This is a genomic window from Alteromonas infernus (assembly GCF_902705815.1).
Genome location: NZ_CACSIG010000056.1, coordinates 1 through 189045, shown reverse-complemented (window position 1 = coordinate 189045; position 189045 = coordinate 1). Strand labels below are relative to the sequence as shown.

At 45.3% G+C, this 189045-nt stretch carries 176 protein-coding genes, 3 tRNA genes, 1 rRNA gene and 6 pseudogenes; 89 read left to right on the top strand and 97 right to left on the bottom strand.

Going from position 1 to position 189045, the window contains the following annotated elements; all coding sequences use genetic code 11:
- From ACX5J7_RS14825 to ACX5J7_RS14815, 3 genes are all read left to right on the top strand, one after another.
- Positions 1–288 (top strand): hypothetical protein (locus tag ACX5J7_RS14825; RefSeq protein ID WP_498707385.1); only part of this gene is annotated, 288 nt, incomplete at its 5' end.
- A 124-nt stretch (positions 289–412) separates the two neighbouring features.
- Positions 413–796 carry a hypothetical protein gene (locus tag ACX5J7_RS14820; protein ID WP_150140878.1) on the top strand — a complete coding sequence of 128 codons (384 nt, stop codon included), beginning with the start codon at positions 413–415 and terminating at the stop codon, positions 794–796.
- Positions 797–928: 132 nt separating this feature from the next.
- Complete coding sequence (locus ACX5J7_RS14815; protein WP_150140876.1) at positions 929–1297, top strand: hypothetical protein; 369 nt, start codon at positions 929–931, stop codon at positions 1295–1297.
- 103 nt (positions 1298–1400) lie between these two features.
- Here ACX5J7_RS14815 and ACX5J7_RS14810 read toward each other — a convergent pair whose 3' ends face one another.
- Together ACX5J7_RS14810 and ACX5J7_RS14805 are read right to left on the bottom strand one after the other, a co-directional pair.
- Complete coding sequence (locus ACX5J7_RS14810; protein ID WP_474115604.1) at positions 1401–1703, bottom strand: type II toxin-antitoxin system RelE/ParE family toxin; 303 nt, start codon at positions 1701–1703, stop codon at positions 1401–1403.
- Positions 1700–1942, bottom strand: coding sequence for a type II toxin-antitoxin system ParD family antitoxin (locus tag ACX5J7_RS14805; protein ID WP_012517127.1), 243 nt, complete (start codon positions 1940–1942; stop codon positions 1700–1702). The genes ACX5J7_RS14810 and ACX5J7_RS14805 overlap by 4 nt, the downstream gene beginning before the upstream one ends.
- Positions 1943–2138: 196 nt before the next feature.
- Here ACX5J7_RS14805 and ACX5J7_RS14800 point away from each other — a divergent pair, with 196 nt between their 5' ends.
- From ACX5J7_RS14800 to ACX5J7_RS14785, 4 genes are all read left to right on the top strand, one after another.
- Positions 2139–2390 carry a hypothetical protein gene (locus tag ACX5J7_RS14800; protein WP_012517126.1) on the top strand — a complete coding sequence of 84 codons (252 nt, stop codon included), beginning with the start codon at positions 2139–2141 and terminating at the stop codon, positions 2388–2390.
- 84 nt (positions 2391–2474) lie between these two features.
- The gene (locus ACX5J7_RS14795; RefSeq protein WP_474115605.1) at positions 2475–2933 is read left to right on the top strand and encodes a VOC family protein; all 459 of its coding nucleotides are present in this window, start codon (positions 2475–2477) and stop codon (positions 2931–2933) included.
- Between the two features lie 138 nt (positions 2934–3071).
- Positions 3072–3329: a DUF4160 domain-containing protein gene (locus tag ACX5J7_RS14790; protein ID WP_012517125.1), complete on the top strand. Its 258-nt coding sequence runs from the start codon at positions 3072–3074 to the stop codon at positions 3327–3329.
- A gap of 4 nt (positions 3330–3333) precedes the next feature.
- Positions 3334–3573 carry a DUF2442 domain-containing protein gene (locus ACX5J7_RS14785; protein WP_196897248.1) on the top strand — a complete coding sequence of 80 codons (240 nt, stop codon included), beginning with the start codon at positions 3334–3336 and terminating at the stop codon, positions 3571–3573.
- Between the two features lie 425 nt (positions 3574–3998).
- On the opposite strand, the gene ACX5J7_RS14780 is transcribed toward ACX5J7_RS14785, so the two are convergent.
- The gene (locus ACX5J7_RS14780; protein WP_498707383.1) at positions 3999–4988 is read right to left on the bottom strand and encodes an IS110 family RNA-guided transposase; all 990 of its coding nucleotides are present in this window, start codon (positions 4986–4988) and stop codon (positions 3999–4001) included.
- A 189-nt stretch (positions 4989–5177) separates the two neighbouring features.
- Between ACX5J7_RS14780 and ACX5J7_RS14775 the strand changes: the two genes are divergently transcribed.
- The 4 genes from ACX5J7_RS14775 to ACX5J7_RS14760 all read left to right on the top strand — a co-directional run bounded on the left by ACX5J7_RS14775 (position 5178) and on the right by ACX5J7_RS14760 (position 6355).
- Positions 5178–5411 carry an RH3 domain-containing protein gene (locus tag ACX5J7_RS14775; RefSeq protein ID WP_012517122.1) on the top strand — a complete coding sequence of 78 codons (234 nt, stop codon included), beginning with the start codon at positions 5178–5180 and terminating at the stop codon, positions 5409–5411.
- Positions 5398–5661, top strand: a complete 264-nt coding sequence (locus ACX5J7_RS14770; RefSeq protein ID WP_012517121.1) for a type II toxin-antitoxin system RelE family toxin — start codon at positions 5398–5400, stop codon at positions 5659–5661. Before ACX5J7_RS14775 ends, ACX5J7_RS14770 begins: the two co-directional genes overlap by 14 nt.
- Before the next feature lie 175 nt (positions 5662–5836).
- Complete coding sequence (locus tag ACX5J7_RS14765; protein ID WP_012517120.1) at positions 5837–6055, top strand: addiction module protein; 219 nt, start codon at positions 5837–5839, stop codon at positions 6053–6055.
- A 3-nt stretch (positions 6056–6058) separates the two neighbouring features.
- Positions 6059–6355: a type II toxin-antitoxin system RelE/ParE family toxin gene (locus ACX5J7_RS14760; protein ID WP_012517119.1), complete on the top strand. Its 297-nt coding sequence runs from the start codon at positions 6059–6061 to the stop codon at positions 6353–6355.
- Positions 6356–6466: 111 nt separating this feature from the next.
- Here the strand turns inward: ACX5J7_RS14760 and ACX5J7_RS14755 are convergent, their stop codons facing one another.
- Positions 6467–6760 (bottom strand): type II toxin-antitoxin system RelE family toxin, encoded by a 294-nt coding sequence (locus ACX5J7_RS14755; RefSeq protein WP_020742810.1) that lies wholly within the window; start codon positions 6758–6760, stop codon positions 6467–6469.
- The gene (locus ACX5J7_RS14750) at positions 6750–6998 is read right to left on the bottom strand and encodes a type II toxin-antitoxin system Phd/YefM family antitoxin (RefSeq protein ID WP_012517117.1); all 249 of its coding nucleotides are present in this window, start codon (positions 6996–6998) and stop codon (positions 6750–6752) included. The genes ACX5J7_RS14755 and ACX5J7_RS14750 overlap by 11 nt, the downstream gene beginning before the upstream one ends.
- Before the next feature lie 148 nt (positions 6999–7146).
- Here ACX5J7_RS14750 and ACX5J7_RS14745 point away from each other — a divergent pair, with 148 nt between their 5' ends.
- The 4 genes from ACX5J7_RS14745 (at position 7147) to brnA (ending at position 8378) form a co-directional block, all read left to right on the top strand.
- Entirely contained in the window at positions 7147–7425 is a 279-nt protein-coding gene (locus tag ACX5J7_RS14745; protein WP_012517116.1) for a type II toxin-antitoxin system RelE/ParE family toxin, read from the top strand.
- On the top strand, positions 7425–7718 hold the full coding sequence (locus ACX5J7_RS14740; RefSeq protein WP_012517115.1) for a HigA family addiction module antitoxin: 294 nt from the start codon (positions 7425–7427) through the stop codon (positions 7716–7718). The genes ACX5J7_RS14745 and ACX5J7_RS14740 overlap by 1 nt, the downstream gene beginning before the upstream one ends.
- A 161-nt stretch (positions 7719–7879) precedes the next feature.
- Positions 7880–8143 carry a BrnT family toxin gene (locus ACX5J7_RS14735; protein ID WP_012517114.1) on the top strand — a complete coding sequence of 88 codons (264 nt, stop codon included), beginning with the start codon at positions 7880–7882 and terminating at the stop codon, positions 8141–8143.
- Positions 8133–8378 (top strand): type II toxin-antitoxin system BrnA family antitoxin, encoded by a 246-nt coding sequence (gene brnA, locus ACX5J7_RS14730; RefSeq protein ID WP_012517113.1) that lies wholly within the window; start codon positions 8133–8135, stop codon positions 8376–8378. The genes ACX5J7_RS14735 and brnA overlap by 11 nt, the downstream gene beginning before the upstream one ends.
- A 93-nt stretch (positions 8379–8471) precedes the next feature.
- On the opposite strand, the gene ACX5J7_RS14725 is transcribed toward brnA, so the two are convergent.
- Positions 8472–8693, bottom strand: a complete 222-nt coding sequence (locus ACX5J7_RS14725; protein WP_012517112.1) for a toxin-antitoxin system HicB family antitoxin — start codon at positions 8691–8693, stop codon at positions 8472–8474.
- A gap of 1 nt (position 8694) precedes the next feature.
- Positions 8695–9117, bottom strand: coding sequence for a putative toxin-antitoxin system toxin component, PIN family (locus ACX5J7_RS14720; protein ID WP_012517111.1), 423 nt, complete (start codon positions 9115–9117; stop codon positions 8695–8697).
- Positions 9118–9380: 263 nt separating this feature from the next.
- Here ACX5J7_RS14720 and ACX5J7_RS14715 point away from each other — a divergent pair, with 263 nt between their 5' ends.
- From ACX5J7_RS14715 to ACX5J7_RS14705, 3 genes are read left to right on the top strand one after another with little or no spacing between them, the layout of a single operon-like run.
- Positions 9381–9803 carry a GNAT family N-acetyltransferase gene (locus ACX5J7_RS14715; RefSeq protein WP_278383843.1) on the top strand — a complete coding sequence of 141 codons (423 nt, stop codon included), beginning with the start codon at positions 9381–9383 and terminating at the stop codon, positions 9801–9803.
- Positions 9800–10255: a GNAT family N-acetyltransferase gene (locus ACX5J7_RS14710; RefSeq protein ID WP_012517109.1), complete on the top strand. Its 456-nt coding sequence runs from the start codon at positions 9800–9802 to the stop codon at positions 10253–10255. The genes ACX5J7_RS14715 and ACX5J7_RS14710 overlap by 4 nt, the downstream gene beginning before the upstream one ends.
- A gap of 24 nt (positions 10256–10279) precedes the next feature.
- Complete coding sequence (locus ACX5J7_RS14705) at positions 10280–10609, top strand: zinc ribbon domain-containing protein YjdM (protein WP_012517108.1); 330 nt, start codon at positions 10280–10282, stop codon at positions 10607–10609.
- An 80-nt stretch (positions 10610–10689) separates the two neighbouring features.
- Here ACX5J7_RS14705 and ACX5J7_RS14700 read toward each other — a convergent pair whose 3' ends face one another.
- From ACX5J7_RS14700 to ACX5J7_RS14685, 4 genes are all read right to left on the bottom strand, one after another.
- Positions 10690–11166 (bottom strand): hypothetical protein, encoded by a 477-nt coding sequence (locus tag ACX5J7_RS14700; RefSeq protein WP_012517107.1) that lies wholly within the window; start codon positions 11164–11166, stop codon positions 10690–10692.
- 115 nt (positions 11167–11281) lie between these two features.
- Positions 11282–12553, bottom strand: a complete 1272-nt coding sequence (locus ACX5J7_RS14695) for an NRAMP family divalent metal transporter (RefSeq protein WP_278383840.1) — start codon at positions 12551–12553, stop codon at positions 11282–11284.
- A 166-nt stretch (positions 12554–12719) separates the two neighbouring features.
- Positions 12720–13517 carry a substrate-binding periplasmic protein gene (locus tag ACX5J7_RS14690; protein WP_012517105.1) on the bottom strand — a complete coding sequence of 266 codons (798 nt, stop codon included), beginning with the start codon at positions 13515–13517 and terminating at the stop codon, positions 12720–12722.
- Between the two features lie 20 nt (positions 13518–13537).
- A complete protein-coding gene (locus tag ACX5J7_RS14685) occupies positions 13538–14656 on the bottom strand; it encodes a TonB-dependent receptor (protein ID WP_012517104.1) in 1119 nt (372 codons plus the stop codon).
- Between the two features lie 303 nt (positions 14657–14959).
- Here ACX5J7_RS14685 and ACX5J7_RS14680 point away from each other — a divergent pair, with 303 nt between their 5' ends.
- The 3 genes from ACX5J7_RS14680 (at position 14960) to ACX5J7_RS14670 (ending at position 16700) form a co-directional block, all read left to right on the top strand.
- Positions 14960–15346, top strand: a complete 387-nt coding sequence (locus tag ACX5J7_RS14680; RefSeq protein ID WP_071960335.1) for a VOC family protein — start codon at positions 14960–14962, stop codon at positions 15344–15346.
- Between the two features lie 115 nt (positions 15347–15461).
- On the top strand, positions 15462–15773 hold the full coding sequence (locus tag ACX5J7_RS14675) for a hypothetical protein (RefSeq protein WP_015066136.1): 312 nt from the start codon (positions 15462–15464) through the stop codon (positions 15771–15773).
- 222 nt (positions 15774–15995) lie between these two features.
- Entirely contained in the window at positions 15996–16700 is a 705-nt protein-coding gene (locus ACX5J7_RS14670; RefSeq protein ID WP_015066135.1) for a YitT family protein, read from the top strand.
- A gap of 397 nt (positions 16701–17097) precedes the next feature.
- Here the strand turns inward: ACX5J7_RS14670 and alr are convergent, their stop codons facing one another.
- The gene (gene alr / locus ACX5J7_RS14665; protein WP_498707380.1) at positions 17098–18174 is read right to left on the bottom strand and encodes an alanine racemase; all 1077 of its coding nucleotides are present in this window, start codon (positions 18172–18174) and stop codon (positions 17098–17100) included.
- Positions 18175–18364: 190 nt separating this feature from the next.
- Between alr and murQ the strand changes: the two genes are divergently transcribed.
- Both murQ and ACX5J7_RS14655 read left to right on the top strand, forming a co-directional pair.
- A complete protein-coding gene (gene murQ / locus ACX5J7_RS14660) occupies positions 18365–19360 on the top strand; it encodes an N-acetylmuramic acid 6-phosphate etherase (protein ID WP_278383834.1) in 996 nt (331 codons plus the stop codon).
- Between the two features lie 18 nt (positions 19361–19378).
- Positions 19379–20908 (top strand): exo-beta-N-acetylmuramidase NamZ family protein, encoded by a 1530-nt coding sequence (locus tag ACX5J7_RS14655; protein ID WP_498707379.1) that lies wholly within the window; start codon positions 19379–19381, stop codon positions 20906–20908.
- Positions 20909–21067: 159 nt separating this feature from the next.
- Here the strand turns inward: ACX5J7_RS14655 and ACX5J7_RS14650 are convergent, their stop codons facing one another.
- Both ACX5J7_RS14650 and ACX5J7_RS14645 read right to left on the bottom strand, forming a co-directional pair.
- Entirely contained in the window at positions 21068–22138 is a 1071-nt protein-coding gene (locus tag ACX5J7_RS14650; RefSeq protein WP_498707378.1) for a mechanosensitive ion channel family protein, read from the bottom strand.
- Positions 22139–22208: 70 nt separating this feature from the next.
- Positions 22209–24272, bottom strand: coding sequence for a glycoside hydrolase family 3 N-terminal domain-containing protein (locus tag ACX5J7_RS14645; RefSeq protein ID WP_498707377.1), 2064 nt, complete (start codon positions 24270–24272; stop codon positions 22209–22211).
- A gap of 157 nt (positions 24273–24429) precedes the next feature.
- On the opposite strand from ACX5J7_RS14645, the gene ACX5J7_RS14640 reads away from it, so the two are divergent.
- Positions 24430–25806, top strand: coding sequence for a Na+/H+ antiporter NhaC family protein (locus ACX5J7_RS14640; protein WP_012517095.1), 1377 nt, complete (start codon positions 24430–24432; stop codon positions 25804–25806).
- 51 nt (positions 25807–25857) lie between these two features.
- Positions 25858–27555: a gamma-glutamyltransferase gene (gene ggt, locus ACX5J7_RS14635; RefSeq protein ID WP_012517094.1), complete on the top strand. Its 1698-nt coding sequence runs from the start codon at positions 25858–25860 to the stop codon at positions 27553–27555.
- A 70-nt stretch (positions 27556–27625) separates the two neighbouring features.
- Here ggt (ACX5J7_RS14635) and ACX5J7_RS14630 read toward each other — a convergent pair whose 3' ends face one another.
- The 6 genes from ACX5J7_RS14630 to ACX5J7_RS14605 form a co-directional block, all read right to left on the bottom strand.
- Complete coding sequence (locus ACX5J7_RS14630) at positions 27626–28096, bottom strand: LabA-like NYN domain-containing protein (protein ID WP_012517093.1); 471 nt, start codon at positions 28094–28096, stop codon at positions 27626–27628.
- A 7-nt stretch (positions 28097–28103) separates the two neighbouring features.
- The gene (locus tag ACX5J7_RS14625) at positions 28104–28532 is read right to left on the bottom strand and encodes a VOC family protein (protein ID WP_012517092.1); all 429 of its coding nucleotides are present in this window, start codon (positions 28530–28532) and stop codon (positions 28104–28106) included.
- A gap of 11 nt (positions 28533–28543) precedes the next feature.
- The gene (locus ACX5J7_RS14620; protein WP_012517091.1) at positions 28544–29950 is read right to left on the bottom strand and encodes an aldehyde dehydrogenase family protein; all 1407 of its coding nucleotides are present in this window, start codon (positions 29948–29950) and stop codon (positions 28544–28546) included.
- A 330-nt stretch (positions 29951–30280) separates the two neighbouring features.
- Positions 30281–31579 (bottom strand): adenylosuccinate synthase, encoded by a 1299-nt coding sequence (locus ACX5J7_RS14615; protein ID WP_012517090.1) that lies wholly within the window; start codon positions 31577–31579, stop codon positions 30281–30283.
- Positions 31580–31885: 306 nt separating this feature from the next.
- Complete coding sequence (locus ACX5J7_RS14610) at positions 31886–32068, bottom strand: DUF2065 domain-containing protein (protein ID WP_012517089.1); 183 nt, start codon at positions 32066–32068, stop codon at positions 31886–31888.
- A gap of 33 nt (positions 32069–32101) precedes the next feature.
- Complete coding sequence (locus ACX5J7_RS14605) at positions 32102–33280, bottom strand: aminotransferase class V-fold PLP-dependent enzyme (protein WP_498707376.1); 1179 nt, start codon at positions 33278–33280, stop codon at positions 32102–32104.
- Positions 33281–33555: 275 nt separating this feature from the next.
- Here ACX5J7_RS14605 and ACX5J7_RS14600 point away from each other — a divergent pair, with 275 nt between their 5' ends.
- Positions 33556–33981, top strand: coding sequence for a hypothetical protein (locus ACX5J7_RS14600; protein WP_012517087.1), 426 nt, complete (start codon positions 33556–33558; stop codon positions 33979–33981).
- A 55-nt stretch (positions 33982–34036) separates the two neighbouring features.
- On the opposite strand, the gene trxA (ACX5J7_RS14595) is transcribed toward ACX5J7_RS14600, so the two are convergent.
- Positions 34037–34906 carry a thioredoxin gene (gene trxA, locus ACX5J7_RS14595; RefSeq protein WP_012517086.1) on the bottom strand — a complete coding sequence of 290 codons (870 nt, stop codon included), beginning with the start codon at positions 34904–34906 and terminating at the stop codon, positions 34037–34039.
- Positions 34907–35102: 196 nt separating this feature from the next.
- Here trxA (ACX5J7_RS14595) and ACX5J7_RS14590 point away from each other — a divergent pair, with 196 nt between their 5' ends.
- Positions 35103–35435, top strand: a complete 333-nt coding sequence (locus ACX5J7_RS14590) for an Mpo1-like protein (protein ID WP_012517085.1) — start codon at positions 35103–35105, stop codon at positions 35433–35435.
- Positions 35436–35625: 190 nt separating this feature from the next.
- Positions 35626–37740: a S9 family peptidase gene (locus tag ACX5J7_RS14585; protein ID WP_498707375.1), complete on the top strand. Its 2115-nt coding sequence runs from the start codon at positions 35626–35628 to the stop codon at positions 37738–37740.
- Between the two features lie 54 nt (positions 37741–37794).
- On the opposite strand, the gene ACX5J7_RS14580 is transcribed toward ACX5J7_RS14585, so the two are convergent.
- The 6 genes from ACX5J7_RS14580 to purE form a co-directional block, all read right to left on the bottom strand.
- Complete coding sequence (locus ACX5J7_RS14580) at positions 37795–38964, bottom strand: PQQ-dependent sugar dehydrogenase (protein WP_020742792.1); 1170 nt, start codon at positions 38962–38964, stop codon at positions 37795–37797.
- A 181-nt stretch (positions 38965–39145) separates the two neighbouring features.
- The gene (locus ACX5J7_RS14575) at positions 39146–39619 is read right to left on the bottom strand and encodes a Dps family protein (protein ID WP_020742791.1); all 474 of its coding nucleotides are present in this window, start codon (positions 39617–39619) and stop codon (positions 39146–39148) included.
- A 186-nt stretch (positions 39620–39805) separates the two neighbouring features.
- Positions 39806–40348, bottom strand: coding sequence for a copper chaperone PCu(A)C (locus ACX5J7_RS14570; protein WP_348681459.1), 543 nt, complete (start codon positions 40346–40348; stop codon positions 39806–39808).
- A 65-nt stretch (positions 40349–40413) separates the two neighbouring features.
- A tRNA-Thr gene (locus ACX5J7_RS14565) sits at positions 40414–40489 on the bottom strand.
- 60 nt (positions 40490–40549) lie between these two features.
- Positions 40550–41686, bottom strand: coding sequence for a 5-(carboxyamino)imidazole ribonucleotide synthase (locus ACX5J7_RS14560; protein ID WP_498707374.1), 1137 nt, complete (start codon positions 41684–41686; stop codon positions 40550–40552).
- A complete protein-coding gene (gene purE, locus ACX5J7_RS14555; RefSeq protein WP_012517079.1) occupies positions 41683–42177 on the bottom strand; it encodes a 5-(carboxyamino)imidazole ribonucleotide mutase in 495 nt (164 codons plus the stop codon). The genes ACX5J7_RS14560 and purE overlap by 4 nt, the downstream gene beginning before the upstream one ends.
- Positions 42178–42454: 277 nt before the next feature.
- Between purE and nhaA the strand changes: the two genes are divergently transcribed.
- Positions 42455–43729, top strand: coding sequence for a Na+/H+ antiporter NhaA (gene nhaA, locus ACX5J7_RS14550; RefSeq protein WP_498707373.1), 1275 nt, complete (start codon positions 42455–42457; stop codon positions 43727–43729).
- Here nhaA and ACX5J7_RS14545 read toward each other — a convergent pair.
- The 4 genes from ACX5J7_RS14545 to trxA (ACX5J7_RS14530) all read right to left on the bottom strand — a co-directional run bounded on the left by ACX5J7_RS14545 (position 43691) and on the right by trxA (ACX5J7_RS14530) (position 49927).
- Positions 43691–46516, bottom strand: coding sequence for an ATP-binding protein (locus tag ACX5J7_RS14545; protein ID WP_498707372.1), 2826 nt, complete (start codon positions 46514–46516; stop codon positions 43691–43693). The genes nhaA and ACX5J7_RS14545 overlap by 39 nt on opposite strands.
- A 22-nt stretch (positions 46517–46538) precedes the next feature.
- The gene (locus tag ACX5J7_RS14540; protein WP_498707371.1) at positions 46539–47837 is read right to left on the bottom strand and encodes an amidohydrolase; all 1299 of its coding nucleotides are present in this window, start codon (positions 47835–47837) and stop codon (positions 46539–46541) included.
- A 226-nt stretch (positions 47838–48063) separates the two neighbouring features.
- Entirely contained in the window at positions 48064–49329 is a 1266-nt protein-coding gene (gene rho / locus ACX5J7_RS14535; protein ID WP_012517075.1) for a transcription termination factor Rho, read from the bottom strand.
- Positions 49330–49600: 271 nt separating this feature from the next.
- A complete protein-coding gene (gene trxA, locus ACX5J7_RS14530; RefSeq protein ID WP_012517074.1) occupies positions 49601–49927 on the bottom strand; it encodes a thioredoxin TrxA in 327 nt (108 codons plus the stop codon).
- 100 nt (positions 49928–50027) lie between these two features.
- Between trxA (ACX5J7_RS14530) and rhlB the strand changes: the two genes are divergently transcribed.
- Together rhlB and ACX5J7_RS14520 are read left to right on the top strand one after the other, a co-directional pair.
- A complete protein-coding gene (gene rhlB / locus ACX5J7_RS14525) occupies positions 50028–51317 on the top strand; it encodes an ATP-dependent RNA helicase RhlB (protein WP_020745278.1) in 1290 nt (429 codons plus the stop codon).
- Between the two features lie 36 nt (positions 51318–51353).
- Positions 51354–52865 carry a Ppx/GppA phosphatase family protein gene (locus ACX5J7_RS14520; RefSeq protein WP_015066117.1) on the top strand — a complete coding sequence of 504 codons (1512 nt, stop codon included), beginning with the start codon at positions 51354–51356 and terminating at the stop codon, positions 52863–52865.
- 88 nt (positions 52866–52953) lie between these two features.
- Here the strand turns inward: ACX5J7_RS14520 and hemB are convergent, their stop codons facing one another.
- From hemB to tatA, 7 genes are read right to left on the bottom strand one after another with little or no spacing between them, the layout of a single operon-like run.
- Positions 52954–53964, bottom strand: coding sequence for a porphobilinogen synthase (hemB, locus tag ACX5J7_RS14515; RefSeq protein WP_071950673.1), 1011 nt, complete (start codon positions 53962–53964; stop codon positions 52954–52956).
- Positions 53961–55859, bottom strand: coding sequence for a sensor domain-containing diguanylate cyclase (locus ACX5J7_RS14510; protein ID WP_498707370.1), 1899 nt, complete (start codon positions 55857–55859; stop codon positions 53961–53963). The genes hemB and ACX5J7_RS14510 overlap by 4 nt, the downstream gene beginning before the upstream one ends.
- Positions 55860–55870: 11 nt before the next feature.
- On the bottom strand, positions 55871–56647 hold the full coding sequence (locus ACX5J7_RS14505) for a TatD family hydrolase (RefSeq protein ID WP_012517069.1): 777 nt from the start codon (positions 56645–56647) through the stop codon (positions 55871–55873).
- A complete protein-coding gene (locus ACX5J7_RS14500; RefSeq protein WP_462835948.1) occupies positions 56648–57184 on the bottom strand; it encodes a hypothetical protein in 537 nt (178 codons plus the stop codon). It abuts the gene before it with no gap.
- A 25-nt stretch (positions 57185–57209) separates the two neighbouring features.
- Positions 57210–57965: a twin-arginine translocase subunit TatC gene (gene tatC / locus ACX5J7_RS14495; RefSeq protein ID WP_012517067.1), complete on the bottom strand. Its 756-nt coding sequence runs from the start codon at positions 57963–57965 to the stop codon at positions 57210–57212.
- Positions 57966–58265, bottom strand: a complete 300-nt coding sequence (tatB, locus tag ACX5J7_RS14490) for a Sec-independent protein translocase protein TatB (RefSeq protein WP_012517066.1) — start codon at positions 58263–58265, stop codon at positions 57966–57968.
- The gene (tatA, locus tag ACX5J7_RS14485) at positions 58265–58504 is read right to left on the bottom strand and encodes a Sec-independent protein translocase subunit TatA (protein ID WP_012517065.1); all 240 of its coding nucleotides are present in this window, start codon (positions 58502–58504) and stop codon (positions 58265–58267) included. The genes tatB and tatA overlap by 1 nt, the downstream gene beginning before the upstream one ends.
- Positions 58505–58687: 183 nt before the next feature.
- Between tatA and ACX5J7_RS14480 the strand changes: the two genes are divergently transcribed.
- The gene (locus ACX5J7_RS14480) at positions 58688–59749 is read left to right on the top strand and encodes a hypothetical protein (protein ID WP_474116354.1); all 1062 of its coding nucleotides are present in this window, start codon (positions 58688–58690) and stop codon (positions 59747–59749) included.
- A 151-nt stretch (positions 59750–59900) separates the two neighbouring features.
- Here ACX5J7_RS14480 and ilvN read toward each other — a convergent pair whose 3' ends face one another.
- From ilvN to orn, 8 genes are all read right to left on the bottom strand, one after another.
- Positions 59901–60398 carry an acetolactate synthase small subunit gene (gene ilvN / locus ACX5J7_RS14475; RefSeq protein ID WP_012517062.1) on the bottom strand — a complete coding sequence of 166 codons (498 nt, stop codon included), beginning with the start codon at positions 60396–60398 and terminating at the stop codon, positions 59901–59903.
- The gene (locus ACX5J7_RS14470; protein WP_020742783.1) at positions 60398–62116 is read right to left on the bottom strand and encodes an acetolactate synthase 3 large subunit; all 1719 of its coding nucleotides are present in this window, start codon (positions 62114–62116) and stop codon (positions 60398–60400) included. Before ACX5J7_RS14470 ends, ilvN begins: the two co-directional genes overlap by 1 nt.
- A 273-nt stretch (positions 62117–62389) precedes the next feature.
- The gene (locus tag ACX5J7_RS14465; RefSeq protein WP_015066112.1) at positions 62390–62767 is read right to left on the bottom strand and encodes a MaoP family protein; all 378 of its coding nucleotides are present in this window, start codon (positions 62765–62767) and stop codon (positions 62390–62392) included.
- 231 nt (positions 62768–62998) lie between these two features.
- Positions 62999–63460: a hotdog fold domain-containing protein gene (locus ACX5J7_RS14460; RefSeq protein ID WP_012517059.1), complete on the bottom strand. Its 462-nt coding sequence runs from the start codon at positions 63458–63460 to the stop codon at positions 62999–63001.
- 183 nt (positions 63461–63643) lie between these two features.
- On the bottom strand, positions 63644–66730 hold the full coding sequence (locus ACX5J7_RS14455; protein ID WP_498707369.1) for a TonB-dependent receptor domain-containing protein: 3087 nt from the start codon (positions 66728–66730) through the stop codon (positions 63644–63646).
- 682 nt (positions 66731–67412) lie between these two features.
- Positions 67413–67488 (bottom strand) — tRNA-Gly (locus ACX5J7_RS14450).
- Between the two features lie 272 nt (positions 67489–67760).
- A tRNA-Gly gene (locus ACX5J7_RS14445) sits at positions 67761–67836 on the bottom strand.
- A gap of 101 nt (positions 67837–67937) precedes the next feature.
- Entirely contained in the window at positions 67938–68483 is a 546-nt protein-coding gene (gene orn, locus ACX5J7_RS14440) for an oligoribonuclease (protein ID WP_020742780.1), read from the bottom strand.
- Positions 68484–68569: 86 nt separating this feature from the next.
- Between orn and rsgA the strand changes: the two genes are divergently transcribed.
- The 4 genes from rsgA to ACX5J7_RS14420 all read left to right on the top strand — a co-directional run bounded on the left by rsgA (position 68570) and on the right by ACX5J7_RS14420 (position 72358).
- Positions 68570–69688 (top strand): small ribosomal subunit biogenesis GTPase RsgA, encoded by a 1119-nt coding sequence (rsgA, locus tag ACX5J7_RS14435; RefSeq protein ID WP_498707368.1) that lies wholly within the window; start codon positions 68570–68572, stop codon positions 69686–69688.
- A gap of 92 nt (positions 69689–69780) precedes the next feature.
- The gene (gene asd / locus ACX5J7_RS14430) at positions 69781–70758 is read left to right on the top strand and encodes an archaetidylserine decarboxylase (RefSeq protein WP_498707367.1); all 978 of its coding nucleotides are present in this window, start codon (positions 69781–69783) and stop codon (positions 70756–70758) included.
- Between the two features lie 3 nt (positions 70759–70761).
- Complete coding sequence (locus tag ACX5J7_RS14425) at positions 70762–71637, top strand: DMT family transporter (protein WP_012517053.1); 876 nt, start codon at positions 70762–70764, stop codon at positions 71635–71637.
- A 31-nt stretch (positions 71638–71668) separates the two neighbouring features.
- The gene (locus ACX5J7_RS14420) at positions 71669–72358 is read left to right on the top strand and encodes a glycerophosphodiester phosphodiesterase (protein WP_012517052.1); all 690 of its coding nucleotides are present in this window, start codon (positions 71669–71671) and stop codon (positions 72356–72358) included.
- A 39-nt stretch (positions 72359–72397) separates the two neighbouring features.
- On the opposite strand, the gene ACX5J7_RS14415 is transcribed toward ACX5J7_RS14420, so the two are convergent.
- From ACX5J7_RS14415 to ACX5J7_RS14405, 3 genes are all read right to left on the bottom strand, one after another.
- A complete protein-coding gene (locus ACX5J7_RS14415) occupies positions 72398–72826 on the bottom strand; it encodes a MerC domain-containing protein (RefSeq protein WP_071950660.1) in 429 nt (142 codons plus the stop codon).
- A 156-nt stretch (positions 72827–72982) separates the two neighbouring features.
- On the bottom strand, positions 72983–73924 hold the full coding sequence (locus ACX5J7_RS14410; RefSeq protein WP_012517050.1) for a divergent polysaccharide deacetylase family protein: 942 nt from the start codon (positions 73922–73924) through the stop codon (positions 72983–72985).
- 175 nt (positions 73925–74099) lie between these two features.
- A complete protein-coding gene (locus ACX5J7_RS14405) occupies positions 74100–75263 on the bottom strand; it encodes a murein hydrolase activator EnvC family protein (protein ID WP_012517049.1) in 1164 nt (387 codons plus the stop codon).
- A gap of 250 nt (positions 75264–75513) precedes the next feature.
- On the opposite strand from ACX5J7_RS14405, the gene ACX5J7_RS14400 reads away from it, so the two are divergent.
- From ACX5J7_RS14400 to gpsA, 4 genes are all read left to right on the top strand, one after another.
- Positions 75514–75939, top strand: coding sequence for a rhodanese-like domain-containing protein (locus ACX5J7_RS14400; protein ID WP_012517048.1), 426 nt, complete (start codon positions 75514–75516; stop codon positions 75937–75939).
- Between the two features lie 12 nt (positions 75940–75951).
- Positions 75952–76212 (top strand): glutaredoxin 3, encoded by a 261-nt coding sequence (gene grxC, locus ACX5J7_RS14395; protein ID WP_020745261.1) that lies wholly within the window; start codon positions 75952–75954, stop codon positions 76210–76212.
- A gap of 62 nt (positions 76213–76274) precedes the next feature.
- The gene (gene secB / locus ACX5J7_RS14390; RefSeq protein ID WP_012517046.1) at positions 76275–76784 is read left to right on the top strand and encodes a protein-export chaperone SecB; all 510 of its coding nucleotides are present in this window, start codon (positions 76275–76277) and stop codon (positions 76782–76784) included.
- A 10-nt stretch (positions 76785–76794) separates the two neighbouring features.
- Complete coding sequence (gpsA, locus tag ACX5J7_RS14385) at positions 76795–77826, top strand: NAD(P)H-dependent glycerol-3-phosphate dehydrogenase (protein WP_498707366.1); 1032 nt, start codon at positions 76795–76797, stop codon at positions 77824–77826.
- Positions 77827–77868: 42 nt separating this feature from the next.
- On the opposite strand, the gene ACX5J7_RS14380 is transcribed toward gpsA, so the two are convergent.
- The 5 genes from ACX5J7_RS14380 to ACX5J7_RS14360 all read right to left on the bottom strand — a co-directional run bounded on the left by ACX5J7_RS14380 (position 77869) and on the right by ACX5J7_RS14360 (position 82172).
- Positions 77869–78270, bottom strand: coding sequence for a hypothetical protein (locus ACX5J7_RS14380; RefSeq protein ID WP_020745259.1), 402 nt, complete (start codon positions 78268–78270; stop codon positions 77869–77871).
- Between the two features lie 171 nt (positions 78271–78441).
- The gene (gene trmL, locus ACX5J7_RS14375; protein ID WP_012517043.1) at positions 78442–78906 is read right to left on the bottom strand and encodes a tRNA (uridine(34)/cytosine(34)/5-carboxymethylaminomethyluridine(34)-2'-O)-methyltransferase TrmL; all 465 of its coding nucleotides are present in this window, start codon (positions 78904–78906) and stop codon (positions 78442–78444) included.
- Between the two features lie 130 nt (positions 78907–79036).
- Complete coding sequence (locus ACX5J7_RS14370) at positions 79037–80005, bottom strand: alpha/beta fold hydrolase (RefSeq protein WP_498707365.1); 969 nt, start codon at positions 80003–80005, stop codon at positions 79037–79039.
- A 62-nt stretch (positions 80006–80067) separates the two neighbouring features.
- Positions 80068–81429 carry an ATP-binding protein gene (locus tag ACX5J7_RS14365; RefSeq protein ID WP_012517041.1) on the bottom strand — a complete coding sequence of 454 codons (1362 nt, stop codon included), beginning with the start codon at positions 81427–81429 and terminating at the stop codon, positions 80068–80070.
- Positions 81429–82172 carry a response regulator gene (locus ACX5J7_RS14360; protein WP_498707364.1) on the bottom strand — a complete coding sequence of 248 codons (744 nt, stop codon included), beginning with the start codon at positions 82170–82172 and terminating at the stop codon, positions 81429–81431. Before ACX5J7_RS14360 ends, ACX5J7_RS14365 begins: the two co-directional genes overlap by 1 nt.
- A gap of 209 nt (positions 82173–82381) precedes the next feature.
- Here ACX5J7_RS14360 and ACX5J7_RS14355 point away from each other — a divergent pair, with 209 nt between their 5' ends.
- Positions 82382–83209 (top strand): Spy/CpxP family protein refolding chaperone, encoded by an 828-nt coding sequence (locus tag ACX5J7_RS14355; RefSeq protein WP_498707363.1) that lies wholly within the window; start codon positions 82382–82384, stop codon positions 83207–83209.
- Between the two features lie 117 nt (positions 83210–83326).
- On the opposite strand, the gene ACX5J7_RS14350 is transcribed toward ACX5J7_RS14355, so the two are convergent.
- Positions 83327–83722, bottom strand: a complete 396-nt coding sequence (locus ACX5J7_RS14350; RefSeq protein WP_498707362.1) for a methylglyoxal synthase — start codon at positions 83720–83722, stop codon at positions 83327–83329.
- A gap of 594 nt (positions 83723–84316) precedes the next feature.
- Between ACX5J7_RS14350 and argC the strand changes: the two genes are divergently transcribed.
- The 9 genes from argC to ACX5J7_RS14305 all read left to right on the top strand — a co-directional run bounded on the left by argC (position 84317) and on the right by ACX5J7_RS14305 (position 95373).
- Positions 84317–85330, top strand: a complete 1014-nt coding sequence (gene argC / locus ACX5J7_RS14345; protein ID WP_012517037.1) for an N-acetyl-gamma-glutamyl-phosphate reductase — start codon at positions 84317–84319, stop codon at positions 85328–85330.
- On the top strand, positions 85327–86130 hold the full coding sequence (gene argB / locus ACX5J7_RS14340) for an acetylglutamate kinase (protein WP_012517036.1): 804 nt from the start codon (positions 85327–85329) through the stop codon (positions 86128–86130). Before argC ends, argB begins: the two co-directional genes overlap by 4 nt.
- Positions 86130–87041: an ornithine carbamoyltransferase gene (locus ACX5J7_RS14335; protein WP_498707361.1), complete on the top strand. Its 912-nt coding sequence runs from the start codon at positions 86130–86132 to the stop codon at positions 87039–87041. The genes argB and ACX5J7_RS14335 overlap by 1 nt, the downstream gene beginning before the upstream one ends.
- A 37-nt stretch (positions 87042–87078) precedes the next feature.
- The gene (locus ACX5J7_RS14330; RefSeq protein WP_012517034.1) at positions 87079–88284 is read left to right on the top strand and encodes an argininosuccinate synthase; all 1206 of its coding nucleotides are present in this window, start codon (positions 87079–87081) and stop codon (positions 88282–88284) included.
- A gap of 64 nt (positions 88285–88348) precedes the next feature.
- Entirely contained in the window at positions 88349–89731 is a 1383-nt protein-coding gene (gene argH, locus ACX5J7_RS14325) for an argininosuccinate lyase (protein WP_012517033.1), read from the top strand.
- Between the two features lie 15 nt (positions 89732–89746).
- Positions 89747–91057 (top strand): amino-acid N-acetyltransferase, encoded by a 1311-nt coding sequence (gene argA, locus ACX5J7_RS14320; protein WP_012517032.1) that lies wholly within the window; start codon positions 89747–89749, stop codon positions 91055–91057.
- A 189-nt stretch (positions 91058–91246) separates the two neighbouring features.
- The gene (locus ACX5J7_RS14315) at positions 91247–93484 is read left to right on the top strand and encodes an EAL domain-containing protein (protein ID WP_474372767.1); all 2238 of its coding nucleotides are present in this window, start codon (positions 91247–91249) and stop codon (positions 93482–93484) included.
- A 133-nt stretch (positions 93485–93617) separates the two neighbouring features.
- Positions 93618–94484: an alpha/beta hydrolase family protein gene (locus ACX5J7_RS14310; RefSeq protein ID WP_474115858.1), complete on the top strand. Its 867-nt coding sequence runs from the start codon at positions 93618–93620 to the stop codon at positions 94482–94484.
- Between the two features lie 304 nt (positions 94485–94788).
- Complete coding sequence (locus tag ACX5J7_RS14305; RefSeq protein ID WP_498707388.1) at positions 94789–95373, top strand: TetR/AcrR family transcriptional regulator; 585 nt, start codon at positions 94789–94791, stop codon at positions 95371–95373.
- 52 nt (positions 95374–95425) lie between these two features.
- On the opposite strand, the gene ACX5J7_RS14300 is transcribed toward ACX5J7_RS14305, so the two are convergent.
- Positions 95426–96901, bottom strand: coding sequence for a catalase (locus tag ACX5J7_RS14300; protein ID WP_498707360.1), 1476 nt, complete (start codon positions 96899–96901; stop codon positions 95426–95428).
- A 411-nt stretch (positions 96902–97312) separates the two neighbouring features.
- Between ACX5J7_RS14300 and ACX5J7_RS14295 the strand changes: the two genes are divergently transcribed.
- On the top strand, positions 97313–97573 hold the full coding sequence (locus ACX5J7_RS14295; protein WP_498707359.1) for a hypothetical protein: 261 nt from the start codon (positions 97313–97315) through the stop codon (positions 97571–97573).
- A complete protein-coding gene (locus tag ACX5J7_RS14290; RefSeq protein WP_498707358.1) occupies positions 97542–97805 on the top strand; it encodes a hypothetical protein in 264 nt (87 codons plus the stop codon). Before ACX5J7_RS14295 ends, ACX5J7_RS14290 begins: the two co-directional genes overlap by 32 nt.
- A 48-nt stretch (positions 97806–97853) precedes the next feature.
- Here ACX5J7_RS14290 and yghU read toward each other — a convergent pair whose 3' ends face one another.
- The 4 genes from yghU to ACX5J7_RS14270 form a co-directional block, all read right to left on the bottom strand.
- Positions 97854–98711 carry a glutathione-dependent disulfide-bond oxidoreductase gene (yghU, locus tag ACX5J7_RS14285; protein WP_012517026.1) on the bottom strand — a complete coding sequence of 286 codons (858 nt, stop codon included), beginning with the start codon at positions 98709–98711 and terminating at the stop codon, positions 97854–97856.
- A gap of 212 nt (positions 98712–98923) precedes the next feature.
- Positions 98924–99910 carry a DUF4382 domain-containing protein gene (locus ACX5J7_RS14280; protein WP_474372275.1) on the bottom strand — a complete coding sequence of 329 codons (987 nt, stop codon included), beginning with the start codon at positions 99908–99910 and terminating at the stop codon, positions 98924–98926.
- A gap of 209 nt (positions 99911–100119) precedes the next feature.
- Positions 100120–101811 (bottom strand): NAD-dependent malic enzyme, encoded by a 1692-nt coding sequence (locus tag ACX5J7_RS14275; RefSeq protein WP_474372274.1) that lies wholly within the window; start codon positions 101809–101811, stop codon positions 100120–100122.
- 78 nt (positions 101812–101889) lie between these two features.
- Entirely contained in the window at positions 101890–104553 is a 2664-nt protein-coding gene (locus tag ACX5J7_RS14270) for a penicillin-binding protein 1A (RefSeq protein WP_474372273.1), read from the bottom strand.
- 136 nt (positions 104554–104689) lie between these two features.
- Between ACX5J7_RS14270 and pilM the strand changes: the two genes are divergently transcribed.
- The 9 genes from pilM (at position 104690) to ACX5J7_RS14225 (ending at position 113912) form a co-directional block, all read left to right on the top strand.
- Complete coding sequence (gene pilM, locus ACX5J7_RS14265; protein WP_012517022.1) at positions 104690–105757, top strand: type IV pilus assembly protein PilM; 1068 nt, start codon at positions 104690–104692, stop codon at positions 105755–105757.
- Positions 105745–106326 (top strand): PilN domain-containing protein, encoded by a 582-nt coding sequence (locus ACX5J7_RS14260; RefSeq protein ID WP_012517021.1) that lies wholly within the window; start codon positions 105745–105747, stop codon positions 106324–106326. The genes pilM and ACX5J7_RS14260 overlap by 13 nt, the downstream gene beginning before the upstream one ends.
- Positions 106326–106937 carry a type IV pilus inner membrane component PilO gene (locus ACX5J7_RS14255; RefSeq protein WP_071950638.1) on the top strand — a complete coding sequence of 204 codons (612 nt, stop codon included), beginning with the start codon at positions 106326–106328 and terminating at the stop codon, positions 106935–106937. Before ACX5J7_RS14260 ends, ACX5J7_RS14255 begins: the two co-directional genes overlap by 1 nt.
- On the top strand, positions 106934–107461 hold the full coding sequence (locus tag ACX5J7_RS14250) for a pilus assembly protein PilP (RefSeq protein WP_071950637.1): 528 nt from the start codon (positions 106934–106936) through the stop codon (positions 107459–107461). Before ACX5J7_RS14255 ends, ACX5J7_RS14250 begins: the two co-directional genes overlap by 4 nt.
- A 2-nt stretch (positions 107462–107463) precedes the next feature.
- Entirely contained in the window at positions 107464–109236 is a 1773-nt protein-coding gene (locus ACX5J7_RS14245; RefSeq protein WP_498707357.1) for a type IV pilus secretin PilQ, read from the top strand.
- Between the two features lie 270 nt (positions 109237–109506).
- Positions 109507–110022, top strand: coding sequence for a shikimate kinase AroK (aroK, locus tag ACX5J7_RS14240; protein ID WP_012517017.1), 516 nt, complete (start codon positions 109507–109509; stop codon positions 110020–110022).
- 31 nt (positions 110023–110053) lie between these two features.
- Entirely contained in the window at positions 110054–111121 is a 1068-nt protein-coding gene (aroB, locus tag ACX5J7_RS14235; protein WP_498707356.1) for a 3-dehydroquinate synthase, read from the top strand.
- Positions 111122–111291: 170 nt separating this feature from the next.
- A complete protein-coding gene (locus ACX5J7_RS14230; protein WP_498707355.1) occupies positions 111292–112803 on the top strand; it encodes an SPOR domain-containing protein in 1512 nt (503 codons plus the stop codon).
- 281 nt (positions 112804–113084) lie between these two features.
- Positions 113085–113912 carry a Dam family site-specific DNA-(adenine-N6)-methyltransferase gene (locus ACX5J7_RS14225; RefSeq protein WP_498707354.1) on the top strand — a complete coding sequence of 276 codons (828 nt, stop codon included), beginning with the start codon at positions 113085–113087 and terminating at the stop codon, positions 113910–113912.
- A 91-nt stretch (positions 113913–114003) separates the two neighbouring features.
- Here ACX5J7_RS14225 and ACX5J7_RS14220 read toward each other — a convergent pair whose 3' ends face one another.
- From ACX5J7_RS14220 to ACX5J7_RS14210, 3 genes are all read right to left on the bottom strand, one after another.
- Positions 114004–114204, bottom strand: a complete 201-nt coding sequence (locus ACX5J7_RS14220; protein WP_012517013.1) for a DUF2970 domain-containing protein — start codon at positions 114202–114204, stop codon at positions 114004–114006.
- Between the two features lie 8 nt (positions 114205–114212).
- Positions 114213–114521, bottom strand: coding sequence for a hypothetical protein (locus ACX5J7_RS14215; protein ID WP_012517012.1), 309 nt, complete (start codon positions 114519–114521; stop codon positions 114213–114215).
- 170 nt (positions 114522–114691) lie between these two features.
- A complete protein-coding gene (locus ACX5J7_RS14210; protein WP_012517011.1) occupies positions 114692–115513 on the bottom strand; it encodes a TorF family putative porin in 822 nt (273 codons plus the stop codon).
- 306 nt (positions 115514–115819) lie between these two features.
- Between ACX5J7_RS14210 and rpe the strand changes: the two genes are divergently transcribed.
- The 8 genes and pseudogenes from rpe to ACX5J7_RS14170 all read left to right on the top strand — a co-directional run bounded on the left by rpe (position 115820) and on the right by ACX5J7_RS14170 (position 124858).
- Positions 115820–116497, top strand: a complete 678-nt coding sequence (gene rpe / locus ACX5J7_RS14205; RefSeq protein WP_020745245.1) for a ribulose-phosphate 3-epimerase — start codon at positions 115820–115822, stop codon at positions 116495–116497.
- Positions 116498–116570: 73 nt separating this feature from the next.
- Positions 116571–117569, top strand: a pseudogene (gene trpS / locus ACX5J7_RS14200) (tryptophan--tRNA ligase); the annotation flags it as partial.
- A 99-nt stretch (positions 117570–117668) separates the two neighbouring features.
- Complete coding sequence (locus ACX5J7_RS14195) at positions 117669–118253, top strand: anthranilate synthase component II (RefSeq protein ID WP_278384073.1); 585 nt, start codon at positions 117669–117671, stop codon at positions 118251–118253.
- A gap of 294 nt (positions 118254–118547) precedes the next feature.
- Positions 118548–119714: an HDOD domain-containing protein gene (locus ACX5J7_RS14190; RefSeq protein WP_498707353.1), complete on the top strand. Its 1167-nt coding sequence runs from the start codon at positions 118548–118550 to the stop codon at positions 119712–119714.
- A gap of 467 nt (positions 119715–120181) precedes the next feature.
- Positions 120182–121389 (top strand): annotated as a pseudogene (locus tag ACX5J7_RS14185) (aspartate aminotransferase family protein).
- Between the two features lie 20 nt (positions 121390–121409).
- Positions 121410–122447, top strand: coding sequence for an arginine N-succinyltransferase (gene astA / locus ACX5J7_RS14180; RefSeq protein ID WP_012517005.1), 1038 nt, complete (start codon positions 121410–121412; stop codon positions 122445–122447).
- Between the two features lie 13 nt (positions 122448–122460).
- Entirely contained in the window at positions 122461–123930 is a 1470-nt protein-coding gene (gene astD, locus ACX5J7_RS14175) for a succinylglutamate-semialdehyde dehydrogenase (RefSeq protein WP_278384077.1), read from the top strand.
- 115 nt (positions 123931–124045) lie between these two features.
- Entirely contained in the window at positions 124046–124858 is an 813-nt protein-coding gene (locus tag ACX5J7_RS14170) for a DUF1338 domain-containing protein (RefSeq protein ID WP_498707352.1), read from the top strand.
- Positions 124859–124973: 115 nt separating this feature from the next.
- Here ACX5J7_RS14170 and ACX5J7_RS14165 read toward each other — a convergent pair whose 3' ends face one another.
- The 4 genes and pseudogenes from ACX5J7_RS14165 to parC all read right to left on the bottom strand — a co-directional run bounded on the left by ACX5J7_RS14165 (position 124974) and on the right by parC (position 130033).
- Complete coding sequence (locus ACX5J7_RS14165; RefSeq protein WP_498707387.1) at positions 124974–125309, bottom strand: EAL domain-containing protein; 336 nt, start codon at positions 125307–125309, stop codon at positions 124974–124976.
- Positions 125290–127134: a putative bifunctional diguanylate cyclase/phosphodiesterase gene (locus tag ACX5J7_RS14160; protein WP_498707351.1), complete on the bottom strand. Its 1845-nt coding sequence runs from the start codon at positions 127132–127134 to the stop codon at positions 125290–125292. Before ACX5J7_RS14160 ends, ACX5J7_RS14165 begins: the two co-directional genes overlap by 20 nt.
- 9 nt (positions 127135–127143) lie before the next feature.
- Positions 127144–127683, bottom strand: coding sequence for a heme NO-binding domain-containing protein (locus ACX5J7_RS14155; protein WP_474372268.1), 540 nt, complete (start codon positions 127681–127683; stop codon positions 127144–127146).
- A gap of 63 nt (positions 127684–127746) precedes the next feature.
- A pseudogene (parC, locus tag ACX5J7_RS14150) lies at positions 127747–130033 on the bottom strand (DNA topoisomerase IV subunit A).
- 317 nt (positions 130034–130350) lie between these two features.
- On the opposite strand from parC, the pseudogene ACX5J7_RS14145 reads away from it, so the two are divergent.
- Positions 130351–133480: pseudogene (locus ACX5J7_RS14145) on the top strand (hybrid sensor histidine kinase/response regulator).
- Here ACX5J7_RS14145 and ACX5J7_RS14140 read toward each other — a convergent pair.
- From ACX5J7_RS14140 to ACX5J7_RS14130, 3 genes and pseudogenes are all read right to left on the bottom strand, one after another.
- Positions 133477–134193, bottom strand: a complete 717-nt coding sequence (locus tag ACX5J7_RS14140; RefSeq protein WP_012516998.1) for a DUF2982 domain-containing protein — start codon at positions 134191–134193, stop codon at positions 133477–133479. The pseudogene ACX5J7_RS14145 and the gene ACX5J7_RS14140 sit on opposite strands and share 4 nt — an antisense overlap.
- Positions 134194–134357: 164 nt before the next feature.
- A pseudogene (locus ACX5J7_RS14135) lies at positions 134358–137505 on the bottom strand (efflux RND transporter permease subunit).
- On the bottom strand, positions 137505–138644 hold the full coding sequence (locus ACX5J7_RS14130; protein WP_278384092.1) for an efflux RND transporter periplasmic adaptor subunit: 1140 nt from the start codon (positions 138642–138644) through the stop codon (positions 137505–137507). Before ACX5J7_RS14130 ends, ACX5J7_RS14135 begins: the two are co-directional and overlap by 1 nt.
- Positions 138645–138823: 179 nt before the next feature.
- Here ACX5J7_RS14130 and ACX5J7_RS14125 point away from each other — a divergent pair, with 179 nt between their 5' ends.
- The 4 genes from ACX5J7_RS14125 to ACX5J7_RS14110 all read left to right on the top strand — a co-directional run bounded on the left by ACX5J7_RS14125 (position 138824) and on the right by ACX5J7_RS14110 (position 143117).
- The gene (locus ACX5J7_RS14125; protein ID WP_498707350.1) at positions 138824–139435 is read left to right on the top strand and encodes a TetR/AcrR family transcriptional regulator; all 612 of its coding nucleotides are present in this window, start codon (positions 138824–138826) and stop codon (positions 139433–139435) included.
- A 130-nt stretch (positions 139436–139565) separates the two neighbouring features.
- Positions 139566–140579 carry an aspartate carbamoyltransferase gene (locus ACX5J7_RS14120; RefSeq protein ID WP_012516994.1) on the top strand — a complete coding sequence of 338 codons (1014 nt, stop codon included), beginning with the start codon at positions 139566–139568 and terminating at the stop codon, positions 140577–140579.
- A gap of 4 nt (positions 140580–140583) precedes the next feature.
- Positions 140584–141864, top strand: coding sequence for a glutamate-1-semialdehyde 2,1-aminomutase (gene hemL, locus ACX5J7_RS14115; protein WP_071968108.1), 1281 nt, complete (start codon positions 140584–140586; stop codon positions 141862–141864).
- Positions 141865–142040: 176 nt separating this feature from the next.
- On the top strand, positions 142041–143117 hold the full coding sequence (locus tag ACX5J7_RS14110; protein ID WP_020745240.1) for an adenylate/guanylate cyclase domain-containing protein: 1077 nt from the start codon (positions 142041–142043) through the stop codon (positions 143115–143117).
- Between the two features lie 70 nt (positions 143118–143187).
- Here the strand turns inward: ACX5J7_RS14110 and ACX5J7_RS14105 are convergent, their stop codons facing one another.
- The 4 genes from ACX5J7_RS14105 to glnK all read right to left on the bottom strand — a co-directional run bounded on the left by ACX5J7_RS14105 (position 143188) and on the right by glnK (position 147819).
- Positions 143188–144114 (bottom strand): Dyp-type peroxidase, encoded by a 927-nt coding sequence (locus ACX5J7_RS14105; protein ID WP_278384096.1) that lies wholly within the window; start codon positions 144112–144114, stop codon positions 143188–143190.
- A 161-nt stretch (positions 144115–144275) separates the two neighbouring features.
- On the bottom strand, positions 144276–145967 hold the full coding sequence (gene ggt / locus ACX5J7_RS14100) for a gamma-glutamyltransferase (protein ID WP_498707349.1): 1692 nt from the start codon (positions 145965–145967) through the stop codon (positions 144276–144278).
- 233 nt (positions 145968–146200) lie between these two features.
- Positions 146201–147448 (bottom strand): ammonium transporter, encoded by a 1248-nt coding sequence (locus tag ACX5J7_RS14095; protein ID WP_015066082.1) that lies wholly within the window; start codon positions 147446–147448, stop codon positions 146201–146203.
- Between the two features lie 32 nt (positions 147449–147480).
- A complete protein-coding gene (glnK, locus tag ACX5J7_RS14090) occupies positions 147481–147819 on the bottom strand; it encodes a P-II family nitrogen regulator (RefSeq protein ID WP_012516988.1) in 339 nt (112 codons plus the stop codon).
- Between the two features lie 282 nt (positions 147820–148101).
- Between glnK and ACX5J7_RS14085 the strand changes: the two genes are divergently transcribed.
- Positions 148102–148917 carry a hypothetical protein gene (locus ACX5J7_RS14085; protein WP_020742746.1) on the top strand — a complete coding sequence of 272 codons (816 nt, stop codon included), beginning with the start codon at positions 148102–148104 and terminating at the stop codon, positions 148915–148917.
- Positions 148918–148965: 48 nt separating this feature from the next.
- Here the strand turns inward: ACX5J7_RS14085 and ACX5J7_RS14080 are convergent, their stop codons facing one another.
- Complete coding sequence (locus tag ACX5J7_RS14080) at positions 148966–149685, bottom strand: AraC family transcriptional regulator (protein ID WP_020742745.1); 720 nt, start codon at positions 149683–149685, stop codon at positions 148966–148968.
- A 374-nt stretch (positions 149686–150059) separates the two neighbouring features.
- On the opposite strand from ACX5J7_RS14080, the gene ACX5J7_RS14075 reads away from it, so the two are divergent.
- On the top strand, positions 150060–150989 hold the full coding sequence (locus ACX5J7_RS14075; protein WP_012516985.1) for a DUF808 domain-containing protein: 930 nt from the start codon (positions 150060–150062) through the stop codon (positions 150987–150989).
- Between the two features lie 424 nt (positions 150990–151413).
- Positions 151414–151698 carry a hypothetical protein gene (locus tag ACX5J7_RS14070; protein WP_020742744.1) on the top strand — a complete coding sequence of 95 codons (285 nt, stop codon included), beginning with the start codon at positions 151414–151416 and terminating at the stop codon, positions 151696–151698.
- Between the two features lie 266 nt (positions 151699–151964).
- On the opposite strand, the gene mrcB is transcribed toward ACX5J7_RS14070, so the two are convergent.
- The gene (gene mrcB / locus ACX5J7_RS14065) at positions 151965–154325 is read right to left on the bottom strand and encodes a penicillin-binding protein 1B (RefSeq protein WP_487529157.1); all 2361 of its coding nucleotides are present in this window, start codon (positions 154323–154325) and stop codon (positions 151965–151967) included.
- A gap of 266 nt (positions 154326–154591) precedes the next feature.
- Between mrcB and ACX5J7_RS14060 the strand changes: the two genes are divergently transcribed.
- On the top strand, positions 154592–155851 hold the full coding sequence (locus ACX5J7_RS14060; RefSeq protein ID WP_498707348.1) for a lytic murein transglycosylase: 1260 nt from the start codon (positions 154592–154594) through the stop codon (positions 155849–155851).
- Positions 155852–155939: 88 nt separating this feature from the next.
- Here ACX5J7_RS14060 and ACX5J7_RS14055 read toward each other — a convergent pair whose 3' ends face one another.
- Both ACX5J7_RS14055 and ACX5J7_RS14050 read right to left on the bottom strand, forming a co-directional pair.
- Positions 155940–156752: a DUF4198 domain-containing protein gene (locus tag ACX5J7_RS14055; protein ID WP_498707347.1), complete on the bottom strand. Its 813-nt coding sequence runs from the start codon at positions 156750–156752 to the stop codon at positions 155940–155942.
- 178 nt (positions 156753–156930) lie between these two features.
- Complete coding sequence (locus ACX5J7_RS14050) at positions 156931–159654, bottom strand: ATP-dependent RNA helicase (RefSeq protein ID WP_498707346.1); 2724 nt, start codon at positions 159652–159654, stop codon at positions 156931–156933.
- A 189-nt stretch (positions 159655–159843) separates the two neighbouring features.
- Between ACX5J7_RS14050 and thpR the strand changes: the two genes are divergently transcribed.
- A complete protein-coding gene (gene thpR / locus ACX5J7_RS14045) occupies positions 159844–160497 on the top strand; it encodes an RNA 2',3'-cyclic phosphodiesterase (protein WP_012516979.1) in 654 nt (217 codons plus the stop codon).
- A 222-nt stretch (positions 160498–160719) separates the two neighbouring features.
- Positions 160720–161574 carry a formyltetrahydrofolate deformylase gene (gene purU / locus ACX5J7_RS14040; RefSeq protein ID WP_012516978.1) on the top strand — a complete coding sequence of 285 codons (855 nt, stop codon included), beginning with the start codon at positions 160720–160722 and terminating at the stop codon, positions 161572–161574.
- A 109-nt stretch (positions 161575–161683) separates the two neighbouring features.
- Here purU and ACX5J7_RS14035 read toward each other — a convergent pair whose 3' ends face one another.
- Positions 161684–162202, bottom strand: a complete 519-nt coding sequence (locus tag ACX5J7_RS14035) for a YgjV family protein (RefSeq protein WP_498707345.1) — start codon at positions 162200–162202, stop codon at positions 161684–161686.
- Between the two features lie 255 nt (positions 162203–162457).
- Here ACX5J7_RS14035 and ACX5J7_RS14030 point away from each other — a divergent pair.
- Positions 162458–164648, top strand: a pseudogene (locus ACX5J7_RS14030) (M3 family metallopeptidase).
- Between the two features lie 302 nt (positions 164649–164950).
- Positions 164951–166861, top strand: coding sequence for a methyl-accepting chemotaxis protein (locus ACX5J7_RS14025; RefSeq protein ID WP_498707344.1), 1911 nt, complete (start codon positions 164951–164953; stop codon positions 166859–166861).
- A 98-nt stretch (positions 166862–166959) separates the two neighbouring features.
- Here ACX5J7_RS14025 and ACX5J7_RS14020 read toward each other — a convergent pair whose 3' ends face one another.
- The 3 genes from ACX5J7_RS14020 to ACX5J7_RS14010 form a co-directional block, all read right to left on the bottom strand.
- Positions 166960–167547: a hypothetical protein gene (locus ACX5J7_RS14020; protein ID WP_012516974.1), complete on the bottom strand. Its 588-nt coding sequence runs from the start codon at positions 167545–167547 to the stop codon at positions 166960–166962.
- A gap of 191 nt (positions 167548–167738) precedes the next feature.
- Complete coding sequence (locus ACX5J7_RS14015) at positions 167739–168305, bottom strand: hypothetical protein (RefSeq protein ID WP_498707343.1); 567 nt, start codon at positions 168303–168305, stop codon at positions 167739–167741.
- Entirely contained in the window at positions 168280–168486 is a 207-nt protein-coding gene (locus ACX5J7_RS14010) for a hypothetical protein (protein ID WP_498707342.1), read from the bottom strand. Before ACX5J7_RS14010 ends, ACX5J7_RS14015 begins: the two co-directional genes overlap by 26 nt.
- A gap of 397 nt (positions 168487–168883) precedes the next feature.
- Here ACX5J7_RS14010 and ACX5J7_RS14005 point away from each other — a divergent pair, with 397 nt between their 5' ends.
- Positions 168884–170698, top strand: coding sequence for a cation:proton antiporter (locus ACX5J7_RS14005; RefSeq protein WP_278385956.1), 1815 nt, complete (start codon positions 168884–168886; stop codon positions 170696–170698).
- A gap of 279 nt (positions 170699–170977) precedes the next feature.
- Here the strand turns inward: ACX5J7_RS14005 and ACX5J7_RS14000 are convergent, their stop codons facing one another.
- Positions 170978–172288, bottom strand: coding sequence for a 3-deoxy-D-manno-octulosonic acid transferase (locus ACX5J7_RS14000; protein WP_485165573.1), 1311 nt, complete (start codon positions 172286–172288; stop codon positions 170978–170980).
- 129 nt (positions 172289–172417) lie between these two features.
- Here ACX5J7_RS14000 and ACX5J7_RS13995 point away from each other — a divergent pair, with 129 nt between their 5' ends.
- Entirely contained in the window at positions 172418–173497 is a 1080-nt protein-coding gene (locus tag ACX5J7_RS13995; RefSeq protein WP_498707341.1) for a glycosyltransferase family 9 protein, read from the top strand.
- A gap of 16 nt (positions 173498–173513) precedes the next feature.
- Positions 173514–174617, top strand: a complete 1104-nt coding sequence (locus ACX5J7_RS13990) for a glycosyltransferase family 4 protein (protein WP_278385952.1) — start codon at positions 173514–173516, stop codon at positions 174615–174617.
- Positions 174618–174729: 112 nt separating this feature from the next.
- Here ACX5J7_RS13990 and rpsQ read toward each other — a convergent pair whose 3' ends face one another.
- From rpsQ to rpsJ, 11 genes are read right to left on the bottom strand one after another with little or no spacing between them, the layout of a single operon-like run.
- Positions 174730–174987: a 30S ribosomal protein S17 gene (rpsQ, locus tag ACX5J7_RS13985; RefSeq protein ID WP_012516966.1), complete on the bottom strand. Its 258-nt coding sequence runs from the start codon at positions 174985–174987 to the stop codon at positions 174730–174732.
- Complete coding sequence (rpmC, locus tag ACX5J7_RS13980; protein ID WP_014947980.1) at positions 174987–175178, bottom strand: 50S ribosomal protein L29; 192 nt, start codon at positions 175176–175178, stop codon at positions 174987–174989. Before rpmC ends, rpsQ begins: the two co-directional genes overlap by 1 nt.
- Positions 175178–175588 (bottom strand): 50S ribosomal protein L16, encoded by a 411-nt coding sequence (gene rplP / locus ACX5J7_RS13975; RefSeq protein ID WP_015066073.1) that lies wholly within the window; start codon positions 175586–175588, stop codon positions 175178–175180. Before rplP ends, rpmC begins: the two co-directional genes overlap by 1 nt.
- A 2-nt stretch (positions 175589–175590) precedes the next feature.
- Entirely contained in the window at positions 175591–176295 is a 705-nt protein-coding gene (gene rpsC / locus ACX5J7_RS13970) for a 30S ribosomal protein S3 (protein ID WP_014947978.1), read from the bottom strand.
- Between the two features lie 9 nt (positions 176296–176304).
- A complete protein-coding gene (gene rplV / locus ACX5J7_RS13965) occupies positions 176305–176637 on the bottom strand; it encodes a 50S ribosomal protein L22 (protein ID WP_020745230.1) in 333 nt (110 codons plus the stop codon).
- Positions 176638–176648: 11 nt separating this feature from the next.
- Positions 176649–176924 (bottom strand): 30S ribosomal protein S19, encoded by a 276-nt coding sequence (rpsS, locus tag ACX5J7_RS13960; RefSeq protein ID WP_012516961.1) that lies wholly within the window; start codon positions 176922–176924, stop codon positions 176649–176651.
- Positions 176925–176939: 15 nt separating this feature from the next.
- A complete protein-coding gene (gene rplB, locus ACX5J7_RS13955; RefSeq protein WP_044055727.1) occupies positions 176940–177764 on the bottom strand; it encodes a 50S ribosomal protein L2 in 825 nt (274 codons plus the stop codon).
- A gap of 14 nt (positions 177765–177778) precedes the next feature.
- Positions 177779–178078: a 50S ribosomal protein L23 gene (gene rplW / locus ACX5J7_RS13950; RefSeq protein WP_012516959.1), complete on the bottom strand. Its 300-nt coding sequence runs from the start codon at positions 178076–178078 to the stop codon at positions 177779–177781.
- Positions 178075–178680, bottom strand: a complete 606-nt coding sequence (rplD, locus tag ACX5J7_RS13945; RefSeq protein WP_012516958.1) for a 50S ribosomal protein L4 — start codon at positions 178678–178680, stop codon at positions 178075–178077. Before rplD ends, rplW begins: the two co-directional genes overlap by 4 nt.
- Before the next feature lie 18 nt (positions 178681–178698).
- Complete coding sequence (gene rplC, locus ACX5J7_RS13940) at positions 178699–179337, bottom strand: 50S ribosomal protein L3 (RefSeq protein ID WP_014947975.1); 639 nt, start codon at positions 179335–179337, stop codon at positions 178699–178701.
- A gap of 18 nt (positions 179338–179355) precedes the next feature.
- Complete coding sequence (gene rpsJ, locus ACX5J7_RS13935; RefSeq protein ID WP_010179497.1) at positions 179356–179667, bottom strand: 30S ribosomal protein S10; 312 nt, start codon at positions 179665–179667, stop codon at positions 179356–179358.
- A gap of 388 nt (positions 179668–180055) precedes the next feature.
- Here rpsJ and ACX5J7_RS13930 point away from each other — a divergent pair, with 388 nt between their 5' ends.
- The gene (locus ACX5J7_RS13930) at positions 180056–182314 is read left to right on the top strand and encodes a GspE/PulE family protein (protein ID WP_498707340.1); all 2259 of its coding nucleotides are present in this window, start codon (positions 180056–180058) and stop codon (positions 182312–182314) included.
- A 139-nt stretch (positions 182315–182453) separates the two neighbouring features.
- Positions 182454–182948, top strand: coding sequence for an SEL1-like repeat protein (locus ACX5J7_RS13925; RefSeq protein ID WP_015066070.1), 495 nt, complete (start codon positions 182454–182456; stop codon positions 182946–182948).
- Between the two features lie 64 nt (positions 182949–183012).
- Here the strand turns inward: ACX5J7_RS13925 and acnA are convergent, their stop codons facing one another.
- A complete protein-coding gene (gene acnA, locus ACX5J7_RS13920; RefSeq protein WP_278382925.1) occupies positions 183013–185730 on the bottom strand; it encodes an aconitate hydratase AcnA in 2718 nt (905 codons plus the stop codon).
- A 448-nt stretch (positions 185731–186178) separates the two neighbouring features.
- Between acnA and ACX5J7_RS13915 the strand changes: the two genes are divergently transcribed.
- Complete coding sequence (locus ACX5J7_RS13915) at positions 186179–186640, top strand: cupin domain-containing protein (protein WP_462835904.1); 462 nt, start codon at positions 186179–186181, stop codon at positions 186638–186640.
- Positions 186641–186817: 177 nt separating this feature from the next.
- Entirely contained in the window at positions 186818–187564 is a 747-nt protein-coding gene (gpmA, locus tag ACX5J7_RS13910; protein WP_071950599.1) for a 2,3-diphosphoglycerate-dependent phosphoglycerate mutase, read from the top strand.
- Between the two features lie 64 nt (positions 187565–187628).
- Here gpmA and ACX5J7_RS13905 read toward each other — a convergent pair whose 3' ends face one another.
- On the bottom strand, positions 187629–188630 hold the full coding sequence (locus ACX5J7_RS13905; RefSeq protein ID WP_278382921.1) for a branched-chain amino acid aminotransferase: 1002 nt from the start codon (positions 188628–188630) through the stop codon (positions 187629–187631).
- A gap of 189 nt (positions 188631–188819) precedes the next feature.
- Positions 188820–188935 (bottom strand): 5S ribosomal RNA (gene rrf, locus ACX5J7_RS13900).
- Between the last annotated feature and the right edge of the window lie 110 nt (positions 188936–189045).

Genomic DNA, 189045 nt, shown 5'->3' with positions numbered 1-189045 from the left:
CACATAAAAAATGCTGGATTTTTAAAAACTGAAATTCTTCCTGGCAAACGGTTTATCAGCCTACCTAAAGTTACAGAAAATGATTGGGCTAACGAAACTTCGGTCGAAATAGAAGTACAAACCGGACAGATTTATTTTTTGGAATGGACTCATGAGTTAGAAGACTTTTACGTAATCCCTGCTGGAGCTATGGTTATCACTGGTGGCGAAACCAAAGCTTCAATAATAAAACACAAAAAGGAGTCCGCTTTGCCAATCCTAAATCAACTACGTGATTCTGCGTCGTGATGGCTAACAAGGCGCTTAACTCGCTCCCTTCGGTCGCTGGGACACATACGCGGGGCCGCTTCCCGATTATAACCCCGCGTATGTGCCCCTTAGCTTAAAGTTATGTCTCAGAAGGAATTGATAAATGCGGTTAATTTTTTTATTACTTCTATTAGTCAATTTTGGCTGTCTTGCCTCATCCTGCATAGTAACCGATGAAATGCGCGCACAGTTCAATTCTAAACATGTCGAAGATGTTGCTATTGATACAGCCCTTAGAGATTCAAAATTCTCTGTAACTATTAAATTACCAGAGAGCATTGAAGGTCAAAGTTCTTATTCAGTACGGCTGGTATCAGACAGCCTTGAAGAACCAACATTCATCTTCCCTCTAGACTTGTATGAAGAAGATAACCAAACAAAGGCATGGTATGAAATAGATGCGGGGCTTGTGAGAAAGCACTTCGTAGTGGTCAGCTTAAAAGACTATTGTGCTCCGAGCATATTCAAGGAAGTTTTTTACCAATGAGACATAACAAAAAAATTAAGTTCGCCCGCTGCGCGGGCTGGGACGCAAACATGTGGGCTACTCACTTCGTTCGGATTTTAGCCCACATGCCTGCGCCCCTTATTTAAAAGTTAGGCGACAAAAGGAATTTTTATGCCTCAAGTACCATTTGACAATCTGTATAAGACTCTTTGTTTCATTGGTGTTTTCTTGCTCGTTGTTCCGACACTCTACCTTGAAAAAGAATCCTCCGAGTTAAAAGTTGCAATTGCTGTTCTACAAGCTGAAATAGATTACAAGCGAGCACAATCGGATTTCACGTTTTCTTTGGACACCACAAAAAAATTAGCTGAGATTAAGGTTAAGAATGACATCCTAAGTAAAAGAGTTTCATACATATATTTTTTCCTTATCGGCGGCGCTTGGTTCACACTTGCAGGGGGCATTCAGTGGTACTTAAAAGTGCAAAAGCATAAGGACTTCCTGCTAAGTAAGGAAGCAGAGTTGCAAAAAGTCGCCTAACAAAAAAATCAAGTTCGCCCGCTGCACGGGCTGGGACGCAAACATGTGGGCTGCTCACTTCGTTCGGATTTTAGCCCACATGCCTGCGCCCCTTATTTAAAAGTTATGCGCCAAAGCGTACAGGATTTACATCCATACTTTTATGAAGGATTCTTATGATCAGAATTTCCTGACTGCCCATTTGTTTGTAGAAAATCACATGGCTACCTTGAGGAAATTTTCTGTATCCATCTCTTATTTCGTCGCAGCTTTTACCAATATCAGGATTTTCAGACAACATCCAAAATGAATCGTCGAATTGTTTAAGATATATATTACGCTGTTCTCGGCCCCATTTCCGTTGCGTAAACAATGCGATATCTTTTAAATCTGATTTTGCTAGTACGGTTAATTTAAACGGTTTCAATCTTTTAATTCGCCGTCTAGTTCTGATATCAGATGCTCAAGGTCGTATTCAGTTTCACCGCTTTCTTCACCTGCTACAAGTAATTGACGCAGAGTGTTTAATTTAGTTTCCTGTGTTTCTAGCAAGCGAAGAGCTGAACGAATCACCTCACTTGCTGAACTATACCGACCAGTTTGAATTTGGCTAGCAATAAAGCCATCAAAATGGTCTCCAAGGGTAATGCTGGTGTTTTTAGCCATCTGATTTCTCCAAGTACCAATATATACCTAATTATGGTACTTGCGCGTTGTAAGTCAATAGCGCATAACAATCACATTAAGCCGCTCGCAGGCTCGCTGGGACAGTAACACATGGGCTCTGTCGCTTCGCTCGGATTTTAGCCATGTGTTACTGCCCCTTATGTGGGTGTTATACACTTTTCAGGAAAAGGATATTATGAAGATTAAATTAGTAGCGGCTCTACTGTTGTGTACCTTTTTAAATGGCTGTGCGTCAACTTCAGACAAAGCAGCAAAGGATTTTCTTGATGGCGCTAGCTCCAGCGCTGAATCGAGACGCATGGAAGAATTAAATAAAAAGTATCCCAACAAACCTGACCATAAAAACGACTTCATAGAAGACACAATGTCTGGTGCACTTACCGCACTTTTCCGAGGCATATTTAGCTCCGATGAAGATAACGAGTAAAGCAAGGCTTTCTCGTCACATGTATAACAAACAAATTAAGGCACTCGCTACCGCTCGTTGGAAGTTATGTGCCAAGGAAACTCTATGTATAAAGGTTTTAAAGGATTGGTGTTTACAACTGTTTTTTTTGCGGCACTCTTTTCTAATGCAGCTCAAAGTAAGGAATTAAAAATGTCAGGTCCTGCTCAGAATGGTGTGCTCATCTACTCAAGCAACTTGCCACACCTTGCAGCGTTTTATGAACAACTATTTGGTATGCGTGTTACAAGGGAAACCAAAGATTTTATCAGCTTAGATAAAGACGGCTTTAATCTCATCATCCATGTCCCACCGTTCGATATACCCAAAGGTTCTTTCAGCCCAATTAAACTATTCTTGTCAGTTCAAAATATGGAAGCAACAAGAGAAAAAGCAGTCACCTTAGGTGGCGAGGCATTCGATGGCGAATGGGCAAACCCAATATTCAAAGTGTCTAACATCGCAGACAGAGAAGGTAATCATATACAGATCAGGGAATTCAAAAATCCCGGCAAAGGCTTATAAGTAGTTTTGTGGGCAGGGCACATAACAATCGCATAAACTCGCTCGCGGGCTCGCTGGGCCGTTATGTGACTCACTTTTTCATTTCACGATAAACCGTATAGAATAGTACTTACGCCGTTTAAAGGAGCCTAACAAACGATGCCCGTAATTAGCCGGTTCTATGGGATTATAATCGCAATGTATTTTAACGACCATAATCCTCCCCATTTTCATGCTAAATATTCTGGTTACGAGGCACTCTTTGCCTTTGACGGTTCAATACTTGAAGGAGAGCTTCCTAACAGAGCCACGAAATTTGTTCAGGAATGGCTTTCAGAGCATCGAGCCGAACTAGAAGAGAATTGGCACAAGGCTCAAAATGGCGAACCGTTAAACTACATTGCACCATTGGAGTAAAACTATGCTTCACGTTAGAAACGCAAAATATCTCGACGGCTTTAAACTATGGGTAACATTTGACGATGGTACAGCTGGCGAAGTCAATTTAGAAAACAAACTATCTGGCAGTGTCTTTGAACCGCTAAAGGACTCTTCTTTTTTCTCTAAAGTTGCTGTTGACCCAGAATTAGAGACAGTGGTTTGGCCGAATGGTGCCGACCTGGCACCTGAGTTCTTGAAACGTCACATAACAAAGCGCTAAAGTTCACTCCCTCCGGTCGCTGGGACGCTAACATGTGGGCTGACTCACTTCGTTCGGATTTTAGCCCACATGCTAGCGCCCCTTAGCTTTAAGTTGGTATGACTCCCCTTGTCAATAAAAACCGAGTGTCTCCCTGACATTTTTTCGGTCCATAATTAGCTGTTTTCTTGCTCTAAATAAATGAGCTAACGCACCGGATGAGGCAGTAATGTCGTCGGTTGTTATGCTGGTATTCGTAGGTTACTCATTCGTTGAATGAGCAGTGCTGACCTTACATGTTCCGCCGTAGCCCGGTGACCGCTCAGCCTTTCTCATCAGTCTAGGCTCGTGGTTCAACAACCGTTAGGTTGTTGCCATCATAACGCCCTCGTAGGTTGTGCCACATCCCGCGGCCTGATCCGAATGCGTTAGCTCAAACTCGTTTATCATGCAGGTACTCGGCTTAGTCTCAGCTTGGGATTAACTGGTGTGAGAACCACTTCTTTTGCGATAGCCCAGATGTATGCAGCCATTTCTCGAGCAATCGCGGTAATGATCAAGTTGTAGTGTTTACCCTTTTTACTCATACGCTGATAGCGTTTGCAAAGACGCAGCTGTGCTTTCCAAGCGATATCGACGATGTCTTTAGGTAAGCCTTCCTGCCTCAACTGTAATTCAGTAGAGACATTAGCCGGATAACGATAGCTATGCGCCCCCTCAATTAGTAAACGCCTTGCTCGACCATTTCCCGCTTTAGTAATGGCTCCTAAGTGTCGCTTTCCACCTGATGATTGTTCACTCGGTACCAAGCCCAAATAAGCCATGAGTTTTCTGGGATGGTCGAAGCGGTTTAAATCGCCAAGCTCTGCTACCACGCCAACAGCAACGAGTAATCGAACGCCTCGCATCGCCTGAACGGCTTTCACTACCGGATAATAACGCCACTGGTGCACGTGGTGGGTTAACTCATTGTCGAGCCTTTCCAGTCGCCGGATGCGCTCTTCTATGGTTTGCAATTGTTCTTGTAAGACTATTTGCTGGGCCGAGTGAGGCAATATCAATTCCGTGAGCCAACGAAGGTGCTTCTTCGACCAGTTGGCAGTACCTTCATAGCGTATGTTGTTGCGCAAAAGTAAGGCTTTAAGCTGATACTTCGCTTCTTTTAAATCTTTCATGGCTGCTTCTCGAGCTCGGGATAAATCCCGCACAGCCTCATCTTCCGGCTCGGGCACATAGATGGGTGTAAGGTCTTCAGACTTTAGTGACCCTGGATATTTGGATTTGAACTGACGTAGCAGCTTTTTGACACTGACCTTGGACGAGGGAATACGTCCATAATGAACTGGTGTCGCTCCACGCTGCTCTTCACAATAGGCAACCTCGTGAAACTCCTTGTGCGTATCCAATCCGATAAAAATCATGCTATGTTTGTTCATGCTAGCCTCCAAATTGATTTAGTATTGAACAAACTAATTATGGCACTGGCTTTTTGAGCTAACCCACGAAAATGCGGAGGCTAGCATTTCTCAGGGAGTCATTGTGTCTAGGTACTCTTGAGTCAAAATTAGCCCAACTGACATTTTAACGCTATAATGTTTTAATGTTACATAAATGGAGGCTTATTCATGAGTACTTTATCAAAACGATCTACCGTCTACTTCGAACCAGCAATTCATAATGCTTTGAAACTGCGGGCGGCATCATCAGATACCTCAATATCAGAACTGATTGATGAAGCAGTAAGACTCCTTATGAAAGAAGATCAAGAAGATTTGGCTGCGGTAAGACAAAGGGCCAAAGAGCCCGAAATCTCCTATGAGGACTTGCTAAACACTTTGGAAGCTGATGGAAAAATATAGCGTCACTTTCAAGAAGTCAGTAGCAAAAGATTTTAGGGCAATTCCCAAGTCGGACGTTAAAAAGATCCTCGCCAAAATTGACTTATTAGCTGAAAACCCGCGAAGGGATGGAGCAATTAAACTTAGTGGACTCGACTTGTATCGTATCCGGCAAGGTCTTTATAGAATAATTTATGAAATCCGAGAAAACGAGCTTGTTGTACAGGTGATAAAAGTCGGGCATCGCTCCGATGTTTATAAACGTACCTAACAAACTCAATTAACTCACTCACTTCGTTCGCTGGGTCGCATACACGTGGGCTGCTTCGCATTATAGCCCACGCGCCTGCGCCCCTTATTTAAAAGTTAGCCGCTACTTGTAAATCCAGCCTTTCACTTCTCTTTTTTAGTGGTAATATCAAATCATACTCAATGGGAGTTATTTTATGTCTGATGCATTGAAAGTGATGCTTGCAAATATCGAGCAACTCAGTACTAAAGAGAAAGCACTCGCTGCCCACTGTCTTTTAACGGCTATGGATACCAAGATTGATAGCGATGTGGAATCCGAGTGGGTAAAACTTGCAGAATCTCGCAGCGCAGAGCTAGAGTCTGGTGCGGTAAAAAGCATTAGTTGGGAAGAGATAGAAAAGGATCTTAATTAAAAGATGCTGCCTGTTTCCTTTCACCCAGAGGTTAAAAGGGAAATAAAAGAGTCGTTTGATTGGTATCAAGAACAGTCATTGGGTTTGGGTCACGAATTTACTCAAGAACTCAAGGAAGCCATCGATTCAGTTAGCTCTTTGCCATCGGCATGGACAAAAATAGGGCAAACTCATCGACGCTTTGTCTTAAGCAGGTTCCCATACTCTATTATTTATAAAATTATCGAAAACAGGGAAATTAGTGTGGTAGCTATTATGCACAACCACCGAAAACCAGGGTATTGGCACGAACGCGGCTAGCAAGACGCTCAAGCCACTCCCTCCGGTCGCTGGGAAACTACCATGCGGGCTAACTCACTCCGTTCGGATTATAGCCCACACGCTGGCGCCCCTTATTTAAAAGTTAAACCCTTATTCAACATCAAGTCTCTTTAATGCTTTTTTGTAAGCCTCATTTCTCTCACGTTTTCCCACTGCAAGCACTGTAACTACAACTACGTCATCAAGTACCTGATACACCAACCTATATCCTGATTGACGTAATTTTATTTTATAAACATTATCGGCACCTAACACTCTATCTGGGGCTACGTGTGGTGTTTTTAATCTCTCTGCTAATTTCTTTTTCAGTTGCTGCTGCAAAGTACTACCTAGCTTATTCCATTCTTTTAGGGCGCTTCTCTTAAACTCTAATTTATAGGTCATCCAAATTCACCGAAACGCTTTCTTCACCTTGCCTTTCTTTAACAAGCTGCAGTAGTTCCAGATCCTCCAAACGATCCATCATTTTTTCGTAAATCTCAGCTGGGACACAATAGAATGCGGGTTCATTCCTATTCAATATAGCGACAGGGTCGCCATATGCACTGCTCGCAACTTTCATAGGGTTTGCTTTTAGTTCAGTAATACTTGCAGCCACGTCTGCCAAAATCCTCGTCGCCATATCGGTCTCCTAAAAGGTCTTTAATTAGGTCATTTTAGGCTATCATTGTCGGTTTAACAAGCGTATAAACTCGCTCACTACGTTCGCTGGGACAAAAACACGTAGGCGCCAAGTTGCACCGCGTTGCGCAACACGCTACACTCTTTTCATGATTAAGTCATTTAAACATAAGGGCCTGAAGCTGTTTTTCGAAAAAGGGAAAACTTCAGGCATACAGACTAAGCACGCGAAAAAACTTCGCATGCAGTTAGCTGCTATTCACACCGCGCAAGATATTGATGACATTAATTTGCCAGGCTTCTCTCTACATCAACTTAAAGGAGAAAGGTCAAACATTTGGTCGATATCTGTCAACGGTAACTGGAGAGTAACTTTCGAGTTCACGGATGGTAATGCTTACATCTTAAATTACGAGGATTATCACTAATGAATATGCATAACCCACCACACCCCGGTGAATTTATTGAGTCCATTTACATGGAGCCACACGGCATAAGTTGCAGGACACTTGCAACCCATCTTGGTGTAGCCGCTTCTACACTAAATCGTGTCGTTAAGGGAAAAAGTGCAGTAACGCCAGAAATGGCATTAAGGTTATCAAAGGTATTAGGGCGCAGCCCTGAGAGTTGGCTTAGTATGCAAGACAACTATGAACTTTGGCAGGCAAAGCAAAACATCAACTTGGATAACGTCCAGCCAATAGATCTGCATACCGCCTAACAATCAAATTAAACCGCTCGCAGGTGCGCTAGGACAATAACACGTGGGCTCTGTCGCTTCGCTCGGATTTTAGCCCACGTATTACTGCCCCTTATGTGGGTAGTTAGCTGCCCCTCAATTTCACCCTTGCAGAATGAGTTAAAAAGGTATAATTTTTACTCATGCAGAATTTCGAATTTGACCAGTCTAAAAGTGATTCTAATTTCACCAAACACGGAATCGACTTTGTTGAAGCCCAAAAGCTTTGGAATGACCCAATGCTTTTGGAGATCCCAGCAAAAACAGAGGATGAACCTAGATATATCATTATTGGTCTTATAGGTGGCAAACACTGGACAGCAGTGATTACTCATAGGAATAAAAACATTCGAATTATTTCTGTACGGCGCGCTAGAAAGTCAGAGGTGGCAATATATGAAAGCTAAAAATTTCGAGGAAAATTTTGAGAGTGGAGATGAAATCCTTCAGCACTTAGATTTATCCAAAGCAAAACGCCCAATGCAAAAACAAAAAAGGATTAACGTGGACATTCCGGAATGGATGGTCGATTCCTTGGATAGAGAAGCCGGTCGAGTTGGCGTTACTCGCCAATCTATAATTAAGGTTTGGTTGGCTGAGAGACTGGAGCAATCGCAGTCTTTAGAACGCACAAGCAGCTAACAAAGCGCTAAACACTTTCACTTCGTTCACTGGGACAGTAACGCAGCGGCGCTTCGCTATTATGCCGCTACGTCACTGCCCCAAAGCTTAGCGTTAGCTACCAAAATGTGAATCAAGCTTATCGAGAAGTTCTAAACCTTTCTTTTTGTCTCCAGTAGCAGCAATCGCCTTAAATCTTACCTCTGTATCAAATTCAGCTATCGCTTGTGTAGATAACTCTTCTATTAATTTGTTTAAGCTCAATTTTTTATGCGCAGCCAAAGCTTTCAATCGATTATGCTTATCGTCTGGTAAACGTACAGTTAGAGTAGACATATTAAACTCCTCTCAAATAATCTTCTGGCGCTAACACTTTCAAACCTTCAAATTGTAATTCCGCATTTCGCAGATCTTTTAGGTTATTCGTAATAATGCTCTCAGCATTTCCTGCTACTGCAAGTTCAATGAGAAAATTATCGCCTTCGTCTTTTAAATTTGGTCGCCACAAATAATGTATCTGCACCCATTCGCAAACACTAAAAAATGCTGCTAATAAATTGCTCACTTCGTCCTCGGTAAGCGGGCACAACTCTTTGATTTTGTCTCGCTTACTTACTGTTTCGTATTCCAAAAATAAGGTCGTGCTAATCAGCGGCTTTAACCTACCCAACAAGCATTGCCGTATCACTTCTCGAGCTGGCCCTGTTTTGCCAATCAGGGCGCTGATAAGTACACTGGTGTCAATAACTACTTTTTTCATAATTTATATGCTAGCGTATATGCTATCACTTTTCAATTTAACAATGGCAGCTAACAACCCAATAAATACACTCACTGCATTCGCTGAGGCGCATACACATGCGTTTGCTCACGTTGTGGCTTTCGTATCATTCATTACTATCGCTGCTAACTCTTCGGTAATAGGCATTGTGAAAAAGTGAGTCTTTAAGCACGAGAAAGTTTGACAATACAACGTAAGCTGAAGAATACTTTTCAACCACCCGCTACTTAACTAAAGCTAATATGGACGTTACCTTCATACCCACTACAAACCTGTCACATGCGGCAGCCATTACCTATGAAAACATGCGCATTTACTACGCTCAGTTCGCCCCTGATTGGACGGTAGATAAGGTACTAAGCGTTACTTCTGATTTGGAAAACTACGACATTTTACTCAATAAAGAGGTAGTAGGCGTTATGCGCCTTCATTTCAACTTGAGTACATGTGTGGTGCGCGACCTGCAGGTTATAGGTAGGGCACAAAATAAAGGAATAGGTATGGCTTCACTTCAAGAAGCGCAGAGGCTTGCTTTAAAAGCAAAGAAAAATACCCTATCTTTACGCGTTTTTAAAATCAGTCCAGCGGTTAACCTGTATTTAAGAAGTAACTTTGTGATTGAAAGCGAAGACGAGCGCTTTTTTAATATGGTGAAAAATGTATGAAGATTGTTATTGACGATCTTAGCGGGGGAGAAGTACTCGCCCTTTTAGAAGAGCATATATCGGATATGTACGCCACTTCTCCACCTGAAAGCGTACATGCCCTAGATGTGAACGCATTAAAAGCTTCAAATATTACGTTTTTTAGCGGTTGGAAGCAGCAGCAACTTGCAGGCTGTGTGGCAATTAAAACCCTTGATGCTAATTGCGCTGAGTTGAAATCTATGCGCACTGCCAAGCAGTTTCGGGGGACGGGTGTGGCTTCACAGTTATTACTTTTTGCCTTAGAACATGCGAAAATGAAGGGGTTCAGCTCGGTCAGTTTGGAAACGGGAACACAAGAATACTTTTTGGCAGCCAGAACCTTATATAAAAAGTTTGGTTTTGTGGACTGCGGCCCTTTTGCTAACTACGTTCTAGACCCTAACAGCCATTTCATGACCCGAGCATTTTAACTCAGTATTTTAAGAGAATTCACGATGTCGTTACCTCCTTGCCCCCACTGCCAATCAGAATATGTATACGAAGACCAGTCTCTACTCATTTGCCCCGAGTGTGGACACGAGTGGAACCCTAACGAAGTAGAAGAAGAGGTATCTGCAAAAGATTTTAACGGAACTCCTTTAGTGGCTGGCGATAAAATTACGCTAGCAAAAGATTTAAAAGTTAAAGGAAGCTCACTGGTACTAAAAATTGGTACTAAAGCCTTAATTCGCCACGTAAAAGATGCGAAAGACCACCAGCTAGATTGTAAGGTTGATGGCGCCGGTGAGATGATGCTTACAGCCCAATTCGTTAAAAAAGCATAAAGGGCGCCTGCAACAAATTTTGCGTACCACCACGCCCCTGTTTATATAGACTAACAGTTAGGCTTTGGCGTTTAACCGTATCACAGGGAGCGAACTCGCGCGTTGCAGGTGGCTAGCATTACGCGCCACACGAGTTTCGCTCGTTCATTAAATTGTACCAGCTCCACACCCCAAGACGCTTCCATGGCTTTTTGCCACACGTTACACGTTTCTATTTTATTGCTATGCAAAGGCGCAAGCGAGAGGCTTATTTGGAGCGATTCAAGCCAGTCGCGAAACACAGTATCTTGTGGCCCTGTCTCGCGCAATTGAGAAAGTTGTAGTGACGCTTGCTGTTTAATGCTTCGAAGCCGCTTATAAATTTTGCGTGGGTCTTCCTCTTGCCCAAGCAAGTGAAGCTCTCTTTCAATATCGTAGGCGTTATGCCACTTTACAGCGACCGAAGACGCTTCTGTGCACCCCCAGGTTACCGTGCATAGCAGGCACACGATGAGGCTAGATTTACATCGCTTAAAAATCGCTGAAAGAGAATAAGGTAATAATTTATCGCTGGGCACCGAATAACGCCCTCCTTTAATAGTGTCGAACAAAGTATAGAGGAGGATTTTTATTAAAGGTTGTCTAAGTACGCGTTATTAAACTAATTTACTAGGCGCGGCCGCGACTAGGCGCCTAACTGAACCATTTCCACCACACAAATACGATGAGAAAGCCAAACAGATAAGCTAGCCCAATATAGCTCAGCATTCTTACCACTACATTGGGCGACGCATCATGGTGTAATTGAGTGCTAGCTACTAACTTGTGGTTAAGCCAGGCAAACATGGGGGTGGTAACAAAGGCTAGTGTCATCGCAAAACCTAGCATTGCAAGTAAGGCAGACTTGAAGAAAAGAACAATAATAAAGCTGGCAACTGCCATGAACAATAGCACAGGTGTAACTAGCGTATTTCGCGCTGCTTTTTGTTTGTTAAAAAGTAAAGCTATAGCTTCAGCCACCACACGTGCATAGCCGTCGTACACGGTTAGCGCTGAGCCAAATATACATAAAAATGCCACCAGCGCGATAAGCCAATGGGCCCACTGCCCAATAGTTGATGAATACATACTGATAAGTTGGTGAGAAAAGCCAATGCCGCTTGTACTTAATTCCGTACCACTGCCATATAAAATAAGTGCCCCCAACCCCAGAAATAAGAGAGCAAGAAGCACAGTGACTGCATACCCCAAATTAAAGTCGAACAAGGCTATTTTAGGTGTTACAGCTTGGGTAGCACATTGACGCTTTAACCATAAAGAAGTGATAGACGATATTTCTATCGGCGCAGGCATCCAGCCCATGGTTACCACTAGAAAGCCTAAGGTAGCAAGAGTCCATGGCGAAGGCTGCTCTACCGGCGCCCCCATAGCTGGCGTGTAGTTGTTAAGTGCCACTATAAATACAGCCACTGTTGCCACAACCAATATGCCCATAATGCCTTTTGCGATATTGTCTAGCCCTTCAAAATGGCCTGCCAGTAATATGAGTAAGATGAGTGCAAGCACCACGCTTGCAGATAAGGTCACGGCTATATCAAAAGGAACAGAGTACGACAACAAACTTGCCGCAAACAGTAACAAGGCAGCGGCGTTCACTACCGATGCGATAATATTTAAGCATAGCGCAATGGCTAGGTAACGCTTACCCATGCCTAGATAGCCCTGCTGTAGGGTTTGTTTAGTGCTAATGGTATAGCTGACCCCCGCCCTAAAAAAGGGATATTTAAGTAGGTTAACTACTAAAATAAGTAGTGCCAATTGCCATCCAAACTTCGCGCCCGCTTGGGTAGATGCCACTAAATGGCTCCCTCCCACTGCTGCTGTCGCCATAAGTACGCCTGGGCCAAGAAGTTTTAATAGCGCAGTAAAGCGGGCAAATAATGACGTTTCAGCTGAATACAACAAGGCAACCTCTAGGTGGGCGTGACAAAATAGCCGTCAACCATATCAGGTAAATATAAATCAGGAAAGATAGTCTAGGGTAAGAAGCAAAGTTCGCGATACAGGCTGCAATTGCTTAAAGAACACAGCCTATATCACGCTTATTTGTTGAAGGTATAAGTGAGTGACACTAGCGTCTGTCGTAGTTCACTTTCTTTTGAGGGTGTTGATAGTAACCTTCTTTTAGCAATCGCTTAAAACGGGTAAGTTTGCCGTCTAGCGTTAACTCTTCTAGCCCTTTGTTGAATAAAGAGAGAATAAGCTGACTATCGCCTTCACCTTTAGGTACTAACAAATGGGTAGTCACCGTTGAAATAAAAGGTTTGATAGACATTACGTCGCGACGATCACCCGTATTGAAGTCTCGCTGCAACAAATACCAACCGGTTAACTCATCGATGGGAAACACGTCGATGCTGCCTTCTATCAACGCTTCTAAGTTGCTTTTATCGGTAGGCGCTTCAACAACGTTTTTATTGTCTTGGATATAAGCAGCCAGTTCATCATTGTAAAGGTAACCTTCTGTTACCCCCATTTTAAGGTCTTTTAAGTCACCTAACTCCGACCACGTCTCTGGGCCTTTTTCAGCATTCACATAAAACACCAAGCTTTCTGCGGTAATCGGGTTACTGTGGTAAAATTCAGCTTCCCTTGCGCGCACAAAGTTGCCGTAAGAAATGGCGTCGTACTCGCCGTTTAGCGTCGCTTCTAATGCCTCTTCCCACGGTAGAGATACAAATTCAACAACCACGCCGGTTTCCAAAAAAGCATCAGCAATGATGTGGTTAATATAACCATCGTGCTGCATATCGGTTGACGTGTAAGGCGCGTACTCTGTGGTCGCTATTCGCAGTTTCATCCACGCGTGGGCAAAACTTTGCATAGGTGTTAGCGCTAATATAAATGTCGCTATAAGTAATAATCGCATGTCAAAGTCCTGTTATTCGTTTAGAAGTAAATACCAAGGTTAATATTAAGACGGTGAGTCGTTTCCTGTCGACCGCCTAAATCTAGGCCGACGCCAGGGCCGCCCGAAAACCACATATTTTTACCTTGGATACTATCTACATATACAAACAATTTATCCCAACCAAAGCTACACCCGTTTATCCATTGAGACGAATTTTTACCTTCGCTACCTTGGCCTTTTGCCACACTATACTCTGAATAACAGGTGAGCGACTCGATGTGGGTAAATTTATACGGTACCGAGTAAACTAGGTTTGCCGAGTACGTTTTACCGTCAGCTGCCGCTAAGAATGGGAAAGTAAAAGACGACAATGCGATGCGATCATCTGCTTGCCCCTCTGGCGCAGCCAAATCGTACTCATAATCGATATACTGCAATTCCACTTTTACATCACCTTGCGTATGACGCATGTGAACGGCATAGGCGCTCATATCTCCATCATCCAAGGTATCTAAATTTAAAATGTTGCCATATTGATAAGACACGCCAATATCAGTGGTAGCACCACGGATAAAGTTCGCTGAGTAATTTGCACGTAAGTTATATTGGCCATCTTCTTTATTACGGTATTCGCCGTCGTCGGCCACGTCAAAGGAATAACGCCCAAACTCTGCCGCGTCGTTGTACTCATCATTCATGAAGTAGGCGGCTTGGAAATCCCAGTTCTCCCAATCGTGATTTATTTTAACCCCGGCATCATAGTCATCTTCGAAGCCAAGGTAGTAATTCACCGAGAACCAAAAGTTATTACTGCCGAAGGGCTGTAGACCAAACGGTGTTTGCGTAATTCCCGCGGTGATTTGTGTTTGCTCATCAAAGTGATAGGTAAGGTCGGCAAAACGAACGGTATCGAAATCGGTGTTTTCGTACCAGCGATACTCTGCTTTGTAGCTAAATTGGTCTGATTCGCCTGATACGCCAAGCTTGAACGACTCAAACTCGAACCCATCCCTAAACTCAGGTTGTTGCCAGTCTTGGTGACCGTAATTTACCCGAACGTGCCCACTCAAATTGAACGGCAGCTCGTCGGCTTTAGCGAGGCCTGCGGTGCATGTAGCCAATGAAACTAAAGAAAATGCGGATAGTAGCTTGTTCATTACTGTTCCTGTATTTAACTTTTGGCGGGAACCCTAAACGAAACCATGCCTCTAAGTAAATAGTGGGGCGTGAACGTTTAAAGCGGCTGTGCGCCAAAATAAATCCTTCAGTACTAACTATACTGTGCAAACCTTACAAAAAGATCATTTGCAGAAAATGTTCATAAATGGTCGCTCAATATATTGCGCTCACGGAAATCACCCAGCGTTATGCAATAACGGTTAATCTCCATTTCAGCTCGGCCACCTTTTAGGTAGTATTCACATTTAATTTATTCAAAATTGTGGGCTAACACCTATTTTATGACTCAACACCTTTCTGCTATTACCTTTTTCGTTGACGACTACGACAGCGCCATTGCGTATTTCACTTCGGTTCTAAATTTCACATTAACTGAAGATAAAGTTACCGGTGATGACGCGCGATTTGTGCTGGTAACGCCACCGAATAGCCCGGCTAGTTTGTTATTAACACAGGCGAAAAACCAGGTTGAAAGCGCGCTTATTGGCAATCAAGCGGCCGATAAAGTGTTTTTAATTCTAAATACAAACGATTTTTGGCGAGACTTTAACGACATGCGAAACAAAGGCGTGTTGTTTTTAGAGACCCCTCGCGAAGAAGTATATGGTACGGTCGCTATCTTTAAAGATAAGTTTGGCAATAAGTGGGACTTGATCCAAACAGCGTAACATCGCTTTATACAGGTTCGACCTTCAATTTATTTTCTGCCGCTATTGCCGCTTAGTGTCTTTCTGTCTATCAGAGCAGCGGTTGTAAACTTAACAAGTAAAGGAGATGCAATACGTGCAAACCATGAAACGTTCCATTATTGCTGATGTGGTGGCAATAGCGGCTATCGCATTGCTGATCACCATTACATTTTACTGGATTGAGGCGAGGCGGGAAGTCATTATTCTATGCGATAATTTCACGCCTGGGGTTTTGAAAAAGAGTGTAGAACGTCAGTTAGATACTGCTGAATTGCTGTTATGGGATACCACGTTTGTTGCAAATGGCAGCAAGATTGAGGCATATAGTCCACTCCACTTAGGCATAATGCAGTGCAATATTGAATTTAATAAACAAGATATTGTGGTCTTTTCTTATGTGGAGTAGTCGGTCTTCAGGCAGTTAGTGCACGTTTTTAACCATTTCTATGACCCAGTGTGGTGCAATGTTTACATCGGCGCAACACCCTATTCACTCCCACGTTAAGAGTCGTAAAGACAGACTTACCCCTAGTTGTTTATCGCACTGAGTTAACTTTTCATCTCGCTGTTACCTTTGAGGTTGTAAACGTATAATTACGCCGTGTCTTCTTAACGCAAGTTTCTTCTTATGCAAAAAACAAAACACAGTGTCATCGAGGATGTTTTCGCCCTGATAAGCGCCGGCTTGTTTGTTGCTTTTGGCGTATACCTATTCCAATCTCAAGATCTAATGGTAGGTGGCGCAGCAGGATTAGCCCTGTTAGGTACTTATGCCTTCGATATGGATTTTGGCTTGCTGTTCTTTCTTATCAACTTGCCGTTTTATACATTGGCATGGACGCAAATTAGCAAACGATTCACCATAAACACTTTTATTTCTGTCACCACGGTATCGGTGTTAACCGAACAAATACCCGCGTTTGTAGATATTAGTCACGTTAACCCCATATTCGCTGCGGTATTTGGCGGCATATTAATTGGTGTAGGTATGCTGATGATGTTCCGTCATAGCTCGAGTCTTGGCGGCGTTGGCATTATGGCGTTTTTCCTACAACAGCGATTCAATATTAGAGCGGGTACGTTCCAACTGGCGGTAGACAGCACCATATTGCTTTGTGCGCTTTTCTTTATCGCTTGGCATTTAGTCCTTATCTCTATCTTAGCCGCGTTTTGTCTTAATATGGTTATTTCTCTTAACCATAGACCAGAGCGTTATTTCCCAGTACAGGGAGAGAACAATACAAAAAAGGTGGAAGGTGAGCGCACCGAGCCTAAATTAGGAAGTGGGCTAGACAATAATTTAAACAGCGAGTTACGCGCGCAAAACGGGTAAGCGAAAGCCCGTTAGCCAACCCGCCGCAAGGTTGCGTTACTTAACGCTAAACTAACGCAAATAAAAAGCCCGGTGAGTGACACACCCACCGGGCTTTTTTGTATCTTTTATTTGTATTCCTATACGCCTACAGCAACCCTATTGCTTCTTTTGAACAGGTCTTGACGGTCGACTTACTACTCCACGATTCACTCTTGGACGAGAAAACGAAGTACGCATACAAACCTCACTTTTGAGTTGTTGCTTAGTACAGTTGGAAGTGAAGCATTCACTGCAATCCTGAATCTAAGCAGCGCTAGTATAGACTCAAGACAGGGGTAAAAGTCTCATTCTTTTAATGAATAGTGCTTAATTAAAACTTATATAGTTTAGAGGGAAAGTGGCACTACGTTGAAACTTATAGATATTTTACTATACGGGGAACGCGCTGCGACACCCGTGTCATTAACTCATAGTCGATGGTATCTGCACACGCAGCGACTTCCTGGATAGGCACGTTTTGCCCCCACAGCTCGACTTCATCACCCACACTCACATTATCGATGTGGGTAACATCAATGGTGATCATATCCATTGATACCCGGCCCGCCAGAAAAGCCCGTTTTCCACGCACCATCACTGGGGTTTTGTTTTTACAATGCCTTGGATAACCGTCTGCGTAGCCAATTCCCACAGTTGCAATTTTACTTGGTTTAGATGCCACCCACGTTTGACCGTAGCCAACCCCTTCGCCCGCAGCAATGGTACGCATCGCAAGTATACTGGAGCGAAGCGTCATAGCGGGGTAAATCTCAACACCAACATTGTTAGCTGTAGATACCGCACCGCCGTATACACCTACCCCTAACCGGTTCCACGCGTTGCGGCTTGTTGGCCAATTTACGGTAGCGGGGGAATTCGCAACGCTAGTAGGTAACCCAATAGCGTCGGCTACTCGTTTAAATGCTGATAATTGCGAGGCGGTAAAGCCGTTATCCACATCATCGGCACACGCGAAATGGGTGGCGATGACCGTTTGTTCGCTAAGGAGGTGACGATATTTTTTCGTCATATCTTCAATGTCGGAAATCGCAAAGCCTAAGCGGTGCATGCCACTATCCACTTTAAGCCAAATGTGAGGACGTTGGTTTTCTGGGCAGTTATTCAACCACTGAAGTTGTTCTTCGCAGTGCATCACCAAAATACAATTATGCTGAAACGCCATCTGACACTCTTTCGCCTGATGCGCCCCTTCTAATACGACCACGGGCGCACTTATACCTGCATCGCGAAGTGCTATTGCTTCTTCAATAATGGCTACAGCGAATTGCGACGATACATGCTGTAAAATACGCGCTACATTTACGGCTCCATGCCCGTAGGCATCAGCTTTCACTACCGCCATCGACTGGCTTGATGGCGCTATCGCGGCAAGCGCTTTAAAGTTGTGTAAAAGGGCGTCAGCGTGAATGATAGCTTGCGTTTGTCGGCTCACAGAAAAACACGTTCCTTAAATGTTTATTGTCATCGAAAGAGTAAACGCAAAGTGTACCATGAGAAACTTTAAAGGCGTGCTAGATTAATGCTGAAAAAGGCGCAATCTAACGTAAGGTTTCTTGTAAGGTAAAATACCGTTATGCTTTGGCTTCGCACAATTTTATTACTACGTTGCTTCAAGGTTTTTAATGTCTACCCACAAGCCATCTACGACTTCACCTTCTCTTTCAAACAGCACTTCAGAGCCTGCTGAGCATACTCATTCCACCGTTAATGAACTAGCGCAGTCTCTTAATAAGATTATCTCGGAAGGCAGGAATCCAGACTCGCTGAATATAGATACGCTGAGTACGGTGGGTATTTTACGCTGTATAAACAATGAAGACGCTAAAGTCGCGCAGGCGGTTGCGCAAGAAATTCCACACATCGCAAAAGCGGTAGATGCAGCCACAATGAGTATTAGAAGTGGTGGAAGGCTTATATATATAGGCGCAGGCACGAGCGGGCGGTTAGGCATATTAGATGCGGTAGAGTGTAGACCTACGTTCAGCGTCCCCGATAGTTTAGTCGTTGGCGTAATCGCAGGCGGTGAAAGCGCAATACAACACGCGGTTGAAGGCGCTGAAGATAACGTTGAAGCGGGAAAGACTGACCTACAAACGCTCGCGCTTAGTCAAAAAGATACCGTCATCGGCATTTCAGCCAGTGGACGTACTCCGTATGTAAGTGGTGCTTTAGAATATGCACGATCACTGGGCTGCTTTACCGGTGCCATTGCGTGTAGCCCCAATGCAGCCATCTTTGAAAATGCGGATACGTCAATATGCCCAATCGTTGGCCCAGAAGTATTAACCGGAAGCACCCGTATGAAGTCGGGAACCGCCCAAAAGCTTATTTTAAATATGATAAGTACGAGCACCATGATCAAACTTGGTAAGACCTATCAGAATTTAATGGTAGATGTAAATGCCACAAACGAAAAGCTTAAAGCACGTGCTCTACGAATTGTTATGCAGGCTACCGAGTGCAGTGAAGATGCCGCTTTGACAGCCCTTAGTGGGTGCGATAATAAAGCTAAAGTTGCCATTTTAATGGTATTAACGGGGCAAAATGCCGAGCAGGCCGCCGCGCAGCTAAACGCCAACGATGGCTATTTGCGTAACGCGGTAAATGAAAGCGAATAGTTAAAGTAGATTATTGCTATGAAAGTTTTCGGGTTAATCAATACGAGCATAAAGGTTAGACGTTACACGATAAGCGCATTTGTTATTGCGCTGTCCCTGCTGACCACTTTCGCTTTCCTTACCGGATGCGCGCCAGAAAACTTATCTACACATGTATATACAAGCAATAATAACAGTAGAGACGTCAAGCAAGAAGGGTTGCCTAATGAATATTTAAACGCCGACCAACTTGCAGTAGGGGCTGAACGCTACTCAAAGTACCTACCTTTGTTAGTTGGTAAGCGGGTTAGCTTGGTAGTGAATCAAAGTGCCTTGGTTAAGGAACATAGTTATCTACCACCCTCGCCCACGTATTCTTCCGCAAGCGAATTTGAAAATGGTGAAGCAAATAACAGCTCAACTGCGCATTCAAATTCGATTAATGCAAACCATCACTACCAGCATTTACTGGACGCCTTATTACGCCGCAGTATTAACGTGGTAAGCATTATGTCACCCGAGCACGGGTTTAGAGGAATTAAAGGCGCAGGTGAAAAGGTACATAGCGATATTGATGCTAAAACGGGTTTACCTATTCACTCTCTTTACGGCAAAACCAAAAAGCCAACGCCTGCTATGCTGGAAAATATCGATGTCATTGTCTTCGATATTCAGGATGTAGGCGTACGCTTCTATACGTATTTAAGTACTTTGCACTACGTAATGGAAGCCGCCTTCGCGCGCAATATCGACGTTATCGTGCTAGATAGACCAAACCCCAACGGTCGCTATGTCGACGGCCCGGTGTTGACGTCAGAATATTCTTCTTTCATTGGTATGCACCCTATTCCCGTTCTTCACGGCATGACTTTGGGTGAACTTGCGCAAATGATTGTGGGGGAACGTTGGTTGGGTATTGATGCGAGCAGCTACAACAATGCAAAACTTACCGTTGTACCGATGGAAGACTATAAACGCTCTGCACATTATTCACTGCCGGTAGCCCCTAGCCCTAACTTGCCAAACGATTTGTCTATTAAACTATACCCGACACTGTGCTTTTTCGAAGGTACCGATGTCAGCATTGGTCGCGGCACTGATTTTCCTTTTCAGCTTATCGGTCACCCCCGTGTTAAGTTAGGTGAAACTAAAGTACCGGTAAAAGCAAATAGTGCAGCGCCCCACCCTAAGCATGAAAATTCTATGTTAAGTGCGCACGTATTTGTTAACGCTGATTATACCAAAGCTAATTTTACGAAGTCACAAAGCTTTAGCCCTGGGCTATCAATTCGAGAATATTCACCTATTACTGGTTTAGACATCACAACCTTGATAAACGCCTATTCTCGCTTTTCTGAATATAACACCACTGTAAGCAACAGTGGCGGCTCAAAAGAAACCTTCTTTACTCGCCCAGAATTCTTCGACAAATTGGCCGGTACCGATGCGCTAAGAATTCAAATTCAAGCAGGCATACCCCCCGAGAAAATTCGCCAAAGTTGGCAGAAAGAGTTAGGCGAGTTCAGAGAAAAAAGAGCGGCGTATCTTCTTTATCAAGACATTGAATGACGTTCAAATTAGCTGCGCTAACGCAAAGAGTTAAAGAAATCTCGCGACGGCTAACATTCGAGAAAATAGAGGGAGAAATTCAAAAAAAGCCAACATGTAAGTAAATACTCACACAACCCCTAAAGCAATAAAAATAGTCTTTAAATAAGTTAGTGAAAGCTAACCATCGTCATTTTTTGTTTCAACCAGAATAGTAAGCTCAGCTTCAGCTGTGGCTTTTTGATGCTTAAGCTCATCCCTTCTTTCACTGTCACTTTCTGCAATCTTTGCATCAATATCGGCAATTTTCTTCATCAGCGTTTCTTTACTCTTTTCTTTTTGCTCTGCCTCTTCAGCTTTGTCAAAAATAACGTCTTCAGGAGACGTTTCCTCTTGTTTAGTTTGGCTAGGGGATTTAGCTATCATCTTCAAACCATCAGGCTGAGGGCGCTGATTCATAAAGCTGGGCGACACAATTTCAATGTCAGAATTATGCAGTGCATCGAGTACGGCTTTATGCAGCCTTGAACGAGCGCTTAGCAAGTTTTTCACTTCGGTAAGTAAACCAGAAATACGATAACTTACCGAAAAATCGCCCAACCCCACCACCTGCACAAATGGCTCTGACAATTTGGCATTTTCTGCCGCAATAAGCAGGTGCTTTTCGATAATACTGTGATGTATGTCGTAGCCTAAACTAATATCTACGCTAACGATTGCGCCAGAGGCGCGAGTAACCGAGACCGGCGAATTCACCATCAGCGTATTGGAAAAGGCAATAAGCTCTCTGCTTTCGGTTTGAATTTCAACATCCAGCAGACCCATTTCGGTAACGCGTCCGCTATAGCCTTCTACCTTGATAAAGTCTCCCACTTTAAATGGGCGGTTAACACGAAGTACTATTCCGGCCATCAAATTTCCCACCATGGTGGTGGAAGAAAACGCAATTACCCCTGAAATTAGTACGCCAATAAGCGCGATCACTTGATTTCGTGTGCTTTCACTTACAGGAAGGGTCATCGCAATTATAACAGCTCCAACGATAGTAAGTACCAACATTCCTACTTGGCGGGGCAGTTTTTGTTCACTGGTAAGGTGGCCCTGTTTTGCCAGCAAAAGATAATGCAGTGCAATGAGCGCACTTATCACCAAAGCGATAGCAATGAGCAAAGGAGCAAATGGAAGTAGCGCACTTAACACAGTATCAATTAGCGATACCTGTGTAGTGTCTGATAATTTTTCTGTATCCATATTTTTTCCTTTAAGGTTACCTTTCCAGGTAGCCTTTGATTTACCTTTTAAATTCGCGCCTTCACAGGCTCTACTTTTGTAGTGAAAGTGAGTCTAACGAAACGGGTGAACGGCCTTTAGCAGCCGTGTTACCTAATAAAAAATCAGCTAGTGCGTTCAGACTATAGCTGGTAACCTTTTGATCGTCTTTATTTTCTTCTTTGCTACCTTGGGCGCTTACACTAATGGCATAACTGAATGTGGCAATGGCAATATCTGTCATGCTTTTAACATCTTGTGCACTATACGGCATACGTAGCGGTGCAAAAACTACGGTTTTATTTTGTGTTTTCGCAGCAGACATTATCTTTTTACTAAATGCCATCACCTCAGTTTCACGCGCACGTCGCTTCACATGCTCAGGTAGATCAAACCCACCTAACTCATAGGTCGCGTGAAGCGGGCTAATATTACCTACTATTAAAGCTTCAGCCTGCTGTAATAGGTCCATAGCTAATTGGGTGTTAGGTAGTGCGGTTAGGGGTAAACAAGCAAACTCTAAGGGCTTATTGGTGCTTTTAGAACTAGCGTGTGCAAGTGCTGCTTCAAATGCTAAACACCTCGCCGCATCCGGCATTAGCGCCAACCAGCGCGTTGATGTTATCGGTAGTTTTTCTTTTCCGAAAAGCACAGACACCGAACCTTCAGAAAGCGCTTTCTCTATTCTAATTCCTTTGTTTTTTAAACTGTTAGGGTTATTAGTCAATGCATTGTCGTTTGCTTCATCAAGCCACCAGACCTTCGGCTTGGAAATAAAACCATCTAGCGTAAACCGTTGTTTTGCTTCAATAATACGATTATATGAAGATATCAAGAAAGCGCTTTCTGATGATGTGTCTAATGCGCTATCTGCGAGTTTTACTGCTACATTGTCGAGAAGCTTTGCAAACGCATTTATATCCGTTTTATTTCTTATAGTGAAAGGCATAAGCGCAATATCCGCGCCCGCACTAAATGCGCGAACTAAAGCCTCTTCGTGCGAGAAGAACTGTGTAATACCCGCCATATCTAGAGCGTCAGTAACAATTAGACCTTTATACCCCAGTTGCTTGCGAAGCAAGTTGGTTAATATCTTCTTCGACAAAGTCGCTGGAACTATTTGTCGCTTTCCGTTCTTGTCTGTAATTCTGGTATCGTCTAACGATGGATACTGAATGTGTGCACTCATTACCATGGCCGGCGGTGTGGCACTTCTAATAATATTAGAAAACGGCAGAATATCACCCGTCATTGCTTGTGCTCGGGTATGACTTACCAGTGGAAGACCGCTGTGACTATCCACATGCGTGTCGCCATGACCTGGAAAATGCTTAATTGCACTTATCACGCCCGTCCCCTGCATTGCTTCAACAAACGTTTGGCCCAGCGCAGCAACCTGCTCTGGATGTTCTGAAAAACTGCGCACGTTTATAACCGGGTTTTTCGGCTCGCTGTTTATATCAACTGATGGGGCAAAGTTGGTGTTAATACCAAGGGGTAAGAGCGTTTTACCGATGTGGCGAGCCACGCGTTGCGCAAAAGTACTGCCATGTTGATGAAACGTCGCACCAATTGCCATATTACCGGCAAATGGCGCTAACATGTCTGAGGGCAGGCGCGCTACCCTACCGCCCTCTTGATCGATAGCGATAAATAATGGTTGCTTGCCCGCTTTCAACATATGCTGCTGCATAGTGTAATTTAGCGTTATCAACTGCTCGGTATTTTCAATGTTTTCTGAAAACAGAATCACGCCACCAATGTTGTGACCACTTAATAGTGCCAGCAAACTTGCAGGGATTTTCGTCATTGGTGTGCGGCATTGCGATGATGGTGTGTCGTCTTCGCAGAAATAGCGAAAATCTAAAATGATCTTTTGGCCCAGCATGGCCTTGATGGTGCTAAGACTATCTGCGTTTTGCTGTATACCGCCTTGTGCGCCCCCTTTTTGAATAGAGGCACTCTTACCTGTGGTTAAGTTGACCGGGGCGTTAGCACTTAAGGGCTGAGCAGAAGTTATACCCGCTAAAAAAGTAATCGCTAAAAAGCCTAGGGCTATACGTATTTCCCCCACAACAGAGACGTGTTTTTTACAAATAACTTGCTGGAGTAACAATGTTTATCTAATCCTTGGAAACACAAAGCACAATACGGTACGCTAGCATAAATGAGAGAAGCTTGTTCGCCAACATAGAACTTGCAAACCACACCCTCTCTTACGCAACGTAGACATACCCGTTTAGGCACACATAAATTTAAGTTTGGAAAGAAGTATGGATTGGATGTCAGTCATCCCCCCTCTTGTGGCTATTGCCGTCGTTTTTTGGAAAAAAGAAGTCATCTTAGCATTGGCGCTGGCCGTACTGTCTGCTGAAGCCTTAATTCTGGTAAATGCTGATATCGCAACCAGCTACATGGCCCCTATTAATGCCATAGAGCGTGTGGTTGATACCGCGGCGAGTCCAGGCAACACTCGCGTACTTATTTTTTCGGTTTTAGTGGGCGCGTTACTGGCGTTTATTCGCGACTCAGGAGGGGTAACAGCTACGGTTAACTACCTCGTAAATAAAGGGGTGGCGAAAAGCCGCAAACAAGTGGGCGGTTTAACCATGTTTACTGGTATTGCCGTCTTTATAGAGTCGAACCTCAGCGTGCTTACCGCAGGTATTTTTGCTAGAGGCTTGTTTGATCGGTTTGGTATGAGTCGCGCACGCCTAGCTTATATTATTGACTCTACAAGTGCTCCCGTCTGTATTTTAATTCTGCTGAATGGCTGGGGCGCTTTCATATTAAGCCTGCTTGACGCTTACGAATTACCTGGCTCTTCTGCATCTATCTTATGGGGCAGCGTATTTTTTAACTTTTACGCTATTTTCACCTTGCTCATTGTGGCTTACACCATATCAGCCGACAAAGTGCACGGCCCTATGATTGAAGAAGAAAAAGCACTCTCTCAGGTTGAAGTAAACCAAACAACGGAGCCGGCGACTAAAGCCCGCTTTATGTTAGTGCCTTTAGTAATAATGGTGCTAAGTATGATTGGGTTTATGTTTTGGACAGGGAACGGCGTGTTATCTGAAGGCAGCGGCAGTAAATCAGTACTCTATGCTACAGCGCTTGCAACCGCTATTGCCTACGGACTACTTTTATTGCACAAGCGTTTCACCCATAAAGAAGCGGTAGAAATCGGTTTTAAGGGGATGGGTGAACTACTTCCCCTTGTCACCATAGTGTTATTGTCGTTAACGTTAGGCAACAGCCTTAAGGTACTAGGTACGGGTGTGTTTGTTGCGGGTATTGTGGGTGAGTATCTTCCGTTAATGCTAGTTGTTCCCATGCTATTTATTGCGGGCGCAATTATGTCGTTTACCACAGGAACCTCATGGGGCACGTTTGCTATTCTTATTCCTATTGGCGTACCACTTATTCAAAGTTTAGGCTTACCGCCTTCTTTGGTAATTGGCGCTATTTTGGGGGGTGGGATCTTTGGCGATCACTGTTCACCTATTTCAGATACCACTGCCGTCTCGTCACTTGCCGCAGGTACAGATGTGCTCACCCACGTTAAGACCCAGTTTCCCTATGCACTGTTTGCAGGTGCCCTTACGCTTATTGCCTATTTTATAGCAAGTTTAGTCATGCTGGGTTAGTGGGCTTATACCCAGAATGTGAAAAGCGAGTTTGTAGCAAGGAGTTTTCAAATGATAAAACGGATAATGATTTTAGCGGTTATTTCAGTGATGGTGGCGTGCTCAAACGCTCCTAGCACCATTATTGATAACGCCAACAATACAGACGTAGGTCTTAGCCAACCTGCGGTGGCCATGCCAGACAGCTATAGTGCCGACGCCGCTATGCAGGTGCTTAAAGAGGGCGGAAATGCAATAGATGCCGCTATTACGGCGCAATTTGTTTTAGCCGTGACCCTGCCAGAAGCCGGTAACGTTGGCGGCGGTGGCTTTATGACCATCAAGTTTGAAGACAGCACCGACTTTCTCGACTATCGTGAAATGGCCCCGAAAAGCGCCCATCGCGATATGTATTTAGACCAAGCAGGTAACGTAAAGCCTTATGAATCCTTATTTGGCGCGAAAGCATCAGGTATTCCCGGTACTGTCGCTGGTATGTGGGCAGCACATAAGAAGTACGGCACTTTAGACTGGGAGCGTCTTGTTGCCCCTGCGGTAGACCTTGCCGAGAACGGGTTTGTAGTACACGAAAAGTTAGCCAATAACATTGCGCGCTATATTTCACGAACCCAGGAGAAAGGCATTAAAAGTAACTTCAGTGATTATTTCTCAGAAGCCAAAGCAGGCACCACGTTTAAGCAGCCTGAACTAGCTGAAACCCTAAAAGCGATTCAACAGCAGGGTAAAGATGGGTTCTACAAAGGCGAAGTCGCCACGCATATTGTCGATTTTATGCAACAAAATGGCGGCCTTATTACCCATGATGACTTGCAAGCCTACAAAGCGGTGTGGCGTAAGCCCCTTCAGCTGACTTGGCAGGGTTATGAGTTAATTACTGCACCGCCGCCAAGTTCAGGGGGCGTGGCTGTAGCACAATGGATTGGCATGCTTGAAGCCTATGATGCAACCCACGATTTACCTGCGCAAAACAGCACTGAATATATTCACGTTATGTCTGAAATAGGCAAGCGTGTATTTGCCGATCGCGCTGAATACATGGGCGACCCTGACTTTGTTAGTGTTCCGGTAAAAGCGCTCACAGACGCTAACTACATTAATGAACGCGCAGCAGATATTCAGCCTGCCAGCATTTCTGATACCCCAAGCATTAAGCCGGGCTTGAAAGAGAGCGAAGATACTACCCACTTCTCGATTATGGACAGATGGGGCAACGCCGTTGCCAATACCACAACCATCAACCTTACTTTTGGTAGTGGTCTTGTTGTAACTGGCGCCGGCTTCTTGTTGAACGATGAAATGGATGACTTTAGCGCAAAGCCTGGTGTGCCTAATTTCTTCGGCGCCGTAGGCGGAGAAGCGAATGCCATTGAACCCTACAAGCGCATGCTTTCTTCTATGACCCCTACACTTGTGACCAAAGGCGACCAGGTCGTGCTTGTTACAGGCTCTCCAGGTGGTACCACCATTATATCGTCAGTTGCTCAATCGCTATTGAATGCCCTGCTTTACGATATGAGCGCCGAAGAAGCCGTGAATTCACCGCGTTTTCACCACCAGCTATTACCGAAAGATACCATTCGTATGCACAACGGGTTTACCGAAGCTACGGTGAACGAGCTTAAAGCCATGGGCTATACCATTGATAACCGACGCTTTGGTGATGTGCATTTAATTAAACGCACTAAAGAGGGTGTGGAAGCCGCGTCTGAAAAAAGTGGCCGGGGTAAAAGCATCGTACAGCCCTACTAAAGCGTCTGGCTTTACACAGAAAAGGCGCTAACCGCCTTTTCTCTTAGCTAACACGTCACCTACTTACCCATTAAAGCAAGAGTTCACCGTTAATGGGTACGTATCGAGTTGCTACCTTTTGAATGCTTTCAGCCGTTAATGCGGGAACACCGTACACAGTTACGGTTTTCCCTTTTTCTTTAAGCGCGTTTACCAGAATATCGAAATCACCGTCACCTGACACCAGAATGATTTCATCAACCTGACTGGCGTGTTCTAGCGCATCTACCGTAATACCTACATCCCAGTCGCCTTTCGCCGAGCCGTCAGCGCGCTGAATAAAAGGCTTTAACTTTACCTCAAACCCAATAGCGCGAAGTATGTTTTGAAATTCACGCTGCTTGCTGTCGCCCTTGTCGATGGCGTAGGCAAAGGCATGTTCTATATCTAGGTTATAGCTAAGTTCGCGCCAAAACCGGTTGTAATTAAAGTTGCGTTTATAGGCCTGACGGCAGGTGTAGTAGACGTTTTGTACATCTACCAGCAATAATGCTTTTTTCAAAAGATTCTCATGATATTTTGTTAGTGGCAAAGAGCTGATTGATATCAGCAAAGGCTTTGAACTCTAAGGCGTTGCCGAAGGGGTCTTTAAAAAACATAGTGGCCTGTTCGCCCGGCTTTCCTTTAAAGCGAATATAGGGCGCAATAACAAACTCAGTGTTTGCTGTTTCTAATTTATTTGCCAGTGCTTGCCAATCACTCATGGTTAAAACAACGCCAAAATGCGGCACGGGCACGGCATGGTCATCTACCCCATTATACGAAGGCGGTGACGGCATGACCTCTACGCAGTGCGTCACTAGTTGATGACCGAAGAAATTCCAGTCTATCCACTGGCTATCACTGCGGCCCTTTTCACAACCTAGCAACTCACCGTAGAACGCTTCTGCATCGGTTAAATTAGTGACCGGTATGGCAAGATGAAAGGGCTGGACCATGAAAACTCCTGTTATAAAAACTTCTTAAGCAACGATAGCTTAAACTTTGAAAACGGCGCATACCTAAAGAACACGTCTAACGCAAAAGAACGCTTCATTATGGTTTTGATATGGCTAAATGTATCAAACCCTGCTTGACCATGGTAGCTTCCCATGCCGCTATTACCCACACCACCAAACGGTAACTCGGGGTTAGTCATAAACAGCATAGTGTCGTTAGTACATACACTACCAGAACTGGTTTTACTGATGATGTTATCTAGTACACTGTCTTTGTCGCTAAAGGCATAAAGCGCGAGTGGCTTGGGCCTACTGTTAACAAGCTTAATGCCCGCGTCCATGTTATCTACCGTGATGATAGGCAGAATTGGGCCAAAGATTTCTTCTTTCATCAACGGGCTATCAAGCGATGGCTCTAGTACAAGGGTGGGCGCCATCGCAGGGCGCGCTTCATCTAGCTCGCCGCCATACACCACGTTTACATTTTCAAGATAGCTCTCTAGGCGCTTTAAGTGACGATGATTTATTATATTGCCGTAATCTCGTGACAATAGCGGCTTTTTGCCATATTGCTTTTTAAGCTCTTTTTTAACCGCTTCAATAAACTTTTGCTCAAAGTCTTTTTCTACAATGACATAGTCAGGGGCAATACAGGTTTGCCCCGCATTCATCCATTTACCCCACACTAAACGACGCGCCGTAACCGTAAGGTTAGTATCTTTATCCACAAAACATGGGCTTTTACCGCCAAGCTCTAATGTAACGGGAGTGAGGTGCCTAGCTGCAGCATTCATCACTATTTTTCCTACGGCTTCGCCACCGGTGTAGAAAATATGATCCCATTTACACGCAAGCAGCGCCGTGGCTTCGTCTTTACCGCCTTCAATAACCGCTACACATGAAGTATCCATATATTGAGGAATAAGTTTAGCCACCAGCGACGAGGTTTCTTCAGCCAGTTCGGAAGGTTTTAATACCGCACAGTTACCCGCTGCAATAGCGGCGATATAAGGGGCAAGTAATAGCTGTAGTGGATAGTTCCACGCCCCTATAATAAGCACAGTACCAAGGGGCTCAGGCTTTCGAAAGCTCTTACCCGGCCATGCCACCATGGGTGTAGACACCTTGCGAGGCTTGGCCCATTTGCCCAAGTGCTTAAGCGTATGCTTAATATCAGAAAGCAGGAAACCTTGTTCAGCCACCATAGCTTCGGTCTTACATTTGCCCAAGTCGTTTTTAAGGGCCTGTAAGATGTCGTGCTGATTGTCTTTCAGTAAATTTTCTAATGCCTTTAACTGGCTTTTACGCCACTCAAGGGACTGGGTTTTCCCTGTATCGAAACTGTCGTTAAGTTTGTGAACAACGTCAACAAAGCATACGCTTGATTCAACGGCGTGAAGAGAAGGTCTATTTGGCATAAGAAGGCTCCAATAGCGTAACCCACGTAAGATTGATTCACATATCAAACTCTTTCGCAGGAATAGCAGCGTATTTATTAACTGATACTATCTTATATTAATAGGGATGTTCGCGAGCAACGCAACAAAATTGTTAATTAATGTTTAATGCGAAAGTGCACAACGCGCAATAAGACACATGCACATTCATATCTCTATATATAAAGTGCAGGCGCCGAACACATACGCGAAGTGATAGGAATAGCGAATAGGAAAGCGCAAAAGAAGCAGCCAAGAGAATCAAAAAAGCCCAGTGAACACTGGGCTTTTAAAGGTATTACGATGGCGCTATTACGCGTCGTATGGGCTACGTAAAACGATAGTTTCGTTTCTATCAGGGCCTGTCGAAACGATATCAACTGGCACACCTGTTAGCTCTTCAAGACGCTTGATGTAGTTTTTCGCTGCTTGTGGAAGCCCTTCAAACTCAGTTACACCAAAGGTGTTGTCTGTCCAGCCCGGCATTTCTTCATAAACTGGCGTTACTTTATCGTAACCGTCGGCGGCCATTGGAGGCACGTCTTTCACGTTACCATCTGCGTCTTTGTAGCCAACACAAATTTGAAGGCTTTCAAGGCCGTCTAGCACGTCAAGCTTAGTTAGGCAGAACCCGGTGATAGAGTTTATTTGTACTGCACGCTTCATTGCGACTGCATCGAACCAACCAGTACGGCGTTTACGGCCTGTGGTTGCGCCAAACTCGTGACCTTTAACACCTAAATGTTGACCTACTTCACAATCAAGCTCAGTGGGGAAAGGACCTGAGCCCACACGTGTGGTGTAGGCTTTAACAATACCTAATACGTAATCTAGCTTAAGTGGGCCGAAGCCTGCACCTGTTGCTACGCCACCCACGGTAGTATTTGAAGACGTCACATAAGGATACGTACCGTGATCGATGTCTAGCAGCGTACCTTGTGCACCTTCAAACATAATTGGAAGGCCAGCTTTATGCGCTTTATCTAGCTCGTCGGTGACATCAACCACCATGGCTTTAAGAATGTCAGCAACTTCCATCGCACCGTTTAAGGTTTCTTCGAAGTCTACAGCTTCTTCGCCATAGTATTGCGTAAGCGTGAAGTTATGTACGTCTAGTACTTCTTTTAGCTTGGCTGCGAAGTCTTCCGCGTTAAATAAGTCGCCAACACGCAAACCGCGACGGGCTACTTTATCTTCATATGCCGGGCCGATACCACGACCGGTCGTACCAATTGCTTTTGCGCCACGGGCTTTTTCGCGCGCTACGTCTAGTGCAATGTGATAAGGAAGAATAAGCGGACAAGCTTCACTAATCTTTAATCGCTCGCGCACAGGAACGCCACGCTCTTCAAGCATAGTCATTTCTTTCATTAGTGCGTCAGGGCTAAGCACAACACCGTTACCAATAATACAGGTAACATTATCGCGTAGGATGCCTGATGGGATTAAGTGAAGTACGGTTTTTTCACCGTCGATTACTAGAGTGTGACCTGCATTGTGCCCGCCTTGGTAGCGAACAACATATTTTGCGCGATCAGTGAGTAGGTCTACGACCTTGCCTTTACCCTCGTCACCCCATTGAGTGCCGAGTACCACAACGTTCTTTGCCATGAATCATATGTGTAAGAAAATTAGGCGGGGATTCTACAAAATTATAGGGCTAGGATCACCCCTTTTTTCGAACAAAAATGCGACTATTTAAATTTTATTTTTGATACGTACACTAGGTTTTATAACATGCAGTAAACGTAATCTAATGCTACTTGGTGTTTAACGTAATTCAAAAAGCAGTCTAAAATGCTAATTTATAAAGCATTCCATTTACAGTGCTACTGAAAACCTGAACAAACGGTCTATCAATTGCCTCTATTATTTTCAGCAAAATACCCGCTTACCGCCACGTTACGCAGCGGCCATTTAGCTAAAATAAAACAGCAGTAACGCGCCAATGATGACCAGCGCACCTCCAATTTGGCGAAGTTGATTACTTGGTTGCTGGCTTATTTGCAGTAAATAGTTGCGCCATTTGTTAGGAAAAAGAAGTGGGCCGATTCCCTCAATTATTAACACTAATGCAAAAGCGGGTAAAAGCCACTCCATGAAGCAATCCTCTATTGTGTGTGAGCAAAGTTTTTATGCCATTTTTGATAGGGCGGACAAATCGATATAGTCGCTAGTGTGGTAAAGGCCAAAGCCAAACCGTAAACGGTTACCGCGATAGTCGGTAAGAATATCGTTAGCTTTAAGCGTTAATGCCAGCGCCTTTGTAATGTTAGCGTCATCGAGTTCAAAAGTAAGAAAATGTCCCCTGTTAGATGCATCGCTAACGGCTAAATGCTGCTCGTTAAGCAACGGGTGATTACACGCTGCAAGTTTATCTAAAAACGCACGCTGCATTGCCATCACATAGGTGTCAATTGTCTCAACGCTGATATCGTTTTCTTCAAACATGCGAAGCACGGCTCTCAGCCTATATAATGACGTGAAGTCCATGGTTGCGCCGGCGAAACGCATTCCATCTACACTGTACTGCACGCTTTCTTGCCCCCCAGTGTTACGAGGCTTGTCCAGTTCACCAAACTCAGCGAACCAGCCTGTGTAAACGGGCCTTAAATTACACACAATAGGCACATGAGCAAAGCAGGCGCCTTCTCCCGCCTGTGCATACTTATAACTGCCGGACAAATAAAAGGCACGATGCGCGATGTCAGCCAAGTCAGTAGGCTTCGCCATGAAGCCATGGTAGCCATCGACCACTATGATGGTGTTGTCATTTAAAACGCTATTCACAATGCCTGAAACATCATCCACCACATATCCAGAGTTAAAGAAAACCTGACTAAAAAAGACAAGTTCGGGATTGTGCTCGGCTATGGCAGCTTTAAAGCGTGAAGTAAACGTAGCATAAGGTTTAGTCGGAACCGTCACTAACTCTATCAAACCTTGCTCTTGCATTCGGCTAGCTTGACGTTGAAAGCTGTGAAATTCACTGTCTGTTGAGACCACTTTGTATGGAGTACGACTATCAATACAACTCATTATTCGATAGAGCAACTCGTGCGTATTGGGCGCAAATACAATTTGCTGAGGCGCGCCGGTATTAAGAATACGACTTATGCGCTGCTGCAATTCTGGCACTAGAGTTTCAAAAAAATATCCCCACTTTGCATCTACGTATTTAGCGCTATCATCCCAGTACGCTAGCATTGCGTCGCGTGTGCAGTCAGGCCAAAAATAATGACTGTGACAAGCATAATGTTGTTTGTTTTTGTTCGCGTTAAGAAAACCTGAGTAAAATTGCTGATATGCCATGGTCATTACCACTGTGAAAACCGTATCAAATATAAAAGTCGACTAAACACTATCAAACTTCTGCTTTTTACGCATGAATCTAGCAGCGGGCCATCACATTTATTTACAAATTAAGTGTAAATACTTTTGCCCAATTTAGTGTGCTTAGTGGTATTTCTTATAGCTGCCGACCGGGTGCAAATTTAAATAACTCTGCTATAACCTTATAAGTAGATGTCGTTTTTTGAGAGAGTAGATATCCTCGACACCACCAAGACAAACATAAAAGGTATTTTATGCGTTTCCCTAAATACGGAAATTACTCGCTGGACATTTCAGGTAATGTGCTTGAAGTGTTTGCGACAGGCGCGTGGAACTTGAAAACCACCGAGTTCTTCATCGAAGAAATGCACGACCTTATCGGTAGCTTCAATGGCGAACCGTGGGCAGCCTTGATGGACGGACGACGCTGGGTTCTCTCAACCATTGAATGCCAAACCCGTTTAGCGGATTCAATCAAAGTAAATATTGAACACGGTTTAACCCGCTCTGCGTATGTTTTAGATAGCGGAATGGTAAAACGCGCCCAGTTAGAGCGAACCCATCCTTCTAGGGCTCGCGATTTTAAAGGGAAAAACTATGAGCGCGAATACTTTCGAAAGTACTTTGAAGCGCTTAATTGGCTACATAAAGAAGGGTTTTCCCCTATTACCAACACCTAGTTCTTTTCACGTCGCCAGTTGCGCATTCAATAGCTGTAAGCAGTAGTAAGTCTATTTAGTAAAGCAGGCTATATACTTTTCGGCGATACTCGGATTTAAGCGGATCACCATCTGCTAACGCATTCATCATATCCATCATTAGCTTTCTAGCGTCACCAAACCCTAACTCTGTTTTTAATACGCTATAAAGCAGCGCTAGCGCGTCTTGTGCTTTATTCGCTTGCTGTAGCTGTATCGCTAAATCAATTTTAAGCTGAAGATCGTCAGGGTTTGCTTCAACAGCAGCTTGAAGCTGTCTAATTTCAGGCGTATCTGCCGCTTGCTCTGCAAGTTCAATTTTACCCGCTAAGCTTTTATACCGTGAATCCTGGTCAACAAGTTTAATATCCTCAAGCAGTGCTTTTGCTGTATCAATTGACCCCGTTTCAATGTAGCAGTCAATAAGCATGTACTTGGCGTTTACATTGTCAGGATTAAGAGAAAGTGCCTCTTTCGCTGCTGGCAATGCTTCGGCGTACTCTCCCTGCTGAATAGCTTTCCCTGCTGTAGCGAGAAGCTCGTCTTCAGGGTTAGGCAGATACTTTGTTAGCATCTCTCGAATTTGCTGCTCAGGCTGCACTCCAGCAAAGCCATCTACTGGCTGACCATTTTGTACTACCATCACTGTAGGCAAGCTTCTGATACCAAATTGCGCCGCTACTTCTTGCTGCGCTTCACAGTCAACTTTCGCCAATATTAGATGCTGGCTGTATTCACCGGCCAGTTTTTCCAAAATAGGCATTAAATCTTTGCACGACTCACACCAGTCAGCCCAAAAATCAATGAGTACCAGCTTCTCTTGAGAAGCCTCTACTATGATTTGCTGAAAGTTTTCTACCGTAATATCAACAATAGTTGCTTGGCTATTTGCAACGAGATTTTCCATAACGCAGGCCTTTAATTTCTTGTATTGTGAGGAATATGGGGCAGTCGAGCTAAAATTACAAGGTTAGTAGTCAGTGAATAAGACTGACTGTGACAGAATAGAAACATCGCATTGTCGTTTTAGCGACAATTAATACCCCTACAAAATGTTAACCTAATGTAAAATTAACATATCACATCCTTTCCGTGAGGGGTTTATGACGACTCAAACCAGCGAAAACACGCATTTCACTTCATTTAAAGCGTTTTACCCTTTTTATTTAAACGAACATAAAGATGGAACTTGCCGCACCTTACATTTTATTGGCTCATGGCTGGTCATTGGTGTGATTGCTTTGGCAATTTATACCGCTAACTGGCCACTTTTATGGTTTATACCTGTTATAGGTTACGGCTTTGCTTGGGTCGGTCACTTCTTTTTTGAAAAAAACCGCCCCGCTACGTTCAAGCACCCACTTTACAGCTTGATGGGCGACTGGGTGATGTTTAAAGACATCTTAACTGGAAAAATCAGTTTGAAGGGCGAGTAAGTCAAAAGCGTAAATTTCGCTTTAACATGTAAATAGGAAGCTTTACCGCACATACTTTACATATAAGAAACGAAAGCGATATGGTTAGTCGCGTACCCTGTTGAAGGGCAATGCCATTAATTCAATAATTAAGTGTAACAGATACCTAACCTATCGCGCCCCGCGCAACAACAATAATAAAGGAACCGTCATGTTTGCGTCACGTTTCTCCACTCGCCCTTTTCGCAAAGGCCTGGTGGTAACCTCAACAGCATTATCTTTCCTCTTTTTGGGTGTTAGCCAAGCTAATGCACTACAAGGGTCTCAACCCGATACCCATACTTCACCGGCTAATGCACTCACCTACGACGATACATTCAACCTAGAGTTTGTCGCCAGCCCGCAGTTTATCGATAAAGAAACCGTGGTTTATTCGCGCCAGAGCATGGATATTATGACCGATAGTCGGCAGAGCAGACTGTGGCAAGTAAACATAAAAACAGGTGAACACCGCCCGTTTATCGCTTTAGACGAAAACCTTTCCCAAGCCACGCTATCGCCAAATGGAAAAATGGTGGCGTATACCAAATCGGTAAACGGTCGTGCTCAGCTACATCTTTATTATTTAGATACCATGCAGTCGGTGCGCTTAACTAACACCAGTGAAACGCCTCGTCAGTTGACCTGGTCGCATGACAGTGAAGCCCTAGCCTTTACGTTATTTACTGAAGAAAAACAAAAGCCGTTATTTAGCGCGATGCCGAGCAAGCCAAAGGGCGCAAAGTGGGCAGACAACGCTAAGTATATTGATAGCGTTCAATACCGTGGCGATGGCAGAGGCTATTTGCGCGAAGGCTTCGACCAAATCTATGTGCTGCCTGTTGATGGTGGTACACCGCGCCAGTTGACCAAAGGCCACTTTCCTAGCGGCGGTACCCTTTCTTTTTCTAAAGACAATGATTGGATTTACTTTGCCTCACCTCAGCGCGAAGACTATGCGCTGAACCCACTGTTTAGCGATATATACAAGGTCAACGTTAGCTCTGGAGTGGTTGAACAGGTTACCGATATAGCGGGCCCTGAAAGTAGACCTACGTTAAGCCCAAATGGTAAATATTTAGCTTTTACCCAACTAAATGATAGAAAGCTTTCTTATCAAAACGGTGACCTTTTGGTACTTGAACTAGAAAGCGGTGAAATAACGCGCCTCACTTCATCTTTAGATAGAAGCTTGGGCAAGTTTGTGTGGCGTAAAGACAGCCGAGGGCTGATGTTTTCATACCTTGATCATGGCGAAACCAAGCTGGCAACGGTGAACTTAACAGGAAAGGTTAAGAAGCTAGACGTTACCCTTGGTGGGCAAGCTTTTGGCCGCCCTTATACCTCTGGTGACTTCGCCCTAAGCGAAAAAGACGATATCGTATTTACAACAGCAGCGCGTACCATGCCTGGCGACTTAGCACTTTATCGAAAAGGGAAAAGCGCCACAAAACTTACCGACTTGAACAGTGACGCCTTGGGTCATAAGGCGCTTGCGCAGGTGCAAGACCTCACCGTAGCTTCAAGTGTTGATGAGCGCCCTATTGACGCATGGATGGCCTTACCCCCCGGCTTTGATAGTAGTAAAAAGTATCCGCTTATTTTAGAAATTCACGGCGGACCGCATGCCGCATATGGCCCCCATTTTGCGATGGAAGTCCAGCTTATGGCGGCGCAGGGTTACGTGGTTGTTTGGTCGAACCCAAGGGGCAGCAGCTCTTACGGTGAAGACTTTGGCAACCTCATTCACCATAACTATCCCTCGGAAGACTTTAACGACCTTATGGACGTCGTCGATGCAGTCGTTGATAAAGGCTTTGTGGATGCTAACAATCTATTTATTACCGGTGGCTCTGGTGGCGGTGTGCTAACAGCCTGGTCTATTGGTAAAACCGACCGTTTCAGCGCTGCCGTAGTGGCTAAACCCGTTATCAATTGGGTGAGCTTTGCACTCACCGCTGACGCGTACCCGTTTTTCAGTCAATACTGGATGGCGGATATGCCGTGGAATATCGCTGATAAACTTTGGAAACGCAGCCCATTAAGCTTAGTGGGTAATGTCACTACCCCAACTATGCTACTGACCGGCGAAGCCGATTATCGAACGCCGATAAGTGAGTCGGAACAGTATTATCAGGCGTTGAAACTGCAGGGTATAGATGCGGCAATGGTACGTATACCTGGTGCATCCCACGGTATTGCTAGCCGTCCGTCTCGTTTAATACAAAAAGTAGGAAATATAATGGCGTGGTTTGAACGCTATAAAAAAGATGAGGGTGGTAAATAGTGTATTCACCATTTAAAGGCGCCTAAGGGCGCCTTTATTGGTTTCGGTATAAAGCTACTTAGTGAGCTTCAACACTTTGCCATTTGGAGCGTCGGTTAACAGGTAAATAGCACCTTCAGGGCCAACTTCCACATCGCGAATACGTGCGCCGTTGTCACGCAGATATTCAAACTGCTCGCCCGGCTTACCGTCTGCTACGTGAATGCGGCGAAGGTGAGTGAACTTCAAAGAACCAACCAGCACATCACCATTCCACTCTTTAAACATATCGCCTTGGTAGAAAGTTAATCCACTTGGTGCTATGGATGGGTCCCAATATACCCAAGGCTGCTTCATGCCGTCCATGTGCGTTTTATCACTAATGATGTCACCGCTGTAGTCAATGCCATAGGTAATTTCAGGCCAGCCGTAGTTCGCGCCATTTTCCAATATATTAATTTCGTCACCGCCTTTCGGACCGTGCTCCATTGCCCATACAGCACCGGTGTCAGGATGAATTGTTACGCCTTGGATATTGCGGTGACCATAGCTAAATACTTCTGGTGCGTTGCCGTCAGTGAACGGGTTATCCTTTACAGCGCTGCCATCGCGATTAATGCGCACGACTTTGCCAAAGTGGTTATCCGTATTCTGCGCTTCCTTCATGTATTTGTAGCGATCGCCCATAGCAACGTATAGGTACTTATTGGCATCAAATTCTAGGCGACAACCAAAGTGAAATCCGTTATCAACAATAGAATCGGCGCTAAATATCACGTTGACATCTTCTAGCCCCGTATTCGTTAACGTGGCTTTTGCCACACTACTGCTGCTACCTGTTTTACCTTCTACATCACTGGCTTTGCTGAAACAAAAGTAAATGGTGTTGTTGCTAGCAAAATCAGGGTCGATAGTGATATCAAGCATGCCGCCTTGATTTTGCGCTACTACCCTGGGCACGTTCGCTAACCGTCCTGACAACTTCCCGTCTTTTGTCAGTCGCTGAATACCCCCTGCGCGCTCTGTGACCAACATGTCGCCATTAGGCAGAAAGGTCATCCCCCAGGGGTGTTCTAGCCCTTCAGCAAGGGTGGTTACCGTAATATTTTCGTCGGTAATACCGTGCTCATGGCCTTCGTGAGCAAAAAGAGACTGGCTTGCAGATAGTGCTAATGCACAGGTAATAGAGCGGGTTAACGTGCTCGTTAGATTGCGCTTTAATACCGCGCTAATTGATGATTTCATCGCTGGGGCCTCGGTGTTTATTCGGTTTTTATTTTTAGCGTGCGTTTCTGTTTAGCGGCCTAGTATACAAAAAAGGGCACAGCGCTGCTGTACCCTTTGTGTTATATCCACGCTTTCATGCGATTAAGCAAGAAATAAGCGTATAAACCCGATTAACTACGATCGAAAATTACTTTTTACGTTATTTCGGCAGTGTCGCGCGAAGCATCCAAGCTGTTTTTTCATGCACTCGCATACGGTCGCCAATTAAAGCAGCTGATGACTCATCGTCTGCGTCCTGTGCTAGCTTTAATGACTCGCGACAGGTTTTTACAACTTGCTCGTGGCCATGTGTAAGTAAGCGAACCATTTCAGTTGCTTCTGGTACACCTTCTACTTCTTCAATTGAGCTAAGCTCTGAAAAAGACTTATACGTACCTGGTGCAGAAACACCTAAAGTACGAATACGCTCTGCAATTTCATCCACGGCTTCAGCAAGCTCAGTATAATGCTCTTCAAACATTAGGTGTAATTCACGGAACTGAGGACCTTCTACGTTCCAGTGAAAGTTATGCGTTTGCAAGTATAAGGTGTAAGAATCAGCCAATAACTTCTTAAGGCCTTCTGCTACTGCGTTACGATCGCTCTCAGAAATACCAATATCAATCTTGCTCATGTCACACTCCTTTTCGTTAAAACCTTTTTAGGTTTTGAATTGGCCAGTTCGTTGACCGTACAATATTTGAACCTAAACAATATAACTTAATAATACTACAGAAATTTTGATTTAGATTAACGGTTTAGTTAATTGTGCTCATCGCAATTATCGATGAGTAACTCGCCCTCTATATCGACAGCTTTATTAATGATGGTGGTGATGCCCTTTTGCTTCGTCTTTTTTGACGGGTAATACCAGCTTGAGTTCACTCCCATTATCAAACGATAACGTGATGGGAATATTACTTCCTTCTGCCAATCCCTTTGTTAACCCTAGTAGCATTATGTGGTTTCCGCCTGATTTAAACGCCACCATTTCACCGGGCTTGATCTTTACACCTTCCGTTAGCTCGCGCATTTTCATCATGTCGCCTTCCATAACGGTCGTGTGAATTTGCGCTTCGTCTGCGACCTCTTTAGCCACCGACACTGAAACAAGGGTTTTGTCGCTGTCGCTTTGGTTATGCAAAGTAAAGTACACCGCACCGGTTTTTGCTAAGGCAAATGTTGCTCTGGCGTAACCGTTCATTACCATTACGTCAGCGTGCTCATTGTGTGCATGCTGCTTGTCATGTTGATGTTTGTTTTCGTGCTCATTAGCGTGAGCACTAAAAAGCGCAGATAAGCTTAAAGATAATAAGCCTGTGACGATAAATAACGGTTTTAGCGATTTGAAAAAAAATGACATACAGTGCGCTCCGAATGAATGTTCAGAACTAGTGTACGTGGGAATGGCATGGGAAAAAAGGGAAATGGTGCCGACTGCCGGAATCGAACTGGCGACCTACTGATTACAAGTCAGTTGCTCTACCAACTGAGCTAAGTCGGCACACTATAAACCCGCTGCCTTAAGCAGCGGATGCGTATTCTAGCGATAAACGCGTGGGTGTCAACCTTTTAATCGCGTTGCCTCGCTAACTAATTTCGGGAAGTACTCAAGCGGCAAATAATTACTCAATGCCATGAGCTTTTCACCTAAACTTTCATAACTATTTGTGGTGACGTTAATGTGTCCCATTTTGCGCTTCTCTCGTACAGATTTCCCGTACCAGTGAAGATGACTACCATCAATGCTGAGTAAGTCGCGTGAGAAGCTACTGCAACCTATGATGTTAACCATCGCGCTTGGGCCAATGGCTGATGTATCGCCAAGGGGTAAACCACACACGGCTCGTAAGTGATTTTCAAACTGGCTGGTTACGGCGCCTGACTGGCTCCAGTGCCCAGAGTTGTGCACCCGAGGTGCAAGTTCATTCACTAATAGCTTGTTTCCCACTTGAAACAGCTCTACCGCTAATACGCCAACATAATCCATGCCGTCGGCAAGTTTCACAAAAATATCGTGAGCCTGAGCTTGCAACGCGTCGTCGACATTTGTAGCTGGCGCAACGGATACATGCAGTTGACCTTGATGGTGTAAATTTTCTGCTAGCGGATAGGTTCGTACGTCGCCATCGGCATTGCGCACACCGATAAGAGAAAGCTCTCTGTCAAAAGCTACCATTTTTTCGACCACTAAAGGCACGGTTACAAGGTCTAGACCCTGAAGTGAACGCTTAAGCGCCGGTAATTCAGCCTCATCGGTTAAACGCCACTGACCGTATCCATCGTATCCATCGCGGCTTGCTTTTAAGATCAACTTGCTGCCAAGTTGCTTTACGCAATCGTCAAGCTGTGAAAGATCCGTCACTATCTTGTGCTCGCAGTTAGCCACCTGCATACTTTCAAGCAGTTTTTTCTCACGAACCCGGTCAGCGCCTACTAAGATACTGTCGATATTAGGCATCAACTTATTCGTCTTCGCCGCCTCTTCAAGTAACCTTTCAGGAACGTGTTCAAATTCTACTGTCAATGCGTCTGCGTCTTCGATGGCTTGTGCAAGCGTAGTGTCTAACGTTGATTTGCTGACTGGATGTACAACGGAATCGCTGTTTACGTCCACAGCTTGAACCTCAATACCTAAGGGGCTTCCCGCCAGGTACATCATTTGAGCAAGTTGGCCTGCGCCGTAAACGACTACTCTCATTCATCTAGCTCCAATGTGTTACTTGATGCCAGCACTGTATCGGTTTGAGATTTTCTAAAGGCGATAACTGCATCTCGAACATTTTCATCTTGCAATGCAACAACCTGCGCAGCTAGAAGACCCGCATTTGCCGCGCCGGCCTCACCAATGGCCAATGTTCCAACCGCCACGCCCTTAGGCATTTGAACGATAGAAAGCAATGAATCTAAACCGTTTAACGCTTTTGATTTAACCGGGCAGCCGAACACAGGTAAGTGTGTATGCGCGGCAATCATACCGGGTAAATGCGCTGCACCACCTGCGCCAGCAATAATAGCGCTGAAACCTTCATCAGCGGCATGCTCTGCAAACTCTACTAGCAAATTGGGTGTACGATGTGCCGACACCACCTTCGCTTCAAATTCAACACCAAACGACTTCAGCATTTTTGCGGCCTGCTGCATAGTAGGCCAGTCTGAAGTTGAACCCATAACAATCGCGACTTTTGCCATCTAGAGATCCTCGGGGTAGGTAAAATGGTCAACTTTGGAAAGGCCGCGATTGTAGCGTAAAACCGTTCAAAATCCCACCGTAAATGCCGCCAAATACAGTACCCATCGCTAAGCTTTTGATTTTCGCCACACCACTTTGAGGTGATCTATCCCGTTAATAATGCCCGTATTAACGATAATTAATTTACATAAAAAGTTGGCCTAAATTGCATGTTTTGCGTTGCACGAGGCGCGTTTAAAATTTTGCAATTAAATAGCAAGGCGTAAGAGGTTATTGATGACAGATAAACATGAACCTGACGTACTCGACGAGGTAATAGAAGAGGTACAAGATGTGGTATCTGACTTCCTAAATCGTGAGGCAGCTCCCGGCATACTGCTTATGGGGGCCACTCTGTTGGCACTTATCATTGCCAACTCGCCCTTAGATGTGATTTATGACCAGCTGATAAGCATGCCCGTTCAAATATCAGCGGGTACGTGGGCAATCGATAAGCCCTTGTTGCTGTGGATTAATGACGGCCTTATGGCTGTGTTCTTTTTTCACGTTGGCTTAGAGCTGAAACGGGAAGTGTGCGAGGGTGAACTCGCCAACCCCAAAGATATTGTACTGCCTGCCGCTGGCGCAATAGGTGGTATGGCATTACCCGCTTTAATCTATGTGGGCATTAACTGGGAGAACCCAGTTGCTATTGCTGGGTGGGCGATTCCTGCAGCCACAGATATTGCGTTTGCTTTGGGGATTTTAGCGCTGTTAGGCAGTCGCGTACCCACAAGCCTTAAAGTATTTTTGGTCACGCTTGCCATTATCGATGACATTGGCGCCATTGTGATAATTGCCCTGTTTTACACCGAAAACATTACCACAGGCGCGCTGGCCATTGCCGCTGGTTGTTTGTTATTACTGTGGCAAATGAATAAACGCAATGTGGTAGATATACCTGCTTACGTCTTTGTGGGCGTGATATTGTGGGTCGCCATGCTTAAGTCTGGCGTGCACGCGACACTAGCCGGTGTAGTGCTTGCGGGCTTTATCCCCATGCGCGATGAAAAAGATGAATCTTATTCGCCGGTTACGCGCTTAGAGCACGGGCTTAATGGCTTAGTAAGCTTTGCAATCCTTCCCTTGTTTGCGTTTGCAAATGCAGGTATTAGCTTTGGGAATATTAGCCCGGAAGGTATTTTTCACCCCGTGACTTTCGGCATATTTTTAGGCCTAGTAGTGGGTAAACAAATCGGTGTCTTTGGGTTTTGCTACCTCATGGTTAAGCTCAAGCTGGCAAAATTACCAAAAGACCTCAACTTTAAACACATCTATGGCTGTGCACTTCTGTGCGGCGTGGGCTTTACGATGAGTTTATTTATTGGCGGCCTCGCATTTGCGCAAACAGGCATCAATCAGATATTCGATGAGCGAGTGGGTATATTATCAGGTTCGTTAGTATCGGCACTGCTCGGCTACATAGTGCTTCGACTTGTAAGTGACGCGCCTGTTGACGATACCGATGTAGCATCAAACGCGAGCAAGCTCACCGGCAATACAGTCAAATAAAGCCTGCTTACTAAGAGGCTTACTTAAATGTGCATTCATGCCTGCTGCTAAGCAGGCATTTTTGTCTTCTGCAAACACGTTGGCAGTAAGTGCGATGATAATCGCATCTTTATTTTTCCCTTCTTTACGAATAAGCGTTGTTGCTGCATAACCGTCCATTACCGGCATCTGACAATCCATTAAAATAACATCAAAGTCATACTTCTTTTCCGCGTTAATCGTATCAAGCCCATTCTTCGTTCTAATGCACTTGATATTGGCCGTCTTTAACATATCCATGGCAATCTCTGCATTAATATCATTGTCTTCAGCTAACAGCACTTTTAGGTTAGTTGGCAGACTAGGCTTTACGTCAACGATGTCAACGTCCGGCTCATGCTCTTCTTCTTTGCCCACAGCGGCAGGAATGTGAAACGTAAAGCGCGTACCTTTACCCAATTCGCTTTCCACAAAAAGTTGTCCGTCGAGCAATTCGATTAAGCCCTTTGAAATGGGTAAGCCCAATCCGGTACCACCAAAGTGTCGCGTTGTGGTCGAGTCGGCTTGCTCAAACTGTTCAAAGATTAGATCTAATTTTTCTGGCGCAATACCTACCCCCGTATCGGAAACCACTACCTTAAGGGCGTGATGCGCATAGCTTACGTTAACCGAAACGCTTCCTTCGCTCGTGAATTTCACCGCGTTGCTCAATAGGTTATTAATTATCTGGCTAATCTTTCCTGCGTCGATATCTAAGACTTTTGGCACACCGCTATCCACATTCAAATGAATGTCATATTCTTTAGCCTTTGCAGAATGCCGATAAAGTTCACATGATGATTCAAGCAACTCGCGAATGGCGCAGCTTTGTATATCAATGCGCATTTTCCCCGACTCGATTTTGGAATAATCTAAAATGCTATCGAGGATCATCAATAGATTGGCGGCCGAACGGGAGATGACTTTAGCTCTTGCTGCGACATGCTCTGGCAACTCGCTGTCTAACATTAATTCGCAAGAACCGATAATGCCGTTCATGGGCGTTCTAATTTCGTGGCTCATATTCGCTAAAAACTGTGTTTTCGCCACATTTGCTGCTTCGGCTTCTTTAAGCGCCTTTGCCAAATGATCGGTTTTTTCGGCAATACGGGCTTCTAAAGACTGGTTCAATTCGCCAAGCTCAACATTGAGTGCTTGCTCTACTTCCTTAGCACTTTTTAGCTCTTCAAAAGCATTGAGTAAGCGAGATTCTAAATGCATAAACTCATCGCTTAATGAAGATAACTCTTGTATATGCAGGGCACGTTGCGGTGCTTTTTCACCCCCTCTTTTCTCTGGGTTAAAGGCAGCAATATAGCGAATAAGCCGACGAATGGGGGCGCCCACCATTTTTGCCACCACATAGCCAGTAAACGTACCAAATGCAGATAGTGCTAACAGCAGCAATAAGTCTTTCAGCAAGTAGCCGCTCATAGACATCAGCAACAGGCGCTTATCGAAGTAATAGCTAACCTTCCAATTGGCAAAGGACACGTTTTCAGCGAACCTTAGCCAATTCTTATTCTGAGGGCCATTTTCCACTTCGACGGCGCAATTGGGCTCACAATGGTAAAATGGCGCCTTCGTTAACGGCTTTATTTCAAGCGCTTCAGAGGCATAAATAACTTCACCTTTTTGATCCTCTATTAGCATCAAAAAACCATTTATGCTCAAACTGTCAATGGCAGAAAAACTCTTTAAAGATAATGACCCTTCAATGATTCCTTTAGACACTCCCTTGCTATCTAATATGGGGGCAGATAAGGCAATAATTGGGTCGTTGCCAAACCCTCTACCTTGAAACACATTAGAGATAAAGGGGCTGCCTGACTGCATGGCTTCATAAAAGTATGGCCTATAAGCGACATTCGGAACGCCACTTTCACGGGCCTTTTCCAGCATACTTGGTGGATAAGCATGGGTAATATCACCCTTCTCATCGGCAATTAGAAAAGTGAGAAACTCGGGATTATGTGAAGCTAATACCGCTAGGTTAGTCGTGGCCGCATTATCAAAACTTACCGCGCCACCATCACCAGAGAGTAATTGCGCAGCGCTGGTTACCGCGTTTTGATGCTGACGAATAAAATTCGAAAGTTGGAACTCCAACACATCAACACGCTGTGCCATGTAACTGTGAATTTGTCGTTCTTGCTGGTGCTGAAATAAGGTTACTGACAGATAGATCACTGCCATAGATGCTACAAAGAAACACCCAGAAAAAAAGTAGCCAAAAAGAAAGTGAAGAGTAACCCGTTCTGATTTATTTGAAGTTTGGCGTCTGAGACCATGTATCGCCAAGTATGCAAAGTGGCCCGTGATTAAACCAAATACTCCACTCACCCAAGTCACTAAGACACCAGAGAACAACATATTGATGTTGTCGCCGTTGTAGAGCGAATGCTCTAAAAGCAAAATAGGTAAAAAAACGACCGACCAGAACCCGGCCCCTACCCTTATCACTTGCTTTAAGGACTTATTGTAACCGAATAAGCTAAGCACTATTGGCAACAGCGTTAGGCTTTCCTTACCTACAATGCTGCCGTGATTAAGCCACAGAGGAACACTAATAATCAGTGCCAAAGGTACCGAGATAAATGGAGAAAATCGGAGTGAAGAATAAACCGCAACACCTACCCCGAAAATCGCTATACCTGTACTGTCAAAAGGTGCTTGAAGCGCGTTGAGGCCAACACCCAGCAAGCACGCTATAACGACTTGAAATGCCAGAGACCATGAGAAGGAAAACGAAAGACTATCTAATTTCAACGCATGTCTCCGGCGGCTTCACTTAGTGTTGAGCCATATAGTCAAGCGTGAAGTTTGTCAGTAGTTTTACGCCTAACTTCATACCTTCATCATCAACATAAAATTCAGGGGTGTGATGTGCTGGACTCGCTTCTTCAGACACATCTAATGGTTTACCTCCTACCCACACATATAAACCCGGTACTTGCTCTTGGAAGAATGAAAAGTCTTCAGCGCCTGTCACAGGCTTAGAAAGCAGCGTATTTTCCACCCCTGCTGTACGCTGCATGGTGGGCAGCATGGCCTTTGTAAGCGCCGGGTCGTTATAGGTAATTGGGTAAGAGTAATCTAAAGGTAACGTAAGCTCAGCTTCCGCTCCCATGCTTTCAGCGATAGCGTTTACTTTGCGGGGCAGCGACTCATATATATGCTCGCGGGCCGCTTTATTGAGCGTGCGGATAGTCCCTACCATTTCCACTTCATTTGGAATGATATTAGAGCGGTTACCACCGTGAATAGAACCAATAGATATCACCGCGGCGTCATCAATTAGCTTTAATTCGCGACTAACTATGGTTTGAATAGACATGATCATTTGCGCAGCGGTCACGACAGGATCTATGCTTTTCCATGGATAAGCACCATGCGCCTGTTTACCATGAATAACAATTTTAAACGGGTCTACAGCAGCCATAGTACCCCCCGCGTTATAGCGTACTTTACCCACATCGGTATTGGCGTTAATGTGAAGGCCGAAAATGGCATCAACATCAGGGTTCTTTAATACTCCTTCCGCTACCATCACTTCAGCACCGCCTTTTTCACCAGCTGGCGCACCTTCTTCAGCAGGCTGGAAAATGAATTTCACTTTGCCTTTTAGCTCACTTTTAATACCGGTAAGGATTTTCGCCGCCCCCATTAGCATAGCCATATGCGTATCGTGACCACAGGCATGCATTACAGGTACTTCTTTGCCGTTATACTCACCCATTTGCTGTGAGCGGTAGGCTAAATCATTTTGCTCTTTAACGGGAAGCCCATCCATATCAGCACGTAACGCTACCACGGGCCCAGGATTACCAGAATCCAAGATAGCCACTACACCGGTTTTGGCAACACCAGTTTGCACGTCTAACCCCAAGCTAGTGAAATAGTCCGCAACATACTCAGCAGTTTTGAACTCTCGGTTAGACAGTTCAGGAAACTCATGGAAATGATGACGCCATTTAATTACGTCGGGTTCGACGTCATTCGCGAGCTTATCGACATTGATTTGAGCAGCACATGCAGCAGATACAGAGACAAGGCCTGAAAATGCAAACGATAGTAACTTCCGGTACATAACAAATATTTCCTTTGATGTTTTTTAGTTAGAGTAAATCATCTCGAGGAAGAACACACCACCGTACTAGCGAATGCGAGAATAAATTAATGGGTTAATACGCTCAGAAAGTACCCCATTAATCAGCCTGTGGATATTAGACGGAAGTATAAGAGCCTCATATAACAAACAGAAGAAACGAAAAAGGCGCCAACAGGCGCCTTTTCAATGTATATCAATTTATTAACTAGCTCTTTTGTCGGCGCATTGCGTCGAAGAACTCGTTGTTCGTCTTGGTCATCGACAACTTACTAATAAGGAAGTCCATCGCGTCAATCTCAGACATTTCGTGAACAATCTTGCGAAGGATCCACATTTTTTGTAGTTCATCTTGCGCGGTGAGTAACTCTTCACGACGGGTACCTGAGCGGTTAAAGTCGATAGCTGGGAATACACGTTTTTCCGCAATCTTACGGTTAAGGTGTAGTTCCATGTTACCTGTACCTTTAAACTCTTCGTAGATAACTTCATCCATTTTAGAGCCGGTATCGATAAGCGCAGTGGCGATAATCGTTAAACTTCCGCCCTCTTCTACGTTACGGGCAGCACCGAAGAAGCGCTTTGGTTTATGAAGCGCGTTAGCGTCAACACCACCAGTAAGTACTTTACCCGATGAAGGAATAACCGTGTTGTATGCGCGCGCAAGACGGGTGATTGAGTCGAGCAAAATAACCACGTCTTTTTTGTGTTCAACAAGACGTTTGGCTTTTTCGATAACCATTTCTGCCACTTGTACGTGACGGCTAGCTGGCTCATCGAAGGTTGATGCAACCACTTCACCTTGAACAAGGCGGTGCATCTCCGTTACTTCTTCCGGGCGCTCGTCGATAAGCAATACCATTAACTCACAATCGGGGTGGTTAGCAGCAATTGACTGAGCAATATTTTGAAGAAGCAGTGTTTTACCGGCTTTAGGTGGCGCTACGATAAGACCACGTTGGCCTTTACCGATAGGTGACGCCAAATCTAGTACACGTGCTGTAATGTCTTCGGTCGAACCGTTACCACGCTCCATGCGCAAGCGATCTGCTGCGTGTAGCGGTGTAAGGTTTTCAAAGAGGATTTTGTTACGTGAGTTTTCAGGCTTGTCGAAGTTAACTTCGCGGATTTTTAGAAGCGCAAAATAACGTTCGCTGTCTTTTGGTGGACGAATCTTTCCAGCAATCGTATCACCGGTGCGCAGGTTAAAGCGTCGGATTTGGCTTGGCGATACGTAAATATCGTCAGGACCTGCTAGATAAGATGAATCAGCTGAGCGTAAAAAGCCGAAACCGTCCTGTAAAATTTCTAATACCCCATCCCCAAAGATATCTTCACCGCTTTTTGCGTGCGTCTTAAGGATCGAGAAAATGATGTCTTGTTTTCTGGCGCGTGCCATGTTTTCCAGGCCCATTTCCTCGGCCAGGTTAACCAACTCGCTAATTGGTTTGTTCTTTAATTCAGTTAAATTCATACTGGTGGGTCTTTGTGCTTGAACTTCGCTTACAGGACTTATTGTCACTCTGTTCTAGTTTAGATTTGATATCACCCGGATATGGGTGTAAGCAGAATGCTGCTCGGATGAGCGCTGAGGAAAAGTTAGCACTATATTTAACCAACGTCCAGCGTTTTACCACCGAAATGTTAAATAATTTGTTGCTTACTCTTCTTGAATGAAACGTAAGTACCTGTGGCGTTAATAAAAACCGGCGCATAATTAGCACCGGCTTTCAATTTGCTATCAATTAAAGGTTTTCGTTAAGAAACTCTGTTAATTGTGCTTTTGATAGCGCGCCAACTTTCGTTGCAGCAACGTTACCGTTTTTGAAAAGTAGCAATGTAGGAATACCACGAATACCATATTTAGGTGGAGTTTCGTTATTTTCATCGACATTCAACTTGCCAACTGTTAACTTGCCATCAAACTCGGTCGCAACTTCTTCTAAGATTGGTGCGATCATTTTACACGGGCCACACCATTCGGCCCAGAAGTCAACCAGTACAGGACCTTCAGCATTGATAACATCTGCTTCGAATTTATCGTCAGATAACTGGATAATTTTGTCGCTCATTCTTTTCTCCATTATTGGTCTGTCGCTGATTTGTCTCAGCCCGACCATAAGTGTTATATAGAAACTGTTTTTTAATGCAAGCACTGATAAGCTATAAGCTATGCCTACTCACTTAACTGATACTCATTTTTCCGACCTGCCGATTAACGGCAAGGTTGTTGACGCGTTAGCGGCAGCTAATTTTTCACATTGTACACCAATTCAAGCACTTGCACTGCCTCCTTTATTGGAAGGTCACGACATTGCAGGTCAGGCTCAAACTGGAACCGGTAAAACCATTGCCTTTTTGGTGGCTACATTTCACTATTTGCTAAGCAAAGCAGAAAATGCAGATAACAGCAAATCAAATGGCCCACGCGCTATTATCATGGCGCCAACCAGAGAACTCGCCGTACAAATTTACAACGACGCCAAACTGCTCAGTGAGCATACCGGATTGTCGCTTGGTTTGATTTATGGGGGCGAAGGATACCAAAGTCAACGTGAAACTTTGGAAGAAGGGGTGGATATTATAATTGGTACGACGGGGCGCATTCTGGATTATTACAAACAGAACGTGTTTAGCCTGAAAAATATTCAGGTTGCCGTACTTGATGAAGCTGATCGTATGTTCGACTTAGGCTTTATTAAAGATATCCGCTTTTTATTCCGCCGTATGCCACCTGCCGGTGAGCGTTTGAGCATGTTGTTCTCTGCAACCCTGAGCTATCGCGTTCAGGAACTGGCCTATGAGCACATGAATAATCCAACCCACGTTCAGGTAGCCCCCGAGCAAACAACTGCCACACGCGTTTCTCAGGAGCTCTTCTATCCGTCTGATGATGACAAGATGCTGCTGCTTCTTACGCTACTTGAAGAAGAGTGGCCTGAAAAAGCCATCGTCTTCGCCAATACCAAGCACAGCTGTGAGAAAGTCACTGATTGGTTAACCGCAGACGGCCATCGCGTTGGCTTACTAAGTGGCGATGTACCACAAAAGAAACGCCTTGGAATTTTAGAAGACTTCACCAAAGGTAAGTTAGATGTTCTGGTAGCGACAGACGTTGCTGCTAGAGGTCTACACATTGATGCGGTGACACACGTGTTCAATTATGACCTACCCGATGATGCGGAAGACTACGTGCATCGTATTGGTCGTACTGGTCGTGCCGGACAAAGTGGTATTGCAATTAGTTTTGCTTGCGAAAAATACGCACTAAACTTACCTGCTATTGAGCAATACATTCAAAACGCCATTCCTGTCACCGATTATGACAGCGGCGCGCTTCTTGATGATGTAACGCCTCCTAAACCACGCAGAAGACGTACGCCTAACAATCGCAATAGTGCGCGCCGTGGTAACGGTAGAGGGCGTGGCAAGCCTCAGCAACGCAACAACAGAGCGCAATAACAAGGCGTAAAGGTAGCCAATAAGAAACGAGATTTTATGCAGGCAGAACTCCAGCACGATGCACAAACCTACGGCGAGTATTATGCCGCCGTAGACTTAGGCTCTAATAGTTTTCACATGGTGATTGTCCATGTCGTTAACGGCAGTGTTCAAATCATTGGGAAAATAAAACAGAAAGTGCGTCTAGCCGCAGGCTTAGACGATGATTTAGCACTTGATGACGTGAGCATGGAACGCGGCTGGCAGTGCCTGCAAGTCTTCTCGGAACGCTTGCAGGATATCCCCCCTTCAAACATCAAAATTGTGGCAACTGCCACCCTTAGGCTTGCAACTAACGCACACTTATTTGTTCGCAAAGCCGAAGAAATTCTCAATCACAAGCTTGAAGTAATTAGCGGCGAAGAAGAAGCAAGGCAAATTTATTTGGGCGTGGCCTACACTTCGGCAAACCAAGGCAATAGCTTAGTTATTGATATTGGCGGCGCGAGCACTGAGATCATTATTGGTAATGACATGCAGCCTATTCACCTTAAGAGCTTGGATATGGGATGCGTTACCTTTATGGAGCGTTACTTCACTGACGGTGCCATTACCAAAAGCAATTTTGAAAACGCCAAGAAAGCTGCTCATGCATTAATAGCCCAAGTGTCTGATACTTTTTTATGCTTTGACTGGGAAAACTGTTTAGGGGCGTCTGGAACGCCGCAAGCAATTACTGAAATATTGGTCGCACAAGGGATTAGTGATGCCATTCGCTTGGATTATTTGTATCACTTAGAACAACAGTGTATTGAGTGCGGGGACATCAAAACCTTAAGTATTGAAGGGCTAGAAGAAAACAGAAAAGCCATATTTCCTTCTGGTTTGGCAATTTTAATTAGTTTATTTGAAGCGCTGCATATTAAGCACATGAATATCTCTGGTGGCGCACTTCGCGAAGGCCTGATTTACGGTATGTTGGATAACGTTACTGAAAACGATAGACGCCAACAAACGTTAAATCAGGTGAAGCACCGCTATCACATTGATAAAAACCACGCTAACTCGGTTCGTCATGTAGCGCTAACGCTGTGTCATCAGCTCTGCGCGCAACAGAACATTTGTCATTTAGATACTGAGACTATTTTAGGTGCCGCAGCACAGCTACATGAAATAGGCCTTCATATTGAGTATAAGCGTCACCACGAGCACGGCGAATACATCCTAAGTCATATCGACCTACCCGGCTATACTCGCCTTCAGAGAGCGGCTATTCGCGATTTAGTTTCGCAGCACCGATTAACCGTTGATATCGACGCCTTCGAGAAATATCACATTGACTACCGCCCGATGCTAAAAGGGTTACTGCGAATTTTACGTATTGCCGTGGTGCTATGTTTACGCCGTCAAAATAAACACATTCCCGACGTAAATTTATTATGCGAGGAAGATAAGTGGACACTTACTTTCCCTGAAGGTTGGCTAAAAGCGCATCCGCTGATAAATGCTGAGCTCGCTAACGAATGCTGGCTCCAACACAAAGCAGGTTTCGAATTGGTGTGTAAGTAGTTACTATCAAGGTAATTGCAATAAAGGCGTGCTAAGCACGCCTTTATTTTTTGTCTTCTGTCTAGCATTCGGCTTACAAGTAGCCCTTTTAATTACCGTTTTGCTTGGCAAGTAACGCTGCCGCTTGCGGCGCGAAGTACGTTAGAATGCCGTCTGCACCTGCGCGCTTAAACGCCAATAACGATTCTAAAATAACCGCGTCCTCATTTAACCAGCCATTGGCAAATGCCGCTTGGTGCATAGCGTATTCCCCGCTTACTTGGTAAGCGAACGTGGGCACTTTGAACTCATCTTTACATCGTCGAACCACGTCTAAATAAGGCATACCCGGTTTTACCATAACCATGTCTGCACCTTCTTCAATATCTAGTGCAATTTCATGCAAGGCTTCATTGGTATTAGCAGGGTCCATTTGATAGGTCTTTTTATTGCCACCTTTAATATTCGCTGCAGAACCGACCGCATCGCGAAACGGCCCGTAGTAAGCAGAGGCATACTTGGCAGAATACGCCATGATACACGTGTTAATATGGCCTGCTTCCTCAAGCGCGTTGCGAATACTGCCTATTCGGCCGTCCATCATATCTGATGGGGCCACAATATCAGCTCCTGCTTCAGCATGTGAGAGCGCCTGTTTTATGAGCACGTCAACGGTTTCGTCATTCATCACATAGCCGCTTTCATCAAGCAGCCCATCTTGCCCGTGTGAAGTAAATGGGTCTAGCGCGATATCAGACATCAACATAACCTCTGGATACGCCTTTTTAAGCGCTCTCATTGCTTGTTGTGCAAGCCCTTGTGGGTTAAAGGCTTCGCTAGCGCACTCTGTTTTAAGGCTCATCGGGGTAACGGGAAATAGCGCAAGGGTTTTGATGCCTAGCTTTACCCAATTAGCCGCTTCCTCTACAAGAAGGTCGACAGATAATCGTTCGACACCCGGCATTGAAGGCACAGCTTCACGGGCACTGTCTCCCGGTAACACAAATACAGGGTAGATAAGATCATCACTCGTTAAGTGATGCTCTGCCACAAGCCCCCGCAATGCATCTTTAGCACGAAGTCTGCGCATTCGGCGATGAGGGAAAGGTGAAGATGTCATAATTTTTCCTGTAATTGTTTATGTATTACTTTATTACGCCCTGCCGCTTTTGCTTCATATAAAAGCTCATCAGTGAATTTAAACAATTGCTGCGCGTGATCTTCACCCACAATTACTGTGGTAGATACGCCGGCACTGGCGGTTAGGTTAATCATTTTGTTTTCGTATTCAAGGGGCGATGCTTCAAGACTGCTTCGCATGTTTTCAGCAACATGAAAAGCCCCTTCTAAATCGGTATTAGGCAGGATAATGGCAAACTCTTCACCACCTATGCGACACAAGTCATCTGTAGGGCGATGGATGTGTTGTTGAAATACTTTCGTTACATGAATTAAACACTCATCTCCCCCATCATGCCCATATTCGTCATTGATTTTTTTGAAGTGATCGACGTCGATAATAACAAGTGACAGTGGTGTTTGTTCCCGACGGCTACGCCTACCTTCTGAACGTAAGCGCTTATCAAAATGCCTGCGGTTGTGAGCCCCAGTGAGCGGGTCTATGGCATTGAGTCTTTCAAGCTCTTGATTGACTTCAGAAAGCTCTCGAAGCGTAATTTCAAGTTCTAGCGTGCGCTCTTCAACTTTATATTCCAAGTCATCTTGGTAGCGCTTTTGCACTTCAAGCAGGCTTTCTTTCGCGGTACTAGCCTGTTTTTCCTGTTCAAGCGCAAACTGCTGCGCGTCTATTAAATCGTCGCGACTGTGGCTGTAATTAATCGCGAGAATGAGCGCCAAAATTAATGACTCTACAGCCCCGCCAATAATCAGTAAGTTGTTTGAGGAAATAGGCAGCTGAATAATGTTTACGTTATCTAAGTTAGCACTTAAACCACTAACTAATAAAAACCCCCAGGCGATAGTAAAATAACGGGCAACCACTACCCCTTTCAGGGTTAACCAGACGCCCAACCACATAGTAAAAATTATGGTAAGGGTAAGTAGCAGTAAAAACGCTTTCACCATAAGTGAATAGGGAAAAATTAGGCCCGCGAGGATACTCACACCACAAACCCAACTTATCGTTTGAGCGACTTTGTCAGCCTTTTTACTATAGGTTGTAATGGGCAAGAGCCTTCGCGTAAACATTGTAGCGAACATGATAGTTGCATTAGCAAAAACAATAATCGCTTTTGACTGAAACCACGTACTGTCTGGCCATAAATAGGCCAAACCATAGCCGTGAAGCGTTGCCAACGTTAGCGCTAAACTAACAATATAACCCGAGTAAAATAGAAAGGACGTATTACTCGTCGTAATCGTTAAAAAAGCGTTACTGACCCCCATTGCGAGGAGAATTCCAAAAAAGATTCCCAACGCTAGATTTCTACTTGAGGTATAGGAAATAAATTCTGCTTCTTCCCATATCCGAATGGGTAACCTTATTGTTCCGGAAGTTTGAACACGAATGATAATTCGCTGGGAGTGCAGACTTTCAGGAAGCGGAAACAATGGTTTTACGTGTGAAACCGGGCGGTTAACAAACGGTATTGCGTCACCGCCAGTAAACGTAACTATAGGTTTACTGCCAATTTGGCTGTATACGGCAACATCAATGTGATCTAATAATGGGTAATCAATATGAAGCAAAAAACGGCTTTCAGAGGTTTGGGTTGGTGAAACCACCATTGAAAACCAATGTACATTGCTGTCCATTCCCAAATTAACAGGGGACGCAACAGGGCGCCAATCACTCATGGGCTTTTGCGACACATTCGCGAAATCTAAGGGTTCCTCGTCGCCTTCTTGCAAATAGGTAAGCTGTGAATATTTCGGTGTAGTATTCGAAAAAGGAGAAAGGTTAAGCAGCACGGATATAAAGCCAACAACGGCGACTATCGTTATCAATACGAGACCCGCATCATATTTGCGCATCGCTTTCAAATTTGTCTGCATATAAACCTATGTTAGCTGAGAGAAAACAACTCACAAGTATTAGCATAACTGCTAATACGCAATTTATCAGTCTCAACTTGCAGATATTCGCCTAATTGATTAGCAATGTGAGGCAAAAACGCGGGTTCATTATTACGCTTTCTCGGGCGCAATGTTTTGGGAAAGAGATATGGCGCGTCTGTTTCTAATATAAGGCGTTCAAGCGGAATGTGCTTTACGGCTTCTCGTAACGCTTCACCCCGTTTTTCATCACACACCCAGCCCGTAATACCGATATATAGGTCTAAGGCTAGATACTGCTTTACTTGTTCGGCGTTACCGGTGAAACAGTGAGCGATGCCGCCTTGTAAATTTGGCATATATCGGGTTAGAAGAGACAGCTGTTCGTCAAACGCGTCTCTTTCATGCAGATACACTGGCAGGCTTACATCTGCGGCTATTTTTAGCTGCGCTTCAAAAATCGACAGCTGAACAGGCTGGGGAGAGAAATTTCGATTAAAGTCCAACCCACATTCACCGATAGCTACACACCCTTTTTGCTGGGCTAGCTCACGTAACCGTGCCAGGTCGTTCGGGGTAGCGTCTTTAGCGTTGTGAGGATGTACCCCAATTGTGTAACAGCACGTATCGGGGTATTGGTTATAAAGAGACACGGCAACGTCCCACTCATTAGGGTGGGTGGTAATAATACAGAGCTTTTCCACGCCAGCATCTTTTGCCCGCTGTATAATGTCGTCAGCGTCAAAGCGCTTATCTAGCAAATTGACGCCCGCATCGAACCAAGGCATCTACTTAACGCGTTTTACTTTCATTCGCTTGTTAAGCCCTTCTACACTTAAGAAGAACGCGCCTAACAAACCGCGCTCTACCGCAACGGGTTGACCTTCTTTAAGCTTCATATAGGTATCATCAGTTTGCTGCCATACAGAACCGTCGCTAAATGTAATGACATACTTATCGCGAAGGTTCTTTTTAAGAGAGTCAATACTCACCGCAATTTCAGACGCTTCTTTGGTTAAGTCGCGCTTGTGCTCTAAACCAAACTCACTTTTTGGTTGAGTCGCAGCACGCTCGGGGGTTGCACCAGGACGAGGGCTAACTTGATTGCGATTAGCCTCTTTGTAGGCCTGCACCTGACTAACTTGTGCATTTACACCATCGTACTGGTCGAGTGACTTAGCCACCCGGTCATAACACATTAAGCGCTTTAAACTATTATCTGTATTTCGGCACGTTTCCATTGCATCGCCGATTGATTCAGCATGTGCGTTAAACGCGCTAAAAGCACACAATAAAGTGGCAAGAGAAAGTAGTCGTGTTTTCATTTTTATTCCTTTCTTTTAATAACTTTTATGTGTTGTCAGGCGACTCTTCTGAGACTTCATCGCTAGGTTTCTTGCCTGCGTAAAAGCCACCCACAATGACCCCAACCTCGAACAACAGCCACATGGGAATCGCTAATAGTGTTTGAGAGATAATATCAGGGGGGGTTAGCAACATACCCACAACAAAAGCACCAACAACCACATAGGGGCGCTTGGCGCGTAATGATTTAGCATCGGTGACACCGGTCCAACACATTAAAATAATGGCTATTGGTATCTCGAATGAGACCCCAAATGCAAAAAACAGTTTCAATACGAAGTTTAAATAGCTTGAGATGTCCGTACTTACCGTTACTCCCTCTGGCGCAACACTAGTAAAAAACGCGAAGGCTATCGGAAATACCACGAAATAGGCGAAAGCCATGCCTGCGTAAAAAAGTAGCGTACTGGATAGCAGTAGCGGCGCCACTAAACGTTTCTCGTTTCGATACAGACCTGGCGCTACAAAGCCCCACACCTGGTACAGCACATAAGGGATCGCAATAAAAAATGATAACACCAACGTTAGCTTGAAAGGTGCGAAAAAAGGTGACGCAACGTCAGTTGCAATCATACTTGAATTTTCAGGCAGGGTTTCAAGCAGCGGCATCGCTAATAGCTGGTAAAGGTCCTGTGCAAATGCGGCTAGACAAATAAACACAACCAGTACACTCAAAAGCGCTTTGAGAATACGACTGCGCAGTTCAATTAAATGAGAAATTAGGTTGTTAGCGTCAGACATCTATTGCTTTTTGTAAGGTTCTTGAACCGACTCTGCAGCTTTTTTAAGCTCATCGACACTTTGTTCAAGTTCAGGTGAAAGATCTTTAAGCCCTTGTTGCTCTGCTTTTTTCAAATTCTCATGCAATTCGTGCACACGCAACTGATGCTCAACTTCTTGCTTAAAGCCGGTTGCTACATTTCGTACACTACGAATTGTATTGATGGTTGAGCGCATGGCCCCTGGCAGTCTTTCTGGCCCCAAAATAAGCAGTGCCAATACGCCAACAACCAATAGCTCCCAAAAGCCGATATCGAACATTAGGATTTTTCTTTAACGTCGCTCTGCGTCTCTGTTGAAACAGGCTCTGCAGCTGACTTTTCTTCAACTTGCTTCTTTTGTTCGAAGTCTGCGTCTTTTTCTTCTTCGCTGACTGCTTTTTTGAAGCCTTTAATTGCACCGCCTAAATCTGTGCCGATGCCTTTAAGTCGCTTAGTACCGAATAAAAGCACTACGATAACCAGTATAATCAGCAACTGCCAAATACTAATACCACCCATAAAATTAATCTCCCTAACATCAATTGAGACAGTATGCCATTGCCGGCCATTGCTTTCACCTGAATATTTACGTCAATGAATAAAGATTGACGTTTTGCCTGTGACAATCCATGCTCTGTATATGCGTAATACGAATACTGAAAACATTCAACTATTCTAATTTTTACAAGGAGTTAGTGAGTAATGCTATGCCTTACTGTGGTTTATTGCCATATGCTACTCACCGCCCCTCTAGTACCCGTCCCCCGTACCCCCGCGGTGAATACCCCCGTAAATGCGACCAGTGTACAAAGCACGGCACTTAATATTCAACATGGGGGGCATGAAAGCGCAATAAGTCAGAAGCCTGCCGACGACACAGCGCTGTCGCCTTCGTCACTTCCCCCCACCAACGCCTGGTTCGATATTTGGCAGCGAAGCTTCACTGATACCATGGACTTTACGGTAAAGCAGCTAGACGGTTTATTTGAGAGCGATGACAACAGCTACGGGCAAGGGCAAAAACAAGCCAGAGCAGAGGGCCGCATTCAGCTTGCTTGGGAGCCGAGAAGCGGAATGCTATCTGATACGGATCTGCGCTTTCGCGTAAGAGTTAGGCTTCCTGCGCTCCAAGAACGCGTGGATTTATTACTTAGTGATAATGAGGATGAGAACCAAGACAATACTGTTCGTGCCGCGCGTAATGTTAATGCTAACGATAGAGACAGAACCACCATTGCGCTTCGCTTTAGACCAGAGCAAGATTCACACTACTCGTACAGAATTGGGGCAGGTAGACGGGACCAGCTATACGCAAAAACACGTTACAGAGATGCCCTTGCCTTTTCGAATCAGTGGGCCATGTTATATGATGCAGAGCTCTACTATTACACTCGCGACCGATTAGGTGCAGAAGCTGGGGTCGCCTTCCAATACGAAATCAATAAAAAACACCTCGTCAGGCAGAATAACCGGTTTTATTTCCGCGATGATACGAACGACTGGCTGTGGCGCCACGAGGTGCACCATTTATTTTCTGTAGATCAACATAACGCCATTATTCCCCATTTTTTGGTGGAAGGACTTAGTCAGCCTAACTATCGCGTAGAAGAGGTATACACGGGTTTTAGGTGGCGCAACAACACGCTGCGCGATTGGCTATTTTTTGAAGTGGAACCTTTCGTATTATGGCTGCGCAACGAAGACTTTAAAACATCATACGGCGTAGCGCTTCGGGTAGAGGCATACTATGGGAAAGATACCTAAACGCGCTAAGAGCGCCATCCTTACCTCAACAACAATCTATTCATTTAGATAAAGCAGCGCATAAGGCTGCAGCAACCATTTTTATTGGCGATAACAAAAAAAGCTGTCAGATTGACAGCTTTTTCCACATTTTACCGCAACGCCGTATAACTTAGGGGCGCAGCGCTCTGTCACCTCGTGCCAGTCCACACACGCCCGTGCGCGATGACTCGATAATTTCTGCACATTGCCCCATAGTGGTGGCAAACGCATCTAGCTTATCAGAGGTGCCCGTGATCTCTATGGTGTAGTTATTTACGTTTACATCCACAATGCGCGCACGGAAGATATCTGCGTTGCGCTTCACCTCGGCTCTGACAGACTCAGTGCGAGTTGCCACTTTAATCAACATAAGTTCACGTTCAATGTGCGTGCCTTCTGTTAAATCAACAACTTTTAGCACATCGATAAGCTTGTTGACTTGCTTAGTGATTTGCTCGATAACCTTGTCGTCGCCGTGGGTGATAATAGTGAGGCGCGATAGGCTCTCGTCATCAGTGGGTGCAACACAAAGTGAATCTACGTTGTAGCCACGTTGCGAGAACACCCCTACGATACGTGATAGTGCGCCTGGGGCGTTTTCCATTAATACTGAGATAATACGTTTCATCAGGTTCGCTCCGTCTTGCTTAAGCGCATGTCATCCATTGCGCCAAACTTAATTTGCATTGGATATACGTGTTCGTTTTGGTCTACTGCTATGTCCATAAACACGAGGCGATCTGTGTAGCTGAAACATTTCTCCATAGCCGCATCTAGCTCGTCAAGTTTGTCTACTTTAATGCCTACGTGCCCGTAAGCTTCTGCTAACTTTACAAAGTCTGGCATTGAATCCATGTAAGAGTGTGAGTGACGCCCTTTATAAATCATATCTTGCCATTGACGCACCATACCCAGCGCACGGTTATTCAACGAGATAATTTTAATAGGCAAGTTGTATTGCAAACAGGTAGATAGCTCTTGGATATTCATTTGAATACTGCCGTCACCCGTTACTACCACAGAGGTTGAACCTGGGTGTGCAAACTGTACGCCCATCGCCGCCGGCAAACCAAAGCCCATGGTGCCTAGACCACCAGAGTTAATCCACTGGCGCGGTTTGTCATACGGGTAATAAAGCGCAGCAAACATTTGGTGCTGACCTACATCTGAGCTTACATAAGCCTTGCCGTCGGTATGCTTGTATAATGCCTCGATAACGCGCTGAGGCTTAATGACCTCTTCGCCTTGCTCGTAGTTCAAACACTGACGTGTACGCCAGGTTTCAATTTGCTGCCACCAGTCGGCTAACTTGTCACTTTGAGAAGATAAATCTTTCTTATTTACCTGGCTCAAAATTTGATCAAGCACTTTGTCTACCGAACCCACCACTGGAATATGTGCATTTACGGTTTTAGAGATTGAGGCAGGGTCGATATCCACATGGATAATATCAGCATGAGGGCAGAACTTATCGACATTATTAGTAACACGGTCATCAAAACGAGCACCTAACGCGATAATGCAGTCGGCATTGTGCATGGTTTTGTTCGCTTCAAGGGTACCGTGCATACCAAGCATACCGATAAATTGCTTGTGGGTGCCCGGCATAGCGCCTAGGCCCATGAGGGTACAGGTTACCGGTGCGTTTAGCTTTTCAGCCAACTCTATAACTTTCGCTGAAGCGTCGCAGGCGACTGCACCGCCACCCACATACAATACGGGGCGTTCGGCTTTAAGTAACGATTCAACCGCTTTTTTGACCTGCTTAGGATGGCCCTTTTCGGTTGGGTTGTAAGAGCGCATCGTCACGTCAGTGGGATACACATAAGGGTGTTCTTCAGCCACGTTAACAATGTCTTTTGGCAAATCTACAACCACCGGACCAGGACGGCCAGTGTTAGCAATATAATAGGCTTTAGCAATCGCTTCTGGAATATCAACCGCGCGCTTAACCAAGAAGCTGTGCTTAACGATAGGACGCGAGCACCCTACCATGTCAGTTTCTTGGAATGCGTCTTCACCGATGTGCTTCGACGGCACCTGTCCCGATAAAATTACCATCGGGATAGAGTCCATGTACGCAGTAGCAATACCTGTAATAGTATTCGTTGCGCCTGGACCTGATGTGACGAGCACTGTGCCGGTTTTGCCAGTTGAACGTGCATAACCATCCGCCATGTGGGCGGCTGCCTGTTCATGACGTACGAGGACGTGTTTGACATCATCTTGCGCAAATAACGCATCATAAATGTCTAGTACGGCACCACCTGGGTAACCGAACACGTGTGTCACTCCTACATCTTTTAGCGCTTCAACCACCATGGCTGCGCCCGACATCATTTTCACAGTGCTTTCTCCTGTAATGGGTTGGGGGGTTTGTCAGCGTACGTTGACGATGCCCCGACTATATCTAAGGTAATAGGAAGATAAAACACCAAATTGCGTAAAAGTGAGATATATATCCCAATATTCGCAATAATTAGGATAAATATTTCGACATCAGTATTGAATTGACAAAAAATAGGATAATTATTTACACAATATTAACAGTGTGAACAATAAAAATGACGAGCGAAAAGAAAGCGCCTTTATCTACCGTTTGTAAATGAAGGCAAAGCCTTAATCATCGAGGCTAATATCAATGTCACTGTTATCGCTTATATCTTCATCATCGTCAACCTCTTCTGCAGATGGGCGCTTAGAGCCATAAATGCTAGCGGTCTTTGGTCTATTAATTCGCGCTTGGTATTTTAACCACGCTTTTTCTTGAGAAGTTGCGGGCTCGCGATGGCCAAGCGCCGACTCTAGATAGGCTTGTTCTTCGTCGTTTCCCGGCGTGATCTTTCCGTCAACCAGTGCAGCAAACAAGCTTCCGTAACCTTGCAAAAGCTTGCTCTCGTTAATTGAAAAATCTCCTGAACGCGCAAAGCCGTAAGGGTAATTTTTCTTATCTGCGAAGGGTTTTCTGGTGATTTTTTCTTTTGTGATTACAGACATCTTAACCTCTTTCATTGCGGCCCCTCGTGTTACATTAATAGAGGGCTGCCAGCTAATAGTTGAATGAAATAGACTTCCGATATAGCGCCTTAATCGCTTACCACGTTATTCTTAGATGTGTTTTTGAATACTGTCAATTGGAAATAGGCCTGTCGTAAAAACTTAATATTGCTCCTTAAAGCAGACATAAAAAAAGGCCGCAAAAGCGACCTTCAAATAACGCGACATAGTTTAGCGTTTTTCGCTTACCCAAACCGTAATAGTACCATCTACAACCACTGTTCCTTCAGCGTTATACGCCTTAACTGAAATGGGTAAATCGCCAGGCTTCCACGCATCTGCTGGCACTTCGGCGACACAGCGAATATCTGAGTCTGCTTTCGCCGGATACTTTACTTCCATACCTTTTGGGATCCACCTAAGGTTTTTAGGGATTGACGCTTCGCACATAAAGCCCATGGCCATTTCTAAACCATTACAAATCGCAATGACATGAACCGTACCAATGTGGTTTTCTACCCCTTTACGCTTTTTAATAAGCACTTCACAGTAGTTAGGTTTGATGTCTGTAATAAGGGGGGAAACTGTTGAGAAATAAGGTGCTCTGCGGGCTGAATACCAGCTAAACAGCTTTTTGCCAAAGGGCAGTTTAAGGAATTTGTTATATGTATTTAGTACGTAATTCTTTGACATAGTTGTTCACGCTGATAGTTGAGAGCTTTTTATCTTTCGAGTGATTATTAAATCTGCGCCACTGGTTAGACCAGAGGAAGTTACATTAACATAATCCCAACGAAGTAGTGATGCAAATAAATTCCTATTTGGAGATATAAAAAAAAGCAGCTAAAAAGCTGCTTTTTGATATCTGTGTAGACGTTACATTGTGTAATTTACGCCTAGGTAGAAGAAGCGTCCTCTAGGCCCTGCCGGTCTCGACAATGTGCCAAGGTAAGGATCTTCCTCAAACGCGTTATTGATACCACCATATACTTCTAGGCTGTCTTCAAAAGTGTATGAAACAGAGAAATCATGCACCAACGCAGAGCCAGTGTGAGTTTGACTGATAAAATCAGGATCACTCTCGATATCCTGGTTTTCTAGCCCTGGAAGTAGCTGGCTTCCTTCGTAGCGTCCTCTCCACCCAACAACGAGTTCACCAATTATATAGTCTGCACTCATGTTTACGATCCACTCTGGTCGCCCAAACGTTCCAAGAACATCAGTGACTTCGTCAGGTGCACTCACATCCCTTACTTCATCATTTTTGAGGAAGTTTGTTCCGTTGATTGTGAATTCAATTCTTCCGTCTGTGTCGACTAATTTAGCCAACTCAAAGCCATAATCTACGCGGAAATCAATACCAGATGTCTCTACCGCTGCAAGGTTGATAAACCCTGAACGAAAATCTGTGATAAATCCATTTGTAGCATCACGGTCAATTGCGTCACAAAATTGGTTGTTGATTGTTGGCGCGTCTACGCAGTTAGATGCAATGTCAAAACCAGTAAGGCTATCAATCAGGCCATCAATTTCAATATTATAGTAGTCTAGTGTCACTACTAAACCTTCCAGCATACCGTCGAGCTCTGTATCTGGTCTCCACACTGTACCAATCGTGATGGTTTCTGCTTCTTCAGGATCAAGGTCTGGGTTACCGCCCGTTGAACCAGAAACAAACGCTGACAGGAAGTTAGTAGAATCATAAGTGCTATCAGCTACCGCGTCGCCAATCAGTGCAATACAGTTCGCCTCCCTGAACTCAGAGCCCGCACTAATTAAGTTTTGGTTACAAGGGTCATCTCCTGCACCAAGTGAAGCCGCAAATGTAGGTGCGAAGGCTTCATTAATGTTGGGAACCCGCACCGCTTCAGAGAAGGTCGTTCGAATACTAAATGTATCAACAGGTGACCATACTGTTCCTATCGTCCAAGCGTCATGCGTACCATATGGGTCGTAGTCTGAGCTTCTGTATGCAGTGCGCAGCTCTAATCGCTCAGCGAAATCGACACCTTCTAGTAAAGGTATAGTTGCTTCTACAAAGTATTCTGAAACATCGTACTCACCGTCAGAAGGATTGGTTGGGCCGTTGCGAGAGTCTAATGTTCCAAAGGTTAAGCCTGCTGCGGAGTATGGATCTGGCGTATAGGTACTTGACTCTTTTCTCCATTCGTAACCAAGAGCAAACATAACAGGGCCTGCCGGAAGCTCGAATAAATCAGAAGAGTCTCCCGATACTACTGCTAAGAAATTCTCTTGCGTTATATCGTTCTGCTCAGTGCCAGGTTGGAATATAAAGTTAGCCGCTTCAGCGCTGATTGAATCCTTTCCAAACAAATTCACTGGTACACAAGAACCATCACCAGGCTGGAAAGTTAAGAATCCAAAATTCGCATTCGCAGATGGAAACGGCGACGTAGGAGGAAGCGCAGAACTGTCTAGGTCAGAGCGACAAACAACATTGCCAGTTGCTGGATCTGTTACAGCGTCAATAGCGGCGAAGTATCTGTCTTCTATGCGCAAGTTCGAAGTAATGTCGGCATCAGTTCGACCGTAGTTATAGAAAACCTCGTACTCTAGAGCGGTGTTAGGGATATAACCGTCGAAGCCTGTAACAATACGATACGTTTTACGTTCCGCTTCTGGGTTTGAATTAGCGTTTATATCAAGAACATCGCGGGACATTACCAAGCTTGGTGATTCACCTTCTGCTTGTAATTCATTAATTTGAGACAGTAGAGCTGCAGGAATATACGGATTGTCTAGTGAGATTGGAATATCGTCATTGAAACCATTCACCTGATTAGTTTCTTTAGTCGAGCTAAATACGAATTTGGCATCTACAAAGAAATTTACGAATTCATTTAGTTCGTAATTTGACACTGCCTGTACTAAGACTCTTTTAGACTCTGGAAGGATAAGTTCAGCGTCGGGACTACCCGGTACACCATCACCACCACTCGCATCGAAAGGTCCAGCATAAACATCGCCGGGATTGTAGGCACGTAAGGTGCCGTCTTCACCCACTACCTGACACGTTGGAAACATGGACGTTCCGATGGTGCCGCAACCTAGCACGCCGCCAGATCCAGCGACATCTCCAAACGCACTGCCAGTTAATGAAATTACACCTCTGTCACTTGAAATTGGAAGTCTGTAATCTGGCACCCAAGTATTCTTGAAGCGTGAATCAATACCAAATGCACTCTGAGTAGCCTCTGTATTGGCTACTTGTGTATATAGACCAGAGCCTGCGAAGTCTCTATCTCTAGCATACACTGGGCTGGTTTCTTGGTATTCAACCGCGAATACTAAATCACCTTTATCTGTAGAAAAGCCGTTGGCCAATGATAAAAAGAATTCATTCGCATCACCATCGTCAGTCACACCTGTTTGAGTGCGAAGCTCTAGCCCGTCGAACGAGGCTCCGTTTCTCATATTAAAGTTGACAACACCGGTTACCGCATCAGCGCCGTAAACAGCTGAGGCACCACCAGTGAGGACTTCCACGTTTCTAAGTAAAGCAGTAGAGATGGTATTTACATCAACAGAGCCCGTACCCTCAATACCTGAAACATGTCGTCGACCGTTTTCCATAACTAAGGTTCGCTCACTACCTAGATTACGTAAGTCCAGTAAGCTTGCTCCTAGTGGGGTTCCATTAAATGCAGAAAAAGACCCCGGCAGTGACGCCTGTAGTTGAGGCGATTCACGCAACATGGCACCTAAATCTATTTGACCAGATGTTTTGATATCACCAGCATTAATGGCAAGAACAGGACTCGCTGCTTCCAGGGAGGAGTCTTGAGCAACGCGAGAACCGGTTACAACTACTTTTTCGACATCCTTCTCTTCAACAGCGGCTTCTTCCTGAGCCTGAACCGCAGATGCACTAACGGTAAGTGCAGATGCTACTGCAATTGCTAGTGCAGAAATATTGTTTTGCTTTGATGAACCAAAAGCCATGTGTGTTTCTCCAAGTATTACTTTTTCGTTCCAAAGTGCTCTTTACGGCACTTTCGAGGAGTCTAAAAGCGATGGTTATTTTTATATGTTTACAATTTGCGTTTTACATAATGCATTTTGCAAATGGTGTGCCTATCAAAAAGCAAGTAAACAGTGAAACTACCGCTAAAAAACGGCGCATTATGCATATTTACCCACTAAAATCTATTTAATATTCAAAAAGACTTAACTAACGGCTTTCGAATGCACATTTAATGTGCAAAAGAGCTCGTAAAATGTAGATTTATTGAGAACTAGGTTGAAATCAAGGCGGCACCGCACTAGGAAGGTGCAAAGAGTCATGAATAAGGATTCACAACGGTGCGTAAAGACAGACAGAATCGGCGCTGAAGCAATAAGCGCACGCAAATTTATACTTTCGTATAAATTTAAGAATACGCAGTTAATTAGGTCACCTTATGTATTTAATTAAGTAGGTCTTAAACCGTTTTTCAGAGCTGACGACTTGCCGATTCTTGAGCAAGTATGCACGGTGCTTTTCAGTGAAATAAGAGGTTATGGTTTGTAGCAAAAACTAATTTGAGTGCTTTGTGAAGCGATGGCCGACACTCGGTCGCGGGCGCATAAAGGGGGCGCATAGATTCAACATCACTGGCTGCTATAGAGTAGGAGTATAAAAATTTGGAGCGGGAAACGAGATTCGAACTCGCGACCCCGACCTTGGCAAGGTCGTGCTCTACCAACTGAGCTATTCCCGCATAGAGTCGATGCTGTGCATCTTATAGGCAATCTAGAGACCTAGATTAAAATTTGGAGCGGGAAACGAGATTCGCCAACTGGCCGACACTCGGTCGCGGGCCCACAAGGGGTCGCGCTTTTCACGCCCACTGAAAGTAAAGTTTACTATCAGGTTTAAAATTTGGAGCGGGAAACGAGATTTGCCAACTGGCCGACACTCGGTCGCGGGCCCACTAGGGGTCGCGCTTTTCACGCCCACTGAAAGTAAAATTTACTATCAGCTTTTAAAATTTGGAGCGGGAAACGAGATTCGAACTCGCGACCCCGACCTTGGCAAGGTCGTGCTCTACCAACTGAGCTATTCCCGCAACAAAAGAGGTACTTCGTTTGAAGTGGTGCGCATTTTACAAAAATTTTGGGGTAACGCAACCTTTAATTCTACTTTTTTTGTACCTCATGGTTTGAATGCTTAAATCGTAAACACTTTCTCACGATAATAGCGCATTTCTTCAATAGACTCGCGAATATCATCAAGTGCCAAATGCACACCTTTCTTGTCGAAACCGTCTAAAATTTCCGGCTTCCAGCGGCGCGTTAGCTCTTTTATTGTACTTACATCAACATTTCTATAGTGGAAGTAAGCTTCAAGCTCTGGCATGTACTTCACCATAAAACGTCTATCCTGACCGATGGTATTTCCACATAGCGGCGATTTACCCGCATCCACCCATTGCTCTAGAAAGGCAATGGTCTGCTTTGAGGCTTCTTCTACGCTTATTTTACTCTCTCGGCAACGCGCTGTAAGCCCACTTTCACCGTGAACGCGTGTGCACCACTCGTCCATATTGTTTAAAACGTCATCGCTTTGATGTACCGCAATTACAGGGCCTTCAGCCAAAATATTAAGCTGTGCATCGGTAACTATGGTGGCAATTTCCATAACTACGCAGGTTTCAGGATCTAACCCTGTCATTTCCATGTCTATCCAAACAAGGTTACTGTCGTGTTTACTCATTACTTTCCTCTTTGCGCCACAGACATGGCAACCATGCCCTACAAACGGTATTATTGACATAGTATACGTGAAACTAGAAAAGAATCGTGGCGAAAAAACCAAAACTTACACAACGACAGAAACGACAAGTTGCAGCAAACAGAAGCAAACGCTTGCGTGAAAAGCACGGCGCTAAAGATGCTTCGAGTCTGGACGAAAGCGCGTTAGAGAGCGGTACTGTAATTGGCCGCTTCGGCAAACATGCCGATGTTGAAGATACCAATGGCGAAGTTTCCCGCTGCCATATTCGCCGTACGGTCGACTCTGTGGTATGTGGAGACAAGGTGTTTTTCAGTAAAGGGGATGACGCTGAGTCGGGTGTAAGGGGTGTTATTGAAATAGTAAAAGACAGGCATTCTGTACTTACCCGCCCTGATTATTACGATGGTATTAAACCCATTGCCGCGAATATCGACCGTATCATTGTAGTTAGCTCAATATTACCCTCTCTTTCACTGAATATTATCGACCGCTATTTGGTGGCCTGTGAAGATATTGGCATTACGCCACTTATTGTACTTAATAAAGTAGAGCTGCTTAGCAATGAAGAACGCGTAACCGTCACAGGGCAGCTTAAAACCTATGAAAAACTAGGCTACGAAGTGCTGTTTACGAGCTGTAAAACTGGCGAGGGTATTAATACACTTAACGAATACCTTAACGATAATATCAGCGTTTTCGTGGGGCAGTCGGGCGTTGGTAAATCGAGCCTTATTAACCAGGTTCTGCCAGATGCCGATGAATTAACCGGTGATATCTCAGATAACTCAGGGCTGGGTCAACACACCACCACCGCTGCTAAACTGCTTCATTTACCGGCTGGGGGTGATTTAATTGATTCTCCAGGAGTACGTGAGTTTGGCCTGTGGCATATTCCCGTTGAGCGTATCACATGGGGTTTTATTGAGTTTAGAGACTATTTAGGCGGCTGCAAATTTCGCGACTGCAAGCACTTGAACGATCCGGGCTGCTTGTTAAGAGAAGCGGTTGAAGAAGGGAAAATCAGTGCAGAACGCTTTGACAGCTACCACCGAATATTAACCACGATGGAAGAGCAGCGTCCTAGCCATAGTCAGCCCCCCCGGTGCATAAGCGGTTTTAAACAAAACGCGATAACACTCACCGAGAGTAAACCCGTGCTTATGCTTTTGTGTAAGCACTCATAACCCTAAAGTTGCTCTAAATACTACGACTTACTATACAATAACGCTATCTATGCAATGCGTTATTGTTTGCATAAAAGAAACGGAGATATTTTGTGTTAGATTGGCTTAAAGTTAATTTACAATACGTTACCCCAAAGCATTTGCTTTCTCGCCTTGTAGGCAAACTCGCTGAAGCAGAGATGGGTGGCGTGACAACCTTTTTCATCAAGCTATTTATTAAGCAATACAATGTTGATATGACCGAGGCTCTTCATGAAAAGCCCGAGCATTACCGAAGCTTCAATAAATTCTTCACTCGTCCGCTTAAGCCAGAAGCGCGCACTATAGATGATAGTGATGATGTGCTAATCCATGCTGTTGACGGCACAGTGAGCCAGTTTGGCGATATCCGCAGCGACAGCATTTTCCAAGCGAAAGGCCATGACTTCAGCCTTACCACGTTATTAGGCGGAAAACCTGATGTTGCCGCACCGTTTAAAAACGGCAAGTTCGCAACAGTTTACTTGGCGCCACGTGACTATCACAGAATCCATATGCCTATTGAAGGTACGCTAACTGACATGCTGTACGTGCCGGGCGAACTGTTTTCGGTCAACCCGCTTACTGCACAAAATATTCCGGGCCTTTTCGCACGTAACGAACGTGTTGTAGCGCTGTTCGACACCCCGGTGGGCAAGATGGCAATGGTATTAGTAGGTGCAACTATTGTGGCGAGTATCGAAACGGTTTGGGCTGGCACGGTGACTCCACCTACAGGTAAGACGGTCCAGCACTGGTCGTATGAAACTGATAGCGAAGCGGCGGTTAAGTTAGAAAAAGGGGCTGAACTTGGGCGCTTTAAGCTAGGCTCAACCATTGTGGTTTGCTTCGAAAAAGACATGATAGATTTCGAAGATATTGCCCCTGGCATGGTGACACGCTTAGGTGAGCCGATGGCTTCAAAAATGTCTTCACAAAAAGCTATTACGCCAGAGCAAACTACCGAAACTCCTGTTCAAGCTAGCAACGAGTTTGATGACAATGCTGGCGAAACCAAGAAAAATACACCTTCAGAGGGCGCTGACAGCTAATTTATGGATGCTGTTAAAAAAAGCCTGATTTCGCTTCACCTCACGGTTGTTTTATTAGGTGGTACGGCCCTTTTTTCTAGGCTTGTACCACTTAGTGCCAGTGATATTACCCTGGTCCGCTCGGTATTTGCATGCATTGCCCTGTTTGCATTTCTAAAGCTGGCCAAAAATAAAATAAAGCTGAATAGCAGAAAAGATTACGGCGTTGCGCTTGGCTTAGGCTTACTCATGGCGCTTCATTGGGTTACCTACTTTGCGGCGATGCAGTATGCCGGCGTATCTGTGGGCATGATTGCGCTTTTCACCTTTCCTGTAATTACCGTACTTATCGAACCTTTTTTCGAACGAGTAAGGCTGGTTTGGCAGGATATCCTATCTACGCTAACGGTGATCATTGGCGTATACCTAATTGTGCCTGAAACATCGTTAGAGAACGATATTACGCTTGGCGTTCTAATAGGCATTGCCTCTGCTATTTTGTATTCGTTTAGAAACCTTATTCATCGCAAACACTTTAAGCATTATACTGGTGCACAAGCGATGGCATGGCAAACCTTAGTTATTAGCGTGTTGATGCTGCCTGTAGGAAGTGAAGCCATTGCCTCTGCCTCAACGAATTCATGGCTCATGTTGTTGCTATTAGGCACCGTATTTACAGCCCTGCCCCATGCGTTAATTGCAGCGAGTCTGCGACATTTACGAGCAAAAACTTTTTCTCTAATAGCCTGCATGCAGCCTCTTTACGGCGTTTTTCTCGCTATTATTTTGCTAAATGAAACGCCTGGCTGGAGTGCGCTAGTAGGAGGCATACTCATTACCTCGGCGTCAGTTTATGAAACGCTTAATACCCATAAGTTGCACAGTTCAAACGATGAATAATGCGTATTGATAATGGAAGGGGCTAGTACCTATGCTCATTTTTGCACACCGCGGTGCCAGCAAAGCAGCACCTGAAAATACACTTAAAGCCTTTAGGTTAGCGTTTGAGCAACATGCAGATGGTATTGAGTTCGACACTTATCAGCACGATGACGGCATTGTAGTTTTCCACGACAGGACCCTTAAACGTCGTGCTCGCGAGCCGGGTTACCTGTTAGATGCATCGTGGCAAGCGCTTCGAGAAATGGACATAGGCGAAGGTGAGCGCATACCAACCCTTTCTGAAACCCTAAATTGTGTTGTTGATAATAAGTGGTGCAATATCGAAATTAAACACTTAAACGATGTCGATAGCTGGGTTGAAGACGTAAAGCAGGCTGTGCAAGAAAGCGGTATTAACGTTGATAAGCTGCTTATATCCTCATTTAATCACCATTGGCTTCATGCAATCGCAAAGCGCTGGTCAAAGGTTAAGATTGGAGCGCTCTCGGCAAGTTACGAACTAGACTGTACTGCCAGCGCCCGAGCACTTAACGCCTATTCGGTTAATATTGCCTTAGATGCTGTTGATAAGAGCTTTGTACACGAGGCCCTACGCGATGGGTTTGACGTATTTGTATATACCGTTGATGAACCAAGGGATATGCTAATGCTACGAGAATGGGGGGTTACAGGTATCTTTACTAACGTGCCCGATACAGCCCTTAAGGCACTGTCTTAATTAACCCCAGAGCTCGTTTTTTTGAATACGTTGTACTGCTTATTTTAATTCGGTAGAAAGATGCTCTGAAAATACGGTGCTCTTGCAGCATTTACACTGTCTGCACAAACGCATATTAAACCAGTGCCCGGCTACAATAAGCGCTGCCCCGAGAGCGATGGTAAATGGTTCGTAGTGATGCCCAAAAATATCTTTATGCCAGTAAATAGCGCCACCTGTGAACAATAATATAAGTGGGTAGTATTTACCGTGGTAACGGACAGCACCGCTAATCAACGCCACTGCGCCTACAATTAAAGAGAAGGTTAAAATGGTTCTTTCGAACCACACTTGCGCAAAAAAGCTTGAACCTACAAGAGGTAATAGCGGGATCAAGACAGGTAGAGCGAGACAATGCAACGCACACAAGCTCGACACCCAAATGCCAAGTTTGTCTAGTTTTGTTGGATTCTCATCAATTGGAGTCATTACTCTAAATACCACCGTGCCGGAATATGTGCGCAAAAATACTGTCAGAGACGTTATATTATAACAGACTAGCAAAAATGCGAAACGTTCCCACATTAAATTTTGATCTTATTGAGACGAAAGTAGACTAATGAAGGGGGAAAGTAAGTGGGTTAACTATTCCTTTGGCGCAACATCAGTGATTTCTGGCGACACTTTTCGCGTGCTATATCGAGTGTGCTCTAGGTTTTCTGAACTTACTTTATTCGTGAAAGCCAAATTATTTTTCAGAGTAATATTTTTGTCAGCAATGTTTTTACTGGCAATTATGTGGTGTGAAAGCCCTGCGGTTTGCTCATGCACATTTGGAAACTGCTTCGCCACTTTCGGTGCATCGGGAAAATAGTCTGCCACAGAGGCGAGGCTAAAGCCTTCTTTTTCAAGTAGTGGTAAATGCGTTTGCAAAAAGTCTATGGTGGCAGGATGAGGGTGACCTATAACTAAAACTCGTCCTTCACGCTTAGCAATACGCTTCATCTCATTGAATTGCTGTAATAAAAACGCAGGCTCTAAGCGGTGATCAAGGAACACTTGGCGACTGGCGTTAGGCACACCGAGTTGTTCGGCAATTTCCTTTCCTTTAGATAATACTGTCGTTCGGCTGTCGACAAAGAATAGCCCCTGACGCTTCACCTCTTTAAGTAACGCTTCCATCGCCTCTCGCTGCCCGGTAAAGGCACTTCCCATATGGTTGTTGATACCCACCGCGTTAGGTACGCTCTTCATTGCCCTGCGGACATTGTGTGTAATAGCACCGGCGTACATATCAGTTGAAAGCCCAAGGGGCCCCATATTTTTACCATTTTGAGCCTGCATCGGCATATGCAGCATTACCGCCCTGCCCTCTTTTTCAGCGCGCTGCGCTATTTCAGATGCCAAAGGCGTTTGTGGGAGTATGGAAAAAGTAACTTCTTTAGGAAGAGAGAAAGCAGCGATATCGGACGGCCTGTAGCCCAGGTCATCTAAGATTATTATTATGTCTGACTTTGCTTTGACGTAAGGGCTAACAAGCCCGCATAAAACAAAGATTATACAAGGCGTTAGCAGACGCAAAAGCATCTAAATCACATCCATTTTTCATCATTATTATTTAGCGCACAATACACATAGCTGTGTTTTATTTTTAACTCTCAAACTTAGCATACCAACAACTGGTTCAGTTTCAACGTTGCTGATGACTTTAGTGTTATTTTAATAGCGCCAGCCCACGCGCGCACTCTGGTTGGGCAACCGCTCAGTCTAGCCACGAGCTTGGATTAAGGGCTTTACCTTTGTGGCGAATTTCAAAGTAAAGGTTAGGATATTCCTGACCGCCACTTCGCCCAACAAGGGCTATTCGCTCGCCCCGTCTAACATCGTCACCAGCCTGTTTAAGCAAAGCTTGATTGTGCCCATACACGCTCATGTAGCCTTTACCATGGTCAATAATAGCAACCAACCCGAAACCACGAAGCCAATCGGCGTAGAGGACTTTACCAGGGGCGATGCTATTGACAGGGTCGCCTTCTGCACCATCAATGATAATACCTTTCCAAGATACTTGCCCTTGGCGGCGGCTACCAAATAGCTTTCGAACTCTCCCTTTCACTGGCGGCGTTAACTTTCCTTTGAGCTTCGCTAGTCCGTCCATAGATACTTCCGCATTCCTTGCAGCTCGTTCAGCGGCTATACGCGCGGCCTCTATAGCATCTCTAAGGGCTTTTTCATCGGCCTGCAATGAAGCAATTCTTTGGTTTTCCGACGCTATAGTTTTATTGATTTTTGTGAGTGTTTTTTTACGGTCGGCTTGGCGCGTTATGAGCACCGCGCGCTGACCTTCTTGCTCTTCTTTTAGAGCGGCAAGCGATTGCGCTTTTTCATCGAGCTCAGCGTTAACTTCCTCAAGCCTTGCTACATTGCTTCTAAAACTTTCAATCTCTTTTTGACGAGCTTTAGCAACATATTGGTAATAGGTAATTACGCGTTCAAATGTGCGGGCGTCATCTTGATAAAACAACATTTTTGCGTAGTCGTAATGCCCAGCCATAAAAGCACTTTTTAATTGACTAGATAATAAAGACTGCTGTTTGCGAATAGCCGCTTTAAGGGTTTCTTGCTCAGCACCAAGCTTTGCTTGTTCTTGCTCTACATTGGCAAGCGACTGACGAGTAATGGCTAATGCCTTGGCGACTTTCGCTATCTCAAGTTCAGAGGCTTTAAGTACACTTTTTAGCTCTTGCGCACTGGCTTTATTATTTTTTAATACCTGTTGGCGCGCGCGAAGCTCTGCCTGTAGTTCTGCTAACTTCTCTTTTTGCGCACTGGCCCCGGCTTCTTGCGCAATAGCACCACTTCCAATCGGCAGAGTAGCGAGTGCAATAATACACCCTATGATTGAAAGTAATGACCGTAATGACATAACGTGTGCTTAAAACCTCGCCTTTTTCGATAATGCGTCAATTTCGTTATTGCTATTAATAACATTTTCCAGTGTATCTGACGGTCACGCATATGCCCAGTGCAATTTATCCGTAATATCAACCATCTAAAGTATTTCTATGAAGCATGCCGCACCTCACATCCATCTTAGTGAAAGGTAGGCTGGTTTCTCGCCCATTTTTCTATATACTTTGCACTCTTTTCATGGTCTGTAGACAGGGTTAGAGGTAATGGATCAACTAATTGAATTTGCTAGCAACAACTTTATTCTTGCTGGTATTTGGGTTGCGCTGATTGCCATGTTGATATTTAGTTATATCAGTGCATGGACATCTTCGGTAAAAGAGCTAAGCACTCACGAAGCAACACTTTTAATTAATAAACATGACGCAATAGTACTTGATACACGTCCTGCGAAAGAATTTAATGCAGGTCATATTTTGGGTGCAAGGCAGATTAAACCTGAAGAAGTGCGCGAGAAAAACTTCAAGAAACTTGAAAACAGTAAAGACAAACCCATTATCGTAGTATGCGCTATGGGTAATCAGGCTCGTGGTACAGCAAATGCGATGCAAAAAGACGGCTTCGCGAATGTGAATGTATTAAAAGGCGGAATGAACGCATGGCAAAGCGCCAGCCTTCCCGTTTCTAAATAACAGGTAACCTTTATGAGCAAAGTAGAACTTTACACCAAGGGCCACTGCCCATACTGCCATCGCGCAAAAGCGCTGTTGACGCAAAAGGGTGTAGAATTTATTGAATACCCGATAGATGTTAAGCCTGAGCTACGCGACGAAATGATTGAGCGAGCAAACGGCGGCTGGACTGTTCCACAGATTTTCATTGACGATCAGCACGTTGGTGGCTGTGACGATGTGATGGCTTTAGAAACACAAAGCAAACTAAACCCTATGCTGGGTTTAGCGTAAAGCGTCAGCGCATACAGCAACGCACTACATTAAATTAAAACGACAATTAAATAGGAAATACCATGGCTGACGAAAATCAGACAAACAACGGCGAAGCAGCAGGCGCACAAGCGCAGCAGGGTGCTCAGTTCAATATTCAGCGTATCTACACAAAAGACATCTCTTTTGAGTCTCCAAACGCGCCAGCTATTTTCACTAAAGAGTGGAAGCCAGAAATTAAACTAGACATCGACACTAGCACGAACAAGCTAGAAGAAAATGTATTTGAAGTTGTGCTTTCAGTGACCGTAACGGCAACACTAGGCGAAGAGACGGCCTTCCTATGTGAAGTACAGCAAGCAGGTATTTTTGCTATTGGCGAAATGCCAGACCAAAACAAAGCGCACACGCTAGGTTCGTTCTGCCCGAACATGCTTTTCCCATATGCGCGTGAGACAATTTCTAACTTGGTTAACCGTGGTACTTTCCCTCCACTTAACCTCGCACCTGTAAACTTCGACGCTATCTTTGCCGCTTACGTGCAAAAACGTGCACAGCAAGCGCAGGGCGAAGCGCCTAAAATGGACGCCTAATTAGTTGACCATGAAGGACGTGGACATGAAGTCGAATCCGGTTTCAGAGTCAGTTTCAGTATTGGGGGCGGGGTCTTATGGCACCGCCCTTGCTTTTTGTCTTGCCAGAAATGGTAACCCCACATTACTTTGGGGTCGCGATGAAAAGCACGTTGCCGAGATGAACACCAACCGAGAAAACGCTCGCTATCTTCCAGGCGCAACATTTCCTGATGCGTTGGTTGTTAATGCCAACCTAGAAGAAGTGGTCGCTGCCAGCCAAGACATCTTAGTGGTAGTACCTAGCCATGCATTTGCGGCTATGCTTCAAAGCTTGAAGCCCTTGCTTAAACCGCATCAGCGTATTATTTGGGCAACCAAAGGGCTAGAGCCTAAAACCGGTCGTTTACTTCGTGATGTAGCAGAAGAAATTCTGGGAACCGACTATCCGCTAGCGGTGCTTTCAGGCCCCACTTTCGCTAAAGAGATGGTAGCAGGCTTGCCTACCGCTATTTCACTGTCTTCTACCGACGATACCTTAAGTGACGAGTTTGCAGCAAAACTGCACTGTGCGAAGTCATTTCGCGTGTACAAGAACTCAGACTTCACGGGTGTTCAGCTGGGCGGTGCGGTGAAAAACGTTATCGCTATTGGCGCTGGTTTAGCAGATGGATTAGGCTTTGGTGCTAATGCACGTACAGCGTTAATCACCCGTGGCTTAGCAGAACTCACCCGTTTGGGCGTAAAGCTAGGTGCAAATCCAGAAACCTTTATGGGTATGGCGGGTCTTGGCGATTTGGTATTAACCTGTACTGACAATCAGTCGCGCAATCGTCGCTTTGGTTTGGCACTAGGCCAAGGTAAAAGCGTGGATGTGGCCATTGAAGAAATTGGTCAGGTCGTTGAAGGTTACCGCAATACTGAAGAAGTACACGTATTATCGAAAAAAGTGGGGGTGGAAATGCCTATCTGTGAGCAGATATACGCGGTGCTTTATCACGGAGAATCCCCTAAAGAAGCAGCCTTAGCCCTGCTTGGTCGAGATTTAAAAAACGAAGCGTAATCACATTACGCTTCATTTTTATTTAGTTATTTCAGCGACTAATTAGCGACCTTCTCTTATCACTATCACTTTTGCGTTGTCTCGATAGCCATCGTGGTTATGTTTATAGCGCTTAGAGCTTTTCACTTTCTTCGCCTTCTTGTAGGGTGAATCAACGACCACATAGCGATTTCCTTGCTTGCGGTAGTAATGGTTATTCGCAACGTAGTAACGATGATTATTAATAACCTCAACTCTATGCGCCCCCGGCAAAACATTAACGTACAGCCCAATCTCTGGTACGCTAATGGCTACATCAACCAAAGTGCGAGCAGGCTGTGTAATAACGGTTACCGTTTCATTTGCCCCTCTTTTACCGTGAGAGTGATGCCCTGAGTGCGCGCTAGCTTGCCCAGCCACCATTAAACAAACGCCGGTAATAATACTGAGTGTTATACGTTTCATAATGCTACTCCTAACTCATTTGTGTATATTCACAGGCTATACTAATGAGTGAAGCTGAACGAAAACTGACTCTGACGCGCTTTACGCTGTCTTTACATTGGGCATAAAAAAGCCCTTATAACAGGGCGTTTTTAAAATGAATATCTTCAGAAAGCTTTTACCCGCCTTCTGCTACCGGGCACCTTCGTAGCCAAACTGGCGCCAGCTTTCATATACAAAGACAGATACGGCATTGGATAAGTTCATACTGCGGCTGTCTGGTAACATGGGAATGCGAACGCGCTGCTCTGGCGGTAGCGATTGAATATAATCATCCGGTAAACCACGGGTCTCAGGACCAAATATAAGTGCATCGCCTTTTTGATAGGATACATCGCTATGAAACGCTTTGCCTTTGGTGGTGCAGGCAAAAACGCGGTTCGGTTTTGCATCTTCAAGGTAAGCATCTAAACTAGCATGGCGTTTTACATGAGCAAACTCATGGTAATCTAAGCCTGCACGACGTACCCGCTTGTCGTCCCAATCAAAGCCTAAAGGCTCAATAAGGTGCAGCATAAAGCCGCTATTCGCACATAAGCGAATAATATTTCCAGTATTTGGCGGGATTTCTGGCTGATAAAGTACGATATCTAGCATGCTTGTTTAAATTACCTTCAAGATTAAAAACCCGTTCATTTTATAACGAAACCGCCCTTTGCATCACCCTACCCTTCTCTTTAATTGCATGTTAATGGTCTTAACCATGCAGCATAGTTAACGAGTAACCTTAGCTTTCTGTAAGAAAATCGAGAATGCGGGTGAGCGAGCGTTCACGAATATCGTCAGACTCGGTGAAGAGCTCATGATAAGCACGAGGTACAATTTCTAACGTTGCGTTAGGCATACGCTGCGCTATAAGACGCTGGCGCTTATTATCGATAATAGCATCGTCATCGGCACTTAATACCAGTGTGGGGGTGGTAATGGCCCCAGCGCTGTTTTCAATTTTATTCATTGCCTGGTGGGCTGCCGCTAACCATTCAGTAGTCACGCCGCCTAGCTGTATATCCTGCTCTTCGTCATACAATTCGCGGAATAGTGCGTAGCGGGTTTTACTATGCGTCAGTTTATTCAGTGCAAATGGAAAGGCGATATACGGTGTCTGCCCGAAGAAGTAGCCTGAATCGGCTTTTTTCATTCTATTAACCGCAAGGCCAGTGCGTATTAGCCCGTTTGCTAGCCAGTTAGGCAGCGATGGCTTAATGCCAAACATCGGTGATGCAAATACGGCTTTAGAGAAAAGCTTTGGCATGCGCAGTAAAGTCAATGCGCCTATTGCTCCACCCATCGAGTGGCACACTAACAATAAAGGCCCTTGTTGCTTAGGCTTAACAATGGTTTCTACAAATGTGACAAAGTCATCTACGTAATCATCGAAGTGGGCTACATAGCCATGCTGCGGGTCGCTTGTCATTCGGTCAGATAGGCCTTGACCTCGGTGATCAAGAATAAAAACGGCAAAGCCATTTTGATAGAGATCGTAAATAAACTCTTTGTATTTTAAGTAAGACTCAATACGCCCTGAACAAATCACAATCGTTGCGCGAGGCGACTTAGGAATACAATGCGAATAGCGCACTGTGATATTGTCTTTTCCTACGAAATGGCCCTGCGTCACGCTGTGCTGCCAAAAAGGATTAATATCTGTAGCAAAAGTGCTAGCTAAGTTATTTTCAGACGTGAACGCCCAGTTCATAAATACCCTTTTACTGTCAATACGCGCTCTATTAGGCCTAAAGCGATCTTCCTACGTTGTGCTTACGACTTAGGAAAAGACAAGGTTACTTTAAGCCCACCGCGCTCAGCCGGTTCAGCAATAATCCTTCCATGATGCAACTCCACGGCTGCTTTTGCAATGGATAAACCTAAGCCCACGCCCCCGGACTCCCGCTCTCTGGCAAGCGTTGCTCGATAAAAGGGAGAAAAGATGCGTTCACACTCTTCATGGGAGAGCCCTTCACCATCATCAGCAATATGAATACACCAGTGCTCTGAATCCTCGCTAAACGAGATACGGGTAACAAGCGCGCTATGACGAATTGCGTTGCGCAATACATTTTCTATTGCACGACAAAACATCATACTATCGATAACCACTGTCTTTTGAGGTATGTCATCAATTTGAAGCTGCTTGTTTTTATTTGCCGCCTCAAAATTCGCGTCGGTAAACACATCGTTTAGTACAAGCGACAGCATTTGCTTTTGCATAGATGCTTCACCAGCTTCAGCTTTACTCAAGGTGAGAAGTTGACTCACTAACGCTTCCATCCGATCGGCTTCTCGCTCTACACGCGCTAAGGTTTCAGGATCTACGTTTTGCTGATGCGCAAGTCCTAATGCCATTTGTAAGCGGGCAAGCGGTGAGCGTAGTTCATGAGAGACATCGGCCAATAGGCGTTTTTGGGCGCCCCACATGGACTCTAGCTGTTCTGCCATCTTGTTAAAGTCCCGCGAAAGCTGCCCTAGCTCGTCCTGACGCTTAGCCGCTCGGCCTACTCGCGCCTGCCAGTCACCGCTCGCTATGCGTTTCGCTGAGCTTTGTATACGCAGTATGGGGTTAGTCAGTGATTTCGCAAACAACCAGCTCAATAATATGGTGGTAATCAAGGCGATGGTTAGGAACAGTAAAATCGGTGGAGTTTGCTTTTCAGGCATTTCCAGTCTCACTGAAAAAAGCGCAAATCGGGAGCCGTCTCGCTCGAAGAAAACCGGCCCCAAAATTTTAAATGCTCCCCGCTTCACCGCTATGGGTGACGTTTGTGTGACTAATCGAAGTAAATCTTCTTTGTCCTCGTTACGAAGCGGTGGGCCACCACCAGAAATAACGCGGTTATCACTAATATCGATAGCCACCATTCGCCCTCTCCCTCCCCGAGAATGGCGGTCAAGCGCTCCGCGTAATGGTGCACCCTGGTAACGGTTATCTTGTATGCGCTCCACCACTTGATTGAGAGCAGCCACTTCACGTGGTTTTATCGGTACAATTTCAAGATCTTCAAAGAAAAGGCGGCTGCCCCAAATAGCCAGCAAGGCGGTGACAATAAACGTAGCCCAAAACCATAAAAACAATCGGCCCATGATGGCCCGCGTTGGGCTTACGCTGCGTAGCAGTTTTACCATTAATGGCTTCCAACAATTAACATATACCCGACACCGCGAATGGTTTTAATTTTTTCATCAACCGCCACGGCCCCTATTTTTTTGCGCAGGTTACTCACGTGCATATCAATACTTCTGTCAAAGGCTTGAAGCGGTTTGCCAAGTATTTTTAGGCTGATTTCTTCTTTTGTGACACGCTGTGCTGCATTAAGCATCAGCAAGCGCAGTATTAAAAATTCAGTGGTGGTAAGGGTAAGTTCTACATCATCTACTTTGGCAAGCTGACTACTGGGGCTTAGTAAAATTCCATTTACAAACAAGTCTTGCTCAACGGCCCCGCCGTTTGATGACAAATTATGACGACGAACGATCGCTTTAATTCGAGCTACTAGCTCGCGATGATTAAAAGGTTTAGGCAAATAATCATCGGCGCCCATCTCAAGACCTAAAATTCGGTCGTAGTCGTCGCCTCTCGCGGTAAGCATAAGCACCGGCGTACTGTGGCTTGAACGAAGTTTTTTCAAAACGTCAAATCCATCCATTTTAGGCATCATCACATCAAGCAATATCAGGTCATAATGACGCCCAGACACCGCTTCAGATAACCCCTCTTCGCCATTGTTACGCACTTGTACCTGATAACCCATACCCGATAAGTAAGTAGCGAGCATTTCTGTTAGTTCTAGGTCATCATCAATAACAAGGATAGACTGCAAGTGAAAATCTGAACTCATGGTATTAAACTCTTTAACTGCTAGATTCATGAAAATGCCTGTAAATTGGATAGAATTCAACCTACGCTTATGGTGTGCCTCGCCTCAAGCCGACAACAGCACTGACAAATCGCGTACTATATCTTTTCAGACCTTTACAATCACAAATCGGCGGTGCCTTTACATAAGCTTTACACTGCATTGACTGCTTTTTTAGTCGAGCACGCTACGATTAGCTTGTCCGAAAAAAGGAGACGACAATGAAAAAGTTATTAATTGCTAGTGTAACGGTAGCAGCGATTGGCTTAGGTGGCCTTGCATTGGCGCATCCGTTAGGACCTGGTATGCGTCACCACGAACCGGTTAAAGAAATGGTTAAACATTTTCGCGACCTGAGCTTGAGCGACACGCAACGCGAAGAGTTAAAAACACTTGTAAGCGCATTTAAAGACGCTAACCCTCGACCTAAATTTGGCGATATTGAAAAGCCTAGCTTTGATTTTGATACCGCCACTGAAGCCCAACTCAGCGCTTTTATTCAAGCTCAGTTTGAAGAGCGTGAAGCTACCCATTTCGCTTTTGCTCAACTGCGTCACGACATCTACAACGTGCTGAATGAAGAGCAACAGGCAACTCTCTTAGCTCGAGACGCTAATAGAGAATTAGATATACAAAAACATCGTGACGCTTTCGTAAAACAAGAAGCTCGCTTTGCCAAACGAATGGATGGTGAGGGTAAAGGTCCTAAACGCAAGCCAAGGGAGTTTTTGTTTGAAGGCATTGAATTAAGCGACGAACAAATAGCGAGCTTTGCAGAACTTCGCGAGTCATTCAAAGATACATCGAAAACGAATGGAGAGACGCTACGCAATTTTAAAGACGCCCAGCGCGATTTGATTCGCAGCCAGTCTTTTTCTCAAAACGCTTGGGACGCGCTTATCGCTCAATACAAAGACGACCTTGTAAGTGCTAAGGTTGAGAAAGCCAAACAGCGCCAAGCCATGTTTCAAGTGCTAACGCAAGAACAGCAAGCTACATTAAAGGCGCAACGAGAAAATGAACGTGAGCTACGGGATATGTTTAAATAAGCACTTACTGTTGAACCGTTACCCACCCTAAAAAGTGCTGGCCTAGGCCAGCCTTTTTTATATTCAACTAAACTTAATTACACGTTCAGTAGAACTCTATTTACCTGCAATGGCATTTTAAAAATTTGGCTTTACCGGCTTGTAATCAGGCGATAAAAATAATGGCGATGTTATTACCAAATCTGCTGTGGCTGGCGTGCAGGCTACTGGTACATTCCATACTGAACACAGCCGCAGCAGCGCTTTTACGTCGGGGTCGTGGGGCGCTGGGTTTAACGGGTCCCAAAAAAAGAAAAGTGCATCTAGTTTATTCTCAGCAATTAATGCCCCAATTTGTTGATCGCCGCCAAGCGGGCCGCTTTTATAGCGTGTAACCTCTAGCCCAGTTTCGCTGGCAATCAGGCCTCCGGTGGTGCCTGTTCCCACTAAGTTGCACTGTTCAAGTATGGCAATATGCGGCTTAACCCATGCAAGTAGTTCTGGTTTTTTATGGTCGTGAGCGACAAGCGCCAAAGGTAAGTTTGCTCATTTTAATTTCCGCTATTATTCCCAACAAATTATACGTAGCCCACGAGCTTCTGCCTGTGAATACCGTCTACTCATGGTCTTACACTCCCAGTGTACCGTACTTTATCACTATCACCTGTAAACTCTGAAATAAGATATAAATATTCAATTCTATTGCTCACATTGTCAACTTACTGTCACAACTATAACTCTATTATAAAGTGCATTTTTTGAGACAAATAAGCCGCCGCAACAAGATAAAATATTTATACATCTTTATTGCATAAACATTCAAATTAGTTACACTAGTCCACGGTTAAGGCATCCAACCCCATTTTTTGGGTTGTAACATGATAGGAATTGATGATGACACAACCAACTCGTGTTGATGGTTTTACCACTAACAGCATTATAGAGTTTACCTCTCCCCTGGCTGGCTACACCTTGCATAGCACACGACGATGCGTGTGTACTTCTATGCTTATTCGGTAGCACACTTTTTACCTTTGTAATGTGGTCGCGGTTAGGCAAGGATTTACGGCTAACCAGTTTACAAAGGTAAAAAGTGATTTTTTTCTCCTTTTATTGAATTTATAAATTATGTATAGCGTTTCAATTATCGGTGCCAGTGGTTACACAGGGGCACAACTTGTTCAGTTAGTATTACAGCACCCTAAGCTTGAGTTAGCGGGTACTTACGTATCTGAAAACAGTAACGATGCGAACAAAAGCATTGCAGAACTGCATGGCAACCTTGCGCATGTAAATGCCACACTGACGCCTATTTCAGATACCGCGCTTAGTGAAATGGCAAATGGCGTAGACTTTATTTTTCTTGCTACCCCTCATGAGGCAAGCCACGATTGGATGCCAATCTTGTCATCAGGCAAAGCAAAAGTATTGGATTTATCAGGTGCCTTTAGAATTAAAGACACCGCGGTTTTTGAGCAGTTTTACGGTTTCCCGCACACGCAGACACAAAGCTTAGCGCAGGCGGTTTACGGTCTTGCCGAGTGGCACGAAGCGCAAATAGCAAGCGCCGACGTTATCGCAGTGCCGGGCTGTTATCCCACCGCCAGCCTTAGCGCGCTAAAACCACTTGCGCACAACGGCTTATTAGATGAGAGCGTACGCCCTGTAATTAACGCGGTTTCCGGCGTATCGGGTGCAGGTAGGAAAGCCAGTTTAACCACCAGCTTTTTTGAGGTCAGTCTTCAGGCCTATGGCGTGTTAGGCCATCGCCATACGCCTGAAATTGAAGCCTATTTAGGTACGCCTGTTATCTTCACGCCGCACCTTGGTAATTTCAAAAGAGGAATTCTGGCAACGGTAACCGTGAAAGTTAAAGCTGGTACCACCAGCGCACAACTTGAGAAAGCGTACACTGACGCCTATGCTGATAAACCCATTGTGCGTTTGCGCAAGAGTTTCCCAAAAATTGATGACGTTGCTCACACTCCCTTTGTCGATCTTCACTGGAAGTTGGATGAAGCATCTGGGTATGCAGTTGTTACCGCTGCCATTGACAACGTAATGAAAGGTGCAGCTTCACAAGCGATTCAGTGCCTTAACATAATGACGAAACAACCTATAGAAACAGGGTTAGTACTATGAGTGTTTCACCTATTGTAATTAAAGTTGGCGGCGCATTGCTTGATGATGCCGCGGCAATGACGCGCTTATTTCTAAGCGTAAAAGATGTGCAGGCCACTCGCCCAGTGGTAGTGGTTCACGGTGGCGGGCCTTTAGTGGAAACACTAATGGCAAGCCTTGGCCTTAAAAGCACCAAAATTGATGGCCTTCGGGTTACCCCCGATGAGCATATGCCCTATATTTGCGGTGCACTGGCCGGTTCTGCTAACAAGCAGTTATGCGCCGCCGCACTCGCCTCGGGTTTAACACCTGTCGGCTTGTCCTTACTTGACGGCAACATGGTGGTATGTGAACCACTTGCTGATCAATATGGCGCGGTGGGTGTGCCAAGTACCGCAGATGCGGCGTTTCTTAAGAGTGTTTTAGCCCAATCGACCTTGCCAATTATTAGCTCCATAGGCTCTAGCCCTCAAGGCAGACTACTTAACGTAAACGCAGACCAAGCGGCTACGGTTATCGCCGAACTGCTCAACGCCGAGCTTTTACTGCTTTCAAATGTTGATGGCGTACTTGACGGCAACAAAGCACTTATCAGTGCGTTAAATGCTAATAGTATTGCTCAATACGCCAGTGAAGGCGTAATCACCGATGGTATGAAAGTAAAAGTTGACGCTGCGCTTGCCTCTGCAGAGAGCCTAAGCCGCCCTGTTTATATCGCAAGTTGGGCGGCAGATATCACCGATATACTAAATAAAACAACAGGTACACAAATAGTACCTACAACCCTTGCCGCTGAAAACGGCAATGCCGGAGAAATATAATGAAACAGGACCTACTCACCTTTGCAGATTGGACACCAGAAGCAATGCAAAAATTGCTGCAATTGGCAGTAGAAATTAAACAAGCCCCAGCCAGCTACAGCAATGTGCTTGCGGGCAAGTCGATTGTTGCCCTGTTTGAAAAACCGTCGTTGCGAACTCGCGTAAGTTTCGATATCGGCATTAACAAGCTTGGCGGTCATATGGTGTACTTAGATGCTCAGTCGGGCAAATTAGCCGGACGCGAAGATGCAGTAGATACCGCCGCTAATCTTGCATGCTGGGCAGACGCTATCGTGGCTCGCGTGTTTTCTCACGAAACGCTAGAAACCTTTTCTAAGGCAGCCAAAGTGCCGGTAGTTAATGCACTGTGCGATAAATATCATCCCTGCCAAGGCTTGGCTGATTACCTCACTATGTTTGAACGCTTCGGTAAAACCGAAGGCTTGACTATGGCTTACGTGGGCGACGGTAACAATGTAACTCACTCGCTATTAATTGTGGGTGCGCTACTTGGTTGTAATCAAGTGGTAGTGACGCCAGAAGGTCACCAAGCCAGCCCTGAAATTGTGGCGCAAGCTAAGGCTATTGCCGAGAAAACCGGCGTAACTATCGAAGAGAGTACAGAGCTTAGTGCTGCAAACGGCGCAGATGTTATCTATGCTGATACGTGGCTTTCAATGGGCGACGATACGCCACTTGACGTTATCAAAGAAAAATTCATGCCTTATCAGGTCAATGAAGCGCTGATGGAGGCCACGGGTGCAAGCTACGTCATGCACTGCCAGCCTGCCCATCGCGATTTAGAAATCACAGGTTCGTTAATTGACAGCGACAAGTCGCTATTAATGCAACAAGCCGAAAATAGAATGCATGGCCAAAACGCCATCCTTACTCAATTACTTAACGCTTAAAAAGACGCCTAAAAAGACGCTTAAAAGGATTACTTAGATGCAAAACGTTAAAAAAATCGTGCTGGCCTATTCAGGCGGGCTTGATACATCAGCCATCATTCCATGGCTAAAAGAAAACTACGGCTGTGAAGTTGTCGCATTTGCGGCAGATGTGGGCCAGGGTGATGAAGAGCTTGAAGGTCTTCACGAAAAAGCGATTGCCTCTGGCGCAAGCGAGTGCCACATTGTTGATTTAAAAGAAGAGTTCGTTAGCGAATATATCTTCCCTACTATCACGACAGGTGCGGTTTACGAAGGCGAATACTTACTAGGTACGTCAATGGCCCGCCCAGTTATCGCTAAAGCGCAAGTTGAGATTGCGCGTAAAGTCGGTGCTGATGCGCTCTGCCACGGTTGTACGGGTAAGGGTAACGACCAAGTTCGTTTCGAAAGCACCTTTGCAGCCCTTGCGCCAGATCTAACCGTTATCGCGCCTTGGCGTGAATGGGATATGGTAAGCCGTGAAGACTTACTTGCCTACCTAGCTGAGCGCAACATTGCCACCACAGCGTCGGCCACTAAAATTTACAGCCGCGATGCAAACGCATGGCACATCTCACACGAAGGTGGCGAGCTTGAAGACCCATGGCAAGAGCCTACCAAGCAAGTGTGGACCATGACGGTAGACCCTGAAGATGCGCCAGATACGCCTGAGCGTGTAACCCTGTCGTTTGACGAAGGTAAGCTTACTCATGTTGATGGCGAAGCGCTGTCTCCGTATCAAGCACTAGTTAAGCTGAACACAGTGGCTGCAGCCCACGGTGTTGGCCGTATCGACATTGTTGAAAACCGTCTTGTGGGTATGAAATCTCGTGGCTGTTATGAAACGCCAGGAGGCACAGTACTGCTAAAAGCTTACAAAGCCCTTGAAACCATGGTGCTTGATAAAGCTGCCCTTAAATACCGTGAACAAATTGGCCTTGAGTTTTCACACGTCATGTACGATGGCCGCTGGTTTACTGCCCTTAACGATGCACTATTAGCTGGCGCAGCATCTTTTGCGAAGAAAGTTACAGGCGATATCGTGGTTAAGCTTTACAAAGGGCAAGCTACGGTGACGCAGCGCCGTTCGCCTAACAGCCTTTACTCTGAAGACTTCGCCACTTTCGGTGCCGATGATGTATACGACCAGAAACACGCAGAAGGCTTTATTCGCCTATTCAGCCTCTCAAGTCGTATCGAAGCACTGAAAAACCAAGGTTAATCGCCTACCGCGCGCATTCGCGCGCGGGTAGCGAACGCAATAAACAGCATTTAAGGAGCATCACATGGCGTTGTGGGGTGGCCGGTTTGAATCCGGTGCAAGTAGTATGTTTAAACAGGTTAACGACTCGTTGCCGTTCGACCAAGTCATGGCAAGCCAAGACATTCAAGGCTCGATCAGCTGGTCACGTGCTTTGCAAAAAGCAGGTGTACTTACCGCTGATGAACAAGCGCAGCTAGAAGGCGCGCTTAGTGAACTAAAAGCGCAAGCAGATGCCGGTGAATTAGACTTTAACGCCTCTAGCGAAGAAGACATTCACAGCTTTGTTGAAGCCGCGCTTATCGAGAAGCTTGGCGATATTGGCCGCAAGCTTCACACAGGCCGTAGCCGTAACGACCAGGTCGCCACCGACTTCCGTTTGTGGGTACGTGAACATATTGCTTCACTTCGCGCTGATGTATTAGGTGTTATTAAATCACTTCTTAATGCCGCAAGCCGTCATCAAGAAGCGATTATTCCAGGTTACACCCACTTGCAGCGTGCTCAGCCCATTCACTTTGCACACTGGTGCTTAGCGTATGTGGAGATGCTAAAGCGTGATTTAAGCCGTTTAGACGACTTAAAAGTACGCATGAACCAGTGCCCTTTAGGCTCTGGTGCACTCGCAGGCACTACCTTTCCGGTAGACCGTCACGCCATTGCAGAAGAGTTGGGGTTTGACTCTCCTTGCTTAAACAGCTTGGATGCGGTGTCCGACAGAGACTTTGTACTTGAACTGCTGTTTGTTGCTAGTACCAGCATGATGCACTTATCCCGTCTTGCCGAAGACATGATCTTCTATAATTCAGGCGAAGCAGGCTTCCTGCAGCTAGGTGACAGCGTGACCTCAGGCTCGTCACTGATGCCGCAAAAGAAAAACCCAGATGCCCTTGAACTTATGCGCGGCAAATGCGGGCGCGTATTTGGCGCCCTACAAGCACTGCTTGTAACCATGAAGGGCCTTCCTCTTGCATACAATAAAGACATGCAGGAAGACAAAGAAGGTGCTATCGATACGGTTAATCAGTGGCACATTTGTTTGTGTATTGCCAGTGAAGTACTCGATTCACTTCAGCTTAACGAAGAACGCTGTCGTGTAGCCGCGGCTCAAGGTTTTTCTAATGCTACTGAATTGGCCGACTACTTAGTAGGTAAAGGCGTGCCCTTTAGAACAGGCCACGACATAGCTGGGCGCGTAGTGCTTCAGGCCATCGACAAAGGCTGCGCTATTGAAGATTTACCGCTTAGCGACCTGCAAGCTATTAGCGATAAAATTGAAGACGACGTTTACCCAGTATTGCAGCTAGAGTACGGCGTGAACCAACGCAATATTCTAGGGGGCACCAGTAAAGAAACCGTGACGAAAGCTCTGTATCAAGAGCTGGAAAATTTAGACAAGCAAGGGTAGTTAAGGAACACTAGGATGGTATTAGCGCATCATGACGGCATCAAACTGTTTCGCAGTTCACTGCCATACATTAATGCTCATCAGGGAAAAACCTTTGTCTTGATGTTCGGTGGCGAAGCCATCGAACACCCTAATTTTCCGAATATTATTCACGACATCGCTCTGTTAAATAGCTTGGGCGTACGCGTGGTGGTGGTGCATGGTGCAAGGCCGCAAATTGACCAACGTGTTGCCCTTCGCAACATTGAGGGTAGATTTGAAAGCGGCGTGCGCATTACCGATAAGCAAACGCTAGAGTGCGTAAAAGATGCCGCTGGCTCGGTACGCTCTCAGGTAGAAGCTCTGCTTACTATGGGCTTGCCGAACTCGCCTATGCACGGTTCTCAAATTCGCGTCTGCTCGGGTAACTTGGTGGTTGCCAAACCTATGGGTGTGCGCGGTGGTGTGGATTTTGAAAACACGGGATTAGTTCGCCGTATCGATACGACGGGAATTAGCGATCACCTTAACGATGGCTCGATTGTGCTGTTATCCCCCATGGGCTACTCATCAACGGGTGAAGTGTTTAACTTATCCCATGAAGATGTCGCCACACAGGCAGCCATTGCGCTAAAAGCTGACAAGCTTATTGTGTTCTCGAACTATGATGGCGTATATAACCGTGAAGGCCGTTTATTACGTACTATTGAGCGCCCACAGCTAGAGCAGCTCATGATGGCAGGCGATATCACCACAGAAGATACGGTGCTTAGCGCGCTTACCACCAGCGTAGCGGCAGGCGTTCCCCGCGCCCACTGTATTAGCTATGAAAAAGATGGCGCGTTACTTCAAGAACTGTTCACCCGAGACGGCACTGGCTCACTAGTGATGGAGCACCACTACGAGCAGCTACGCGCGGCCACTATTGAAGATGTGGGCGGTATTTTAAAGCTTATCAAGCCACTGGAAGAAAGTGGTGTGCTAGTAAAGCGCTCTCGTGAACGATTAGAGAATGAAATTAATCAGTTCATTGTAATAGTGCGTGACGGTATGATCATCGCCTGTGCGGCGTTGTACCTTTATCCCGAAGACGGCTGTGCGGAGTTAGCTTGCGTGGCAACGCACCAAGATTATCGCGGTAAAAACCGCGGCGAGCGTATCTTAGATGAAGTACGTGCGCGTGCCAAAGAAGCGGATATACATAGTATCTTCGTGTTAACTACGGTGACCGCTCACTGGTTCTTGGAGCAGGGTTTTGAGCCTGCCGATATTGGCGCTTTACCCGCCGTAAAAAAAGAACTGTATAACTTCCAACGCAATTCTAAGGTATTCACCTTATCGGTGTAGATAAGCATGAGAACGCTTTCATATTATTAAGGAAAGCGTTGCTCCTTTCTCCCATTAGAGAATACGAATTACACTTAATAGCTTTAAAGCTACCACTAATCCAAGTATAACGTTATATTGATACGCGGTATCCTCGCGATAACCATTTGATTCTAGTATTGAACATATTTTTACGTCCGTGGTTTGCTAGTGATTGCTAAAATAACAAAAATAATTAAAAACTATCTCTTACTGAATGACGATAATTTAAAAACCACAGACGCGAATATCTGGCGGCTTAGTGTACTTCGCACTATCTTGTTGATTGGCGTGATACTTACTTCTGCCATCGTTATACATTCATCCTATACAGCCTATGTACAAGAACTTTACTATGTCATGTACCTCACTCTGGGCTTTAGTGCTTTTCTCTTCGCTACGCTTGCCATCGGCTTAAAACACATAAAACTCGCCTCCGCTTGTTTAGTGTTAGCGGTGGTAGGGGCCTCGCTATGTATTTTATTTTTCACTCTCGACCTTATGTCAGCAAGGTATGGTCTGTTACTGCTATTTACACTGCCTATTATTGTTAGGGTGTTGTATGGCGTGAAAGCATCTATTGCCAGTATGTTATTGAACTTTATTCCTTTTTACCTGTTACTCAATAACACCCAGCTTTCGCCATTATTCGGTATCGACATTACATTGCCAGATACCCATACTTACCTTGCCTCGTTAATCTTTTTGTTCTTTAACTTTTGCATTCCCATGGCTGTGTTACGCGTTATGTCTTCACTTGAAAGGCAAGCTGAACATAACTTGCTACAAAGTAAAAAGCTCAACAAGTTAGTTAGCCGTTATCAAGAAATTTTTAATAACGGCGGAACGCCGTCATTTTTTTGCGATGACAAAGGGCGAATTTTGCAAGCGAACAAAGCGGCACGGGCACTTTTGAAAAGGCACAATCCTGATGGTGAATACATTCAAGATCTCTTCGCCCTTTCGTTACCCATAACTCGCGGAGTCAATCAGCTTGCCTCTATCTGCAATGCTCCCGAACGAGAATTCAAGCTACAGCCAGCCAGTTTAGAGCATCACAAAAAGCAGCTGATCCACTGCCACGATTTATCTGCGTCAAAAAAGAATATGCGTGAATTCGATGCATTCAAAAAGCAGCAGTTTGAAAAGCTCTACGTCAATGAACTCACTGGATTAAAAAACCACCACTTCTGGAAAAAGACAGAATCGAGTGAGAGCATTTTAAATCGCCATATTGTGCTATTGAAATTAGCCAATTTGCGAGAGGTCAATCTGCAGTATGGTTATAGTCAGGGTGATCAACTCCTGTTGCGTGCTGCGGCGCTACTCCAAAGTGAATTGCCGACCGATGTTAGTATCTACCAATTCCCTGGGGCGAAGTTTCTATTTACGCTAAACACTAAACACCTTGCTCAAAAAACTATCGAGGAATATTTAGCGCGTAAGTTACCCTCAAGCATGATGATAGATTCAGCCAGCGCAAAAGTGGAACACCCCTTATCATGGCGCGTCGGTCATTATCACGCAACTAGAGAGATTAACGTTGATGCTGCGGCAGAATGCTGCGCTATCGCCTTAAGCCAAAGCAGTGAACTTTCACCAATTGTATCGTTCAGTGTCAACACGGTAAAAACCATTAGGGAAAACACCCAGCAGAAAGACACCGTAAAAATGTTGCTCGATAACGGCTGTCTCGCCTTGTACCTTCAGCCACAGGTCGACATTAACGGTAACATTGTCGGTTATGAAATACTTGCGCGGTTAAAAGAGCCAAAAACAGGAACCGTGCTACAACCTTATCAGTTTCTTCCTCTGGTGGAACAAAATAAATGGGAAGTGCTTTTTACTCAGAAAATTATCGATGGCACGCTTGAACTTATCAAGTCGTGGCCGGCAGGCTTGCCCCCTGTTCCGTTAGCCATTAATTTGTCTGGGCCTGAATTGCTCAGCGATCTTTTCTATGAAAAGCTATTGCGTCGCTATTCTGAAACCCCTGAACTCGGTAAGCGATTAAAATTAGAGCTTACGGAGACGTCAGTACTGGCCAGCCACAATGAAACCAAGCGTCGCTTAACGTCTTTGTCGAACGTAGGGGCCACCATCATTATTGACGACTTTGGTACTGGTCACGCGTCGCTATCGCAACTAATTGATATGTCAGCAAGTATTATAAAGGTGGACCGAGAGTTCGTGGAACGGGTAGAAACCTCTGAGCGACACCGAAAAATCGTTAAGATGACGTTAGACCTAGCTAAGAGTTTAGAAATGCAGACAATCGCAGAGGGGGTAGAAACACGCGCCCAATTGTCAGTACTAAAAGACATGGGGTTTAAACATTTTCAAGGTTACCTCTTCGGTAAACCAGCCCCCATCGAGCACTGGATAAGTGCATCAAAAGCGCAGGCTTAACTAAGTTTCCAAAGATCTAGCTAAACCTAATATGCGTTTATCACAAATTGAAATAAATCTTTTCATTGCAAACTCTGCTGAAGAACGCTTTACTGGTATGACCAGGTAGAAGTTAAAGAGTAAGGTACACCTAGTGAGCACCGCAAAGCCTAACGACATTACGGTAACGTGCAAGGACAGCATGCGTTTAAGCGCAACGCTTTTCACTCCCAAACAGCCTGCGAAGGCAGCGATTATGATTGGTCCTGCAACAGGCATTAAACGTCAATTCTACAGCGCGTTTGCCACTTATTTATGTGAGCAAGGGTTTGGCGTTATCACGTTCGATAACCGAGGCATTGGCGGGTCGGTAAAGGGCAGTGTTAAACAAAGTGATGCCTCGCTAGTAACCTGGGGTGAACAAGATATGCCGGCGGTGCTGGAGACACTAAAGATTCATTTCCCTAATGTGCCTTATTTTCTTGTTGGTCACAGTGCAGGCGGTCAACTGCTGGGTTTGATGCATAACGTACACGACCTCACTGCTTTTTGTAATTTTGGCAGTTCATCAGGTAGCTTACGAAACATGCGTAAAAGCTATTTGCTTAAAGCCCATTTCTTCATGAATTTCTATATCCCTGTGAGTAATTTACTGTTCGGCCATACGAAATCTCAGTGGGTAGGCATGGGAGAGCCACTGCCTAAAAAAGTGGCGCGCCAATGGCAAAAATGGTGTAACGGTACAGGCTACGTTAAAACAGGGTTTGGCAGTGATGTTAACCAGCACCACTACGACACCATTCAAATGCCTTCAAAGTGGCTACTCGCCAATGACGACGACATTGCTAATACTCACAACGTCCACGATATGATTAGCGTTTTCCCCAATATGGAAGCGGAAGTGGAGGAACTCGACCCTCATGCCAACAACGTAAAAGAAATAGGCCACATGAAGTTTTTCTCACGGAAATGTCAGCACTTATGGCCCAAGGTCACCGATTACATAAGACAGTATCTTTAATCCCCACGTAGGTTCTTATGCTTCACACTTTGTATATCATTCCTGTGTCAGCAGGCACCACTCTTTTTACAGAAGGCCTCGAACAATCACACAGCGAGTATTAACCGGTTTTCTCGTGAGCGCATAACCCAGTACTACTCTCGTGCTCACCACCTAATTATCACGGGTTAATTCCCCAGTTTTCATCTATAGTTATTTTTATCCTGCGCTTAAGTAGATAAAGCGTTAGCCGAGATAAATAAAAGCGTTATAAACGAACCCTGCATAACGGCGTTATCTTATGCATATTGTAAGTAGTGTGGTAATGAAGAACGATACTCGACAAAAAATTTTAGAGGCTGCTTCGGCTTTGTTTTTAAAGGGCGGCACCAATGCGTTAAGCGTGCGTGCGCGTGCAATTTCAGAAGGTGCCGGTATGTCTACCATAGGCATTTACAGCCATTTTAAAGGTAAGCAAGGCATTTTAGATGCGTTATATATCGAAGGCGTTGAGCTAGTCGAAAAAGAAATGAAAGCTGCAGATGGCAATACTGCGGCCGAAAAAGTGATTAATGTGTGCGAGCGTATTCTAAATTTTTCTGAATCGCATACCGCACACTATCACCTGATATTTGCTTCTGAGCTGAAGGGTTACACCCCTTCTGATAAAGCAATAGAAACCGGTAAAAACGTCTTTACAACGCTTGCAACGCTTACTGCTACCCTTGCCAAAAAAGACCTATCCGTCGAAGAAAAGCAGGACATAGCAATGCAGATTTGGGCATTAAATCACGGCTATATCACGCTTAACCAGCATGAAATTAGTAATCGAATAACTTGGAACAATTGGAAAGACCGTGCGCTTCAAGCTATTCGCCTGCACGTTTACGCTCTAGTTGCGACCCAGTAACAAAACGGGGGTCAGAGTATTTTTTCAGTAATTAACTCTGACCCCATTTACTCTATCTGCTGGCTACCGCCTTTCTTACACGGGCGCCGTAGTCTTTATCGGCTAAGTCGTATTGCACGAACATAGCTTCTTGCACGTCCTGTGTAGCTTGGCTTAGACCATCAGCGATATTGTTTACCAACTGCTGTTTCTGATCTTCACTCATAATGCGGTACAAATCGCCTGCCTGAGAGTAGTTATCTTCATCACGATTATCATAAATATCTAACCATGCATCTTGCTCTAGCGGCATTGGTGGCTCTTGTACTTCCGGCATTTCGGCTGGCTCACCAACTCGCGCACGGTTATTTGGATAGAAGTTTGCTCCACTTCCCGCAAGTGCTGGATTAACGCCTGCAAACGCACCGTCACGCTGATAATTGTGTACTGGGCAGCGTGGAGCGTTTACCGGTATTTGGTTGTAATTTGCACCAATGCGGTACCTGTGCGCATCTTGATATCCAATTAGTCGCGCTTGTAGCATCCTGTCTGGCGACGCGCCAATACCCGGTACCAAATTGCTCGGCGCAAACGCTGCTTGCTCTGTTTCTGCAAAATAATTTTCCACATTGCGATTTAACTCCAGTTGCCCCACTTCAATCAACGGGAAGTCGCTGTGTGACCATACCTTTGTTAAGTCAAACGGGTTAATACGGTAATTACGCGCTTCTTCTTCCGTCATAATTTGAACGTTTACAGTCCAAGATGGAAAGTCACCGTTATCGATACTTTCAACAAGGTCTTGCTGCGCACCGTAAGCAGGCATTCTCGCTGCTTCTTCGTTCGTGAGCGTTTTGATACCTTGGTTAGTTTCAAAGTGCCACTTCACCCAATAGCGCTCACCGGCTTTATTCCATAAACTCAATGTATGAGAGCTGTAGCCGTTCACGTGGCGATAAGACAGCGGAATACCACGATCTGACATCAAAATTGTTGATTGGTGTAATGACTGCGGATTGTTCGCCCAAAACTCATATACCGCCTGCGGATCTGGTAAGTTAGTTCGCGGGTTCTTTTTCTGGCTGTGTATAAAATCAGGGAACTTAATGCCATCTCGCAAGAAAAACACTGGCGTATTATTACCCACCATATCCCAGTTACCCTGCTCAGTATAAAACTTCACAGAAAAACCACGGGGGTCGCGAGCGTAGTCGCTTGAATCTTGACCACCACCTACTGTAGAGAAACGTAGAAAGACGTTAGTTTGCTGTCCTTCTTGCTGAAGAAAGTCGGCAATGGTGTAATCGGATAAACTCTTAGTAAGCGTAAAAGTACCATACGCTGCACTACCTCTAGCGTGAACTACGCGTTCAGGAATGCGCTCGCGGTTAAAGTGCGCAAGCTTCTCGAATAAATAGTGGTTGTCGAAAGTAACAGGGCCACGAGCTCCGGTGGTGCGACTTTGGTTGTCATTAGCAACGGGCGCACCATTGCTAGACGTTAGCGTGGTAGGGTTTATAGCTGTACCTGAAAATGGACACTTACTCATGCGAATTCCTTCTAGTTCGGTTTTGCCTGTTAAGAAGCAAATTTATGACGACAACGCTTCAACAAGGCATTACATAAGGTGAACTCTGAAACATTCTTCTAATCACCTTTTTCGTTTAGAAAGATAATGAGCGATTCCATTAAACTATTAAAGTAAACTAAATAGATAATGCTAATCGCGATTTTGAATTAGCAAAATTAATGAGCCGTGTCACTTCTTATCCCTTTTGAAAAAGGAAACTATTGAAGACCTTCACAATAAACTCGTTATCTTCGTTTTTTACGCGAAGTGCTGGGCACATTACTTTTATGCAATAAAAGTCTACTGCCGCCTTTAAACCGTAATTATTCAAAATTCATCAATTCACTATTTGCTATGTCCAAACTACTTATCTACATTACAGGCGCACTGATGCTGCTAATTGTGGCGATAGCCTCGTGGAATACGTTTAAAACGTTAATGGATATAAGCGAGAGAAATAGCGAGCTGACATTTATGGGCAGTTCAGGGTGGCGCTGGCATGATGAGTCACAGCGTATTCAGATTAAACGAGTGAAAAATCAACTGCCGGCTTTACGAAAGGTATCTGAAAACGGCGATTACGCCTCGCTCGTCACCATTACACAAAGCGGTAGCTATCGTGGCTTTGTTTTTTTTAGATACCGATTGTGAGGACGGCGCTATTGTAACCGAGCGAGTGCCCTATGACGGCACAGAGCAAGCCAAGCTAGAAGTACTTCATTGCCTTCACGGTAAGTTGGTGTACATAGAAACGTGGCCTTCAGCACCAAAGATAAATTGGCAAGGGCGTATTGGAGATTTTCAATTTCAAGAAGCGTTAAGCAATTGGGACTTCATGCCTTTGCAAAAAGCTTACTTAAAAAGCGTGGCAGAACTCATTTAAAAGCAATGGGGTCAGAGTAACGACCCTGCCCCCAACTACTTATGGTGCTTAAGCTTTTGCGAGTGCGTCGTCAATATCTTGCGCGTTGTGACGATTTTCTAGTTGCCCATCATCGCCCCATGTTTTATTTACAATGCGACCCCGTTTAACGCCTTCGCGCTGTTCTAACTGCTTCGCCCAGCGCATAAGGTTCGAGTATTCGTGCACTTGAAGGAAAGTAGCTGCGTCGTATAAATTTCCTAACACCAAGTTCCCATACCACGGCCAAATTGCCATATCTGCGATGCTGTACTCACTCCCCGCCATAAACTCATTTTTCGCAAGGTGCTTATCAAGTACGTCTAGTTGACGCTTAGTTTCCATGGTGAAACGGTTTATGGGATATTCCATTGGGTAGGGTGCATAGCTATAAAAGTGACCAAACCCGCCACCAAGGTAAGGCGCTGAGCCTACCTGCCAAAATAGCCAGTTAAAACACTCTGCTTTTGCGTGTGGGTCCTGTGGAATGAACTTACCGAATTTTTCGGCCAGATAAACTAAGATAGAACCTGATTCAAAAAGTTTGGTCTCTGGTGATGTGGTCCTATCAACCATTGCAGGAATTTTGCTATTAGGGTTAACATCAACAAAGCCCGACGAAAATTGATCTCCCTCACCTATATTGATTAACCACGCATCGTATTGTGCTTCGCTAACGCCGGCAGCTAAAAGCTCTTCGAGCATAATAGTAACTTTCTGGCCGTTTGGTGTGGCAAGTGAATAAAGCTGCAGTCCATGCTCGCCTATTTGGCGCGCTTCTTCGTGCGTTGCTCCAGACACTGGACGATTGATACTCGCCCATTTATTGCCGTCTCCTTCGGCCTGTGTCCAAACTTCAGGTGGCGTGTAATTACTTTCTGTCGACATAGCAATTCCTTCTCATTGTTTATTTATTTCGTAAATCATATCTACGGTAATACTTGGCTATAAAGAACAACTTTTAAAGGCTTATGGCGCATAGCAGTCGATTAATAAACAGCAATATAAGTTTACTAACATAAAAAAACCGCACGTTGCATTAATACAACGTGCGGTTTTTTTGAATAAAAGGCGAGCAGTCCTTTGCCCGCAAACTGGTACTATTCGATAGCAACGGTGGTGGTGTCGCCAGCAACCACCGTGGTCGTGTCAATTGTCTGTAAAAAGAAACCGTCTTCTTCGTCTTCATCTGTTTCCGGTTCGTCAATCGACGCGGTGCATGAAAAGCTCAGTGAATATTCACCCTGAGGAATGAAGCCTGCAGTAAAACTAAATGTTTCATCCGCTTCGTCATAAGTAACCGGCACAACTGTGAAAGGGCGTAATTCAGTGTCGTCTACCTCGGCATCTGCGTCATCGCCCAACGTTTCAAGAATATTTTGCTCACCTTGATAGACATACACTGCGTTACCAACAAACATATCGCTTTTAACAGCGCACTTCTCATCCATTACGAGGGCGCTGTCTACGGTTCCGCTTAGCGTGCCTACATCGTCGTTTAATACTAAGCGTACGCCTCGCGGCTTGAGCATGATAACTTCTTGCCCTACTGGATCGACCAAGCTCTTTCTTAAATCAAACTCAACAGTATAGGCAGCGTCAAAGTTTGGCTGCGCGGTAAACCCATCGAGTTTAAGCTCACCACTTGGAACGCGAATAGGGTAAGTGCCCTCATTAGTCACGATGTAGGACTCTTCGGTAACACTTAGGCGCAATTGACTATAGTCACCTACTGGAATTTCAGTATCTTCAACAATAATCTCAAACTGCTCGCCCGGTAAGGTCAATAAATCTATGCTTCGCGAATCGCCGTTTTCATCTTCTACAGAAAACGTAATAGGTGATTCATTGCCAATTAATTCTACTTCATCGAAATACACCACTACTTCACTTGCGTTATCTACAGGAGCGTCGGAAACCGACAGGGAAAAGGTACTTGTGGTAGGTGTGGGTTCACTCTCAACATTGTCATCTGAACCACCACAAGCGCTAAGCGTGGCTAGTGCAGTCATGATCAAAGATGTAGTAAACGAGCGCTTTGCAATCCGAGAATATAATGAATTTGGGTTGTTTTTCGTTTTTTTCATTTATGACACCTGCGTTTCTATTTTTGTATTAACCCCAAAATAATCAAGGATTATGCCACAACAAAATAAACCATATAAAACAAAAGATTACCCGACAAAGGGATGAGTAAGAAGGCCGCAGAGGCGTGAAACGTTGCGCATAAGCAACACCTTTTTACACAGATAAAAAAAAGCAGGCTCAGCCTGCTTTCTAAAACTTACGTGAAATTTTAAATACTCACGCGCTTATACGGGCGATATTCCGCTTTCCAGAAATTGCGCTCTATGCTGTCGCGTAGTGCGTCGTCTGACATTTCCAAGGCAAGCCCCTGCTCCATCGCCACCTTTCCCACTTCAAAAGCAATCTCACGGCTTATTTGGGCAATTGCAGCTAGCGGGGGTAGCAGCGACCCCAACCCTGTGTTGACTAATGGCGACGCCGCTGCAAGTGCGTTACTTGCAGCCATTAGCATTTCATCACTTATTAACTTCGCTTTTGACGCGACAACCCCAAGGCCAATGCCTGGGAAAATATAGGAGTTGTTACATTGCGCAATTGGAATAACTTTGCCGTTGTACTCAACAGGTTTAAACGGGCTACCTGTTGCGATAATAACCTCGCCTTCTGTCCACTCGATAACCTGCTCAGGTCGCGCTTCTACTTGTCGAGATGGGTTACTCAGCGGGAAGATAATAGGTAATTCGCAACCTTGCTTCATGGCGCGAATAACTTGTTCGGTGAACAAACCAGGCTGTCCTGAAACACCAATGAGAACATCTGGTTGCGCACAGTGCATAACATCAAGTAACGATGCGTAATCACCACTGAATGTCCACTCAGCTAAATCGGCTTGCTTCTGCTGAAGCTTTTGTTGAAAGTCGCGCAAGCCTTCCATGCCTTCGGTTACCAAGCCAAAGCGGTCTATCATAAAGACTTGCTTACGCGCTTGTTCATCACTTAGACCTTCAAAGACCATTTGCTGTATAAGCATCTCGGCAATGCCACAGCCCGCTGAACCCGCGCCCACAAACACAACTTTCATGTCGCTAAGCTTCTGCTGCTTAGTTTTACAGGCCGCTAAAATGGTACCAAGCGTTACCGCAGCGGTACCTTGAATATCGTCGTTAAAGCAACACACTTCATTGCGATAGCGATTAAGCAAAGGCATAGCGTTTGGCTGTGCGAAGTCTTCAAACTGGACCATGACATCAGGCCAGCGGCGCTTAACCGCCTTGATAAACATATCTACGAATTCATCGTATTCCTCCTGACCAATGCGCGGATGGCGGGCCCCCATGTACATAGGGTCGTTCAAGAGCTTTTCGTTGTTAGTACCCACATCAAGCATTACCGGTAAGGTATATGCTGGGCTAATACCCCCACAAGCGGTGTACAATGAAAGCTTACCAATAGGAATACCCATACCGCCAATACCTTGGTCACCTAGACCCAAAATACGCTCACCGTCGGTAACAACAATCACCTTCACTTTGCGTTTAGTCGCATTTCGTACAATGTCGTCTAGCTGATGACGCTCTTCATAAGATACAAAGAGACCGCGTGAACTGCGGTATATATCAGAAAACTGCTCACAGGCATCTCCCACCGTCGGTGTATAGATGATAGGCATCATCTCATCGATATGTTTTTGAATGAGGCGGTAAAACAGCGTTTCGTTGTTGTCTTGAATGGCGCGCAAATAAATGTGCTTATTAAGCGCTTCATCAAAGCTGCTATATTGCATGTAAGCGCGTTCCACCTGCTCTTCTATGGTTTCATATCGAGGTGGAACTAACCCTGTTAGGTTGAACGCAGCCCGCTCGCGAGCGTTAAAGGCACTGCCTTTATTAAGTAGGGGGGTTTCCAGCAATGAAGGGCCGGCGTGAGGAATATAAAGATATCGCTGTGAATCTTCTGACATTGGATTTCCGATAATGTGTTCAGGCAAAATACATCGCCTAAGCCCGAAGCGGCACGCCTAAAACGTGCCTGCTTATAATTAGAATATTTCTTCTGGCTCTGGCGCAGTCGCTTTATCCTGCGTGGCAGGGTCCAGCACCTCGTCATCGCGAACATAGGTAGTTGGTTCTGTGCCTTGCAGGAAATATTCAAATAGTGTCGTATGGTCTGTACGTCGGGTCAACTTCCCACTGGTACGATCAATGCGAACCCGCACAATATCTTCTGGCACGGGCATAGGCGTATGAGGTTTATCTTTTAACGCCTTTTGCATAAACCTAATCCACGCCGGTCCCGCCGCCTTAGCGCCGTCTTCCGTGCCAATAAGTGCATTGCCTATCCAGTTAAATTTTTCTGGATTTTTGTTTATAAGGTTTTGGTTTCGCGTGGCGCGACCCAACTGCCGACCCATATTGTCAAAGCCCACCCAAGCCGTAGCAACGAGATCTTTGTGGAATCCACTAAACCAGGTATCTCGAGAGTCGTTTGTAGTACCCGTTTTACCGGCAATGTCAGTTCGCTGAAGTATATTTCGTGCTCGCCAGCCTGTGCCCAACCAATAGGTTTTCTTACTCCAATTGCCATTAGCCCGAACGGCGGTACGCATCATTTCCGCCACTAAGAAGGCGTTTTGCGCAGTGATAACTTGAGGGGCGATCACTTTCTGTGCATCTTCTTCGCCACCGGCGTCGCCAAGTATAATGTCTTGATTTAGTTCCGCGGCAAGCAAGGCTTCAATGTCAGCCTCGTCATCTTCTGGCAATATTTCAGCCTCGCTTTGACTTTCACAACGATTACACGCCCACACGGGGTTCGCTTTCCAAAGCTCATCGCCGTTTTCATCCAACACTTTACTGATGAAATGGGGATTGACTAAGTAACCGCCGTTAGCGATAACCGACATGCCTCTTACCACTTCAAGCGGTGTATGAGAACTCGACCCCAAAGATACCGTTTCATCTAGTGGAATATCATCTTTATTAAAGCCAAAACGGGTTAAGTAGTCGGCGGTTTCTCTCAACCCCACACCGCGCAACAGTCTAACCGACACCACGTTTTTAGACTTACCAAGCGCCTTACGCATTCTTATTGGCCCGTCGTACTCAGCGGGAGAGTTTTGCGGGCGCCAAGCAACGCCTGTCGCAGCATTCCACTGATTAATCGGGGCATCGTTAATAATGGACGCTAAGGTATAGCCGCTATTGATGGCAGCAGAATACACAAACGGCTTGATATTCGAACCCACTTGACGTCTAGCCTGGGTAGCGCGGTTGAACTGACTTTGATAAAAGCTATAACCGCCTACTACCGCTTCAACTGCACCGTTTTCTGGATTAAGCGCGATAAATGCGCCGCTGACTTCGGGAATTTGCGAAATACGCCACTGTGCTTCTTGCTGTCTAATATAAATAACAGCCCCTTCTTGGGCCACATCTGAAGCGGTTTTAGGGTCGCTGCCCTGCCTAAAGTCTGTGATGTAGCGGCGCGCCCAATCCAGCCCGTCCCAAGCTATTGTGCGAGTTTCACCATCTACAGACAGTACATCTATAGATTGCTCGTCTACCTTGGTCACAACAGACGGCATCAGAGGCTTGATGTGAGGCACCTCTTCTAGTACTCGAATAATAGACGTATTGTCCCAGTCATCTCTTGAGGTTTTATTGCTTATGTCGAAGCTCAATGACAGTTCAGGGATTTTTTCATCTTTACTCTCGGACTTAGGGATATTCCATAAGTAACCAAGAGGGCCTTTATAACCATGACGCTCGTCGTAGTCGTGTAAGTTTCGCACAACAGCCCGTTGTGCGGCGAGCTGAAGCTCAGACGTTGCAGTCGCAAACACCTGATACCCACCGGTTTCTGCCTCTTCCTTCCCGTAAATTTCAACCATTTCGTTGTAAATGGTGTCGGCGAGATAAGGTGCATCTACCTCAATTTCGGCACCATGCTTCTTAGCGGTAACAGGCGCACTCGCTGCTTCATCAAATTGTGCTTTAGTAATGTATTCTTCATCTAGCATACGCAGCAATACTACGCGGCGGCGTTCCACTGACCGCTCGGGCCCACTAATGGGGTTGAGGACAGAAGGGGCTTTAGGAAGACCGGCGATAGTAGCTATTTGCGCCAAAGAAAGCTCGTTGAGCGGCTTTCCGTAATACACCTGAGCCGCAGCACCAAAGCCAAACGCTCTGTGGCCTAATTCAATTTTGTTAAGATAGAGTTCGAGAATATCTTGTTTAGAAAGCTCCTGCTCCATGTGTAAAGCAATAAAGATTTCTTTTATCTTTCTGATATATGTTTTTTCACGAGTAAGAAAGAAGCCTCGCGCTAGCTGCATGGTCAAGGTACTTGCGCCCTGACGCTTTTCGCCAGTTAGTACTAAGCTTACCGCAGCCCGCATAATGCCAATGGGGTCAATACCATAGTGTTCAAAGAAGCGACTGTCTTCGGTAGCAAGTATGGCGTCAATTAATTCTTGAGGTACTTCCTCAAGTTTTACCGGGATCCGCCGTTTAACTCCATACTGAGAAATAAGTTTTCCGTCTTTGGTGTATATTTGCATTGGTGTTTGCAGTCGTACATCCTTAAGTACAGTAACACTTGGTAGGTCAGGTTTGATATAAAAGTAAATACCTACCAGTGCTGCAACACCAATAAGGCCTGATAGGAAGCTAAATAATATAAGTGGTTTGATGTACTTCACTGTAACGGATACCAAGACATTTTGTTGAAATGACGTATATTTTATACGTATGTGTTATCTGTAGAACCATACGCACAATACTAATAGAGTAATATTGTACTTTAGAGCGACTACCATTGAAACTGGACACTTGCACATGAAATCGCTGTTTAAAAACAAGCTGCCACCCATTGTGGGCTTAGATATAGGCACGCGTCAAATAAAAGCGGTGTGGTTAGAGCAATCGAAAGAGGGTTTTGTCCTTCAAGGGTATGCTTGTGAACCCATTAATAAAATTGCTTTTTCTGAACGCGATATTAAAGATTATGAATCGGTCAGTATCGCCTTGAAAAAAATTCGAAAATCACTGAAAACCAAGTTAAAGCTGGCCAATGTGGCGGTCGCGGGGACCTCAGTCATCAGTAAAATCGTTTACATGGAACCCGAGCAAAACGATTACGATTTAGAAAATCAGATTGAAATTGAGGCCGACAGCCTTATCCCCTACCCACTTGAAGAAGTATATTTAGACTTTGAAGAGATGGGGCCAAGTGCCACGCACACCGGTAAAGTAAACGTACTGCTAACTGCGGCACATAAAGATCTGGTAGACAGTCGACTATTGCTAGCCAGAGAAGCTAATTTCGAGCCTAAAATTGTCGATATGGAAAATTACGCCATCGGCAATGCACTGGATTTTTTTCATACGCCTCACGTAGAAGATGAACCCCTTTGTTGCGTTAATGTGGGGGCATCTTTGCTCCAAATATGTGTAATTAAAAACGGCGATGTTATTTACACGAAAGAGCACGCGTTTGGCCTAAACCAGTTAGTCAATGATATCAGCGCAATTCACATGGTTGAGCGCGAAACAGCAGAACGCCAGCTTCTTGATGGCACACTGTCAGGAAACTGGGTTGAAGATACACTCCCCATTTTTGCTGCCAACCTTCAGCAGAACATCAATCGCGCTATACAAATGTACATGAGTACGTTACACGCAGAGCGCCCAACCAAAATACTCTTTAGCGGTGGAGCGGCGACGATAGCACCTCTTGTCGATATCCTAAAACAAGACTTAGGCCTTGATGTGAATTGCTTTAATCCCTTTAGCAATATGACAATTAACCCTAAACTTGATATTACTCGACTTAACAAGATAGCGCCTCAGCTTGCGATTGCCGCAGGGTTGGCGAGCCGGAGCTTTACGCCATGGCACATGTAAATTTATTGCCTTGGCGAGAAAAACAGCGCCAACATCAAAAACAACAATATTTAGCAGGCTTGTTGGCCGTGGCTGCCATTGTGGGCTTAATTTTTTGGTTTATCGGTCAAGCCATTGACCAGCAAATCAATAATCAAAACTCGCGCAATCAATATCTTGAGCGTGAAATCGCTATACTCGATGCGCAAATTGGCGAGATTAAGACCGTAAAAGAAAAAAAGAGTGCAATAGAACAGCGTATGGCGCTAATTGAACAGCTTCAAGCTAGTCGAAATATTGCCCCTATCGTTTTTGATGAATTAGCTAAACTCGTTCCACCGGGCGTGGCTTTTGAAACGATGACACGCACCAACAACCGTATTGAAATAGAGGGAGTAAGCGATTCTAATAACCGCTTATCTGACTTCATGCGTGCGTTAGAAAATTCTAAAGTATTCGTTGCCGCAGAGCTCTCTACCATTAAATCTGACAGTAGCACTGCAAGAGCCATTAGCAACTTTACGCTCACCTTTTCAATAAATACGAATGTTGCTCCGCTAGAGGTTGAGAGTAGTAAGGCGCAGAAATAATGAAGTTTGACGTTTCTAAACTAAAAGAATTAAACGAACTCGATTTTGAACAAATCGCGATATGGCCCCATGAGGTACGTATTGTAGTTGCCGCTTTTGTGGCAATTTTGGTGGGCGCGTTAAGCTATTACCTGCTAGTCAGCCCCAAGCTGCCAATACAAGATGCGGCCGAGCTAAAAGAGCAAGAGCTAAAACTACAGTTCGAAGCGAAATATCGTATTGCTGCTAATCTAGATGCCTATGAAGCGCAGCTAAAACAAATAAGAGAAGATTTCTCTTCTATGCTTAAAAGCTTGCCCACGAGTAATGAAACGCCTGGGCTACTTGACGATATTACTTACGTGGGCACAGCATCAGGCCTTACATTTGAGCTTCTTAACTGGCAACAGGAAGTACCCAAAGAATTCTACACCGAGCTTCCCATTGAAATGGAAGTCAGTGGTGGCTATCACAACTTTGGCGAGTTTGTTGCGAAGGTGGCAGATTTACCAAGAATCGTAACCCTTCATGATTTCGAAATTAAGCGACAGCCAAACGGCCTATCGCTTAAACTTCAGGCGAAAACTTATCGCTCCGAAAGCGCCTCAGAACTTAAAGGAGATGAAAAATGATCCGCTCGTTTTTATCTCTTATAACGCTATTTTTGATAGCGGGCTGTTCGCCGCAGCTCGACGATTTACAAGCCTACACACAAAGCGTTAAAGAGCGGGCTCAGCCACAGGTTGAACCCTACCCTGAGTTTAAAACTCACCCGCCGTTTAACTATACAGCGAGTGATTTAAGAAGCCCGTTTGATCGCCCTCGAAATGCCGCTGTTCCCGTAGCGAAGTCGCGGGTGGAAAACTGTTTGCAGCCAAACTTTCAGCGTCCCAAACAAGCGCTTGAAGCCTATGGCGTAGATGCCCTTGCGCTTAGCGGTAACTTTTCGGTAAAAGGTGACAAATGGGCTTTATTAAAAAGTAATGATGGCGTACTACATAAAGCGAAAGTAGGGAGTCGTATTGGCTTGTTTTATGGCAAAATTACGCAAATTAACACTGACTCGATTACTATTGAGCAATTATTACCTGATGGTGCAGGCTGCTGGCAAAGGAAAACAACAACAATGACTACAGCATCGAAGGCGGGAGAGTAAGCATGGCCGAACGATACATATTTAACAAATCTCTGAATCGTAGAGCCCCTAGATGGTATTGGCTGGCCTCCATCGTAACAGCGATATTTTCGTTCACGCTATGGGTCTCTCCAGTAAAGGCGCAAGAGCCTATGTTGGTAGATCCCAATGCAACGCAAAATGCGTTATCGAAAAGCTCAACCATAACCAACATTGACTTTACGCAAGCTGCCAAGAATACCGCAGTCACATCAGTCGAGTTTGAAGGTGAGGCTCCTAAAGTTCAGCTTATAGAATCTCAAGGTAAAGTGTCGCTTACACTGGCAAACGCCACCTTAGGCGAAGACCAGTTATTAGAGTTAAATGTAGCCGACTTTGGCACAATGGTATCGACCATAGAAACCTTTGAAGACAAAGATGGTGCGAGAATAGAAATTAACTACTCAGGTCCGGTAACCGTTAGAAATACGGTTAAAGACGCTGTGCTTCGCATTGCCATTTCACCCATGGATAGCGAACAACAAGAAGCACTGGAAGCCGAGAAAAAGTACACGGGCGACCCTATTTCCCTCGACTTTCAAGATGTACCTGTTAGGCAAGTTTTACAAATTATTGCGCAGGTTAACGGTTTTAACCTTGTGACCACCGACACGGTGTCAGGAAACGTTACGATCAGTTTGTCAGGTGTTCCCTGGGATCAAGCGCTAGATATGATTTTGCGTGTGAAAGGGCTAGATAAACGCCTAGAAGGCAATATTCTTCTTATTGCGCCTGCTGAAGAGCTTTCAGCCCGCGAGACACAAGCCCTTCAATCGAAAAAGCAGGTGTCAGATTTAGCGCCGCTTCACACCGTTAATATTTCAGTTAACTACGCTAAGGCTGCGGCACTTGCCACTATTTTGAAGTCGACAGAAGGCGGTATTCTTTCAGAAAGAGGTGGAGTGACCGTGGACGAGCGTACTAATACCTTACTTATTCGCGACACTTTAGCCTCAATTGATGAAGCTAGAAAGACGATCAATGCGTTGGATATTCCGGTTAAACAGGTGCTTATTGAAAGCCGCATGGTTACCGTACTAGACGACGTTGATGAACAGCTAGGCGTGCGCTGGGGCTTTAGTGACCGCCAGGATGACAATGGCATATCAGGCAGTATTGAAGGTGCAGATACCATTGCTGGTGGCGTTGTGCCAAGTATTGAAAACCGTCTTAATGTTAACCTTCCGGTAAGCAGCGCAGCAGGTAGTATCGGTTTTCAGATAGCCAGCTTGGTAGATGGCACCATACTCGATTTGGAACTGTCTGCATTAGAATCGGAAAATAAGGGCGAAATTATTGCAAGCCCGCGTATTACCGTTGCAAACCAGCACGAAGCGTACATTGAACAAGGTACCGAAATTCCTTATGTTCAAGCCACCTCGAGTGGTGCTACGTCAGTAGAATTCAAAAAAGCGGTACTGTCGCTTAAAGTAACGCCGCACATCACCCCTGATAATCGCATTATTCTTGATTTAGTGGTGACACAAGATACCCGAGGTGAGACGGTAACAACCTCTACAGGGGATGCCGTAGCTATTGACACCCAAGAGATTAAGACACAAGTCTTAGTGGAAAATGGTGAAACCATTGTGCTCGGTGGTATTTTTCAGCAAACCAGCTCTGACGGTGTGTCAAAAGTACCGCTATTTGGTGATTTGCCCCTTGTTGGCGCGCTATTTAGAAACTCATCTCAGCTTCAACAAAAACGTGAGCTTCTTATCTTCGTAACACCTAAGATAGTGACAGAAAGACCATAATTGTTGGTTTGATAAACAAAAAATGCGCTTTTAAAAGCGCGTTTTTTCGTTTTAGGGCCTTTTTTGCCACTAAATTTACAGGTATAGGCTATTTGTTGGTAACAAAACTTGCAACGCCTTGCATGAAACTGAGATAATCCCCGCCTCGAAATTTAAGCGAGGTTTAAGGAGTGGTGCTTATTGGACACTAAATAGGCACGAGTCAATGGGTAGGCTGGTAAGGCAACAGTGCACTGCCCCTAACATGATTAAGTTGTGATATAAGCAAATATGGCTGAAAAACGTAATATCTTTTTAGTTGGCCCAATGGGTGCTGGCAAAAGTACCATCGGTAGACATCTGGCAGACGAACTTCACCTAGACTTTTTTGATTCTGATCAGGAAATTGAGCGCCGTACAGGTGCTGATATCGCTTGGATCTTTGATCTTGAAGGCGAAGACGGTTTCCGAGCGCGCGAAGAAAATGTCATTAATGATTTGACAGATAAGCAAGGTATCGTGCTTGCCACAGGCGGCGGCTCTATAGTCACTAAAGCTGTGCGTAATCGTTTATCTGCCCGTGGTATTGTTGTTTACCTACAAACAACAATCGACAAGCAAGTTGCCCGTACACAACGCGACAAACGTCGCCCTTTGCTGCAAAACGAAGATCCAGAACAAGTACTTCGCGATCTTGCAGAAATGCGCAACCCGCTTTACGAAGAAGTTGCTGATTACATTGTTGATACAGACGACCAAAGTGCGCGTGCTGTAGCAAATCAAATTATCAGTAAGATCGGTCTATAAATAAACTTATGTATTAGGAGGTGCTACGCCCATGTCAACCTTAACTGTGGAACTTGGAGAACGTAGCTATCCTATACAGATAGAGGCTGGGCTGCTTTCGCAACCTGGCCTTTTTAGTGCCTACATAAAAGGCCCGCTTGCCGTTATTGTAACCAACGAAACCGTTGCTCCACTTTATCTTGAAACGGCGAAGGCGGCATGTGGTGACGTTCACGTTGAAACCATTATCTTGCCTGACGGTGAGCAGCATAAAAATTTAGCGCAGTTCGAAGTTGTGATGACCCGCCTTCTTGAGCTTAACGCCGCCAGAGATACCACGCTAATTGCATTAGGTGGCGGCGTAATCGGTGACCTCACAGGCTTTGTTGCAGCGACCTATCAAAGGGGCGTACCTTTTATTCAGGTTCCTACCACATTACTTTCTCAAGTAGACTCATCGGTTGGCGGTAAAACGGCGGTAAACCACCCTCTAGGTAAAAACATGATTGGTGCATTTTACCAACCTGTTTATGTTGCTATCGATACCGACTCGCTGACGACACTGCCGCCAAGAGAATTTGCTGCCGGTATGGCAGAAGTGATTAAATACGGCATCATTTACGATGCTGACTTTTTCACTTGGCTTGAAGAAAACGTAAATGCACTCACTTCACTAGACACAAGCATCCTAACCCAAGCTATTTCCCGCTGTTGTGAAATTAAAGCCGTTGTTGTTGCTAAAGACGAGCGAGAAGGTGGTCTGCGCGCCATTCTCAATTTAGGCCACACGTTTGGACACGCAATTGAAGCAGAGCAAGGGTATGGCAATTGGTTACATGGCGAAGCGGTGGCCGCTGGTACTATACTTGCTTGTAAAGCTGCAGAAGGTTTATCGTGGTTTTCAGCGTCAGAAACACGTCGCGTGTCTGCGCTATTTGAAGCGTTTGCATTGCCTGTTAAAGGGCCAAGTAGCATGACTAAGGACGACTACGTTAAGCACATGAAACGCGATAAAAAGGTGGAAGCAGGCAATATTCGTTTTGTCCTTCCCCAAGGTATTGGCAAAGCGGTGGTCACTAAGGACGTTACCGACGACATTCTAACTGACATTCTTGCTTAGCCTAACTATCGCAACATACTAGCAGCGATTGCACCGCTATAGAGTAGTGCCCCAGAAGCGATAACATGGTCATTTTTTGCACCCAATGCACTTCTAGATCTGTCATTCAGGTAGAAGTATAGCGCGGCTAGTCATAGGTTTAACAGTATCGGTTAATAAGGGCAAACTCCATGCAAAGCGAGCTGCATGATCGTTTGGAATACTTGGTCAATTACTCCTCTCAGCTGATCTTTGTCAGCGGCGAGTCTATTGCTCAACAACAAAAAACCCTTGAAGCCTTCGTATTTCAACAGCACGACGATACTGAAATTGCGTATTTAACCGCGCAAGAAAATATGGAGCCGTCAGATTATCGACGCCAACTTTGTCGGCAGTTGCTCGGGCAAGTCGTGGGCAGTTTCGTTAGACCCCTCAATGAATTACTTTCCGACTTGAATAGCCATGAAGGGCCTATTCTTATAGCCATAACGCAGGCACATAACCTTCCTGATGCCCTGCTGCAAGAGTTATGGGACCTTGTCTTACAAAGCCGGTTTGCGGGCAACAAGCAGCATCTGAATGTGCTTTTGTTTGCGAACAACGAGTGGGCAGAACGCGCTAAGCAGTGGCTTCCTGCAAAAAATACCGAAACGCCGCTTATTATTAGTAGTCAGTCAGTCATGAGTGAGCAACCAAACGTTGAGTCTGAGCTCGACAAAATGATTGCTTCAAGGAGAGAAGCGTTTCAAGCGCATTTAGAGAACAGGCAGCGTGAAAACACGCTAACTTTTCACAACCCGCTAAAGGCCACATGGTTCTATGTATCAGTTGTATGTGTCTTTCTGCTCACTTTTTCTGGCTTAGTTTATTGGCAGTATGGCGATAAACTAGCGTCGCTGTTTTCACCGATAGAACAGCAAAATAGTACTGAAAGTGAAGCTTTGCTAGTCGCGCCTGGTTCGGCCTATAAGACCCTTATGGATAGTAATACACAAGACACAGAAGAGAGCATTACTGGAGACATTGCAGGTGACATTGATAAAAGCAACATAAACGGCAGTGAATCTGAAAATGACGCTGAAATTCAAACTGCTAACGTAGAATTAGTGTCAGCCCCAAATTCAACACTTCGTAAAAACAAAAGCTCGGGCAGCGTTTCAACTAAAGACGACACACTTATAACAGACTGGAACGCCGCTGTATCATCGCTTCCTGCGCAACCGCCTTCTTCAGAACAGCAAGGCAATACGGCTACGGCAACGAATAACCCGCTTGAAGAAGAGCAAGCAAGTAGCGAAGAAAGTGTTAGTGCAACTAACAATCCCCGTGATTCTGTGAGCGAAGCGTCAGCCGAAAGTAACAATGCCGAGAATAACAATACGGTAAGTGAAAACATAAAAGGCACGCCTTCACAAAGTAACTGGATAATGGCCAACGACTACGCTATTCAAATGCTTGCTATGAAGGATGAATCTGTTCTCAAGGCCTTTTTACGCGAAAATGGCTTGGTTGAACATACCCGAATTTATAAAACCTTTCGCTATGGTGGCGAGTGGTTCGTAGTAGTTAACAAGAACATTTATGCTTCGTTATCGCAAGCGCAACAAGCACGAACAGATTTACCCGAATACCCAGGTAAACAAAATGCTTTTATAAAGCGAGGAAGCCAAATCCTCTCTGAAATGGGTAAAGCGCAAAATTAAGTCATTTCGCAGCCGGATAGCCATATTATTTCCAGTAAACGAGCAAAATTCCCTTCTTGCTGCACTTGTTGGTTGTCCGTTTTACTGATGAAAGTTACAATCTACCTTTAGCGTGGTGATATCTGATACTGATCAGCATAAAAGTATAAAGACGACCCTTTCCCTTGGAACGGCGGCGCAAGGAAAAACCACCGTCTTCATTCCGTCTAGGTAGTAACGTTTAAGCATGATGCAGAAGAAAAACCGGGCTTTTTTTAAAATGGGCCGGTGGCAAATACAGCTTGGTTGAGCATATTCAGGCCAGATTACCGCAAGCTAACAAACTTATAGAACCGTTTGTTGGTGCAGGCTCTGTGTTTTTGAATACGCAATACAAGCGCTACCTACTAAATGACATCAACCCCGATCTTATTAACTTATACAACTTCCTAAAAGCCCAGCCAGACGCGCTTATCAATGACGCTCGCTCGTTTTTCGATGGTAAACGCAACGAAGAGAAAATGTACTACGCGTTGCGCGAAGAATTCAATGCTACCGAAGACGAGTATTATCGAGCTATCCTCTTTTTATATTTAAACCGCCATGGCTACAACGGTTTGTGTCGCTATAGCCTTCAAGGTCGTTTTAATGTGCCGTTTGGCCGTTACAAAAAGCCCTACTTTCCAGAAGACGAAATGTTTGTGTTTTCTGAAAAATCACAAAAAGCCACTTTCACCTGTCTACCGTTTGAGAAGGTTTTTTCAAGGGCTAGGCGAGGCAATGTTATTTATTGCGATCCACCCTACGCACCTATCAGTAAAACGGCTGCCTTTACTAGCTATGCAGCCCGTAGTTTTGGGCAAGAGTCTCAAGAAAAACTGGCAGAATTGGCCACCCGAGCATCTAAAAAGCGTGGAATTCCGGTATTAATATCGAACCACGATTTACCGCTAACCCGAGCCCTATACCAAGGTGCGGATTTCAGTATGCTGTCAGTAAAGCGGTCTATTAGTCAAAATGGTGCAAAGCGTCAACCGGTTGATGAAATACTCGCTTATTTTCCACCTGCGAAAGTTGTTGCCAAGCGAAAAGCTCGTAAGAAAAAAGCAGTGCAGCGCCCTTCGGATTGAAGGCAATAATACGACAACAGAAGAAATATTGGCGCCTTCGGTTTAGTTATATGATGTTTTAAGCTTAGCCTTCAGGGAAGACGCAAAGGAATTAGCCGCCGTAGCCTGTATACCACTTTACGAACATAAATAGTGAAACAACAAATAGCGCTACCAAAATTACCCCAATAACAGCAAAGCTGATAAAAGTGCCTTTAGTAAAGTCGCGTTCATAGTTTTTGTGGCTTTGAACACCGAACAGACTTGCGACTACACTACCTAGAACTGACCAGAAACCAGTACCAGATGGCATAGTGTCCCCTACGCGTCGTTCGAAGGAGAGGTGAAATCTCGATTACCATCGTCGCTGTGCAGCAACTCCAGTAAATCTAAAAAGTGAAACTGAAAGGATGGCGATTTACCCGCGATCCAAGATAGCCAGCTAACTTCCTCTACACCGTCTTGGTATCGAGCACATTGATTTTGAATGTGGCTGGCTGGTAGCTTAGGGTTAAATTCGGTGACGGGTTGGTATTCACATACCGACGAGTGTGAGCTTGGCGGATTCGTGACTGCTACGCTAACTAGCGCTACAGCTGCAGATATCGCAAAAAATGGGAGAACTTTCATCCTGAATACTCCTTACACTCGTTTAAAAATTAATCTCATTATAATCAAAAGCAGGTTACTAACAAGTTAAAAATGCGTTGCCTTTAAAAATGAAAAGCCTAATGAACTGACATTAGGCTTTTACTACTCAACGTTTTGTTAAAGGCTATCTAATAGCCTTTGAACAAGTCTTACAGCTGGAAGTCGACTGAGTAAGCTACAGTGAATTTAACTGCATCGTTATCAAACTCATCATCGCCGCCCATATCATCTAGGTCGGTCCCTGTAATTGCAAAGCTAAAGCCATCTTTCGCGATTGATACGCCGTAGTCTACATAACCTTCAACACCGTTAAACGCTTCCGCAAAGTCACCTTCGTGATAACCAACGTGGAAACCAAGTTCGGTGCCATTTAGAATTTCCATGCCGTAGTCAAGAGACGTATAAGATGCTTGAGCAAATCCAAAATCTTGGCCTTCACCTTCATCAGCTTCGGTGTGTGCTAATAAGTAAACCGTTAGGCTTAAGCCGCCCATACCTACCGAGCCATAAACTTCAGCGAAGTCAAAGTTCGCTTCATCATCATAGTTGTAATAAAGGTAACCAAAGTCGTAAGCAATGCCGTCAGACTCGCCAGAAAAACCAAAGTACATGTCGTGCTCATATGAATATACATCGCCTGCACCATAGTTCACGTTAGATGCCCACGTACCCGCATAAAAACCACTTTCGTGTGCGTAGTCGATACCGCCCTGAACAGCAGCTTCGTTAGTAGTTTGTGTTAGACCACGCCAAATGTAGTTGCTGGTCGCGCTTGCATTGGCAGTAAATTCACCTTCTGCATAGCTAGGCATGGCTGTTAACAGACACGCTGAAGAAATTGCAGCGGCAAGGATTGTTCTTTTTGTAGATGTTTTCATGTGTGTTCTCCAGTCAAAATTCAAACTTGTTATAATTCGTTTTTCTGTCTGTGTTTTCTTTTTTGGACTGATTAACGCAAAGTTGATGCCCATTTATGGTTCACCAAAAAACTTTGCTCAAAAACTTTTAACTCACTGATTTAATTTAATAAATCAACCTACCAAAAAATAGTGCCGTTAAACCCACCGCATTCAACCTGAACAAAAACGCACCAACATAACGCACCCTCCCCATTATTGGGCAAGGCATTCTTATACCCTCGTCTATCTATAATTCCAGTGAAATGAACGCTGATTTAGCCTTTGCATAGTAAAGAAGCACGGATTTGGGTAAACTTTCGCAACCCTAAAACGTAAGTGGCAACAAACCCTGTTGTTTTTAGATTTAAAGGACATGAAATGAAACCATTCCTAATTGCCCCATCTATACTTTCTGCTGACTTTGCCCGTCTTGGCGAAGACGTAGACAACGTATTAAAAGCAGGCGCCGATGTGGTGCATTTCGATGTGATGGATAACCACTATGTACCAAACCTTACGTTTGGGCCTATGATTTGTGAAGCGTTGAGAAATTACGGCATTACTGCACCCATTGATGTGCATCTTATGGTTAAGCCCGTAGACGATTTGATAGAAAAGTTTGCCGACGCTAGCGCTAGCTATATTAGCTTTCACCCAGAAGCGTCTGATCACATAGATCGTTCTTTACAACTCATCATTGATGCCGGCTGTAAACCAGGTCTGGTATTTAACCCAGCCACGCCGCTACATTACCTTGACCACGTCATGGACAAGCTGCACCACATTCTTATTATGTCGGTGAACCCAGGCTTTGGCGGTCAAAAATTTATACCTAGTACCCTAGATAAAGTGCGCGCAGTTAAGCAGCGCGTTTTAGAAAGTGGCTATGATATTCGAATTGAAATTGACGGTGGCGTAAAAGTAGATAATATTCGCGACATAGCCGAAGCGGGTGCGGATATGTTTGTTGCCGGTTCAGCTATTTTTTCTCAACCCGATTACGGCGATGTCATCGAGCAAATGCGCGATGAACTGGCGTCATTATCTAAAGCATAGTTTTTAAAGCTAAACGTTCTCAAACTTAGTTTTAACAGTATTTAACGTATTACAGGTAAAAAGAAATGAGTATAAACCCGTTGTATTAAGTGGCTGTCAGCCTTCAGGCCAACTTACCCTTGGCAATTACATGGGTGCGCTTAAGCATTGGGTTTCCATGCAAGACGATCACGACTGCTTGTATATGATTGTAGACTTGCATGCCATTACGGTAAGACAAGACCCCAAGCAGCTAGCAGAAGCGTGCTTAGACGGCCTTTCTCTTTACCTTGCGTGTGGTATTGACCCACAAAAAAGCACGCTGTTTTTACAATCCCATGTGCCGGAACACGCTCAGCTCTCATGGGTTCTCAATTGCTATGCTCAAATGGGTGAGCTAAATCGCATGACTCAGTTTAAAGATAAGTCGGCGAAAAACGAAAATAATATCAACGTTGGTTTATATAGCTACCCTGTGCTTCAGGCTGCCGATATTTTGCTTTATCAAGCAGATAAGGTACCAGTAGGTGAAGACCAAAAGCAGCACTTAGAGTTGACCCGCGATATCGCAACCCGCGTGAATAACCTATATGGCGATGTGTTTAAATTGCCTGACCCTTACATCCCAGATTTCGGCGCGCGCATTATGAGCTTGCAAGAGCCGGAAAAGAAGATGTCGAAGTCAGACAATAATCCGAACAACTTTATTGGTCTGTTAGAAGAACCCAAGAAGTTGGCGAAGAAGATTAAGCGCGCGGTAACGGACTCTGACGAGCAAGCCAATATTTATTTCAACCCAACAGAAAAGCCTGGTGTATCTAACTTACTTACCCTGCTTTCTCTTTCTACCGGAAAATCGATTAAAGCGCTTGAACCTGAGTATACCGACAAAATGTACGGCCATCTTAAAGGCGATGTCGCAGACGCCGTCGTCGCGTTACTAGAGCCAATTCAAGCGCGTTATGCCGAAATTCGAGCAGACCGAGCTTACCTTGACGATGTTATGCGTCAGGGTGCGGAAAAAGCGTCTGCTCGCGCTGCAGAAACGCTCGCAAAGGTATACAACGCGGTTGGTTTTATACCTAAGCCATAAGACTACGCTGCCAGTTTGTTATGAAAGCCACGACGGGCAAGTATCACCCTTCGTGGCCATCACTTTCGCCTAACAGGATTACCTAGGAATAGCGCTGCTGTGTTGCTGTTAATTGATAATTTCGATTCATTCACTCATAACCTTGCTCGGTACTTCACAGAACTTGGTGCCAACGTTGAAGTTGTGAGAAACAATGCGCTGACTATCGACGACATAGAACGCCTTGCCCCTTCACAGCTTGTTATATCCCCCGGTCCGTGTACACCGAACGAAGCCGGTATAAGCTTATCTGCTATTTCTCATTTCGCCGGTAAACTGCCTATTTTAGGTGTGTGCCTAGGCCATCAGGCTATCGGCCAGGTGTTTGGTGCTGATGTAGTAGGCGCTCAAGAAATAAAACACGGCAAGGTTTCCACGTTAAAGCACAAGCAAACCGGTTTGTTTAAAACGCTTCCCAAAGCCTTTAACGTTACCCGCTACCACTCACTTGTGTTAGACCCAACCACAATGCCTCGCTCTCTTCAGGTTGACGCATGGTGCGAGACCGCACAAGGTAGGAAAGAGATCATGGCTATTTCACATACCTACCACCCTATATGGGGGGTACAGTATCATCCCGAATCACTGCTCACTGAACATGGTCACAGTGTGCTAGACGCTTTTTTGCGCTTCAAAATGCCTTAAGTTAATTCAACTACTGCCGATACGTTTTAGTAGTGTAAAAGCTGACGCTTTAAAGGCAGTATTTCTCGCAATTCACTGATTTTTCGCTTAACTTTCATAAGTCCATTTAGCGTTGGCACGCTAAATAGTGGTTATGTATCAACGGGGAAGCGCTATATCAGGGTTGATGAAAAATTATGTCGTTCGAAAAGCCGTAGCTGTTATTTATTCCATTGCAGAGCGAACGTTATAAGGCCCCTGATGTACGATAATATTGCCGTTCAACAAAAAGTTATGAGCAGGAGTGCTTTTAATATGACAATGGGGGCAACCACACCGCCCACAATCGACGAACGATTCGAGAACATGCTTATTTCTCCAGAACGCGTGCTCGAAATGCTAGGAAGGCGTCGAGTTGGTGAAGTGAGCTTCGAACAATCTGAACAAGGTGACGCTCGTCGGCTACTGCTGAATGTTGAGAAAGTGGCGATTGAGAATAAGCGCCTGCAAGAAAAAACGGAAGCAACCTATCAAGAGTCGGTAAGCCATCAACTTCACGAGATACTTTTCGAAGAGTTGACCGAGCAACTCAGCTATACCGACGAACTTGTACAAAACGTACTTAATTTACCAGAAAACATCGGCGAATTGCTTGATGCGCTCTCAGTAAGGGCGTGTTCTGTCTCTAAATTAGAGCCCATCGCCGCTACCATGCCGTGGCTTTACGATGAGCTTATCGTTTTCGTTAATACCCCCCAATTTAGACGTAAAGACTCTCGCGGTCGCATTATCGTTGTTGAAACGCTGAGAACGGCGCTTAGCTTTTTAGGTATAGAAAACTTACGCACCTTAATCCCTTCGCTAATTTTAAAGCGCGCTATGCCGCAAATTACCGACCCCTATCCGTTAATCAAGCAAAAGCTAACTCGCTATTCGACGGGTGTAGCCATAACAACAAAGCGCTTAGGGGCTATCAATGACATTAACAAAAATACCGCCTATACGTTGGGTATGCTAAGTAACTTAGGGCGCTGTGCAGTAACACGGCTTTACTTCAAACTGTTTGATAAAATTCAGCTTCACCTGCTAAAAGAGTGTCAAAAAGACAAGGAGCAAAAGCGACATGAAGCCTTACTTAAAATAACTCCCTCAGCAAATCATCTTATTGCTATGCAACAAGAGTTTGCCGATGCAGTAAGTGCCGACATCATGGAATGGATGAATTTGAAACGGCTGCCTATAGCATCGCCTATGCGGGATTGTGCGAACAAGATACCGGCTGAAAGTGGTAGCCTGTGCAAAGTACTTCATCAGGCTCGCTCTTATACACAAGTTCGGATGTTACACCAATTGAAACTGGTTGAGACGAAAGATGTAAAGCCTCTTTTTGTTGAACAAAAGTACCCTCAAGGGGCCCTTGAGAAACTAAAAACTATCGATATTTTTACTCTTCCATTAGTTAAAAACGAAGACAGTCATTAAAAATTTAGTGGATATTCATGCACTCGTTATGCAATGTGCAGCATGAAATTCACTTATCCTCTAGAAATCGGGCTTTCCTTACGGCTTTGCCCGCCAACCTCAGTATAGACATGCGCGTTTGGACGATACTTTTTTTCAACAATTTACTCGCGCAGCAATGCTGCTATAGCCAGCGTATAACCGTTTTCCAAGCAGAAAACTCGATTATTACTAAATGATATAGCCCAGTAGTTAATAGTTATTCACTTTTCCTGCAAATTAAGCCACAGTCCTTATAAATAAAGGGCTGCAGCCTTTTAGGAAGAAGACAAATGTTAAAAAAAATGGCATACTGTAAACCAAATCCGATTAGTTTTTATGCGCTAAAATAATGTTGCGTGCTTAAGAGTGGGAAGAAATTCTCTTCCAATGCTTTACGAACATGAACACAAAAAAGTGGTTTAGCGCCCAATGCAGAGGTAACAAAGATGAACGTAACTCGCGCTACATTTGATGATGTAATGGTTCCTAACTATAACCCAGCAGGTATGGTACCTGTTCGAGGTGAAGGTTCACGCGTATGGGATCAAGAGGGTGCTGAGTACATCGACTTTGCAGGCGGTATCGCAGTAAATGTTTTAGGCCACTGCCATCCTGAGCTAGTTAAAGCACTAAATGAACAAGGCAGCAAGCTTTGGCATTTAAGTAATGTATTTACCAACGAACCCGCTCTTCGCCTTGCTAAAAAGCTTAACGATGCCACCTTTTCCGACAAAGTTTATTTTGCGAACTCAGGTGCAGAAGCTAATGAGGCGGCGCTAAAGTTAGCTCGTCGCTGGGCGCTAGACAAGCACGGCGAAGATAAGAACCAAATCATTGCGTTTAATAAAGGTTTCCACGGCCGTACGTTCTTTACCGTAACGGTTGGGGGTCAAGCGGCTTACTCTGATGGTTTTGGCCCTAAGCCGGGCGCAGTTGACCATTGTGATTACAACGACCTCGCTGCATTTGAAGCACTTATCTCTGACAAAACCTGTGCGGTAATGATGGAGCCATTGCAAGGCGAAGGCGGCATCATTCCACCAGACGCTGACTTTGTAAAAGGGGTTCGCGAGCTATGCGACAAGCACAACGCGCTACTTATATTTGATGAAGTCCAGTCAGGCGTTGGTCGTACTGGCCACCTGTATGCTTACATGGGTCTTGGCGTAACACCGGATATCCTTACCACAGCAAAATCGTTAGGCGGCGGCTTTCCAATTGGTGCCATGCTAACTACAAATGATATTGCCGCACACCTTAAACCAGGCACTCACGGCAGTACGTACGGCGGAAACCCATTGGCCTGTGCGGTTGCGGAAAAAGCATTAGATATCGTTAATCAGCCAGAAGTACTTGAAGGTGTACTTAAAAAGAAGCGCTTTTCCGTGAGCTTTTAGGTGCGATTAACGAAAAATACAACGTATTTGAAGAAGTTCGTGGTCAAGGCATGCTGCTAGGCTGTGCACTAAATGAAAAATACCAAGGTCGCGCCCGTGACTTCATGATGGCAGCAACGAAAGAAAACTTAATGTGCTTGGTTGCCGGTATGAACGTGATTCGTTTTGCGCCTTCATTGGTTATCCCTGATGAAGACATTAAAGAAGGTTTAGCACGTTTTGAGCGCGCCGTTGCCGCCGTTGTAAACGCCGAATAATTACAACACGAGTAGCGAACATGAATATCATTCGCCCTATTACAAAGGCCGATTATAACGCGCTGAAAGAAATTGCCGTTGAATCGGGTATTGGCTTTACGTCACTGCCCGTTAACGACGAGTTACTACAGCGCAAAATTGATCGTGCAGAAACTGCGTTTAACAAACCTAACGTAACCGAGCCTGGCGATGAGTCATACTTGTTTGTAATGGAAGATACCACTTCCGGTACGGTTGTGGGCACGACAGGTATTGAAGCTGCAGTTGGTATTGACGATGCTTTCTATCACTACCATTTAAGTAAAGTAGTGCATGCTTCTCGCGAGCTAAACATTCATAATACGGTAGACATTTTAACGTTTTGTAATGACTACACCGGTGTCACTGAAATCTGCACCCTCTTTCTTCGTGAGCAAGCGCGAGGCGGTATTAACGGCCGCTTCCTGTCTAAAGTTCGCTTCTTGTTTATGATGGAACATCGCGAGCGCTTTTCAGAAACCGTGATTGCCGAAATGCGTGGCGTAAGTGACGAAGAAGGCCGTTCACCGTTTTGGGAATGGCTAGAGACCCACTTCTTCTCTATGGACTTTCCAACGGCCGACTACCTCACGGGTATTGGCAACAAGGTGTTCATTGCTGAACTTATGCCTAAATACCCGATTTACGTAAATTTACTGAGTAAAGAAGCTCAAGAAGTGATTGGCGAGGTACACGAAAAAACCCGCCCAGCCCTTCAGCTATTAGAGGAAGAGGGCTTTTCTTGCCGCGGTTACGTAGATATTTTCGACGCAGGCCCCACGGTTGAAGCGAACCTAAGCCATATTCGCACTGCACAGTCGAGTGTAAAACTACCGGTTTTCATTGACGACAACGCAGCTGCGTTAGGGCAAACGCACTACATTATTAACACATCTATATCTGATTTCCGTGCAGTAGCCACCGAAATGACGGTAAGCGAAGAGAAGCAAGTTGCCGTGCTTTCTCGCCAGGCCGCTGCTGCACTGAATGTGAAAGAGGGTGAACACGTACGCTTTGCCCCTGTCACCTACAGAGACTAAAAGGACACCCACTATGCTACATACACATTTTATAAACGGTGAATGGGTTGCCGGACAAGGTCACGACCTAACCTCAGTTGACCCCGCCAAAAATGAAATTATTTGGGAAGGCAAGTCTGCCACAGCAGAGCAAATCGACGACGCGATTAGCGCTGCCCGTGCTGCACTTCCAGCGTGGAGCATGAAGACGGTTGAAGCGCGTCTTGAAATTATTAAGATTTACGGCGCAAAGCTTGAAGAAGCAAAAGCTCACCTTGCCAAAGTAATGGCAAAAGAAACCGGTAAACCTGAGTGGGAGACGGCCACGGAAGTGGGCGCCATGATGGGCAAAATCGGTATTTCTGAGAAGGCCTACTTTGAGCGCACCGGCAATGTTGAAAACCCAATGCCAGTAGGTAAAGCCTTTATTCGCCACAAACCTCACGGCGTGGTAGCGGTATTCGGCCCCTACAATTTCCCGGGTCACCTTCCTAATGGACACATTGTTCCTGCTCTTATCGCGGGTAACACGGTTGTGTTTAAACCAAGCGATTTAACGCCCATGGTTGCACAAGAAATGGTGAAACTGTGGGATGCGGCAGGCCTTCCGGCCGGTGTACTTAATCTTGTCCAAGGTGAAGTGGAAACGGGTAAAGCCCTGGCTTCGCACAATGACATTGACGGTTTGTTCTTTACCGGAAGTTCGCGCACAGGAAGGATCTTACACGAACAGTTCGCTGGCCACCCAGGTAAAATCTTGGCCCTTGAAATGGGCGGTAACAACCCGTTAATCGTAAAAGACGTAGCCGATGTTGATGCTGCGGTACACGACATCGTTCAGTCTGCTTTCATCACGTCAGGTCAGCGCTGCACGTGTGCGCGCCGCTTGTTCTTGCCAGCCGACGCCAAAGGCGACGAGATCCTTGCTCGCCTTATCGAAGTAACCAAAAATATTAAAGTTGGCGATTACGATGCTGAAGAGCAGCCATTTATGGGTGCAATGATTTCAAGTAGTGCTGCAGCTCTCATGGTGAAAGCACAGCAAGAACTTGAAAACTTAGGCGGAAAAGTATTGGTACGTCTTGAGCAGCAAGACGAAAGCAAAGGCTTTGCTACGCCGGGTATTATCGATGTAACTGACATGCTTGCTTCTTTACCTGACGAAGAACACTTTGGTCCGCTATTAAAAGTCATTCGCTACACTAGCTTTGATGACGCGATTGCAGAAGCCAATAACACCAGTTTTGGTTTGTCGGCAGGTCTTTTAGGTGACAGTGAAGAAGATTACCGTTATTTCTTTGCGCGTATCCGCGCGGGCATCGTAAACTGGAACAGACCCATTACCGGCGCAAGCAGTGCCGCGCCGTTTGGCGGCGTAGGCGACAGTGGCAATCACAGAGCCAGCGCGTTTTATGCAGCAGATTACTGCGCATACCCCGTAGCTTCGGTTGAGCTTGATAAAGTCACTATGCCAAGCAAGTTAAGCCCAGGTTTATCAATGTAAGCCTAGCTTCACGTTATCTAAAAAGGCCGAAGCACCGTGCGCTTCGGCCATTTTCGCACCTAGCTTATACGAACTATTCCTTAAAATAGTCAACGACAGAAAGGACCCTACTACCATGCATAGCAACATAGATACGTTGTTCAGCAATATGTGGGACGATTACGTAACAATCACTCCCTCAGCACATAAAATACATGCCCTATTAGCCGGTGAAGAAAACACGAACGATATCGTTAACGACCACGTTGCTTTTAGAACATTTGCCCTTGATAAAACTCGCTTAGATAAGCTTGCAGCACATTTCTTAGCTTTGGGATATGAAGCGAAAGGCGACTACAACTTTGAAGCCAAAAAGCTCACAGCCAAACATTTTGAGCACCCCGACGATACCAAGCCCAAAGTGTTTATTAGTGAACTTCGCGTTGATGAGCTTTCAGACCAAGCGCAAGCCATTATCAAAAAGCTTGTAGAGCAAATGCCAGATTCAATGGTAAAGGCCGACAACTTCCTGTATTCAGGGAAGCACTGGGAGGTCTCTAAAGCTGAGTACGACACGCTGTTAAATGAGTCAGAATATGCGGCGTGGATGGCAGCTTGGGGCTTTCGTGCTAACCATTTTACGGTAAGCGTAAACTACTTAACCCGCACTAATGAGCTTGCTGATGTGAACACCCTGCTTAAAGAAGCCGGATTTGTACTTAACACATCGGGCGGTGAAATTAAGGGGGGACCAGAGGTTTATCTTGCTCAGTCTTCGACAATGGCCGACCGCGCAGACGTCGCGTTTAGCGATGAGACTGTGGCTATTCCAAGCTGTTTCTACGAATTTGCCCAGCGCTATGAAATGCCTGACGGTAAACTTTATACTGGTTTTGTTGCCGCATCGGCGGATAAAATCTTTGAAAAGTACGAATGCGAAATAGCATAAACCACGGGTGGTGAAAAAAGCCCATTGTTGGGCTTTTTTTGTATTCGCTGACCCATCCTAAATAGCGTTGATACATTCCAACGCAATTTAGAGAGTGAGTTGTCGCGGCTTGGTACTAACGGTTAGGCTCCGATGTATGCCTAGCAAGAAACTGGTCGTAAGGCATAGGTTTATCAAAGTAAAAGCCCTGCATAAGCTGAATATCCGCTTGTTGCATAAAAGGTAAGTAAGACTCTAATTCAACACCTTCAGCGACAACCTCTATTTGCAGGCTCTTTAACATGGCAATTAGGCCATTAAACAGTGCATTGGCTTTGCTATCTAAGTGTATGCCTTGAATCAGGCTTTTATCTACCTTGACCACTTCAAACTGAAAGCTGCGCAAATAGCTAAGCGATGAAAAACCACTACCAAAGTCGTCTAAGGAGAGCCTAAAGCCATTTTCCTTCAGCGTTTAACGCCCTAAGCGCCGCTTTTTCATCCCGAATAAATACCGACTCTGTTAGTTCTAACTCGATATATTCAGGGGAGACACTGTTGTTCATACAAATCTTTAGCGCCTGCTGCGGAAAGTTCGGATCAAGCATTTGGTTGGCGCTAATATTCACCGACAGCGGTATTGACTCACCTTGCTGCGACTCCATAATAGAAATGTAATCACATGCCGCCTCTAAAGCCTGTAGACCAATAGCACTGTCGAGCTTTTGCTCTTCAGCTATGGGAATGAATACAGCTGGCGAAACCACGCCGTGCAACCCCGATATCCAACGGCACAATACCTCGCCCCCTTTTAACTCTCCGTTTAGGTCGTATTTGCCTTGAATATAAAAATCGAGTAGATGGTTTTCTACGGTTCTGCGTAAATCATTCACCATACTCACTTGCTGAGTCATGCTTTCATAAAGCCCAGGCTCGTAGATGAAAGCTTGCCCTTTCCCTAGCTCTTTTGCGCGATACATCGCTGCATCTGCACATTGTATCAAGCCTTCTATGCTGTCGCTGTGCGCGGGAAAGTCGGCAATGCCGATACTGGCCGATAACCTTAGCTCTGAAGATTTAACGCTAATCACGTCTTCTTCGATGTGGTGAATAAGCTGCTGAGATTTTTCAGCTATTTTCTCACATGTTTGCGAAGGAAGTACCGCTATAAACTCATCGCCCCCCCACCTTCCGACTTCACCGATTGGCCCGAACATGGCGGTAAGCTGTGCGCCGACCCGCTGTAGCTCGATATCGCCTCTTTCATGCCCTGCGTTATCATTAATCGCTTTAAAGCCGTCTAAATCGATAAATACTAAAACGAAAGGTTTTTTGCTCTCTACTAAGCCAGTAATAGATTCCCGTAAAAAGTTTCGATTTGATAACCCAGTCAACTCATCGTGAAGAGCGAGCTGCCGTAGTCTGGCCTCGTTGCGTTTGCGATCGCTGATATCGCGCATAGTAGCTATGAGATAAGAAGTTTGCTGATAGGTCTCAAATAGCGCCACCGAAATATCAACGACTCTGATTTCTCCGCTTTGTGTCTTAATTTTAGACTCGAAACGCACTTGCTTATCCGAAGCTAACTGCGCTTTATCAACTTTCTCGGTAATAAATATATGGTTAAAATCTAGACCAACCCATTGATCTTTCACCATCGCGCCAATTAACTGAATGAAAGCATCGTTACACTCGGTAATAACAAGGTCAGGCGAAAGCACCAGCATAGGTTCTCGCGAACTAGCAAAAGCCGATGCCATCAAATGAAAGGATTGCTCAGCCTTGCGCTGTTGCGTGATATCTTTTGTCGTACCAACTATGTGCAATGCTTCGCCGGCGTTTCCACGTTCTAAAACACGCCCACGCAACCTTACCCACTGGAAGTCTTCATCTAGCTTTAGGCGAAAAGAGAACTCTATACGATCGCGCTTACCGTGTAATGCCATACTCCAGTGGAACTGAAGCCCTTCTATGTCGTCTTCATGCACACGTTCTAATAATTGAATTAACGTACCAGACCATGTTGATACACTCTCAGAATGAAGAGAAAACGAGCGTATCTCCATCCTATCGCATTGCGCCTTCCAGCTCCAAAACGACTCCTGAGAAGCCCAAAGCGCTAGTTCAAGATCCTTTTGTGCATTTTGGCTTTGCTTAAGCGTTTCGTACAAGCTTTCCATTTTCTCTACGAGTAACGCTTCCGCCTGCTCTCGTGCTGCGCGCTCCCGTTTCAATCGCCGCTCAAGCAATGCAGCGTGATCGTGTGAAGGCGTGCTGGAGGATGTATCATCAGCCATTGAACACTCCTATGAAACGAGAGAAATACTAAATTCGTAAGTATGTGGCGTATCAAGTTGGTGCGTTTCCCGCTCTAGCTTGCAGTTGTAGTGCGCGGCTGCGGCGTCCATCAAACCTTCAGCTAAGGGGTATAACTCTCTTTCTGAATAGTACTGTAATCGCATAGCGGTATCGGTGCGAGAGAGTACTTTAAACCGGGGTAAGTCGGCATCGGGATAGAGTTTTTTGACTTGAACATGAATATCCCCGTCAAGGTGCATCAGCATATCTAGCATACCATTCGTATTAGCTAACACATCGGAGTGAACCGTAGCAAGCTTGCCGAACAGGTAATAGCCAAAATCGTATAAAAGTTCATTAGCAGACTTACCCGTTTTTTCCACCAGCACACCAAGTAAGCGTTGCATTTCTTCAAACGGGTAGTAGCCCACTGCAGTATAAGCGCCGTCGTTTTCTAACTCAGCTTCCATGATGACATCGTCAGCGAACTCAGGAGATACTTTTTCCTCGAGCATATCGATTAACGACGTAAAAACTATGCCTAGCATGTAAAATCCTCATTTAATCCTTAATTGAGTGTAGTTCACCTAAGCATAAGAACAACTTAAACTTTATGCCAAATCTTCGGGCGCCTCACCCTTGTCAGCGACAACCACTTCTACGGTATCAACCCGCTGTAGCCCCCTAGGTAGTTTATTCCCTCTTCTACCTCTTTCCCCCTGATAATGGGTCAGGTCTTCAGCGCTTAACGTCATATTTCGTTTACCCGCACCTACTTTTATGGCCGCCCCATCCGGAACTACAGTGAGTATTTTGACGTATTCTTCTCGCGACTGTGACTTCGCCGATGGAATATTAATAAGCTTGTTACCCTTACCCTTGCCTAAGCTTGGTAAATCACGCAGTGGGAACATCAGCATGCGCCCTTCATTTGAAATACTTAAGCACCAGTCGGTATCAGGGTTAGTCACGGGGGTGGGCTTCATGACTTTTGCCGCTGTGGGTAGCGATAGGTAAGCTTTACCCGCTTTGTTTTTACTCACCATATCTTTAAACGTTCCAACAAAGCCATAGCCAGCGTCGGAACCTACCAGAAACTTACTGTCGTCTTGTGCCATAATGGCATGCTGGAAGGACTCACCGCCGACAATACTAAAGCGCCCCGTTAGTGGCTCCCCTTGGCTGCGCGCCGATGGCAGCCCATGTGCATCACACGAGAAGGTGCGCCCCGAGCTATCCATAAATACCGCGGGCTGATTACTCTTGCCTTCTGCGCTAGATAAATAACCGTCACCGGCTTTATAACTCAAACCCTCTGCGTCAATATCGTGCCCTTTCGCGCAGCGTGCCCAGCCTTTTTCTGAAAGCACAACGGTAACCGATTCAGCCGGCACCAGCTCCTTTTCAGACAAAGCTTTCGCTTCACCGCGTTCCACAATAGGCGATCGCCTATCATCACCATACTTTTCAGCGTCAGCGAGAATTTCTTTTTTTAATGAGTGTTTTAAGACGGCGGTCTGAACCTAGCAATTGCTGAAGCTTATCCCGCTCTGCGGCAAGCTCATCCTGCTCACCTTTAATTTTCATTTCTTCTAGTTTGGCTAAATGGCGAAGCTTTAACTCAAGGATAGCCTCAGCTTGTTTATCGCTCAGCCCAAAGCGAGACATTAACTCTGGCTTGGGCTTGTCATAGGTTCGAATGATTTCGATAACTTCATCGATATTCAAAAACGCAATTAACAAACCTTCAAGGATGTGAAGTCTAGCCAGTACTTTATCGAGGCGGTATTGCAAGCGGCGCGTTACGGTATCTTTTCTGTACTGAAGCCACTCTGTCAAAATGGTGCGCAAATCTTTAACCTGAGGGCGACCATCTAGCCCTATCATGTTCAGATTTACCCGATAATTTTTCTCAAGGTCGGTTGTAGCGAATAAATGCTGCATTAGCTGGGTCACATCAACGCGATTTGAACGAGGCGTGATAACCAATCGAGTTGGGTTTTCGTGGTCAGATTCATCGCGAAGGTCGCTGACCATAGGCAGCTTTTTAGCCTGCATTTGGGCAGCTATTTGTTCGAGAATTTTTGCGCCCGAGGCTTGGTGCGGTAGTGCTGTAATTACCACGTCACCGCTTTCCTCGCTATATACAGCGCGCATTTTAATAGAGCCTCTACCCGTCTCATAAAGCTTTTGTATATCAGCCTTCGGCGTAATGATTTCCGCTTCAGTTGGGTAGTCTGGCCCGTTGACATGCGCAAGGACATCGCTTAATTCGGCTTTACTATTGTCCAACAGCATTGCGCAGGCATTAGCTAACTCTCTAACGTTATGCGGCGGAATATCTGTCGCCATACCTACCGCAATCCCCGTTACCCCATTTAACAAAATGTGGGGGAGACGAGCAGGCAAAACGCTTGGCTCTTCTAATGTACCGTCGAAATTAGGTACCCAGTCGACCGTGCCTTGGCCTAGTTCGTTTAACAAGACTTCGGCGAAACGAGATAGCTTGGCTTCGGTATAACGCATGGCAGCAAAGGATTTAGGGTCGTCTGGTGCCCCCCAGTTCCCTTGGCCATCCACCAGCGGATAGCGATACGAAAAGGGCTGCGCCATAAGCACCATAGCTTCATAGCACGCCGAGTCGCCGTGAGGGTGGAACTTACCTAATACATCACCGACGGTTCTGGCCGACTTCTTATATTTGGCGCTTGCGTTTAAGCCAAGATCAGACATGGCATAAATGATGCGGCGCTGAACGGGCTTTAAACCGTCAGAAATATGCGGCAGGGCCCGGTCCATGATGACGTACATGGAATAGTTAAGATAAGCGTCTTCGGTGAAGCGTCGAAGAGGAAGTTGCTCTACCCCATCGCGATTAATGATGATCTCGTCACTCATGATAATTTTTTCGTTTTGTTATTAATACCAATGCGCTCGTGATAATACGGCGGTCTTCCACGCGTTGTTAGCGCACCACTAGGTGAAAGCACGGAAGCGTTAAATGCTATTGTGGGGTAAAGCGCAATGGTGTGCAATCTTTCAAACCAAATGTCGCGGCTTTGGCTGAGTATATTTACCCCAATTTACGGCATAAGTGTTTGTTTTGTTATTCTTCAAAGAGAGTGGTTAAATAGGGAAGATTGAATTTTGCCCTTCACTATTCAATCCCAAAATAACAAAAAATCCTAATTAAACGGTTAAAAGTACAGATAATCATGGCTATCTTTCGCGTATTCTTTTTTCTTTTCTTTTTTTTAGCTAGCGGCTTAGCCTCCACTGCTTATGCTCAGCATATCGAGCAACTTTTCGATGAAGAAAGTACGCTAGACTTGTCTGATTCACTGTATTTTTTATTTGAAACCGACTACCAACTTACCATTAGCGATGTATCGAGGCGCCGAAACGACTTTTTGATGCATCCCCACGACAATCCTAACTTTGGCTTTCGCAACAACGGTATGTGGTTGCTTACCTCTGTAGCCAATGTATCAAATGAAGAAGATTGGGTATTTACAATTAACTTCAGTCAACTAGATAGCGTTGACTTTTATTTGGTTAAAAACGGTAAAGTCATAAAACAAAGTCACCAGGGAAAAGCGCAAAAAGAGCAGCGTTTTCGCGTCCCGACCTTTCGTATTGAACTGTCTGATAGCGACGCCGTCGACCTATACATCCGCATTGAAAGCCGCTCATCTAGCTTAATCGCACCACTTCGCATTCAGGCAGAGCCTATTCACAGCAGCTATTTCCAAGCCGACAGTATGCTGTGGGGCTTTTTTTTATGGAGGGTTACTTATCCTCGCCATCTACAATTTAGCCCTCTTCTTTGGTGTTCGAGAGAAAAGCCTGATTGCTTATGTGGGTTATATTGGTGCGGTGCTTTTATGGCAGTTTGTGTGGGGCGGCCATATCCAGCTTGTATTTAGCCAAGGAATTCCCTCTTGGCTAGTCGGTCATTCCGAGCTTATCTTTGTGATTATTGGTATCAGTTCTGGGGTCTTTACCATGACATTTTTGGAGACGAATAGGCATTCCCCTACTGCGCACCCCATTATTAAATTGCTATTGATTTGCCAAGGGCTAACCGGCCTTATTTGCTTCGTTGACCTACTGCCTTCAATTTGGAAAAACAATTTAGTGTATGGCGTTGGGCTTGTTGCCATTTTAAGCTATATCTATGCGGGCTTTGAAGCCTTCTTTAATAACTTCAAACCGGCCCGGTACTTCATCTTCGCATGGGGTATGCTTGCCACCGGCGCTATCGTGGGAATGCTAAGCCTTATCGGTGTACTCCCTTCCAACGACTTTACCACTTACTGTTTCCAAGTAGGGGTATTCCTTGAAGCCGGCCTCTTCTCGTTCGCCCTTATGGAAAAGAGCAGAAGCCAGCTTGAAAGCGAAGTCGAACAGGCCACCAACGATCTGCGCAACAATGTTGAGCTTATTGAAGAACAAAATGCCCGCTTAGATATTGCGCGAAAAGACGCGATCAAAGCCAGTAATGTTAAGTCTCAGTTCCTTGCCAACATGAGCCATGAGATTCGCACGCCCCTCAATGCCATTTTAGGCTTCAGCAAAGAATTGAATAATGCTTCACTGCCCACGGATCAGCAAGAGCAAGTAAGAATAGTAAATACCGCCGCCGATAACCTGCTCACTATCGTCAATGACGTATTAGATTTTTCCAAGATTGAAGCGGGTAAGTTAACCATTAATAACCAGCCTTTCTCCCCTAACAAACTGCTAGAAGAAATGGTCACCATTATGGCGAAGTCTTCTCACAGTAAACACCTTGAGTTTGTTTTTGATTTACATCCGCTGCCTGAAAAACTCATTGGCGACGTGTTTCGCATCAAGCAGGTGCTGAACAATTTACTAAGCAATGCCTTAAAATTCACATCAAGCGGTACAATAACCTTTTCAGTGAGAGGCCGCGCACTACCCCACGGTATCCACGAAGTGAATATGACTATCGAAGATACGGGCATAGGCATTAGCCGCCAAGATAGAAAGAAGCTGTTTAACGCGTTTTCGCAAGTTGATGATGCCTTGAATCGCAACTACCAAGGTACGGGGTTAGGGCTGGTTATTAGCAGGGAACTAGTGCGCTTAATGAACGGCGACTTAACCCTTAAAAGCGCACTTGGCCAAGGCTCAACGTTTATCGTTTCTCTTCGTATGACCCAGTTAAGTCAAAAATACGCACTAAGCAGCAATGAAGACTGGCTAGGCAAAAAAGTGGTTATCTTTGACCCCGTGCCTGCAACGCGTCGTGCAAGCGCTAACATGTTGTCTATCTTGGGGGCGCAGGTAATCTCGGTAGAATCGCTAGATTACTTGGCTACACTTACTGGTCAATATGATTTCTTTATGGCCGCCGTGCCCGTAAGCAAAATGAGCTTGCGAGATGCATACCTTAGCCGTTTTGTTCAGTTCCCCGCGCAAAAACGCATTCTTTGGTACTCGGGTCCAGAGCCATTCGCTCAATACCCTAGCCTCTCGCAACACTTCCATTCACAAGTGCGCATGCCAATGACGTTAACTAAACTCGATAGTTTGGTTCATTGTAAAGTGACACCGGCTAAAAATGCGATGATTGAGAAAATTGAAAGCTTGCCCAAAGTGAAGGTCTTAGCCGTTGACGATATGGAAATGAACCTTAAGCTCCTACATACTTGGCTTGACCACTCCCCTATTGAGCTGATTACTACCATCAATGGGCAAGACGCAGTAAATCAGTGCCAAACACAAGAATTTGACCTTATCTTAATGGACGTGCAAATGCCGGGTATGGATGGCGTGCAGGCCACCAGAGAAATTAGAAAATCGCCATTAAATATGGGCACCCCTATTGTGGCAGTAACCGCCCATGCGTTCAAAGAAGAGCAAGACCGACTGCTGGCATCAGGAATGGATGACTACTTGCCTAAGCCCATAGAAGTTGACCTGCTGATCACCTTAATTAAATCGTGGTGCCACAGTATTGAGCCGGGAGAGATTGTATTCCCTTCTATCGACTGGCAGCTTGCCTTAAAGCGTGCCAATCAGAATCAGGATACGGCTAAAGAGATGCTTGATAGCTTTATTGCGCAGCTTCCAGAGACGATCGATACCCTTTCAGCACTATGGAACGCAAAAGATTACAACGCGCTTAAAGCAGAGGTGCATAAGCTTCACGGCGCGTGTTGCTACACGGGTCTACCAAGAATGCAACATTTGGTCAATGAAACTGAGAGCGCGCTTAAATTAGGACAACATGCCATGGTCGATGAACATTTACCAGCCCTACTCGAAGAAGCCAAAAAGGTGATAAGAGAAAGCATCAACCATAATGGCACGTTCTAATCTTGAACGTGCACCGTAGCCTGCGTTTCAATACTCTGCCTCGCCTGTTGGCATTGGGCTATAAGTGCGGCGAATTCACCCACATCGCGGTCAAGCTCTGAGCTGGCAATAAAAATATCAAAACCAAGACGCTTTCTTAGCTCAACCATGCGATGAGCCAGCATAGCTTTAATCCCTTTTATAACGGTGCCGTCTTCCATAACGTACTGTTTATCATCAAACATCGATTGTTCATAGCAACTGCCTGAGGCACAGTTTTCATCGGTATTTTGCATAAGCAAAGGCCGTTGCTCCATCAACAAATGGGTCGCTAGTCTTGGCGAAATGGTATTTAAAAAGTCTGTATAACTTTTAATCTTAAACCCTATGGTTTCAAGAGGGATATGGTCTAAACCATGCCTAACGCGAGGGCAATCGGCCCGCTGTAAGTTCTCCCAATGGATGCGCCAACTGCCTAAACGGTGGCGATAAGTGATGTAGTCTTTCGCAATCTCTAAGCTGTAGTCTGGCTCGCGAATTTTGAAGTAGCCGACTAATAAACACACGAGCGCCGCACTGGTTAGGAAGATGCCCGCTAAAAATAACCAATCGGGTAAGAAAGCCAGCCATAACGCGGCAGCAATAAGCCCCACGCATCCCAGCACTAAACTGGTAATGCCGTTACTTTTAGACGCTGCTCGAATATAGATAGGTTCAACACTAGTGCCAGACATAGAGATACACCACCAACATAATTATGGCCCAAACGATATAAAGTCTTATGCGCTTACATTTTACGCAGTCAGTATGCCACCAGCGCAATAAGGGGTTTGATTTTCGCATACGCTAATAAGCCTAACTTATACGTTTAGTAAAAAGGGATAGTTTAACCGTAAAATTATGCCAATGTGTGATTTCTATATCGATATCTTTGAAACGCCGCCACTATGGTAGGGGTAAAAACTAACGACAATATCACAGAGAACCCAACGCCCCCTGCCAGCACCACTGCCAACGGCGGCCAGAAGCTCCCTTCGCTAAAGAGTAATAAAGGAATTAAGCCCCCCCACCGTGGTAAAGGTCGTCGACAGAATATGACGGCTGCAGCTCATGGTTTCTTCAACAATAGCTTTAGTGTCGCCCTGCTTCGCTTTTGGGTTGGCGTTTATCGCGGCAATCACCACGATAGACCCATTAATAGCAACACCAATAAGCCCGGCGCAGCCAAGTAGCGGATTGAAGCCTACGGGTAAACCAGAAATCCATAAGCTAAACATACCCAACCCCACCGACAGTATGGCCACTAGGCCAATAACGCCAGCCAAACGAAGACTGGTAAACGTTAAGATTAACGTGGTTACCATCAACACCAATAGCACCGGAGCATAGGTGGCAAGCTTACCTAGCGCCTGCTGTTGCTCGTCGGCATCTCCCGCTAAGTGAATTCGATAGCCCTCGGGCAGAATGAGACGGCTTTCTAACAAGTCACGCAAATGATTACTGGCATCTATGGCCGGTACGCCGGGTAATAAAAATGCCTGAATTCTATTTAGCCTCTCTCCATCGACTCGGGTAATACTGCTAGTAGCAGGCTGTAGCGACAAATGCGTTACGGCGGCAAGCGGCGACCAAGAAATAGCGTTGTCACCGGCCACTGGAATAGGCATAGCATCGACGCCCGTTACATTTTGCCTAAATGCCTCATCAAGCCTAACGCGAACAGGGATCTCTTCTGTGCTTTCTAACACCGAGCCGCCAGTTATTCCCGAAAAGTTAATCTGCATTTGATTGGCAAGTTCAGACAGAGTCAAACCTAAATACGATAAGTTGTCGCTATCAGCGTTAATTTTTAATTCTGGCTCGCCCATAGAGATACTGGCAGTTGACTGAGAAATACCGTCTACTTGTGACATCAACATGCGCACCTTATCCCCTAGGTCGTTTAGGATGTTAAGGTCTGGGCCAAAGATCTCTACTTCCACCGGCGCCGCTATAGGCGGGCCTTGACCAAAGGCGCGAACAACAATTTGTACTTTCGGATAGGCAATATCAAGGTCTCGCTGTAACTTGCCTACAAGGTTGACCGCATCTTCTAAGGTATCAGTCGATACCACCGCATTAGCAAAATACGGCATGTTATCGCGGGTCATCATTTGATTGTAATACACTGAAGGGGCCGAGCCGCCCACCAGCCAACTTACTTGCTTTACACTTTGCTCTGCGCGTATCGCGCTATCAATTTTTTTAACGTAGGCGGTGGTATTGTCGAGACTGCTTCCCTCTTTCGTCCACAAATACACTTCAAACTGATCTCTGTCGGCACTTGGGAAGAACACGTTGGCTAAGGTTCCCGATAGCACGAACCCCGACAAGCAAAGCACTGCAATAACAGGCAACACTAAAACAGGCTGTTTAATCCATCGGCCAAGCTGCCGTTTAAACGCAAGACTGAGATTCGGTGCTTGAAGGCCCACTTTCCACCATGATTGCGACGCCATGCCCTGTGCAGATTCACCATCGTGTTTTGGTAAGAAACGGGCGGCAAGCGCAGCAATTATCGTAAGGGAAATGAACAGCGAACCAATTAACGCCATGACCACGCTTATCGCAATTGGCCCTACGAAATCACCGATGTTTCCGTCTAGCAAAAAGATAGGCATAAAGCCCAAGATAGTGGTAAGGGTTGACGCTAAAAGGGGAGCAAATAAGTGAGACACACTTTTCGCCATAGCCCCAACCCGCGTTAAATTCGAATCTTGCAAATTAATGCGTATCTCGTCGGTGATAACAATCGCGTTGTCTATAAGCAAGCCGATGGCGATGATCATGCCGAAAATAGACATCTGGTGAATTTGCTCGTTGTAAAAACTTAACGAAAATAACGCAAACGCCGCGCACAAAGGTAATGCAAGCCCCACAATCCACGCAGCGCGAAAGCCCATGAAAAGCAAAATAACCAGCATGACTACTGCACAACCCATCAACAGATTCATAGATAAGTCGGCTAGGCGAGTGGCGGTGTACTCATTTTGCTCAAACGCCACAGTGGCCGTTAAAGTACCACTAAAATCCCGGTTAAACTGCTCCACCACCGCTAGCGCGTTTTTCGTCCATACATCCGAGCGAAGAGAAGGCTGCATTCGCGCCGCAACAAAAATTGATTCTTCACCGTTTAAAAAGGCCACTTCATTGCGTGGCGTTTTGTAGCCTCGCTCTACCGTAGCAACGTCTTCGACACGTAAATAGCGGCCTTGCTGGTTAACCAAAGGAATTGAAGCAATCATATTTACGCCGTTAAGCCCCTCACCCACGGTAAAACGCAAATTGCTTTGTTGTGTGTTTAGCATGCCTGCGGGAAGCTTAGGGTCGGCGCGACGAATTAACGCACTGACCTGCTGCAGGTTGAGGCCGGTGGCTGCAAGTTTAATTGGGTCGATATTAACGCTTATTTCCTCTTCAGGCGCGCCATAGACGCGAACCAATTCGGTTCCACTTACGTTACGCAGCCTGTCGGTGAGCTCTTGGGCTAGGCGGGCGGTTAGCGTAATAGGTGTATTTTCAAAGTGTTCGGCGCGAACAGAAAGCAGTAAGGTGAATGCGGTAGCCCCGCGCTTTTCATCGAAGATAGGCGCCATTGCACCTTCCGGGAATAATTCCGCTGCCGCCCCAATCGCATCGCGAATTTCACTGAAAAGTTGCTCGTTACTGGTATTGTTAATCCAGTCTTGCGTTTCAATTAAAATGATTGAAATACCTGCGCGAGAGGTAGACTTTACTTCCTTAATTTCGGAGATTTCCCTTAGCCTATCTTCAAGTACGTCACTCACTAAGGCTTCTACTCGTTCAGCTGAAGCACCTGGATATTGCGTTATGATAAGTGCATTTCGGGTATCTATTCGTGGATCTTCTATACGTGGAAGTGAGCCTAAGGCGGAAAGGCCAGCGGTTATAAGAATAAGCAGGCTTAACACCAACAGGTGTCCTCGGCGGTAAAAAAGCGTGTACCACGGGTACGATTTGTCTTTATCAAAGTTGAAGGTTTTCACTAGCGCGCCCCAGCTTTATGCTGGCTTGGAATAGACACCATTTGCCCGGGAGCCAGCTTATGAGTGCCTTCATTGACATAAATTTCGCCGTCTTTGAGCGCACCGCGAACAAACGCATTATTGCCGTCGGTATACACCACTTCAACAATACGCGCTTCTAGGGTGGTATTTTTCTTATTTGATAATACAAACACACGCCACAACCCGCGTAGCCCGTTACTTAACGCATTAACTGGCAACCAAGCTCCGGTCTCTGTATGAGAACGAAAGCCAGATAAAATAGCCATATCGCCAGGTCGAACTCGCTCGTTACTGTTCAATGTGACAAGAATATCAACAGTTCTGGTTTGCACGTTGCGAATGGGAAGACGCTGCGTGACAGTACCTGCTACGTTTATGTCACCGACTTTTACAAGAACGGGCTCATTCACCTCAAACTGATCAATAACGTCGGCTGGAACAGCAAACCGCGCTTGATAGTTCTCGATACTAGTGAGCCCAAACACAGGGCTTCCAGCGTTTACGACACTGCCTTCATCTAAAAAACGGCGATTGACTACGCCGTCAAAAGGAGAAATAAGTGTGGCTTTGCGCATTTCAACATTAAGGGAATTCAGCGCAGCCTTGATTTCGCTAACCTGCGCTTTTGCGACATTCAGGCTGGCTTTTACCTCGTCAAGACGCTGCGCTGACTCCAGCTTTCTCTCAACCAGTGATGTCGTTCTATCACTGTTAACTTGAGCAAGTGCCAGGTCGGCGTTAGCGCGTTCAAGAGAGGCCTGAAGTTCGCGCTTTCTCGCATTGAGGCGCTGTAAATCTTGTCGCGCTAAGATGTCGCCTTGGCTAACCACATCTCCCTCTTCAACAAGTAGTGTGGTGACTTGACCCGCCACGTCAAAAGACAGGGATGCAGCTTTAGGCGATTCAACCAGGCCAAAGACATTAATTGGTGTTTCGAAACCCGATTGTATTTTGATGGTGCCTGTGGATACGGCAACAGGCAATCGTGCTTCTGGGGCTTGCGTTGCGTTGCCTAAGCCTGCGGTCATAAGAAGTACAACCAGAGCTGCAATAAACACGACAATAGAAATAACGAGTATTAGCTTGCCACTTTTAGCAGGCGACGCCGCAGCTGACATAATGAATCCCTTAACTATTCTAGAGCACGCTCTAGACCACATTTGCATACTTATTGAGCTATGCTAGTATATTAATACTAGACCGTCCAGTTTGATATATAAATATTTAACAAATAGTGAGAAGTGCATTGCCTACGATAAAAAAGCAAGGTCGACCAAAGAGTGAAGAAAAATATCACATGATTTTGCATGCGGCTTCTCGCCTTTTCTTGAAAGAAGGGTTCGCTAACACCTCAATGGACACCGTCGCGAAGGCCTCTGGTGTATCTAAACAAACGGTCTATTCCCACTTTGAAAGCAAAGACGCTTTATTTAAGGCGGCAATTACCTCGAAATGCCGGTCATATCAGCTCGATACCCAGCAACTTATCAACGCAACCTCAAACGCCCTTTCACTATTTGAATGTTTACAAAAAGTAGGCCATCAGTTTATGCGATTGTTGCAAGACCCAGACGCCATCGCCATTTTTCGCGTCATCATTGCAGAGGCAGTAAACAACCCCCATGTCGCAACGCTGTTTTATCAGGCTGGCCCTGAAGCGTCACTTGAGACATTAAGCGATGTGATTGAGACGTTTGGTCGAGGCAGCTTAAATCACGACCTCGCTCACCAGCTAGCGTGTGACTATTGCTCGTTGTTAAAAGGTGATTATCACACCATGATGCTTTGTGGCATTCAATCGCCACTTTCGAATGAAGAAATTCAGTCACACGTTGCACAAGCAGCGGAAAAAATTCTTTTACTCTTTACACATTATACGCAGCAATCCGGCTCAGGTAGTTCCCTGTAATGATATGTTAAAAGCCACATCTGCCTCGTACATAGCGTAAAAAACGTAGGGTAAAGATGCCTGTGCCCTAATGACTTGTATGAAGGGGTATTATACACTAGCGCCGTTTTCGTTGATGATTGAGAAGCGCATGTCTGACTTTACCGGTAACCACATTCTTTCGGTTAATCAATTCGATCGCGAGGCCATTGAGAAAGTCTTCTCAGTTGCCAATTCTATGAAGCCCTATGCCACGCGGCAAAAGCGCACCACGGTGCTTGATGGCGCTATTCTCGGTAACCTTTTCTTTGAACCTAGCACTCGTACCCGAGTGAGTTTCGGGACTGCCTTTAATCTATTAGGCGGCGAGGTAAGAGAAACTACCGGCATGTCGAGTTCGGCGCTAGCAAAAGGGGAGTCGCTTTACGATACGGCACGTGTGTTAAGCGGCTACTCCGACATTATCGCCATGCGCCACCCCGCGGCAGGCTCCGTAGCTGAGTTTGCAGAAGGCAGCCGCGTACCGGTAATCAATGGGGGCGACGGCGCGAACGAGCACCCTACTCAGGCGCTGCTTGACCTTTTCACAATTAAACGGGAATTGGAATACAATGGTCACGGTATTGACGGTTTGCACATTGCCATGATTGGGGACTTAAGATACGGGCGCACGGTACACTCTCTATCGCGCCTTTTGTGCTTGTTTAACAATATCCGCTTTACGCTTATTTCGCCAAAAGAGCTGGCGATGCCCCAGCCCATCATTGATGCGATTGAAAATGCCGGCCACCAACTTACCATTACTGACACCCTTGAAGGGAATATGGATGCAGATATCTGCTATCAAACCCGCATTCAGGAAGAGCGCTTTCCATCACAAGAAGAAGCCAACAAATACCGTGGTAAATTTAGACTTAATCAGTCTATTTACACCAAACACTTTCAGTCAAAGACCGTTATTATGCATCCACTTCCTCGCGATTCACGTATGGAAGCCAACGAATTAGATAACGATCTAAACCTTAATCCGAACCTCGCCATTTTTAGGCAAACCGATAACGGTGTGCTTGTGAGAATGGCATTATTTGCATTAACACTTGGGGTAGAAAACCTTCTCACCAAGTACGAACGCGATGTGGTTTGGTACAGCAACAAGAGTAAGTAATTACATGCAAAAATCTGAAGCCCTATTTACCCGCGCCCAAAAAACCATTCCCGGTGGCGTAAATTCACCTGTTCGCGCTTTTAAGGCGGTGGGCGGTACTCCTCGCTTTATTACTAAAGCAGACGGCGCTTACATGTGGGATGCGGATGGCAAGCAATACATCGACTACATCCAGTCTTGGGGCCCAATGATCCTTGGCCACAACAACGCCCCAATTCGCGAAGCAGTCATAGAGGCATCTTACAGTGGCCTTTCTTTCGGCGCGCCAACTGAAGCCGAAGTAATTATGGCTGAATTGGTAAGCGAAATGGTGCCATCTATGGAAATGGTACGCATGGTAAATTCAGGTACTGAAGCCACCATGTCAGCTATTCGCCTTGCTCGTGGTTACACCAGCAGAAACAAGATTGTGAAATTTGAAGGTTGTTACCACGGTCATGCCGACTCATTGTTGGTAAAAGCGGGGTCTGGCGCGCTCACTCTTGGCGTTCCTAGCTCCCCTGGCGTGCCGGCAAACGTGGCAGAGCACACGCTTACCGTTGAATATAACAACCTAGACAGCGTAAAAGAGATTTTCGAAACTCACGGCGATGATATCGCGTGCATTATTGTTGAGCCTGTAGCCGGTAACATGAACTGCATTCCGCCTGTAGAAGGGTTTTTAGAAGGGCTACGCGCTATCTGTGACCAATACGGCAGCGTTTTGATTTTTGATGAGGTTATGACTGGTTTCCGCGTTTCTCGCGGCGGCGCGCAAGAGCGCTTCAACGTAAAACCTGACTTAACCTGTTTAGGTAAAGTGATTGGTGGTGGTATGCCGGTGGGCTGCTTCGGTGGACGCCGCGATATTATCACCCACATTGCCCCAACTGGCCCAGTCTATCAGGCGGGCACATTGTCAGGTAACCCAGTTGCTATGGCTGCAGGCCTTGCCGCATTGACGCAAATTAAACAGCCAGGCCTGTACGACTCTATCTTTGAAAACACCCAAGCTTTGGTGGACGGTTTCCAAGCCCTAGCAGATAAGCACAATATTAGCCTAACTACTAATATTGCGGGCAGTATGTTTGGGATATTCTTTACTGACGTAGAGAAAGTTACCAACTATAAGCAGGCCATTAACTGTAATACCGAACAGTTCAATAAGTTTTACCACGGTATGTTAGAACAAGGCGTCTACCTGGCACCTGCCTCTTATGAAGCAGGTTTTGTTTCAAAAGCCCACGACGCTGAAGTTATTGAGAAGACGCTTGCTGCGGCAGACAAGGTATTCTCAACGCTATAAGTTAATGTCCTCTTAATTGTTAATAAAAGTCCGGCGCTAGCAGAATGTAAATGTAATCAAAAGTAATGTGCTAGTGCCGTTCTCTTCTTTATACTTTTCTTAAACGTATCTTAAATTCCTTTTGGGCTATCCCTAGTAGCTCTATATTTATAAGAAGTTGAAAGGTGTGGTTAACAATGGATTGGCAGACAAGCGCACTATGCGCACTTGTAATTTACAGCACGGCAATTACTTTCCTGTATATCAGACGCAGCAGACGCTTTAAGTACCGTCTAAAAAAAGCGCTCTCTCGCAGTGCAAGTACTCGGGTCGCTACCCTTCAAGCAGCCGACGAAGCACGTTTTCAAGCTGCTGCTGACGAAGCGTTAGAGCTCAACCAAACCTTCCAAAAATTTGTACCTAGGCAATTCGTTGAACACATGGCGAACACTGAAGTGGACTCGCTCGGCCTCGGCTATGCTGCTGAAAACGATGTTGCCATTATGTTTTGTGATATCCGCGGGTTTGCCGGTTTCTCTGAAAGGATAACCCCCCAGGAATTGATGAACTTCCTCAATTCTTACTTCACCCGAATGAACGACCCTATTCACCAAAACCGCGGTTTTATTGATAAGTTTATGGGTGACGCCATTATGGCGTTATTCGACCATCAAGGCGGTACATCTCAGCAAAAAGCCTTGGATGCCGTTCAAGCTGCCCTTGATTTACGCAAAGCATTAACCATCTACAACGGGCATAGAAAAAACAGCAGTTACGAACCCATCAATATGGGAATTGGTATTCATTTTGGCCCCGTTATTATGGGTACTGTAGGCTCTGAAGATAGAATGGATACCACCGTTATCGGCGATAGTGTGAATATTGCTTCACGATTAGAGGCGCTAACCCCTAAATACCAGGCCGATATTATTGTAAGCGCACAACTACTTCAAATTATAGGCCCCGGCTATCCAGTAAAAACTCGGTTACTGGATTGGGTTAGAGTTAAGGGCCGCAAAGCCCCGATTGAGATATACGAGGTGTTAAGTCACCTATCAGAGGAAGAGCAAGCTAAAAAGCTGGCCGTACAAACTAAGGTTGCTGCTGGCTTAGCATGCAGAATTAATCAACAATGGGAAGAGGCCATTGCCTTTTTCGAGACAGCCCTAGCCATTAGCCCTGATGACTCACTTGTACATCATCACCTTGATGTATGCCGAATTTATAGAAGTTTAGATCTTAAACATGATTGGGACGGTGCATTAGTGCTTTAACGGTGTTTTCAAAGTACCGCCTACTTCACGTGCAGGCCCTTTTTTGAAAGTTTAGTTATTATACTTCACGTTAGACATCTGATAGCTTGGCTTGCTGACGAATAAAGGTTATTGATGGCGCAAAAAAAGCTGCGCCTGTCTCTGCACTGGTAAAGTCTAACCAACGATCGTAATCCCCTTCTCCGTTGCCATAAATTTGGCTATGAAGCATCTGCTTAAATGGCCGAGCGCTTGCACTACAACTAACGAAGAACAAGCCTTGTGATGCCATATCCCCATAAGGCATGCCTTGTTTAATTAACCTAGGCTCATCGCCATCGGGGGCGACGGTGCTCGCTCTAACACTATGGGATGATTCGGATTGCTCACTGCTTACCAAGTTATGCTCTTGGGTCGTCCCCATCACTTGTTCTTGCTGTCGACTTGAAAGGCTATTCCAGCGACGTAAATCATGTCGATAACGCTGAATATGAACGTAGCTACCACCGCTAAAATCAGGGTCGTCTTCGCCAATGATACCGACTTTACGGCGCTTCATACCCCGGGGATTATCGGCCCCGTATAAGAACCCGTTGAGATCCCGTCCATCCAAGTATCTAAAGCCGCGAATTTGCTCCACTAGCTCAACGTGAATACGCAATAGATCCATCACTTCAATACCCACCGCATGGCAGATATCTAACCGGTCAGCGCGAATTTGAATAAACAGATCGCATGGCATGGTCGGCGCGCTTCTATCTTCACACTGCATATCAGGGAAAGGGGCAAGTTCTATAGGGATGAGGCCAGGGTATACCTCTGTCCAATAGTTAGTGCCAATCGCAACGACCCCTGTCACCATGGCTTCATAATGCTCATTTTCGAAATGCTCGAAAATATCCAGCACGCGAGAGAGTTTAGCGCGCACCGCTTGACTATCATCGTCAATGACATTCAGTAACAAGTACTGTGCATGTAAATTTGGCTCAGCGCAGAGGCCTTTTTGTGGTTGTGTCATCGCTGCTCTTGTTATTATTGACGTCTTTGTAAAATTCGCTACTCGCGTAAAATGAACCCTACTTACGTTATGACTACTGATTCAAGATTGAAAACCATTTCTCGCGAAGCAGTGCCTTATTATTGCATAGAACTTACTGTTTATTCTTTACCCTAGTGTGCTTAATAGCCTGCGGCTTGTCCATCTTTTCGGCTTTCCGAGGCACCGAAATAAACGCCTTTCTGCTCATCCCACGCAATAGCTTGGTAACCACCAAAGGCTCCCACTACACGCTGAAGCTTATGACCTCGCTCCATCAGCTCCCGCTGCACCGTCTCACTAAACCCTGATTCTAAACTCACGAAGCCACCATCGGTCATGAGCGCGCCTGTTGGGCTGCTCGAACCGCTGTGGAGTATTCTACGCGCGTCGCCAGCTTCTTGCAGGTTCATGCCAAAGTCGAGAATATTCACGATAATCTGGGCATGCATTTGAGGCTGAGTACCGCCCCCCATCACGCCAAAACTTAAAACAGGTTTACCATTTCTCGTGACAAAAGCCGGAATAATCGTGTGAAAAGGTCTTTTACCTGGCCGGTATTCATTGAAATGGCCCTCTTCAAGCGTAAACATTTCACCTCTGTTTTGCAGTACAAAGCCTAGCCCGGGCGGCGTCATTCCAGAACCCATGCCGCGGTAGTTGCTCTGTATTAGCGACACCATATTGCCGTCTTTGTCAGCCACAGCGAGGTAGATGGTATCGCCTTCGTAAATACCTGCATCGACACGGTTTGCTGCCCACTCGTTATCAATGAGCGTTTTGCGCTTAGCAGCGTATTCTTTAGAAATGAGCCAGTCGACAGGGATTTCGTTGAAATCGGGGTCCGCATAAAACTTTGCACGGTCTTCGAAGGCAAGCTTTTTGGCTTCAACAAAAGTGTGGATATAATCGGCAGAATTAAAGCCCATACCCTCAATATCGTAGTGTTCTAATATATTGAGTATTTGTAAGGCGGCAATGCCTTGTCCGTTAGGCGGTAGCTCCCAGACGTCGTAGCCTCGATAATTCGCCGAAACCGGCTCGACCCACTCAGAGGTATGCGACGATAAGTCTTGATATGATAAATAGCCCCCTTGAGATTTCATATAGGCATCAATCGTACGCGCGATATCGCCTTTATAAAATGCGTCGCGCCCACCTGTGGCAATCTTTTCGTAAGTTACCGCCAACCCCGGATTTTTAAAAACATCTCCTTTTTGCGGCACTTTACCGTCAAGCAAAAAGGTGTCTGCAAACCCATCGTAGTGACCGATACGCGCGTAATTCATTTGCCAGTAGTAAGCAATAACCTCAGACACGGGAAACCCTTCTCGGGCATATTTGATAGCAGGCGTAAGCAACGTGGACATGGGCAGCTTGCCAAACTTATCATGAAGCATAAACCAACCGTCTACGGCACCGGGCACCGAGACTGGAAGTGGGCCAAATTTAGGTATTTGATGCAACCCGCGTTCGGCAAAAACGTCTTTTGTTAACTGCCTTGGAGAACGGCCTGAAGCGTTTAGTCCTACGAGCTTTTCTGCTTTGGCATCCCAAACAATAGCAAATAAATCACCGCCAACACCGCTTCCCGTGGGCTCAACTAAACCTAGCATTGCATTGGCTGCAATAGCAGCATCTACCGCGCTACCGCCTTGCCTTAAAATATCGAGCGCCACTTGTGTAGCTAACGGCTGACTGGTTGCTGCCATCCCGTTTTTCGCAATAACCTCAGAGCGACTGGCAAAAGGCTGCCCGGTTACCCTGTCGTAGCCTAAGCAATTAACACTAAAAAGTACAAGTACCAAAGAGAGAATTCGTACGTTTGCAGTCATAATGTTCCTTTGTTTACTGCGAAGGTTATTTAGGGCCTTGCATGAGCAGATTGCTTCATAGTGTAGCGTTATTGTCACATTACGCCTAGGCCCTTTTCTACAGTGCCTTTTTTCACTATTCCGACGCCTTCAATACGGCTACGTTGACGAAAAAAGCCCCGCAATAGCGGGGCTTAAAAGGAAGTGATAAGACATTATTGTTGTAATTATTGCTTTGCCTAATCGAGACTCTCTTACGAACGGCCGCTTGTGAAGTCTGGGTATGCTTCCAGACCACATTCGCTCATGTCTACGCCGTCGAACTCTTCTTCTTCGCTCACACGTACACCCATCACTGCTTTAATCACTAGCCACACGATAAGGCTCACTACAAATACCCATACAAAGATAGTCGCGGCACCAATTAGCTGACCTGTGATACTTGAACCGTCGTTTGTGAAAGGTACAAGGATTAGACCAAGAAGACCTACCACACCGTGCACTGAGATAGCACCCACTGGGTCGTCAATTTTAACTTTGTCTAGTGCAACAATGCTAAGTACGACTAATATACCGCCAAGGCCGCCAAATAGCGTAGCTTGCAGAGGTGTTGGCGTAGACGGCTCTGCTGTGATAGCAACAAGACCAGCCAGCGCACCGTTAAGTACCATTGTTAAGTCAGCTTTACCAAACAAGATGCGTGCAACGATAAGTGCAGCAATTGCACCACCTGCAGCGGCAGCATTCGTATTCATAAATACGATAGCAACCGCGTTTGCACTTTCAACCGTGGCAGTAGCCAGTACTGAACCACCGTTAAAACCGAACCAACCCATCCACAGAATGAATGTACCTAGCGTTGCTAGCGGTAAGTTTGCACCAGGAATCGCATTTACTTTACCGTCTGCTGTGTATTTACCTTTACGTGCACCAAGAACGAGTACACCAGCAAGCGCTGCTGCAGCACCGGCCATGTGAACAATACCTGAGCCTGCAAAGTCAGAGAAACCAAGGTCGCCAAGGGTATACATACCAAATACCGCTTCGCCGCCCCATGTCCAAGCACCTTCCATTGGATAGATAAAGCCCGTCATAACTACAGCAAATGCAAGGAAAGCCCAAAGCTTCATACGCTCAGCAACCGCACCAGATACGATAGACATTGCTGTAGCAACAAAAACCACTTGGAAGAAGAAGTCAGCAGAAGGCGCATAAGTCGCTGGGTCTTCGGCAACACCCGTTGCACCGTCTCCCATAATGCCACTTAGGAAAGGACCCCAATCGCCGCCACCGTACATAATGCCGTAACCGCAAATCATGTACATGGTGCAAGCGATAGCAAATAGTGCCACGTTTTTAGTTAGAATTTCTGTGGTGTTTTTAGCCCGAACAAGACCCGCTTCAAGCATCGCAAAACCTGCAGCCATCCACATTACCAGTGCACCGCAGATTAGAAAATAAAAGGTATCTAGCGCATACCCAAGTTCAAAAGTGATTTCCATTATGGTTTTCTCCGCAAATATATCGTTGTGGCTTACAGCGCGTCGCTATCCGACTCACCAGTTCGAATACGAACGGCGTGTTCAAGGTCATAAACAAACACCTTGCCGTCTCCAATTTTGCCTGTTTTGGCAGCGCCAACGATGGCTTCTACCAGGCGCTCTACTTGATCATCCTGAACAGCAATTTCCAGTTTGACTTTAGGTAGAAAATCCACCTGATATTCCGCTCCGCGGTAAAGCTCAGTGTGTCCTTTTTGACGTCCAAAGCCTTTCACTTCGGTCACGGTCAAGCCGTCGATACCGATTTCTGAAATGGCTTCACGAACATCATCTAGCTTGAACGGCTTGATGATCGCTGTGACTAGTTTCATGAGTTGCTCCCAGTTTGTTTTGGTTATTCTGTGTTAATGGTCGAATATCTAACTACCCGAAGATAAACCAAGAGCCATGCCACAAATATTTACCATTTAAAATCAGCTAGATAGGCAATTCACACATACGCTTGCACAAAAATAATGCACAACAATGGTGCATGTTGAAAAAAATGCCCAGTTTTGAAGCGATACGAGGCAATATTGAGGTGAGCCGACTAAAAAGTACGATGAATTTAGGATGGAACTATTCGATTAAGCCTGTGGTCTGTTAATAATATTATGACCACTATCACTCCCGCATTTTCAGCGCCTGAGCGCTATATACAACATCATACCGTTGCTAAGAAAACGGCATGGCGCCCGTTATTGATTTCAGGTTTAGTACACGTGATTGGGGTTATCTTGGTCGTCATACTTTCTCAGCTGAGCATTGATACTCAAAAAAAACGCGCCACTATGTCTAAGCAAACGGCCGAGATAAACGCCAAACTGTATTACCCGCCCGCCCCGAAACCCCAGTCTCTCCCCCAACAAAGCAAACCGGTAGAGGCTTCCCGAAACACGCCAGAAACCAGGTTAAAACCTGTCATTTCAAAGCGTACAGAAGCAGTTGATACTAAAGCTAAAATTACAGAGCGCCCCGCCCCTCAACAGAAAGAGAATACAAAGGCAAAACCGCAAAAAGCCCCCGTCGACATTAAGCCCACTAACACACCGGCAACGCCCATACCTACGCTTTCACAGGATGCAAATCGGCGCGCTGGCTCGCTAAATCTATCGGTAAAAGACGGTTCGGCCCTTTATTTTGAAAAGTATCACAGGGACAAAGTCGCTGAAGATGCTGAACAGGCAGCAAGCGCATTTCAAGAGCGCAAAAACAGCCCGAAACTCGGCGGACCAAGCACACAGCAAATACAAGCCGCCGAAAATAAACGCCCGACTAAACGCGTGAATTGTAGTAGTAACACTAACAAAACACTGGCGATTTTAAGCGGAATTACCGGTGGCACCTTAGAATGCACCAAAATGGACGATCACAAGCGTTTTATTGACGCTAGAGTCAATAAACTCCCGAAAGACGAAAAGCGAAATTAGCTGTCGCGATCTGCCATACCCAAATAAACAGCAATAGCCCAAGCGCCGCTACTTTCTCTTAAAAAACTTAGGTGGTTGCCCGAAATATGCTTTGAACCGTCGACTGAATGCTGCAACATCTTCATACCCTGTTAGCTGAGCTATACCCAACATGGGCGTATCGGTATTTCTCAGTAACGCTTTGGCCTTTTCCATTCTCGCTTTCACCAGGTAGTCTCGCAAACTAAGTCCGGTAGCTTCTTTGAAACGCGTTTTAAACTGCGTTGTTCCCATACAAGCTATCTGCGCTAACTTCACTTGCGTAAAGCCTCGGGCAAGATCGCGATGAATATGACTTAATACGGGAGTGATACGCTTATCCATGCTACATCCTTTCAAGGATGTCTCTAACAAGGTTAAAAACAGCGCCAAAATCTCTTCATGTCCATGGTCTGCAAACTGACTAATTTGAATTTCTACGAATGACAAAAACGCTTGCAATGCTGACGATACTTGGAAAATAGGGTGTAGCCTGTCATTTAAACTAACGGGCACATATTCCAAGTCTGCCACAATGAATTTTGATAATTCATTAGCACTAAAATAATGAACCTCGTTAGGCGCAATACATACGCCTTCGCCGACGCCTACTCGCCCACGAAAATTATCGATTTCTATCAAGATATGCCCATTAATGGGCAGCACCAGTTGAAAATAGTTATGTTTGTGGCGACACGTTTGTTTGGTATATGAGCGTACAGATAACGATGGCACTGGGCTGTCAGTCATTTAGTTGCCCCCTGTACCCAGTCCTGATTTTGTTACTTGGCTCCCCGTTTATTTGCATCTATTTCCCTAGCGGTTTCCTTAATGCTCTTTGCCGTTAGATTAAGCACTTTTATTCATTTTGTCATGATCGCTACCCTTTCGTTGATCACCCAGAACTAGTAAACAGTATTTGGGGTAATTAAGGTCAACATGAGAAGAGCACGACGATGCTCTTCTCAACTCACGCTTTCGATGTGCACGAAGCCTCGGTAACCTTATCAAAAATGGCTATCTAACGGCCTTTATCTTCGTTGTATATTACCTTTGTTTTGAGTAGGCTAAACTGCAATTCAGTAGTTATTTCTCTAATAAATATATAATAAAGGATATTCAACGTGGCAGCAGCTAACTTACTTGCCCTACTTGATGATATAGCAACATTGATGGACGACATTGCAACCATGTCGAAAGTCGCTGCGCAAAAAACAGCGGGGGTTTTGGGTGACGATTTAGCGGTGAACGCCGATCAAGTCCAAGGCGTTAAAGCAGAAAGAGAATTGCCTGTTGTGTGGGCCGTAGCAAAGGGCTCGCTTATCAATAAAGCTATATTGGTTCCTGCTGCGTTAGCGATAAGTGCTTTTGTCCCCTCACTTATCACTGTATTGCTCGTACTCGGCGGGCTATATTTATGTTTCGAAGGTGCTGAAAAACTTCTGCACAAATACCTGCCCCATGATGATGAAGAAATAACACGAGAAGCCAGAATAGACGCATTGACCCATGAAAATGTCGACATGGTCGCGTTTGAAAAAGACAAAATTAAAGGCGCCATTCGCACCGACTTTATTCTGTCGGCTGAAATTATCGTTATTGCACTTGGCACCGTGTCTGACGCCACACTGACAACACAAATTGGCGTGTTAGTGGCGTTAAGTTTAGCCATTACGTTAGGGGTTTATGGCCTGGTTGCAGCATTGGTCAAGATGGACGACGTTGGCCTTTACATGCTTCGTAAGTCGCTAACAGGTTCGATGAACACACTTCAACGGTTTGTTGGCAGAGCGCTTTTGGTTACTGCTCCTGCACTTATGAAAACGCTGGCTGTTGTGGGCACGGTTGCCATGTTTTTAGTTGGTGGAGGTATTCTTACCCATAGTATTGGCTTTTTGCACGTAATTACAGACTGGTTCGCAGGGGTTATTCCAGACGCCACACTCGTCATGTCTATACTCGCCGATGGCGCAGTGGGTGTTGTTGCAGGCGTCATTATTGCTTTGGTTGTAAGTGCAGCGTCAAAATTGAAGCGCAAAAGCACGCGTTCTTAATCATTAAACATTTGCAGTGAAACATCTGCACTATTCATTCGAGACTGAATAGTCGCGCATAAATGGGGGTTACCCAACGTTGGCCCTCCCTTATGCCTTCTATGCACAGCTATTTTTTATTGAAGCGCGTATTAGCAAACGACAACGCGCTTCACTTTTCAACAGTTAGCCATTTCAACCACATCATTTTTCAAATACACCAACTTTTAGTTTTTTTATTAAATCCATTTCCTTACCTTTGAATACTCAAAAAAATAAAAGCAAATAAATCAGTAATTTAACTCATTTCGCTAACTTGGCACATCCCTCGCTATAAACTAATTGTTAATTGATAACGACTTATTATCGAAACCTATAGCAACATGATAGCTGCCACGCAGTATGTTCAAGTGCAGTGTCTAACTTTACATTTATGGAGATTACTATGTTTACCGCTCGCAAAACTTTCACTGCATTAACGTTGGCAACTAGCATTTTGAGTGCATCAGCATTCGCTAACGATTCACAGAACACCATTATGTCGCATACAGACTTCATGGTAGAAAGCGCCATGATGGATGTGAAGCAAAGTTTAGAGCTTGGTGTGACATTCGATGTATTAACTGCAAGCCACACCTTCGAGCCTGAAGTAGAAGAAACTAATACGCTGGTTGCCGAGATTACTGTTACGCCAATTAAGCCTGTCAGCACAGACGATAACGACGCATAAGGAGAATGCAAATGTTAACCGCCGCTACACTATTTATGGTAGTACTCGGCCCCGTTATTGCGTTTTTAGTGAGTGCACTGGTTTTTTCAACAGCACGCTTATTCCTTCAAAAAGGTCACTGAAAACGCAACAAAAACAAATAGGTACCTAACCGACTACTGCTACCCATTTTTGCCTTCCCTGGGCCTTAACTCCAGAGGGAGATAGAAAGCACGGACTGTACGCTAGCCAAGTGATTGTGTTTTCTATCTTCTTACTGGAGCTTTTTATCCAAATATACGCTCCCACCAGCTTTTTTCTTTCTTATCGCCGTTTTCGTCTACCGGGCGACCAGCACAATCTTGCTGCGCAGGAGGCAGTACATCCAAAATAGCCGGAACACTTAAACTTCCTGCGCACCCAGCGACCACTACCGCCCCCGTCTTCGCATCGAAATGTGCAATACCTAACCCTTTAGGGAAACGTCTAGATAGAGACTTCGGTGACTGTGACTTCATATAATTTACAAACACAGGCAGCGCGCCACCTGCACCGGTTAAATTCACTGGTTGATTATCGTCATTGCCGACCCAAACGGTCACCACATTATTTCTGTCGAAACCGCTAAACCAACTATCGCGATAATCATCGGTTGTACCTGTTTTCCCTGCCATATTTACATTACCAAAGTTCCAGCCTATGCGTTTTGCTGTACCTTCTGTGGTCACCTTGTACAGGGCGTAGTTCAGTAAGTAAGTGGCGGCTTCATCCGTGCGCTGAGCAAAGAACTCGGCCTTCTTCCAAAGTAATGCATTATCTGCCGTAACCACAGAGCTCACCGTGTGAAGCGGTATGTAGCGGCCATCGTTTGATAGGGTTTGATACATTTGGTTTGTGCTAAATGGCGTTAGTTCGAAAGCGCCCAAGGTTAACGACGGTACTTTATCTACTGGCGTGGTAACCCCTAACCGCTCAATGGTATCGGCTAACGCATCTAGGCCTATCTGCATGCCTAAATTAACTGTTGGCACGTTCAAAGATTCGACTAACCCCTGAAGCAGAGGCACCTGCCCTCTGAACTCTTTATCGTAGTTTTGCGGCGACCATTCGGTGCCGTTTCTACTTTCTAGGGTAATTGGCTCGTCTTTAAGGGGTGTAGCCAAGTTAAACTGGGTAGGATCTTCTAAGGCAGTTAAGTACACAGCTGGTTTAATCAATGAGCCTATTGGCCTCTTAGCATCTAATGCTCGATTAAAACCTTTAAATGCAAAGTCTTTACCACCTACGATAGCGCGTACTTCACCGCTTGCACTGTCGGTGACTACCATGGCACCTTGCAATGGAACGCTTCTATCTTTTTGCAGGCCATTTAGGGTGCCCGATAATGCTTTTTCTGCCCGACGCTGAGCAACGATATCCAGTGTGGTAAACACTTTAACGCCCGAGTCTCTTAGGCTTGGCTCTGCTAAAATTTCATTGAGTTCTTTGCGAACCTGTTCCATGAAAGCAGGGTGTTTACCGCTTGCTAAACTTGCACCGCTGGCTAACCCTAACGGCATGCTGACATAGCGCTCATAATCCTGACGGCTGATTTCGTTTTCATCAAACAGCATACGCAATACAAGATCCCGGCGCGCTTTGGTTCGTTCGGCGTATTTACGAGGGTTATAGTAAGACGGCCCTTTAATAATAGCCACCAAGGTAGCAATCTCAGGGGTGCTTAGCTCGTTGGCCGGACGGTCAAAGTAGAAATAGCTAGCAAGCCCAAATCCATGTACAGCCATGTCGCCGTTTTGCCCTAAAAACACCTCATTTAAATAGGCTTCGATAATCTCAGACTTGCTATAGCGGGCGTCTATAATGACCGCCATTATGGCCTCTTTAGCCTTGCGTACAAGAGAACGTTCGCGGGTTAAAAACATGTTTTTAACCAGCTGCTGCGTCAGCGTGCTACCACCTTGAACCGTACGACCAGCAGCAATATTCGCCATTAGGGCCCGCAATATTGAAAGTGGTGCAACACCATGGTGGTTATAAAAATTGCGATCTTCCACCAGCGTCAGCGCTTTAGGTAACATTTCAGGGATAGTATCTAACGTCACTAACATGCGGTCTTCATGAGAGCCGCTCGTCATACGTGTTACTAGCCATGGCTCTAACTTTACAGAACCGTAGGGACGGCCTTGTGACTTATCGTATATTTCACCGATACGCGCCCCTTCCCACGTTAATACTAAATGGCGTAAAGGCTCCGCTCCCTCGGGGAATTGAAACGCGCGGCGCTGCACAGTTAACACCTTGTTTTGATAGCTATATTCACCGCTACTGTCAGCAAAAGCCACCTTGCGATAGCCCAGCAAATTGAGTTCATCAATGACTTCTTGTGGCGTTATCTCCTCGCCTTTACTCACTTCTAAAGGACGTGCGAAAATTTGCGCAGGTACTTCCCACTTGTTACCCGAGAACGCATGTTTAATTTGTGCGTCGAGATAAAAGGCATATGCCCCTAGCACCACAAGCCCTATAAGGCATACACGCCAGAACAGTTTAAAAAACCACGAACGTTTGGTTGTACTTTTTCCCGCTGCAGTTTTTTTCGAAGCATTGCTTTTTGAAGATGAATTGTTTTTAGTCTGTCTTTTTGTCACGTGAAAACGCCATGAAGATCATTAAGATGGCATCGCAATCATTGCGATATGGACTACACCAACGCCCTTAGAACGCTGTGATTAAGTCGCTAAACATTACCATTGAGGCCGCCGCGCAACAACTGTTTCCAATTATGCACACTGCGCCTGCGGTAACCACAATGGACACTTCTACAACGTAAAACCTACAGGCAGAAAATGAATTATACTCGCGTTTCACGGTCACAATGCGATAGCATGCAAGCAAGTAACACAGGAATCGTACTATGCGCTTAGCTTCACTTCAGTTTTCTTTTTTATCGACATTTTCACTTAAAGGTGGCGTGTTTCGTACATCACTTGCGCTTCTTTTTACAGGTGCTGTTATAAGCTCAGCCTCTGCCAATGAGCACTTTTCCAGCTGTACTGCGGCCCTTGCCGACAGAGCAAAACAAGAAGGTGTCAGCCAGCAAATTATCGACGAGATATTTCCTCACCTTGTACATCAAGACCGCGTAATTGAGCTAGATAGAAGCCAGCCTGAGTTTGTACAAACCTTTCCCGGTTATTTTAGCAAGCGCGTCACTGACTGGCGTACCGAGAAAGGCAAAGCAATGTATGCCAAGCACGAAAAGCTATTGCATAAGCTAAGCGATAAATACGGCGTGCCTCCCCACTATCTTCTTGCTTTTTGGGGGCTTGAGACTAATTTCGGCTCGTACAAAGGGAAGATGCCTGTACTTGATTCACTGGCAACCTTAGCCTGTGACAAGCGCAGAAGTAAGTACTTCACCCAAGAGTTCTTGGTTGCCGTAAAGCTTATGCAGCGGGAAAAGCTTAAAAAAGACAACATGGTAGGCTCGTGGGCCGGCGCGATGGGCCATACCCAATTCATGCCTTCGGCGTATACTCATTATGCAATTGATGGCGACGGTGACGGACAAGTTAACCTGTGGGAAAGCGAAGAGGACGCTTTGTCTTCTGCGGCAAACTTCCTTGCCAGTTTAGGCTGGGAGCGCAGTTTTCGCTGGGGCCGTGAAGTTAAGCTACCAGAAGGCTTTAACTATCAGGAGTCTGGCTACAAAAACCGCAAACCTCTTAGCGAATGGCACGAGCAAGGTGTGAAAAAAGCCGATGGTTCGCCACTAGTTGAAGGCGAAACGACTGCCTATGTAATTGTGCCTGCAGGACATAACGGCCCAGCCTTTATCGCTTACAAGAACTTCCGCGTTATTATGCGCTGGAACAACTCTGAGTTTTATGCCATCGCCGTCGGCGTATTGGCCGACCGCATCGCTGGGGCGTCTGGTATCAAAGCTACCTTACCTGATCTTCCCGCATACAGCCGCAAAGACATTATTGCGCTTCAAAGTAAGCTGAATAGTTTAGGCTTCGATGTGGGCAAACCTGACGGCATTATTGGCCCTGTCACTCGCGAAGGTATTCGCAACTACCAAATCAGTAACAATATGATCGCAGATGGGTTTCCAGGCCTAGAAGTGATGGCAGCACTGAATATTGACCTAGTAAGCAAGGCTACCTCTTAACCTTGATAAATGCCGCGCCTTTTCAGGCGCGCATTCATCACATGGTGTTTTCAGTGACCGGAAAGGTAAAAAACGTTCAGCTTATTGGTTACAGAACGTATTCAAACGTTAGGCTTGAAAAGTAAGTTTCAAAATCTGCTGCAGAACTATTTGTAAGGGGTACGGCCCAAATCGTATTTAGCATAACAGGCCCTTCGACATTGAGTTTAAACGTCGCCTTTCCTTCACTGTCAGTTTGTATCGCTTGCACTTTGGCGCTGTGGTCAACCAAGGATACTGCATCGATAAGTGCATTGTTTAAGGGCTTTCCTTTGAATAACACCTGAACAGATAGGGTGTTATCTGAAAGTTTATAAGGGTGTTCAAGGGGCACTATTTCTAACGTATGGCCTATGGGTTTTAGCGCATTATCCGTTATTGCCTCACCCACTTGCACAATGGTTTTTGCTTTCCTTGAATAAAGCTCTTTTCCGGCGATATCGTTTTGCCCTCTCGCCTCGCGATGAGCCAGTATCTCAGTTAAGCCTTCATCTTTTGCATACTGATTAAACTTATTCGCTTTTGTTACGCTAGTAGCGTGATAGCTTTCAAACCCTATGACATGGGTGCCAGAAGAAAGCTTGGCCGTTTTAGCCATGCCGGGAAGCATTGATGTTTTAGGTACAACGCTGGCGGCCATATCACTTACACCATCAGAAGAATAGGTGCGCAGCGCAACTATTCTATTCCAAGTAAGGTTCCAGTGAGAGGTATCTTCCTTATGACCTACTTTAAACTGCAGGGCAACAGCACTTGGCTCTTGTGTACGATAGCTTGCTGGCTCTAACCAAAAATCGTGAGCCTGCGCGCTTAAAGATGTAGCAAACAGAAAGCCCGCGGTGGCTAAACTGGATAATTTCATAGCGTAAGGTTACCTAAATAAACGTTTGAGATTTCTATCATCAACTTAGCTTAGTTTTTAGTGTGTAACCACTGTCGTTAAAAACAGACTGTGCAAGAAACTGGCGTATAAGCAGTTGCTGGTGTTTGAAATACACGACATTTATTGAAAACATTAAGTGGTATAGCCGCATCAGCGGCTACATATGCTTTTTTGTTTTACTGGTCGGCAATGCATTGGCAGGATCATCCGGCCAAAAGTGCTTAGGGTAACGCCCCTTCATCTCTTTTTGTATTTCCTTATAGCTACCTTGCCAAAACGCCCCTAAATCACTGGTGGTTTGCAGTGGCCTACCTGCTGGCGACATCAGCTCGCACACAACAGTGACTCGCCCACCCGCTAAGGTTAATGGAGCGCTTTGCGAATACAATTCTGGCATTTTGACCGACAGCACTACATCACCATTGTCGCGATAATCTAGGCTAACCTCTCTGCCCGTTGGAATGATAATGTGAGTTGGCAAAAGCGTGGCCAATGCATCTTGCTGAGGCCAAGATAACCCATTATTCAAGGCGGTTTTCCACGGTAACTGCTTAAGGCTTTTGATACTTTTACAGCTTTTTAAAACAGGCGCCAAACTGTCTTTTGCCTTATGCACCAGGTCACTTAATGAAAGTGGCCAAGGTTCTGGTTCGTCAAAGGCTTTATCTTGCGGCAGATTGAGCTTTGCGGCCATCTGAACTCTTCGCCACCATTGCCAATCGGCATCCGAAAGTGGCCAATTGGATAACGGCAAGGTATCGAGATAGGCAAACCAGGCATCGCACATTGCGCTATCCCAAAACGCTTTTTCGCGGCTTTTTTCCTGTCCGGATACTGGCGCACTATTTAGTGTTATGTCATAAAACCCAGTACTTACTCTGGCTTCCATTACGCCAGAGTCGCTGTTAAAAATAACACTACGCTTTTCGCTAAATGCGTCAGGAAAAGCTAAACACAACCAGCGTTCGGGAACATGCTGGGCTAAGCGTATTGCCACTGTGCTTTTAATTAACTGCCCCTCGAGCACCGCTATCCAGGGTTTATTGTCCTTTTCGCTTTCAGTGGAAAACGTACTACCTGCTGTATTTGTTAGTTCAGCCCCCTTACCGCTTGCCAACTTGTACTCAATAATATGAGACTGAGAAGCACCGCTACGTGTAGCCCCTTTTGTTACGGTTTTCGAACTACCAAGGTTACCGCCATGGTTGTTTGGCGTACTTCGCCTGTAGCCCACCTGCAAAGGAAATGCGATGGCGATACAAAGGCCAAGGGCGCGTTCGTCTAATGCGTTAATGTCAGGCTTAAAAGTCTGCGCTTTTCCCTTCTCGCTTTGCACATAGCGCGCATAACGGGAAGCTTGTTGTATAAGCTGATTGCGAGTGCTGCTGTTAGCATGAATCAGCGCATCCATTACGTTTGTCGCACCACTCACATTAATATTGCTTTCGCTTATTGCCACAACAAACGGTGCAGCAAAGCGAAGCGCGCTATTCTCATCAGCACTCAGCCCGTCTATGCCTGTTTTTGCCGTTAGCAATAAGTGGGCTAAATGCGGCTGACATGGCAACTGGGCCAACGCTCTTCCATAAGGGGAAATGCTTGCCTTTGCAATAGCATTAACTCGATGAAGTTTTTGCTGTGCGACGTGCAGTTGCGCAGGTGAAGGTTTAGTCAACAATGCCAATGCATCTGGGCTGCTGCCCCACGCTAAGGTATCAAGCAGGAAGCTACTTAAATCTTCTTTTTCTATTTGCGCCGCATTGTGTTTGGATAATCGCTCGAAGCTGCTTTTACTGCATAGCCTATAGCAGGTACCCGCCATTACCCGCCCTGCTCGCCCTGCTCTTTGAGTGGCAGAAGCTTGCGAAATACGTTGCTGGGTGAGCGCAGTAATATCGCTTGAAGGGTGATATTGCGCACTGTTCTCCCACAGACTATCAATAACTACTGTCACGCCTTCAATGGTTAAACTGGTTTCAGCAATATTAGTAGAGAGGATAACTTTCCTTCGCCCGTGGGGGTCTGGGGCTATAGCGTCTTGCTGCGCAGACTTGCTTAGTGCGCCATAAAGCATGTGAATAGCAATGTCCGCACTCTCAGCTAACCCTTTTATTTCTCTGGCAACAGCATTTATGCTCCCCCGACCAGGAAGAAATACCAAGATATCGCCATCGTGTTCGCTTACTGCTTGCTTTATGATATTGCAAGTTTTCGGTACTAACTCGTAAGCCTGCACATCTCGGGTGTAGCGAATATCCACGGGAAACACGCGTCCTTGTGTATTTAAGTTCACCACGGGCAGCGCGCTAAATTCATTAAGCACTGCTTGAAGTGGCGCTATATCCAAGGTAGCCGACATCACAATTAAGCGCAGGTCGTCGCGAAGCCCAGTTTGGACCTCAAGCGCTAGCGCCAAACCAAAATCGCTGTGAATGCTGCGTTCGTGAAATTCGTCGAAGACAATAGCAGTGACATCTGCTAGCTCTGGGTCTTGCTGAATCATGCGAGTCAGCACACCTTCTGTAATAATCTCAAGGCGAGTGGCTGGCGATGTTTTTGATTCGCCTTTAATACGATACCCCACCGTTTCACCCACACTTTCGTTTAACTGCTTAGCTAAATAGTCAGCGAGGTTTCTCACCACCACGCGACGTGGCTGCATAAGCAATATTTTACCCTTAAGTGATGATTGCAGCAGTGACAAAGGAAGTACGGTAGACTTTCCCGCGCCCGGTGGCGCGCCAATAATGATATTGTTAGCGGCAACCGACTCTTTAAGCGGTGTAACAAGCTCATAAGCAGGTAAATGAGAAAACGGCTGTAACATAAAGGGAATAAAGGTGTTATAAGTTAATGGGTATAGTGTACCTGATTTGATCAATGCACCCGAACATCACGGCTATTTTTTTAAACTGGTTAAATAGCTCAACACTTGCGATGGGTTTTACACCCCGATAGTAGCGCCATGATAAGCTTATTCTAGTATGGGCGTGTAACTGCACTTTTAAGCTTGTGGGTGGTCATTTAACGTGATGAACAAAGAATAGGGCAAATCGGAAGGAGTAAAGCTATGCGAAGCTTTATTGGTTTAGATCTTAGCGCCACAGAAAAACTTGCTTTGGATAGCTGGCGTCAACAGGCATTGCCTGAAATCATGCCTCGCCAATGGGTAAAAAACGAGTCGAGCAGGTCTCGAAAGTCTGGCAATAAGCGCAACAATCACAATAGTGGACAAGGACCTTCGCTACCTTATGCCGTGCCCGCGGCAAACTTTCACATCACACTCAGCTTTTTAGGCGAGATAAATCACCGTCAGCACGAAGCGCTGGTGTATGAACTCGACCAGCTCGTTAGCGAACCATTTTCATTAACCCTAAATGCAACAGGGTTGTGGAATGGCCCCAAAATCCTATTTGCTGCGCCTACGGATACACCAAAGGCACTAAGTGAACTCGCCAAGTTATCGCGTAAAGCTGCCCGCAAAGCAGCAATAGAAGTAGAAAACAGAGAATATAAGCCTCACGTTACCGTTGTTAGAAAGGCTACATCAACTTTACCTCTGCCACTTTACAGCCCCAGTGTAGACGTTCACGTCTCGGCATTTCACCTGTTTGAGTCTGTCACTACACCTCAGGGGGTTACCTACCCTGTTCGCCAGTCTTGGCCGTTAAAACACAATATGTCGGTAAGAGAAAAGCTACGTCGGGGAATAACCGACGAGTAAGGGAAATACGACACAGTGCCTACCTTGTTAGGCCGCTATCATTTGAGGGACACCTTTCACCGCTAAGCAGGAATAGAGATTGAAAACTTGTTAAGATTTAGTGTACAAGTTTTGTAATTATGAGTTATAGCAATTTAAGCTTGTTTTAAATCGCGCTTCGCCTTTACAACGCGTAGCGTCACGGGTAAAAAGATAGCCTGTTTTTTTAATCATTCTGCCCAAATGCAACAAACATTTAGATTAGTAATAGACTGCCCAGACCAAATTGGGCTAGTGGCCAGCGTGTCACAATTTTTAGCGGACCATAACGCGACCATCGTTGAAGCGAACCACCATACCGACTTACAAACAGGTCGCTTTTTCATGCGCCATGAAATAAGCACCGACTCGCTTAAGTTAGACCACCAGAGCTTCGTAAAAGAGTTCACTCCCCTTGCGAATGAATACCAGATGAACTGGAAGCTTAGCGATTCAAATAAAAAGCAACGCGTGGCCTTGTTGGCTAGCCTTGAGTCTCACTGTTTAGTTGACTTGCTTCATCGCTGGCATACAGGCGAACTACACTGTGATATTCCCGTTATTATTGGCAACCATCCGCAAATGAAGCAGTTTGCCGACTGGTACAAAGTGCCGTTTCATTGGGTAGACTTTAAAGCACTTGGGAAAGAAGCTGCATTTGCCCAAATTTCGACCTTGCTTGAAGAATACAAGATTGATTTGACGGTACTTGCACGATTTATGCAGATTTTACCCGACAGCCTATGTCAGCAGCTGCAGGGTAAAGCGATTAATATTCACCACAGTTTCTTGCCAAGCTTTGCCGGCGCTAAACCCTATCAGCAAGCTTATGATCGCGGTGTGAAGTTGATAGGCGCAACGTGTCACTACGTCACTAAAGACTTAGATGAAGGCCCTATTATCGAGCAAAGCGTGAAGCGTATTAGCCACAGCGATAGCGCAGCTGACATGGTCCGTAAAGGCAAAGATTGTGAAGTTACCGCTTTGGCTCACGGCGTACGCTACCATTTAGAAGACCGCGTAATTATACACAGAAATAAAACCGTGGTATTCGCTTAAACGCGCAAGGCTCCTTCTTTGCAAAAACGTTTAAATTTAAGTAAAACCTGCGCCCGACAGTAAAAGCCCACCGGCTGAGCTTTTACTGTCGGGCGTTTGAAATCTAGCTTTAGACAGGGCTGACCAACATAGCGCGTCTAAGTCTTAGGTAATACCACAGGTTGGATACGGCAAATAATGCTTCGGTAATAGCGAGCCCCCACGTTTCTGTGATGACACCGTAAAGTGTAAAATTCAAAGACCCCAGAATCATACAAATTCGAAGCCCCGCTTCTTTGCAGTAAAGTTCGCCAAACCGGTAAGCCATAAAAGTAAATGCTGGCATGGTTTCTATAAACGAGGCTTTACCTGTTAAGTTATTTACAGAAAGCACAATACACAACATAGTGATTAGCGTAATGTAAGTTGCGATAGGCGACAGCAGTTTTTGCTTAATCAAGCGGTAACTCGTACTCAATCCGGCAATAGTAATAACAATGGCACCGCTCCACGCTTGTTCGAACGCAAGCAGCAAACCAACCGCCACACACAGCCCCAAATTCAGCAGCAGTACTTTTCGCTCGGTATTCGACCAAAAAGAGGCCAATGCGAAGACAAGCGGAAACCCGTGGAGAAGAAGCTCAAGCATGATGATCACTGTAAAAGAATAAGGGGTTAACAGGGTGCTGAGAACAGCTGCTTAAAAAACGGGCGCAGTGTAAATTTCATACAGTGAAAATCCAATCAAAAGTTATGCAATTTCGACGAATTGCATACAAGTGCGATTCGTCTCTCAAACCGCTGTACTGCAAGGAATTACGTTAAAGAGCATTTAACTTATTTTTACATTATCTTAAGATGATATGTGTCAAAAACGTATAGATAAAAACAGACAGGAAAACTCATGGGTAAATTTAAAACATCACTTACCGCGATGGCGGTTGTGATTGCGCTAGGCGCGTGTTCAGAACAAAAAGCACCAGAGACAACTGGCGCCGATACACAAACTGCCACAACATCTGAGCAAGCACAGTTTGATAACGTGCTGCTTCAAGAGTTTAAAGGCCCTTATGGTGGTGTACCGGCCTTCGATAAAATGAAGCTTGAAGATTTAAAACCTGCGCTAGAAAAAGCCATGGCGTTAAATCTTGAAGAAATTGAAGCTATTGCCAATAACGAAGCCCCTCCGACATTTGAAAACGTTATTGTAGAAATGGAGCGCGCTGGCGCTGAACTTGGCCGCGTGTTTACTTATTACGGCATTTGGAGTGCCAATAAATCTAGTCCTGAATTCCGCGAAATTCAGGCAGAGATGTCACCTAAGCTTTCGGCGTTTTTCACTCAAATCACGCAAAATGAAAAGCTTTTTGAAAGGGTAAAAACCGTTTATGAGTCTGACGAACTTAAGTCTTTAACGCCCGAAGAGCAGCGCATTACGTGGATGACCTACAACGGCTTTGCGCGTAATGGCGCAACCCTAGATAGCGAAGCGAAGAAGCGCTATGCAGAAATAAATGAAGAACTTGCCACGCTGCACACTAAGTTTTCAAACAATGTACTCGCTGACGAAGAAAACTATGTCACTTACATCACTGAAGATCAGCTAGACGGCTTACCGGCGTCATTTGTAAAAGCCGCCAAAGCAGCAGCCGAATCTCGTGGTGAAGAAGGCAAGTACGCCATTACCAATACCCGTTCATCAATGGACCCGTTCCTGACATATTCAACAAATCGTGAACTACGTGAAAAAGTATGGCGCACCTACTATAACCGCGGCGACAATGCTGATGACTTCGATAACAACGACATCATAAAACGCATTTTAACCTTGCGTGACGAGCGCGTTGAACTATTAGGCTACGAAAACTACGCCCAGTGGCGTTTAGAAGACCGCATGGCGAAAAACCCTGAAAACGCCATGGATCTTATGATGAAAGTTTGGCCTGCCGCCATCGCTCGTGTTGAAGAAGAAGTCGCCGACATGCAGGCCATTGCCGATGAAGAAGGCGCCGACATTACTATCGAGCCTTGGGACTACCGCTTCTATGCTGAAAAAGTTCGTCAGGCTAAATACGATTTAGACTCAAACGAAGTGAAGCAATACTTACAGCTTGATAAACTTCGCGAAGCCATGTTCTATGTAGCGGGTCGCTTGTTTAACTTCAACTTTACCCCGGTTGAAGAAGGTAAAGTAGCGGTATTCCATGAAGACGTTAAGGTATGGGAAGTTACCGACAAAGACACCGGCGAGCACATTGGCCTTTGGTACCTTGACCCGTTCTCACGCCAAGGTAAACGCTCTGGTGCATGGGCAACGACGTATCGTTCTTACACCACGTTCGACGGCAAAAAAACCGTACTGTCTTCAAACAACTCTAACTTTGTGAAAGGTGCAGATGGAGAAGCGACATTAATTTCGTGGGACGACGCAGAAACCTACTTCCACGAATTTGGTCACGCGCTTCACTTCTTAGCCTCTGACGTTGAATACCCATCATCACACTCTGGCGTGCGCGATTACACTGAATTCCAGTCTCAGTTGTTAGAACGCTGGCTAACTACCGATGAAGTTATCAACAACTACTTGGTTCATCATGAAACCGGTGAACCAATTCCTGCTGAGCTAGTGGAAAAAAATCAAGAAGGCATCAACCTTCAACGAAGGCTTCAAAACCACAGAATACATGGCCTCGGCTATTATGGATCTGAAATATCATACGACGGATCCGAGCCAGATTGACCCAGACACCTTTGAGCGCGAAGAGCTTAAAAAATTGGATATGCCTGAAGAGATTGTGATGCGTCACCGTTCACCGCATTTCGGTCACGTATTCTCTGGCGAAGGTTATGCCGCCGCTTACTATGGTTATATGTGGGCAGAAGTACTAACCGCTGATGCGGCAGAAGCCTTTATGGAAGCGCCGGGCGGTTTCTACGATAAAGAAGTGGGTGATCGCTTGGTTAAATACCTCTTTGCCGTACGCAATGCAATGGACCCAGCGGAAGCTTACCGTAAGTTCCGTGGGCGCGACGCTAAAGTTGACGCCTTGATGCGCGACCGAGGCTTTCCCATTCCTAAAGACTCAAAAGAGTAAGTAACACTACAATGACAGGCGAGCGACACAACTTGTACCGCTCGCCTTTTTTATACCCGTTTTCAAAACTGTAAATAAACACTTTCTTATTGACCTATTGGTCAATCTTACCGCACAATCCAAATTCTCGATTTCTTCGCCAAAAGTATAAACTTTTGCGCGATTAAGCCGATATGTTGTCTACGTCATCTAAAAATAACAATAATACTGACGTAAATTTCACAACATTCAGACGTTGCTGTGCCTGCAATGCCACGTCATTTAGATATTTTCCTCAGCATTAACTAACGTGGTCGAAAGTCATGACTTTCAGTATAAAACAAAAACTTATTCTATCTTTGATTGTGGCAGTTCTAGCGGCTGCTATTTTAGTTGGCTCCATCAGCCAGTATATCGCCCGAGACCTAGTAAAAGAAAACATGGAAGCCCTTCAGCTTCCTTCTTTGCTTAAACAAATTGGAAACCGTGTAGACCGTGAAGCGAGTGTAATGCTTACTGTGGCACATAGCATCGCTTCCAACCCCGATGTTTTAGCGTGGTCAAAAGCAGGAGCAGATAAAAGCGGTGAACGCAGACTCCTTAACTATTTAAACGATATTGTTGCGTTCAACGACTTAACCGTTGCGTCGTTTGTAGACCGAACAACTTATAAATATTGGAACCAAGACGGCTTTTTACGAGAACTAAAAAACGACGAATTTGATGGCTGGTTCTTCGCGTATAAAAACAGCGGCGAACCTATTTCGCTGAGCTTGTACAATGAGCCCGGACAAGGCTACCGGCTTTTTGCCAACTACCAGCAAGTCGATGGCAGAGGCATGTCGGGGGTAGCGAAGTCTGTAGATGAGCTTTTAGCAATTATTAATGCAGTTAAAATCGCTCAAACTGGGTTCGTCTTTCTGGTTGATGGTAACGGCACCATTATCGCTCACCCGAACACTGACTTACTAGGTAAGGCGAAGCTCGCTTCAATAAGTGAAGCAAGTACAGTAGGCAAGTTACTTAACCGCCAAGACTTTGCTATGGCCACCAGCGATCACGATGGCGATACACAGCTCTTCGCCAGTACCTTCGTAGAAAAAGCCGGATGGTACGTAGTAGCACAAGTCCCTGAGCACGAGCTGTATGCCTCATTAAATGCGGGAAGCCGCCAGATTATATTCTGGGCGTTGGCCATTGCTGGTGCCTTCGCGCTTATTGGTATCTGGCTTGCGGGCTCACTCACTAAGCCGCTGGAGTCTTTAGCCGACGTGTTTCAGCAACTTGGACGCGGTCAGGGTGATTTACGCTCTCGTATTCCTGTGCCAGAACAAAAAGAGATCGCCCGTTTAGTGGAAGGGTTTAACAACTTTATAGACCACCTTCACGGTACTATTTCTCAAGTTGCGAAGACGAGCCACGCACTTAAAGCCTCAGCACAGGATGTTGCGCAACAATCCCACCAAACTGAAAGCTCGACAAAAGGTCAGCGCGATCAGACGCTACAGGCAGCCGCCGCTCTGACTCAAATGGGCAGCACTGTGAACGAGGTCGCCCAGTCGGCGACGCTTGCCGCACAAAATGCCAATCTTGCGACCACAAACTCTGCCCACGGTAGAGAGATAACCCAACGAGCGGTGCATGCCATACAGGGGCTATCTGAGCAAATTCAAGACGTATCAGATGTCATTCAATCATTGGACGCCCACACTGCCGCCATCGGTGGAATACTTGATACGATAAGAGGCATCTCGGAGCAAACTAATCTACTCGCGCTAAACGCAGCCATTGAAGCGGCGCGAGCCGGAGATCATGGCCGTGGCTTCTCAGTGGTAGCAGATGAAGTAAGAACACTCGCCCAGCGTGCGGCTCAAGCGACCGATGAGATACAGGTCAAAATTGATAAGTTTCAGCAAGACTCTAAAACTGCGGTTTCACAGATGGAATCAAGTCGTGCGCGCACTACAGATGTCGTTACCGCCACCAACGAAATCGATAAGCTCCTACAAGATATTGCAGATGAAATTGCGCACATTAACGATGTGAACACCCAAGTGGCAACGGCTACCGAGGAACAAGCGACGGTTGTTGAAGATATCAGTCGCAATATCAATGACATTAGCGTGTCGAGTGAAGAAACACTGGATGCGACTAAAATATTGGTGAACGTTAGCGACAAACTAGACGAGTTGGCGCAAGAGCTCTCGACAGAGGTAAGCCGATTTAAGCTGTAACAGTGGTTATGTTAGAAGTCGTAGCTGCGGTGGCTATGGCTTCTGACTAAGCGCTATGGCGTTGGCCATATAGATGAAAGCCCAAGGTTGCGTGGTTATTAAAAGGTAATGGCGTATTGAACCTTAACCTGATTGTCTCTGCTTGAACGCCAAGGAAGTTGAAGCGATGCACCATCACTTTCCCAAGACTCTCTCAGTGCACCAAGGGTGAGTAAATGCTTATTTTCTTTAAAAGGAATTTCTAAATACACGCCCGCCGATGTACTAGTAGGCAGTTGTATGGTGTCTGCGACGGGAACACTCATTTCATGACGAGGACGTACTTTGTGGCTTAGCCCCACCCGATAGTCACCGCTATCCCACCAGCTTACTACTTCAAACTCGTGGCTTTTGACCCGTTGGGATAGCACACCATAATCAAGCAGCCCTTTGTTGTAGTGCACAATCGCTTCGATATTAAACATAGGAGCAATACGCTGACTAAACGCTAATTGATACTGCTTTTGCTTACAGCCTTTAAATTTAATTTTGTTTTTAGTGAGCGTTAGCGAGAATGTGTCGTCACTGTCAGAATACTTATTCAGCCACTGCTGTGCTTTTTCAACCACAGAGGCATTAACTACGCTTGCCATTGTTATGCAAGGGCAAATACACGCTATTAGCAGAGCCTGAGTAAAACGTCGCATTTTCGCTGCCTTTTTAAATGTGGTTTAGTTAACACAATTTCAGTATAGACAAGAAAATAGGAGGTTGGGTATTAGCCATATTACTAACACCCGAGAAAAAATAACGTTTATGTTGGCGTAGCCTGTTAGCTTCTCCATGCTTATCAGCGAGCTACGAACCACCTCTACTACAACAACACTTAATAAATGTATTATCTTTTTATTGAGGCGCTAGATAGCGAAGCCTTTCGGCCTTCGGTTGCTTCCTCGCTAAACCAGTAAAGGCCTTGGCTATCCACGCACACGCCTTCAATCTGTTTGTAATGTTCAAGGGGCCATACGTCGAGAAGCGTGAAGTCTTTTGACACTTGTGCCATAAACGTAGAAAAATTTCCGAAAGGATCTGATTTATACCCTGTAACGACAAAGCGCTTTTGGTGTTGGTCGAAATCTACCCCTGTAACCACGCCTGGTAAGCCCTCAATAGACGCAAAAGGGCTGATGATTTGAACGCGCTCGGCCTCATTAACCTGATAGATATGCGTTATACCTGTGCGCCAGCTTTTAGAAAACAACAATAACTTGTTATCAAACTTCACCATGGCTTCTGAGTCGAAATCATGTGCATAGGGGATATTGTTTGTGGCGTCATTTCCAGCGTATTTCAGCGTGATTGTTTCAATATTATTCACATTGGCGCGATTGACCTTGTGAATTTCTACCTGCTCCCTTTTGCCTTTATTGTTACCGACATCAGCAATGTAAAAACGCGTCGGCATCTGCCGTTATTGCTTCCCAGTCTTTGTTAGTAAGCGCCAGTGGCGTTCGCTCTACTATCTCGCCTTGGTAATTCACGCGATATATTACAGGCGCATTGCCTGAGTCGTTAAGCGAAAACATTCCGCTTTGTTCACAAAAAAGCCCTGAAGTTTCTGCCAGCTCATCGGGGAGTTCAACCACGCTTTTTAATCGTTAATGGCGCTGAAGGCGCAGGATAGTTAACTGCACAGGCCGTGGTTAGCGCAAAAGCAGTGGATAGAAACACAACCTTGAGTAATAGGTTCAATGAAAGACTCCGGCTTAATATTAACTTTTAAATAATAACAAATTTACTGATTATCTCACGTATATTTCATGGTCCATTAGGACTAAATTTGGTGGAAACCGTGTTCATTTTTATTGCTAACATTGCGCTATTTAATAACTATTACTTAAAGCGCAGCATAACCTAGTATGTTGGTCTAAACTTTCACTCCATGCGTATATTGCTATACGTTGACTTGGTCTAAAGTTGCTGTATGACAAAAGCTTGGGCTGATATACGATGGAATAATATAAATACGTTAAGGAATCACTTTTGTCAGACCCACTTCTCTCTCTTGTTTCTGTAGGGTTGCTCTCTATAGCGTGTCAGTACCTGGCTTATAAAATTAGGCTTCCAGCGATATTACCGCTATTAATCGTGGGCATTGTTGTCGGCCCCGTGTTTGGCGTACTTAACGCAGACGACTTATTTGGAGACTTACTGTTTCCGGTGGTTTCGCTTTCTGTAGCTATTATTCTTTTTGAAGGCTCACTGACACTTAAGTTTAGTGATATTGCCGGCCACGGCAATATGGTAAGGAATCTGTGTTCCATTGGCGTGGTGGTAACCTGGGGCGTGGCGGCAACAGCGGCGCATTACAGCTTAGATCTTTCCTGGCAGCTCTCTTTCTTATTTGGCGCAATAGTTACTGTAACCGGCCCTACGGTTATTGTACCTATGCTAAGAACGGTGCGCCCGCAAACTAATTTAGCGAATATATTGCGCTGGGAAGGTATTGTCATAGACCCTATTGGCGCACTCCTTGCCGTACTTGTGTTCGAATTCATTGTTGCATCACAAGAAACCGCCATCACGCATACCCTCATTGCCTTCGGAAAAACCGTAGGGATCGGCTCTGTTCTTGGCCTTGCGGCAGGCTATTTGTTAGGCCTTTCTATTCGAAAGAAATGGATCCCTCACTATCTTCTCAATACCGCGGTTTTAACCATTATTTTGGGTGTGTTCGCTGCGTCTAACTATGTGGCTCATGAGTCAGGCCTGCTGGCTGTGACTATTGCCGGTATGGTACTGGCCAACATGAAAGATGTAGATGTGGAAGACATCCTTGAGTTTAAAGAAACCCTTAGCGTTTTACTGATCTCTGGGCTATTTATATTGCTAGCTACACGCCTAAACCTCCAGTCTGTAATCGATGTTGGGTGGGGCTCTATTGTTGTACTCGCAGCTATCATGTTTATCGCTAGGCCTCTATCGGTATTGGCCTCTTCTATAGGCACAGGCCTTAAATTAAATGAACTCGCTTTGCTAAGCTGGATTGCACCACGAGGCATTGTGGCGGCGGCAGTGTCGGCCTTATTCTCACTCAAACTTGAAGAAATTGGCTACGAAGGCTCCGGTATTATTGTCCCTATCGTATTTATGGTAATCATTGCTACTGTGGTGGTACAAAGCCTTACATCGCGCACTGTTGCGTCTTTACTCAAGGTAAGGGCACCTGCACCAACGGGCTATTTAATATTTGGCGGAAGCAAGTTTAACCGTGCGCTGGCCTGTGAAATGTTGAACCAAAAGCTAGATGTAACTATTGCCGACACTAACTGGGACGCAATTCGTGAAGCCCGCATGATGGACATTCCCGTTTACTTCGGCAATCCCATGTCAGATCACGCAGCACGTCACCTCGATATCAATACCTATGGCACTGTACTTATTATGTCACCCTATAAGCAGTTAAATCCGCTTATTGCTTATCACTTCGAGTACACCATGGGCAAAGATAAGGTTTGGGCGTTAACGAATAACGAACAGTCTACCCGCCCTAGCCATCAAGTTAGCGAACAGTACGCCAAGAAGCTAACCTTATTCGACGAGGGAGTGACCTACGGCTATTTAGCGTCAGCCATCGCCCGCGAGTCTCAAGTCAAGACGACCCGTTTATCTGACGAATTTACCTATGAGCAATATACTCAACAGTACGGTGAGCGGGCAACGCCTCTTGTCGCGATAAATGCGGAAGGAAAAAGCTTTACCTTTATTAATGGAAATAGCATTCAGCCAAAAGCGGGCTGGCGCGTGATAAGTTTGATTGAACCAGAAAGAGTAGAAGACAGTGGCGACTTGCCATAAGTGATAAGTAAGAAAGCCTCCTGCCCACCGGCAGGAGGCCTCTCCCTGGAAAACCGCGTAACGCAGTGCCCTTTTTAAAAGGTGCGTATTTATTTGTATTTTACTGTTGTTACGCTGTCGCGCTTTATTTAGCAAGGAATGAACCAAAACCTCAAAACGCAATAGCTACAATAACTTACATCCACTTCCGACTAAAAGATGTACGTTAAACCTCAACAAACCATCCATTATGGTGCGTGCTGCGCACTATTTGGGGGTTCATATTTCGCACAAAAACAATTAGTTAACGTATTTTCGAATGCATTGAACCGTGGACTCAAGAGCGCCACTGTTATCTTCGAGCACTTTACGACCTGCTTGCCCTGCCTTTTTTCGTTCGTTAGGTTCGCAAATCCATTTATCAACAATAGTGAACATCTCTTCCCCACTGTCGATTTTTACTAATGCGCCGCATTCTTCTAAATGGCTACATATGACTGGGTTATTGTAAGTGTTAGGCCCCATCATGATAGGAATAGAAAAGCTGGCGGGCTCTAGCGCATTGTGACCGCCCTTATCAGCGATAGAGCCTCCTACAAATGCGAAAGCGCCCACGGCGTAGGCATCGTTTAACTTGCCCATTTCATCTAACAAGATCACGTTAGTATTTTCAGGAACAGACTGCTCTTGTGAGCTTCGCACGAAAGGTAGCCCTGTCGCTTCGATAAGCTTTGCTACAGAATCGAAGCGCTCAGGATGACGAGGAACAATAATGACTTTTAGTGAAGGATTTTTACGCCACAACAGCTTAGCCGCGTTTAACACGGCCGTTTCCTCAGTGTCGTGAGTGCTTCCTGCCACTAAAATAGGGTATTCTTCCTTACTTAAACCAAGAAAGGGATGGCCTGAGGCTACCGTTGATGCAACTTGATCAAACTTAATATTGTTTGTAAGCGTTAGCTTTTGTTCAGGAACCCCTAACCAAGCGTAATTGGCAAAGTCGCGCTCGCCTTGCGCGCATATATGGTAGAGCTTCCCAAGCATGGGGTTAAAAAGCTTGCTGATCTTTTTATAGCGCCTAGCCGATCTATCTGTCATTCGGGCATTCACAACCATTACTGGAATATCTCGTTTCCAACAGGCATGAATTAAGTTAGGCCAAAGCTCTACCTCGGTAATCAGCACTGCTTTAGGTTTTATCCTTTTTAGCATACCGGCCATAGCCATGTGCAAATCATAAGGTAAATAAAAGTGGTGTACCGTATCACCGAATATGGCACGCACTCTGGCAGAGCCTGTGGGCGTGGTTGTAGTCACGGTTATTTGGCACTCAGGTTCGTCTTGCATTATCCGTTTAATCAAGCAAGAAGCGGCAACCACTTCCCCCACAGAAACACAGTGAAATAAATAGCCATTTTCTTTAGGCGCATGTGACACAAAACCAAAGCGCTCAAACCTACGTCGGTTGTAGTTTTTATTTCTGGTGGCCCCTCTTAGCATAAGTTGTAAAAAGGCAAAGGGGATAACAAACACTAATACAAATGAGTAAGCCCATCGGCATATGTCTTCAATAAGCGTGGGTTTGTAGCCGTTGCGCTCGGCAGCAAACATAAAATGTCCTTAATGGTAAACATCAATTCATACATCGCTGTCATTACAACGTGCGTCATTAAACTGTCGTCAAACTGTGGTGATATACGCAGTGAACTCGCTTTACTTGAATTTTGAAAGCCTATTCTAATGCCACAAGACGTACAACACATTCTTTTTATCAGGCTAAGCGCCATTGGCGATATTGTAATGGCTTCTGGATTGCCGTCTAGCATCAGGCGTACTTATTCTCTCTTAGATCAACCCATTGAGCTAACATGGTTAGTTGAGGCGCCTTATACGTCTCTAATAAGCCATCATCCTGACGTTGACCACGTTATCGCATGGCCAAAAAGTGAATGGCGCGCTTTACTCAAAGCAAAAAAATACTGGCAGCTGTACAAAGCGGTAATGTTATTTAGAAAGCAGCTAAGACAAAGAAATTTTAAGGTCGCCATAGAAGCCCAGGGGCTTTTGAAAAGTGCCTTCTTTGCATACATTAGCGGCGCGTCTGAACGAATAGGTTTTATCAGTAAGGAAAACAGTCATAAGCTGCTTAATCATGCCGTCGATAAACCTACCTCAGAGCTGATTAGCAGTGAGTACCGTCATCTGGCTAACGCTATCCACACCCATTACTTTGGCACCCAAGATACTGGTGTACCAAGATACGAACTATCGATCGCCGCGAGTAACACTGCACAGCAGTCAGCCGCCTCTAAAATCCGCGCGTTTGGCATTAAATCCGCTTTTATTGCTATCGCGCCTTTTACTACTCGCCCACAAAAACACTGGCCATCTAAACACTGGCAGGCACTCATTGAACTGTTGCGCAATTACTGCGACTTGCCCATTGTAATCTTAGGCGGGCCCCAGGATGCAGTACATGCAGAAAGCCTAACTTTTGAATGTAACGACGTTATCTCGCTGGCCGGAAAGGTCAGTTTAGAAGAATCTGCTAGCGTAGTGCTTATGTGCCATGCGTTTGTTGGTGTTGATACTGGCCTTACGCATTTATCAACGACTTATCAAAAGCCAACAATCGCTATATTTGGTTCCACACGCCCCTACACTGTAACAGACAGTAAACGTACTCATGTGTTGTTTGAAGATATGGCGTGTGCTCCCTGTAAGCGCAGGCCTACCTGTGATGGAAGATTCGATTGTATGTCACTGGTTACGCCAGAAAAGGTCTTAAACCGCCTTAAGCCGTATATAAACTATCAGTAAAAACAAAGGATGTTATTTGAATATTCGAGTGTTACATATTGAGCTAGGCAGGCATTTGTATGGCGGTGCGAAACAGGTAACGTATCTGGTGCACGCGTTAGATAAAGATAGCGCTTATCAGCAACACCTTCTTTGTACTGAAGATAGCGAAATCAGCAAGGTCAGCTTTAACCGTTGTACCACCCATACAATTCGGTATCGTGGCGATACTGATTTAATGGGTTTTAAACGAATACTCAACATGGTAAAGCAAATCTCACCAGACGTCATTCACGTTCACAGTCGTCGAGGGGCCGATATTTGGGGTGCCCTTGCTGCAAAGTTTACGGGCATTCCCGCAATATGTACTCGTCGAGTGGACAACCCTGAAAGTCGGTTTGCGTATTATAAATACAGGCAATACGATGCAGTAATCAGTATATCTGAAGGTGTACAAAAGGTTGCATCCGTACACTGTGAAGGCGTAAAGCACCAAAGGGTTATCCATTCAGCGGTGGATAAAAATGAATATTCAAAACCACCTAACCGACAGTGGCTCAATGAAAAATTCGATATTGCACCCGACCATTTTGTGATTGCTAATTTTGCGCAGTATATACCACGTAAAGGTCAGGCCGACCTTATACTGGCTATGCGGGACGTAGTAAAAAAGCATAAAAACGTAACCTGCCTACTGTTTGGAAAGGGCGCACTGAAAGAAAGCTATCAATCGCTGATAGATAGGCATGAATTGCAACACAATGTGAAGCTCTGCGGGTTTACTAATGAAGTGGCGCGTATTCTTCCGAATATCGATGCGGTTGTACACCCAGCTTATGCCGAAGGGCTTGGCGTGATCTTGCTACAAGCTGGAATGAGCAAATGTGCGGTTATATCTAGCCCCGTTGGCGGAATTCCTGAAATTATCAAACATAAAGAAACAGGGTTAATGGTTGCGCCAGGCGATATTGGCGGCATTGTTGAATCGATTGAATACTTGCTAACTCACCCTGAAACACTCAAGGTATTTAGCGATGCACTACACCATCATGTTGTTAATACTTTCAGTATTGAAAGTATGACTAAGGCGTATTCAGCGCTCTATAAGCACATCGTGAAAGCCCAGGTGCAAAAGCAATAGCGCGGTTAACTTCACATTACTATGTAGATTTCTTATCAATGGTAAGTACGTCATCAAAAACAAAAAAGCCGCTCGAAAGCGGCTTTTTTAAGACTTTGAAAAAAGTTAGCGATTAAACGCCAGCTTTTTCAACAACGTCAACTAGCATCCAAGATTTGTTCTTAGATAGCGGGCGACATTCACGTACTGTTACTACGTCACCTTGGTTGCACACGTTGTTTTCGTCGTGGGCGTGAAGCTTAGTAGAGCGCTTGATGAACTTCCCATAGATAGGGTGCTTAACAAAACGTTCAACTACAACAGTAATGGTTTTATCCATCTTGTTGCTAACCACACGACCTTGTACTGTACGAATTTTTTGCTCAGTCATTACGCATCAGCCTTTTGAGTCAGAATGGTTTTAACACGCGCGATGTTACGACGTACTTTTCTCAACTGATCAGTTTTTTCAAGCTGACCTGTTGTGTGCTGCATGCGCAGGTTGAACTGTTCGCGTAGCAGGTTAATCAACTCTGCGTTCAGCTCTTCTACGCTTTTTTCTTTCAGTTCAGTCGCTTTCATTACATCACCGTCCGAGTTACAAAGGTTGTTTTAAATGGCAGTTTAGCCGCTGCCAATTCAAACGCTTCGCGTGCAAGATTTTCAGGAACACCTTCCATCTCATAAAGAACACGACCAGGCTGAATTTGGCATACCCAGTACTCAACGTTACCTTTACCTTTACCTTGACGCACTTCTAGAGGCTTCTCAGTAATTGGCTTGTCAGGGAAAACTCGAATCCAAATTTTACCCTGACGCTTAACGTGACGAGTCATAGCACGACGCGCTGCTTCGATTTGACGCGCAGTCATTCGACCGCGGCCAACTGCTTTAAGGCCGTAAGTACCAAAGGCTACAGTGCTTCCTGCAGCATAGCCGCGGTTGCGGCCTTTGTGCATCTTACGGAACTTCATGCGTTTTGGTTGTAACATGATTAGCCCTCTCGCTTAGCGTTGCGGCCTTTCTTCTTAGGTTGAGCAGCTGGTGCTTGCTCTTGAGTTGTAGGTAGACCACCTAGAACTTCACCTTTGAAGATCCATACTTTAACGCCGATGATACCGTAAGTAGTTGACGCTTCAGAGGTTGCGTAATCGATATCTGCACGGAAAGTATGCAGAGGAACGCGACCTTCACGGTACCATTCAGAACGTGCAATCTCTGCACCGCCCAAACGGCCGCTAACTTCAACTTTGATACCTTTCGCGCCTAGACGCATTGCGTTTTGTACTGCGCGCTTCATAGCACGACGGAACATAACACGACGCTCTAGCTGGCTAGAAATGCTGTCAGCTACTAGCTGACCATCTAGCTCTGGCTTACGTACTTCAGCGATGTTGATCTGAGCTGGCACACCGGCTAGCTTAGATACGTAGTTACGCAACTTCTCTACGTCTTCACCTTTCTTACCGATTACTACGCCTGGACGAGCAGTGTGAATAGTTACACGAATGCTCTTAGCAGGACGCTCGATCACGATTTTAGAAAGTGAAGCGTTCTTAAGTTGTTTAGTCAGATACTGACGTACCTGATGATCGTTATACAGGTTATCTGCATAGTCTGCAGTATTAGCGTACCAGGTAGATGTCCATGGTTTGCTGATACCCAGGCGTATACCTGTAGGATGTACCTTCTGTCCCATTATCTACTCCTAGTTATCCGCTACAACCACAGTGATGTGACTGCTGCGCTTAAAGATACGATCAGCACGGCCTTTAGCACGTGGCTTGATACGTTTCATAGTTGGACCTTCGTCAACGAAAATCTTGGCAACGACTAGCTCGTCGATGTCCGCGCCTTCGTTGTGCTCTGCGTTAGCAATTGCAGACTCCAAAACTTTCTTTACTAGCGCTGCGCTTTTCTTCGGGCTGTACGCAAGAACTTCTAAAGCTTTCTCTACGTGTAAACCGCGAATTTGATCCGCAACCAAGCGTGCCTTTTGAGCCGACGTGCGGGCAAAACGGTGTTTAGCTAATGCTTCCATCTTCCTACCCCTTAACGTTTAGCTTTCTTATCCGCGACATGGCCGCGGTAAGTACGCGTTGGCGCAAATTCGCCCAACTTGTGGCCGACCATTTCGTCACTAATAATGACAGGTACATGTTGTCGACCGTTATGGACCGCAATGGTCAACCCAATCATATCTGGGATGATCATAGAACGACGAGACCAAGTTTTGATTGGTTTACGTTCGTTCTTTTCCACTGCAGCCTCTACCTTCTTCAGCAAGTGAAGGTCAATAAAAGGACCTTTCTTGAGAGAACGTGGCATGGTGAATCCTCGCTATTACTTGTTTCGACGACGTACGATAAGCTTATCAGTACGCTTGTTGCTTCGGGTTTTCTTACCTTTGGTAGGAACACCCCAAGGAGTTACTGGGTGACGACCGCCAGATGTACGACCTTCACCACCACCGTGTGGGTGATCAACCGGGTTCATGGCAACACCACGAACGGTAGGACGAATACCACGCCAGCGTGTAGCACCAGCTTTACCTAGTGAACGAAGCATGTGTTCTGCATTACCAACTTCACCAATGGTGGCGCGGCAATCAGAAAGAACTTTACGCATTTCGCCAGAGCGTAGACGTAGGGTAACGTAGTTTCCGTCACGTGCTAGGATCTGAGCGTAAGCACCAGCAGAACGTGCGATTTGTGCACCCTTGCCAGGCTTCATTTCAATTGCGTGTACAACAGTACCTACAGGGATATTACGCATAGGTAGCGTGTTACCAGACTTGATCGGAGCACCCGAACCAGACTGGATTGCATCGCCTGCTTTCATACCCTTAGGAGCCAGAATGTAACGACGTTCACCGTCTGCGTACAATACTAGAGCAATGTTTGCAGAACGGTTTGGATCGTATTCTAAACGCTCAACTTTGGCTGGAATGCCATCTTTGTTGCGTTTGAAGTCGATTACACGGTAGTGTTGCTTATGACCACCACCAATGTGACGAGTGGTAATACGACCATTGTTGTTACGACCGCCAGATTTGCTGTTCTTTTCAAGCAAAGGTGCGTACGGTGCACCTTTGTGCAGGTCAGGGTTAGTAACCTGAACAACGTGACGACGACCGGCAGAAGTTGGCTTAGCTTTCAATAATGGCATTTCTAATCCCCTTCTTACTCAGCACCACCGACAAAGTCGATGTCCTGACCTTCTTTAAGAACCACGTAGGCCTTTTTCCAGTCGCTGCGCTTACCGAAAGACATGCCGTGACGCTTGGTTTTACCCTTAACGTTCACAGTACGAACACCTTCAACTTCAACTTCAAACAGTTTTTCAACTGCAGCTTTGATTTCAGCTTTGTTCGCGTCTTTAGCTACTTTAAATACAACTGTGTTGTTCGCTTCAGCAGCCATTGTAGACTTTTCTGAAACGTGAGGTGCTACTAGCACCTTCAGTAGACGTTCTTCTTTCATGCTAACGCCTCCTCAAGTTGTTTAACCGCATCAGCAGTCATTAGCACTTTCTCAAATGCAATCAAGCTCACTGGGTCGATGCCTGCTACGTCACGTACGTCAACTTTGTACAAGTTGCGCGCCGCTAGGAACAAGTTCTCATCAACTTCAGGAGTAACGATTAGAACGTCATTTAGTTCATATTCGTTAAGTGCAGAAATAAGAGCTTTAGTCTTAGGTGCGTCAACACCGAACTTCTCTACAACAACCAAACGGTCTTGACGGATTAGTTCAGACAGGATGCTCTTGATCGCACCGCGATACATTTTCTTGTTAACTTTTTGGTCAAAGTCACGAGGCTTTGCTGCGAAAGCACGGCCACCGCCAACCCAAATTGGGCTACGGATTGTACCAGCACGCGCGCGGCCAGTACCTTTTTGACGCCATGGCTTCTTACCGCCACCACGAACTTCAGCGCGAGTTTTCTGCGCTTTTGTACCCTGACGAGCACCTGCACCGTAAGCTACAACTACCTGGTGTACCAGGGCTTCGTTGAATTCACGTCCAAAGGTCGCTTCGGATACTTCAAGAGCGCTTTGCGCGTCTTTCAATGTTAATTCCATCAGTTCACTCCCCAGACGTTACGCTTTAACAGCTGGCTTTACGATTACATCGTTGCCAGTTGCGCCAGGTACGGCACCTTTAACTAGGATAAGGCCGTTCTCTACGTCAACACGTACAACTTCCAAAGACTGAGTAGTCACTTGCTTGTTACCAAGCTGACCAGCCATTTTCTTGCCTTTGAATACTTTACCTGGTGATTGGTTTTGACCAATTGAACCAGGAGCACGGTGTGACAAAGAGTTACCGTGTGTCATACGCTGAGAACTGAAGTTCCAGCGCTTGATAGCACCTTGGAAACCTTTACCTTTTGATGTACCAGTTACATCAATTTTCTTAGTGTCGTTAAAGATTTCAACAGTGATTTCACTGCCTACTTCAATATCGGCACCTTCGTTTTCTTCTAGGCGGAATTCTACTAGAGTGCGTCCAGCTTCAACACCAGCTTTAGCAAAGTGACCTGCTTCAGCTTTGTTGATGCGGTTAGCTTTCTTAGTTCCAGCAGTAACCTGAAGAGCGCGATAACCGTCAGTTTCCTCAGTACGAAGCTGAGTAACGCGGTTTGGGGTCGCTTCAATAACAGTCACAGGGATAGACGTACCATCTTCAGTGAAGATGCGAGTCATACCCACTTTACGACCGACTAGACCAATCGCCATTGTTATAACCCTCTCTTATTAGCCCAGGCTGATTTGAACATCAACGCCAGCAGCCAAGTCCAAACGCATCAACGCGTCAACTGTTTTATCAGTTGGCTCGATGATGTCTACCAAACGCTTGTGAGTACGGATTTCATATTGATCACGCGCGTCTTTGTTAACGTGCGGAGAAATCAGAACTGTATAGCGTTCTTTGCGAGTAGGTAGAGGAATAGGACCACTTACCTGAGCACCAGTGCGTTTCGCAGTTTCAACGATTTCAGCCGTAGACTGATCGATCAACTTGTGATCAAACGCTTTCAAACGAATGCGAATTCTTTGATTTGGCATCGATTAAGCTCCAATCGAAAGAACAAAAAAATTCACCCTTTCTCTTCCATTTATTCCGGAAAGAAAGGATGTGCGTAAACCGATGGTTCCCAATCGGAACCCTGTTCTTTTTTCTAGCACGCCAGCAACAGGCTAATCAGTGATGATGAATCCGTTACTTCGGCAACCACCCTAAAAGCAGTGAGGTCGCGGCTAAAAATTACGTGCCCTAATTGGGCAGTGGGCGCGAATTATACAGAAAGGCAGAAGCAATGCAAGAGGCAGTTTGCTTTTTATACACATATTTTTACGCTATACCAGTGTATGTAACTGTCTATAAGTAGTATTGTTGCTTTCGTGGTATAGGTATATCTTGTTACCCTAGCTTAACAGGCACTTGTAACGCCAAATGCATAAAGGACTAGGCGCCAACATTATTAGTAGTGAGAATATGGAAGTAGTGAATAACCAGCAAACTTTTGCACAAATAAAACGCATTCTAAATAACCATTCCACGTTACTGGATGCATATGGTTTATTAGAGCCAATTATCCTCGGTTTGTTTGATGCCCAACGTATGAGTATTTTTCAACGTCGACGTCAGCATCAAGATTTGGTCGCGAGATTTAAAACGGGTAAAGAGACGCTGGAAATAAAAGTGCCAATTAGCCCAATGTCGATTGCTGGTTATGTCGCCCTATCACAAAAGCCCGTAGTCATCGACGACCCTTATAACCCCACATTGCTTCAAAGTATTCACCCTCGTTTGCGCTTCGACGGCAGGTTCGATAAAGACAGCGATTTTAAAACTCAAAACATTCTCTGTGTGCCGATTATGAACGCCGGCGTGTTGATGGGTGTTATACAAATTATTAATAAAAACGATGGCGCGTTCACTGAGGATGATTTAAAGCTTGGCAATGCGCTTGCACTCATACTCGGGGATAAATTCAGGTTCGAATTAGGGGGCACCCATAATCCCTTTGACCTTCTAGTTCACAAGAGTCTTTTAGAAGAAGCAACGCTCAAGGATATTCAAGCTACTACGCCAGATATAAAAGCGTTTATCCAACGCTTAGTATCTGAGTACCGAATCTCAGAAGATGAGATTGGTAACTCCCTCTCTATTCACTATCAGGTTCCTTTCATTCCTTACCTACCCGATAAGTACCACAGGTTTGAAAACGAAAGTCGTTTAAATGTTTCTTATTTAAAAAGGAACTACGTAGCGGTGATTGCCGACGCGCATGACAAGCCTATTGTATTAATGGCAGAACCCAATAATGCTGCGCTTCTTATGGAAATAGAAAGCGCTATGGGTATAGATAGCTATGAAATTGCTGTCAGCCTGCCAAATTTGATTTTGCAATACTTAGGCGAACATAGCGGTAGCAGCGGCCCAGGAGAGATGAGCGACATTCTCGATGAAATTGGGTCGTCAACGGAAGACAGCGATGAACAAATTGATGAGCTATCGGACGACGCGCCGGCGGTAGTGCGCTTGGTAAGCAGAATTTTACATGACGCTAAACGCCTTAATGCTTCAGATATCCATATAGACCCAGAAAAAAACGCGCCAACACGGGTGCGGATGCGAGTTGATGGCGTTTGTCGCGATATGAACCAAGTGCCAAATTCTCACCATAGTGCCGTTATTGCACGCATTAAGATAATGTCGAATTTGAATATTGCGGAAAAACGGGTGCCCCAAGACGGAAAGCTCGCTTTTAGAATGAACGGTCAGCTTGTAGAAGTTCGTGTAGCCACTATTCCAACGGTAGCGGGTGAAGGCGTAGTAATGCGGATATTGGCATCAGGTGGTGCCATGCCTATTGATAAAATGAACTTGGCGCCTAGCAACCGTGCCCGACTAGAAGACATGATTAAAAAGCCTCACGGCATTTTACTTGTTGTTGGTCCAACAGGCTCGGGTAAAACCACTACCCTGCACGCTATCTTGGGCTATTTAAATACGCCAGAGAAGAAGATTTGGACGGCAGAGGATCCTGTAGAGATTACCCAGCCTGGTCTGCAACAGGTTCAAGTAAGCCCTAAGATTGGCTTTAACTTTGCTGCAGCGTTGCGCGCATTTTTACGTGCTGATCCAGATATTATTCTTATTGGTGAGATGCGTGATAAAGAAACTGCGCACGCCGGTATAGAAGCGTCTTTAACGGGTCACTTAGTGCTGTCGACACTGCATACTAACTCTGCACCCGAAACCATTACCCGTTTACTCGACTTAGGCCTTGATCCGGTTAACTTCTCAGATGCCTGTGTGGGTATTTTGGCGCAACGCCTCATTCGTACCTTGTGTGGCAACTGTAAAGAGAAGTATATCGCCACTGAAACCGACATAGCGTTCATCGAGCGTCAATACGGTAAAGAGCTCATGGCTGAGCTGAACGTGAAAACGCCCCTTGAACTGTATAAGGCTAACGGCTGTGAAGCCTGTGGCAATACAGGCTATAAAGGGCGTACAGGTGTGCATGAGCTATTGGGTATGACGCCCGAACTACGCTCCCTTGTTTACAAAGAAGCAAGCGTAGCAGATATGAAAGTTCAGGCCGCTAAAGATGGAATGCGTACCCTCGTTCAAGACGCTATTTATAAAGTCATAAAGGGTGATACGGATTTAGCGCAAGTTCAAATTGTTGGTGGAGAATAAACCACACTTATTAGCTAGCTAGTTAGTGTGGCTGCGAGTTTGCCCACTAGCTGTGCACCGCTAAAAACTGTACTTTCGCACGGTTCACATATTGTGCAAAATACAGTATATATATAGATAAAAAAGGAAGGGATACCCAATGAAAAAGCTTATTACTCTCGCTGTAACTATCTCGTGTTTAACGTTTTCAGGCTCTACGCTGGCACAAAGTAAAACGAAGAATCACATCTGGAAAGCAGAATACCTATCAACGTTAGAATTAGGTCTTCATGCGTTAAAAGCGCAAAAGTACGAAAAAGCATTAAAGAAGCTAACCGCGTCAGCAAAGATGGGTAACAAAGAAGGTCAATATTATCTAGCGCAGATGTACTTTCAAGGGTGGGGAACGCCTGTTAACTATGAGGAAGGTTGGCTATGGTTGAGCGTAGCGATGGAACAAAAAACGGCTGAATGGAATCGTTCATACCGTCAAATTAAAAAAGCCCTTCCTGAGGACTACATTACTGCTCTACAGCCCTATGTAGACGAATACATCTCTCTATATGGTGCAAAAGCTCAGGACTTACGCTGTGAAAAGCGCGCCGCTATTGGTTCTAACATCAAAGAGATCATTTGCGAAAAACGTTATTACTAATACATATAAAAAGCGACGCCTCGATTTTCGAGTCGTCGCTTTAATTAATGTTTAAGCTACTTTTCTACTTCTTCAAGTATTCCCTAATCACGTAGTGCAGAATTCCGCCGTTCTCGAAGTAAGTAAACTCGTTTGATGTATCAATTCTGATATCCATCATAAAGGCCGTTGTTTCACCGTCATCAGTGACCGCCTTAACTTCTACCTCCGATTGACCACGCTCCACTGCGCCAACTGAAAAAGACTCGTTACCCTTAAGCGCTAAAGTACTTGCGCTTTCTCCTTCTTTAAATTGAAGTGGTAATATTCCCATTCCAATTAAGTTCGAGCGGTGAATTCGTTCGTAGCTTTCCGCTAATACTGCTTTTACGCCCATGAGTGATGGGCCTTTCGCCGCCCAGTCGCGGCTAGACCCCGTACCATATTCTTTGCCGCCAATTACAACGGCTGGCACGCCGTCATCTTTATAACGCATAGCAGCATGGAAGATTGACATACTATCGCCACTTGGGAAGTGCGTCGTTGCGCTGCCTCTTGTACCAGGTGCGAGTTGATTTTTAAGACGTACATTGGCGAAGGTACCACGCATCATAACTTCATGATTTCCTCGTCGAGAGCCATACGAGTTAAAGTCCTTCGGCGACACGCCTTGAGCCTGTAAATATTCACCTGCAGGACTGTCTTTGGCAATAGCACCGGCGGGCGAAATATGGTCAGTGGTAATAGAGTCTCCCACTTTAACCAGGCATCGCGCGTTCTCGATTGCCGTTAGTGCTTCAGGCTCTTTCTCCATAACTTCAAAGAAAGGCGGATGTTTAATATAGGTAGATTCTGGCCAGTCGTACACAGACGTTTTGCTAACTTCTAGCTCATTCCATTCACCACTACCTTTAAACACGTCAGCATATTTTTCTTTAAATAAATCGCCTGTCACGTTTTTCGCAATATACTGTTGAATTTCATCTTCAGTTGGCCAAATATCTTTTAAATAAACTGGCGCACCATCGCTAGCTTGACCAAGAGGCTCCTTGGTAATATCGATATTCATATTACCTGCAAGTGCATAAGCTACCACAAGCGGTGGAGAAGCTAAGTAGTTTGCCGCTACATCTGGATGAATCCGACCTTCAAAATTGCGGTTGCCAGAAAGTACAGACGTTACTGTAAGCTTCGCTTTTCTAATCGCGTCGGTGATGGCGTCAGGAAGCGGCCCAGAGTTACCGATACACGTTGTACATCCGTAACCGACCAAATTGAATCCTAAAGACTCTAATGGGTCCATCAAACCTGCATCTTCTAAATATTGAGTTACTACCTGCGAACCAGGTGCTAATGAGGTTTTTACCCAAGGCTTCCGCGTTAATCCCTTTTCAGCAGCTTTTTTAGCAAGTAGACCGGCACCAACCAGCACTGAAGGGTTTGAGGTATTCGTACAACTAGTGATTGCTGCAATAACAATCGCACCATCTTCTAAGTTAAACTTGCTTCCCCTGAATTCCACGAAAGAATCGTGATCTTCATCCACATCATCCGAGGTACCTAGTCCGGCTTCGGCAATAAGATCCGTTTCTTCATCTAAAACTTTTACGTCAATTTGCGAGCGATGCCATTCATTAAATGCCTCTGCCGCTTTGTCTAATGCAATTCTATCCTGAGGGCGTTTAGGGCCAGCAAGTGAAGGCACAACCTCATCTAAGTTTAATTCAAGGGTTTCGTGATACTGAGCATCTTTTGAATGGTCGTCATGCCACAATTGGCTAAACTTAGCATACTCTTCTACCAGGGCAATTTGGTCTTCGTCCCTACCGGTTAAACGCAGGTAATCTAGGGCTACGTCATCAATGGGGAAGATACCGCAGGTTGCACCGTACTCTGGCGCCATATTCGCGATAGTCGCTCGGTCAGCTGTAGTTAAATGTTTAAGGCCGGGGCCGAAAAATTCTACAAACTTGCCCACTACACCATGCTCTCGTAACTGCTGCGTGATGGTGAGAACCATATCAGTGGCCGTTACGCCAGCAGGTAGCTTACCTGATAATCTAAAGCCAACGACTTTAGGCAGCAACATGGTCACGGGTTGCCCCAACATTGCTGCTTCCGCTTCTATGCCACCCACACCCCAGCCTAATACGCCAAGACCATTGATCATAGTGGTATGAGAATCTGTTCCAACCAAGGTGTCCGGATAAACCAAGGTTTCGCTATCCTGTTTTTTGGTGAACGCGCAGCGAGCTAGGTATTCTAAATTAACTTGGTGAACAATGCCTCGGCCCGGGGGCACTACCTTGAAATTATCAAAGCTGGATTGTCCCCATTTCAGAAATTGGTAACGTTCTTTATTTCGCTGAATTTCAATATCGGTATTTTTTTCAAGTGCATTTTCTTCTGCGAAATGGTCGACCATTACCGAGTGGTCGATAACCAGTTCCACTGGGTTCAGTGGGTTAATCGCTTGTGCATCGCCACCTAAACGGTTTACCGCATCGCGCATTGCCGCCAAATCTACAATGGCTGGAACTCCGGTAAAGTCTTGTAGGATGACGCGTGCAGGTACAAATGACACCTCATGATCAACGTGATTATCAGTGTCCCACTTAGCCACTTCTTCTATATCGGCACTACTAACAAACTCTTCGTCCTCGTGACGAATCAAGTTTTCTAATAAAATCTTGATACAAAACGGAAGCCTGTCGAGCGCATATTTACTGCCTATACCGTCAAAATTAACCGCCTTGAAGTTTTTACCGTTTACTTCAAGCTGCGAAAAAGACTTATATGTCATACGCTCTCCATCCTTCTTTGCCTGTTCATGAATTATTTGACGCTTCTTAGCGATTGCGCCATCAGCGATAAAAGTGTTGTCACTATCTCGCCTTTATTTGACAATTTGTACGGTTGCAACATGAAAAAAAGTTCACCTAACATTGACATGTTCCGGTTTACTGAACGCAATACACTACCTTTGCTTGATTAAACGAAGTAATTTTCTTAGCTACTCGGTTTAGCAGGTTTCTGTTTATCAGTTATCGGCAGTCAATAAGCCTACACTTTCAACATCAATTAGCTTGATCAGCAGTGACAACTTAACAAACTCGCAACATTTATGTTTTCTTATATATCACCAAGGGTTATGCTTGCAAGACAACCAAATGAGCAAGTTCGCTAAATACTTTTCCAATAGACTTGTACTGGGAAAGCCCATACCAATTAAAAATAATAACGACGCTAACATGACACATCCACTAGTTAAGAAGTACAACTTAGAACCGCACCCAGAAGGAGGGTTTTACCGTCAGGTATTTCGTTCTGACAACCGTACAAGTTCCTACGTGCACAACGAAAGCCGTCCGGCCCTTACTCATATTTATTTTCTATTGCTAAAAGGCCAAGTAAGTCGATTTCATCGAGTATTACATGATGAAGTTTGGAATCACTATGAGGGTGCGCCTTTGCAGTTGTTCCAACTCGAGAATCAACAAATTTGGGAACGCCACATAGGAGGGCAGAATAACGAGTATGCGGAAGTTGTAAAAGCGGGGAATTTTCAAGCTGCTGCGACTATGGGCGACTACTCACTCGTGGGATGTTCGGTAGCCCCGGGCTTTGATTTTGAAGATTTTAGTTTCATTGAAGAGCCATCTATACAAGAATGGATAAAAGTAGCCCACCCCGACCTAACGCGGTTTATTTGACTATATACGAGGTTCTGCTCAATAGACACATCTTACCTGCGATTTTGTGATAGTCGAAACTGGATTTTTAAGCGCCAATCAAGGATGATAACGGCAGTTTTTTAAATATACGTCTGAACGTCCAACTTCTGGAATTATCTCAGACTATTTCACTCTAACGCCGCAGGTAACCCAACTATGTATAAATTGGTACTTATTCGTCATGGAGAAAGTCAGTGGAACTTGGAAAACCGTTTCACGGGCTGGCACGACGTTGACTTGACCGACACTGGTGTAGCGCAAGCAAAGACCGCAGGTCAGCTTCTTAAAGATGCTGGATTTACATTTGATCAGGCTTATACGTCTGTACTACTTCGTGCAATTAAAACGCTTAACATTGCGCTTGAAGAAATGGGTCAACACTACCTACCCGTTGAGCGTCACTGGCGCTTAAATGAGCGTCACTACGGTGCGCTTACTGGTTTAGATAAAGCTGAAACTGCTGCTAAGCACGGCGAAGAACAAGTGAAAATTTGGCGTCGTAGCTTCGATATTCCACCGCCAGCAGTTGAAGATGAAAGCGAACACTTCCCTGGTCACGACCCTCGTTATAACAACGTTGATGCCGACATTTTACCTCGCGGTGAAAGTCTTAAGCTGACTATCGAGCGTGTACTGCCTTACTGGCACGATGTAATTCGTCCAGACATTCAAGCGGGTAAGCGTGTTATTATCGCAGCACACGGAAACAGCCTTCGTGCGCTTGTCAAATACCTAGACGGTATGTCAGACGACGAAGTACTAAGCTTGAATATCCCAACGGGTGTACCGCTAGTTTATGAACTTGACGAAAACCTTAAGCCAATCTCAAAAGAGTATCTTGGCGACGCAGATGCTATTAAAGCAATGATGGATGCAGTAGCTAAACAAGGCCAAGCCAAATAAGCTTAAACCTTTTAAATACTAAAAAGCCTGCTTAAGCAGGCTTTTTTATGGGTGTCCGTTTAGACTAGTTTGGCACTTTTACTAACCAATTGTGGGTATCTTCAGCTTTACCCCATTGGATATCATTTAACGCTTGTCTAAGTTTCATCGTTACAGGACCAGCTTCACCGTTACCAACCTGATACTCTTTATTATTGTGAATAAACGTACCTACTGGTGTTAGTACAGCCGCAGTACCAGACAGCGCAGCTTCAGTATTGGGTTTTGCAGAACGTTCTAATAGTTCATCTACCGTAATATCTCGCTCACTTACTTTCATACCGTGGTCTTTAGCAATTTGAAGAACCGTTGCGCGAGTCACGCCGTGTAAGAAGCTTGAGTCTAGCCCTTTCGTAATAATCTCGTCACCGTCAATCAGTAAGAAATTTGCTGCACCGGTTTCTTGAACATCGCCATTTGGACAAAACAGTATTTGATCAGCCTGAACTTCTGCACGAGCTTTAAGGATAGGTGGTAAAGCACTGGCATAATTACCGCCGCTCTTCACCATTCCCATATGTGGAGCGCAGCGCATTCCAGTTTCATCTAGTAACAAACGAAGCGGTTTGGCTCCGCCAGCAAAATAATCACCGACCGGAGACAATAATACGTATAGCATTGAATCTGCTGACGGTGCTGCAGCTTTGCCAATAGACGCTTCTGTTCCGATATGCGTAGGACGGATATACATAGAACCTGGAGGCTCTGGTACCTCAGAAGCGTATTTCGCGACAATATCGATAATCATCTTTTCAACTTGCGCTTTATCTATTTCAGGCAAATTTAAAAGACGGCTACTTTGCGCAAAACGCTCAATATTTTTGTCCATTCTAAAAATATTGATGCTGCCATCTTCGTGTTTAAATGCCTTTAAGCCTTCAAAACAAGTGCTTGAATAGTGAAGCACGTGCGCACCAGGGTGAAGTGAAATACTGTCTGCACTGACAAATTCGGTGTCAGTCCACTTATCGTTGACAAAGGTAGCAAGTGCCATTTGTGGCATGAATACTGTACCGAATACGGCCATTAGTTCGTCCTATTTACTTCGACTAAAATGATATTCGCAAGAGTTTACCAAAAAACCCGCACATTGCTAAAAGTAAGTCGATTCTATTAAGGCTTTTATCGAATAAGAATGTCTAGAAATACTGACAACACACAAATAATGGGGTCAGAAAGCAAAAAACCCGCCGTTAGGCGGGTTTTTCTTAATGGGACCTGGCAGTGTCCTACTCTCACATGGGGAAACCCCACACTACCATCGGCGCTAATACGTTTCACTTCTGAGTTCGGAATGGAATCAGGTGGTACCGTATCGCTATGGCTGCCAGGAAAAACTTTTAGTGCAGAATCATGACGTTTTTTGTCATGCTGCTCTTTTTAATAACTACGCGCAAGGAGGACCAACAGTACTCTTTAGAGTCTATNTAATCATCGTTGCT

Coding starts and splice junctions, on each gene's coding strand:
- ACX5J7_RS14820 (WP_150140878.1), top strand. CDS start 413: ATGCGGTTAATTTTTTTATTACTTCTATTAGTCAATTTTGGCTGTCTT.
- ACX5J7_RS14815 (WP_150140876.1), top strand. CDS start 929: ATGCCTCAAGTACCATTTGACAATCTGTATAAGACTCTTTGTTTCATT.
- ACX5J7_RS14805 (WP_012517127.1), bottom strand. CDS start 1,942: ATGGCTAAAAACACCAGCATTACCCTTGGAGACCATTTTGATGGCTTT.
- ACX5J7_RS14800 (WP_012517126.1), top strand. CDS start 2,139: ATGAAGATTAAATTAGTAGCGGCTCTACTGTTGTGTACCTTTTTAAAT.
- ACX5J7_RS14795 (WP_474115605.1), top strand. CDS start 2,475: ATGTATAAAGGTTTTAAAGGATTGGTGTTTACAACTGTTTTTTTTGCG.
- ACX5J7_RS14790 (WP_012517125.1), top strand. CDS start 3,072: ATGCCCGTAATTAGCCGGTTCTATGGGATTATAATCGCAATGTATTTT.
- ACX5J7_RS14785 (WP_196897248.1), top strand. CDS start 3,334: ATGCTTCACGTTAGAAACGCAAAATATCTCGACGGCTTTAAACTATGG.
- ACX5J7_RS14780 (WP_498707383.1), bottom strand. CDS start 4,988: ATGAACAAACATAGCATGATTTTTATCGGATTGGATACGCACAAGGAG.
- ACX5J7_RS14775 (WP_012517122.1), top strand. CDS start 5,178: ATGAGTACTTTATCAAAACGATCTACCGTCTACTTCGAACCAGCAATT.
- ACX5J7_RS14770 (WP_012517121.1), top strand. CDS start 5,398: ATGGAAAAATATAGCGTCACTTTCAAGAAGTCAGTAGCAAAAGATTTT.
- ACX5J7_RS14765 (WP_012517120.1), top strand. CDS start 5,837: ATGTCTGATGCATTGAAAGTGATGCTTGCAAATATCGAGCAACTCAGT.
- ACX5J7_RS14760 (WP_012517119.1), top strand. CDS start 6,059: ATGCTGCCTGTTTCCTTTCACCCAGAGGTTAAAAGGGAAATAAAAGAG.
- ACX5J7_RS14755 (WP_020742810.1), bottom strand. CDS start 6,760: ATGACCTATAAATTAGAGTTTAAGAGAAGCGCCCTAAAAGAATGGAAT.
- ACX5J7_RS14750 (WP_012517117.1), bottom strand. CDS start 6,998: ATGGCGACGAGGATTTTGGCAGACGTGGCTGCAAGTATTACTGAACTA.
- ACX5J7_RS14745 (WP_012517116.1), top strand. CDS start 7,147: ATGATTAAGTCATTTAAACATAAGGGCCTGAAGCTGTTTTTCGAAAAA.
- ACX5J7_RS14740 (WP_012517115.1), top strand. CDS start 7,425: ATGAATATGCATAACCCACCACACCCCGGTGAATTTATTGAGTCCATT.
- ACX5J7_RS14735 (WP_012517114.1), top strand. CDS start 7,880: ATGCAGAATTTCGAATTTGACCAGTCTAAAAGTGATTCTAATTTCACC.
- brnA (WP_012517113.1), top strand. CDS start 8,133: ATGAAAGCTAAAAATTTCGAGGAAAATTTTGAGAGTGGAGATGAAATC.
- ACX5J7_RS14725 (WP_012517112.1), bottom strand. CDS start 8,693: ATGTCTACTCTAACTGTACGTTTACCAGACGATAAGCATAATCGATTG.
- ACX5J7_RS14720 (WP_012517111.1), bottom strand. CDS start 9,117: ATGAAAAAAGTAGTTATTGACACCAGTGTACTTATCAGCGCCCTGATT.
- ACX5J7_RS14715 (WP_278383843.1), top strand. CDS start 9,381: ATGGACGTTACCTTCATACCCACTACAAACCTGTCACATGCGGCAGCC.
- ACX5J7_RS14710 (WP_012517109.1), top strand. CDS start 9,800: ATGAAGATTGTTATTGACGATCTTAGCGGGGGAGAAGTACTCGCCCTT.
- ACX5J7_RS14705 (WP_012517108.1), top strand. CDS start 10,280: ATGTCGTTACCTCCTTGCCCCCACTGCCAATCAGAATATGTATACGAA.
- ACX5J7_RS14690 (WP_012517105.1), bottom strand. CDS start 13,517: ATGCGATTATTACTTATAGCGACATTTATATTAGCGCTAACACCTATG.
- ACX5J7_RS14685 (WP_012517104.1), bottom strand. CDS start 14,656: ATGAACAAGCTACTATCCGCATTTTCTTTAGTTTCATTGGCTACATGC.
- ACX5J7_RS14680 (WP_071960335.1), top strand. CDS start 14,960: ATGACTCAACACCTTTCTGCTATTACCTTTTTCGTTGACGACTACGAC.
- ACX5J7_RS14670 (WP_015066135.1), top strand. CDS start 15,996: ATGCAAAAAACAAAACACAGTGTCATCGAGGATGTTTTCGCCCTGATA.
- murQ (WP_278383834.1), top strand. CDS start 18,365: ATGTCTACCCACAAGCCATCTACGACTTCACCTTCTCTTTCAAACAGC.
- ACX5J7_RS14655 (WP_498707379.1), top strand. CDS start 19,379: ATGAAAGTTTTCGGGTTAATCAATACGAGCATAAAGGTTAGACGTTAC.
- ACX5J7_RS14650 (WP_498707378.1), bottom strand. CDS start 22,138: ATGGATACAGAAAAATTATCAGACACTACACAGGTATCGCTAATTGAT.
- ACX5J7_RS14640 (WP_012517095.1), top strand. CDS start 24,430: ATGGATTGGATGTCAGTCATCCCCCCTCTTGTGGCTATTGCCGTCGTT.
- ggt (WP_012517094.1), top strand. CDS start 25,858: ATGATAAAACGGATAATGATTTTAGCGGTTATTTCAGTGATGGTGGCG.
- ACX5J7_RS14625 (WP_012517092.1), bottom strand. CDS start 28,532: ATGGTCCAGCCCTTTCATCTTGCCATACCGGTCACTAATTTAACCGAT.
- ACX5J7_RS14620 (WP_012517091.1), bottom strand. CDS start 29,950: ATGCCAAATAGACCTTCTCTTCACGCCGTTGAATCAAGCGTATGCTTT.
- ACX5J7_RS14615 (WP_012517090.1), bottom strand. CDS start 31,579: ATGGCAAAGAACGTTGTGGTACTCGGCACTCAATGGGGTGACGAGGGT.
- ACX5J7_RS14610 (WP_012517089.1), bottom strand. CDS start 32,068: ATGGAGTGGCTTTTACCCGCTTTTGCATTAGTGTTAATAATTGAGGGA.
- ACX5J7_RS14605 (WP_498707376.1), bottom strand. CDS start 33,280: ATGGCATATCAGCAATTTTACTCAGGTTTTCTTAACGCGAACAAAAAC.
- ACX5J7_RS14600 (WP_012517087.1), top strand. CDS start 33,556: ATGCGTTTCCCTAAATACGGAAATTACTCGCTGGACATTTCAGGTAAT.
- trxA (WP_012517086.1), bottom strand. CDS start 34,906: ATGGAAAATCTCGTTGCAAATAGCCAAGCAACTATTGTTGATATTACG.
- ACX5J7_RS14590 (WP_012517085.1), top strand. CDS start 35,103: ATGACGACTCAAACCAGCGAAAACACGCATTTCACTTCATTTAAAGCG.
- ACX5J7_RS14585 (WP_498707375.1), top strand. CDS start 35,626: ATGTTTGCGTCACGTTTCTCCACTCGCCCTTTTCGCAAAGGCCTGGTG.
- ACX5J7_RS14580 (WP_020742792.1), bottom strand. CDS start 38,964: ATGAAATCATCAATTAGCGCGGTATTAAAGCGCAATCTAACGAGCACG.
- ACX5J7_RS14575 (WP_020742791.1), bottom strand. CDS start 39,619: ATGAGCAAGATTGATATTGGTATTTCTGAGAGCGATCGTAACGCAGTA.
- ACX5J7_RS14570 (WP_348681459.1), bottom strand. CDS start 40,348: ATGTCATTTTTTTTCAAATCGCTAAAACCGTTATTTATCGTCACAGGC.
- ACX5J7_RS14560 (WP_498707374.1), bottom strand. CDS start 41,686: ATGAGAGTAGTCGTTTACGGCGCAGGCCAACTTGCTCAAATGATGTAC.
- purE (WP_012517079.1), bottom strand. CDS start 42,177: ATGGCAAAAGTCGCGATTGTTATGGGTTCAACTTCAGACTGGCCTACT.
- nhaA (WP_498707373.1), top strand. CDS start 42,455: ATGACAGATAAACATGAACCTGACGTACTCGACGAGGTAATAGAAGAG.
- ACX5J7_RS14540 (WP_498707371.1), bottom strand. CDS start 47,837: ATGTACCGGAAGTTACTATCGTTTGCATTTTCAGGCCTTGTCTCTGTA.
- rho (WP_012517075.1), bottom strand. CDS start 49,329: ATGAATTTAACTGAATTAAAGAACAAACCAATTAGCGAGTTGGTTAAC.
- trxA (WP_012517074.1), bottom strand. CDS start 49,927: ATGAGCGACAAAATTATCCAGTTATCTGACGATAAATTCGAAGCAGAT.
- rhlB (WP_020745278.1), top strand. CDS start 50,028: ATGCCTACTCACTTAACTGATACTCATTTTTCCGACCTGCCGATTAAC.
- ACX5J7_RS14520 (WP_015066117.1), top strand. CDS start 51,354: ATGCAGGCAGAACTCCAGCACGATGCACAAACCTACGGCGAGTATTAT.
- hemB (WP_071950673.1), bottom strand. CDS start 53,964: ATGACATCTTCACCTTTCCCTCATCGCCGAATGCGCAGACTTCGTGCT.
- ACX5J7_RS14510 (WP_498707370.1), bottom strand. CDS start 55,859: ATGCAGACAAATTTGAAAGCGATGCGCAAATATGATGCGGGTCTCGTA.
- ACX5J7_RS14505 (WP_012517069.1), bottom strand. CDS start 56,647: ATGCCTTGGTTCGATGCGGGCGTCAATTTGCTAGATAAGCGCTTTGAC.
- ACX5J7_RS14500 (WP_462835948.1), bottom strand. CDS start 57,184: ATGAAAACACGACTACTTTCTCTTGCCACTTTATTGTGTGCTTTTAGC.
- tatC (WP_012517067.1), bottom strand. CDS start 57,965: ATGTCTGACGCTAACAACCTAATTTCTCATTTAATTGAACTGCGCAGT.
- tatB (WP_012517066.1), bottom strand. CDS start 58,265: ATGTTCGATATCGGCTTTTGGGAGCTATTGGTTGTTGGCGTATTGGCA.
- tatA (WP_012517065.1), bottom strand. CDS start 58,504: ATGGGTGGTATTAGTATTTGGCAGTTGCTGATTATACTGGTTATCGTA.
- ACX5J7_RS14480 (WP_474116354.1), top strand. CDS start 58,688: ATGCTATGCCTTACTGTGGTTTATTGCCATATGCTACTCACCGCCCCT.
- ilvN (WP_012517062.1), bottom strand. CDS start 60,398: ATGAAACGTATTATCTCAGTATTAATGGAAAACGCCCCAGGCGCACTA.
- ACX5J7_RS14465 (WP_015066112.1), bottom strand. CDS start 62,767: ATGTCTGTAATCACAAAAGAAAAAATCACCAGAAAACCCTTCGCAGAT.
- ACX5J7_RS14460 (WP_012517059.1), bottom strand. CDS start 63,460: ATGTCAAAGAATTACGTACTAAATACATATAACAAATTCCTTAAACTG.
- ACX5J7_RS14455 (WP_498707369.1), bottom strand. CDS start 66,730: ATGGCTTTTGGTTCATCAAAGCAAAACAATATTTCTGCACTAGCAATT.
- orn (WP_020742780.1), bottom strand. CDS start 68,483: ATGAGTAAACACGACAGTAACCTTGTTTGGATAGACATGGAAATGACA.
- ACX5J7_RS14425 (WP_012517053.1), top strand. CDS start 70,762: ATGGATGCTGTTAAAAAAAGCCTGATTTCGCTTCACCTCACGGTTGTT.
- ACX5J7_RS14420 (WP_012517052.1), top strand. CDS start 71,669: ATGCTCATTTTTGCACACCGCGGTGCCAGCAAAGCAGCACCTGAAAAT.
- ACX5J7_RS14415 (WP_071950660.1), bottom strand. CDS start 72,826: ATGACTCCAATTGATGAGAATCCAACAAAACTAGACAAACTTGGCATT.
- ACX5J7_RS14410 (WP_012517050.1), bottom strand. CDS start 73,924: ATGCTTTTGCGTCTGCTAACGCCTTGTATAATCTTTGTTTTATGCGGG.
- ACX5J7_RS14405 (WP_012517049.1), bottom strand. CDS start 75,263: ATGTCATTACGGTCATTACTTTCAATCATAGGGTGTATTATTGCACTC.
- ACX5J7_RS14400 (WP_012517048.1), top strand. CDS start 75,514: ATGGATCAACTAATTGAATTTGCTAGCAACAACTTTATTCTTGCTGGT.
- grxC (WP_020745261.1), top strand. CDS start 75,952: ATGAGCAAAGTAGAACTTTACACCAAGGGCCACTGCCCATACTGCCAT.
- secB (WP_012517046.1), top strand. CDS start 76,275: ATGGCTGACGAAAATCAGACAAACAACGGCGAAGCAGCAGGCGCACAA.
- gpsA (WP_498707366.1), top strand. CDS start 76,795: ATGAAGGACGTGGACATGAAGTCGAATCCGGTTTCAGAGTCAGTTTCA.
- ACX5J7_RS14380 (WP_020745259.1), bottom strand. CDS start 78,270: ATGAAACGTATAACACTCAGTATTATTACCGGCGTTTGTTTAATGGTG.
- trmL (WP_012517043.1), bottom strand. CDS start 78,906: ATGCTAGATATCGTACTTTATCAGCCAGAAATCCCGCCAAATACTGGA.
- ACX5J7_RS14370 (WP_498707365.1), bottom strand. CDS start 80,005: ATGAACTGGGCGTTCACGTCTGAAAATAACTTAGCTAGCACTTTTGCT.
- ACX5J7_RS14365 (WP_012517041.1), bottom strand. CDS start 81,429: ATGGTAAAACTGCTACGCAGCGTAAGCCCAACGCGGGCCATCATGGGC.
- ACX5J7_RS14360 (WP_498707364.1), bottom strand. CDS start 82,172: ATGAATCTAGCAGTTAAAGAGTTTAATACCATGAGTTCAGATTTTCAC.
- ACX5J7_RS14355 (WP_498707363.1), top strand. CDS start 82,382: ATGAAAAAGTTATTAATTGCTAGTGTAACGGTAGCAGCGATTGGCTTA.
- argC (WP_012517037.1), top strand. CDS start 84,317: ATGTATAGCGTTTCAATTATCGGTGCCAGTGGTTACACAGGGGCACAA.
- argB (WP_012517036.1), top strand. CDS start 85,327: ATGAGTGTTTCACCTATTGTAATTAAAGTTGGCGGCGCATTGCTTGAT.
- ACX5J7_RS14335 (WP_498707361.1), top strand. CDS start 86,130: ATGAAACAGGACCTACTCACCTTTGCAGATTGGACACCAGAAGCAATG.
- ACX5J7_RS14330 (WP_012517034.1), top strand. CDS start 87,079: ATGCAAAACGTTAAAAAAATCGTGCTGGCCTATTCAGGCGGGCTTGAT.
- argH (WP_012517033.1), top strand. CDS start 88,349: ATGGCGTTGTGGGGTGGCCGGTTTGAATCCGGTGCAAGTAGTATGTTT.
- argA (WP_012517032.1), top strand. CDS start 89,747: ATGGTATTAGCGCATCATGACGGCATCAAACTGTTTCGCAGTTCACTG.
- ACX5J7_RS14305 (WP_498707388.1), top strand. CDS start 94,789: ATGAAGAACGATACTCGACAAAAAATTTTAGAGGCTGCTTCGGCTTTG.
- ACX5J7_RS14300 (WP_498707360.1), bottom strand. CDS start 96,901: ATGAGTAAGTGTCCATTTTCAGGTACAGCTATAAACCCTACCACGCTA.
- ACX5J7_RS14295 (WP_498707359.1), top strand. CDS start 97,313: ATGCTGCTAATTGTGGCGATAGCCTCGTGGAATACGTTTAAAACGTTA.
- yghU (WP_012517026.1), bottom strand. CDS start 98,711: ATGTCGACAGAAAGTAATTACACGCCACCTGAAGTTTGGACACAGGCC.
- ACX5J7_RS14280 (WP_474372275.1), bottom strand. CDS start 99,910: ATGAAAAAAACGAAAAACAACCCAAATTCATTATATTCTCGGATTGCA.
- ACX5J7_RS14275 (WP_474372274.1), bottom strand. CDS start 101,811: ATGTCAGAAGATTCACAGCGATATCTTTATATTCCTCACGCCGGCCCT.
- pilM (WP_012517022.1), top strand. CDS start 104,690: ATGAAATCGCTGTTTAAAAACAAGCTGCCACCCATTGTGGGCTTAGAT.
- ACX5J7_RS14260 (WP_012517021.1), top strand. CDS start 105,745: ATGGCACATGTAAATTTATTGCCTTGGCGAGAAAAACAGCGCCAACAT.
- ACX5J7_RS14255 (WP_071950638.1), top strand. CDS start 106,326: ATGAAGTTTGACGTTTCTAAACTAAAAGAATTAAACGAACTCGATTTT.
- ACX5J7_RS14250 (WP_071950637.1), top strand. CDS start 106,934: ATGATCCGCTCGTTTTTATCTCTTATAACGCTATTTTTGATAGCGGGC.
- ACX5J7_RS14245 (WP_498707357.1), top strand. CDS start 107,464: ATGGCCGAACGATACATATTTAACAAATCTCTGAATCGTAGAGCCCCT.
- aroK (WP_012517017.1), top strand. CDS start 109,507: ATGGCTGAAAAACGTAATATCTTTTTAGTTGGCCCAATGGGTGCTGGC.
- aroB (WP_498707356.1), top strand. CDS start 110,054: ATGTCAACCTTAACTGTGGAACTTGGAGAACGTAGCTATCCTATACAG.
- ACX5J7_RS14230 (WP_498707355.1), top strand. CDS start 111,292: ATGCAAAGCGAGCTGCATGATCGTTTGGAATACTTGGTCAATTACTCC.
- ACX5J7_RS14220 (WP_012517013.1), bottom strand. CDS start 114,204: ATGCCATCTGGTACTGGTTTCTGGTCAGTTCTAGGTAGTGTAGTCGCA.
- ACX5J7_RS14215 (WP_012517012.1), bottom strand. CDS start 114,521: ATGAAAGTTCTCCCATTTTTTGCGATATCTGCAGCTGTAGCGCTAGTT.
- ACX5J7_RS14210 (WP_012517011.1), bottom strand. CDS start 115,513: ATGGGCATCAACTTTGCGTTAATCAGTCCAAAAAAGAAAACACAGACA.
- rpe (WP_020745245.1), top strand. CDS start 115,820: ATGAAACCATTCCTAATTGCCCCATCTATACTTTCTGCTGACTTTGCC.
- ACX5J7_RS14190 (WP_498707353.1), top strand. CDS start 118,548: ATGACAATGGGGGCAACCACACCGCCCACAATCGACGAACGATTCGAG.
- astA (WP_012517005.1), top strand. CDS start 121,410: ATGAATATCATTCGCCCTATTACAAAGGCCGATTATAACGCGCTGAAA.
- astD (WP_278384077.1), top strand. CDS start 122,461: ATGCTACATACACATTTTATAAACGGTGAATGGGTTGCCGGACAAGGT.
- ACX5J7_RS14170 (WP_498707352.1), top strand. CDS start 124,046: ATGCATAGCAACATAGATACGTTGTTCAGCAATATGTGGGACGATTAC.
- ACX5J7_RS14160 (WP_498707351.1), bottom strand. CDS start 127,134: ATGGCTGATGATACATCCTCCAGCACGCCTTCACACGATCACGCTGCA.
- ACX5J7_RS14155 (WP_474372268.1), bottom strand. CDS start 127,683: ATGCTAGGCATAGTTTTTACGTCGTTAATCGATATGCTCGAGGAAAAA.
- ACX5J7_RS14140 (WP_012516998.1), bottom strand. CDS start 134,193: ATGTCTGGCACTAGTGTTGAACCTATCTATATTCGAGCAGCGTCTAAA.
- ACX5J7_RS14130 (WP_278384092.1), bottom strand. CDS start 138,644: ATGTCAGCTGCGGCGTCGCCTGCTAAAAGTGGCAAGCTAATACTCGTT.
- ACX5J7_RS14125 (WP_498707350.1), top strand. CDS start 138,824: ATGATTTTGCATGCGGCTTCTCGCCTTTTCTTGAAAGAAGGGTTCGCT.
- ACX5J7_RS14120 (WP_012516994.1), top strand. CDS start 139,566: ATGTCTGACTTTACCGGTAACCACATTCTTTCGGTTAATCAATTCGAT.
- hemL (WP_071968108.1), top strand. CDS start 140,584: ATGCAAAAATCTGAAGCCCTATTTACCCGCGCCCAAAAAACCATTCCC.
- ACX5J7_RS14110 (WP_020745240.1), top strand. CDS start 142,041: ATGGATTGGCAGACAAGCGCACTATGCGCACTTGTAATTTACAGCACG.
- ACX5J7_RS14105 (WP_278384096.1), bottom strand. CDS start 144,114: ATGACACAACCACAAAAAGGCCTCTGCGCTGAGCCAAATTTACATGCA.
- ggt (WP_498707349.1), bottom strand. CDS start 145,967: ATGACTGCAAACGTACGAATTCTCTCTTTGGTACTTGTACTTTTTAGT.
- ACX5J7_RS14095 (WP_015066082.1), bottom strand. CDS start 147,448: ATGGAAATCACTTTTGAACTTGGGTATGCGCTAGATACCTTTTATTTT.
- glnK (WP_012516988.1), bottom strand. CDS start 147,819: ATGAAACTAGTCACAGCGATCATCAAGCCGTTCAAGCTAGATGATGTT.
- ACX5J7_RS14085 (WP_020742746.1), top strand. CDS start 148,102: ATGACCACTATCACTCCCGCATTTTCAGCGCCTGAGCGCTATATACAA.
- ACX5J7_RS14080 (WP_020742745.1), bottom strand. CDS start 149,685: ATGACTGACAGCCCAGTGCCATCGTTATCTGTACGCTCATATACCAAA.
- ACX5J7_RS14070 (WP_020742744.1), top strand. CDS start 151,414: ATGTTTACCGCTCGCAAAACTTTCACTGCATTAACGTTGGCAACTAGC.
- ACX5J7_RS14060 (WP_498707348.1), top strand. CDS start 154,592: ATGCGCTTAGCTTCACTTCAGTTTTCTTTTTTATCGACATTTTCACTT.
- ACX5J7_RS14055 (WP_498707347.1), bottom strand. CDS start 156,752: ATGAAATTATCCAGTTTAGCCACCGCGGGCTTTCTGTTTGCTACATCT.
- thpR (WP_012516979.1), top strand. CDS start 159,844: ATGCGAAGCTTTATTGGTTTAGATCTTAGCGCCACAGAAAAACTTGCT.
- purU (WP_012516978.1), top strand. CDS start 160,720: ATGCAACAAACATTTAGATTAGTAATAGACTGCCCAGACCAAATTGGG.
- ACX5J7_RS14035 (WP_498707345.1), bottom strand. CDS start 162,202: ATGCTTGAGCTTCTTCTCCACGGGTTTCCGCTTGTCTTCGCATTGGCC.
- ACX5J7_RS14025 (WP_498707344.1), top strand. CDS start 164,951: ATGACTTTCAGTATAAAACAAAAACTTATTCTATCTTTGATTGTGGCA.
- ACX5J7_RS14020 (WP_012516974.1), bottom strand. CDS start 167,547: ATGCGACGTTTTACTCAGGCTCTGCTAATAGCGTGTATTTGCCCTTGC.
- ACX5J7_RS14015 (WP_498707343.1), bottom strand. CDS start 168,305: ATGCCGACGCGTTTTTACATTGCTGATGTCGGTAACAATAAAGGCAAA.
- ACX5J7_RS14000 (WP_485165573.1), bottom strand. CDS start 172,288: ATGTTTGCTGCCGAGCGCAACGGCTACAAACCCACGCTTATTGAAGAC.
- ACX5J7_RS13995 (WP_498707341.1), top strand. CDS start 172,418: ATGCCACAAGACGTACAACACATTCTTTTTATCAGGCTAAGCGCCATT.
- rpsQ (WP_012516966.1), bottom strand. CDS start 174,987: ATGACTGAGCAAAAAATTCGTACAGTACAAGGTCGTGTGGTTAGCAAC.
- rpmC (WP_014947980.1), bottom strand. CDS start 175,178: ATGAAAGCGACTGAACTGAAAGAAAAAAGCGTAGAAGAGCTGAACGCA.
- rplP (WP_015066073.1), bottom strand. CDS start 175,588: ATGTTACAACCAAAACGCATGAAGTTCCGTAAGATGCACAAAGGCCGC.
- rpsC (WP_014947978.1), bottom strand. CDS start 176,295: ATGGGACAGAAGGTACATCCTACAGGTATACGCCTGGGTATCAGCAAA.
- rplV (WP_020745230.1), bottom strand. CDS start 176,637: ATGGAAGCATTAGCTAAACACCGTTTTGCCCGCACGTCGGCTCAAAAG.
- rpsS (WP_012516961.1), bottom strand. CDS start 176,924: ATGCCACGTTCTCTCAAGAAAGGTCCTTTTATTGACCTTCACTTGCTG.
- rplB (WP_044055727.1), bottom strand. CDS start 177,764: ATGCCATTATTGAAAGCTAAGCCAACTTCTGCCGGTCGTCGTCACGTT.
- rplW (WP_012516959.1), bottom strand. CDS start 178,078: ATGAAAGAAGAACGTCTACTGAAGGTGCTAGTAGCACCTCACGTTTCA.
- rplD (WP_012516958.1), bottom strand. CDS start 178,680: ATGGAATTAACATTGAAAGACGCGCAAAGCGCTCTTGAAGTATCCGAA.
- rplC (WP_014947975.1), bottom strand. CDS start 179,337: ATGGCGATTGGTCTAGTCGGTCGTAAAGTGGGTATGACTCGCATCTTC.
- rpsJ (WP_010179497.1), bottom strand. CDS start 179,667: ATGCCAAATCAAAGAATTCGCATTCGTTTGAAAGCGTTTGATCACAAG.
- ACX5J7_RS13930 (WP_498707340.1), top strand. CDS start 180,056: ATGCATAAAGGACTAGGCGCCAACATTATTAGTAGTGAGAATATGGAA.
- ACX5J7_RS13925 (WP_015066070.1), top strand. CDS start 182,454: ATGAAAAAGCTTATTACTCTCGCTGTAACTATCTCGTGTTTAACGTTT.
- acnA (WP_278382925.1), bottom strand. CDS start 185,730: ATGACATATAAGTCTTTTTCGCAGCTTGAAGTAAACGGTAAAAACTTC.
- ACX5J7_RS13915 (WP_462835904.1), top strand. CDS start 186,179: ATGACACATCCACTAGTTAAGAAGTACAACTTAGAACCGCACCCAGAA.
- gpmA (WP_071950599.1), top strand. CDS start 186,818: ATGTATAAATTGGTACTTATTCGTCATGGAGAAAGTCAGTGGAACTTG.
- ACX5J7_RS13905 (WP_278382921.1), bottom strand. CDS start 188,630: ATGGCCGTATTCGGTACAGTATTCATGCCACAAATGGCACTTGCTACC.